Source organism: Ruminococcus flavefaciens (assembly GCF_900143025.1).
Taxonomy (GTDB): Bacteria; Bacillota; Clostridia; order Oscillospirales; family Ruminococcaceae; genus Ruminococcus; species Ruminococcus flavefaciens_I.
Genome location: NZ_FRCT01000001.1, coordinates 1 through 230686 on the forward strand (window position 1 = coordinate 1; position 230686 = coordinate 230686).

Sequence of the window (230686 nt, forward strand, 5' to 3'; positions counted from 1 at the left end):
GGGTGTGCCCTATCTGAGAAAAAATAAAACTGAAAGTTTTAGGGAGAGAGTTTGAGAGAAGCCCCTTTTTCAAAAGGGGTTCTCTCAATAATTAGTGTAAAATTTCTATATGGGTATCGAGGTTAAGTATACCAGCATTTTTATTGTTACTCTGATTTTTCAATAAGAGCTTTTCTCATAAGGATAAGGTCAAAGACATCGAAGCTTTCATCGTCATTGAAGTCACCGACCTCCCAGTTTCCGAGAAGGACATCAACACTATTTATCATCCACTTCTGTGCGGTCAGAAGATCAGCAATATCAAAATCTCCGTCGTTATTGACATCGCCCCTGACATACTTTTCATTAGGCAGATTATACAGCAAATTTATATTCCCCTGGCTGACAGGTAATCCATCTAAAAAGTCTACACTCATATCCTCTTCGCAGAAGCGATCAAAATCAGGGCTTTGCTGCATATAATTGAGCACAGCGGCAACTCTGTCGGTATATTTATTGTAACACCTTGAAATAGGCGTTATTATACATTCATAATACCTCTCATATATGCCGTCGTTACTTTCAAGAGTCTTTCCTTTTACAGTGAAAAGGGTCTCAGGTACACCGTAATATCCTGATATTTTTCCAAGATCAGCCTCATATACAGTAAACTGACCGTCATCATTAAACACATCATAGGAGGAAAAGATATTATCAGGCTTTAATATCAACACCGGGAAACGCCCTTTCTCCAATGAATCCGCAACGCTTTCCGAAGTCCATATTTTTGAAGCTTCTATTTTCTTCTCCTTGAATACGTCTGAGATATTCCCCTCTTTTGTCATTTTGAAGATATCATTGTAGGAAAATTCTGCTTTCCATTTTTCTGTTACCTCTTCCGGAATATCCATAGGTTCAGCAGGAACAGCCGCATTTACTGTTGATGCTGCCATAGACGCAAAAATAAATGATGACATCATCATTGACATTATCTTCTTTTTCATGGCAATCTATCCCTTTCAAAAAATAATATAGCATTTTATGCTATTGACTATATTATACAATAGTTATCAGTGATTGTCAATAAAAAGATATACATTTTATACTAACATTATTCAATTGTCAGCATAACAGGACAGTGATCGCTTCCCATTATATCCGTAAGTATCTCGGAATTTTTCACGCGCTCCATAAATCTGTCCGATACAACGAAATAGTCTATACGCCAGCCTGCGTTCTTTTCACGAGCCTTGAAGCGGTACGACCACCACGAATAAGTAACAGTATCAGGATATAGCTTTCTGAATGTATCCGTAAAGCCTGCACTGAGAAGCTCCGTGAACTTGCCGCGCTCCTCGTCGGAGAAGCCTGCATTTCCGCGGTTTGTCTTAGGATTTTTCAGGTCTATCTCCTCATGTGCAACATTCAGGTCGCCGCAGTACACTACAGGCTTTTTCTTGTCAAGTTCTGAGAGATAAGCCCTCATATCGTCCTCAAACTCCATACGGTAGTCTATGCGCTTCAGCCCGTCCTGAGCGTTTGGAACATAGCAGCATACGAAGTAAAAGTCCTCATACTCGCAGGTGATTACACGACCCTCGTCCATATGAGTGCCGTTTATGCCGTATGTAACGGATAAAGGCTCGGTCTTGCTGAATACAGCCGTACCCGAATAGCCTTTCTTTACTGCGCTGTGAAAATATATATGATAGCCCTCGGGCTTAAAGTCTGCCTGATCGGGCTGCATTTTTGTTTCCTGCAAGCAGAAAATATCAGCGTCCGCAGCCTTGAAGAAGTCCTCAAATCCCTTTTGCAGACAAGCACGAAAGCCGTTGACGTTCCATGATATGAGCTTCATTGTAATACCTCCTAAAAAACATCTCCGCAGCCATACCGACTGCGGAGACTTTCTTTTATTATAGCATATAAGTTAAGCAAAAGCAAGAGACGCGGATTTAAAAGGGTGCAGCGTCACGCTGCTTATATCATGTTATTACGGATAAATCAACGTTTAATATCCGTTTATTATAATTTGTCTGAGAGTGTTAAGATCGCTATCCGAGAAATCTCTGTAATAACTGTCATGGCTCTCGTTCTCTGTACCGTAATGCTTTTCGATGAGTACCGAATTATCACCCCACTCAGGTTTGTTTTTGCTTTCATCATCGGGAACATATATCACGAATTCATATTTTTCTGTTTCAATTATGATAGTGCAGTATCCATTCATATGTCTGTCGCCATGCTTTGAACCTGACTTGAATTCGCTTCCGTGCAACAGCCAAAAATCCTCATCGCCGCCATCTTTATCAAGCCCCTTGAACAATTCAAGTATATTATATCCATGCAAATTTTTCGTATAGTTATCTCTAATTACCTGTATATCCATATCGCTGGTTATACTGCCGATAAGCTCGGGATACAGGCTGTTTTCGGGGAGCTGATAATCTCTTTTGTTATCCTCATAGTTTATCTCTTCAAATATCTTAGAAATATCGACCATTTCAAAGCTATCGGAATTGAATACATAATTTTCAAGTCTGAATGAGTAGCCATTACTTTCACTTGAAATCAGCTGACCGCCCTCTGTAAGCACGATAGTCTTATTTATCTCATCGTAACCCTCACCTTGTCTGCCTGAAATATTATATTCTGTTTTTCCTCCGCCAATATCTCTTGACTCGATATTATATTCAGGATCTCCTGCCCATACAGGCCCAAGCATCTGTTCAATGCCCTTGCTTGCATAAACATAATGTGCAGGAGAACGAGGTATCATAGGAGATGTTATGCAGTAAACATATGAACGATAAACCTCACCTGTAGCCTTGTCGATGACTCTGTATGCGGAATGGTCCTCGCCGTTCATTATTGTTTCAATAGTTACTTCTTTGCCGTCAAAAGTTCCTTCGCCATTCATATACATCTTATGGTTTTTAGCATCATAATAAAGATGTCCTCTCAATGAACAGTCGCCTGAGCGTCCGTCATTGCCGTCACAAACAAAATCAGCTTCAAGATTATCGTAGTTATCTATGCCCATACGGAGCTTTTCAGCAAGCTGTGAACCCTCGGTCATAGTAATGTATTTATCTACTATAGGACGTATTTTATCTTTATCTCTTTCGTTCTTTAATTTATAACACCGTAATTTACTATCGTAACCTGTATTTTCGCATAAGTATCCGTTTTCTGATATAGAATAGCTGCTTGCTAAATCCCAGATCTGACATACGGTTGTATAATCAAGATTATCTGTATCTATATAGACATTATTTTCAGCTTCCGTCCTTAAACAGGTCACCCATTCAAACGAAGCCAATTCATTTATAAAGCTCTCAGGCTCGTTTACATTGTAGTAACGATAGATAGTACCGTAATACTGTCCGCCCTGAGGGATACCCTTTGTACCGTCCCATGTAGTTGCCTTAGGCTCATCTATGACAGGCTTTAATACCTCTCTGATCTCTTCACTTGTTGCATCTCGTGATTCTGCATCATATCCGAGTACAGACTTTACCGCATCTACAAGTTTTTCTTTTTCAATTTCATTTTTTAGCTTGTAACAGCCATATGGATCAGGGTCGTCTTCTACTGCCATAAGATATCCCCATTCTGAAACTCTGATACCCTTATCACCTATATCGTAACAGTTATTATATTCAAATTCACTTTCTTTTATCTTTACCCATTCAAATTGCATCAAAGAATTTGTAAGAGCTTCTTTATCTGTTATGGAATATTCACTTACCTCTGATTCGTTGTATCCTAACCACGGATAAGCGATCACACTGTTATCGCTGTTTTCAAGATGCCTGCTAACAAAGCTAAGTATCTCATCTCCTGAAGTCTTGCACATAGCTTCTACAGTTTCACTGTCAACATCTCTGAGCATCTTGTCAAACAGCTTTTCAAATACGTCCTTGCCGTAATAATAGCACTCTTTATTCTGAGCAGAATATACTCCATTTCCGTTTTCGTCTGTTTCCTGCCAGAAGCCGTATCCGTTCTCACGCAGAGAAAAATCATAATGCTTTTCGCTCTTGCTGTCACTGAATGAAAAGCGTACACTCCTGAAAGCATTCGGACAATCATCGACTTTTTTTACTCCCTCGATACCGTCTAAGAAATCAAACAGTCTATAGTTGCTTGATTCTTTTACAAGGACATTAGCTCCTGCCGAATAATTCCAAACATATTCGTCCATATCGAATATATCTTTATTTGCCTTTACCTTCTCATAAATAGATTCACTTTCATTTTCTTCGTTTACAACGGGCTTATCATTCTTCATCTTATTGAAATAATAAGCACCGCCGCCAACAGCTCCGCCCACAAGCACAAAAGCTGCTGCAATAGCTGCAAATCTGCCCCAGTTACGCTGAGGAGCAACATCTGTTCCGCTAACGCTGTCCGCATATTCTGTTTCTGTTATCATTACAGGTTCAGAGCTGAGTTTTTCCTGCATACGCTTGCGGAAATCATCGCTGCACTTTATCTTTTTAAGAAGGTCATCGTATTCATTAGGTCTCATAAACATAACCCTCCTTTTCAAGTTCTGTTTTAAGCTTCTTTCTTCCGCGCTGTAAAAGTGAGCTTACCGTGTTTTCATTTTTCCCTATGACAGAAGCTATCTCCCTGATATTATACTCCTCAAAATAATACAGGTATATCACGGTAGCATATTTCTCGGGAAGCTTTTCTATCTTATCTCTTATCTCGTTATCTCTCTCCGTAAATTCACAGCTGAGAGTATTTTCGAGAGTTTCGTCAAGAGGAGAATTTTTAGTTATACGTGAGCTCTTCTTGTAATTTTTACAGCGGTTTATGGCTGACCTTAAAAGCCATGCCTTCATGTGTTCTTCATTTTCAAAATTCTGTGGTTTTGCATGAAGCGTCAGAAAAACTTCCTGTGTTATGTCCTCTGCTTCATGGTAGCTTCCAATAATAGCGAATGCCATTCTCAGAACGGTATCGCCGTATTTATTGAACGCATACAACGCTGAATTATCATTCATAGAACTTCCTCCTTTCTATCAGAAGCGTCGCTTCATAGATATATACAATCCTGAAAATATTTTCCGTGCAATATCCGAAAAAAATTTTGAAAACACATAAACAGCAAAGCTCACTGAGAAAAGTCAGTGAGCCTTATCTGATATATAAGCTTTTGAATTATCAATGGTTTCCCGTTGAAAAAAGCTGTTTTTTCCCTTTATGGGAGATGCATAAAACAGACTCCAAGAAGGTATAACAGCATGGGCGGATATGATGATCCGCCCGCATTATACAATAATTATCAGAGCTCCAGCATTGCCAGGATTTCTTCCTTAGGCTGAAGTCCTACAGATGTCTTTACCAGCTTGCCGTCCTTTACTACTGCAAGCATAGGTATGCTCTCTACTCTGAAAGCTGATGCAAGCTCGGGCTGCTCGTCAACATTGACTTTACCCACTTTTACCTTGTCCTTGTACTCGTCAGCTAACTGCTCGATTATCGGACTAAGTGCCATGCAGGGTCCGCACCACATTGCCCAGAAATCGAGAAGAACAGGAGTTTCTGTGTGCTGAAGCACTTCTCTCTGAAAATTTTCCTTTGTGATCTTTACCTCGTACATATTTTACCTCCTAAAACAGTATTAATCCTCCAATGACTTATAATAGAGCATACAATGACAGAAGCCCTCAAAATTCGGGTCTGCTATCTGGTCGCGGAACTCCTTGCACATACACTTGTTTTCGGGAGTTTTTGCCAGTCGGCAAGGACAATAGCCGTCCTTCATTTTAAGTCCCTCTTTAATTCTGTCAACAACTTCTTTGTCGGGATTGAGTGTTACTTTCATATTCAGTCCCTCCTCTTTTTTTTATTTCATAAGCTCCTCTGCAAGAGCATCTATCTGCTCGATATTTGCAGCCTTTACAGCTGACTTGATAGATACTGTAGTATCTGTCCATGTGATGTTCTTTGACTTCTCAAACATAGCCTTTACAGTCTTAGCAGCAAGAGGAGCCCAGCTTCCGTTTTCAATGATACCGATAGTACGGTTCTGATAATTTCTCTCAGTAAGGTCGAGAATAAAGTGCTTCATAAACGGGAAGATATCAGCATTATAGGTAGTTGTTGCGATAACGAGCTTTCCGTAGCGGAATGCGTCCTCAACAGACTCAGCCATATCCTCTCTTGCGAGGTCAGCTATAGCGACCTTCGGGCAGCCCTTTGCTTCAAGCTTTTCCTTGAGAAGCTCAGCAGCCTTCTTTGTATTGCCGTAAACAGAAGTATAAGCAATGAATACGCCCTCAGACTCCACACCATAGCTTGACCATGTGTTGTAAAGTCCAAGATAGTAGCCGAGGTTCTCCTTGAGTACAGGTCCGTGAAGCGGGCATATTGTCTGTATATCAAGTGCAGCTGCCTTTTTAAGTACGCCCTGTACCTGCATACCGTACTTGCCTACGATACCGAAGTAATAACGGCGAGCCTCACAAGCCCAGTCCTCCTCAACATCAAGTGCGCCGAATTTACCGAAAGCGTCAGCAGAGAAAAGAACCTTGTCTGTGCTGTCGTATGTGAACATTACCTCAGGCCAGTGTACCATAGGAGCAAATACGAATGAAAGCTCATGCTTGCCGAGAGAAAGCTTCTCACCTTCCTTGACTTCGAGCTTGTTTGCAATTGCAAGTCCCTCGAAGAAATTATCAATCATGCCGAAGGTCTTGGCATTTCCAACGATAACAGCATCAGGATACTTTTCAATAAAGCTCTTGATGTTTGCTGAGTGATCGGGCTCCATATGCTGAACTATAAGATAATCGGGAGTGCGGTCACCAAGTACCTCAGCGATATTGCCGAGCCACTGCTCTGTGAAATTGCCGTCAACTGTATCGAATACAGCTGTTTTATCATCAACTATTATATATGAATTATAAGCCATTCCGTTAGGAACGTCATACTGTCCCTCAAAGAGGTCGATATCGTGGTCGTTTACACCGATATAGTAAATGTCATTGGTTATTTTATTCATTGGAAATTACCTCTTTTCAATTATTTACGGATATTCCGTATTACTTATTAAGTATAACATAAATATGCATTAATGAAAAGTGGCATTTGCAACAAATTTAAAGTTTTTTCTTTTATTATGCCGCATTATGTTGTAAAAATTCATGTACAGAAATGATTATAAATGATTATTCTGCGCATAATAATATCAGAACGATATTCAAGCAAAGGAGCAATTTCATGTTAAACTTTCTATTCGGCAGTATGTGTGGCGGAGTGTTGGGCGTTATAACAATGTGTCTCTGTACAGCGGCAAAGTGGGGCGACGAGCATATAGACAGCCGTTAGCCATTTGCCCTTAGCCTGTAGGAAATGATACCTGCATCGCCCCGTGTTATTTCATTATATTTAACGTTACGCACCTACTACGACTTTGATTATTGTTATGTAAAATACGGGACGTCGAGGACGCCGTCCCCTACACATTGGTTCATGTTACAATAAACATATTGCCGTAAGCGATATGCGAGTTACATTTTTTATCAGAGTGAACGAGTCTACAAGTTACAACGTGGAAGGGTGCAGCGTAACGATGCAAAAAGGGCGGCAAACGCCGCCCTTCTACTTTCTATTTTATACTCACTTCTTCTCAGGAACCTTGATGATATCCTTTCTCATGTAAGGCTGGAGTGCCTTTGGAATACGGATAGAACCGTCTTCGTTAAGGTTGTTCTCAAGGAATGCGATAAGCATTCTAGGAGGAGCAACAACTGTATTATTAAGTGTATGTGCGAAATACTTGCTTCCATCAGCAGCCTTGACTCTGATGCCGAGACGTCTTGCCTGTGCATCGCCAAGATTAGAACAGCTTCCTACCTCGAAGTACTTCTTCTGACGAGGTGACCATGCTTCAACGTCAATAGATTTAACTTTAAGATCTGCAAGGTCGCCTGAGCAACATTCAAGTGTACGTACAGGGATATCGAGTGTGCGGAAGAATTCAACTGTATAGCTGTAGAGCTTGTGGAACCAGTCCATAGACTCCTCAGGCTTACATACAACGACCATTTCCTGCTTCTCAAACTGGTGGATACGGTAAACACCGCGCTCCTCGATACCGTGAGCACCTACCTCCTTACGGAAGCATGGTGAATAGCTTGTGAGAGTCTTTGGAAGCTCTTCCTCGGGAACGATAGTATCAATAAACTTACCTATCATAGAGTGCTCGGAAGTACCGATAAGGTAAAGATCCTCGCCTTCTATCTTATACATCATGCCTTCCATTTCTGCAAAGCTCATAACGCCTGTAACAACGTTGCTTCTTATCATAAATGGAGGAATGTAATATGTGAAGCCCTTGTCTATCATAAAGTCTCTTGCATAAGAGAGTATGCAGCTCTGGAGCTGTGCGATATCGCCGCAAAGGTAGTAGAAACCGTTACCGCTTGTCTTACGTGCGCTGTCTATGTCGATACCGTTTACCTTTTCCATAATATCTACATGGTAAGGCACTTCAAATGCAGGAACAGCAGGCTCGCCAAATCTCTCGACCTCAACATTCTCTGTATCGTCCTTGCCTATCGGTACTGACTCGTCGATAATATTAGGGATAACCAGCATTATCTCGCGAATATCAGCTTCAAGCTTAACCTCCAGCTGCTCCTTTTCTTCGAGCTCCTTACCGAGAGCAGAAACCTCAGCCTTTACCTTTTCAGCCTCGTCCTTCTGACCGTTCTTCATAAGTCCGCCGATCTCTTTGCTCTTTACGTTTCTTGTGTTTCTGAGGTTATCGCAGGCGAGCTTAGTCTCTCTGTACTGCTTGTCAAGTTCAATTACCTTGTCAACGAGTTCAAGCTTGTCGTCCTGAAACTTCTTCTTGATGTTTTCCTTTACAAGCTCAGGATTTGTTCTGATAAGTTTAATATCTATCATATTTATTCTTCTCCTTAGTCCTCTTTGGCAAGCTTTTCAGCTAATGCCGCAAGGTCATTTTTGTCGTAAAATTCAAGTATAAGAGCACCCTTGTTCTTGCCGTAATCTACCTTGACCTTTCTGCCAAGACGCTCTTTAAGGGAAAGCTCCATTTCGACAAAGTAATTGTCGATCTTTTTATTTGATCTCTCATTTGAGATATCTTCGTTATGCTCTGCGGACTTCTGTGCAGCCTTTTCCACCTGTCTTACCGTGAGACCTCCGTCAGCAGCTCTGAGAGCTGTTGCAATAAGCATTTCTTCATCTTCAAAGCCTAATAGTGCCCTTGCGTGACCTGCTGATATCTCGCCGTTTTCAAGCATTTTCAGCACTCTTTCGGGAAGCGCAAGTATTCTCACAGCATTAGCAACTGCGGAACGTGACCTGCCCACCATTTTAGCAACCTTTTCCTGTGTCATGCCGAACTTTTCTATAAGCTCGTTATAGCCGGCGGCTTCTTCAACAGGATTAAGGTTCTCACGCTGAAGATTTTCGATAATAGCTATCTGCATGGTCTCAAGGTCGGAAAGCTCCTTGATATTTACAGGTACTTCATCTAGACCTGCCATTCTTGCCGCACGCCATCTTCTTTCACCTGCAACTATCTGATAGCCGCCAGTGCTTATGGGGCGGACGAGAATAGGCTGTAACATTCCGTGCTCACGGATAGAGTCTGCAAGAGCGGTTATTGCCTCATCGCTGAACGCCTTTCTGGGCTGATCGCGGTTCGGCTCTATTTCAGAGATACGGAGAGTCTTTTTGACCTGTATATCATTGGTGTTATCAATGAAAAGTGCATCAAGTCCTCCACCTGCACCTAAACCACCTTTTGCCATAGTTCAAACCTTATTCGTCAAGACGAACTTTTTCCTTTCTTATGTTTTTTGAAAGAGAAGATCTTTTTCTTTTTCGGCAGTTCCAGAGGTTCACCGAGAAGCTCATGGCAAACAAGCTCATAGGCTTCTGCACCCTTTGAAGTCTTATCATAGTACATAACAGGCTTTCCGTGGCTGGGAGCTTCTGAAATGCGGACATTTCTCGGCACCTTTGTCTTGAACACCTTATCAGGGAAGTACTTCTCGACTTCCGTTACAACATCATTGGCTACATTAAGTCTGCCGTCAAACATCGTAAATAAGATGCCCTCTATTTCCAGCGCAGGATTATAATTATTTTTAACTATTTTTATAGTATTTACCAGCTGTGATAAACCTTCAAGAGCGTAAAACTCTGCAAGCATAGGGACAATAATACTGTCGCAGGCAACGATACCGTTTATAGTTATCGTACCGAGTGCAGGAGGACAATCTATAAAAATGTAGTCATATTCGTCTTTACAGGTGAGTATCTGCATTTTGAGTCTGTTGACTCTGTTCTCATATTCTGCAAGCTCAATTTCACAGCCTGCAAGAGCTTCTGTAGCAGGTACAATAGATACATTTTCAAACTCAGTAGCAATTACAGCTTCCTGAATACGTGTCTTACCCGTTATAACATCATAGGTTGAAGAACTTACAGACTTTTTCTTTATGCCAAAGCCTGTAGTTGTATTACCCTGTGGATCAGAGTCGATACATAGTATCTTAAAACCGCGTGAACCGAGATATGCTGCGATATTTATAACAGTTGTAGACTTTCCAACGCCGCCCTTCTGATTGGCAACAGCTATGATCTTGCCCATATTATCTTCCTTTCAAGTTTACTTCTATTATTATATCACTTTTTAACTTCAATGTAAATATGAAACATTAATTTTTTTCAAAAATTGTTTCACATGAAACAATTTCAGCATATTTGACATATAAATGTTTCACGTGAAACAATAAAAAACACATGAAACAATGTAAAAATGTTTCATGTGAAACAAAATATCATATTTTCTTCTGAATTGGAATTCTAACACGATATTCAATATAATCTTCATTCTGTATTTTACGCGAGTCAGCAGATATTCCAGCTGCCTGCATAGTTTCGACTGCCTTATTTATGGTGTTAACAAACATCTTCACATTCTGAAAAACAACCGATCTTTTCTTATAGCTCACCTTATTTCTTTGACTGCCGATAAATTCATCAATCAAGTGCTCAGAACGTTCAACATTCAGGTTATTTTTTATGATCTTTTCAAGTATAAAAATCCTGTCATCAGGGCTGCCAAGTCTGAGCAGGGAACGGGCATGACGTTCGGTAAGTCCGTAATGGATTATCAGTTCACGCTCCTTTTCGGTAAGTCTTAGCAAGCGGAGTTTATTTGCAATTGTACTCTGAGCTCGTCCAAGCTTAGCAGCGGCGTCCTCCTGAGTCATTCCGTAATGAGTGATAAGCTTCTCAATTGCAGCAGCCTCCTCAAAAAAAGATAGATCCTGACGCTGGATATTCTCAACAAGAGCAAGCACTGCCGAATGTCTGTCACTTACCTCGTGAACAATGCATGGTACAGCTTCAAAGCCGCACATTTTTGCCGCTCTGAGACGGCGTTCACCTGCAATAAGCTCATATCTTCCATCTTTCTTTCTCACAGAAAGAGGCTGTAATATTCCATTCTGAGCAATAGACTCCGCAAGAGCCGTAATATCCTCGTTAAAATCTGTACGGGGCTGGTAGGGGTTAGGGATAATATCGCTGATATTTATCTCAACCACCTTATTTATAAGCTTTTCCTTAGTAAAATTCAAAAAACCTGCCATAAAAATACCTCCTTTGGTGATAAAACAATTTTAGCACTATCGGGAAATATTTACCATACAAAAAAACCGCCGTTTTTCAAACAAACAGCGGTTTATATGACAAAATAATTGCTTTTTAAAGACTTTTTTTCTTGAGCTGACTGCTATTTCGCGGATATTTTGGCGGAGTTTGCGATATTTTCTTAACTACGACTATTCTGCGGCTTTCATCAAAAAGGTCATAATCAATGGTATTCTCAAATACACCGCCAAGAACCTCAACTGCATTCTTACCCAGTGATATATTCTCACTTGGTCCCTTCATGGCAATAAAACTGCCGCCGACCTTAACAAAGGGGATACAAAGCTCACTTAAAAGCGACATATTTGCAACCGCTCTTGCACATGAAAAATCAAACTTTTCTCTGTACTCAGGCATTTTTGAAACATTTTCAGCTCTTTCGTGTATGAACTCCGCATCGATTTCGAGCTTATCACAAAGCTGTTTAAGAAAATCAATTCTTTTATTAAGGCTGTCAAGAAGGGTAAGTTTAATATCAGATCTGAATATTTTCAGAGGAACTGAAGGAAAGCCCGCACCTGTACCAACATCAATCAAGGTGGAATTTTCAGGGATATCTACATATTTTGAAAGCAGTACTGAGTCAATAAAGTGTTTGCGAAGTACCTCATGGGGCTCAGTTATAGCTGTCAGATTAACATTCTCATTATATTTTACGAGAAAATCAGCATAAATAGCAAGCTTACGGTATAAATTCTCAGTCAGTTCGACACCAAAAGCAGAAAATTCAGAGCAACATAGTTCAAAATCAGGAAGCATATCATTCTCCCTTCTCATGCATGAGCCATACGGCAAGCATAGAAATATCCGCAGGAGAAACTCCCGAAATACGAGATGCCTGACCGACTGACAGAGGCTTTATTTTGTTCAATTTCTCAATTGCTTCAAGTCTGAGACCGTAAATCTGGCTATAATCCAGATCTTTTGGAAGTTTTTTTGACTCCATTTTACGCATCTGTTCGATCTGAACAAGCTGCTTTTGAATATAGCCTTCGTACTTTATCTGGAGCTCCACCTGCTCACAAACCTCCCAGGGAAGTTGTGGACGATCATCATCAATGAAAGCAAGATCGTTATAACTGATCTGCGGACGGCGAATAAGATCAGCCATCTTACAGCCTGTAGTCATTGGCGAAGTGCCTTTTTCTTCAAGAAAACTATTAAGTTCATCGGAAGGGGATACATTAAGCTTTGAAACTCTTTCTATCTCCTCAGCTGTCAGACGCTCTTTCTCGAGCAATTTTTCGTATCTTTCAAGTGAAATAAGACCGATTTTATGCCCAATCGGCGTCAATCTCTGATCGGCGTTGTCCTGACGAAGAATAAGTCGGTACTCACTTCGTGAAGTCATCATTCTGTAAGGATCGGAACAACCCTTTGTAACAAGGTCATCGACCAAAGTACCGATGTATGAGCTTGCTCGGTCAAGTATCATAGGCTCTTTACCCTTGATTTTCAGAGCTGCATTGATTCCAGCAACAAGTCCTTGTGCGCCTGCCTCCTCATAGCCGGAACTGCCGTTAAACTGTCCTGCGCCATAAAGTCCCTCAATGTTCTTGAATTCGAGGGTAGGGAGGAGCTGATTCGGATTACAACAGTCATATTCTATCGCGTAAGCCGGTCTCATTATCTCAACGTCTTCAAGTCCGTCTATTGTTCTTAGAAATGCAAGCTGTACGTCCTCCGGCAGCGATGATGACATTCCCTGTAAATAGTACTCATCTGTTGTAAGTCCCATGGGCTCTACAAAAAGCTGATGTCTTGGTTTATCAGAAAATCTCACAATCTTGTCCTCGATTGACGGACAGTATCTTGGTCCTACACCTTCTATTCTACCCGAGTATAATGGTGATCTGTCAAGGTTTGCGAGTATAACTTCATGCGTTTTACTGTTGGTATATGTAACATAACAGCTCACTTTGTTTTCAAGATGCTCTGTATCAGTTTCAAATGAAAACGGCACTATATTTTCGTCGCCGTCCTGTCTTTCCATTATATCAAAATTAATACTTCTCTTGTTCACACGACATGGAGTACCCGTCTTAAATCTGCGAAGCTCAACTCCGTTTTCAATAAGACTTTTCGATAAAAATTTACTTGGAAGTGCAGCATCAGGACCGCTTTCATATGAAACTTCACCGATGTGAATTTTACCTTTAAGATATGTACCTGTAGCAATTACGACTGCTTTAACTTTATATTCAGCACCGAGTGAAGTTTTTACACCTGTGATTTTTCCATCCTCAACAACGATCTCAGAAATTTCAGCCTGCTTAACATAAAGATTTTTTGTTTTTTCGCATACATTTTTCATGTACTCATGGTACTTGACACGGTCCTCCTGAGCTCTCAAACTATGAACAGCAGGACCTTTTCCTCGGTTAAGCATACGGCTCTGGATAAAGCATTTATCGGCAGCTTTGCCCATTTCTCCGCCTAAAGCGTCTATTTCACGTACAAGATGGCCCTTTGCAGTTCCTCCTATTGACGGATTGCAAGGCATATTAGCAATCTGATCCAACGATATTGTAAACATAACTGTCTTGCAGCCAAGTCTTGCAGAAGCGAGTGCAGCCTCAACACCTGCATGACCTGCACCAACAATGGCAACATCAAATTCGCCCATTTCGTAATTCAAAAATACCCCTCCTTCATTGTTTCACATGAAACATTATTTTCCAACACAGAAGCGAGAGAACACTTCGTCAACAACTGTGTCCGTAACTTTTTCACCTGTAAGCTGTAACAGCGACTGTTCAGCCTCATCTATTAGAATATTAACAGCGTCCAGCATTTCACCGATTTCAAGTGATGAAATGGCACTTTCAATACTTTCAAGTGCCTTGTCGATACAATATTTCTGACGCTCATTTGCTACTGTTGCCGTATCAAAATCAGCTTCATTAAGCTTAAAAATCTCCTCAATATGCTTGTGAAGCTCCTCAACTCCCGTGTTTTCTTTAGCCGAAATATATACAATATGTTTAATCTGCTGTTCCAGCAGGGCAGTATCAAGGAGTTGTTCCACATCACTTTTATTAATTACAGCAACTGTTTTATCTTTATTAATTTTATTAATTAAATATAAATCGTCCGCCGTGAGAGGACAACTTCCGTCAAAAACAGCAATTATCAATTCCGATAATGCGATCATTTTTTCAGCCATATCCACACCGATACCCTCAATGATATCGTCTGTTTCATGGATACCGGCTGTATCGGAAAGCCTTAGAGTGATATCGCCGATGCGAACGGACTCCTCAATAATATCACGAGTCGTACCTGCAATTTCAGTAACAATACTTCTCTCGCAGCCGCTAAGGCAGTTAAAAAGAGTAGACTTGCCAACGTTTGGTCTGCCGATGATAGCAGTTGAAACACCCTCCCTGAGGATACGGCCGCTGTCGTAATTCTGTACCAGAGACCTGAGGTCATCGCGCACCTGCGTAAGCTCCTCTGTAAGAGTCTCAGGCCGTACCTCCGGGATATCTTCCTCGGGATAATCAGCCCAGGCAGCAAGGTCTCCGAGAATTTTCATAAGCTTTTTCGAGCACTTCTCAGCCTTTTTAAAAGCCGCACCTTCACGGAGGTTTTCTGCCATTTTAAGTTCGCGTTCACCCTTTGCGGAAATAATATCCATAACTGCTTCAGCCTGTGTCAGGTCAAGCTTTCCGTTGAGGTAAGCCCTCTTTGTGAATTCTCCTGCCTCTGCGTTTTCAGCACCGTTTCCGAGAGCTGCACGAAGCACCTTTCTTGTTACGTAGAGACCTCCGTGGCATGAAAGCTCCACAACGTCCTCACCAGTATAGCTGTGAGGAGCACGGAACACTGTCAGGATACAGTCATCAAGTCTTTCACCGCCGTCGTGAGCGATACCGTATACACAGGTATAGCCTGCCATATCAGATACCTTTTTATCGCCGTAAGGGGAGAATATCCTTTCCGCAACGCCTATAGCATCGTCACCCGAGATACGTATGACGGAAATTCCGCCTATAGCATTCGGAGTTGAAATAGCTGCTATGGTCGACATTTTATCACTCCTAAAAAAACAACGGCATTAAGCCGTTGTTTCAGATATTTTAATCAAAGCTCTATCTTACCGTAAAGACCGCCCTGGATCTCGTCCTCAGGCTTTGGTCTCTTGTAGTCCTTCTCAAAGCTTGTTGAGAGGTCAACGCTTCTGCGCTCCATGCTAACCTCTCTGTCGCGGTTTCTTCTCTCTCCGCCGCGTCTGTTGTCATTTCTTCTGCCGCCGTCGCGTCTGTTGTTATCGCGTCTGCCGCCGCCTCTTCTTGGGTTGTTTGAAGAAATGATTATCTTTCTGTAAGGCTCTTCACCGACTGAACGTGATGAAACGCCTTCTATATTTGATATAGCTGAGTGGATAACTCTTCTCTCGTAAGGATTCATTGGCTCGAGAGGCTGTGAACGACCTGTTCTGAGAACAGACTTTGCAACCTTTGCAGCCAGCTGCTCAAGAGTTTCCTTTCTCTTGCTTCTGTAGCCGAGACAGTCAATAGTGATTCTGTAGTAATCCTTGTCGCCCTTGTTAGCGATGATAGAGCAAAGGTACTGGATAGCGTCGAGAGTCTCGCCGCGTCTGCCGATGATAGTACCGTTGTTGCTGCTCTCGATATTGAGTACAGCACCTGTTTCGTTCTGATAAATCTTATATTCAGCCTCGATATCCATAGCGCGTAAAATGCTTGTGATATAATCTCTTGCAAGCTTTACCTTTGGATTAACAAGAGCCTCGTCCTCAATAAGAGTGAAGTTATCAAGTGAATAAGCTTCCTCTGATTCTTCGGGGATATTTTCCTCAGCTGCAGCAGCCTTTGGCTCTTCAGCCTTAACAGCAGTTGTTTCTGTAGTAACAACAGGCTTTTCAGCAGCAGTCTTTACAACAGGCTCTTCCTTTGGTGCAGGAGCAGTTGTAACAGGAGCCTTTGGAGCTTCAACAGGAGCAGCAGCCTTAGGAGCTGCGGACTGTGATGCATTTTCTATAACAGTAGCCTTTACCTTAGCTTCTTTTGAACCGAGTCCGAAAAGCCCCTTCTTACCTTCGTCGATGATCTCAAACTTGATCTCACTGATCCTTTTTCCGAATTTCTTTGCTGCGAGTTCCTTTGCCTCGTCAACAGATCTTGCTGTGAATATTTCAGTCATACATTACCTCCCTGAGGAAATCAATCCTCATCATCGTTATCGTCATAAGAATCACCGTACTTTTCAGCCATACGTCTTCTTGCTTCCTTGAGCTTGTCTCTGTTCTGCTTATTCTGCTCTGAACGTGAAACGCCGTTAGCCTTGCCTGATGAAGAACCGCCGTTGTTCTGCTGTTCAAGGGCAGCCTGCTGTTCCATCATCTTCTGCATGAAGGTTTTCTTATTCGGATGTTTTTCTGCGTAAATTCGTGCTTTTTCCTTTTCTTGCTCATTTATTACCTTAATGCGCTCGGGAGTAAAGTAGCAGTTAAGTGCAAAGGTTATAATGAATGAGAAGATAGATGACCATATCCAGTAGAAGCCGACACCTGCAGGGACCTGAAATGCGAACCAGATAGAAAGGATAGGGAAAAAGTAAGTCATGAATGTAAGACAGCCGCCTCCCGGCTGTGAAGCAGGATTTACCTTTTTCTGATGCATCTGGCTGTAAACAGATACGAGAAGCTGTGAAAGACCTGCAAGGAAAGGTATAGCACAGAGTACGATAGCCTCCTTAGTCCAGCTTTCAGGGTGAAGTGTAGGTGTTCTTCCAAGGTTTGCGCCAAAGATAGTGAACTGATCGGTAAATTCAGTAACTTTAGAAAGGAACTTTTCAGGGAGAGAGGAATACTTATCAGCATTGTCTCTCAAATGCTCCATAGTTATAAGCTCACATCTGAGGTTGCTCTTATCAGCACCTGCGATACCGCAAGCCTGATTGATAACGTTCTTGGATATATCAAGGATATGGGTTATAGGCTTATAAATAACGTCGATAACGCCAAAGAGAAGGAACATCTGTATAAACATAGGCAGACATGAACCCATAGGGTTTACGCCCTCCTGCTGATACAGCTTCTGCTGTTCTTCCTGAAGTCTCTGCGGGTTATTGGCGAAGCTTTTCTTCAGCTTTTCCAGCTTCGGATTGAGAAGCTGCATTCTTGCCGAGCTCTTCTGTGTCTTGTAATTGACAGGGAAGAGCAGTATCTTTGTGATTACCGTAAACAGAATAATAGCTACGGCATAATTATTGCATAACGAGTAAATAAGTCTCATCAGATAGCCGAAAGGCACACCGATAATATCATAAAGTGCGTTCAATATTCATCCCTCTTAAATCGTTTTGTTATCATCTTCACTGTAATCGGGATCAACATAATCGTATTTCCTGACCCTGAAGGTGAATTTTTCGGGAACATAGTCTATGCCGCCCATTGACCATGGGTTGCAGCGGAGTATCCTCCACACGGCAAGAGCTGAGCCCCTTATTGCGCCGAAACGCTCAACTGCTTTCAAGGCGTAAGTGCTGCAGGTAGGGTAATACTTGCATTTAGGGGGAAAAAGCGGGGATATAAATTTCCTGTAGAACTTTATAAGACCCAGAACCAGATATTTCATACACGCTTATTCTTGTTATCGAAGCTCCTGAACATCTTCTTAATGTCATTTACTCCGTACTTGTCCATATAGCCGCAGTATTCCTGTGATTTTATGCCGCATATAGCAGCTCTTGCAACTATGACGATATCCATGCCTACAGGCAGCTCTACCTCAGCATTGCGGTAGGCAAGACGGATAAGTCTTTTTGCTCTGTTTCGGCAGACAGCATTGCCGACCTTTTTACCCGCTGTTATGCCGAGGCGGTTAAAAGGCCTGCCATTTGGTCTGACATAGATGACCGAATATTTTGAAGCGGCGTACCTGCCCTTCTTATACAGGGCGAGGAAGTCCTTGTTATCGTTCAGTATTTCCGTATAAAGCATAATTGCACCTTGCACATAGCCGTCCTAACAAAAAAGACCACAAAATAAAGATTTTGTGGTCAGCCTCGTCAGTGAGTTAATCTTGCTCTGCCCTTAGATCTTCTACGAGCTAAAACCTTTCTGCCGTTCTTAGTAGACATTCTCTTCATGAAGCCATGCTCCTTCTTTCTGTGGAGCTTCTTAGGCTGATATGTTCTCTTCATATTCAGTGTCCTCCTCTCTTCCGATTGTAAACAAGAGCCGAAAAACAGCTCTGGATAACATTATTTTAGGGCGCAGGGACACTTTCCCCTGCATTACACTAAATCATTATATATTAAAAAGCTCTTTATGTCAAGCAAATCATGAAATTTTTTTATACGCATCTGCATTTTCTGTTTTTTTAACAATATATCTTAAACGAAAAGCCTTGAAATTTCAATACTTTGTCCAATTTCACAGCTAAAGAGGATACAAGGCAGAATATGTTGAAACTTTTGAAAATAATAGGTAAAAAACTTATTCACTCACCTGTTTCAACATTTTCACACTCGAAAAACAGAGTTTTTCCATGTTTTTTTGTGTTGATTTGAAGGCATTTCAACACAGTTTTCAACAATATGTCAATTTGTGTGTGGAAAGATGAGTCATTTTCTAATTGTTTAACATGAATTTTACTTGCATTTCAACATTGTTTATGGTATAATGGTCTTATATATTAATATAGGAGAGTATCGATTTTTTTCTCCCAATCAAACTTACATATATTCGGAGGTTTTTATGAATTCATTTGACGAGGTTTTTGAGAAAGTAAAGAGCTACTGCCTTGAAAACGGAAAAATACCTGATATCGGTATGAAAACTTGGATAGATCCGCTTGTTCCTTTAAAGCTTGAGGGAACTGACGCTATTTTCAGTGTGCAGACAGACTTCCAGAAGAATATTGTAATGCAGACATACGTAACTGTTCTGAAGGAAGCTTTCCTCAACGTTGTAGGCCTTGATGTCAACATCGTTATCAATGTTGAATCCGAAGAACCCGAAACAATAAAGGTGCCTACAGACGCAGAGCTTGAGCAGAAGCACGCAGAGCTTGAACAGTCATACAAATTTGCAAACTATGACTATACCTTTGATACATTCATCGAGGGCCGTTCAAATGAATTTGCACTTGCCTGCAGTAAATCCGTAGCCAAAAACTGCGGCTCAAAGGCTGTTCCCGATTATAATCCGCTGTTTATCTACGGTCCTTCGGGAATGGGCAAGACTCACCTTATCACAGCTATCGCCAACGAGGTAAGAAAAAATCACCCCGACTTCAATATCGTTTACGTTACAAGCGAGACCTTCGGAAGCGACCTTGTAAACGCACTCAACAAGAGCTCTATATCCGATTTCCACGATAAATACAGAAATGCGGATATACTCCTCATCGATGATATCCAGTTTTTCTCGGGAAGAGAGCGTATGCAGGAAGAGTTCTTCCACACCTTCTATAAGCTTCACCAGGAAGGTAAACAGATCGTTATCACATCTGATAAGCCGCCTAAGGAGCTCCTCACTCTTGAAGAGCGTCTGCGCACACGTTTCGAGGGCGGTCTTATCGCTGATATCTCAGCTCCTGACTATGAGACAAGACTTGCCATCATCAACAGAAAATCCGAGCTTTTAGAGCTCAAAATGCCAAGCGAGGTAGCTGAATTCATGGCAAACCGCCTGAAATCAAATATCCGTCAGCTCGAAGGCGCAGTTGTACGCCTTAAAGCTCTCAACCACTTCGCAGGCAGCCCTATAACAATTTCTATGGCTCAGAGCGTTATCCGCGATGTGCTCACAGATGAACAGCCTATACCGATAACTGTTGAAAAGATCATCTCAGAGGTATCCACAGTATACGGCGTATCTCCCGATGATCTCCGTTCAAGCAAGCGTTCCGCACAGATATCAACAGCACGTAAGGTAGCTATATATGTTGTCCGCGAGATCACACAGATGCCTCTCGCATCTATCGGTACAGAATTCGGCGGAAGAGACCATTCTACTATAGTTTACTCTGTTACAAGCGTTACAGAATCTATGGAAAAAGACTCTAATCTCAAGAACCTTGTAAACGATATCATCAAAAATATCAAGGACAAGAGCAAGGTCTGATAAACATAAAGTGAACGTTTAAAGTGTTGAATAAAGTTTATTCCACATAGTTTTCAACACTGTGTTAAAAACTATGCTCAAAACTTTTTGATATAATTTTTCCCGACACAAAAATGTATTTCATGCATTTCATATCTTACCTGTCGGATATCATTTCAACACAGGAAACATTCAACACTTAACACCAATGTGAAATTCTCTTACAAAAAATCTTACTAATTTCTTCTTTCCACGTTTTTCTCAACTTTTTTTCCAATTCAACTCCACAATATTCGACTGATTTAACACAGAAAAAACCTCTCCGAAAAGTTTTCCTCAATTTCAAGAATTTCACAACACACGTGTGTGGACGAGCTATGCGGCTTATATCTTTAAAAAATGCCGTTTCCAACTTTTCCACCGACACAATAACAACAACAATAATATTATTCTTATCTTAGCTTATCTTATCCTTCGGCTAAGAATTTTCACGGAGGAAAAATCACAATGAAGTTCATTTGCAATAAAACAGAAATAAGTGAGGCTATCAGTAACGTTTCAAGAGCAGTCTCACAGAAATCCACTATTCCCGCACTTGAAGGAATAAAAGTAAGATTATCGGCAGGAAGCGTTGAGCTTACTGCCTATAATCTTGAAATGGGTATACGCACTTCTATCAATGCAGATACCGAAGGAGAAGGCGAGTTTGTAGTAAGTGCAAGACTTTTCAGCGAATTCACAAGACGTATGTCAGGTGACGAGATAAAATTCGATATTGACGAGAATCTTGTTATAACTATTTCATGCAGCGCTACAGAGTGCAGCTTCTCTGCAATGTCTGCAAATGAATACCCCGAACTCCCTAAGGTAGACTCTGCAAGAAGCTTTTCTGTAAAGCAGAGCGTACTCAAATCAATGATAAATATGACAAGCTATGCTGCTTCACTCAACGAAAGCAAGCCAGTTCTTACAGGTGAGCTCTTCGATATCGAGGAGGGCAGCTTCAATATGGTAGCTATAGACGGTTTCCGTCTTGCCATAAGAAACGAGCTTACCGATTGCAGCGAGAAATATCATTTCGTTGTACCGAAAAAAGCTCTTATGGAGGTCTCAACACTTATCAGGGACGACGACGACGAGAAAATGTGTACTATCTGTACCAATGATCGCCATATCATCTTTGAGATCGGAAATGTATTCGTAATATCACGACTTCTTGAAGGAGTTTTCCATAACTATAAGCTCAGCATACCAAGCGGCTGCAAGACAGAAGTCATCATCAACAAGAGAGACTTCACTACCTGCCTTGAAAGATGTGCTCTCCTTATCGACGACAAGAACAAGTCACCTATACGCTGTGAAGTAGCAAACGGCGTGATAAAGGTAAGCTGCAAGACAGGCATAGGTAAGATAAATGATGCTATATCTGCCGATATTTCGGGCGAGGCCGTTACTATTGGCTTCAATAACAAGCTTATACTCGAAGCTCTGAAGGCAGCTGAAGGCGATAAGGTACGTCTTCGTTTCAACGGCGCAATGAAGGTAATAGAGATACTTCCCCTTGAAGGCGAAAGCTTCATATTCCTCATAATGCCGATACAGCTCAAGGGCTGATAAACGGAGCTAAAGCCGAAAAGTCGTATTATCCGCAGCCTTTACGGAAAGATGATAAAGATGTTAAAAAGACTTTTTTCACTTATAGCAGTTCTGTTCTGCTTGTTCATGCTACCATTTCACACCTTTGATACAAAGATGATGACCACTCACGCTGATTTCGGAGACTATGGTCTCGACAGTGACAGCGGAGGCGGTGGACATGGCAGCTACCACAGCTACGATGACAGCGGAAGCAGCGACTCCTCAGGAGGAGTTACACTTACCAAAAAAGAAACTGCTGTTATGTTTTCTGTAGTTGCTGTTGCTTCTGTATTGGTGATAATACTGCTGAGATATCTCAGTAAACGAAGCAGTAAGAAGATAGATCAGTACTATGAAGAGCATAAAAATGACAAGAGTTTGATGTATGACGTAAGTGACGAATGTATGAAGCTAAGGCAGCAGATAGACGAGGAAAGGTTCTGTGAGTATATCAGGGAGCTCTTCATAAAGCTTCAAAAAGCATGGGAGGAACAGGATCTGAGATTTGTCCGCGATACCATGACAGATGAGCTTTATGACCGTAATGATAAGCTGCTTCAAGTAAGATATATCAATTCCGACCGAACAAATAAGATCGAAGTGCTCAGCATTGATAATATTGAGATAATGACTATTCGCAATAACGGCGGCGGATATGCTATGGAAGCTAAATTTATTGCAGTAATGAAGGACTATGTTTTTGATAATAAAACAAAGGAAGTAGTAAGAGGCTCGGAATTCAGCAAAAGAAGAGAGTATAAATGGCTGCTTGTATGCGATGAAATGAGCCCTTATCCCGAAAAATGGAAGCTTTCACAGATAAGCTGCTGATATTTTCCCTTGAGAGGTGATATAAATGCCTGAAAACAGAATAAAAATAACTACCGAGTTCATAAAACTGGACGCACTTCTGAAATTTGCTTCAATGGTCGGTTCGGGCGGAGAAGCAAAGCAGCTCATACAGGACGGAGAAGTCCTTGTTAACGGTGAAGTATGCACTATGCGCGGCAAAAAGATACGTCCGGGCGATAAGGTGGAGCTTGACGGTCAAGAGGTAATCGTAGAGTGATAGTCACATATGCTGACATCGACGGTTTCAAAAATCTGAAGGGTATATCCTTTGCGCCTGATCCGAAATATAATATCATAGTCGGACCAAATGCGCAGGGAAAGACCAATCTTCTTGAAGCAATGTGGATACTTTCGGGCTGCAAGAGCTTCCGGGGCTCAAAGGAAAAGGACTATATATGTCTCGGCGGCGACCGTATGCAGTCGAAAATAAAGATACTTGACAGTGTACGCGAGCAGAAAATATCCTTTGAAATGACCAGAAGCACTGCAAATCCCAAGAATATCACCCTTAACGGCGTAAAACAGAAGGGTACGCGAGCACTTTTCGATGCTTTCAAGTGTATCGCTTTCATTCCCGATGATACTGAGATAGTAAAGGGTTCACCTGAGAAAAGGCGTAATTTCGTGGATATGGCAGCTTCGCAGCTCAATCCCGTTTTTGTAATGCATATAAACAAGAACAACGCTATTATGAACCAGAGAAATGCCCTTCTGAAAGGCATAATGCAGGGAAATACCGACCGCAGTATCCTCGAGATATGGGACAGACAGGCTTCACGAGAGGGAGCAGTCATATCCTATATGCGAAGCGAGTATATAAAAAAATTCAATGAGATATGCGGCAGACTTTACCGTACTATTTCGGGCGGTTCTGAGGAACTGGAACTTGAATACAAGTCAAATGTTTTCAGACCCGAGGACTTTGAAAAGCCCTGCGGTGATGAGGCATATGAGCAGTATTACAGAAAGCTTGCCGAAACAGCAGATTACGATATCAGAACGGGCAGCACCCATGCAGGTGTGAACCGTGATGAGATAATAATAAAAATAAACGGTGTGAGTGCGAAGGATTACGGCTCACAGGGACAGATAAAGAGTGCGGCTCTTGTTATGAAGCTTGCACAGGCAGAGATATTCATGCAGAAGTCAAAGGACGCACCTGTAATATTCCTTGATGATGTTATGGGCGAGCTTGACGAAAGCCGTCAGAGGTTCGTATTTGAGATAATAAAGGATATGCAGGTATTCATAACAACTCCGAATGAAAGTGCGCTTCTTCCCGAAATAAAGGGAAAGGTCCTGCATATAAGCGGCGGCAGCATAGCGGAGGAGGAAGAAAATGTATCTTCACATAGGGAATAGCTATTCTGTAGACGTAAGGGATATAGTGGGAGTTTTCGACATTGAGAATACAACTGTTGAAAAGTGTACCAAGAAGCTTCTTGAAAGAGCCGAAAAGGAAAAGCACTGTATCTACACCACCTATGAAATGCCGAAAAGCTTTATCGTTACTGTGAAAAACGGCAAGGAAAAGGTCTATATTTCACAGCTCTCCGCAGCGACTCTGCGAAAACGCCTCAAAGAGGGCGGAGGGTTTTGAAATGGAAAAACATGACCGCAGGCTGAATAGATTGCAGAATTACGATTATTCGCAGAATGGTCTGTATTTCATTACAATTTGTACCAAAGACAGAATACCATATTTATCGGAGATTTATGATGTAGGGAACGCCGCGCTCGGCGTACAAAAATCATCGGAACTCATGAGTGTAGGGGACGGCGTCCTCGACGTCCCGTATGTAAAATTAACAGAATATGGTAAAATTTTGAATGACCAGATAATCGAAATGAATTCGATTTATAAAAAATCGCAGATAATAAAATATGTTATTATGCCTGATCATTTACACATGATAATATATTTATTCGATGATGATAATGTTTTGGGTGGGACGTCGAGGACGCCGTCCCCTACAAATGCGGTTATTCCGTCAATTATATCAACGTTGAAGAGATTTGTTAATAAAAAAATAGGTCTCAATATATGGCAGCGTTCATTCCACGACCACATAATTCGCAATGAAAAGGAATTCCTTGAAATTTGCGATTACATTGACAATAATCCCATAAATTGGGTAAATGACATATACAACCAAAATTATTGGAGGTAAATCATGAGTCAGCAGAACAACAACTACGATGAAAACGACATACAAGTCCTTGAAGGACTTGAAGCGGTCCGCAAAAGACCCGGTATGTACATCGGCTCGACAGGTCCCGGGGGACTCCATCACCTCGTTTACGAGATAGTGGACAACTCTATCGACGAAGCTCTGGCAGGCTACTGTACAGAGATAACTGTTGAGATACTTGAAGGAGATATTATCCGCGTTTCCGATAACGGACGTGGTATACCTGTAGGTATCCACCCGAAGGAAGGCATCTCCGCAGCAACCGTTGTTTATACCATACTCCACGCAGGCGGTAAGTTCGGCGGCGGCGGATATAAGGTATCAGGCGGTCTCCACGGTGTCGGAGCTTCTGTAGTTAACGCTCTTTCCGAATGGCTGGAGCTTACCGTAAAGGACGGCGAGCACGTATACTTCCAGCGTTTTGAGCGCGGTCACTATGACGAACAGCTGAAAATCATCGGAGATACCACAGAAACAGGTACCAGCGTAATGTTCAAGGCTGATGACCAGATATTCGAGACTACTGTTTACAGCTATGAGATACTCCTCAGAAGACTTCGTGAACAGGCTTTCCTCAACGCAGGCATAAAGATAATATTCTCGGATAAGCGCGACAAGGATAATATTATCGGTGAAACTCTCCACTATGAGGGCGGTATCCGTCAGTTCGTGGAGCATATCCACAAGACCCGCGAGCTTGAAGCTATCAGCGGTGATGTTATATATATTTCAGGTACTCAGGGCGACTCTTTTGCCGAGATAGCTCTCCAGTACAACGACAGCTACAATGAAGTAATACTTTCATTTGCTAACAATATCCACACCAAGGACGGCGGTTCTCACGAAACAGGCTTCAAGAACGCCCTTACCAAGGTAATAAACGATTACGGAATGAAAATGGGCAAGATAAAGGATCCCAAGGACAAGCTGAAGGGCGAGGATGTCCGTGAGGGTCTTACAGCCATTATCTCCGTAAAGCTTACAGAATGTGAGTTCGAGGGACAGACAAAGGGTCGTCTCGGAAATCCCGAGGTACGCCCCTTCATCGAGAAAATGGTACAGGAAAAGCTTATGAATTTCCTGGAGGAAAATCCCGAGACCGCAAACCTTATCTTTGAAAAGAGCTTATCCGCACTTAAAGCCCGTGAGGCTGCAAAGCGAGCAAGAGAAGCAGAGCGTAAGAAGAACGCCTTCGGCAACGCTTCCATGCCCGAAAAGCTTGCAGACTGCTCTGAGCGTGACGCAAGATACACCGAAATATACATCGTCGAGGGAGATTCTGCGGGCGGTTCTGCAAAGCAGGGACGTGACAGACGCTTCCAGGCTATCCTTGCACTCTGGGGCAAGATGCTCAACGTTGAAAAGGCACGTATCGACAAGATATACGGCAACGACAAGCTTGAGCCTGTAGTTACCGCACTTGGTACAGGTATAGGTGAGGATTTCGATATAGAAAAGCTCCGTTACGGCAAAGTCATCATCATGGCTGATGCCGATGTTGACGGTATGCATATCAGAACTCTCCTGCTCACCTTCTTCTTCCGTTACATGAGACCTCTCATCACCAACGGAAATGTTTATATAGCTCAGCCTCCGCTTTTCAGAGTTGAGCGCAAGAAAAAGGTATACTACGCATTCTCCGACGAGGAGCGCGACAAATATATCGCAGAGCTTTCCGAGGAAGGAAAGTACAAGGACGTTGAAGTTCAGCGTTACAAAGGTCTTGGTGAGATGGATCCCGAGCAGCTCTGGGAGACCACTATGGATCCCGAGCACCGTACTATCGTAAGGATAGGCATGGAGGACGCTTTGAAGGCTGACGAGACATTCAGCATACTCATGGGCGACAAGGTAGAGCCGCGCCGCCTGTTTATCGAGAAAAACGCTAAATTCGCACAGGATCTTGATATATGATCGGAGCATCTATGGAAAAAAATTACAAACTCGAAAAGGAATTCAAGCTTCCTGCGGACACCTTCCGCGAGGCATACAGAGAATTTCAGAAAAAGTTCGTATACCCGAAAAGCAGGGTATATATGATAATTTTTGCAGCATTGGCTGTTGGAATACTCATATTCGGCATAATCAACATGAGCGATGCCCCGAAGAAACAGAAGTACATCACATATATTGCTTTTATCATGGCAGCAGCCTTTGCTTTCAGAGAGTGGTATACTCCGGAAAAGATGCGCCGAAATCTTACAGACTCGGTGAGATCGCTGGGCGAGCCTGTATATAAAATAGGCGTAGGTGACAAATATGTAGATATATCTACAGTTTCCGAGGATCTCAGCAATGTTCCCGAGGAAGAAAGAGAAACTGCACAGAATGAAGACCCTCTCCCCGAAAAGACAAGACTGAAAGTCGATGAAGGCTTTCAGCTCATGGAATATGACAAATTTTTCCTGATGCTTGCAGGAAAGGAGTCATTCTACATACTTCCGAAGGACGGCTTTTCCGAGTCCGAGCTTGAAATAGTCAGAGGGACTGTAAAGTAATTTTATTCAGGAATATAATTGCAGCATCAGCCTGCCGTATCTACATAGAAAAAATACATAATATCTCGACTGGAGGTAAAAAATTTTGCTATATCAGGACAATTCAAAGGTAATAAATACCGAGATAGTTGACGAAATGGAAAATTCCATGCTCAATTATGCCATGTCGGTAATTGTTTCCAGAGCACTTCCCGATGTAAGAGACGGTCTGAAGCCCGTACACAGAAGAATACTGTATACGCTCCATGAAAACGGACTTACTCCCGAGAAGCCATACCGTAAGTGTGCCGATACAGTCGGTGCGGTTCTGGGACGTTATCATCCACACGGCGATGCATCGGTATATGACGCACTTGTAAGACTTGCGCAGGATTTCTCTATGCGCTATCCCCTTGTTGACGGTCACGGAAACTTCGGTTCCATCGACGGCGACGGCCCTGCGGCTTACCGTTATACCGAGGCTAAAATGGCAAGGCTCACACTTGATATGCTCACGGATATCAACAAGGAGACCGTTGACTTTACATCGAACTACGACGACCGTCTGAAAGAGCCTGTGGTACTTCCTTCCCGTTTCCCTAACCTTCTGGTAAACGGCTCTGTAGGTATCGCAGTAGGTATGGCTACAAATATACCTCCCCACAATCTCGGAGAGGTAATTGACGCATTACAGCTCCTTATAGACGACCCCGACTGCACCCTTGAACAGCTCATGGAGCACATTCAGGGACCTGATTTCCCAACAGGCGGTATAATCATGGGCAGAGCAGGCATACGTGCTGCTTATGCTACAGGAAAGGGCAAGATAACTCTGCGCAGCCGTACTCACTTCGAGGAGATAAAGGGCAGAAACTGCATCATAATCGACGAGATACCTTATATGCTCCGTAAGGAGAGACTTCTCAAGAGCATCAATCAGCTTGCAAGAGACAAGCGTATCGAGGGACTTTACGACCTCCGCGACGAGTCCGACAAGGACGGTATGAGAGTAGTTATCGAGCTGAAAAAGGACGCTATACCTAATATCGTTCTCAACAAGCTCTTTGCGCTCACACAGCTTCAGGACACAGTCGGCATAATCATGCTGGCTCTCGTAAACAACGAGCCTAAGATACTAACACTGAAGCAGATGCTCCAGCACTACCTTGATTTCCAGGTAGACGTAATACAGAGAAGAACCCGCTTCGACCTGAGAAAGGCTCTCGAAAGAGCTCATATTTTACAGGGCTTCGTGCTTGCTGCTGATTATATCGACGAGGTTATCGCAATAATCCGTTCAAGTGCAACTGTACAGGACGCAAAGACACGTATGATGGAGCGTTTCAGCGATGTTGATATGTCTGCACTTCTTGACCGTGCTCAGTACGATCTTACAGGACTTCACATCGAAGCTCAGACAGGTCTTTCCGAGGAACAGGCTGAGGCTATCGTACAGATGCGTTTAGGACAGCTCACAGGTCTCGAAAGACAGAAGATAACCGATGAACTTTACGGACTTCTCACAAAGATATCCGATTATGAGGATATCCTTGCAGATGTGAACCGTGTTTACGGCATAATCCTTGATGACCTCAATACTATCCGCAAAAAGTTCAGCGACAAGCGCCGTACAGACATCGAAAATGTCAGCGGTGAGGTGGATATCGAGGACCTTATCCCCGAGGAGGACTGCGTTGTAACTCTTACAAACAACGGCTATATCAAGCGTATGCCGCTTACAGAGTACAAGACACAGCACCGCGGCGGACGCGGAATAACAGGTATGAAGCAGCGTGATGAGGACTTCGTTGAGGAAATGTTCATCTGCGGCTCACATGACAATATCCTGTTCATATCCAACAAGGGTATCATGTACAAGCTGAAATGCTATGAGATACCTGACGGTTCAAAGGCATCAAGAGGATTTAACCTCATAAATCTGCTTCCTCTCACAGAAAATGAGAAGATAGCTGCAATGATAAAGACCACTGACTTCGGTGACGACAAGTTCATCACTATGGTCACAAAGAACGGCAAGATAAAGAGGACTAACCTTTCACTTTACAAGAATGTCCGCAAGAACGGTCTTATCGCTATAGGACTTGACGAGGGCGACGAGATAGAGGGAGTCCGCATGACAGACGGCAACGCTCAGCTCTTTGTTGCAACTCATAACGGTATGGTTATCCGTCTTGAAGAGAGCAAGATGAGAGCACTTTCACGTTCGGCTCACGGCGTAAGAGCTATAAAGCTCCGCGACGGCGACTATGTTGTAAGCATGGCAAGAGTACGTGAGGGAGCAACTCTCCTGACAGTTACCGAAAACGGCTACGGAAAGCGTACAGAGCTTGAAAGCTACCGTATACAGAACCGCGGCGGCTACGGACTTACAAACTACAAGGTCGATGATATACGCGGACACGTCTGCGGCATCAAGATAGTTGACGAGGAGGACGATATAATCCTCGTATCAAGCGACGGCATCATTATCAGAATACTTGCAAGCGATATCCGTGTAATGGGACGTATCGCAAAGGGCGTTCGCGTAATGAGAGTCAGCGAGGGTGCAAATGTAGTTGCATTCACCCGTGCAGAGCATGACGATAATGCCGAGACCGAAAAAGTGGAGCAGCTCACAGAAGAGCAGGCAAAGGCTGCGGAAGCTGAGGCTGCACTTGAAGAGCAGAACGAGGTAATAATCGAAGCAGACTCTGAGGACGAGGAGAATGAGGAATAAGACTGAAAGGAGCTTTCTTAAATTCAGGGAAAGTCCCTTTACAGCACTTGTAATAACGGTGCTGAGCCTTTTCTGTCAGTTTCTGAACTGGTTTGCATACGAAAAAATAGGTTACGTATGGGGCATCACATTAGTGACGCCCCTCGTAATATGTGCAATGTATCATGCCGTACAGCTTGACGGCGGATGCGAGGGCAGTTTTTCGCGGCGGTTCTTTTTTTTATTTTCGGTGGTGATACCGCTTCTTACGGGGATACTGCTGACAGTGATAATGCTGCTTTCAGCACCTGAGATAAGCGTATTTTCGCCAGAAGCCGAGTACAAAGGAACGGTCCGCGAGGCAATAGCCACCTATGCCGGCAGATTTATTTTTACATCGCTGTATCTGCTGATATTTGCGGTAATAGATCATTTTATACTGAAAAGACTTGATGAAAAAAGGAAAACACAGTGAAATACATTATATTTATCGTTATTATACTGTTTGTGGCATATGCTGTTTTTGAAAATTTCTGTATTCTCACAATAAGGCGTGAAAAACTCGGAAAAGGCGTAAAAATAGTACACCTTTCCGATCTGCACAGAAGGCGTTTCGGGGTAAATAATATAAGGCTCTGCGAAAAGGTAAAGGAGCAGTTTCCCGACATTATAATACTCAGCGGCGACCTTATAACCAGATATGAACAGGATCTTTCCTGTGCTGAGGCTACTCTGAAGGCACTTTGCAGAATAGCTCCCGTATTTATGATATATGGCAATCACGAGCAGAGCATTTCCGAGGCAATGCGTCCCGAATTTGAAGCTATGCTGGAAAGAAGTCACGTTATACTGCTGAAAAACGACTGCTCCGAGATAAATGTCAACGGCAGACACCTGAAAATATACGGACTCCTTGAGGATTACGGAGTATACAAGAAAAACGGCGGCTACAGGGAGCTTGACACAATAAAGACTGCCGACCTTGAAAGGCTTTTGGGAAAGTGTCCCGAGGGCGAGGTGCTGCTCATGGCGCATAATCCTTTTTTCGGGGAAGCATATGCGGAATGGGGAGCAAAGTACACCTTCAGCGGTCATGTTCACGGCGGTGCAGTGCGTATTTTCGGTATTGCAATGCTTTCTCCCGAGAGAAAATTCTTTCCTAAATATGCAAAAGGAGTCTATAACATCGGCGGTATGAAGCTGCTTGTGTCGGCTGGTCTGGGAAAGCTGAGACTTTTTGATCCGCCTGAGATAGTAGTCTATGAGATATGAATTTACGCCGAAAATACGGCAAATATAATTAGAAGCAATCCTCCTGCCCATGAGAGATCATGGCGCAGAGAGGATATTTTTCTGCCCGTAAAAGAGCCGAGTGAAAGTGCGGCAGCTCCGCAGACAAAGGCTGCTGAAAATGCTGTAAACGGCGATATATCGCCGTAACCGCAGCTTATTCCCGTTGCGGCGGAGTCAAGTGAGCTTGCAAGTGCAAGGGCGGCAGCTTCACCTGCGGATATGAGCTTTGAGTGGTCGGCATCTGCGGCAGTATCATCGAGGTAAAGCTTTAATATAAGGGGACTGCCGCCCATTTTTACCGAAAGCTCACCTCTGTCGGAGATACGTCGGATAAGGCTTCTCACGAGGCTTTTTGCGATAGTAAGAGCTCCAAGAGTTATGAGTACGGCAGCTCCGCATAATCTGAATATACCGAGAGGAACAATACTGCACAGGAGCTGTGAAAAGGCTATGGATATACCGAGTACGGCAGCGCATATAAAGTCTATGACAGCAGCCGACAGTATCGGTATTTTTATGCCGCTGTTGCAGCAGGCTGCGGCGGCAAGGAATGTATCAATACTTACAATGAATGCGAGGAATATTTCTTTCAGCAAAGCATTACACCTCCGCATTATCATATGCGGTGAGTAAGATTTTAGTGAGTAGTAGGACTGGCGTCCACGACAGCCCACCTATTCCGAAATAACCATATGTAGGGGCTGATGCCCACATCAGCCCCTACGACTTACTGGCGGACTGCCAAAGGCAGCCCCTACATTTTGATACATCTGCGCAAGCAGACACATTAACTCTCAACTAATAAAACGTGTTCTGTTATGTAATAATAAATTTGATATGCAAAATTATTATTTTTTATTGACTTTCCGAGGAAATACGGGTATAATTAAAATATATTAAATTTTTGCAGGGAGGGGTTGAATTGATAGCAGGTGTTTCTACAGCTTGCCTGTATCCGAAACCCCTTGAGGAAGCACTTTACGACCTTGCGTTAAACGGTGTTTCCTGTGTGGAGATATTTATAAATACTCATTCTGAGCTTAAAAAGGGCTATGCTCACGGAATGGCAAATCTGCTGAAAAGATTTGATGTAAGGTGTCCTTCTGTACACCCTTTTACCTGTGAGATAGAACCTCTTATGTTCTTTTCGGAATATGAGCGCAGAATGAATGATATACTTGAATATTACAAGCTGTACTTCCGTTTTATGAACATCGTGGGAGCAAATGTTTTCGTATTTCACGGCGGAAAGCCGTCATCTGTGTGTACTCCCGAGCTTTACTGTGAAAGGTATTCAAGGCTTTATCGTCTTGGCAGGGAGTTTGGTGTTACGGTAGCTGTGGAAAATGTATCACGGTGCAAGAGCGGTTCGTCAGCGTTTGTAAAAGAAATAAAGAATATGCTGGGCAATGAGTTTGCCTTTGTGCTTGATACAAAGCAGGCGATACGTTCAAACGAAAATCCTATGAAATTTCTCGATATAGTCGGCGATAAGATAGCTCATGTACACATAAGCGACTCGGGAGAAATGGGAGACTGTCTGCTCATAGGCAGAGGCAGGTTTAATTTCAAACAGTTTTTTGAAAAGCTGAATGGATATAATCCCGATTGCAGTGTAGTCCTTGAGCTTTACAGAAGCGGTTTTTCAGGCATAAGCGATCTTATTTCCAGCTACAACATACTCACGAAAATGACCGAGCCTTACGGCGGGGAGCAGAAAATATGAAATGTCCTTACTGTGGATTTGAAGACCTTAAAGTTATAGACTCACGTCCTGCAGAAGACAAAACAAGGCGCAGGCGTGAATGTACAAGATGCGGAGAAAGATTTACTACCTATGAAGCAGTAGAGGTACCGCTTTTAATGGTGGAAAAACGCGACGGAAGCGTACAGCTTTTCGATAAGACAAAGCTTATAAACGGCATAGTTTCCGCAATAAAAAAGAGACCTGTCTCTGCGGAAAAGGTTACTGAGATAGCTAACTATGTTGAGAATTATTACGCAAATGCATTGAGAACAGTTGCAAAATCCTCGGAAATAGGCGAGCTGGTCCTTGAAAGACTCAGGGATATAGACCCTATCTCCTACATAAGATTTGCATCTGTATATAAGGATTTCACTGATATCGACAGCTTTGTAGCCGCTATCAGCGAATTTAACGAAAAGTGTGAAAGATCGGAGAAAGGCTCCGATCAGTAAATAATGGAGGTATATTTGTATGGATAATCTTGAAAACATTCTCGAACAGTTCAATGACCTGGACACTGAAAGGACATTTAACGACTATGATTCGAACAAAAGCGGCGTTTTCGCTATTTTTGCGTATCTGCTGCCTATTCTTTTCTTCCTGCCCTATGTAAGTGACAATAATTCCGCATACTGTAAATTTCACTCAAATCAGAGCTTTATATGGCTGCTTACTGTCATAGTTGTGGGAATACTTTGCTCCATTTTAGGACTGGTCCCTATAATAGGCTTCATCGCAAAAAGAATATTCTTTCCTTTGTTCGTGCTTGCTGTTGACCTTGCATTCGTTGTTGGCAGCTTAAAGGGCAAGGCATACAGACTCCCCTTCGTAGGAAGTCTTATAAACATATTCTGATTCAGCTCACAGGCATTCTGATGCTGCCGCCGTCCTCGCTGTAGACCATTGAGGCGACAGCTTTATCATCGCATACCAGTAATTCTGCAAGCATTTTCATGTTCTCGGGACTGTAATTCTTTACCTCATAGGTATAAAGTCTTGCACTTCTTCCCGAGTATTCACGCAGAGGCAGACCCTGTCTGTCCTGCATTTCGGCATATTCCTCATAGATATCCGAAAACTCATGGGGTATTATTATATCCCTTTCGGATATTTCTTCCACCTCCCAGCCGTGAGAAGCAAAATAGCCTATGCGCTGAGAAGCATCAGCGGCTTGTGGAAGCTGTGGTGGGATAGCTTCATTTTTTCCGCAGGAAGCAAGAGCAAATGCGGCTGCGGCAAATACCATAAAAGTGAATTTTTTCATGTGAGACAACTCCGTTTCCGATATGACGTATACAGGGCATATCAATACATCTTATTCGCAGAGGGCGGAATATATTCCGAAGGGAGAAGCAATGGCACAGATAAGGCTTGACAAGTTCATTTCCGAAAGGACAGAATATACAAGAAGTCAGATAAAGGAGCTTGCGGCAAAGGGCATGATACGCCTTGATGGTGCTGTTGTGAAAAAGTCGGATACAAAGATAGACTCCGAGTCGTCGGAGGTGGAGGTATGCGGACAGAAAATAGGTACATCACGGTATAAGTATATACTCCTTAACAAGCCGCAGGGCTATGTATGCTCTACCGACGAAAAGGACGGAGAAACGGTATTGAAGCTGATACCACCTGAAATTCGCACAAAGGGAATGTTCCCCGCAGGAAGGCTCGACAAGGATTCAATAGGTGCGCTGCTCATAACAGATGACGGCGAACTGGCGCATAAAATGTTATCTCCGAAACACCATATACCCAAAATTTATATTGTGAAACTTGCCAGACCATTTGAGAATAATTATATTAACAAATTTGAGAAAGGCATAGTTTTAGCAGACGGTGAGGCTTGTCTGCCTGCTCGTTTGCAAAAAGCTAAAAATAGCGATAGACTGGCGTTTGTTGAATTGTATGAGGGAAAATATCATCAGGTCAAAAGAATGTTTGCCGCTGTTGGTAACCATGTAGAACTGCTTATGAGAGTTTCTCTCGGATCACTGGTTCTGCCCGAAAAACTGGCAATCGGAGAGTGTATGGAATTATTGCACAAAGATGTTGAAAACTTGTTCAAAGGGCAGGATTTTGAAGTATTTTGCAGCCGATATTCGGCTGTTTTTTCGGCAAATCTAATAAACAACCATTTATAAGTTTGGCGATTTAGCAACTTGAAATGTTATGAAAAATGTGCTATTATATTATCATAGCTGATAATGGAATAAAATAATCGGCATTATATTTTGAACTGGAGGACTGGATTAAATGGCAGGCTTAACACTTAAAGGCATTTATAAGAAATATCCGGGCGGCGTAGTTGCTGTTTCAGATGTTAATTTAGAGATAAGAGATAAGGAGTTTATCGTTCTTGTTGGACCGTCTGGCTGCGGTAAATCAACAACACTTCGTATGATCGCCGGACTCGAGGAGATCTCAGAGGGCGAACTTTACATCGGCGACCGTCTCGTAAACGATATTGCTCCTAAGGACAGAGATATTGCGATGGTTTTCCAGAACTACGCTCTTTATCCTCATATGACAGTATTTGATAACATGGCATTCGGACTTAAGCTCCGTAAGGTTCCAAGACCTGAGATCGAGAGAAAGGTTAACGAAGCTGCTAAGATACTTGACCTTACACACCTTCTTGACAGAAAGCCAAAGGCTATGTCAGGTGGTCAGAGACAGAGAGTTGCTCTCGGTCGTGCTATCGTTCGTTCACCTAAGGTATTCCTTCTCGACGAGCCTCTTTCAAACCTCGATGCTAAGCTCCGTGCTCAGATGAGAACCGAGATCGCTAAGATCCACAAGAAGCTCGGTACTACATTTATTTACGTAACTCATGACCAGACAGAGGCTATGACAATGGGTGACAGAATCGTTTGTATGAAGGACGGTTTCGTTCAGCAGATCGATACACCTCAGAACCTCTATGAGAACCCTGTAAACAAGTTCGTTGCAGGCTTCCTCGGCTCACCTCAGATGAACTTCATCGACGCAGAGCTCAAGGAAGAGTATGGTCAGTATATAGTTGAATTCGGTGCTTCAAACGGCAGAGGAAACAGATACCAGATCATCGTTCCTGAGTCAAAGGTAAACGAAGAGCTCAACAACTATGTTGGCAAGGAGATCGTTCTCGGTGTTCGTCCTGAGTCTATCCACGATGAAGAGATGTATCTCTCAAATGCTTCAACAGGTGTTATTGATGCTAACGTTGAAATCACAGAAATGATGGGTGCTGAGACATACCTCTATCTCCTTTGTGAGGGTATTCCGCTTACAGCACGAGTAAGCCCAAGATCAACAGCAAGACCTGGTGATGATATCAAGGTTGCTATTGATCCTAACAGAATCCACATCTTTGATAAGGAAACTGAAAAGGCTATTGTAAACTGATTAATTCTTTTCATATTTATCCTTTCTTTCTTGGTACACAACGTCGGGAGATGTTGTGTACACGCAAACTACCGCAGTATTTTTACTGCGGTTTTTTGTTGTAATAAAAATAAATCGGAGGCAAAAATGACTGAAATAAGGAAATATCTTGAAGAACACAAACAGGAAATGATCGACCTGCTTGCAGAGCTCGTTGCAATTCCCAGTATACAGGGAAAAGCCGAGGAGGGAGCACCCTTCGGCAAAGAGCCTGCAAGAGCACTTGAGGTAATGCTGAAAAAGTGCGAGGAGGCAGGTTTTAAAGTTGATAATGTTGAAAACTATGCAGGCTCGGCAGACATAAACGATGCTCCTGCACAGCTTGCGGTGCTTACGCATCTTGACGTAGTCCCCGTAGGTACGGGCTGGACTACCGATCCGTTCGTACTTCGCTATGAAGCCGATACTGATAAGCTGGTAGGACGCGGAGCTATTGACGATAAAGGACCTGCCGTAGCTGCATTTTTTGCTGCAAGAGCACTTAAAGATCTCAGTATACCGCTGAAAAAGGGAGTACGTCTTATTTTTGGAACTAACGAGGAGAACGGCTCGGCAGATCTTGCATATTACCGTAAAAAGCGCGAATTACCGCCAATGGTGTTTACTCCTGACGGCGAGTACCCTGTTATAAATGCGGAAAAGGGTATGCTTAGGGTGTATTTTTCATCTGATTTTGATGACGATGAGATACTTGAAGTACAGGCAGGAACTGTCATAAACGCTGTTCCTCAGTTCTGCACGGTAACAATGGAAAATGACGAAGGAGAGCCTGTTGAGGCTGTTTATGAGGGTGCTTCTGCTCACGCTTCAACTCCCGAAAAGGGCGAAAACGCAATAACCCAGTTCCTTGAAAGCTACTGTGGAGAAAATATGTTGATAACCTCTCTTGCCCAGCTTTTCCCACATGGTGAAACAAACGGCAAGAGCTGCGGACTCGGCTTCCGTGACGATTTATCGGGAGATATGACCTGTGTACTGTCCATGCTGAATACAGATATGGGCAGGATAAGCGGCGGAATTGATATTCGCTTCCCACTTGACCGTAAAAAGGCGGAGATAAGCGAAATTATCTGCGGCGCACTTGAAAATGCAGGCTTTACCGTTGACTCCTGCGAGGGAGTTGAGCCTCACTGCACCGACGAAAACAGCGAATTCGTTAAGGGACTTCTCCGTGTCTATGAGCGTGTAACAGGCGACAAAGGGCGCTGTATAGCCATTGGCGGCGGAACCTATGTCCACGAGATAGAGGGTGGAGTTGCCTTTGGTGCGGAATTCCCCAACGAGGACGGTCGTATGCACTCGCCCGATGAGTTCATAACATCGGCAAATCTGCTGAGAAATGCGGAGATAATGGCTGAGGCTATGGCAGAGCTGTGCTGTTGAGTTTTCAACAAATAAGCGTGAAACGTTGAAAAATAAAACAGATAATAACTTGGGTTGTACTATGTAGGGAACGCCGTCATCGGCGTTCCTTTTGCTTATCTGTCTTTCTTGTGAGTTGTTGTGGACTTTTCGTCATGTTCCTTGTCGCCGTCAAGACCGTCGATAACGTCATCAGCGGCGTTCTGAGCACCGTCTATCAGTTCCTTGCCTGCATCTCCTGCGCCGTCAACGATGTCCTTGCCTGCGTCACCGATACCGTCTGCGGCATCGTCAACGCGGTCACGAATACGGTCGTCACCTTTTCTGTCAGTGGTGGTTTCATAAGTTTTATCGGTTGTGTTTTCACTTATTACAGAGCCGTTTCCGTCGTCTGTATAATGGCCGTCGTTATTATCTCCGCAGCCTGTAAGAGTTGCACAAACCGTAAAAAATATGGAGCATATTGCTAAAAGCTTTTTCATACAAATCATATCCTTTACAGAGTATTGTTGTGGAGTCGTTTTCCACAACTTATTTTTATTGTTTACTCATTTTCCCTGATTATCCACATGGTTTTCAACTTTTCCGCCCTTCCAGAAAGTGTATTTTACGTTGTTTTCCACTATTTCAACAGAGTTATCAACAATCGAACATATGACTCCACAACCAATTCAACACCATGTTGAAAACTTTTCCACCCGTTTGTGAAATATAATTAGGACTATATTGCTGTAAATTTTTGGTTAAAAGTTGTTTCTGCTTGAATAATGTCGCAGGCTGTGTTATAATAAATCGTAATTCATATCAGGTATGGGCGTGTTTCGTGCGCCTGTTTATTGATGTTTCCAAAAAGTAAGGAGTAGAAATGTTTGAAGGATTTTCGCAGGAGGCACTGGAGTTCCTCCTTGGCATAAGGCATAATAACAATAAAGACTGGTTCGAGCCGCGTAAAAAGGTATACACAGAGAAGATATTCGAGCCCATGAAGGCATTGGGAGAGGAGCTTTTTTCGCCTTTTTCCGATATAGACGGCATGATGTACAAAGTGGGCAGGATATACCGCGATGAGAATTTCGCGCCCTATCTGCATTACCGCGATACTATGTGGATATATGTCCGCTATGATGCGTGGTACTGGAACAAGACTCCCACCCTGTATTTTGAGCTTTCTCCCGAGGGAGCGGAGTTCGGCTTCCGTATCTCGAAGCCTGAAGCTGCTGTTATGGAGCGTTTCCGCAGTCAGCTCAGTGAGGATGCAGCACCGTTTCTCAACATTATCTCAGAACTTGTTGAAAACTATGGACTTACAGTAGGCGGTGACGAATATAAGCGCAAAAAGCCCTGTCCCACACCTGAACTGGAAAAGTATTTCATCAAAAAGGGACTCAGCGTGTACACTAAGGTCAGTGATCCTGCGGAGCTTTTCAGCCGAAAAATAGCCGAGCATACAGCCGAGGTGTTCAAGGCTGTCCAGCCTTTGAACGATTATTTCCACGAAATTGTTGAAATCGAGGAGCTTGCAAAGGCACTTCTAAAAGAGAAAAAGGAGCAGCAGCTCTTAGAGCCCGAGCCCGAGATAAACATGGTAAAAGCACCCGATGTTGAATTCATGTGGTAGGCAGCGTGACGCTGCAACCTTGCCCCGTTGCCGCTCATAAACTCGCTCACTTTTTCCAAAACCGTTACCCGTACATCGCTTACGGCACATTGTATATTATATGCGGAACGAATCAAATCTGTATGGGCGGATATTATCCGCCCATACAATAATTCCTAATTCCGCATTCCGAATTTAAAAAAGCCCTCTTACGTCCTCAAAGGTGAGAGTCGGCTGTAATGCGAGGTTTATACCGAATGCAAGGAGCTGTGAAGCGCGTTCGGTCAGGCGGTCGATATCACGGGGAGTTACCATTATATTTGGCAATTCTCTGCTTATCTCCTGACCTGTGAGACTTCTCACTATTGTGTGCATATCCACGACTGTAGGGATTCCCACGGCGATAACCGGTATACCGCAGAGCTTCTCGGAAAGCTCCATGCGACGGTTTGAAACGCCGCTCCCCGGGGATATGCCCGTGTCCGTTATCTGTATAGTTGTACCGAGTCGGCTTATATCGCTGCAAGCGAGAGCATCAACGGCAATGATAGCTTCCGGCTTTATTTCGGCTGATACAGCACGTATAAGCTCCGCGGACTCAATTCCTGTCTGTCCCATTACTCCCCCCGAAAAGGTGCTGACACTTCTGAGGGAGGTCAGGAACTTCTCATCGTCATTTTCAAGCTCATCGCTGAGATGCCGTGTAGCAAGTACCCTTGAAGCTGTCTGCGGACCTATGGCGTCTGGCGTAATATCGTTATTTCCGAGACCTGCAACAAGTACAGCTCCCTCGGGGATAAGCCGCGAAAGCTCGTTGGCAAGCTCCTGTGCCATGAGCTTATAATCGTCGGAAAAACGGCTTAAACTGCCGCCCTCAAGGGTGATGTAGCGTCCCCTGCCTTTGCCTATGGTGGAAAGGCAGCTGTCATCGTCAATGATTATCTCTGTAATGCTGAAAGAACTGCCCCTTGTTGAGATATGAACGCTTTCGGGCAGGTGGTCATAAGAGAGGCTTTCGAGAGCAAGATCGGTGCGAATATTCATATATTCCTCCATATTGTGCATTTTGCTTTAATTGTGGAAAAAATTTATCACTATTATTTCACTTTTAGATATTGAAAACAATGTGGAAAAATGTTATAATTATATTTGTCTCAGTATGGCAGCTGTGCGTTGCAGCTGTCGGGAGTGAACGAACCCGTGTTTGCTCCTATTATCTGTAAAATGCGGACGATTATTCCGCCTGCATAATTCAAGGAGGTGTAACAAAATGCCAAACATTAAGTCTGCTAAGAAGAGAGTAAAGGTTAACGCAACAAAGGCTGCTGCTAACAAGGCAAGAAAGTCAAATCTCAAGACTGTTCTCAAGAAGGCTGATGCAGCTGTAGCAACAGGTGCTGCTGATAAGGCAGAGGCAATCAAGGTTGCTATCAAGAGAGTTGATCAGGCTTGCGCAAAGGGTCTTATGCACAAGAATAAGGCTGCAAGAAAGAAGTCTCAGCTCGCTAAGAAGCTCAATGCTGCTGAATAATAGGTCTTTTTTGATCATATAAGAATTAACCCCTTGCGGACAACTCACGGTCTGCAAGGGGGTTTTGTTTTTTTCAGTGATTGGTGTAGGGGCGGCGGAACGCCGCTTAAAAGTTGAGAGTAAGGTGTCTGCTTACGCAGACGGATCAAAATGTAGGGGCTGCCTTTGGCAGCCCGTGAATTAAACAATGTTGATATCCGTTTTGCGGCGATATCATTTTCTTTTGGTCGGTATTTTATGTTTAATCTGATCGAGAAGTATGATTATCTCTCCCATACCATATACCACGAGTCCCGAGGTAAAGGCTGTGAATATACCTATTATCATTGTTGCAAGCGAGAAATCTTTTTTCATTGCATTGAAAGCAACTACTGACAAAAAACCTAATACCCATAATATGATACCGACTACTTGAAGAGCATTGCCCGTACTGTTTTTCTTGTCTTCGGAATAATCGTCAGCAGGGGTTTTTAGCTCCAGTTTTGCGGTTAGAAAAGCACATTCAGGACAGATAGCGTCCTCTTCATTTATCCATTTAGCATTTTCTTCACTTATTTCCTTTGCACATAAGAGACATTTCATATTTAAAGCTCCTTTTTATCATTTGATTAGGACTATATGTCCTAATATTATTATACTTGTTTTGTATGTATTTGTCAATACTTTCCACGAATATTACAACTAAATATGCAAATTACAAATTTGTAAAGATTTACAATTTTTTGATTAGGACTATCTGTCCTATATTCTCTTAAAAAAACGCTCCTGTTTTATAATAATACATAGAATTGTTGTAATATTACAACTACAGGAGGGAAAGTATGTTCGTCAGGATAAGAAATCTTCGTGAAGATAACGACAAGACACAGCGAGAAGTATCCGATTATCTTTTCTGCGACCAGTCTCTCTACTCAAAGTATGAACGTGGACTCCGCGATGTACCCGTGGATATCATCATCAAGCTTGCGGAGCTATACGACACCAGCACGGATTATATACTTGGTCTGACCGATGAAAAGGCGAAATATCCCACAAAAAAGTGAACCCCTTACTTTGACAGTAAGGGGATTTTTCAGCTAAAATTAGATTTTGCAATTTCACGGAGAACGTGTTCCATTACCTCTTCAGGAGTAGGAACTTTTCCGTTGCCGATCTTATTGATAGGTGCATTCGGATCCTTGCAGGCTTCGGCAATAGTTTTTTCCATTTCACGTTTCACTTCATCTTCACTTATGCCATTTTTTAATGCAACGCTTTTAAAAATATCATCAGTCATTGCAAATCCCCCTTTTCGTTATTATAATAATAGATTGCTTACCGATAAAAAGCAATAGCTAATCGTTAAAAAGTGTATTTCTTTCTTATAATTTGTTAAGATTATATAAGAAAGGAACGATTTTAATGTCAAGGTCAATGAAAATATCCAAAGAAAACGAATTCAAGTACATTCAGCTTGGTTTGAATATAGCCTATTACAGAAAGCTTCAGGGACTTACACAGGAAGAGCTTGCGGAAATATCGGGAATAAGCCGCTCGCACATAAGTGCGATATAAGCTCCGAACATTATTCAGAACGTATCGCTTGAAGTAATATTTGATCTTGCCCGTGCGCTGAAGATCGAGCCGTATAAGCTTCTTGAATTCAGAGAATGAATCCTCCTGCGAAATCAGCAGGGGGATTTTTTTATTCCTTTACATATACTCCCACGATCTCGGAAATATATGCACGGTGATAAGCGTCGCCGTTAAAGAATTTCTCGGGAATACCGTCATCTGTGAGAAAACCGCTTTCCTGAAGGTCGTAGCTGTAGAGCTTACGGCAAACGAGGACGAGCTCTGCTTCTTCAAATGTCATACAGCCGTCTATCTCAGCGGGAGTCAGACCTGTTTCCTTTGCCTTGTCAAAGTCTCTGCCTGAATGAGAGCCGCAGAAGGAAAGAGCTTTTCTGAATTCCTCACCGAAGAAAGATGCTGTGTAGCATTCGTTTTTCTCAACGAAGCCATAGGTGTAGCGCGTAGGTCTGATGTAGCAGGTGAGGACATTTTTGTTCCAAAGAACTCCGAGCTGTCCCCACGATGCCGTCATCGTGTTGTAGCTTTCTTTGTTTCCGCCTGTCAGCAGCAGCCATTGCTTGCCGATCTTTTCAAACGGATTAAAGGAAAGCTCACTGATGTCAATTTGTTTGAAAGCCATGGTGATTCTCCTTTTCTATGATTTATATTTTATTCAGAATTACCGCGGCTTATGATACGTCAGTAAGTCTTTAGCGCACTTTTATAGCGCAGGCGGAGCTTATCGGTGATAAGCGCAATAAATTCTGAATTTGTAGGTTTTCCCTTGCCTGTATCCACGGTATAGCCGAAGAAGGCATTAAGTGTATCAACATTTCCTCTGTCCCATGCTATTTCTATAGCGTGGCGGATAGCGCGTTCTACGCGTGAAGAGGTGGTATCGTAAATACCTGCCACAGTTGGATACAGGAGCTTTGTTACGCTGTCAAGGAGAGTTTTGTCCTTGATAGAATAGAGTATAGCTGTTCTCAGGTAGTGATAGCCTTTTATATGTGCAGGAACGCCCAGCTGATGGATCATATCCGTAACAACTACTTCCATGTCATCGCTGAAGCTGTTGACTCTGTCTCCGAGAGCGGAGTTTATAGCACTGCAAAGGTCATCGGCACTGCACGGACGGAGCAGAAATTTAGAAGCACCGTTTTCCGTTACCTGTCTTTCGATGAATTCGTTGTCGTAAGCAGACGTTATGATAAATACGGGAGTTTTTATACCCAGCTCCTTGACGTTTCTCATAACGGATATAACGTCGCCGTTCTGTGAGGCTATATCCATTACCGCAACATCGGGCGGATCTTTTTTGATAGACTCAAATATTATACCACAGTCATTGCGTCTTGTATACGCATACATTCCCTTTTCGCGGAGCTTGTTTGCTATGCTCACGCCTGTCTCGGCAGAATCATCTCCGATAAGTACTTTTACCTTGTTATTCATGATTTATACCTCCTTTTGTACAGCGGTTTTCGACCGCTTAATAATGATATCACATCACAAAAGGAGCTGCAACGTTTTATTTTAAGGAATAAAGCAGTAATTGTTCGGAAAATGTATTACAAGAGAGGCGGTGAAAAAAGCCGTCGGAAAAGGTTGTCGCAAAAGACGGAAAATGTGCGGAAATGCATATTACTTCCGTTTTTTTCTGTGCAGGATAGCCTCAGACATTTCTCTTACGTTTGTTCCCTCGGGGAAAAGCTTGTCGGCAAGTTTCTGAAGAGCGTTTTTCCTGACCTTTTCTGTATGAACAGGGGCGAGCTTTGGCTCACTTGCGGCTTTACCCCATTTTTTCTTCTCTTTATCCGTAAGATGCGGGAAAATAATATCTCTGTCGCCGATATAGCTGTGTTTTTCGAGAAATTCCAGCGGCAGCCGACAGCCTTCGCTGCCGTATTTCCCGATGAAATCCCCGAAATGAAAGTCCAGCATATCTCTGAAATCATCTCTGCCCTCTATTATCTTAGGATTTTTCTCCATTGCGTTTATGAGAGTCCTCTGCATTTCGGTCTCAGGTTCAAAGTCACTGATAAATGAAAGCGGACCAAGTACCATAAAGCCTATCATATGTTCATCGAGACAGAAATCGCTGTGGGCTTTTTTATTCTGCGGCACATCGAAGCCGTAAGCCGCATAAAGTGCAAAGGCTGTTCTGATAGCCATGCATTTTTCGCTGTCTATCTCATACAGGAGCTTATCCTCGATATAGCCGCGAAGCCTTCCCGATTTTACCATGAGCGGCTGTGCAGACTGAAGCAGTATAGCCTTTAGACCTCTTACGATAGCGGCTTCGACATCGTGTGAAAAGTCGCCGCCTATATGGAGGATATTATCTGCATTAACGCCCGATTTCTTGATAACGGCATCGAGATAAGCGGTTTCTGCGGAATCGGGGATATTCTGTTCTGCGGGGATTATCACGGAATCATATTCGCCGTAGCCGCAGTCGCAGAGTATCTTGACCACCACATCGCGGGGATAATAGGACGCAGAGGTAATGATTATCCTGTTTTTGCAGTCCTTAGCCTTATCAAAGAGGAGCTTTCCTATTTTTCGCGGAAAAGCGAAATGCTGTATCAGGTCACATTCCCTTGTCATGAGCCTTTCTCTGCCCGTAGGAGTGATGCCGCTCATTTTAGCGAGTATATTATAAATCTTTTCAAGGGTAACATTGCCCTTAGGACCGTACTTTTTTTCAGCTGCCTTCTGAGCCTCTATGCGCAGCGCTGTGAAGGTCTTGTTTGAGGTATTGAGCAGCGAGAAGTCCTCTTCCATAAAGAGAAACATATCCTCAGGCTTGGAAAATGGCGTGAGAACGAGAGTATCCCACAGCTTGAAGCTAATGGCTTTGTGGTCGTTTCTCTCCACCTCATGGAGCATTTTTACGAGTATTTCGTCCTGTGCCGCAGACAGCGGTCTTTTGGGGTGAAATTCTCCGTCCATTGAAAAACCTCCTTTTTAGTCGGTCGTTTTTGTTTCTTTCTCAGAAGCTTCTTCTGTACTTTTTTCAGCTTCAGGCGGCTCAATGCCCCTGAGCTTGCGGTATTCATCGAGGGTCATGGCACCGTCGGAGTTATATGCTCTTACAAGAGCGTCCTTGCTGGTGAATTCCTCGTTGTATTCGCCTTTTTCATTCTGTATGTACTTTCCGTACCATACGCCGAAGAACGACCATACAGCGTTATCGCGGAAAGCAGCGTCCATATCGGGAACGCTTCCGCACTCGCTTATAGCGATGAGCTTGTCACTGCCCACGAATTTCTGAACAGCTGCAAATTCCTCATAAAATTTGTTTCCGTAGTCCTTTTCGTTCTTGAAGTAAAGGTCAACGGCAGCGATATCGAAGGTACGTCTGTCAACGAGAGTCGTGTCGCTCTGACCGTTCCATACCCATATGAGGTTGTCCAGCTCGAAATACTTGGTGAAGCGGTCGTAAATAAGGTTCCACAGCCATTTATAGGCATCTGCCCCCTTTGCGCCCCACCAGTACCAGTTGCCGTAGCCCTCGGGGAGAGGTCTCCAGAGTACAGGTACTCCCCTGTTTTTCAGGGAGGTGAGCTGACCTGCCATATTATCTATATCCAGTATGAGACCGTAACATTCCTTGGAAATATTTCCCTTGCTGTAAAGCTCGCGGATCTCCTCCTCGTTGAGTTCGGCTATTTTTTCCTCAGTAACGGCTTTTGAAAGGTCAAAATCCGTATCATCGGCGTGTATCGCGCTTTTCTTGTCGGAAGGCGAAGCCCAGTACCAGCTTACGCATGAGATACCGCCGTCCAGATACCACTGAGCAGCAGCGTCCACTTCCTTGAAGCCCTCATCGAAGCTGTTTCGTGATACCTCAAGGTTTGAGAAGCGTATAACGGGGTATTTGCCTGTAGTACGGTAGATAAGGTCAAGCTCGGTATTTTCTCCGCCGTAAGCGTACTGACCTGTTATCATGTATTTTCCGTAGTTTTCGGATAGGAAGCTCATAAGCTCCTTAGCAGATTTTCCTGCATTTTTGTTTACCAGCTCGCCCTTTGCGTCATAGCTTATGTCGCTGAGGGAGGTATTGTTCTCGATTTTGAGATAATCGAGGCACATATCGCCGTTTTCGGGAGTAATTTCAAGCTTCTGCTTGCCCTTTGTAAGGAAAACGCCGTATACAGTGATATATGTGAACTGATTGTTGTCTGTAGTCTTGAATACGGTAAGCTGTTCGTCGCCGAGCTTTAAGCGGCAGTTTACAGCCTTATCCGATAATATATTGAAAGAAAGGTCATAGTGCTGATTGCTGGGGACATCTATCTCAAAAACAACAGAAGCCTTGCCCTCGTTTCCAAATTTGGTAACATAGCCGTCACCGCTGAATTCGGGCTTGTTTGTATCAACAGCAGCACCGCCCTTTAACTCGGCTTTTTCGGCTTCGTAGAGGTTGCCCGACTGTTTCTTCTCTATTTCTGGGAAGGTAACGGGATAGTCGGGGAAGGTCTCAACAGGCTCTGTGGTAGCAGGTTCTGTAGTCTTTTTGGCAGTAGTTTCCTCTATGATAGGCACAGAGGAAGTAATAGGTTTTTTGCTGTTGCTGCAAGCCGCAAAAACAGAAGCTCCCGCTCCTATTGCCACAGCTACAGCAGCTATCTTGCGAATATCCATTTATTCCTCCTATGGATCTTTAGGATTTGACAGTATAAGTCTTGCCCTTTTCCGTATTGAAGATGATAACACCGTCCTCAATACGTGAATTTACGGATATACCGTCACAGGTAATGCTTGCAACGCAGTTTGCGCGGAGGTGCATCTCTCCGTCAGCTTCTGAATATATCTCAGCTGTAGTAAGCTTGCTCTCTACCCAATAGATATCGAATGTATATCCACCCTTTGCTTTAAGACCCTTTACATGGCCTGTTTTCCACTCGTCAGGGAGTGCAGGTAGCAGGTCTATCTCGCCGCCGCAGCTCTGTAAAAGAGCCTCTGCGATAGCGGCAGTGCCGCCGAAATTAGCGTCTAACTGGAAGGAATGTTCGGAATTGGTCATATTCGGATTTGTAGAATGTGAGAGCAGGCGTTTGAGGTTTTCGTATACCATGCGGCTGTCGTAGAGTCTTGCCCACATATTGGTTATCCATGCGCAGCTCCAGCCCTTTTTGCCGCCGCCGTTGATAAGTCTGCGGACAAGGGTAGCTCTTGCAGCGTCCGCAAGCTTAGGAGTTCTGTACGGATTTATAAGGTCAGCAGGGTGCAGTGCGAAGAGCTGAGAGATATGCTTGTGACCTATGTCAGACTCATCATAATCCTTTGACCATTCCATTATCTGTCCGTACTTGCCTACCTGTGGCAGTGGGAGTTTCTGCATCATAGTTCTCAGCTTATCTGCAAATGCGTTGTCTCTGCCGAGAATATGTGCAGCATTGATGACATCGGCAAAAAGGACGGTGATTATCTGCATATCAATTGCAGGACCCATGCAAAGGCTTGCCTTTACGCCGTTTTCGTCGATATACTCGTTTTCGGGAGAAACCGACGGACCTGTAACAAGTCTGCCGCTGCCGTCATCTGTGAGGTATTCGGTGTAGAATTCGGCAGCCTCCTTTAAAATATGGTATTTATCCTCAAGGAATTCCTTATCGAGGGTGTATTCATAGTGTTCGTAGATATGCAGGGCAAGCCATGCACCGCCCATAGGCCATATGCTTGAAGTCCTGCACTCGTCCTGAGGCACGGTATCGCCCCAGATATCGGTAGTATTATGGCATACGAAGCCCTTGTGTATGCCGTACATTTCCTTTGCTGTGACTCTTCCGTTGCCGCAGATGCGCTCCATAAGGTCAAAGAGAGGCAGGTGGCACTCGGAAAGGTTGCAGCTTTCTGCTATCCAGTAGCTCATTTCGGTGTTGATATTGAGCTCATAGCGGCTGCCCGAGGGCGATGACATCTGGTCATTCCACAAGCCCTGTATATTAGCAGGCTGAGTACCGGGACGGCTGCATGATATCATAAGGTATCTTCCGAAATTGAAGTAGAGCTCTATGAGCTTATTGTCGTGGATAAGTCTTTCACACTCGGTATTGTCAAGCTCATCACCTTTGAGGCGGTCGATACGCTCGTCAGTATTCATCAGAGCAAGATCCTCTTCCTCGCTGTTATCGTTGAGAGAGAGCTCAACGCGGTCGAAAAGCTCCCTGTAGTCGTTTACGTGGCGGTAGTAAAGCTCCTCGAAATCGCACTGGAGAGCCATTTCAGTATCCACCTGAGCTGACTCCTCGTACATTTCACTGTAAAAGCTTGTTCTGACCGAGAGGACTATCATTACCTCATCGGCATTTTTTACGCATATCCTGCTGCCGACTGTACTGAGCTCGCCGCCCTTTGAGGAAGCGCCGAGACAGGCTGCGAAGAATATGCCGTTTTTGCTGCCGCTGCCGCCGTTGAAGAGTATCATGTTCTTACCGCAGGGGCGGTTGTCGTCATAATAGTCATCTCTGCCGCCTATGCAGCAGGAAAGAGATACAGAAGCAGGCTCTGATGCAGATATGCGCATGACCATGACTTCGTCGGGAGCGGATACAAAGTATTCTTTTGTATATGTTACGCCGTTCACGGTAAAGGAAGCATCAGCAACAGCGCTTCCGATATCGAGACTGCGGGAATATTCACGGGCTTTTCCGTTTAGCTGGAGCTCAAGCTCCAGTTCTCCGAGGGGCATATAGCGGCGCATATTGGGAGTAACTCCCTGCATTTTGCTGAAGGCTGTGTCCTCAGCTTCAGCCACCTTTCCTTCTGCAAGGAGCCTTCTTACTTCTGCGAAGCCCTCCTTTGCGTCAGGGTTTATTCTGTGACGCAGACCACCGGACCAGACAGAATCCTCGTTTATTACGATATTCTCGTTGTCAGGTGTTCCGTATATCATTGCGCCGATACGTCCGTTTCCGATAGGGAGAGCCTCTGAGAAGCTCTCAGCAGGTGAATTGTATTTCATTAAAGTTTCAGTACTCATTATTAAGATCTCCTATAGGATTATGAATCGTTGCAGACAATGCCTATATCAGGATTTAGGCAGAGACATGAATATCTTGAAGCCTTCCTCAGAGGGCGTAAAAGTTATTCTGCCTTTGAGTGCGGCAGCTCGGTCGGACATATTTTTCAGACCTATGCCGCTTTCTTTTATTTCAGAGCAGCAGCCGTTGTCCTCCAGCATTAGCTGATAGAATCCCGGGTGCTCGCGGATAATGATGTTTATTTTATTGCCGTTTGAATGTTTTACGGCGTTTGAAAGTCCTTCCTTTACCACACCGATAATGCAGAGCTTTATATTGCCTGCGATATTATCGCTTACATCGCAGTCCAGCTTAACGCTGAAACGGCTGTCAACTGTGCTTATGCTGTCCTCTATGACCTTTTTCAGGTCTATGGAATCGTCGTGAAGGTCGTGGACGCTTTCGCGTATGCTTGTCATAGCGCTGTCAAGAGTAGATTTAAGGCTTTCCAGCGGTTCTTTCAGCTGTTCGTCCTTATTTATGACTATGAGGGCACCTGACTGCAAAAGCGAGCGAGTGAGCATATGTCCCACATTGTCGTGTATCTCGCGGGCGATGCGGTTTCTTTCCTTCATTGTAGCAAGGTGTATCTCGTTATCCTGAGCAGCAGCAAGACGCAGGTTCTGTTCAGCAAGCTGTCTGTTCTTGCCTGCAACCTCGTCACGGAGAGAGGTGAGGACAGAAACAGTTTCTTCAAGGTTAGAAACTCTCTTGTATATTATGATCGTTACTGCAAATGCGGCACCTGTGAGTATGAGCTGTTCTGCCCTGAGCTGATCCAGCTTTAGCATTACAGTCACCGCAGGCAGTATGAGCCACCATTTCTTCTCCCACAGAGCGTCGTAGAGCAGCAGGGGGAGTGAACACAGCATAAGCGGAAAAACTCCGCATGATACCGAGCATAGAGCTATCAGGACAGAAGCAAATACAGTGCCCGTAAGCAGCTGTGCCGAGGCTGAAACAGTCAGTGTTATCAGTGTTATGATAACGGGAGCTGTAAAGCTTTCTGACATAACGATGCTCATAAGGCATATAAGGACTATTGCAAGCTTGTCAATAAGTCGGTTCAAGCGTTCACCGCCCTTCGGGAAAGTGGTAAAAGGTGATTATTTTATATTCCAGATATTCTCGGCATAATCGGCAATAGTTCTATCAGAGCTGAATTTGCCTGCATTGCACATATTTAGCCACTGTTTTCTTGCGAAAGCAAGGCGGTCTGAACTGTAGTCGCTTATGCAGCGGAGCTTTGTCTCAACGTAGCTCCTGATATCGCCGAGAAGGTAATAATGGTCGGGAGCGTGCCAGCTTGCGCCGTCAAGGAGAGCAGTGTAAAGCTCGCGGAAATCGCCGCTGCCGCCGTCGGAAACGCTGCCGTCGATAAGTGAGGATACTACCTTTCTTATCATCGGGTCATCGGCGAATATCTTTCTGCTGTCGTATTCGGGAACTATCCTTTCAAGGTCCTCGACTCTTGCACCGAAGATATAGTTGTTATCCTCGCCTGCCTCCTGTACTATCTCGATGTTTGCACCGTCGTAAGTACCGAGAGTTACCGCACCGTTGAGCATGAGCTTCATATTACCCGTGCCGCTTGCCTCTGTACCTGCTGTGGATATCTGCTCGGAGATATCAGCAGCCGCAACAAGCTTTTCGGCGTAGGAAACGTTGTAATTCTGAACGAATATTACCTTTATAAGGTCGCGCGTATCGGGGTCTGAGGAAACTATCCTGCCCACCTCGTTGATGAACTTGATTATAGCCTTTGCGCGGCGATATCCGGGAGCAGATTTAGCTCCGAAGATAAATGCAGTAGGAGTGAAATTCTTGATACTTCCGTCCTTTATGCCGTAGTATATCCAGAGAATGGAGAAGGCATTGAGGAGCTGACGCTTATACTCGTGCAGACGCTTTATCTGAATGTCAAAAACGAAATTCGGGTCTGTGTCGATATCGTCGTGAGCCTTGATGAAGTCGGCAAGCTGTGCTTTCTTGCCCTGCTTTATGTCTATGAAGCGGCGGAGCACATTCTCGTCATCAGCGTACTTAGCAAGCTCCTTGAGCTTGTCAAGGTCGTTTATCCAGCTGTTATCGCCGATAAGCTCGGTAATGAGCGCGGAGAGCTCCTTATTGCAGAGAGCTATCCAGCGGCGCTGAGTTATGCCGTTTGTCTCGTTGCGGAAACGCTCGGGATAAAGGCTGAACCAATCCGCAAGGACAGAGTCCTTCAGTATCTGAGTGTGTATCTCAGCAACTCCGTTTATATGGCTCGAAGCATAGCAAGCCATGTCAGCCATGTGGATAAGGCTGCCCTTTATTATCTTTATGCGGTCAATTTTGTCCTTAGCCACATTTGCAGCGTACATATCCGCAATGAGAGCCTCGTTTATCTGAATGATTATAGCGTAGATACGGGGCAGAAGCTCCTCAACAAGGTCAGTGCGCCATTTTTCAAGAGCCTCCTGCATTACCGTATGGTTGGTATAGTTGAATATCCTCTTAGCCATATCAAGGGCAGCTTCAAAGCTGTAGCCCTCATTGTCCACCAGCTGGCGGATAAGCTCGGGGATAGAGATAACAGGGTGAGTGTCGTTGAGCTGAACTGAAATATAGTCAGCCAAATTGTCGAGAGTGCCGAAGCGTGCCTTGTGCTTCTTGATTATATCGGTAAGGGAAGCACAGCTGAAGAAATACTGCTGTTTAAGGCGGAGCTTCTTGCCCTCGTCTGTATCATCGTTAGGATAGAGCACACGGGAGATATCCTCGGCGTATATCTTTTCCTTTGATGCTTCAAGATAGTCCTGCTTGTTGAATATATCGAAATCGAACTCCTTGACAGGCTCAGCCTGCCATAGTCTGAGAGTCCCCACGTTCTCAGTACCGAAGCCGAAAACAGGCATATCATAAGGCACAGCCTTTACGGTCTGACCGTTGTATTCGATAAGGACAGTGTCCTCGTCGCAGCGAACAGACCACGGGTCGCCGTATTTTGTCCAGTCGTCGATGTCCTCTTTCTGATAGCCGTCAACGATAGACTGCTTGAAAAGACCGTATTTATAGCGGATACCGTATCCGTCAAGCGGAAGAGCGAGTGTTGCGGCACTGTCGAGGAAGCAGGCAGCAAGTCTGCCGAGACCGCCGTTTCCGAGAGCAGCGTCTTCGATATCTTCAAGTGAAGAAAGGTCGAGCCCAAGCTCTGCGAAAGCCTTTTCCACATCTTCGTAAATGCCGAGCACAAGAAGATTGTTATATACAGCGCGTCCTACGAGAAATTCCATGGAGAGATACGCAGCGCGTCTTTTTGAGAGATGCTGCTGACGGCTGTTGTTCCAGCGCTCCGAGAACATTTCCATAACTGTACTGCCTAAAGCGTCATGGAGCTGCTGCGGAGAAGCAGACTTTATATCTTTTGGCAGTCTGCTGCTGAACTTTTCAATAAACACATTTCGATCCATTTTTTAAAACCCCTTTCAAAATGCAAAATTATATTATCCGTTTTATTATAACACAAATAACGAGACTTTGCAAATTTCTGAGAAATTAATGGTAAAATTTCAGATAAATCATAAATAAATCGGCAATAAATGGCGGCATTTTAGGACAATTGATGAAGTTGCCACAAAATTCGACAATTTTAATCTGACATTGGCTCTTAACTTTTAGCCGTAAGGGGAATGTGTTAATGATGTTTTGCAGATCGTTATGCTTAAAAATCAACATTCTGTTGAATACAACGTTAAAAATACCAAATTGACGGGTTGAAATAATGCGAAAAATGTGATATAATATTATAAATACACTGATGAGAGGATTATTATGGACAATAAATTTGACCTTCAGGCTTACCTGACTAAGGGTGTGGAGCATATAGTTTCCGACTCTCTTCGTGCAGTGCTGAAGGATCCGAGGGAAACTGCTTTTATGCTGAAATTCGCAGCTGCAAGCAGTAAGGCTTCAAAAAAGCGTGCCAAAAGTGCCGAAAAAGGCGAGCACATACCGCCTTTTTTGATTGCAAGCATCACATCGAGCTGCAATCTTCACTGTGCAGGCTGTTATTCAAGGTGCAGCAGCGCCACTACGGACGCGCCGCCCGATGACCAGCTTACTGCGGAGGAATGGCTGAGGATATTCAACGAAGCCGAAGAACTTGGCATAAGTTACATACTGCTTGCAGGCGGTGAACCTCTTATGCGCCGTGATGTTATAAGCTCGGCTGCTTCTGTGAGGAACATCATTTTTCCGATATTTACCAACGGAACATTCATAAACGAACAATACTTCGATATATTTGATAAAAACCGCAACCTCATACCCGTTCTGAGTATAGAGGGCGGACGGGAAGCTACAGATTCAAGGCGCGGAAAGGGCGTATACGACCTGCTTTGCGTAAATATGGAAAAATTCTGCAAAAAAAGCCTGATTTTCGGTGCTTCCGTAACTGTTACCACCGAAAACATAAATGAGATAAGCTCAGAGGAGTTCATAGGCAGTCTTGCGGAAAAGGGCTGCAAGCTGGTGATATTCGTGGAATATGTCCCTATGAGCGAGGACAGCGAAAGACTTGCTCCCACCGACAAGGAGAGACAGCTTTTAAACGACAGGATAGCTGCTCTCAGGAGCAGATATACAGATGTGGTGTTTCTTTCCTTCCCGGGGGACGAAAAGGGTTCGGGCGGCTGTATAGCCGCAGGCAGGGGCTTTTTCCATATCAACTCCCACGGAGGTGCAGAGCCCTGTCCGTTTTCGCCTTATTCCGACATCAATGTACGTGATACATCGCTGAGAGAGGCTATAGACTCTCGGCTTTTCAGTGCGCTCCGCAGCGGAGATATCCTTGCGGACGACCATGCAGGGGGCTGTGTGCTGTACGAAAAACGCGCACAGGTAGAAGCTCTGCTCAATAAAAATGAATAAAGGAGACCCCTAATGAATATTGAAATAGCAAGAATAAATCAGGGAATAGAAAAAGACCCGAAGGAATTTGTCAGGGCAGTAAATGAGGATTACCTCTACAAATTAAAGAAGATAGCTGACGATATCGCTGAGAATTACAACGAAAAGCCTGTAATACTCCTGTCAGGACCCTCAGGCTCCGGCAAGACCACTACAGCTATGATGATAGAGAAGATTCTTGATGATATGGGACATGAGACCCATACCCTTTCTATGGATAACTGGTTCTGTCCGCTTACCGAGGCTGAAAAGGCACTTGCAGCAGAGGGAAAAATGGACCTTGAGTCTCCCCTGCGCGTAGACAGTCAGCTCCTCAACCAGCAGATAGAGGCAATAAGCGCCTGTAAGGAAATAGAGCTTCCAAAGTACAATTTCAAGACCTCTACACGTTCGGGTTCGGGAAAGATGTTCAAGCGAAACAAGGGCGAGATCGTTATTTTTGAGGGAATACACGCCCTTAATCCGTCCGTAATAACAGTTCCCGACAGCATGATAAGCAAGATATACGTCAGCGTCCGCACACGTATCTCGGGCGAGGGCATACTCCTTCACCCGTCAAGAGTACGTCTTATGCGCCGCATGATACGCGACAGGAATTTCCGCAAGCGCTCTCTCCGTGAAACAATGAATATGTTCCACAACGTTGAGGCAGGCGAGAACAAGTACATAATGCCGTATAAATACCGCTCCGACTATGATGTGGATACCTTCATGGCTTATGAGCTTTCGGCTTACCGCAACGACCTTCTCGACCAGTTGGAGGAGCTTATGGACGTTCCCGAGGTAAGCGAGTCAGTAAAGGTCCTTGAAGCTCTTATGCCTATAGACAAAAAGGATATAACCCCCGATTCGCTCATCTGCGAATTCATAGGCAACGGACAGTTTAAATACTAATTCAGAATTAGGAATTAGGAATTGATGTGTCGGCTTACGCCGATGTATCTAAATTTTTTAAATCAATCCACTTGAAGGCGGACACCTATAATTCCGAATTCCTAATTAAAATAAGGAGACACATATGGATTATCTTGAAAACAGAGAGCTTTCATGGCTCAAATTCAATAAAAGAGTCCTTGAAGAAGCTGTCGATCCTGACACGCCTCTGCTTGAAAGGATTTCTTTCTCGGCTATATATCAGAGCAATCTTGATGAATTCTTCATGGTAAGGGTTGGCTCTCTGACAGAAAAAGCAAAGGATAAAAATGCTAAGCCCGATAAATTTTCGGGAATGACGCCATCTCAGCAGCTTGATGCTGTATTCACAGCTGTCCGCAGATTACAGCCCTCGGTAGAGGGTGCGCTGCTCACTACCATGAGCGAGCTTGCCGAGTACGGCTATGAGCACGTTTCCTTTGACAAGATAACAAAGGAAGAAATGTCCTTTCTTGAGCTTTACTTCAAGCGTGAGCTGAAACCCTTCATATCGGGCATAGTCATAAATGATGCCCTTCCTTTCCCCTTTCTTCAGAATAAGGAGATATACGCGGTAGTGCAGCTTGGCTCGAAAAAGGGCATATCAATAGGTCTGATACCTGCCACTATAAACCGCTCGGAGCGAATAATCAGCCTCGGACGCGACGGCAAGCGTTTTATACTCGCTGAGGAAGTGATACTCAAATTTGCTCACCTCATGTTCAAGAATTACAAGGTCATTGACCGCGCACTCATAAGAGTTACCAGAAGTGCGGCTATAATCGCCAGCGGAAGAGGTCCCGAATTCCGCAGACGCATGGAGGAGCTTGTTGACAAGCGCAAAAAACTTGCTCCTGTACGTCTTGAATTATCGGGAGTTTTCAGCCGTGATGCCCTTGATTATCTCTGCAAGAAGCTGAAGCTGAAAAACGCCCGTGTTTTCACGTCGCGCATACCTCTTGACCTTTCATATCTTTTCACATTGCAGGAATACGACAGCGATCCGAGACTGCACTATACAGTCCGTACTCCACGCAAGCCTGCCGCTGTTTCCGATACACGCCCTGTATTTTCACAGGTAAAGTCAAAGGATATACTTCTCAGCTTCCCTTACGAGTCGATGAACCTTTCTTTCATAAGGCTTTTGCAGGAAAGCGCAAACGACCCGAAGGTAACTTCCATAAAGATAACCCTGTACCGCCTTGCACGTAGCAGCAAGGTCATAGATGCACTGTGTACAGCTGCGGAAAACGGCAAGGAAGTTCTTGTAATGATAGAGCTCCGCGCCCGTTTTGACGAGGAAAACAACATCGAATGGTCAAAGCAGCTGCAAGAGGCAGGAGTAAACGTAATATACGGTCCAAAGGAGTACAAGGCACATTCAAAGCTGCTGCTCATTACGAGAAAGGCTCAGGGCGGCAATTTCGACTATGTAACGCAGATAGGTACAGGCAATTACAACGAAAAAACTGCCGCACTGTATACCGACCTCATGCTGCTCACTGCTGACAGGGATATTGCCGCAGACGCAGAGGCTGTATTTGCAGGACTTGTAAACGGTACATTCGTGGAAAATACAAACAAGCTCCTTGTATCTCCGCTTGCCCTCAGACCGCAGGTGCTTGCAATGATGGACGAGCAGATAGAAATTGCTAAAAACGGCGGAAAAGGCTATATTGCAGCAAAGGTGAACTCTCTCAACGACTCTGTCATAATCAATAAGCTCATCGAGGCTTCTCAGGCAGGTGTAAAGATAGAGCTCGTCGTCCGCGGACTCTGCTGCCTTATCGCAGGTGTACAGGGCTATACCGAGAATATCACAGTCCGCAGCATAGTGGGAAGATTTCTCGAACACAGCCGTATATTCATATTCGGCGCTGACTCTCCTCAGCAGAAAATATATATCGGTTCTGCCGACTATATGAGCAGGAACACAGTTCGCCGCGTTGAGGTGGCTGCACCTATCGAAGATGAACGCCTCAGAAGGCGTATCCGCGAGATGTTCCGCATATTTATGAAGGATAATGCAAAGGCTCGTATAATGCTCAGTGACGGAAGCTATATCCACGAGCGCAGAAATCCCGATACAACTTTCAATTCTCAGGAATACTTCTATGAAGAAGCCTATAAGCGTCTCGAGGACAGGTCTGCCCGTCAGGAGCAGATGAAGATAAACCGCGAAAAGGGCGCGAAAAAGAAGCCTGCACCGCGTAAAACAGCCTCAAAGAAACAGACAGAAAAGAAGGCTGAAACAAAAGCTCCTGCTAAAAGAGGCAGAAAGAAAAGCACTCCATAAACTTCCTGTATAAAAAAATACGAAAATATACTTGAAACTTTTTGATTTTTATGTTATAATGTATGGTACACTTATATAGTTGTGCTTTTTAAAGGTAATTTTCATTTCTGAGGTTTGGATAATGATTGGATATTATAACTATACGGTTATTCTTACATATATGAGTCTTATCTCGTCTGTTATAGGTATGTTCTTTGCAGCAGGCTACAGCGGCATGAGACCACACCCCGAATATGCCATTATATGTCTTATGGTGTCGGGACTCTGTGATATGTTTGACGGTAAGGTCGCCCGTACAAAAAAGGACCGTACCGAAAGTGAGAAAAAATTCGGCATACAGATAGATTCGCTCTGTGACGCTATCTGCTTCGGAGTTCTTCCCGCAGTTATCGGCTATTCCATAGGCATGAGAGACTGGTGCGACCTGCCCATTCTCGTGATGTTCCCGCTTTGCGCAGTCATCAGACTTGCTTATTTCAACGTTGCCGAGGAGGAAAGGCAGAAAAAAACTACCGAAAACCGCAAGGTATACGAGGGACTGCCTGTTACCAGCGTTGCGCTTATACTGCCGCTGCTCTACAGCTTCCATAAGGATATCGGCAGGGATTGGTTCCCCGAGGTATACGGCGGTGCGCTCTTTGTTATAGCTATTGCCTTTATTACCAGATTTAAGGTAAAGAAGCCAAGCATGAAAACAATGTTGTGCTTTATAGGCGTGGGTGTAGCGGAGCTTATCTGGATGCTTTACAAGACAAAAACAAGATGACAAAATAAGGGCTGCTGCGTATCGTGGCAGCCTTTTTTGCAAAAAGACTTTACATTTTCGATTTTGTGCGGTATAATACCATTATACCGAAGGGAGAAATAATATGAAAAGAATTTTCTGCGGTATCTCTGCCGCAGCCCTTATGCTGTGCTGCTTTGCTTCCTGCGGAAGCCATGCAGTCTCCAACGACGGAGTAGCGGTCTCCGCTGTCTCTGTAAACAACAGGTCTGCTGTTGATATCGCAAAAGAAATAACGGGAAGGTGGGAGACTACCTTGGAGTTCCTTGATGATGAGGAAGTAAAGCCCGTTTATAAGCGCTATGAATTCATTGAGGACGGCAGCGGTTACTATTACGATAAAAACGGAGAGTCCCAGCAGGTAAGCTGGTCGGTGACTCCCGAGGGCGAAATGAAGCTCGTATACGGCGATAACGAGGAAAATGCTGAGATATACGACTTTATAGGCTGTGATATGGTAACGACTGTAAATTCTGCCGAGGGCAAGCGTGAGCTGCATATCGCAAAAGTCCCTGTATTCACAGAAGATGTAAACAAATAAGGAGGATCAGATATGAATAAGATCATGACCTTTATCCTGTCAGCTGTAATGCTGCTCTTATTCTTAGCAGGCTGCGGAGAAAAGTACGATCCGAAATACATAGGCAAGTGGGAAGCCGACTATATGTACATGGACGGCGAGAAAACCACGGATATGCTGGGTATGCCGCTTTCGGCACTTTTCAGGTATGAGATAAAGGACGGCGGAAAAGCCAACTGGGTATCGGCTGTTGACAGCAATGTGATACAGTACGGAAAGAATACCGAAATAACATGGAAGGAAACAGACCCCGACTACATACAGCTTACAGTTACAGATCTTGACGGAAAAGAAAAACCTCAGACAATGAAGCTGCATTACCGCGAAGGTATGCTGACTATCGAAGAGGACAGCACCGCGATTTACCTCAAAAAAGTAGACGATTTCACACCTATCGACAAAGATGCATTAAACGCCGCCGCAGGAGTTATACAGAACTTCGGCGTCAATCAGTAACAAGGAGCAGATATGAAAAAAATAATTTGTTTTTGTCTCGCAGCCGCTATGTTTTCAGGCTGTATTATCGGCTGCAGCAGTAAAAAGAAGAAAAACGATCCGAATAACGGAACTACAGAAAGCAGCACTTCGCCCGAAACTACTACAATTACAGATAATTCGGGAAAGCCGTTCCTCGGTAAATGGGAGTCGTATAAGGCTACCGTATTAGGTGAGACCTACGAGACCACTTATGCAGGATTTCCGCTTAGTGCTGTTGCACAGCTTGAAGTATCTGAAGATGGAACAGCAGTTGTTGATATATCGCTGAATCCCCGCGGAAAGGCAAGATCATATAATTATTCCTGGGAAGTTACCGAGGACGACGAGCTCTGGCTGAAAAGTCCAGATGACGGCTATTTCTGCCGCATGGAGCAGGGGCAGATGATAATGCGATATGCCGATGATGACGGCACGGAAATATTCCTCATGCCTGTAAGCGAATTTACAAATAATGAAACTCCTACAGAAGCAGGTCTCGATAATGACGATTATAAGGACTTCATGGGTAAATGGGAGTCGTTTGAGGTAAGGTCGGACGGCGTGACCTACACCGATAAGCTGGGTGAATATCCTGTAGATGTTGCTTTCCGTCTTGAGCTTTTCGATGACAATACCTCCACTATGGCGGTAATAGGCGATCCTATGTCCTATGAATGGGCTCCCGAGAAAAAGGGACAGATGTATATGTGGGGCGATTTTGAGGGCTTCAGCGTAAAGCTCGAAAACGGTATACTTACCGTTGATGATGAGGCAAACCTCAGAGTTAAATTCAAAAAGGTAGATAAATTCAGAGATTTTGATTTCTCCTCAGTGGCAGATCAGATGCCCGAAGAGAATATCATACTCGATCCCGAAGATGAAGAAGTAACCACAACCGAATAACATTACAGGCGATGCTTTTTATCAGAGCATCGTCTTTTTTTATCTGAAAAAATAGTAATTCAACACAATATTTCAACATATGTTTAATCTAAGTAGTGACATTTGTCACTCGTCAAATGACAAATGGCATCTTTTCAAGCTCCTGCGAACGTGATATAATCACATCATACCACACAGGAAAACACAGTTCAGCGCGCAGAACTCGGGGTGTGACATCGTATTTATCATATTATTTTTTGTGTTTATTAAGGAGGAATATATTATGCCAAACTATAAGACCAGAGAGAACTACGGTTTGATAATTGCTACAGGAAGTTCAGAAAAAGACTCAGAAAAGAAAGTATTTACAAAAGATATAAACAATATATCCAAATTTCTTCAGAATAATAAAATCAGTCCTATATTAGTAGTCAATCCGTCCTTAAACAATTTCAAAACCTTTATAAATGTTATAAAATGTCATGCTACTGATGACCACGTAACATACTTTTATTTTAGCTGCCACGGATATGAATACGGGTTGAAGATGTTATCGGAAAACGGTGAACTCAAAAGTATGTCATACAGAGAATTAAAAGGATATCTTGATACTATTAAAGGAAAAAAGGTATTGATTATAGACAGTTGTCATTCAGGAGCCTGTATTACGGACATAGAAGATACAACTATCGTCAATTCTCAATTTTTCAATACATCAACAAATGTGGGATATGCTTATAATATTCCAAATGCATTCAGAGATAAGGATTATTTTGTCATTGCAGCTTGCGCTGCAAATCAATTAACAAAGTTTAACTCTGACGGAAGTCATTTTACAAATAAAATGTGTAAATCTGTAGATGGTTGTTCAACCAAGCCTTATGCAACATTAAAGGAAATTTTTGAATACGTAAGAAATAATGGTATAAATGCCGTTTGTTATCCCGAGGAGTCTGATTATCCTATATTCGGTGATTCTATTATTCATGCCAACAGCACATATTACTTGGTGGAAGCAAAAGTAGCAAATGTCAACGGTGCAGGAACAGATGCAAATATATATATCCGCTTTATCGGAGATAAGGGCAGTTCGGGCAAATATTTACTTGATCACAAGAACATAGATGATTTTGAAAGAAACAGAGTATATAAATATATAGTTCAGTGCAATGCTGATGTCGGCAATCTGAAAAAGATCGAAATATCAAGTGATAATACAGAAAAGGAACCCGATCTGCTTTTACAGTACGTAAAGGTCACAGATACAGGAAAAGAATTATTCTATAAAACAGGCAGCCTGTCCTCTTACTGGATAACTAAACAACATCCTTCACGTATTTTCAGCTTGTCAAGGATAAATTATCATACTTATGATGTAACTATTACTATTGGCAAAGAAGACGGTGCAGGAACAGATGCAGGTGTCCGTATCCAGTTCTATGGCACAAACGGCATAAGCGGATATTATTTGCTTGATTCTCCTATTGATGACTTTGAAAGAGCATCTTTCAATACATACAGAGTAAAAATAGATACTAATATAGGCACATTGCAGTATATTAAAATTGACAGCGATGGAAAAGGAAAGAGTCCTGATTTTCATATCACCAATGTCGTAATAAAGGATACTGCGACCCAAAGATGCTATTCATCATCAAAGTCTGCATATTTCAATTCAAAATGCCGCAATCATACATTTATTTTACAGCCAGATTCCTGCACAGAGTATTTTGTAGATATACAGGTTGCAGACGAAAAAGATGCAGGAACAAATGCTAATATTTACATAAAACTTGAAGGTACAAATAACAAATCTGATTACATATTACTCGATACTCCGGAAAAAGATGATTTTGAGCGAAATACATATAATCTGTTCAGAATATATGGTATTAATTTAGGTACACTGAAAAAAGTATACATAAAAAATGGTAATGAAGGAAAAGGTCCGGGAATGAAAGTACAATATATAGATGTAACAGACAAAAGCATAAATAAAAAGTATCGTGCAAAATGCGACTATTGGATCGAAAAAGCCACTGTTTTAGAAAAGTCATTTGATTTAGTTGCTCAGTAATTCTGCAATTCAATATATTTTCATACAGGCAGGTACAAAAATTGTAGCTGCCTGTTTTATTATTTTAGTACATTCGGAGTTTTTCACCGTATAAGCGCATTTTCTTCATGTCTGACATTTGACAATGTATTTACGTAATGATATAATAACATTATGTGTGGTTTTATAGGGTATTGTGTTCCCTGCTATACATAAATTTATTATGGGCAGCTTGCCCGTATCAGAGATGAGAGATAAGATCAATGAAATACCGATTTTTTGCAGCTTTTACGGGCGCACTCCTGACAGTGTCAGCTCTTTCAGCCTGTTCAAACAATAATACCTCGGATTACGAGGAAAACACTCCTGCTGTTTCCGAAGATTTGACCTCGGAAATGACCGAAACCGACGCGGAAGAAGCTACAGTTCCCGTAAGAGAGGCTGATACAAAGGCTCTTTCCGAGAAAAGTGCCGCAAATCGTCCGCAGTTGGTTTTTGCAATGGACAACGGCGACTATGTATATTCCGCCTATAAAAATGATTCGGACACCCCTGTTGAGGTGTATGTCCGCAACGACCATAAAGGTAAGACCGAGGAGCTGGATATTCCCGAGGGAAGCGAGTTATTGTACTCTGACGGTGAAAAACTGTATTATTATTCAGCCGATGATGGGCTATGCGAGTATGACAATAAGAGATCAACTCCGCTGAATAAGGAAACAAAGTCCGAAAATACGGTTAAGAGAGATAATTTCTTCTTTGCTGATGACTGCATATATTTCGCAGTTTCAGATGATAAGGGTACTGAGATAAGATCAATGGACTATTCTGGAAAGCTCTCTGACAAGGTCTATTCCACAGAGCGCAGAAACGCCCGTATAGTCGGATTTTACGACGGTAAGCCCGTATGCTCATATGATGTGGGAACATACGGCTATATCTGCATATTCGACAGCGAAAAGAGCTCCACAGAGCTGAAAACAGGCAATAAGCCTTATATTGTCGGTGATAAGGTCTATTTCATCGACTTGAACAGCCTTTGCTGTATGCCTGTTGCAGGCGGTGAAGAGGAAAAGCTTTCCGATGAAAGATGTACGGATTTCTGTTTCTATGGGGACAAGCTCATATTTACGGACGGTACTTCCGTATTCTCAGTTGAAAACGGCAGAACAACCACTATATTTGATACAGAAAAGCTCAACAACTGCGATTATATCTCGGGCTTGGGCATTACCGATGATAAGCTCTTTGTATGCGGCAGTTCCGGTTCATTCTGGAAAAGCATTGCCGAAATAGATGACAGCGGCAAGGTCGCAGAAGAGATAATTGCAGGCATTGACAGATAAGCCCTTCTATATATAGTCCGAAAAAGCCATTTTTTCAATGGAAAACCATTGATTATCAGATATATTTTTTTATTTTAATCAATAATGAAAACAGATGAACTTCTCGCGTTACTGTTCTTAGTGCTTATTATTGCCGCGGCAATATGGCTTTACAGGAAGCTCCACAAGCCCGATCTCACTAAGCTTTACAACGCAAAGACCATTCTCACTGACAGAGAATACGAGTTTTACAAGCGCCTGAAGCCCCTTGCCGATGAATACGGTCTCAGTATCTACAGCAAGGTAAGGCTCGCAGACCTTATCGAACCCAAACCAAAAGCCGAAAATCCATACTGGATGGAGTGCTTCAATAAAATAAAGGCTAAACATATCGACTTCGCACTTGCGGACGAGGATACGGCTATCGTGGCTCTTATCGAGCTCGATGATACCTCTCATGCCCGTCCCGACCGTGTGGAGCGTGATGACTTTGTAAACGCTGTTCTCGAAAATACAGGCTATACCCTGCTACGTACATATGGGGAGCTTGATGTTATCGAGGAATACCTCAGTATGTAAGCCGTTAGCCATTAGCGAAAAAAGGACTGCAATTGCAGTCCTTTTTTATTTTTGTATTTGTTTTCTAAGTTACGGGACGCCGTCTCCTAAAGGCTAACGGCTATTTAACAGTTACGGTATAGACCTTATTTACCTTATTTGATGAGAGTACTATGCCGCCTTTTCCTGATCGCGGCTGAATACTTGTATTATATTCCTCATAGGCATTAAAAGTCACCTTGTCGCCTATGGTCTTTAGTCCGATATAGTTATCGTTTTCGGTTATCGGATATGTTATGCCCAGCTCGGGTATCATGCAGTATACACGCGATCCGACACCGGTACTTTTACAGCCGATAAACAGGAAGCCGTTGCAGTATGCTGTTGCATTGCCAAGCTCTGTTGCGTTGATAAGGTAGTGCTCCATTTTTTCAAGGTCATACATATGTAAATATACATTGTTGTTTATAATGAATTTGTTTTCATCGGCATAGATGATAGCTCCGCTTGTAAACGAAGTCGATACGCGGTAATACTCACTTACCATATCAAGCTTGCGCTTGCCTTCGGGCTTTACAAGGAAATAGTTCACTCCGTTGAAGGTATTGTTTGAAATGCTTTTCTCGCCGATGTCCTTTAATTCGCTGCCGATAAAGCTGTCGGAGGCGGAGTCATAGTACATGACATCAGTTACTTCGCCGCCCTTGTTCATAAGTTGAATGGCAGGAAAGCACCTGTCGTCCTGATAAAACCATACTGACTTGTCAAAGTCGCTTTCCTCGAATATAGTCCTTGTATCGCCTGTGATCATATCATAGGCGTATATTTTTGTAGTGCTTTCACTGGCGTTTTCTATACCATAAAACATCTCATTTTCTATTAAAATAGGGGTATTGCAGTAATGCTCGTTTATATCCTTCGATGACCAGCTGAATATCTCCTCGTTTGTGCCGCTTTTTTCGTCATAGTGGTAAAGTGAGAAATCGTATCTTCCGTATATAAAGTTTGGGTATTCGACGACAATATAGCATTTTCCCTCATACATAGAACAGCTTTGTGCAATTCCGTTAACTGCCATATTTGAGATATCTGACCAGTCGTATTCCATATTTTCATTATTCAGATTCATATCTAAGAAATAATTCCCGATATACTCCTCGGTATTGCATATTGGGATCCTGCTGCCGAAAGTGAGCTCGCTTATGTCGATACAGCTTACCTCAACATGAGGCTCTTTATCGGGATATGAAAGATTTATCTCAACTGTCCTGAATTCGTCATCGGTGTACTCGCGGTATTCTCTTACATTGCCGCTGTCTACGGGAGTATCGCCTGTATCCTCGTTTACCGTTGTATCAGTGAGTTTGGGTTCGGGCTTTTTCTTGTCCTCGCAGGCTGTCAGCACGGACGAAAGTACTAAAACTGCCCCGATACAGCAGGTTATCCGTTTATTCATCACCTTCCTCCTTTGTGAACCACATTCTTATATTATCGTAATCGTAATATGTACCTATTACGTTGCCGTCAGAGTGGGTTACTTCATGCTCACCCTTTCTCTTGCTTATGGTAAAGCATACGCTGTTGTCATAAAGGTCGGAAATCGACATCATATCGCTAAGCCGTGAGTCAAATTCGTCTGACTCGAATTCAGCAAGTGGGAAAGTAAGTCCCAGCTCGGGCATGATATAATACATACAGCCGCCTGTACCTGTTGAGTATGTGATAAGTCCGTCATATGCGTATTTGCAGTTATTTGCCCCGATGCCGCCGAAGTCTATGATATAGTGCATTGACTTTTCAAGGTCGAATACGTGGACAATGGCTTTCAATGAGTTCATTTCACTGCTTCCGAGTCTTACTACAAGCCTCTTTTTGTCGGCATGGAGTATATCACAGCCTGTCAGACCTGTAGATACTCTGTAATAGTCGGTGCAAACGTCGTATTTGCGTGTACCCTCGGGCTTTTCCTTCCATGCGAAAAGCTCTCCGTATATAGCAGGGCACTTCTCTGTGCCCGAACGTGATTCATCAGTGCTCTCATATACGGAATAAAGCTCCTTCCATGTCTTGCTGTCAAAGTCGAATTCCTTCATTGTGGTAGTTTGTCCCAAAATCAAATAATTCTTTCCGTCGTTGTATGTAGATATGTATTCGCCTGATTTTGGCTCGTAATCATCAGGGACTTCCTTTTTGTCCGAGATAACATCACTTACTATGAGTCTGTCTGCGGAATTGCTGACAATATATCCATATGAATTTATATCATTGTTTGGTTCAAGTATGGTCACAAGCTCACTTTTTTCCTCATCAAGCCAGCAGAGCCCTTTTTCCTCGGTATAGACGTAAAGAACACTGTTTATCGCGTAAAGCTGCCTGATACGAAGACTGTTTTCAGGGTCGGAATAGTGAAATAGCTCCTCTTTTTCCTTTGTGAGACCGTTTACGCGGAATATGGACTCTTCATGCTGTCCGTAACACCAGGTATCATAATTTATGCATAAATAAAAGTTGTTCCCGTAAAGGCAGGTCTCATATATCTGTCCCTTTGTTGGCTCTGTGCAGGTGCTTTTCCATTTTTCCTCTATCTGCCTTCGGTAATCCTCATCTGTTTCCGCACTTAGGTCGGGCTTGTATTTATCGCGGTAGTCCTCGGTCTTGCAGACGGGGATACATTCTCCGAAATCAAGCTCTGACATATTCAGCATATAAGAGGTTATCGGCGGCTTTCTGTCGGTTATATTAAGATTTACCTCAACGGTCTTGAAACTGTCCTCGGTAAATTCCATGTAGTCCTGCTTTACAGGCTCGTCAAGTGCAGGCTCACTGCCGCCGTCCTCAACGGTAACAGGCTGTTTTTCAGGCTTTTCTTTTTTCTTTTCACTGCATGAAAAAGCACTTGCGGTCAGTGCTAAGGCTGCTATTATACTGATTATTTTTTTCATACGGATCCCCCCCTTGAGTGGTTTATATATATAAGTGATCTCAGAAGGTCAAAAAGACGATAAGTTGATATATTTTTTTGTTTTAACAATGGAGCTATCAACGTTTTTATAGAAATAATATATTAAAGCAGCTGTTAAGCCTATTTTACAGGATAGAGCATAAATTGTCAATAAGCAGGAGCTTGACAGGATAGGACATTGTTGTTTTATTATCAGCTGCTTTGTGCAGGCAGCTTTTTCAAACTTTCCTCTTGACAAATGGTAAGATATGTGCTAATATAAGTTTACAATAGTCCGTAAAACGTAGATGAGGAAGGCTTTTCCCGACAGCAACGTTCACAGAGAGCTGCCATTTCGGTGCGAGGCAGCAGCGTTCAGGGTAATAGCACACCGCCTCTGAGTACGCCCAATAAGCGTCGGGAGCTCCCGTTACAGAGCACTTGAGATATGGAGAAAGCTCCATGTGAATCAGGGTGGAACCACGGTAATTATCGTCCCTTATGCCTAATTATAGGCGTAAGGGGCTTTTTTGTTCTAAGGAGGTAAATCATGGCTTATAATCTGCATATTTTTAGAGGAACAGACTGGACAGACGGTGCTGATGAACCAATCACAGCAGATGAGCTTCTCAGCATTGACGGCGTTGAGAAATTCAGCCAGCCGCCCATAACAAATCCAAGAACAGGTCTTTCAATGAGTATGGGAATGGATAATATGTATTCATATGGTAAAGCTGTATTCATGCTTGAAGACGGTATGATAACCGTTGCCTGCCGAAACGAAGATGTTCCTGATGTCATGCGTCCTTTAGCAGAAGCTCTCGGAGCTGTTATTCAGGGAGACGAGGAAGAATTCTATTGATAAAATAGTAATGCCGCTGTAAAGAAGGTGAGAAAGTGAGCAATATCAAGTACAACGAGCACGAGGAAGCATACGAGCTGCCGTATAAGATATGGGGCGAGATGATGACTGTACGCTTTTATACCGAAAGCGAGGAGACTATAATCAGCAGCCTCAAGGATATCGCAAAAAAGCTGGCTCAGCTCGACAGCGGAAAGAGTACCATAGCAGGTATGCTTATCGACGAAGGCTACTATGAGGGCAGCGCGGCTGACTCTCTCGCAAAGATACTGAAAATGGAGAACGTTTACGTTGATATCGACGACGATGATATAGTTGTCTGTTTTGACACCGGAACAGACGATGGCTTTATGAAGAATTTCGCCCATGTGGAGCTTTTCGGCGAGTTGTTTGAAATAACAGGCTGGGTCACATGAAATGGACAGACCTCAGCGGAAGGATATACGCCTCGATAATTACGATTATTCCCGCAGCGGCGCGTATTTCGTGACGATATGCACCAGAAATAAAATGTGCATTTTCTGGGATAACAACGATAAATACCGCCCGATTTTGTCAAATATTGAGGCAACGGAAAAACAAAATGTAGGGGCGCACAGTGTGCGCCCGCAAATTAAAAATCACGATAAAAAGATACATTTGTCTGATATTGGAAAAACTGTAAAAGAAGGATTGAAAAATATTAATCACTATTATCCAATGGTAATGGTTGATAAATATGTGATAATGCCTAATCATATCCATGTAATTATTCGTATTGAAGCGGATAATGTGGGAATTGAAACAGGCGGGCGCACACTGTGCGCCCCTACATTATCGCTTATCATCAAAAATTTCAAAGAATTTGTTACAAAACAAATTGGTTTTTCCGTATGGCAAAGGTCGTTTTACGACCGTGTATTGCGGAATGAATGGGAATACCGCAATGCGTGGCAATACATCGAAAATAATCCCGAAAATTGGGAAAACGATGAATTATTCAGTAAAGAATAAAATTATTATATAAGGAGAGATCGACATGATCAAATTAACATTACCTGACGGCAGCGCACGCGAGATCGAAGCTGCACAGTCAGCCGCAGAAATCATCAAGGGCATAGGTATGGGACTTTACAAGGCTGCTTGCTGTGTAAAGATAAACGGTGAGGTCAAGGATCTCCGTACAGTTATCGACAGCGACTGCCAGTTCGAGGTATGCACCTTTGACTCGTTTGACGGTAAGAAGACTTTCTGGCACACAGCTTCACATATCCTTGCACAGGCTGTAAAGAGACTTTATCCTGCTGCTAAGCTTGCTATCGGTCCTGCTATCGACAACGGCTTCTACTACGACTTTGACCTCGAAAAGCCTTTCACTCCAGAGGAGCTTGAAAAGATCGAGGCTGAAATGAAGAAAATAGTCAAGGAAGGCATAGAGCTTGAAAAGTTCGAGCTTTCTCCTGCTGACGCTATCGCTAAGCTCAAAGAAATGGACGAGCCTTACAAGGTAGAGCTCTGCGAAGAACACGTTGACAAGGGCGAGCCTATTTCGTTCTACAAGCAGGGCGAATTCATCGACCTCTGCGCAGGTCCTCACCTTATGGATACAGCTCCTGTAAAGGCTTTCAAGCTCCTTTCATGCACAGGTGCTTACTGGAGAGGCAACGAGAAAAACAAGATGCTCAGCCGTGTATACGCTATCGCATTCCCTAAGGCTTCTCAGCTCGATGAATACGTAAAAATGATCGAGGAAGCTAAACTCCGCGACCATAAGAAGCTCGGCAAGGAGCAGGCACTCTTCATGTTCGATCACACAGCTCCCGGTATGCCTTACTGGCTCCCAAGAGGCTGGAAGCTCTTCAATGCACTTCTTGAATACTGGAGAGGCGTTCACGAGGATCACGGTTATACTGAAATTTCAGGTCCTGTTCTTTCCAAGAAGGAGCTCTGGGTAACATCAGGTCACTGGGATCATTATCAGGACGGTATGTTCGTTATCCCTTCCGAGGAAGATACAGAGGTTTACTGTGCTAAACCTATGAACTGCCCTAACGCTATCAAGGTATACATGAACAAGCAGCGTTCATACAAGGAGCTCCCCCTTAAATTCAATCAGGTCGACGTTATCCACCGTAAGGAGAAGTCAGGTGAGCTCAACGGTCTCTTCCGCGTTCAGCAGTTCAGACAGGACGATGCTCATATCCTCGTAACTGAGGAGCAGATCGCTTCCGAAATAAACGATATCATGGATATCGCTACAGAGATATACAAGACATTCGGTCTTGAATACAAGGCTGAGCTTTCAACTCGTCCTGACGACTACATGGGCGATATAAACGTATGGAATAAGGCTGAGGCTGACCTCAAGGCTATCCTCGAAGAAAAGTACGGCCCCGACGGATACGAGCTCAACGAGGGCGACGGCGCATTCTACGGTCCTAAGATCGACCTGAAGATGAAGGACGCTATCGGACGTGAGTGGCAGATGGGTACTATCCAGCTTGACTTCCAGCTTCCGCTGAACTTCAAGATGAAGTACATCGCTTCTGACGGTTCAGAAAAGCAGCCTGTTATGATCCACCGCGCTATATTCGGTTCATTCGAGAGATTCATCGGTATCATCACCGAGAACTTCGCAGGTGCATTCCCGTTCTGGCTCTCACCTATGCAGGTAGGTATCGTTCCTATCAGAACAGACCACAACGAGTATGCTAAGAAGGTTGCTGACCTCCTTAAGAAGAACCGCATCAGAGTTGAGGTGGACTATACTGACGACAATATGAAGAACAAGATCAGAAAGTTCAAGGACTACAAGGATCCGTATGTTGTTATCATCGGTGACAGCGAAGCTGAAAACGAGCAGGTATCTATCAATATCCGCGGCAACAAGCAGCTCAAAAATGTTCCGCTTGATAAGTTCATCGAAATGTGTACAACTATGAACGAGGAGCACTCTCTCGATATAATAGACACTCTTTGATAAGCAATCAGGGGGCTGCCGTTGGCAGCCCTTGCTTTATAAAGAATTATCATGTACAGGGCGGATTTTTTCCGCCTGTAAATAAAAATAAACGGAGGGATATTTATGAACGAGCTTTGCATGATAATCAAAGATATGGTAATACCCAACTTTATGAACATAAGGACATCACTGCGAACCTATGACCGTGACGCGCTCTGCTGCGGAGCTCCCTGCTGGCGCTGGGCTTATCACGCTATCCATTCGGCGGATAAGTGGTTCATTAACCCTTTTGTTTACGACGAGCCGCCTTTCCACGAGGAAGGTATGGACAATCCCGATAATCCCACATCGGTAGTTCTTTCCGATGAGCAGCTTCTGGACTATCTGGACGCTGTTGAGAAGAAAACTCTTGACTATCTTGACACACTCACAGACGATATGCTCTATGAGAAGCCCGAGAAGTCACGATATACTCGCATGGAGCTGGTGCTGAGACAATTCAGGCATATCTCCTTCCACACGGGTATGCTCAACGGTCAGACTGCTCTTGCAAAGGGAAAGTTCCCTATGTGGGTGTCGGAAAAGGAAAAATACGTTGATGACGGCGTGTTTTTCGGAAGATACCGTGCAGGAACTATAAAGCTTTAATTCTGGATTTTATTGACTGTATAACAAATATCATCGTTTTCCCGCCTTATGGCGGGAAAAACTTTAAAAACTCTATAAATCATCATAACTCTTGACTTTTTTTCGCGTTTGAGTTACAATAGAATGTGACTATTAATAAATAAAAGCGAGGTTGCTTATTATGCTTAAAAACAATGAAAAAGTAATGGATAAAATCGTTGACCTTTGTAAGTCAAAGGGCTTTGTATACCCGGGCTCTGAGATCTACGGCGGTCTTGCAAATACATGGGACTACGGTCCGCTGGGCGTTGAGCTTAAAAACAATATCAAGAAGGCTTGGCTCAAAAAATTCGTTCAGGAGAACAAGTACAATGTAGGTCTTGACTCCGCTATCCTTATGAATCCACAGACATGGGTGGCTTCAGGTCATATCGGCGGCTTCTCAGACCCTCTCATGGACTGTAAGGAGTGTAAGACACGTCACCGTGCTGACAACCTTATCGAGGACTTTGACGGCACTAACGTTGCAGGCTGGTCAAACGAGCAGATGATGGACTACATCAAGGAAAAAGGCATTACCTGCCCTAACTGCGGCAAGCAGAACTTCACTGATATCCGTCAGTTCAACCTTATGTTCAAGACCTTCCAGGGCGTAACCGAGGACAGCAAGTCCGAGCTTTATCTCCGTCCCGAGACTGCACAGGGTATCTTCGTAAACTTCGCTAATATACAGAGAACTACACGTAAAAAGGTTCCTTTCGGTGTTGCACAGGTAGGTAAATCCTTCCGTAACGAGATAACACCCGGTAACTTCATTTTCCGTGTACGTGAGTTCGAGCAGATGGAGCTTGAGTTCTTCTGCAAGCCCGGTACTGACCTTGAGTGGTTTGATTATTGGAGAAGCTACTGCAAGAACTTCCTTCTCTCACTTGGTCTCAAGGAGGAGAATATCCGTCTTCGTGACCACGATAAGGAGGAGCTCTGCTTCTATTCAAAGGCTACTACAGACTTCGAGTACCTCTTCCCATTCGGCTGGGGCGAGCTCTGGGGCGTTGCTGACAGAACAGACTACGACCTCACACAGCACATCAACACCAGCGGCAAGTCACTTGAATACTTTGACCCTGAGTCAAACGAGAAGTATATACCATACGTTATCGAGCCTTCTCTCGGCGTAGAGAGACTTTTCCTCTCAGTAGTAACTGAGGCTTACGATGAGGAGGAGCTTGTTTCAACTGACAAGGACGGCAAGGAGAAGAAGGAAACAAGAACAGTTATGCACTTCCACCCTGCACTTGCTCCTTTCAAGGCTGCTGTACTTCCGCTTGTTAAGAAGCTCACACCAAAGGCTGAGGAAGTATACGATATGCTTTCAAAGAAGTTCATGGTAGACTTCGACGAGGCTGGTACTATCGGTAAGAGATACCGTCGTCAGGACGAGATAGGTACTCCATTCTGCATCACATACGACTTTGATACACTTGAAAAGGACAACTGTGTAACAGTTCGTGACCGTGATACAATGCAGCAGGAGAGAGTTGCTATCGACGACCTCGTTGCATACCTCGAAGCTAAAATGGTATTCTAAAATGTTAGGGCGGATAATATCCGCCCTTTTTAATGCATATACATAAAATTAAGGACTGCATCAGCAGTCCTTTTTTAGTTTATTTAATTGGTATTTTATTTATCATTTCGTCCGTATTGTCACTAAATACAAAGACATAATCGCCGCAAGTATCAAAAAAATAACTTCCGTCTTTTTTTATTTCATCAGCTTTTTGAGACTCTACCTCTTTCCAGTTATCTGTCGAATAAGTTATATAATTTCCGCGATAATATGTTATCGCTTTTTTAGTATCAGCATAGATGATCCTTTCGTACTTGCGTGTTTTATGCTGATTTATGATCTTTCCGCTTTTCATGTCTGTTAATGCATAGATATCGTATTTATGCAGTTCAAGAGAAGAAATATCCAATTCATTACTATGTCCGCCTCCAAAAGATATTTTTTCTGAAGTATCAGTCATGACAACACATAAGGAATCATCTTCAATATCAGCATATACATAATATGCTTTAAACATTTTGTCAAGATCAATCTGCACTGTATCATTTGAATCGAGATCGATTATCGTTAATTCAGGTGCATAATATTTATCAATGTATGCAGCATAGTTTTTACTTCTTCCAATATAATTTGAAGAAGTGTAATAGGTATTTTCCTCATCACCCGAAAACATGAATTTGATATCGGAGTATTCATATTCAGGCAGGTCATTATTTATCATTTTGCCGTTCATATCAAATACAGCGATGTTTACGTCATTTTCGTCGTCATATCTGCCATAAACACAATTATTGTCTATTGCAAGCACATTTACATCAGGCTTCTCCAAAACAAAGGGCTTACCCGTTAAATTTCCCTCAGGATCATATTTTGTGATTGTGGTCAACTTGTTAATGTTTACAGCAGTATATATACAGTCATTATCCCTTGTAAAAAAAGCCTTTGTATTCAGATTATCAAATGGTATCAGACATTCATATTTCTGATTTTCGGCGGCTTTATACACACCGTCATTTTTTATACAGTATATCTCACCGTTTATTTCAGCTTTTGACTCCCAAAAACGACTATTGCCAACATAAATACTTTTTTGGGGAGCAAAACAACGTGATAAGATAAATATTGCAGAGATAACTGCTATGGCTGCAAGAAATAATAACAGGATTTTTTTCATAATATAGTTCCTTTTTCAAAAAGGACGCCCATTAGGCGTCCTTAAACGGGCGGATAATATCCGCCCCTACTATTCACTAATAACTGAGCTTACTGCTTCTCTGAATTGATGAACATATCGTATATTCTGCGGATAGCCTCGGGGAGGTCGTTTTCGCTTACGCCGATGATAACGTTGAGCTCGCTTGAACCCTGATCTATCATCTTAACGTTGATACGTGCATGAGCCATAGAAGCGAAGATACGTGCAACAGTACCTCTTGTATTCTTCATGCGGCGACCAACTACAGCAAGGAGTGCAATGCCGTCCTCGATCTCGAGGTGATCGGGATCAACTGCCTTGCGAAGCTCTGCAAGCACCTTATCGCGTACAGGATCGAGCTTTTCTGTGCTTACTGTAATGCTCATGGTGTCGATACCTGAAGGCATATGCTCAAATGAAAGACCGTTGTTATAGAGTACAGAAAGTACCTTCATACCGAAGCCTGTTTCGTTGTTCATCATGGCTTTTTCGATATTGATAGTGCTGAAGCCCTTCTTGCCTGCGATACCTGTGATAGTATGGCTGAGACTTTCCTTGCTGAAATCGTAATCATTGCCAACTATCATAGTACCTGCGTCCTGAGGAGCATTTGTATTTCTGATATTTATTGGTATACCTGCCGAGCGTACAGGGAAGATAGCGTCCTCATGGAGAACAGATGCACCCATGTATGCAAGCTCACGAAGCTCGCGGTAAGTAATTACCTCGATAACATCGGGGTTATCAACTATTCTTGGGTCAGCTACGAGGAAACCCGAAACGTCTGTCCAGTTCTCGTAGATATCAGCCTTTACGGCATTTGCGATGATAGAGCCTGTAACATCAGAGCCGCCGCGTGAGAAAGTCTTGATATAGCCCTCTGTAGTTCTTCCGTAGAAGCCGGGGATAACAGCGTTGTCAAGACCGCTGAGCTTTTCGCGTACAGCCTTTACTGTTTCATCGAGGAGAAGTACTCCGTTTGTATCAAATACGATAACATCAGCAGCGTCAACGAAGTTGAAGCCGAGGTAGTTTGCAAGCACCTTGCCGTTGAGGTACTCTCCGCGGCTTGCTGCGAAATCCTTTGCAGGACGAGCCTTGAGCTCGTTTACGATAGCGTCAAAATCTGCATCGAGGGACATATTTATTCCAAGCTCTGAGATGATGCCGTTGTAGCGGTCTTTGATTATCTGGAAATCCTTTGAGAAGTCCATACCGCTGCCTGCAAGCTCACAGCACTTGTAAAGCATATCTGTTATCTTTATATCATCGGAAAATCTTTTTCCGGGAGCTGACGGCACAACGTATCTGCGCTTGTCATCGCTCTTGATTATAGCAGCTACCTTTTTGAACTGGTTTGCGTCAGCAAGGGAGCTTCCACCGAATTTAACGACCTTATTACTCATATATATCATTCCTTTATTACATTGATAATTTTGTAGCAATACTTATTATATGCTATTTTGCGTATGAAATCAATTGACAGAAAGCCAAAATTAGGCACAATAAAAGTTGTGTTTTTGGTGAATACGCTTGTACGCCACTGACGGACACCTCGGGTTAGTCGTTAGCCTTTAGCCATTAGGGGGCGATTGTGCGCCCGCCAGTTATAAAACGACTATAAATGACCGACTGTAGGGGCTGCCTTTGGCAGTCCGCAAGCGAAAATTTTGCTTCAAATGACCGTAAATCCATTGTAGGGGCGGCGTTCCGCCGCCCGCCTAAACGCTGTAACACGAATTAATTGACATATGGGCAGCAAAAGAGTATAATCATATTTAATAAGCTGTAATTATGTATTAAGAGGTGGATATATGCACAGAGTTTTTGGAACTAAAGAAAATGCTGAATATTATGACAGGGAGGGCGTGTATCTTATCCCCATTTGCGGTGATAAAGTAGGTGTAGTACGAACTTCGAGAGGGTATTTCCTTGTAGGCGGAGGAATAGAAAGCGGCGAGTCGCATACAGAGTGTATCGAAAGGGAATGTGCGGAGGAAACAGGCTATAAAGCTTATGTAAAGGGCAGGCTGTGTTCTGCTGAGACATATTGCCTTCACGATACAATAGGCTATTTTCACCCGATACAGACCTATTATGTGGGCGAACTGCTCTCAAAGGTGTCCGAATCTGCTGAAAAAGACCATGAATTCTTATGGGTCACATATGATGAGATAAAGGGTAAAATGTATTTTGAAATGCAGGACTGGGCATTGGAGCTGGTTTTTGAGAAAATATGCACTAAATGATAAAAAGCCCCCCGAGAGCGAAAATGCTTTCGAGGGGATATTTTTATACCTTTTCCTTGCGCAGAAGCAGGCTGAATACCGTACAAACCGCAACTCCCGCAAAGCCAAGAACTGCAAAGAGCAATGCTGCTCCCGAGCCCTTTCCGCTTCCGAAGAGAGCTACCAGCGTACTTCCTTCGGCTCTTCCCGACATAAAAGGCTCAAACACCTTGTCGATGAGTATGCCTCCCGACAGATAGCCCACGGGTATAGTGAAGAATTGCAGGGTATTTCGGCATGAATAAACTCTCCCCTGCATATCGGCAGGGATAGTGCTTCTGAGTATAACGTCCAGATTTGCGCCCATATAGGGTATGAAAAGCCAGCCGCAGACAGCTCCGATGCACCATATTACAGGTGAATTGCTGAATGAAAGCATGAAATTTTCCGTACTCATTGAGAAAAACAGCGCGAGACATATAGCTCTTACACGATTTTTCGGAGCAGGCGACAGTGAAGCTATAAGGCTTCCTGCCAGTGCAGCCGCACCTGCGAAGAAATTGACCGTACCCAGCGTTTTTTCGCCGCTTGCAGCCTTTGACAGCACCATTGCAGGCAGTGCCGCATTGTAAGCCGAGGCTATAAGATTTATCCCTGAAAGGAAGAATATGAGCTTCAGCACCACGGGACAGCCCTTCAGCCATTTGAGCCCAGCCTTTGCCGATGCAAGCAGTGGTTCTTTCTTTTTGTCCGAGCCTTCGGGCTCGGGTATAGGTATGAACAGCAGAAGTACCAGAAATGCTGCTGCAAATGTAATTAGGTCTGTGACCATAACTGCCGATACACCGCCGAATGTAAACAGTACTGTTGCAAGTACAGGTGTCAGCAGAGAATTCAGCGACTGTGAAAACGACCGCAGTCCGCTGGTTTTTTGATAATATTCCTTTGGTATGAGCTGTGTGGAAGCTACCTCGCTTGCAGGCTGCTGTACAGTGTTCATAAGTCCGTTGAGGGCGTTTATCACGTACAGATGCCACGGTAAAAGCGCATCGGCTTTTATAAGTATGAACGCCGCAACGGTTGTCATTGCCGCGAACAGGTCGCACAAGAGCATAGTGCGTTTTTTGTTCCATTTATCGCTGAGTGCTCCTGCGAATATGCTCATTATGACATAGGGCGCATATGAGCATACGGTAAGAAGCGCGGTTTTCAGCGCAGAACCGCTGTATTCGTACAGCCACAGCACCAGCGCATAGCTTGTCATGCCGCTTCCGAGAGCGGATAATGACTGAGTGCTCCACAGTAAGAGATAGCTTCTGAGTTTTTTTATTTGATCTTTCATTTGACTTTGCTCCTTTAGATAGTATTTTATCGTCAGAAATGCAAAGTCCGAGGGTAGTATAGCCGTTAGCCCTTAGCCTTTTGCCGTTAGGCGTCGGCTTTTATCTCCATGCAGTTCCCTCAAACCTTGCATGGAGCATTTACAACGCATCTTCTCATAGTTTTCTCCTTAGTTATTAGTTAGTAGAATTGTAGGGGCTGATGTTCACATCAGCCCGATTGCAATGGTTACTTGTAATATGGGCGCACACTGTGCGCCCTGTATATTGTTCCGTAAGCGATGTACAAGTATGGATCTTGATAAGAGTGAGCGAGCTTGCTTTTTATCAGTAGGGGCGGATAGTATCCGCCCGTTTTTAGCTGCTTATTTTACAAATTTAGCCTTGATTATAGTATAGCCGTAAGGCTTTACGGTTATGGTATCGTTCATAAATCCGCCGTAGAATGGCTGGAAGTCCTCGAAACGCGAGAGTATCTGGCTCATATTGCCAAGCTCAACGGTATCGCTGCTTCTGTTGACGAAAAAGATGTAATCCATTTTCTGTCCCTGACGGGTAAAGCCGATAAGACGGCTGTCGTGAGTTTCCTTCTCGTTGATGACAAAGTATATACGTCCGTCCTTCATATTCGGAATGGACTTTCTTACTCGTCCAAGCTCCGCAACATAGTTGATAAGCTCCTTGTCCTCGTGTCCCCACGGATAGCAGCGGCGGTTGAATGGGTCCTTATAGCCCTGAAGTCCTGCTTCGTCGCCGTAATATATGCTTGGTACGCCCGGGAGGAAGAATTGCAGAGCCATTGCAGCCTTGAGCATTTCCTTGCCGTGAGCGTACTGGCTTTCGGAGAGATAGTGTTCAGCCATCCAGTCCTTGCTCTTGTCGTCGCAGTTATCGCCGCCGAGACGGTTTATAGCACGCTCGATATCGTGAGTTGAAACGAAGTTCATAAGTACATCAATAGTTGGCTTGGGGTAGTTTTCAACAATTGACATAACAGCGTTGATAAAGTCGATAGGCTTGCCGCCCTTGAGGAATGAGATTATAGCCTCGCGGAATGGGTAATTCATTACCGAGTCAAGCTGATCGCCCAGGAGATAGCGGCGTTTTATGCCGTAGCTTTCCTTGTTTGTAGCGTCCTCCCATACCTCGCCGATGATTATTTTTTCCTTATCGTAGCCCTTAACGCATTTTCTCAGGTTTGTAAGGAACTGCTCGGGAAGCTCGTCTGCAACGTCAAGACGGAAGCCGGCAGCACCTCTGTCCAGCCAGTAGCGAAGAACGCCTTCCTCGCCGCAGATGAACTCGGTATAGTCCTCGTTGTTTTCCCATACGTTGGGGAGAGTATCTATGCCCCACCATGCTTCGTATACATTTGGATAGTCGATGAAGGAGTACCAGTCGTAGTATTTGCTCTTCTTTGACTGAAAAGCACCCAGCTCGGGATAGCGTCCGTACTTGTTGAAGTAAACGCTGTCTGCGCCCGTATGTGAGAATACACCGTCGAGAATTATGGATATATCGTACTTTTCAGCCTCTTTGCAAAGCTCCTCGAACTCCTCGTTAGTACCGAGGAGAGGGTCAGCCTTCATGTAGTCGGCAGTATTATAGCGGTGATTTTCGTGCGACTCGAATATAGGATTGAGGTATATACAGGTAACTCCTAAGTTATGGAGATACGGGAGCTTTGACTGTATACCTGCGAAATCTCCGCCGAAATAGTCGTTGTTCCATACGTGTCCGTGCTCATCGGGCTTGTAGTATGGAGTGCCGTCCCAGTCATCGCGGAGTATACGTCCCTCGGGGATATTCTCCTTTGGCTTGCCGCTCTTGCAGAAGCGGTCGGGGAATATCTGGTACATTATGCCGCCCTTTAGGAATTCGGGAGTCTCATAGCGGCTATTGTATACTGTGAGCTGGAACATATCGCCGTGGTCGAGACCGCCCTCGTGGAGGTTTATCCTCTTGATGTAGTGGCGTATTCCGCCCTCTGTATATGAGAAGTAGTAGTAATGCACATCGGTATATCTTGCATTGTATTCAGCAGTATATGCAAAGCAGTCCTCTTCCTCGGTGACTTCGTTCATGCTGATAAAACGCTCTTTGAAGCCTGTTCTGAAAAGCACGAGAACAGGTGAAAAATCAGGATTTATGTCCTTGGGCAGACGTATAGTGAAGCGGCAGGTCTCAAACTGTCTTACAGCTCCGAAAATAGATTTGTAGCCCAGATTCCATGTATCATAGAAAGGTCTCATATAGAAAAACACTCCGTCTTCTTATTCTTTATACTATGTAACGTTATATAGCCGAAAAGGGGACGAAGAAAGCAACGTCCCCTTCTTGACATCAGTATATTACCTTAAATGCCAGATGTTGTCTGCATATTCTGTAACAGCGCGGTCTGCCGAGAATATGCCTGCGCCTGCAATATTATTGAGAGACATCTTAGCCCATTTGAGCTTATCCTCATAGCACTCAGTGATGTACTGCTGTGCCTTGCGGTAGCTGTCGAAGTCGGCAAGTACCATTATAAGGGTCTCTCTCCTTGAGAGAATTAGCAACGTCATTGAAGGTGCAGCCGTTTATACCGCGGTACATACGGTCGATAGCCTCGTGTATGCGGTTGTCGCTGTTGTAGTATTCGCATGGATTATAGCCTCTTGCGCGGAGCTCGTTGACCTGTGGTGTGGTCATACCGAATATAACGATATTGTCGTCGCCGCAGGCTTCCTTTATCTCGATGTTAGCACCGTCAAGAGTACCGAGAGTGATAGCACCGTTGAGCATGAGCTTCATGTTGCCTGTACCCGAAGCCTCTGTACCTGCGAGAGATATCTGCTCTGATACGTCGGAGGCAGGCATAAGGTGCTCGGAAAGGGTTACGCAGTAGTTTTCAAGGAATACTACCGAGAGCTTCTGGCTTATCTTCGGGTTCTTTCTTATTTCTTCGGATATAGCCCATATCATCTTGATTATCTGTTTAGCCAGATAGTATCCTGGAGCAGCCTTTGCAGCAAAGATATATGTCTTTGGAGTGAAAGGAGCATCTGGGTCATTGAGGAGATATGCGTAATCCGTAAGGATATTCATTACATTGAGGTGCTGTCTCTTGTATTCGTGGAGACGCTTTACCTGTACGTCGAAGATACTGTCGGTATTGAGTATGATTCCCGACTGATTCTTGACATATTTTGCGAAGGCTTCCTTGTTTTCCTTCTTAACGTCCATGAGCTTTGTGAGAACTTCCTTATCGTCCTGATACTCTCTGAAGTTTTCGAGCTCTGCGCCGTCCTTTATGAACTTCTTGCCGATAGTCTCGCTGAGAAGATTTGTAAGTCCGGGATTTGACTGGAGAAGCCATCTTCTGTATGCGATACCGTTGGTAACGTTCTTGAACTTTTCAGGCGTATTCTCGTATTCGTCGTGGAATACAGACTGCTTGATTATCTCCGAATGGAGCTTTGATACACCGTTTACGCTGTGTGAAGCAGCAACGCAGAGAGTAGCCATGTGTATCTGATTGTCCTTGATGATGGACATACGTGTAGTCTTTGCGCTGTCGCCGCCGTTTCTCTCCATGAGAGACTGGCAGTAGCGGTTGTTTATCTCAACAATGATAGAGAATATTCTCGGTATAACGGTCTTTACAAGGTTTACGTCCCACTTTTCGAGAGCCTCTGCCATAACGGTGTGGTTTGTGTAAGCAAAAGTTCTTGTAACGATGTCCCATGCCTTATCCCAGCCGTATCCGCAGTCATCGAGAAGTATTCTCATAAGCTCGGGGATAGCGAGAGTCGGGTGAGTATCGTTTATGTGGATAGCTACCTTGTCTGCAAGGTTTTCGAGAGTACCGTAAACGTTCATATGAGTATTTACGATATCGCCCACTGACGCTGCGCAGAGGAAGTACTGCTGACGCAGACGGAGGCTCTTGCCCTCGTGGTGGTTATCGTTAGGATAAAGCACCTTTGAGATAGCGTTTGCGATAGAGTTCTGAGCCAGAGCTCTGTCGTAATTACCCTTGTTGAACATCTCCATATCAAAGCTCGGAGCCTTTGCTGTCCAGAGACGGAGCACGGAAACGCCGTCAGAGCCGTAGCCTGATACGTACATATCGTAAGGAGTAGCAACAACGGTATTGTAGTTTACGTGAGATATATAGTGATAGCGGTCGTCCCAGTATTCCTGGAGGTCGCCTTCAAAGTGGATATCTATTGAAAGTTCGGGCTTAGGTACGAGCCATACCGAACCGCCCGGGAGCCAGTTGTCGGGGAGCTCTGTCTGCCAGCCGTCCTCCAGCTTCTGCTGGAAAATGCCGTATTCATAGCATATTGAATAGCCCATAGCAGGGAAACCTGTGGTAGCAAGACCGTCCAGATAACAGGCAGCAAGTCTGCCGAGACCGCCGTTGCCGAGACCTGCATCAGGCTCGTGTTCGTATATTTTTTCAAGGTTGATGTCGTAAGGCTTGAGCATTTCCTTTATGCCGTCAGCCAGTTCGAGATTATAGATGCTTGTTTTGAGGGAGCGTCCCATGAGGAACTCCATTGAAAGATAGTAGATCTGCTTACCGCCCACCGAGTGGGTATGATTAATGAAGCTCTGCCTCTTTGAGCCAAGTATTTCCACGATTATAGCGGAAAGCACATGGTAGACCTGCTTGTCTGATGCTTCTTCGGGAGAAACGCTGTACAGAAGCTGAAGTTTTTTTGGAAATTCTTCCTTGATCCTGTCCATAAGAGGGTTTGCCTTTTTTGTAGCCATATCTGATCTCCAATCTGCCGCATAAGCGACTTTATTACCTTTTGTATAATCTCCCCTGTGTTTTACCACCTGCTTTCGCCGATGCGGAGAAATCACTTTACAAGCGGTATATACTTCAATTATACTATTATTTATCTTATTTTTCAAGTGATTATTTCAACAAATATTTGTCAACTAAATATACGTATTACGGAAATTCGCCAAAAACGCAGGTGAAACAGCCGCGAAACGCCGTTTTGCGATTGTGCATAACGACCGAAAGATATAAAAAATGTTTTCATATTTGTGCATAAAAACGAAAAAATTTGACTCTGTAAAAATTTCTATATTTTTAAAAGATAAAACTTAGAAAATGTTTGAAATTTGTATTATTATGTGTTATAATAATAAAGCGGTTTGCGAAAAACAGCCCCGCATGAAATGAAAGTGTAGATTAAAAGACAACAAAAGAAAATGAAAAGGTGATGTTTATGGAAACTAAAAAACGTTTTTCAATACTTAAATGTGTAATTATAGTTTTATGTCTTATCCTGATCGTTGTTTCGATCATTGTCAATATCATGTTCTCGGGCGGAAAAACACCTAAGATATTCGGAAACTACATCTACGTGGTAAAAGCTTCTGATAATATGGGCAATAACGTAACAGAGGGCGCAGCTCTTATTGCTCCCGATGCAAAGGATCTTTCCATAGCAAAGGGCGATATCGTGCTTGCATATCCTGCTGCCGAGCCCGAAAAGCTCCATGTTCTCAGTATATACGATGTTGTTACTGCCGAGGACGGTACAGAAAAGTACACAACAGCCGATGCTTCAAATGTAGGAAGCTCCGAGTCTATCTCAAAGGATAGTATTGCCGCTCTTTGTACAGGTCATACAGAAAGCAAGGAGCTTGGCTGGTTCATAAGATTTGCTTCAAGCATCAAGGGCATACTCCTGCTGCTTGTTCTCCCATGCGTACTTCTTGTTGTAATGCTCATCATCAAGATAGCTTCGGGCAAGGGCGATGAGGACGATGATTTCGGCTTCTACGAGTATGACGAGATGGAAAAGCAGAGAGACCTTTCCGAGACAAGAAGAAATTCTCACGACAAGGCAGGAAATCCTCTCTTCGAGCCTTCACAGGAGATACAGCCAAGCAGCGAGCTTGAGCGCAAGAAGATGTCTATTGCCGAGAATTTCAGCCAGAAGAAGGTAAATCCCGATTCACCTTATCAGAAGGAAAAAGAGCGCACAATGCAGTTCAAGACACAGCGCAGTGCAGAGAGCACATTTGCTGCAAGAAATGTGGGCGGTTCTTCTTCAACAGCTCCTACAGCAGATGCACTCAGAGAAGAAATGCTCCGCAAGACTGCTGAGGCTGAGCGTACAGGCACATTCAACATCAAGACTACAAGCACACCGCAGCAGCCTGCTGCTCCTGCTGAGCCTATCACAGATAATACAGGTATCCTTTCAAAGAGCCAGCTTGCCGAGATGTCAAGAAATGACGTTCCGAAGACAACTCCTCTGAGAAGCCAGTCTGCTCCTTCAACAGCAGCTCCAAAGCCTGTAAAGAAGAGCAGTACACCTGATATCTCAGATATAATCAGCAAGACCGACCACAACGAGCGCAAGAAGAAGGCTGCGGATATGTCCGTTGACGACCTTCTCAAGCTCATCGAGGAAGAAAAGAAAAAGCTCTGATAAAGCATCAAAGGCAGACCCGAAAAGGTCTGCCTTTTTATTATTGTATGTTTTACGGGATTATATTCCTGCTGCCTTAAAAGCAAAAATAAAGATAGCACAGATCAAGACAGGTATGCCCACAAAAAGAATAAATGTAAGGATAACGCTGAACAAGCCTTTCTTTTCAGCCTCGGGGTCATAGAAAACATTGGGATTTTCGGGATCAACGAATATCTCATATTGCATACCCTTATCGCGTTCGGAGGTGGTAGTTCCCGAAGTGACCTTGTATTCTTTATCCTCAAAGGTGAATTTGTAGGTCGGGCGGAAGGTAACTTTTGTGATGGTACCTCCTTTTTTGACTGTGCCACCTGAGGTATAGGTGACTATTGCGCGATCTACACATTCCGCCATTACAGATTGTGTGCAGTTATCCTTTGAGCGGAGCACGTATTTAGCGTTTCTGATGCTGTGTATCAAGCCAAGTGCGGCAAGAATGCCTGTTATTGATACAAAAAACAGCTTCAGCATCGTCATTCTTGTGTTATAGCTGCCTTGCTGTACTAACGCTGTACCTGCGATACCGAGAATTCCTATTCCAAGCGCGATATATATTCCAACCTGAGGTGACCTTTCTTCAATGATGACATCTGATAATAAAGCGATTATGCCTATTCCGAGAAATATGCCGAAAAATGAATACATAGCGGCATATCCGTTACCTGCGTTGCCAAAAAAGAACAAGCAGCCTATTCCCGCAATAAAGATCAGTATTACCAGAGTCGATAATATCTTTGAAGCCACCGGGTGTGTTTCGGATATGGGCTTTTCGTCGGGATAAAGACCGTTTTCGTCGTAATTCATTTTGTCGTCGTAGTTTTTCATGTAAGAACCCCCCTTTTCGCTGATTATACCATATATTTTGCGAAAAATCAAGACTCAGCCTTATAATTAGAGATAAAAAGGGGCGCACAGTGTGCGCCCGCAATTTTCGATTTTAAGTGTATACAGCTTACTCCTTGGTGAATTTAGACTCTATAACGCTTACTACAGGGCAAAGAACGCCTGCGATGACCCATGTTATCCATGTTATGCCCCAGTCGTTGGTGATAAAGCTCCAGCCGAGGTATATAGCGGTAACTATGCACCAGTACACTGTCATTGCCGTTGAGTTGCGTCTTGCTTTTTTCTTTCTTGTGAAATCTTCCTCTTCAAGGAGTTTTCTGTAGCCGTCCATTTTTATAGAGGTATGTATTATCAGATAAAGACCTACAGCTATGGATATAAACATTATAGCCAATGAAAATGCTTCTGCAACGTTGTTATCGGCGCAGAGTGCTCCGAAGAGAATAAGTGGTATAAAGGAAACGATAAAGAGTACGACGCCTGTTATCACAGAGAAATTATGTGCAGCCTCGTGCTTTGCCTTTTTCTCATTTACCATGCCAGATACGCCGTATTCCGTGTCGATGCCCTCTTTTTCGAGGTATTTGTAGGGCTTGTGCTTGTTTCCCGATATTATGAACAATGCAACTGCAATGGCTATGAGTATAAGCATAACAGGTATACCTATAATAGAAGCAGCCTCAGGGAAGGGTTCAAAGATATCAAGGATAATTATAGGCAGGAATGAGCAGGTACAGAGAGCAACACCCAGCGGAATGAGCTTTGAACGCTTTTCGTTGGCTTCAAGGAATTTATTTGCCTCCTCCATTGAAACTCTGCGGAGAGGGGGCTCAGTGTCTGTTTTTTCCTGTACGGGAGAAGTATTGGGCACAAGCTCCTCAGAGTCCTTTAATAATGTATCTGTAGTGACTCCGAATATCTCCGAGAGCTGTAATATACGATTAAGGTCGGGAGTGGACTGTGCGCCCTCCCATTTTGAAATGGACTGTCTGCTCACACCTAATTTTTCAGCAAGCTCCTCCTGAGACATTCCTGCTTTTTTTCTGAGTTCGATTATCTTGTCTGCAAGTATCATATATGTTCCTCCAATCATTTTTTTCGGAGCAAATCTCCTTTGGTCTATGGTCTAATTTTATCATTTCAGGCAGTTACATACAAGCAACCCTGCTTTACAATTTGTCAATTGACGGTTGCAAACGGCGATATTTCGCGCACTTTTCAAAAAATCGGCATTATGATACCTCCGCGGCAGTAACTCACTGTCCTCGGGCGGATATTATCCGCCCCTACACCCCATTAATATAAAAAGTCGCCTCAAAGTATTGCATTTATGAAAAAAGTGTGCTACAATAAAAATATAAATTTTATACGAAAGAAGGTATCCCCCTATGGAGATAAAAAAAGCAGTAGAAGCAGTTGAGAAAAAAACAGGTATCGACCTCCCCGATGAAAAGATCGAGAAGCTTGCTACAAAGGAAAATATTGACAAGGCTAAAGAGATGATCAGCAAGGTGGCTACCAAGGAGAACATCGCCAAGGTAAAGGACAAGGTCGGCGATATCGTGGACAAGATCAAGAAGTAATGTACAGCGGGGCATTTTCAGAGAGAAAGTGCCCTGTTTTTATTCAGAGCGGTTTTCTCTCAAACATAAGCACGGGATAACCCTCATAATATGGCTTCACTATCTCGGGGTGCTGGTCTGCATAGGCGAAAATCTTATCCGCAAGACCTTCTTTCAGGAAGCCTACAAGCTGTGACAGCGGTCTGTGGTAAAGTTCGTCGCATATAGAAGCGAAGGTTATGGCGCGTCTGCCGCCTACCTCCATAATGCGATAAGGCCATATACGGCAGTCGAAGGGCTTTTCGTCGCCCAGCATACAGCCGTTTTCGGTGAGGGCAGGGCATGAGAAAAGCTCGTCGCCGCGGAGCTCTCCTACCTTGAATATATAGCCGCCGTCTTTGGTAACGAACTGAGTTTCTGGACGGGCGGCTTTTATTTTTTCGCATAGCTCTGCGGTAAAAACGGGAGTCTCCCATACATCGTATCGGTCGAAAATGCAGCAGAGCCGACATTTTGCGCAGGCTTCGCCGCTGAGAATTTTTTTCAGCATAAGCAAGCTCCTTTCACGGCATATTGCTTTAATTATACTCAATATACGACCTTTTGTCAAATTCAGTTCTTAGCCTTTAGCGGCGGTGTGCCGAAAGAGAATAATGATTAGTACTTAGTAGAGGCGCACAGTGTGCGCCCGTCGGTTCTGCAAAATTACGCGGGGCGATGCAGGCATCGCCCCCTACATTCAAATCCGTCCGCGTAAGCGGACACAATAACTCTCAACTTCTGCCAAAAGGCTTATGCATAAAAAAACGGGCATAAAGCCCGTTTTTACATATCATTTCTATTTTCGAGTGCCTTGAAAAGAGTTACCTCGTCAGCGTATTCAAGTATACCGCCCACAGGCAGACCAAAGGCAAGCCTTGTGACCTTTATTCCCATAGGTTTGAGGAGCCCTGCGATATACATAGCAGTAGCATCGCCCTCAACGGTAGGGTTCGTCGCCATAATGACCTCATTAACTCCCCCTTGGGCAATTCTCGCAAGAAGCTCCTTAACGCGGAGCTTATCGGGAGTTATACCGTCCATAGGTGAAAGGAGTCCGTGAAGCACATGGTAAACGCCGCCGTACTCTCTTGTGCGCTCGAAGGCTGTAACGTCCTTTGGAGTCTCGACAACGCATATAATGCTTTTGTCGCGCTGGGGATCGTCACAAATAGGGCATATCTCCCTTTCTGTAAGGTTCTGGCAGCACTTGCAGCAATGAACGTTTTTCTTTGCGTCAATGAGTGCCTTTGCGAAATCCTCAACAGCCCCTTCGTCCATTGACATAACATGGTAAGCCAGACGCTGGGCGGACTTCATGCCTATACCCGGGAGAGATGCGAATTTTTCCGCCAGTATCACCAGCGGGAGCGCATTATGGTCAGCCATTATTTATCAGAAAAGACCCGGGAGTGAAACGCCGCCTGTGATCTTGCTCATTTCAGTTTCTGTTGTAGCCTCAACGTTGTTGATAGCCTCGTTTACAGCGCTGATGATGAGATCCTGGAGCATATCTATATCCTCTGGGTCAACTACCTCAGGCTTGAGAGTGAGAGACTTGATAGTCTTCTTACCTGTGATAGTTACTTCAACAGCACCGCCGCCGGCAGTTGCAGAGAACTCTCTTGCTTCGATATCTTCCTGAAGCTCAGTGATCTGATCCTGCATCTTCTGAGCCTGCTTTATCATCTGGTTCATATTCTGAGCACCGCCGCCGTTTACGTTCTTTGGTATTCTTGCTTTCATTTTTAAATTCTCCTTTGAAAATAAAGTTTCTTAGTTTTATATCAAGCAAAATTGTCTTTGCTTTTAAAGCTTTACTGGTTTTCTACAGCCGTTTCTATCTTGTTCTCCATAGCCTTTTTGATAAGCTGTTCCGCAAGGTTTTTCTGCTCAGTAACTGTAGTTGCGCATCTTGCTTTGATTATGAAACGCATACCGAGTACATTTGAGATAGCCGTACCCAGTGCGGCAGCATTTTCCTTGACTTTGAAAAGCTCCATGAAGAAGCGGTTCTGCGCGGTTATGAAAATATAATTTCCTGCCGTACCTGCCACTGAGCCGTCAAGGCTTCCTGCAACGGCAGGATTGATTTTCTTGAATTCGTCAAGGACCTCGTTCCAGCGTTCACAGGGGATAATATCCTCAGGCTTTAGCTTTTTGATATCTATGGTAGGAACTATCTTCTCGTCCGCAGGAGCAGCACTTGCTTCAAGCACTTCTGGCTGTTCGGTCATCTGCTGACCGTTTGCAGGGACAGCTCTCGGGACAGAGTTGATTTTATTCTCCAACTGTTTTATTTTATCATATATTTCAGAATTGTCAATACTTTCAGGTGTATTCTTTACATTTCCGCAAAGTTTTATGAGGGACATCTCGAATTCAACGCGCTTGTTCATAGCTCTCTGCATATGCTCGCGGCACTCCTGCAAGGCGGAAAGCCTGTCCATAACAGCAGAAAGGTCGGACTTTTCTGCAATAGCTCTGAGTCTTTCCAGCTCGTCAGGCATACATACTATGAGCTTGTCCGCAGTTTCGGGAGAAGCCTTTATTAACATCACGTTGCGGAGCTGAGTTATAAGCTCCTCACAAAGCCTTGTAAGGTCCTTTGACATATCGTAAAGGGAGGCTGTGAGCGAAAGAGCCTTTGGGGTATCGGCATCGGAAATGGCATCGAGGATATCGTAGAGATAGTCTCTGCCTGCGATACCTGCTGCATTTGATACAGCCTCTGCGTTTATGACCTCGGCGCATACCGAGCACTGGTCAAGGAGAGATACAGCGTCACGCATACCGCCGTCTGCAAGCTTTGCTATCATAGCCGCACCGTCATCGGTGAGCTGCAAGTCCTCCTGCTGAGCGATATAGCTTATGCGCTTTGCGATATCTTCTGCCTTTATCCTGCGGAAATCGTAACGCTGACAGCGTGAAACTATAGTTGCGGGGACTTTGTGTATCTCGGTGGTAGCGAGAATGAATTTAACATACGGGGGAGGTTCTTCCATAATTTTCAGCAGAGCGTTGAAAGCACCTGCGGAAAGCATATGTACCTCGTCGATGATGTAAATTTTGTAAGCTCCGCGCTCGGGAGTATATACTGCGGCATCGCGGAGGTCGCGGATATTGTCAACGCCGTTGTTGGAAGCAGCGTCTATTTCGACTATATCGGTAAGTGCGCCGCTGTCCGCATCGCGGCAGATGTCACATTCAAGGCAGGGATTGCCGTTTTTCATATTTCGGCAGTTTACAGCTTTTGCGAGGATACGGGCGCAGGTAGTCTTACCTGTACCGCGTGAGCCTGTGAAAAGATATGCGTGGGCGGTCTTACCGCTGATTATCTGATTTTTCAGAGCCTCTGTGGTATATTCCTGAGAGATAACGTCGTCAAAGGTCATTGGACGCCATTTGCGGTAAAGAGCCTTATACACAGTCTTTCCTCCCTTCGTCAGTCGCTGTTGTGTTCAAGCAGTACAGCCGCCTGCACTTCTTTATAGTAACGTGTAAATCCGATAGAATCTTCGATATGATTGAGGAGAGCCTGTCTGTACAGAGCCTCGCCCTCTTTGATATTATGGAGCATGGTCTGGGCTATTGCAGCACCGCCGAGTGCATTTGCGTAGCTTTCGCGGCGTTCTATAGCTTCCTCGAACCATTTCAGAGCCGTTTTGCCCTCGTTGAGTTTAAGGTACATATCCCCTATTTCGCAGCGTATCCTGTTGCTGTACTGGTAATCCTTGCGGATAAGGAGGTCCTCATAGAGCTTCATTGCCTTTTCGGTATAGCCGTTCTGAGCATGGCAGCGGGCGATAAAGATCGGCAGCTCGGGGATATAGAAGCCGTTTGCAAGGGCATTTTCGTAGCATATCACCGCATTCGGACAGGCTTCGAGGATATGATAGCAGCGTCCGCGGTAAAACTCGTTTACGCCCTTTTCTTCGACGGTCATATTTTTTTCTTCGTTGCCGAGGTCGGTAAAGACCTCAAGTGCATTTCTGAAATCTCCGTTGTGGAACAGTTCGAGCCCCTTTTCAAATACCGAAGATTTGTGGTTTATACCTGTAAAGGCGTTGCCGATAAGCTCATCGTCGTATTTGTGGAAAAGGCTGGTCTTGTATTTCAGCATTTCGTCTGCCATAAAAGCTATGAGAGGCAGCACAAAGCACACACTCATATACATTAATATATCCGAAACAGGTTCTGTGCTTTCGGGGGCGGAGATCATTTTGTATGTGCAGAAGGCAGCAGTAAACAGTGCCGAAGCAGCCAGAGCCTTCGGTACAGAACGTATGATAAAAGTCATTACGCGCCGTGTGCGTCTTGCAAGTAACTGAAGAAACATACATATCACCTTATTAAAGAAAAATTCCGGAACATAGATGTGCAGGCTTGCTGCGGCACACAACACGCACCGCTTAATGCTGCTCGGTCTCCCGCCTGACATGGTTCACGGGGTCTTGTTGCACAGGGCCCACACATCTATATTTCGGAATTTCAATCACGGATAATATGAGCAGACATTGCTCTTTTACTATGATACCACAAAACGGGCAGTTTGTCAAGAATTTTTTTCTTGCGGAACAAACGGGGTGTATATCGTTGTTCTGGCAGCACAATAATAAAGAGGGCATACCTTGCGGCATACCCTCACATAGCTTTTGCGTATTATCAGTCGATAGCAGAGAAGTACTGCTCGTAGTCTGTGATATCCTTGTCAGTAGAATATGAAGTAATGGAAAGTGAGTTGATAAAGTCGCCTATACGTCTTGCATAGAATGCCTGCTGATAGGTCATATTTAAGTATTCTATGGTATAAACGGCTCTTACATAATCCTGACCTGCAACCTTTACAGTTTCCGGACCTGATTCAATTGTATACTTCATAGTAGGAACTGCTGCAAACTGTCTGTTTGCTATTTCAAAGTAATCCTCAGCAGTAATATCTTTATCGAGCAAAGGATTCTTGTTGATATTCTCATATGTTATGATGATGTTCTCGTTTGTTTTAGGGTTCATGCAGAATACATCGTTGACAGTGGTCATATTGACGAGGTCTGTAACTGCATCGGAATTGCTGCTGTATGTAACGGAAGCTCCTACGTTCATTACCTTGTTTATCATCTCATCATCAAGGTATTTCCAGTCATCGGGAACAGAAAGCTTGATGCCTGCATACTCGTTTGTGTATACATTGCCGTCTACAACGCCTCTTTTGAAATCTGTACCTTCAGCGGCGGAAGATGAACTGCTGTCATTATCCTTGACAGTTGTCTTTTCTTCTTCGTCGGTTTTTGCTTCTGTTTTATCTTCTTCCGCAGTAGTCTTTTCCTCTGCAACAGTAGTAGTCTCGGTTTTGCTCTTCTTATCTGACTTATTGTCAGAACCTGAATTTCCGCAGCCTGCTAATGTGCAAACTGAAAGCAGGAAAGCGAGAGTGAGCTTTAAGGTAGTTTTTTTCATTTTTGATCCTCCGTATAATCACATTGCTGCAATATAGACAGCGAAAATATTATAGCACGTAATTATTAACAAATCAACCCTTTTCTTGCTATTTTTTTATCTGCTGCTTTCGGCAACGCAGATAAGCTGAAAAGTGAAATGATATATACTAACTGCAAATTAATTTACATATTGACAATATTAGACAATGTATGTATAATAAAAGTAGTATGCAAAGGAAAGGATATTTACATGATAAAAAAGAACCATGTTGTCAGACTCGTGCTGATATTTACACTTATAATGGGTGTTTCATCGCTTGTTATAATGCTGAGCAATACTCTTGCGGCACGACAGACTGCTTATATAACCGTTGACCCGAACACCATAAAGCTGATACAGCTTGACGGTCCTAAGGAGGGCGATCCTATCGCCATAGTGGATACAACTATAGGCGAATACAGGTTTGTGCTCTATCCGCAGCAGTCTCCGAAGGCTGTTGAGAATTTCACGAGCCTTGCAAATGAGGGCTACTATAACGGTACCTACGTCTTTCATTCCGAGGACGGCGTGTATTCAGCTGCAGGCGCTCCAAATAAGGACGGCTCTGCAAAGGATAATTCCCACGAGCTTGTAAAAAGAGAGCTTCATCAGGATCTATGGCCGTTCAAGGGCGCTGTGCTTGCTATGAATACTACCATAGACAAGTCCTTCAAGGAAAAGCTGCTGGGCGGCGGTACTTATTATAACGGAAGCCGTTTTATGGTGCTGAATACAGTTGAATTCAATGACGACTTCAAGAAAGAGCTGAAGGATGTATCCGAAAGCCAGAAGCTTGCTGACGCTTTTATCGAAAAGGGCGGCGTTCCGAATTTCTCACAGCAGATGACAGTTATCGGTCAGACCTACAGCGGTCTTGACGTTGTTGAAAAGCTTGCAAGCCTTCAGACCGAGAACAAGGGCGGCTATAAATTCCCTGTTGAGGACGTTATGATAAATTCTGTCACAATAAGTACCTATTCAAATGACGAAAACAAGGCAGAAAAAGTCGAAACCACAACGAAATAAATGGTTTGACAAGTCGTTATTTTTTAGATAAATCTGAACTGTTAAACTTAATGCTTTGTCCGAAAACACCAAAAAATTGCGGAAACTATTTACAAATCGGATTTTATGATGTATAATATATAAGTTGAAGTATAATTACTAATAATAAAAACATGATCTCATATAACTGAGGAGTGGAATTTTATGTTAAAAAAGGTTCTGGCAGGTATTATGTGTATGCTTATGGCTGCGGGCACACTTGCTTCATGCGGCAATAAGGGTACAGAAACATCTGGAACTTCATCAAGCGATACAACTCAGGGCGATACAACAAATGCTGCGGAGGTTGAAAATGTTGATATCGCAAACTTTACACCACCCGAAAAGGGCGATACGATAATAGTAATGAAGATCAAGGACTACGGCACCGTAAAGTTCAGGCTCTTCCCCGAATATGCGGACAAGGGCGTTGAGAACTTCGTAGAGCTTGCTAAAAAGGGCTACTATGACGGGCTGAAGTTCCACAGAGTCATCAAGGACTTTATGATACAGGGCGGTGACCCGCTGGGAACAGGCACAGGCGGCGAGTCCATCTGGGGCGAAAAGTTCGACGGCGGTACCGATCCGCATCTTATCCATGTTGCAGGTGCTCTTGCTTATGCAAACAGCGGCGGCACGGATACAAACGGAAGCCAGTTCTACGTGGTTACGGGAACTGTTCCGACAGACGACGATTTCGAGTATTACAGCCAGAAGGGACTGGAATTCTCTGAAAACGCCAAAGAGCAGTACAAGAAGGTCGGCGGCGCACCGTGGCTTGACGGCGGTTATACCGTGTTCGGACAGGTCATCGACGGTCTTGATGTGATATTCAAGATACAGAACGTGTCCGTAGATCAGAATTCTTCAATGCCGTTCAAGGACGTTGTAATGGAATCCGTTACCGTAGGCGAATACAACGGCGAGGATATACATTGGTATATCAGTGATTACGAAGAATTTGACGCAGATGAGATAAAAAATTCAACAGGTATGGAAAATGTAACCATATCAAACTTTACCGCTCCAAAGGAGGGCGAAACTATCGTCAGCATGAAGCTCAAGGGCTATGACGGAGAGGTAAAGATCAAGCTCTTCCCCGAATATGCGGACAAGGGCGTTGAGAATTTCATAGAGCTTTGCAAAAGAGGCTATTACAATGGTCTCACCTTCCACAGGATCATGAAGGACTTCATGATACAGGGCGGTGACCCTAACGGCGACGGTACAGGCGGCGATTCCATATTTGAAAAGGGATATGAGGGCGGTACCGATCCGCACCTTATCCATGCAGCAGGAGCAGTTGCTTATGCAAACAGCGGCTCTACTAATACAAACGGCAGTCAGTTCTATATCGTGACAGGTGAAGTTTACGGTAAAGACAAAATTGACGAGCTTAAATCCTTTGGATATTCATTTACAGAAAATCAGGAAGAGGTATATTCCACATACGGCGGAGCACCGTGGCTTGACGGAGATTATACAGTATTCGGTCAGGTATTTGACGGTCTTGATATAGTTTTTGATGTCCAGAACGTAGAGGTCGATGAAAATAATAACAAGCCTAAAAAGGACGTTGTTATCGAGTCGATGACGGTATCGGAATATAACGGCGAAGAAGTGCGCTGGAGTATTTCCGATTATAAATGATCTCTTTAAGCCACGGGCTTATTGAATAATTTTCGGCTGAATGCCGACGAACAAAAGAAAGAAATTCGGGAGCAGAAAAAAATACCCCGAAAAACTAAGGAGAGAAAATATTTGGATAAGTTTGTTGTAAAGGGCGGAAGACGCCTTCATGGCGAAGTAACTATCAGCGGAGCTAAAAATGCAGCTGTAGCGATCCTTCCTGCTGTAATTCTTTCAGATGAGCCATGCGTTATAGAAAATGTTCCTTATATCAGCGATGTAAGGATATGTATCCGTATTCTTGAGGAAATGGGCGCAGAAGTGACCAATATCGCAAAGGATACCTACAGGATAGATCCTACGACTATCAGCAAATTCTGTGTTCCTTATGAGTATGCAAGAAAAATGCGTGCTTCCTATTACTTCCTCGGTGCTCTTCTGGGCAAATTCAATAAAGCAAGAGTTTCCATGCCGGGCGGATGTCCTCTCGGAGACCGTCCGATAGATCAGCACTTAAAGGCTTTCACAGCCCTCGGTGCAAAGCATACCCTCAGTCAGGGCATGATAGATCTTACTGCTGACAAGCTCAGCGGCAATCAGATCTTCTTTGACGTTGTTACAGTAGGAGCTACAATGAATGCAATGCTGGCTGCTGTAAAGGCTGAGGGACTTACAATAATCGAAAATGCGGCAAAGGAGCCTCATATCGTTGATCTTGCGAACTTCCTCAACTCCATGGGCGCAAATATCATGGGTGCAGGTACTGACGTTATCAAGATCAGAGGCGTTGAGCATCTTCACGGCACTACTTATGCAGTTATACCCGATCAGATAGAAGCAGGTACATTTATGGTGGCAGTTGCCGCAACAAAGGGCGATGTTCTTATCAAGAACGTTATCCCGAAGCATCTTGAATCCATTACCAAAAAGCTTGAAAAGATCGGTGTCAATATCGAACAGTTCGATGACAGTATAAGAGTCTGGGTAGACGGACCGCTGGTAAAGACAAATGTCAAGACAGCTCCTCACCCGGGATTCCCAACTGATATGCAGTCTCAGATAGCTACACTTCTGTGTCTTGCAGAGGGTACAAGTATTATTACCGAGAATATCTGGGAGCAGCGTTTCCGCTATGTGGACGAGCTCAGAAGAATGGGCGCGGATATCACTGTAAACGGCAAGGTAGCTCTTATAGAGGGCACAGGCAAGCTTATGGGAGCTCCCGTAAAGGCTTGTGACCTGAGAGCAGGCGCAGCACTTATCATTGCAGGACTTGCTGCAAGCGGCGTTACCGAGATCGAGGATATCTACCATATCGAAAGAGGTTATGACTGCATGGAGGGCAAGCTTCGTGCTCTTGGTGCGGACATCGAAAAGGTAAGCGTTCCCGATAAGGCTGAGGGAACAAAGACCGACGGCGCAAAGGCTGCGGTTTAATAAGACATAATGGCTGCTGCACATATGTGCGGCAGCTTTTTCATCTATAGCCCTTAGCTATTAGCCGTTAGGCTTGTTATGGCTGCATTTGCAGCCAATTTCTAAAGGCTAAGGGCTAACGGCTTCAAAAAGGAGATTTATGCAGGAAAATAAAAGTATATATAAAAAATTATTAACCATCGTAGCTCCTATAGCCGTCCAGTATTTTATGTATTCACTGGTTTCGGCGAGCGATGCTTTTATGCTGGGCTTTCTCGATCAGGATTCACTTTCTGCTTCGTCACTTGCAGGGCAGGTCTGGTTCGTATCCAATCTTTTCAATATGGCTTTTGTATCGGGACTTACCGTGCTTGCGGCTCAGTACTGGGGAAAAGGGGACAAGCGCACCACAGAGGAAGTTCTTGCGATAACTATGAGGTATTCTCTGTTGGTGGGGCTTCTTTTTACATTAGCGGCTTTGTTTATCCCCCGTCAGCTAATGATGATATTTACCTCTGATAAAGTTCTTATAGCTGAGGGAGCAAAATATCTAAGGGTAGTCTCTCCGTCATATCTGATGCTGGGATTTTCGCAGGTCTATTTCAGTATGATGAAGGTCTGTGACCGCGCAAAGCTTAGCTCGGTAGTGTGCTCGGTCTCGGTAGTTCTCAACATAATAATGAACGGACTTTTTATCTTTGGTGTTGGATTCTTCCCCAAAATGGGCATAATCGGAGCAGCTCTCGCAACGGTTCTTTCGAGAGTTTTTGAAGTGGTCATGGTCGTGATAGCGGTTTTCAAGGGTAAATGTCTGCCTTTAAGTGTTAAGCTTATGCTGAAAAACGGCAGCAAGGAGCTTCACAGGGATTACTGGAGATATACCGTACCGCTTCTGCTGAATCAGCTTGGCTGGGGCGGCGGAGTCACCATGTACTCGGTGATTATGGGCAGACTGGGAAGCGACGCTGTTGCGGCAAATGCCATTGCAAGCATTGTCAGGAGCATGATAGCAAGTCTCTGCTGGGGCATAGCCGCAGGTGTAGGCATAATAATCGGTGGTATGCTGGGCAGGAACGAGACGCAGGAAGCCAAAAAAGCAGGCGGAAAATTCGTGCGGCTCTCCATATGGATAGGCGTTGTTTCCGGACTTGTAATACTTGCGGTCACTCCGCTGTTGATGAGCTTTATTACCCTTAACGAAAAAGCCAACTATTATATGAAGTTTATGATGTTCATGGCGGCGTATTACATAATAGGAAATTCGCTGAATTCCACTATCATAGGCGGTATTTTCCCCGCAGGAGGCGATACGCGCTTCGGTATGATATGCGATATAGTTACTTTGTGGTGCGTGGTAGTGCCAATGGGAGCAATAGCTGCCTTTGTGCTGAAGCTCCCCGTGCTTGCGGTAGCTTTTATACTGACGCTGGACGAATTCGTGAAAATACCTGCGGTATATAAGCATTACGTGAAGTATAAGTGGGTAAAGAACATCACCCGATGAATTTCCAGACGGTATTTATTAAAAAACATAATATCATTCCTGCGGCAGTTGGCAGCAGGAAGCTGAGGGCAGTCCATTTAAGGCTGCCCGTTTCTTTTTTTATGGTCATGCAGGTAGTTGCGCAGGGAAAGTGGAAAAGCGTGAACACTACCATACAGACCGCAGTTTTTAGTGTCCAGCCGTGGGAGATAAGGAGCTGGCGGAGCTGTTCGGTGCTGCCTGCTTCTATGAGAGTACCCTGTGAAAGATATGCCATAAGAATTATGGGGATCACTATTTCGTTTGCAGGAAATCCCAGTATAAAGGCAAGAAGTATGACTCCGTCAAGTCCAATGTGTGAACCTGTCGGTGCAAGAAGATTTGCGGCGTGGGCAAGGAGAGTTCCGCTGCCGATGTGTATATTTGCCATGAGCCATATTATAAGTCCGCAGGGAGCGGCAGCTGTGCAGGCTCGTGCAAGGACGAAAACAGTCCTGTCGAGGACTGAGCGGACAAGGACTTTTTTCACCTGTGGTATGCGATAAGGTGGGAGCTCAAGCGTGAATGACGAGGGAGCTCCGCGGAGAATGGTCACGGAAAGGAGCTTTGATACTCCGAGAGTGGCTAATACTCCGAGTAGAATTAATACAAGAAGTATAATTGCAGAGAGTATAGACGAAGCAGCTCCGCCTGCTGTTATGAAGAACATGGTGATAATTGCTATGATAGTGGGGAAACGTCCGTTGCAGGGGACGAAATTGTTTGTCAGTATGGCTATGAGCCGTTCTCTCGGCGAGTCTATTATCCTGCAACCTGTAACTCCGCAGGCATTGCAGCCGAAGCCCATTGCCATAGTTATAGCCTGTTTGCCGCAGGCTCCCGAGCAGCGGAAACAGTGGTCGAGATTGAAGGCTATGCGCGGCAGATAGCCGAAGTCCTCAAGAAGTGTGAACAGAGGGAAAAATATTGCCATTGGCGGCAGCATTACCGAAACCACCCATGAAAGTACGCGGTATATCCCCTGTATGAGTATCCCCTCCAGCCATGAGGGAGCTGAGACAGCGTTGAGTCCCTGTGTCAGCTTTGCGCCCAGTGCGGAAAATCCGCGGCTGAGAAGCTCCGACGGGTAGTTTGCACCGATAATGGTTATCCACAGGATAAGTCCCAGAAGAAGCAGCATAACAGGTGTTCCGAAGCGGCGGCTCAGGAATATCCTGTCGAGTCGGCGATCGCGGCTGTACTGCCTGATCTCGTCGGTATGTACTGCTTTTTGGGCGATTTTTTCTGCTTCTGACAATATTGCCGAGGCTGCGCTGTCTGCTGCTGCCTCGGGACTCAGTCCGTCGGCGCGGAGCTGTTCCAGAAAGGCGGTGATATCATCGTATTCGGCGAAGCGTATATTCTCATGCTCCTCTATTTTTTGCAGGACAGCTTCGTCGTTTTCCAGCAGGCGAAGTGCCGCGTAACGCTGCGGCACAGATGTTATTCTGTTTCCGAGTAGGGTTTCAAGTTGTGCCGCAGCTGTGTTCAGCGGCTCGGCAAAGTCGGTGCGCAGGAGAGCCGCTGGCTCTCTGCGGACAAGTCCGCACAGCTCCGCTGTCAGCGCACCGATGCCCTCTCCGCTTCTTGCGGAGATACCGATAACGGGTACACCGAGGAGCTGCGAAAGCATCGGTATATCCACGGAGATGCCCTTGCTGTGAGCCTCGTCCATAAGGTTTACGCACACTATGACTCGCTTTGATATTTCCATGACCTGTAGCACAAGGCAGAGATTGCGCTGTAAGCAGGTGGCATCGCATACGACCATGACCGCATCGGCTCCGCCAAAGCAAATGATATCACGGGCGCTGACTTCTTCGGCAGAGCCGCCCCTGAGGGAATAAGTCCCGGGGGTATCTATGAGCAAAAAGTCGGTATCACCGCAGGAAAAACTGCCTTCCGCACCTTCAACGGTCTTGCCTGCCCAGTTCCCCGTGTGCTGTTTCATGCCTGTCAGAGCGTTGAAAACCGTAGATTTGCCAACGTTTGGATTGCCTGCAAGGGCAATTGTGAAGTGTTCGGACATAAAAAGCCCCCTTTCCGGAAATTATATGCGAAAAAGGGGGCGTATTATAACTTATTTTTTGTGCTGAGAGATTATAAGCTTTATGGCATTGTAGAGATAAGGCTTTAATTCGGCTATTGTACATGGATCCTTGTAGAGTATCGTCGAATAGCAGGTCGAGCTTACAAGCTCGATTATCATAAAGAGCATTATCTCGGGGTCACGGAACTCATAGGGGGCTTCATTCAGCATATTATAATATACCGTTGAGAAGTCAACATCTTTATCTGAAGCGGGAGAGGTTATGGCGTTTTTGAATATGCCCCAGCTAAGATTTTTGGATATGAATGTCAGGAGAGACTGGTCGTTGTTGAGCTGATTTATGATATTGTTGATTATTTTTATGAACTTGTCCTCAAAGGAAAGACCGCGCAGGTCGTCGCCGAGCTCGTTTATAGCAGTCAGGAACAGCTGGCTTGACTTGTGGGATACAAGCTTGTTCCTTATATCATACTTGTCCTTGAAATACAGGTAGAATGTACCCTTTGCCACACCTGCCTTGCTTACGATATCGGTGATAGAGGTCTTGCTGAAGCCCTTTGTTGTAAAAAACTCAAAAGCGGTTTTTAGCAGAGAGTTTTCCTTCATTTTTTTATTTGCATCTATCTTGCCCATTAGAACGCCCCTCTCTCTTATTTAGCCGTCAGGCTTTTTGCAGGGAATACCGAGAGCGACATTCCCTGCTGTCATATTTATTATATCTCTTTAGATTTTTTCTGTCAAGTACATGAAATTGACCAATGGTCAGGCTTAATAAATGGCTGTTTTGTGCAGGTCTACAAAAATATGACCGAAAGTCATTTTTATTGCCAAATGGAGTTGACTAACGGTCATTTTTGTAATATACTATAAAATAACAAAAAGTAACAGGCGCAGGCTGAATGTCCGTGAGATAAGTTCAGCTTTTACAATTTCCCATATAAAGCGGTTTCTCCTAAGGGTATAGGCTCGCGGACGTTCAATATGCGCCTGTAATATAACAGAAAGGATATGATAAGATGCTAAAACTCGGTGAATGGATAGCAAAGCACAGAGTACTTATACTGGTATTCGCTGTGGTAATGCTTATCCCTTCGGCAATAGGATATGTAAAAACAAAGGTAAACTATGATATACTTTCCTATCTGCCAAAGAATATCAATACAATGGTCGGACAGGATATCCTGAAGGAGCAATTCGGACAAGGAGGCTTTTCACTTGTAATGGTGGAGGGCATGAGCGACAAGGACGTCGCGGCGACTGCCGACAAGATAGCGGCTGTTGACCATGTTTCAAACGTCGTATGCTATCAGTCGCTTACAGACTGCAATATACCAAAGGAGATACTTCCCTCTAATATTTCCGAGTTCTTCAACAAAGGCGACACAAATCTCATGGCGGTATTCTTTGATGATACCACTTCAGGCGAGGGAACGCTGAAGGCTGTTGAGACTATGAGGAAAATAACATCAAAACAGTGCTTTATCAGCGGTATGTCGGCTATCACTCTTGATATGAAAAATATTACGGAGAGCGAGATGCTGATATATGCAGCTATCGCAGCTATCCTTACGAGCATCGTACTTATGGTGACTATGGATTCGTTCCTTATTCCCCTGTTCTTCATGCTGAGCATAGGCTTTGCAGTTGCCTGGAACTTAGGCTCGAATATCTTCCTCGGCGAGATATCCTTCATAACACAGGCACTTGCAATGGTATTACAGCTTGGCGTTACTATGGACTACTCCATATTCCTCTGGCACAGCTACAAGGAGCAGCAGAAGTACTATCCTGACAGCAGGCAGGACGCAATGGCACACGCTATCGCAGCTACCATAACATCTGTAGTGGGAAGCTCCTTCACAACGGTTGCAGGCTTCCTTGCAATGTGCTTTATGACATTCACACTTGGTCTTGATCTGGGTATCGTAATGGCAAAGGGCGTTGTATGCGGCGTTATTTCCTGCGTAACAGTTCTCCCTTCGATGATACTCATGTTCGACAAGGCAATATCTAAGACCTCACACAAGGACTTCCTGCCTTCGTTCAAGCGTACATCTGCTTTTATCGTGAAACATTCATGGGTATTCCTCACAGGAGCTATAGTGCTCCTCATACCTGCGGTTTTCGGCAACAGCAACTACGGAGTATACTATAAGATAGACAGCACCTTCCCGAAAGACCTCGACAGCGTTATCGCAAACACCAAGCTTGCCGAGGAGTATAACATGAACAGTACACATATCCTCATGGTTAGTTCGGATATGAGTGCCAAGGACGCAAACAAGATGATGAACAAGATAAAGAGCGTTGACGGCGTTGAGTTCACATTTGGATTCAATTCGCTTGTAGGCTCGGCTATCCCCGAGGAAGCGGTTCCCGAGGAGATAAGAAGCGTACTCAAGAGCGATGAATGGCAGCTCATGTTAATAGGCTCTGAATACGAAGTAGCCTCCGATGATGTAAACGAGCAGATAGGCACTATAAACAAGATAGTAAAGAAATACGACCCAAATGGAATGCTGATAGGTGAAGCTCCCGCAACAAAGGACCTTATCACTATAACCGACAGAGACTTCAAGATAGTAAATATTCTTTCAATAGCTGCTATCTTCCTTATAATCGCATTCACTTTCCGTTCGGTAACACTTCCTGTGATACTTGTAGCTGTGATAGAGCTTGCAATAATGATAAACCTCGGTTTAGCCTACTATATGGGTTCAACGCTCTCGTTCATAGCTCCTATCGTAATAGGTACTATACAGCTGGGCGCAACAGTTGACTATGCGATACTTATGACAACAAGATACCGCACAGAGCGCAGCAGCGGCAAGAACAAAAAGGAGTCTGTCGGCATTGCGCTTGCAACTTCAATAATGTCCGTAATAACATCGGCTCTCGGATTTTTCGCAGCAACAGTAGGTGTTGCGCTTTATTCCAATATCGGACTTATCTCAGAGCTGTGTATGCTTCTTGCAAGAGGCGCACTTATCTCAATGGTGATAGTAATTTGTGTGCTTCCGTCAATGTTCATGGTATTTGACAAGCTGATATGCAAGACAAGTGCAGGATTTATTCCAAAGGAAAAGAAGTTTGAATACAGATACAAAAACGCGTAAACCTTATGTAAAGGAGAGATAGATATGAAAAAGGCAAGTAAGATCATGGCAGCCCTGATTGCAACAGCAGTTTCCGCAGGTGCAACAGGTTCTATAGCATACGCAAACAGCGGAGAAGAAACACAGAAGACTGCCGAAAAGGCAAAGGATACAGATATATCAGAAGCAGCCGCATCAAGAAAAGACAACGGCGAAAACGCATACAAGGACGAGACAGTATACGTCCTCTGCAACAGCGATTCAAGCATAAAGAACGTAGTAGTGAGCGACTGGCTGAAAAATGCTCCCGCACTCAGTAATATCTCCGATATCTCCGACCTTAGCGATATCGTCAATGTCAAGGGCGATGAGGAGTTCACAGTAAACGGCGAGAGCATAAGCTGGCAGGCTGACGGCAGTGATATCTACTACAAGGGCGATACTAATAAGGACCTTCCCGTTGATGTTGATATGGAGTATATCCTTGACGGCAAGGCAGTAACTCCCGAAAGCATCAAGGGTAAGAGCGGACACCTTGTTATCCGCTGGACTTACAAGAACAATCAGAAGGTCACAAAGAACGTAAACGGCAAAAATAAGGAGATGTATGTGCCGTTCTTAGCTGCAAGTGCGGCAGTACTCAGCACAGACAATTATGTGAATGTTGAGGTAAAAAACGGCAAGGTCATTTCGGACGGTGAAAGACTCATCGTTGTTGGCATGGCATTCCCGGGACTTGGCGAAAGCCTTGACCTTAACAAGATAGAGGGCATGAATATCGAACTCCCCGAAAGCTTCGAGGTATCCGCAGATGTTACCAACTTCGAGATGAATACATCTGTGACTGTAGTATCCAACGAGATATTCTCACAGCTTGATATAGACAATGCCGCTGATTTCGGCGACTTAAAGGAAAAGCTGAAGGAACTCAGCGACGGCGCAGAAAAGCTCACAAACGGTACAGCTGCCCTTTATGACGGCATAAAGAAGCTCTCAGGCGGCTCTGGAGAGCTTACAAGTGGCATAGATAAACTCCTCAATGGCTCGCTGGAGCTGAAAAACGGTGCTGCGGAGCTTGACAGCGGTGCTAAGAAATTAGCAGACGGCGCAAAGACGCTTTCAGACTCTACAGGCACTTTCGAGAGCGGTCTCGGCAGTGCAAAGGACGGCTCTGCAAAGCTTATCGCAGGTATAGACCAGCTCAGCGGCGGCGCAGCACAGCTCAGCGATGGCATGAACAGCGCAAAGAACGGTTCTGCTGCACTTGTTGACGGTTTCGGCAAGGTAAGCGCAGGCGCAGACGCTCTCAGCAGCGGCTTGAAGGACGCAAAGGACGGTTCCGATGCTCTTACCGCAGGCTTTACAAAGGTAAACGAGGGTGCAGCAGCTCTTAAAAACGGCGCAGGCACACTTACAAGCGGCGTAGGCGAGCTTAAAGACGGCAGCGCACAGGTGAAGGACGGTTCTGCAAAGCTTGCAGCAGGCGCATCTGCCCTTAATGACGGAGCAGAAAAGCTCAGTGAGTCCGCAGGACAGCTTTCAGGGGGTATAACAAGTGCAAAAACAGGCGCAGATGCTCTTGCAGAGGGCATAGCAAGCGCAAAAACAGGCGCAGACCAGCTTTCTGGCGGCGCATCAGCTCTCAGCGAGGGTGCAGCAAAGCTCAGCGACGGCATCGCAGCAGCAGGTACTTCCCTTGATACGACTATAGCCGCAAACGAGCAGGCTCTCACGGCTTTACAGGCATTATATCAGCAGTCTCCTTCACAGGAGCTTGCTGTAGCAATAGGAACACTTCAGCAGACTATTGACGGACAGAAGCAGATATCAGCATCTATGGCTGCTGACGGAGCTCTCGGAGCAGGCGCAGCTTCACTGAAAACAGGCGCAGCACAGCTCAATGGCGGTATTGGTCAGCTCAGTACGGGTCTTGATACTGCAAAGAGCGGCTCTGAGGCATTACAGGGCGGACTTGCAAAGCTTGACGACGGCGGCAAGGCTCTTGCAGCAGGAGCTTCTACCCTCTCAGGCTCTACAGCACAGCTCTCAAAGGGCGCAGCAGACCTGAGCAAGGGTGCGGCAGCTCTTGACGGCGGCATCGGTACTCTTGCAGGGGGCAGCAGTCAGCTTATCGGCGGACTTGACTCACTTCTGAACGGAATAGACCAGCTCAGCACAGGCAATGCTTCACTCAATGCAGGACTTGGAAAGCTCAGCACAGGCGCAATAGACTTAAATGGCGGTATCGGTCAGCTCTATGACGGTGCATCGGCACTTGACAGCGGTCTTGCACAGCTTTCACAGGGTACGCTCACACTTAACGGCGGTTTCGGACAGCTTAGTACAGGTGCTGTAACGCTCGATGACGGACTCGGAAAGCTTTTCGACGGCAGCAAGCAGTTAAGCGGCGGCGCAAAGACTCTGTACGACTCCATAAAGCTTCTCAGCAACGGAGCAACAAAGCTCAGCGGCGGTACCAATGAGCTTTATGCAGGCGTATATAAGCTTAAAACAGGCAGCAAGACTCTCGTTGACGGTGTAGGCAAGCTTGAAAGCGGAGCAAAGGAGCTCAACGACGGCATGATAAAGTTCAATAACGAGGGAATATCGGTGCTTACAGGAGCTGTCAATGAAAATCTCCCTGAGATAATCGACAACTTCAAGGCACTGAGAGAAGCATCAAGAGAGTATAACAGTTTCTCGGGCATCTCCGATAAAATGGACGGCAGCGTAAAATTCATATATCTTGTTGACGGCACGAAATGAGCCGTTAGCCATGCAGGGGCGGATATTATCCGCCCTTATTTTTTAGCCCGTAGGGGCGGCGTTACTGTAATGCGTAATTAAATGTGCTGTAAGCGAAGTAAAATTAACGTTTTTGTAAAAAGTGAGCGAGTTTACAAGCGACAACGTGGACGGGTGCAGCGTCACGCTGCTGTAGGGACGACCATTGTTCGTGCGACATATCATAGTTGCCAAGCGGACGCGCAATGCGCGTCTCTACAGGCTAAGGGCGGACACCATAACTCTCAATTCTCAACTCTAAACTAAAAAAACATAGATTTGATTTATCCGAAGCAATATGATATAATTATATGGAAAAATTTTTTTGAAAAAAGTGAAACCTTTTCTGCATAAGGTGTGTATTATGAGTGTAAAGGTCCTGAAAGACCGAAAGAAACGTTTCAAAAGGAAGAAAAAGCTATGACTGACGAACTGTTCCTACAGGCGTATGATACGTACAAAAACACGGTATATGCCGTTATATTCAATTATCTGCGCAGTGCGGAGGACGCATCGGAGCTTTCGCAGGATACCTTTATAAAATTATACACATACGACGGCGAATTCGACTCTGATGAGCATATGAAGGCATGGCTCATAAGAGTCGCTATAAACGGCAGCAAGAATCATTTGCGCAGCAGAAAGCATATCTCATCATCTCCTATACCTGAGGATATGTCCTCAGATGACAGGTACGAAACTGACGAGATAATCGCAGAGGTAATGAAGCTTCCTGAAAAATACAGAGTTCCTATCCACCTTTTCTACTATGAGGAATACGGTATCTCCCAGATTGCAGAGATACTCTGACTTCCCGAGGCAACAGTCAAAACAAGGCTGAACCGCGGAAGAGAAAAACTCAGAAAGAAGTTAAGAAAGGAAGATTGGCTGTGAGTGAGAATAAATACAGAAAGGCTATGGACGGCGTATGTGATAAGCAATTCAGACTGACAGGGGAAGAAATGCTCGAAAAAGCAAAGGCTTCTTCAGTGGAAAGGAATATCACTATGAACGCTACAAAGAAAAGGAATATAATAGGCAAATTCATCGGAACAGCTGCTGCCTGCGTTATCATTTCGGGTACAGTTGCTTCAGCTATGGGCTACGGACCTCTTGGCGACCGCTTCAGAAAGTTCTTCGGCAAGGACGAGATCACAGCAGAGATAATAGATGAGGGACATTTTTGCGAGATAGGTCAGGAGCAGTCGGACGAAATGTTCACAGTAGTGCTTGCTTCTGTAACAGGAGACCTGTCATCGCCAAAAATGTTATTTGATATTACCGTAAAGGACGAACAGCTTGCCGCTGAAAATGAAAGATTACAGATATATGCCTATACTCTCAGTGAGGAAAAATACCTGAATGAGCTTGACAATTATGCTATGTGGGACGCTTACGGCGAAAAAGATCCTGATGTGAACAATCTGTATCATGTATGCATGAACGGCGCATCTTCCTTTATGATAAATGAGGAGGAAGTCATTGCAGCAGTAAAGCAGATAAGCTTTGAAAATGACAGCGTGAACAATAAATTTGATTATGATGTAAATATGGAATATCGCTTTACAGTGCCGAAACAGGCTCTTAAAGAGACAGTACGCGAGTATTATGATGATATACCTATGAACAGCGGAAACATTGATTACAGGCTGTTCTTCTGCGAATTTGGAGCTTATGACTCGCTGTTCAAGTTCAAATACGATTTCCTCGGCACAGAGCTTGCAGGCGGCGAGACAGATTACGATAATTTATACGCAAAATTTGACAAGGACTGGCACAGATTTTCAGATACATTCATACTCAGCGTTGACGGCACAGAATATGAGCCGAAGGAGCTTGGTTACGGCTACTGCGATGAAGAGGGCGAGGCTTTTGACGCAGGTACTTGCTGTACATGGATGACATTCCCGAGCGTTGATTATGCAAATGCTGTGAACGTGACCCTTTTCGCAGACGGCGAAGCATATGTGCTTAAAGGAAATGCTTTGGAACTGAAAAATGAGCCTGTAAATCCAAGACCTGACAGTGAAAAGTACAAGGAAAGCGACGGATCATCGCTTTATGAATACGATAATGGTGAAGCAGATCTGTTTTATGATGATATCGTTCTGAGCAGCGGAAATGTTGATTACAGGTTATTCCATTGCAGATTTGGCAAGGAGGATACTTCCTTGTCTGTAAAGTTCGATTTTCTCGGCACAGAACTTGCGCACGGCGAGACAGATTACAATAATGTTATAGATGCTTTTGATGATGACTGGCACGCTTTTGCAGGAAGCTTTGTACTTAACGTTGACGGCACAGACTACGAGCCGAAGGAGCTCGGATACAGCTACTGCGATACAGAGGGAGAGTCTTTTGACGCAGGTACTTGCTGTACATGGCTGTCATTCCCTGGCATAAACTACAAAGAAGCTGAAAGCGTTATCCTTATAGCAAACGACAAGACCATTACACTCAAGTAATGATATAAAAACCATGATATAGTTAAAAAGCGGCACAGTTTAAACTGTGCCGCTTATATTTTTGCATATAGGTGAATGGTGATTACGTACAAATTATGGTGCTGCCTTTTGTATAAAAGGGAGAATGTAAGAAAAATTTTTCTGATAATCAACGGTTTTCCATTGAATTTCAGTGTTTTTCAGCCCTATAGTGAAAGGACTTTTATGCACCGTAAAACAGCTTATGGTTTTAAAACCATATTACATCTGCCCCAAAGCTCATCACCGAAGGGGAAAGCATCGGGAGTTATGCGCCTTTCCTTGAAGCCTGCGCTCTCGTAGCACTTCCGCGCTCTTTCGTTTACGGTAAACACATTGAGCTGAACTGCGTCTGCTTTCAGTATCTCAAAGCAGTATTTCGAGGCAAGCTGTATCATTTCCTTTCCATAGCCATTACCGCGCTGTGCAGGGTCAATAATAACGAATGCCAGAAGTGCTTCATTGCTTTCGTAGTTTACAGAGCAGCATATAAATCCGACTATCGTTCCGTCGTCTGTAGTTGCAACGAAAGGACAATCGCCGTGTTTTATGTACATATCCGCAAGAAACTGCTCAAAAGCTTTCTTTTCAAGTGGATAGGGAGAGTGTTTTGCACTCCACATGGCGTTAGTGCGTTCATCTGTTACCCAGTCCTTTATAGCGTCAAAATCGTTGCTTGGTACATATGGTCTTAGTCTCATAGTAACACCTCTTTTTTTTATTCGGAATTAGGAATTCGGAATGCGGAATTATTCTGTCCGCGATGCGGACAAATAAAAAATGTAGGGGACGGCGTCCTCGACGTCCCACAAGAAGGGCTGTCGGGGACGCCAGCCCCTACAAAATGATTATTTAAATTGAAATGAACGGGCGGCGAAACGCCGCCCCTATTATCTTAGTTCTTCGCTATTAGCTCTTCTTTGCGTCTGCCTGTCTCTGGAAGTACTTTACTGCTTCAACGATAGGTAAGATAAATGCACCGCAGATGAATGCGCAGAGGTAATTTTCAGCAATAAGCTCTGAAAGTGAGAACATCTCTCTCAGTGAAGGTATAAAGAGTATCGGTATTGTGAGAACAGCTGAAAGTGCGATAGCACCAATGAGCACTATGTTGTGCTTCTTCATTGAGAAGATAGAGTCTTTAAGGCTTCTCATGTTCCATGCGTGGAGCATTTCGCATACGCAGAGGGTAATGAATGCCATTGTCATGCCTGACTCATGTCCCTCGGTCTGGAAACCGATAACATAGGAGATAAGTGTGAGCAATGCGATGACAGCACCCTGCCACAGCAGATTTATGCCCAGACCGTCAGAGAAGATGTGTGAATTACTGCTTCTTGGCTTACGTGACATGATACCGTTTTCGGCAGGCTCCATGCCCAGTGCAATAGCGGGGAAGCAGTCGGATATAAGGTTTATCCATAAGAGGTGAACAGGATTGAAAAGTACGAATGAGCCGTCTGTAAGGCTTCCGAGACCTATTGTAGCGATAAGTATGCAAAGCACCTCGCTGAGGTTGCTTGAAAGCAGGAACTGTATAGCCTTGCGGATATTGTCGTAGATACGTCTTCCCTCTTCAACAGCGCCTACGATAGTAGCGAAGTTATCGTCTGTAAGCACCATATCGGCAACGTTCTTTGTAACATCGGTACCTGTGATACCCATACCAACACCGATATCGGCACTCTTGATAGAAGGTGCGTCGTTTACGCCGTCACCTGTCATAGCAGTTGTCATGCCCTTCTTACGCCATGCATTTACGATACGGACCTTGTGCTCAGGCTGTACACGGGCATAAACGCTGTAGTCGCCAACGTGCTCGTTGAATTCATCATCGGGTATCTTTGAGAGCTCTGCACCTGTGAGAGCCTGCTGACCATTTTCGAGGATACCAAGCTCCTTAGCGATAGCAACAGCAGTATCTCTGTGGTCACCTGTAATCATAACAGGGCGTATGCCTGCTGTGCGGCAGAGACCGATAGCGTCCTTAACTTCGGGACGAACAGGGTCTATCATACCTGTCATGCCTATGTATATAAGGTCGTGTTCAAGAGCCTCAGGAGAAGTATCTGTAGGAAGCTCGTCATATTCGCGGTAAGCTGCAAGCAGGACTCTGAGAGCCTGGTCAGCCATTTCCTTATTGCGGCGGAGTATTTCGAGTCTGTCGGACTCTGTCATTATGCGGACGCCGCCTTCTTTGTACATATGTGTACAGTTTTTCAGCACCTCATCGGGAGCGCCCTTTGTGTACTGGATATAGCCCTTGTCAGTCTTGTGGACTGTGGACATCATCTTTCTCAGTGAATCGAAAGGAGCTTCAGCAACTCTTGGAGTTGCAGCTTCAAGCTCATACTTTTTAAGTCCGCACTTGTGTGCATAAGCAACGAGAGCAGCTTCTGTAGGCTCACCTGCAACGGTGTCGTCGGAGTTGAGCTGTGCATCACAGCAAAGAGCCATAGCTCTTGCAAGGAGCTCCTTATCGTCTGTATTCTCGTGAACGACAGTCATCTTGTTCTGTGTAAGAGTACCTGTCTTGTCAGAGCAGATTACCTGTGCGCAGCCGAGAGCCTCAACAGCAGTAAGTCTGCGTATGATAGCTCCGCGCTTTGACATATTGGTAACGCCGATAGAAAGAACAACAGTAACAACTGCTGCAAGACCCTCAGGGATAGCTGCAACAGCAAGGCTGACTGCTATCATAAAGGATTCAAGGAACTTAGGAAGTGTGATAGCGCCGTCTGCAGCGAGCATACGTACTATGTTAAGTCCGAGGATAATAACGCAGATAACAAGAACTGCGATAGAAAGTATCTTGCTGAGCTGGTCAAGGCTCTTCTGAAGAGGAGTCTCATCGTCGTCAGCGTTAGCGATAGCACCTGCTATCTTACCCATTTCGGTCTGCATACCTGTAGCAACTACAACAGCCTCTGCACGACCGTAGGCGATGCTGCTGCCCATGTAGAGCATATTCTTTCTGTCGCCGAGAGGTACTTCCTCGCCTGAGAGGACTGCACTGTCCTTTTCGCATGGTACGCTCTCACCTGTCAGAGCTGATTCTTCGGCTTTAAGTGCAGCTGCTTCAAGAATACGGCAGTCGGCAGGTACGTTGTCACCTGCTTCAAGAGCTATTACATCACCCGGTACAAGCTCTGAGCTTGGTATGACTACAAGCTCGCCGGAGCGGAATACCTTGCTCTGTGCGGCACTCATAGCCTGTAATGCTTCAATGGCAGATTCTGCTTTATTTTCCTGATATACGCCGAGAACCGCATTTGCGATAACAACGAACAGGATTATGAAAACGTCCGCATCAAGCTTACCCTCGGATATAATGCCTGTTATCGCAGATATAACAGCGGCTGCGATAAGTACAAGTATCATCGGGTTTTTGAACTGTTCGATGAAACGAGCCATAAGAGTTGGCTTAGGAGGCTCATCGAGCTTGTTCTGACCTACGGTCTCAAGTCTTTTCTTGGCTTCTTCAGCAGTAAGACCTGATGCCGAGCTGTCAACCTCCTTGAGTACGGAGTCGGTGGATTCGAGATAATGTTTCATTTTTTCCTCCCCTAAAATATCATTGTAATAAAATAAAAACTGCGGTCAAGGGCAAGTCATATACTGTTTTAGGAACAACAGCTGACTTACAGCCTAAACTACAGTACTAAACAGATAAAATTTTATCATTTACAGATTAAATTGTCAAGAGATAAAGGTGTATACTTGGTGAAAGTATGGTGATAAAAGTGTGAAACTGCGCAAATGCGTTTATATAGCAAAAGAGCCCGTTCCTCAGAGCAGAAACAGACTCTTTTGTTCGGAAGCTGAAGCGGAGCTTCCTGTATGAAAAATCACTGTATGATTTACTTCGAAACAAGCAAATGAATGGAAATTCTGATTTGCTATTGTACTTTCAACGGTTTTTTATTTATAGAGATGGTTTTTTAGAGAGATCTGAAAGCGTAATGGGGGGTTCACTGTTTGTTCCGAGTGAGATGACATACGAATGATCATCAACCTTAGCTTAGGCGGAAGAGCGTATCTGCCGATTGCTCGGCAGACCTCTATTCCGTTAGGGGATATGATGTATTATAAAAGCTGTTGGCGTGATTAATAGTGCAGGCATCATTTAAGATGCAGTCACGAAAAGTGATATGACTTAATGCCCTTTTAGGTTCGCCTCCCGAAGAGTGACTGCACGATCATTTGACCCTGTCGATTGTCGTGTGCTATGATCGTTATTGAGTTGATGCTAAAACCTTTGTTGGGACATTCTTTGATAATTACTATTATTTATTTGTGATTCGTTTCGTAGTGCTCGGCGCATCAGATAATGAAAAATACGCTTCAAATGGTGTAATAATTATATATAGATATTGCAGTGAATAATGTAATAGAGAATCGATTAGCTGTTATGTGTTTATTATCGGTTAGAATCTTCTGAACTTTTTGAGATCTTTTGGGGGAGTAGGCTGGTTTGTTAACCATAAGCAAGCTGAATTTGCATTCTGCTCTGCTGCCTTTACAGATTTTGTAACGATAGTTTTCATTATTTTTGCTTTGACAGAGTCACAAGAAAACTTCATTGTATGAATTACCTCCTGATAAAATGATTGTGTAGGCACCTTCGGGGTGACGCCTTAGTTATTATTATATTTAGAAACGCAAAAAAGTCAAGGCTTTTGCACTAAACGCCCGCTATTTGCATTTTTAGTATGAAATTATTGGAAATTTATATAGTTTATGTATTAATGTGCTTTTTAAACAACATATCATCGTTTGCCAGATTATCGGGGATTGGGATAAGGATTTCGGTTATAAACATATCATTTTCTGTATGTGCATTGAAGTTTCCGCTATACTTTTTGCAGGCGTTTCTGATATTTGACATACCGATACCCTGATGCCCCTTTTTAGTGCTTCTGAATTGTTTCTTTACGTCCTGATTTACCTCGGCAAAGGTATTTTCGACGTATATGAAAACGAAATAGTTTCGCCTTGTAATTGAGAGTGATACATGACGTTTTTCTTCGGGAAGCTCTGCACAGGCTTCAAAAGCGTTGTCCAGCAGATTTGAGAAGATAGCCGTTATATCAAGGTTTGAGATGAAGTCCATCTGTGTGAATTCGGCATTGACCTTGAAATCAACCTTCATGTTGTCTGCGGCTTCTATCTTGTTGTTTATAACAACGGTAAGGATAGAATTGTCACATTCAAAGCGAGGCATGAGCTTGTTGAGCTCAGAGTTGAGCATATCTCTGTATTTTCCTGCCTCGTCAGCCTTATTTGCTGTTATGAGGCCTTCAAGAGAGGCAATATGTTTTCTTACATCGTGAATAACTCTTCTTGAAGCAATGTATTTTTCATTTAGCTTATTATATGCATTGAGCTGTAAAGTTGACTGCTGTGTTACAAGTTCAAGTTCTTTTTCCGTCTTGTATGCCTTTGAGATACGATTGATAAGATATGTAAGGTAAAGATCTAAAAGCAGGAAAATAAGAAGTATGAGAACTATTTCATATCTTGACTCAGATTCGGAAATAATGTCAATAAGGAATGTGAAAAGTAATATTTCACCGATAATAAGACCAAAGAACATTATTACCTCTTGTGTACGTATATTGTTTATGCCCTTTTCAGAGTTTATAGATACGAAGCATTTTGCAAGAGCAAGCATGATTATCCAGTCCATGAGAGCAGTTGCCGCATAAGAATATGGCTTTTCGGTTATTTTTTCTACAGGTACGTCAATTATAAATGCTATCATAAATGTTGTTATCATTTCAACTATCAGCATTATGACATAAATTATAGCATCATATATGAGAAAGCTTTTGCTTGAAGGCTTGAAGAATATTATGTTGAAAATTATAAGTGACAAGAATGAGAACGAGAAATTTAATATGGCTATTTCAAGGGTTTTGATGTATGTCATTATCAACGCGGCTAACAATATATATATTATACGGAAAGAAACATGATACTTTTTAGAAGGGTATATCTTTTCATAAAGAACGTTGGAGTACGTATAAAAGGCGATAAGAGTCGCCAATTGGATAAAGAATATCATAATTATATCAACCTTGCCTTATATAGTTTTTTATGAAACGGCTGAATTCGTTGTGGAAGTCCTTCAGCTTCTTCTGTGCCACAGGTACTTCAATGCCGTTAGTGGTATACAGTGTGAAGTTATTGAGCTTATCGATGTGTTCCATATTTACTATAAAGCTTTTATGCGGTGATACAAAGCTTTCCGAGTTGATAAGGCTGAAAATGTCAGAAAGGCTTCCTTTTATCTGATATTGCTCAGACTTTGTATATACGGTTATCCTGCGGTTGCCCGTATACTCGAAAACATAGATGTTCCTGAGGCTGAGCAGGAGAGGTCCGTCCTCGCCTTTGAGCTGTATAACGGTATCCTTTTCCGCATTTTCGGACAGATACCTTGTAAGATCGTCGAGAACTTTGGAGATACGCACCTCCTCAAAGGGTTTGACAACAAAATCAAACGGGTGTACAGCATAGCTTTGCAGAGCAAATTCCGAGTGATTTGTCACATAGACTATCCTTGCGCGTCGGTCGATCTGTCTGAACAGCTGAGCTGTTTTTAGACCGTCCATGCCGCCCATTTCGATATCGAGAAATACAAGATCGAAATTGAGCTTGCTTTCAAGCAGCTTTTCGCCGCATTTGAAGCTGTGTACCTCAAATTCAATGGCGTGAGAGGTGCTGTAGTGTGAAATAGCTGTCTTAATAGCCTGGATCATGTCATTGTCATCGTCACAGATTGCAATATTGATCATTTTTTCACTCCTTTTCTGTTGCTTATACGTCCTGCAATCAGCAGCACTGCTGTGATAAATACTGATAATGATACCGATAGCATGGGGGTGTACAGTCTGAATAATGCCAGTATTACAGCTATAGCTGTTTCCGCTGATGTTATTATCAGTGAACGTCTGCGGAATACCCTGCGTTCGATATCATCAAAGGGCTTTGTCGGAGCCTCGGTGGGAGCTATGAAAATAATTATCATTGCGCCCAGAAACAAAAGAGCTGCCGAAACATAAAGCCTTGCAGGACCTTGTAAGAGCTTTGATGCTGCGATAACTGCGGCAAGTATTATTACAGAGACAAGAAAGCAGCCCTTTCTTGAGCTTGAATGATAGCCTCCGCAGCAGCTTCGCATAGGTGTGTACAACACCAGAAATATTATCACGGCAATAAAACTTTTCAGTATCAGTGCCGTTATAAGCATAAATGCAGATGTTATAGTTTTCATTATGGTAAGCTCTAAACCATAACGAACTATTTCCGCATCTTCCTCCTTAGCGTATCCATTGCTCAGGAGTGTTTTCATTATCGCATCGAGAATTTTATTCATCATTAATATCCCTATGTTCCTTTTTTATAGTACCTACATATCTTGTTGCGATAAAATTACTAAATTATGTTCTTTCTGTTATCAGATTAATTATATATCAAAATATAATAAAAAGTCAAGTCGTCTGCGGCTGAAAATTGTTGACATATGGGAAATCTGCTGATATAATATAGTATATATATCTTATATATATTAGTGATGAATTTGATATAGGAGGTAAAAAACTATGAAAATCAAGGGGTTTATTTCAATTCTTGCCGCACTTGCAGTAATAACAGGTTCAGGGGCAAATCTACCTGTTGCTGTGGCTGCGGAGGTCGTTTCCGAGGCAGAAAGCACTGCGGAATATGATCTTGATGCCGTTTCAAAAAACGTTGAAAAGGACGGTGTATTATACGCACTCTATAACGGATATGCGGCTGTAGAGCTTGTTAACGACAATACTATCGAGGAATTCACAGTTCCCGAGACTATCAATAACGTTCCTGTTGTTGGTATAAAATGGGGGGCATTCAGGAACTGCTCAAAGATAAAGAAGCTTACTCTTACAAAGAACGTAAGCGTTATGGAATGGAGCGATGTTGCCGAGCAGACTATGGAGGAGATAGCTGTAACTGAGGATAACGAGGCATTTACAGTTGAAGACGGCATACTTTACAGCAAGGATATGAAAACTGTAGTCGCTTTTCCGCCTTCAAACAGTGCAGCAGAGATCAAGATAGCGGATAAGGCAGAAAAGATAGCTCCGTATGCTTTTATAGCTTGCCACAACCTTACTAAGATAGAGGTAAGCAATAACGTTAGAGAAATAGGCGCGGGTGCTTTTGCAGGCTGTATCAATCTGACCTCTGTAAATATCCCCGACGGCGTACAAAAGATAGAACAGGGTACATTTATTGGTACAAAGGCTCTGAAAGACCTCAAGATACCCGGCTCTGTTGAGAATATTTATTTTGAAGCCTTCAGGGATACAGGTGCTGTCGTTGTTGAGGACGGCATACATTACGTTGACAAATGGGCTGTAGGTGCAGATGATGATATAGACCGCGCTGATATCCGCATGGGTACAGTTGGTACTATAGAAGGACTTTTCAGCGGAAAAAACAAGCTTAAAGTAATAACTGTTCCTGCATCGGTTAGCCATGTGGGCAGATATCTTGCTTTTGGTATTTATATGCCTCTGGAGCTGGTCGTATTTAACTGTCCTGTTATCCCTGCTGGCTGTATAGGCTGCCCAACTGTAAAGGAAGTATGGATAAATGACCCTGACTGTAAGATAGAGGATCATGAAAAATCTATCCCTGCATACTGGAGAGAGCCTAAGGAAGATCCCGATAGCAAGACCGACATAGATGAAGAAAACGATTATACCGTAAAGCACACTCGCGTTGCTTCTGCAAATGTTGCGGCAAACTCTATTCAGAAGGCTATAAATACTTCACTGGTAGAGCTTGATGAGGATATTGACCAATCAAGTACGACAATAACAAAGATAGAACATTACATGGAGAAAGCCAAAAAAATAAACCAGAATACAGAGGATACTTCTGCAAGTGTAGAAGCTCAGCCTGTAGAAAAGGTATATTCCGCACCTATAAAGATAGGCAATCCTGCAAAGTATGACACTATTATCCGAGGACACAAAGGCTCTACAGCAGAGGAATACGCTCTTAAATACAAGAGGGTATTTGATCCCTTTGTACCTGCGGTTGCTGTTGTTGGACCTGATATCGTAGAGGATATGGATAACGGCGTTGATTACTGGATATATGGTGAAAACTTTGCAACTGCTCAGATAAGCTCGGGCAGAGTTACATATGGCAAAGAGGTGCCAAAGGAGATTACTATACCCGAAACTGTTAAGGGTGCTACTGTTAAAACAGTTAAAGTATTCCAGGGCAAATCGGATATAGTTCATATCCCTGCAACTGTGGAAAACTATGTCTGCCTCGTGGACGCAGCTGAGGACGGTATCGCTTATTACGATGTAGCTGAGGATAATCCGTATCTTACATCTGTTGACGGTATCATCTACAGCAAGGACATGACAAAGCTTATAAAAGTTCCGTCAAGATATGCTGGCAAGAAGATAGTTGTTCCCGATACTGTCAAGTCAATAGAGAATTTTGCTTTCTTCAGTCTTGATAATGTTGAGAGCATCGAGCTTCCGAATGATATCGAAGTAATAAGCAGATGTGCATTCAGCGGCTGTGATAAGCTCGTATCGGTAAATATGCCCGAAAAGCTCGGTATCATAAGCGATAATGCGTTCAATGGCTGTACTGCCCTTAAAAATGTTACTATTCCCGACAGTGTATATTATGTGGGCTATAATGCGTTCCATGATACTTCTCTCGTTGAATTTGAGAAGGGTCTCGGATATAAGGACGGCTGGCTTGTTGAGGTCGAGCACGGAAATGGCAAGTCCGAAGCATTAGTGAATATAAAGGAAGGCACTACAGGTGTTGCTGCAATTTATGCAAATACTGATATCACGCTCCCCAAGACTGTTACAAAGATGAGCTGGGGAATGATAGAGGGCAGCGACAGAGGTCTCAGGAGAGCCGATGTTTACTCTCATGTACTTGATTACGATGCTTTCGTCAACGCTTGGTTCTTAAAGGATATATATATCTACGACCCTGAATGTGAGATATGCGCAGGTGATCAGACCATGCGTGCAAAGCACTATGAATATGCCGATGAGCTGGTAGAATATCGTGAAGGTGGATATCATGAGCAGTATACAGATGCAAGAACACTTGCAAATGAGCTCAATGAGATAGAAAACAGCAGAGTATTGGAAGATACTGTTATCCACGGCTATGAGGGCTCTACAGCAGAGGCTTATGCTAAGATGTACGGTCTGAAGTTTGAGGCTATGGACGATACCAATGCGTATAAGAACGGCGACCTCAACGGTGACGGACAGTTCAACGTGGGCGACCTTGTTCTTATGAACAGATATATCCACGGTACTTATACATTCAACGAAAAGCAGTTCAAGTCCGCTGACCTTAACGGCGACGGAAATGCTGATGTCTTTGATGTGATAGAGTTCCGCAAGAGAATACTTGCAGACTGATATGATATTACAAAGCCACTTCCGATAGCGATGTCAGAAGTGGCTTTTTCCCGAAAATACGGCATTGCAACGTTGCTTAACGCAATTGTTAACGCCTGTTGACAGATTGTTAAGACTGATTGGTGGACTATTTCGGACGAAAATGCTAAACTGTATTCATCAGGAAAACCAAGGAGGCAGATCTTATGAACAGTATCGCATTGAGTCCGTTTGAAAACTATAACGAAAAGGAAGGAGAGATGATAATGGGATTTAACAATAAGCTGTATGAGCTTCGTAAGCAGAAGGGCTTCTCACAGGAGGAGCTTGCAAATCGTCTGAATGTTTCAAGACAGACCGTTTCAAAATGGGAATTGGGAGACTCCACTCCGGATATGGAAAAACTTATAGCCATCAGTGAACTTTTCGGCATCTCTATGGACGAGCTTGTGCTGGATAAAGCTCCCGAAAAAAATGAGGATAATAATTCCAAATCTGATATAGTAGGCGAGCTAAAGGAAAAGCTCCTTACCGACGGAAATAAGAAAAAAGCCAAAAAGGGAATGAAGATAGCGGCAATAGTATTCGGAGCTTTTCTGCTGGTGGATATTATCTCAATGATAATCTATTTCTGTGTGTACGGTATCCCGAAATAAGCAAACAGGGGGGCACATAACCGAGGTATCTATATAGCAGTTTTGTACCTTGTATTGAGGGAAACCCTTTTGAAAAAGGGTTCCTCTGACAGAGGCGGTCCCCTCTGTCACTGCGTGACATCTCCCCACACTGTGGGGAGTCACCCTCAAACTCCCTTTCTAAAACTTCTGGTTTTATTTTTTCTCAGATAGGGCTCGCTCTGTAAAATTACAGGGCTTTTTTATTTTCGGCGAGCCCTATCTGAGAAAAAATCAGCTAAAAAAGTCTTTGGAAAGGGGCTCGGGGAAGAACCTTTCCTCAGAAAGGTTTTCCCCGATAAAAAGTATAAATTACTATATTGGTATCGCGCTATGTGCGCCCCCTGAGTGTATTTCAGCCCTTTCCCAGCATGAATTTTTGGAGCAGGAGCAGGTCTGAGACTGTGGTTTCGCTGTCGGAGTTCAGATCCGAATTTGACAGACCAAGTCCGCTGAGCTCTGCCTGCTGTATAAGTGCCTTTCGTAAACGGAGGATATCGAATATATCCACTTCCCTATCGCCGTTTATATCCCCTGAAAGACCGTAAAAACTAAAGTTGTTCACGTTGAAAAGATAGCCGTCTCCGCCGCGGAATACGAGGTAAACGTCCTGTTCACCCGTACACTGTGAGGTGTCGCATTTAAGGTCAACATATTCGTCCCAGCCGTCAGTGGTCGGAACATCGCATTTTCCGATGATATCACCGTCAGCCGAGCCTACGTGTATCTCGATAGTGCCGCCCTCGGTAGCACTTGCTGCCCTTACCTTGAAGCCCTCTGCTCCGCTTTCAAAATCAAGCTTTCTGAAAACTATGTAAGAGCCGTCGGTAATATATCCGATAGCGGTATTGCCGCTGTCGTCCTTGCGTATCTCGCCGCGCATGAAGTTATAACTGCTACAGCCGTAGTTTTTGTAGGCTGTCTTCGGAGCAGGCGGCTTGCCGTTATTGCCCCATATCTCAAGCTCGTACATCCTTGCACCGCCGCTGGTGTCCTGAGTTGAGGTGCGCATTTCCAGACGCACGTATCTTGCGGATACACCTTTGGTATTTCTGCCGCAGGAGCTCTTGGTATTGCCGAATATCTCGGTTATATCTGTCCAGCTATCGCCGTCTGTGCTTGCTTTCAGTACGAAATCCCGTGGGTCGAAGGTGTTTTTCTCGCTGAGACCTGCGAATTTCGCGCTCCAGCGCTGTATATTGCACTCCTCCTCAAGGTCTACCTGTATCCATTCGCCGCCGATGCCGTCGTTGTGATACCACTTTGTGGAAGCATCGCCGTCTACAGCCATTTCGGGAGTTTCGCCGTTGTCGCTGCCCGAAGCAGTTACCTTTTTGCCGAGAGCGAGGTTTTGCAGTTCTTCGCCGTCAAACTGCAATTCGCCGTTGAGGCTGTACTCCTTGCCTGCCTCTGTTTCAAAGCTTACCATTGCGCCGCTGTATCTTACGGTACATACGCCGCCTGATTTCGAGAGTATAGTTGCGTTTTCAAGCTTGCCGTTCTTCCAGTTCATTGCGGTAACTTCAAAGTTTCCGCGAGCGCAGAGTCCGTTTGCGTGACCTGTTGACCACTGCTTCGGAAGTGCAGGAAGAAGGGTTATAACGTCGTTGTGGCTTTGCAGGAGCATTTCAGCAACGCCCGATGTAAAGCCGAAATTGCCGTCTATCTGGAATGGCGGATGTGCGTCCCAGAGGTTATCGTAGAGTCTGCCATAGTTGTTTACGGGGGTAACGAGGAGCTTTATAAGATTGTAAGCGTGTGCGCCGTCCTCAAGTCTTGCCCAGCAGTTGAGTTTCCATGCCTCAGACCAGCCTGTACCGTCATCGCCTCTTGCGTTGAGGGACGCTGCTGCGCCCTTTGCGGTAGTTGGATTGTCCTCGGGAGTTATCTCAAATCCGGGGTAAAGTGCGTACATATGAGAGATATGACGGTGCTTTTCGTTCTTGTTGTCCCAGTCCTGCGCCCATTCCTGTATCTGTCCCCATTTGCCTATAGTTTCGGGGCGGATAAGTGTGAGCTTGGAGTTGAGCTGTTCCCTTAATTCGGAGTCGCAGCCCAGTATCTCTGAGGCTTCCGAAACGTCCTTGAAAAGCTCGCGGGCGATGCCGTTGTCCATAGTTACGCTGTGGTCAACGCTTGCGTTGGGGTAAGCAGGGAGATTTATCTCTGGAGATGTGCTCGGGCTTATGACCATATATTCCTGACCGTTTATTTTGGCAGGTATCATGAGCTTGTTGAGGAACTGAGCACTGCCCTTGATAACGGGGTAGATGTCGCTGAGATAGTCCTTGTCCTGAGTGAAGCGGTAAGCGTCGTAGAGCATATTTGATACCCATGCGCCGCCTGTCGGCCACTGTCCCCATGCACCGTCGATAGGACCTGTTCTGTTCCAGAGGTCGGTGTTATGGTGGAGCACCCAGCCCTCTGTTATGCCGTAATTCACCTTTGCGGTCTCGTTTCCTGCTTCGGCAAGTCCCTTGGCTTTTTCTGCGAAGGGGACGAAACATTCCGCAAGATTAGTGGTGAATGCAGGCCAGTAATTCATTTCGTAATTTATATTTGTCGTATATTTGCAGCCCCATGCGGGAGCTGAGTATTTATTCCATATGCCCTGTAAATTCATAGGCTGAGCGTCACGGGAGGCACTTATCATCATGTACCTTCCGTACTGGAAGAGGGTCTCAACCATTTTCGGGTCGTCTGAGCGTCCGAACTGCGCTACACGCTGAGGTGTAGTCATTTGCTTTACTGCATCGGTATCGCCGCCGAGCTCGATGTCAACGCGCTTGAAAAGCTCCTGATAGTCCTGTACGTGGTTCTGATAGAGGGTATCATAGGACTTTGACTCTGCATTTGCTATGTCGGCTTTTGCGTTGCCCTTTTCATCGCCGTTGCAGGTCTTGAAGTCCACATAGTTTGTACGTACAGAGGTTATGATGATCGCGGAGTCTGCGCCCGAAACAGACACCTTTCCGTTGCCTGCGCTCATGCTTCCGCCGTCGGGTATCACCTTGCTGCGCGTGGAGAAGTATACAGCGCCTCTTGTCCAGAGGTCATCGTCGCCGTGACCGTTGGCAACGATGGTGTCATTGCCCTCGGTAACGCCCTTGCCGTTGAGCACGCCGTCATAGCCTGCCGAGAAGGATACAGAGCCCTTGCTGTCGCAGGTTATGCGTGTTACCATTACCTGATCGGGGTAGCTTACGAAGGTCTCGCGGGTGTATTTCTTGCCGTTGAAGGTGTATGAGCACCTTGCAACAGCGTCGTTCATATCAAGCTCGCGTGAATAGTCCGACACCTTATCGTGTCCGAAATTCAGCTTCAGTTCGCCTACCTTCTGGTATTTAGCCTCGCCTCCGCCTATCATCTGGCGGGCTACTATTGAGTTTGCATCATTGTATTTTCCGCTTTTGATAAGGTTCTGGACCTCGGAAAGATGCGATGCTGCGCCCTCCTTGTTGTTGCTTCCCGGACCTGCGCTCCAGACCGTACATTCATTCAGGTCGAATATCTCATCGGGATAATTGCCGTAAGCCATTGCTCCGATGCGTCCGTTTCCGAGAGGGAGAGCCTTGTAGAATGACTCGTCGTTGTTGAATGCGTTGTCGGTGCTCACATATCCTGCCATACTGTCATAGCGAAGCACAAGGTCATCATCGTGACCGTTGGCGGCTTCTGCCGTGAGAGGCGGGCTTTTCAGCGATTGTATGGGCAGACTGTCGGCGAGGATCGGCAGAGCCATACAGGCTGAAACCAGGACGGATATGATCTTCTTGTTTTTCTTGGATTTCATACGATCCCAACTCCTTTATTAAATTTTTAATAATTCCTTCTATATTTTGCACAGTTATAAAGCTGCGCTATATCTATTTTTATTAAATTTTATCACGCGGCGCTTGCGGTGTCAATGAGAAACGCTGAAATTCTACGTAATATCCACAATTATAGTGCTTATTTTGCGAAAAGTAAATAAAAAACGTCATTAAATTATCTGTATAAATCAAACAAAAGAAAAGTATAAGTGTTGGCTCAAAATGTAAAATATATGAAGAAAAGCTCCCTTGCATTGCAAGAGAGCTTTTGGGTGTTGTGTATTATTTTTTGAGGTACTTATGATAATAGCGTCTGCCTGTGTAGTATATGAGCTGTACGAAGTCCTTGCCGAAGAAAATGAAAAAATTCACCAGCGAAAGGATTATGAACATACGTATGTAATAGCCGCCGTTGATGTATTTGTATACCAGTACCGCCGCATCTATGACACCTATCCACTTGGCTTTTATGGGAAGCACGAAGAATGCGAACAGATCCTCATCAGGGAAGAGCACAGCAAATGCAAGGAATACGCCAAGATTAAGGAACTGATTGGTGGAATAGCCTGTTATTAAGCCTGCTATTATACAGCTTATCACTCCTGTGAAGTAATAGACGTTGAATTTGAAGCTTCCCCATTTTTCTTCAAGCCTTACACCCATATACCAGTAGAAAAACAGCATGAGCAGTAAAAGCAGTATTCTGTTATCGGGGGGCATGAAAAGGAATGTTATGACTCGCCATACCTGTCCTGCAAATATCTTTGCGCGGTCAAAATATATCATATCGTACAGGAATATTTTGTTGTCGGGATTGGTGGTCAGCACCATGTTGGCTATGAAAAATACACCCATACCCGTTACGATATAAAGCATAAGGTTTTGTATGGCAAATTTTCCGCATTTCCGTTCAAGCTTAGTTAGAAGCTGATTGAGCATTGACATTCCTCATTTCTTAGTAAGATGCAGTATTAGTATATCACGCCCATAGGTTCTCTGTCAAGCTGAAAACTGTCATTTATCCCCACCTGCATTGAGGAGATGCGAGCGAAGCTGACAGAGGTCGAATACATCTACAACGCCGTCGCTGTTTTCGTCAGCGTTTTCAAGATATACTGTCCTGCCGCTTCCCATGAGCCATTTCTGTAGGGCAAGCAGGTCGGATACGTTTATTTCTCCGTCGTAATTGATATCGCCGAGGCTTGAACGGTCGTTCTTCCATAGTGAGCTTAGCCAGTTTGTCCGCTTTTCTATGAATTGGCGGACTATATCTACCGATTCAAGGTAGGTAGCACCGCTTGACGAACCGAATACACAGTATTTAGCGCCGCCGTAGGTGTGCCAGAGCATATTGTTCATTTCCGCAGACGCGCTTAGCTCCTTGCCCATTTCCGTAAGGTAGGGCGAGTCGCCGCCTGTAAGCTTTTTAAGGAATGGCTCGAAGTCCTTGAAGTAGATATCGGCTGTTCTGCAATGGAAGTCCTTGCATTTGTACAGCTGTCCCAGCCAGCTTATGCCTGCCGCAGGTCTGCCGCTTTCGGGGATAGTCAGCTTAGAGCCGTGTATAGGGAAGTATGCGGCAAAAAGATTGTTGTAGAGCGATGACCAGCCTGTATTGCCGTCGGAATTTGTCCTTGAAGTGATGAAATTGTTATAGCTAAGGTCGAAATCCCACATAGGCGAGAAATGGAGCTTGCCGTCGCCTTTCAGGTCGGAGTCCTTCCAGAAATAGAAGCTGTTGTAGGTAGCGTCTATATTCATGGATATTTCCTGCACAAGATAGGCTCTTGCAACGGAATCAAGGTCGATATATTCGGTGTAGTGTTTGCCCTTGCTGTTATAGCCTGTATCGGAGTATATCGCGTCCTCCATGTCCTGAACAAAGCCGCGGATATATTCTGCCTGTGCTTTTGAAGCGTATTCTGGACCCTCAATGGATACGCACTGTCCTCTTGAGGTAGTAAAGCCGCTGGTAGCCTTCAAGCCGTATCTGTTCCACTGTACAAGCTGGAGCAGATAGCCGCCTGTGATATCCTCGGGATCGTTTGGAATATCAAAGTATTTATAGCTGTTTTCCATGTATTCATCAGCTTTTTCTGCGCCGACTATCCTGCGTTCATAGGAACTAAGCTCCTGTTCGTTGACCTTTTCGGTCTCTTCTTCAAGATCGGTGATATTTACGCGGTTTTTCTGCACCTGTACCTTCTCGCAGAGCTGGTAGGTACCGCTGTATTCGCCGTCGGTGTAAAGGTCTGCGAATACTGTATCCATTGTACATTCCATGCCTGCGGCTTTGCACATTTCCTCTGTGAGCTTGTTGCGGAGCATGGAGTGGTCAAGGTAATTGGAAAGTAACACCCATTTCTTAGCCTTTCCCATGCCGAACAGGTCGGCTTTCTTCGGGAGCTTTATATTGTAGGGCTTTTTCTTGCTGTAATCCCATGAGGAATTGCCGTGAGATGATACCTTTTTTATCTCTCCTTCGTATACGATGTTTCCCTCTGCGTCAAGCATCAGGGAATATGCCGGAAAATCAATGAACCTGTTGGCAAACAGCTTTGAAAATCCGCAGAAGCCGTTTGTGTCTATGTAGATGCTTCCGCGGTCGGACTGCATTATTTTTAGTTTTCCGCAGTCTGTGCCCTTTGCTGTTTTTATCTGAAATTCGTCCTTTCTGGAAAGAATATCCGTATACTCTCCCGATACGAGCTCTTCATCGTCAAGATATATCGTGCCTTCATCGCTGTTGTAGTCTATGATGAGCTTTGTCCTGTCGGCAGTTGCAGGCAGGAAGATATAGTGGCAGTCCTCCCATTTGCTGTATGACCAGTTTGTGCGGTCAAACAATGAGTCGGTCTGTGGAGAAAGGTCTGATACTATAAATGAGGATATGGGCAGTTCCTTGTATATGAGGTTCTCCTCTTCCTCAGCCTCTGCTGTTATGTTGATTTGAGTGTCTATTATGTCGATATCACGCGAAAAAGACAGGTCGCCTGCGGCGAATGCCTGCGAAATGCTTGTACTAAGGCAGACTCCTGCAATGAGAGACGAAATTGCCGAGCTTAAAACAGTTTTTATATTCATTATAAACGCCCCCCTGAAAGTATTCTCTATATATTAGTCGTTTAAAAAGCCGAAAAATCTCACCCTTTTTGAAACTTTTTTTAGTACATGGAATGATTTCAGACCATTTCTCCTTTTTCTATTCGCTCTGCAAGGTCGTTAAGGTATACCCAGCGATCCATTTTTTCGGAAAGCTCGGCTTCGAGCCTGTCCTTTTCGTCGGAAAGCTCCTGCAATTTTACGTAATCTGAGGTATTCTTCGCAATTTCTTTTTCTGTGTCTGCGATAGCCTGTTCAAGCTTTGCGATATCGTCGTCGATAGTCTCGTATTCGCGCTGTTCCTTGAATGAGAAGCGGAGCTTCGTCTTACCTGTGAAGGTACGCTCCTTTTTCTCGCCCTTTTTCTTCGGCTTTGAGTCTGAGACGGTATCGCTTTGCAGTGCCTTTTCTGCGTAGTCGCTGTAATTTCCGTTATATCTTGTACACTGACCGTCCTTGAATTCCAGTATCTCGGTCGCCATTTTGTCGAGGAAGTATCTGTCGTGAGAAACTGCGATAACTGCACCGCTGAAGCTTTCGAGGTAGTCCTCGAGTATGGTTAGGGTTGTTATGTCAAGGTCGTTGGTGGGCTCGTCAAGGAGCAGTATATTGGGCGCGGTCATAAGTATTTTCAGCAGATACAGCCTTTTTCTCTCGCCGCCCGAAAGCTTTTCTATCCTGTTCCATTGAAGCTCGGGGGTGAACAGGAAGCGTTCAAGCATCTGTGCTGCTGTGACCGTGCCATCGGGAGTCTGTACTCTGTCGGCTGTTTCACGTATGTATTCGATAACGCGCAGCGACTCGTCCATAGACTCACATTCCTGTGAGAAATAGCCGATATTTACGGTATCTCCCAGAACTATGCTTCCGCTGTCGGGAGCTGTCTCGCCCATTATCATTTTCAGGAAGGTGCTCTTTCCTGCACCGTTATGTCCTACGATGCCTATTCGCGCATCGCGGGAGATGATATATGAAAAATCCGTTATAAGCGGCTTGCCGTCTATGGATTTGCTGATATTTTCTATTTCTATAGTCTTTTTGCCAAGTCGTGAGGATACGGACTGGAGCTTCAGTTTTTCGGCTTCAACGGGTATTTCCCTGTTTTTCAGCGCTTCAAAGCGTTCTATCCTGTCCTTGGACTTTGTGCCTCTTGCTCTTGCACCGCGGCTTATCCATTCAAGCTCCCGTCTGTACAGGGATTTGTTCTTGCGCTCGGCAGCTTCTGCGTCGGCTTCGCGCTGAGCCTTTACAAGGAGATATTCACTGTAGTTGCCGTTGCAGGTGTAGAGCTTTCCTTTGTCTATTTCGGCTATGCTGCGGCATATCTTATTGAGAAAGTATCGGTCATGGGTGACCATCACTATAGCTCCGCGGTATTTCAGAAGCAGGTCTTCAAGCATCTGTGCGGTCTCGTTGTCTATGTGGTTTGTAGGCTCGTCAAGGAGCAGTACGTCGCTTGGCTGTATAAGGGCTGCGGCAATGCCTGCACGGCGTTTTTCGCCGCCTGAGAGCGTGCTTATGTCCCTTTCACAGTCGGAAAGTCCAAGCTTGTCCAGTATGGATTTTGCCTCGTATTCCTTTGAGGAGCGCAGGTCATCGGGAAGATGTGAGAGCACCTGCTGCAATATGCTCCCGTGGGCGTCAAACTGCGGTATCTGCGGCAGATAGGAAAGACGTATGCCGTTTGTCCTGATGACTTCGCCGCTGTCAGATTCCTCTGCACCTGCAAGTATCCTCAGCATAGTGGACTTGCCTGTACCGTTTATGCCGATAATGCCTACCTTGTCGCCTTCGTTCAGAAAGAAAGATATGTCATCGAGCACCTTTCTCTCCATGTAGGTCTTTGATATATTCTGAGCTGTTAAAAGTATCACTGGCTTTGCTCCTTAGCTTTTTAAATGTTGATATAATTATAACATAACAAAAAGTCGAAATCAATAACATTGCATTTATACAAAATGTCATAAAGTTGTTGTTGTTTAAAATGGGGGTGAAATTGGTATAAGAATTTACCATATTTTGCAAATTTATCTTATACATTCCGCCAAATAATCTGCAAACATATTGACATTGGTGGACATTGTGAGTACAATAAAAATACAAGGATATGATCGGCTTCTTTTATACAGAAGCTAAAAAAGGATATTAAAATTTAAAATACCAAGGGGGTAATATTATGAAAAAAACAATGGCGGCTATCCTCTCTGCTGCAATGTTGGGTTCTCTTGTTTCCTGCGGAAATACAAAAGGAGGAGAAAAGGAGTCAGAGAAAAATTCAAAAAATACTGCCAAGACCATAGGTATTGCCATGCCTGCACAGGAGCTTGAACGCTGGAACAGCGACGGCGAATTCCTTAAAGAACAGTTTGAGTCGGCAGGTTATAAGGTAGAACTTAAATTTTCTAACAATGATGCAACAAAGCAGAATAACGACATCATCGGTATGATAGATGACGGCGTTGACCTCCTTCTTATTGCGGCTGTTGACGGCAGCAGACTTTCAAAGACCCTTGATGCGGCTAAGGATAAAAATATTCCTGTTATTGCTTATGACCGTCTTATTATGGATACGAATTCCATTACGTATTATATCTCGTTCGATAATAAAGGCGTAGGAGAGATGCAGGGCGAGTATGTAAAGAATGCACTTAATCTCTCTTCTTCATCATCAGGACCTTATAATATCGAATTCATCGGAGGCGATTCGGCTGATAATAATGCGGAACTATTCTTTAAGGGTGCATATGAAGTGCTTGAAGAATATATCGAAAGCGGCAAACTGAATGTTCTTTCAGGTAAGAAGACGTTTGAAATGGTCGCAACTCCAAGCTGGTCTACCGAAAATGCCGAGAAGAATATGAAAAAAGTTCTCGATATGCAGTATTCAAGCGGCAATCAGCTCGATGCGGTCGTATGCGCTAACGATTCAACAGCTCTCGGCGTAGTTCAGGCTATTGATTCCAACTATAAAGGTACTAATGTTCCTATTGTAACAGGTCAGGACGGTGATATTGCCAACCTTCAGAAGATCGTTGACGGTTCACAGGCAATGACTGTTTATAAAAACGTTAAAGATGAGGCAAACGTTGCATTTCAGGTCTGCAAAACTCTCCTTGACGGCGGAATCCCTGCCGCAGATTTCGTAAAGAGCCTGCCTGTTGAGGTCAGATACGATTCTGAGGCTTATAATAACCGCGTTAAGTATGTACAGTCGTACCTGCTTGCTCCGCAGCTGATTGATAAGGATAATCTCCAGCTTCTGGTAAATGCGGGACTTTATAAGTGGGACAGCAATAATAAGTACCTTGAAAACGCAAAATGATCACAGTATAAAAATTATATCAGGCATCTTCGCATATCTTTGCGGAAATGCCTGATTTTTATGCGAGAAATCGATCCCGACGGGTCAACGGCATTACTTTTTTACTTTTCTTAATGTTGCTCTTGACTTTTTTATGCTGATATTATATAATTATATTGTTGCGATAATTATTTGAGGCCGCAGCATGGTTGGTAGTGCAGTTCATTCATAGTGAGCAGGTCTCCTTCTAAAATTTAATAGTTGCTTGTGTAGCACAGTTGGTAGTGCAGCTCATTCGTAATGAGCAGGTCGCAGGTTCGAGTCCCGTCACAAGCTCCAATAAAACATCGAAAAATAGACGATTCCTCATATGAGGAATCGTCTGTTTTTTTAACTGAATAACGAGGTGTCATAAAACTGTCATAGGTCAAGAAAATACAAATCATTATGTATACTAAAATGAAACGTAACCGTCAACCATTTCCAGCCCTGTCCAAAAGAGATAAAACGAGGTATAATCTTAATGATAGTCAAATATAACAAATTGATTTTCAAGGTGGAGACTACATATAATGATCTAAAAATTATAATAGCTGATCTGTATCGGATATTTCACAGCAAATCTTTCTACATATCATTTTTTGTATGCATACTCATTGTATTGGTAACAGATATTATTGGATTTGAATTTATAATATTCAGCAGAGCGGAATATCCTCCTGTTCTGAATATTGATGGCGGTGCTTACAGAGTATATTTTTTCCTTTCAACAGCCATTAATTATCTCTTTTTATTGATACCTTTCTATATTATTCTGTACTGCAAAGATTTTTCAAACAAAATAATATACAATCATATTTCTAACGGAATAAAAAAGACAGATTATTACATCAGTAATAAAAAACTCCGAAGTAGTATCTCTTATATTATACACTACTTTGGAGTTTTACACAAATTTTAGGATAGACTCAAGAACTTATTGATTTTACTATTTATGATTCCAGAATTGTATATTTTTCAGCCCTCAGAGATTTCTCCGAGGGCATTTTCTGAATTATTAAAACCCGTTATGCTTGGAATAACCGTCGTTTTCGATTTCTCTGATTATATCTGCGGCTGTTCTGAACTCTTCAGCTTCATCATCAAACTTGTAGTTTGTCAATTCGTATGAATAAGTTTTATTTCCGTCGTTGTCGTATAAATTATAGGAAAGTGTCATACCTGTTTCAGCGTCAACTTTCATGGTATAAGGAAGCTCACGATAAACTCCCTCATAATTGTTAGCGCCTTTCTGTAAACCGCTTATTGATAATATCTTCCTGCCGTTTTCTGTTATTTCGCCTGTTATGTCCCAATTTTCGGGAGCATAAACGTCTATATTATTACTTCTGCCCCAAGGTAAGACCATTACCTTATCTGTATTTTCATCTTTTACATAATAATATTTGTCCGGAGTTTCAAGGAATTTATATCCACCGTTTGAAAAATCTGTTTCTGCCAATAATTCTTCAGCATTATAGTACCAATTGTCCATTATTGCTATGAGAGACCTACCGATCAACTTTTCATTTTCATATCGCTCAACTGTTGCTGAAGCTGTCAGATTTATCTCGTCAAGATAAACTTTTCCGATACAAGTTTCAGGCTCTGAATGGAATTCACGGCGATCGTTTATGAGGACAGTATAATCTGCAGAGAACTTATCAAAATAATTCGCGAAGCTATTATTAACCTTAACCTTTTCAATAAGTTCTTCCTTAGTTATGCTGAATTTATTCTCAGGCTGATTTTCACCATTTGATGCTGTGCCAGCTCCTATAACAGTTGTTGATGTGTTTGTAATACCTGTGGTAACCTCATTCAATACAGGCTCAGGGATATTTGTTTTTCCGTTCTTTTGGAACAGATATGCTCCTCCACCGATTGAACCTACTAATAATACTGCTGCTGCAGCTATGCTTGCTATTTTTGTCATAATAATTCTCCTCTCATACTTTTCAACGCCGCTTACACTGTCGGCATATTCGGTTTGCTCGATATTTGCTCTGCGCTGTGCCTTGGCAAATATCGCTTTCTTCTTAGCTTCCTCCGCTATAAGCTTTTCAACGGATGCCCTATTTGCACGCTGTAATTTTTAGATCAGATCTGTTCTTCACCTATAGTAACGCATTGCGTTTACCATGTGTAACAAATTTTTGAAAATTTTTCAATAAATTTTTTTCTGCACCGGTATTTTGTATTTATTTCTGTAGTAATCGAATAACAAAGGGAAAAGTGTTTGACAGTAGTATGTATTTCGTTATTACAGAAACAGGGACATTGGTATTTGATCCCCATACAATTTCTGACGATAAAGACGCAACTGATACCGAAAAAGAGAAATATAACAACTGCCCGGATTTTAATCAAGTTTGGGCAGCCTTTTTTATATTCGGCATTTTTACTTTATTATGACCGCTGATAATAGCAATTGTGTTAGAATATACAAACTTTATAATTCCCATTGATACTGCTGTTTGTGAATGATATAATATTATAGTTAGTTTGCTCTAACTGAATAAATCATTATAGCAGGCTCCTTTCAGGGTTTTAAATGATAAGGTGCGAATATCCCGTATATAAAAGCCTGCGTCGTCAATAATGTGTTTATCACATTAAATATATCAAGACAGGAGAACACTATGGGCTATTTAGAAATCGAAAAAGTCGTTGGACGCGAAATACTTGACTCCCGTGGAAATCCTACTGTCGAAGCTGAGATAACTCTCGCTGACGGCACAGTTGCAAGAGGAACTGCTCCCAGCGGTGCTTCAACAGGCGAATTTGAAGCTCTTGAACTTCGTGACGGCGGTAATCGTTATCTTGGAAAAGGCGTAACAAAAGCAGTCACAAATATCAACACTGTTATCGCTGAAACTATTACGGGCATGGACGCTTCTGACATTTACGCTATTGATGCAGCTATGATAAAGGTTGACGGTACAAAGGATAAGTCAAAGCTTGGCGCAAACGCAATCCTTGCTGTTTCGATTGCTTGTGCGAGAGCAGCAGCTACTTCCCTTGACATTCCGCTTTATCGTTTTCTCGGCGGCATTCACGGAACAAAGCTCCCTGTGCCGATGATGAATATTCTCAACGGAGGAGCACATGCTGACAGCGCTGTTGATACTCAGGAATTCATGATAATGCCTGTTGGTGCTCCTTCATTCAAGGATGCACTCCGCTGGTGTGCTGAGGTATTCCATACACTGAAAAAGCTCATCAAGGATATGGGCGACGTTACAGCAGTCGGCGACGAAGGCGGTTTTGCTCCAAATAAGCTCACATCTGATGAAGAAGCTATCGAGAAGATTCTCGAAGCTATAAAGGCAGCAGGTTTTGAGCCCGGCAAGGACTTTATGATAGCTATGGACGCTGCTTCATCTGAATGGAAGAGCGAAAAGGGCAAGGGCTTCTACAAGCAGCCAAAGAGCGGCAAGGAATTCACTTCCGACGAGCTTATCGCTCACTGGGAGGCTCTTGTTGACAAGTACCCAATAATCTCTATCGAGGACGGTCTCGACGAGGAGGACTGGGAAGGCTGGCAGAAGATGACTGCTAAGATCGGTCACAAGGTACAGCTCGTCGGCGACGACCTTTTCGTTACAAATACTGAGCGTCTTGCAAAGGGCATCTCACTGGGCGCAGGCAACTCTATACTCATCAAGCTCAATCAGATAGGCTCTGTCTCCGAGACTCTCGAAGCAATAAAAATGGCTCACAAGGCAGGATACACAGCTATTTCCTCACACCGCTCGGGTGAGACTGCGGACACTACCATAGCTGATCTTGCAGTTGCACTTAACACCTGCCAGATTAAGACAGGTGCCCCCTCACGTTCAGAGCGTGTGGCTAATGTACGAACATTTTCTTCACTTCTCTTTCCTTTAGCTTGACTTTAGTATACCACAGGATTTGGAAATAATCATATAAAAAAGTATGCGCACACTCGTTTGTTACTTGAAAAGGACATATTTTTCTGATAATATATAAATAAAGAAAGGAGTGTGTATCAAATGGCTGGATTTTCGGAGCTTATAAAGAATTTCGATAAAACAAGAGAATATGTTCGGGATTTCTTCGTTTACGGCTGCAAGGTCAGAAGTGATTTTGACAAAAAGAGTGTCCGTACCTATGATGACGAGAAGCGTCGTGTTGAAAGCTGGATGCAGGACTATATGCGCTATGACGATTCTGTCAAAGGTCGTCATGTTTCTATTTCTGTTGACAGCGGACATATTTCCGAAAATCCGCTGTATAACGCATATTGCTCCAAAAGCTTTACCGATAACGATATAAAGCTGCATTTCTTTCTTATAGATATATTGCAGGATGGGAAAAGCCGTACCCTCAGAGAGCTGACCGATACTCTTAATAACGAATACGAGCAGCTGTTTGATGATCAGACAGTCCGTAACAAGCTAAAGGAATATACCGATGAGGGTATAGTTATAGCTGAAAAGCAGGGCAAGACCATGTATTATTCATTTACTGAGTCCCGAGCAGATGAATATATAAAAAGGTACAAGGGACTTGATGATGCTTTGAAGTTCTTTTCGGAAGCTCCTGATTTCGGAGTTATTGGCAACAGTATAATGAAAGCAGTCGGTATCAGGAATGACCTGTTCCATATAAAGCATAATTATTTGATACACTCTCTTGAGGACATACTCATACCCGATATACTTGTGGCTATTGACGATGAACATATTCAGTGAGATATATGGTACATATTTCCGTATAGCTGCGAGGCTTCTTGAAAATGAGGTCACTGACGAAAAGACTGTCCACGAGACCGTACTGCGTGAGGGCTTCCGTGATTCTGTGCTGTTCATGCCGCAGAAGCTCATACCCAGCGGAGAGGACTGGGGACTTTTTAGGTGGGGCAACAATAATATGCTCAGGCGAATAACAAAAAAAGTACCTGTAAAGGTGCTGACAAAGTTGCAAAAAATGTGGCTGAAAGCAAAACTCTCCGACCCGAGGATAAGGCTTTTTCTTGAGGACGATGTTATAGAGAACTTAAAGGAGGAGCTTGCCGATGTAAAGCCGCTGTACCGCCATGAGCATTTCAGGCTCACGGACAGACATGCAGACCACGACGACTATTCCGACGAGAAATATATTGCTAATTTCCGTGCGGCTCTTGACGCTGTAAAGAAGCGCAAGATAGTTGATATATCTTTCATGTCGGGACACGGAAAGCGTGTGAGCGGCAGATTCGTTCTTCTGAAAATAGAGTTTTCGCCCAAGAACGGAAAGTTCCGTGCTTACTGCTACAGGCTCAGTAATGATAAGATAAAGAACAGCGGCCTTATAAATATCGGAAGGATAGATACGATAACCGATACGGAGCGTATATTCCGTACTCCTGTATCTATGGACGATTATTTCAGCAGCCGCAAGTGCAGTGCTCCTGCGGTCATAAGAGTGACTAACGAAAGGAACGGCGTTGAGCGCTTTATGTTGGAATTTGCTCCTTAGAAAAGCAATAAATGATTTGACATTTGTCATAATATGGTTTAAAATAAAAATATAGCTAAAAAGCTATAATTTTTTAGTAAAGGAAGTAAAACAAATGAAAAACACAATCAAAAAAATCACAGCAATCGCAATGGCATTTACTCTGCTTGGAACTGGTACAGCTATTTCAAAGTCAGTAAACCCACAGTCATCAAGCACACTTGTTGCAAATGCTGCTGATTATTGCCCGTCACATAATGGTACATATACGTACGATAGCTATGATTACGTCGGTATAGTGGAGCGAAATGGAAAGCATTATATTGAATATAATAGGTTTAAAGCTACAAAGTGCGCGGTATGTGGCAAATTACTCAAAAGGGTATATGTTGGCAAAGCGTATTCACAAGAGTTAGTTAGATGGTAATGAAAAAAAGCTCTCCTGTTGGAGAGCTTTTAATTTTGCTATGAAAACTATCGGCTTAGTCTTAATGACATTAGCCGCACGGTGACCCTTTATGATTGATCAGCTATTACCTGTACTTCAGTTCAGGGTGTTTAGCGTAGTATTCGTTTTTGTCAATATACATCTGTTCATCAGCCGATCTCATTGCCATATGAGAAGCATACTGTGCGAGATCTTGAAACTGGACAGTATACCGTTGAGCTCTGGTACGATGAACAGGATGAAACAGAGTTGCTTATAATGCTGCTAAGCTTCGGACCTGTTATAGAGATACTCGGTCCTGACAATCTGCGCTCACAGGCTAAGGAACGTCTTGAAAAGCAGTATAGGCTTCTTTATGAATAATCCCCGAGCCGAAGCTCGGGGATCTTTCATTTAGGGGGGGGAGTCGGTTACGTTTATAATATGATTAGTCGTTTGTCATGATAGAAGTATCATTCAGGTAACGGAAACAAGATTGATTTTGATATCTGAGAAGGTAAAGTATGATACTTGGGGACACCAATGGTTAATGTGACTTGTTATAGGACCAAAATCATCACCTTCAAGTTTATTGATGCATAAATTGTTAATGATTATTTTATCATTGTCCCATACAGTAATATATTCTTTATTCGATTTATCAATTCGTATAGTAAAGTTATGTTCATCCAAAACATCACCAATATTATAATTCGTTTGGCCTAACTTTGTATATTGAGGATTGAAATTATTTCTGTTGTGTTCTTCCATATTACTAATATAAGTTGAATCCAATCCAATCACATTTTTATAATTACCATCACTCATTTTAGAAATATCAACATTATTAAGGAAACACAGCTTTAATCCTTCTTTTGTGACCAACAGACAATGTGCCGTGATTTTACCTGTCTTTGAGCCTATCTTTTTTCCATTTTCATCTATTACATCTTCATTTGAAAGGCTTACATCGAACAGGAAACCGCCGCCTTCCATGGTATGCCAGTCAGCTTTGTCTCTTTTCAAAGAAAATGATATATTCTTTTGTTTGGAATGAATAATTGAGCTTTCATTTTCGTTCTCATTTGTTACTAAAAAGTCTTTAATCGGATCTTCTGTATAACCAATCATTTTTATTTCCGAATCAGAAATATTAATGTGTTTTGCCAATGTTGCTCCTATTTTTTGATCATAATTATAATGATCATAATGTACCCAATCGAAATTTGTCGATCCTGTTCCAAAATATATCGTTTTGTAAGTGGTTTTATATGAAATTATAGTTACTTTCGTATATATAACCTGACCATCGGGAGATTTCACTCTTACATCGTAAGTTCCGGCATCTAAATCGTCAAATAAGGCAATTCCAGCTTCATTGGTATTTAACTGTTTTATAATATTATCACTTTTTACAATACTTACAAGGCCGTTTTTCAGTGGCTGATTATGGTCGAGAACCTGTATCTGTACTGAGCCTTTCTGTTCTATAATATTTACTTCATCAAAAGCATGACCAATATTGTTTATTATGGTTTCAGAATATTTAAGGTTTCTAGCTGTTTGAATAATTATTCCTCTGATGCCTTTAAAATCTGTATGATCCTTTATTTTACCTAACGAATAATAAAACAGTTTCCATACAGTTTCCATATCAATTCCATATTTAGTATTCATCAAATATGCTGCATGAGATATAACAGTTGAGTTTTTATGTTCTTCAGAAAAACTTGGATCAAAATAGCTGTCATTCATAGCACATGGATTACCTGTTTTATTTGGTTCTGCGATATTCCTGTTAGGCCTTCTCCTTTCAATCCATTTGCCCTCTACGCATGAGCCAAAGATGTCGGCATATGCTTCATTAATAGTTTTGTTTATATTTGATGTCGTAGCATAATTAAAATCTTTGATTCCACATTTATGTTTGAATACTGCATGACCAAATTCATGACCTACCAAAGCTAAACTATAACCTGCAGTTTTCTTGTCATCATATCCATTAGCTCGTATGGTAAATGTAATATATTCATAACAATATTCTTCATCGAAACTTGCAAAATAATCATTATAGGTGAATGTACCGTTTGCAACGATATCATCTATTTCACTGGCAGATAAAGTTGATAATTCGCTAGTATCTACTTGATTGCGCGTATCCTTATCATTTATAAAAACAGGAACTGGTTTTCCACATCCATCTATTCCTGAATAATAGTGACTATTATACCACTCATATGCTGAAACTGCATTTTCGTATGTTGCCTTTGCATCTGCGTATGTTAACTTTGCATCAGGATCATTAGGATTAACAGGATCAGGAGTACTGTCAGAAAAATAAGAATATGAATCAAAGCCTGTTTCTTTAATAATATCAGGAATATCGGTTCCTTTAACTTCTGAATCGTTCCAATCATATAAGGCGACTTTATCATGGTAATTCATATAATGCATACCATTTTCTTTATTATATTCCACATCAGCACCATATGAAGCAGAGGCGCGATTGTTCATTTTTATTCGACTTATAATTTCTCCTGAATGTGCATTGATCCAGATTGCTTCATTATCACTGGTTATCACATTATAGGCAAGAACAGTATCAGTATCAGGTTTAATGTACAAATTACATGACGTTATTTCTGCCTTGGATTCAGAGTCCTTATTTATTATATTTGAGATATCTTTTTCAGAAATAGTAGGGACAGTATTGATTTTATCGAGTATTTCGTTACTTATATAATATGATGTTATTGAAGATACCTTTCCTTCTAAATCACAAGTTACTGTTATATCTCTTCCGTATACTTCAATTCCTTTATATTCTATATCGAATGAATACGAACTGAAATATTTATTGGTATCTAATTTTGAAAACTTTAATTCATTTTGGGGATCCTTAATACCAAGAAGCGATCTTACATTGCATATGGCACGGAAGGCATCCTGAGCGCATTTGATCTGTCTGTCAGTAAATACACCGTTTATGGTTTCAACATTGTCATCTTCATTATAGAAAATATCCAGTGGCTGCTCTTCAGTAAGGTTTAATATCTCAAGATCATATTCTCTGTTATCGTCTAATTCAGAAACGTTTATAGTCTCTAATGATAAGTTGTCAAGCTTTAAGGGATCCATGCCGTTTAAGACTTCATATCCGTCAGGAAAGCCATCCTCATCGGTATCTCCAACAAATGGATTGGTAGAATAATTGTATTCATTGGCGTTTGTAAGTCCGTCTCCATCAATATCGTCTTCGCCATCTGAAATACCGCTTTCTCTGGAAGCTACAGTCAGAGGATCGGTTTTGACAGTCAAAACTTCATATCCGTCAATAAGTCCGTCCTTATCTGTATCTTGATCAAGTCGGTTTGTATTAAGTCTTATTTCTTTCAGATCAGTTATTCCATCATTATCACTGTCAATATCTTCAAATGAAAGCATTCCGCTTTTTTCGCGCTTAACAATTACATCATTTGAAAGTGATTGATCTTTTGTATTGATTGCTTTTATATAAAATATATATTCGTCTTTAATATCTGATGTGTTTATGTTATATACATATTCCGTTTTATCAGATACTTCTGCAATCGCCTTTTTAGAAGCATTCTTTTCATATACTTTATAGCTTATGGCATTTTCCTGCTTCAGCCATTGTAAGGTTATTGTATTATCTTTTTGGCTGTAATCTGCCCATGCGTATAATTGATTTGAAACGCTTACTTCATATGCATCAGGGTCAAAGTCAACAGAAAACTCTATTTTATAGTCTGAATTACCTATTTTTAAGGTTTTATCAACATTTGCTTTAACGCGGTCATATTCGGCTGCCAGTGTGTTAGTAGGAATAAAAGCCGAAATACACGTTGCACATGTCAAAAAGCAGAAAAACATTAATGTTTTTTTACCTTTTTTACGTGTAATAAATGCTATTGCAGATGCTATTAAGATTATAGACGTGGGAATAGCGATATTGACATAATCGCCTGTTTTGGCACTGTCAGTCTTTTGAACAGTAGTTGTTGTAGTGGTTGCAGCATTTGAAGTTGTGGTAGAATTTGCTGTGTTATTCATCATAATAATAGCTGATCCATCAATTGTTTCTCCAGCGTTGACCGTGATTTCTTTTCCTGATAAATCGCCGCTTGTGAGAGAAAGTTTTTCCGGGAGTGTAAGCTTCCAATTCAATGAATTCAAATTGGTTTCGCTATTGTTTTTGATTGAATAATTGATAGTTGCTTTTTCATTTGAATTGTATTCGTCCTTATCGGATGAAATCATTATTTCGATTCCTGAAACCTCATTTGTTTCTGCTGCTCTAACGTTTAATGTTGCAGAGTTGCTTGTTACGAAAAAGCACATGATCGTTAAAAATAAAATACGTATTAGTTTTTTCATACATTTCTCCTTTTTCATATGATTTAGTTTTTAGAGCTTTGCTGATTTCCACCATGGATTGAATTCGATTTGTTTATCATATCATCTCCCTTTGTAAAATATTAGAAGAAAGCAAACTATAATCAACAAATTGATCAATGTCTGCTCAAATACTTTATTCTTCTAAGGATTTCATTCCCCTAACTAAATTCGGGGGAAAGATCGTCTGACGTTGGTTATTGAGAACACATTAATTATAACCTAAAGAGTACAATAATACAAGTCAAAAGCAAAGTAATTCGTTTCTAATCAATAAGATAGCAAAAAATGAACAATTCGCAAATAATGTTGGTGAGAGATTATAAAATATATGGTAAACTCTGATCAGATGATATGATCAGAATTTTATACTTCATTTTATCAATCACAAGGAATATTCATTCTCCGATGAAAGACAGACCGTTTTGAATGGATTAATACAGCATAGGATACGCAAATTGCTCGATTTATATAATGAATAACGTAAAATCGGGGACAAGCCCCGATTTGCTTTTATACTTGCATTTTTAGTGTATTTATGATATACTTTAACTAGATTTCACCATAGATGCAAGAGGGACAAGTATTACAAAAGCACAAGCAGATATTATTATTGAAAGGGCACTTGGAGTTTATAAAGGACAATTACCAGGTAATGTTGAAATATGGACTCAAGGTGGAGTATATATGTGGTAAAATGGCAAAAATAATATGTAAATGCGGATTTCTTTTGAGCAATAGTGAAGCTCCAAACGATATACAATTACGGGTATATACTGACAAGGAATGGGATGATATCATTAATTACGAAGAAATCAATCCTTGGATGATTCCGTTACCAAAATATGATGTTTGGCGTTGCCCAAAGTGTAAAAGAATTTTTGTATTCGAAGACAACAATGATGTTCCAATTATGATTTATAATCTGGATAAAAACAATACTTGAGTTCATTTCTATTCATATTCTGTTATGCTGTTAAGCCAATATAGTACAAATAATAAGCCTCCGTTTGATATAATCCCCATAGAGTAGACACACGAAAAAACAAAAAGTGAGAAAACTCTAAGGGGGTTATTTTATGTTCAAAGAGAAATTAACAGATGAAGAACGTATTGCAGCTGTACAGGATGTTCTAAATGGAAATGGAGGCTGTAAGCAAATTGCTCCAAAATATGGAATAAATCATGAAACTTTAAGATCATATGTAAGGCTTGCACAAACTGAAGGAATAGATGCGGTTAAGGTTCAAAAATCAAAAAGAAGATATTCAGTTGAAACTAAACTTAAAGCCGTGAATGACTATCTTTCACTGAAATCAAGTCAAAGTGAAATATGTGCTAAATACAAAATTAGATCAAGGAGCCTTTTACAACGATGGATTTCATGCTATAATACTGATATATATTTATTATTAAGAGTTTGTAACAGTTAGACTATTTATATTGAACACATAATAACAGTCAAACATTTCTGTGAATTTCCATGCCTATTTGGTTCAGTTATAGTTCAGGAGTGAAAAAAACAGCCTCCCGAAGGAAGCTGTTTGTTATAATTAAACATTCAAAATGATCAATGGAGCGTCCGTCCTTATATATCAGCCATAAATTTCAACTGTATAAATGATATAAAAGAGATATGGAATAATCCCAAAAAGTATCTGTTTGAGTACTTTGAATGTCTTTGGTATTAAACATAAGGTGATAATAGTATAAAATGTGAAAATAAAGAAAGCAGGTGAATTATGTTTGGTGCGTTTTATGGTGATGTTATTGGCTCGGAATACGAAAATGCCTGCACGAAGGATTACGACTTTCCTTTTATACGTGAAAGCCATTTTACTGACGACAGCGTTATGACTTCAGCTGTGTGCAGGGCTATACTCAATAACGGTGAAAATATCGGCAAGTTCGGGATACGTAAAAGAGCTTTTGAGTATGCGGTTCAGTACAAGCAGTATTATTCCCGTTATCCCCACGCCGGCTATGGGAGCATGTTTGTACGTTGGGCAAAGGAGAAAAGCCTTAGAAGGCAGTACAGCTATGCTAACGGAGGTGCGATGAGAGCAGTTCCTATTGGTTACGCTTATGATGATATAGAACAGGTCATGTTGCAAGCTAAAGCAAGCTGCTATTATACTCATGCTCACCGCGAGGGTATCAGAGGCGCTCAGGCTGTTGCATGTACCGTATTTCTTGCCCGTCACGGCGAATCCAAGGAACTTATCCGTAAGTTCATCGCTGAAAAATTTCGCTATGATCTTAATTATACTGTTGAGCAGATACGTCCTGAGTATAGCTTTGACAGCAGCTGCGAATACTCAGTTCCGCCATCAATTATTTGTTTTCTCGATTCTACAGACTACGAAAGCGCCGTAAGAAATGCCGTATCCCTCGGAGGCGACGCTGATACTATGGCTTGTATCGCAGGAGGTATCGCTGAGGCTTACTATAAGAATATTCCCGAAGAAATAAGACGTTTCTGCGACAGTCGTATCGACATTTCTCTCAAGGAAACTGCACGTGAATTCAATCTCAAATATAAAAATACCTGATATTATATTTAGCTTCTAAGTAGAAAGGAAGAACCATGTTTTTAAAATTTCAGTCGCAGGAAGAAAGAATACAATATGGCGGTTCATGTTTTTTTGAGTTGCAGTTATGTAAATCATCTCAAGATCAATCATTAGAGAATATCCTGAAACAGAGCAGCAACTGGGAAGATGATTCGCTTTATGTACATGGAGATAAACCTTTGTATTCAGTATATGGTCCGATATTTGGTAATGGTTTTCATCCCAACATGACAGAAGGATACCTTGATCCTTGGGGCATCACATATTATAAACAGGACATGATCGATGAAATCATAGAACGTGCACTGCAATCTAAGCCGGAAGGATATGAAGTGCTTATTACCTGGCTCAATGAAGCAAAGGGATATAATGGCTTTTATATTTTAGGTGTATGAAAATATATCTGATAAAAGAATTAGTTTATAGGAGGAATACAAAAATGATAAAAATGACATCTGCACAAGCTGCAAAAGAACTGAAAAGACTTAATGAATTACATAGCGCTCTGCTTGATAAAGAGCAGAAGTCCGCTGTGTTCACAGCTGCTATTCAGGAAGATATCGAAATGGCACGCCCGGAATACTCATATAGTGAAATGCAGGCAGAGCTTCAGAATATTGAGAACAAGATAATCAGCCTGAAGCACAGTATCAACCAATTCAATCTGTCATATGTAATCCCGGGATTTGATATGACTATTGATCAGATGCTTGTATATATACCTCAGCTGACAGCAAGGAAAAAGAAACTTGAAAGAATGGCAGCTCGTCTGCCAAAAGAGAGAGTAAACAACAGTTTTTCTCATTCTTCAAACTTTATCGAATATATCCACAGCAACTATGATGTCACTGCTGCGAAAAATGATCTTGCTGAGACCTCTGCAGTGCTTGCAGAAGTGCAAATGGCTCTTGATCTGGCAAATACAACAGTGGAATTTGAAGTAGAGATATAAATGTTTTCCGAGGTCAGGCAGTTTTCGGATAACAGCGGAGTGAGGTTTATTGTAAAACACTCTATTATCTTAGGTTATTATCAAATGTTATCTGTTATATGTCAATGTTCAATTTCGACTGTTGAAAGACACAGCCGGAAAATGCAAATTAGTCCTGCCTGATCTGAAAACCTTGTGTTCGGAGCGGTCAGCCGTTTCGTGCACTGAGCAGAGGAGGTTCGGTTTCAGTCTGCTTATATATAAAGCCTGATAAAACAGATAACCGCTGCCATATCAATTATGACAGCGGTCAAAATAATAATACAATATATGAGGTTAAAATGAAAAATAGTCTTAGAAATGACCTTGAATATGTCGAAGTAAACGGACATAAACTTCACATATTCAGATGCGGAGATATAAGCAAGCCGAAGCTTGTGTTTATGTCGGGATCAGGTACAATTGCACCTATGTATGATTTTAAGGTGCTGTATGAAAAACTGCTCAGCGACTTCAGAATAATAGTAATTGAAAAATTTGGTTATGGTTATTCAGAACTGTATGAAAGTTCCTGTGAAATCGATACTATTGTAAATTATCAAAAGCAGGCGTTGGAGTCAATGGGTGAGAAAACTCCTTATATCCTTCTTCCACATTCTATGAGCGGTATAGAAGCTATCAGATGGAAACAGCTCTATCCTAATGATATAAAGGCAATAATCGGCCTTGATATGGCGACGCCTATCACATATAGTGAATGGGGCGAAGATGAGATCAATAAACGCGTTGATCTCATGCTAAAACTTAAAAGGCTCAAAGAAATGGGATTATTGTTCTGGTATCCTATAAATAAGCGTGGATTGAGTAAGGATGAAATAAAGCAGCATCAGCTACTGAAAAAAAGAAATTTGATGAACAAATGCTATATAAATGAAGCAAAGGCAGTCATGAATAACGCCAAAATCGTAGCTGATTCCGGAAAAGCAGAATGTCCGACTTTACTATTTGTATCTAACGGGAAACAGACATCACCGAACTGGATCGCGAATGAACAGAAATATGCTGAATCAGTAGGTGCAGAAACTGTTCTTTTGAACTGTGGACACTATATTCATTATTACGAAAGTGATAAAATAAGCTCAAAGATCAAAGAGTTTATTAAAGAGATAGATTAATATGGCTCGTTTAGCCTGTATAATAGGGAATAGGTGAAAAAATGGTATATATAACATGAGAAATTCATGGTTCGCCTGAACCTATATTTGACTTGTTCACACGACATAACGGAGAATTATATTGTGAAAAAATATGGTATAAAAATAAAGAAAATGGTATGATAACATATGGAAAACACCGCACATAATAAAGCTTATTTTCATCTTCCGGGGCTGTTTGAGTTCTATGACCTGTACAGTGTGTTTCTGCCGCTGTACCGTGAGCAACGGGAATTTTTCTACGACTGGTGCGAAATAGCATCTGTCTATGGTGCTCCTGCCGATTGTATCTGGGGCGGTGGACGTGCCGGATTCGGCGAATGTGAAGCTGAAGATGTACTCGCACTTATGAATGAATATGGTATTTCTTCAAGGCTCACTTTCAGCAATTCGCTTTTAAGACATGAACATCTCACCGACAGGAAATGCAATGCCCTGTGTGAGCTTTTCAACGGAAGCAAAGGTGTACAGAACGGTGTGATAATCCACTCGGATCTTCTGCTTGAACATATTAAGAATAATTATCCTGGTCTTTATTTCGTTTCCTCGACTACAAAGGTTCAGACTGATTTTGATCAGTTTTTAAAGGAAACAGACCGGAGTGATTTTAAATATGTTGTTCCTGATTTCAGGCTGAATAAGCTGTACGATAAACTTAATACACTCTCACAGGTCCAGAAAGATAAAGTCGAATTTCTGTGCAATGAATGCTGCTCGTTTTACTGTAAAGACAGAAAAGCATGCTACGAAAATGTTAGTCGGAAAAATCTCGGAGAAAACTGTCCCGAGCACATCTGTACCGCACCTGATGCCGAGGACGGATACCGTTTTTCAAAGGCAATGAATAATCCAGCATTTATCAGCATTGATGACATCATCAACACTTATCTGCCCCTCGGTTTTTCTAATTTCAAAATAGAAGGCAGGGGACTCGGAAGTGCTGTCAATCTTGAATTCCTGCTTTATTATCTCACAAAGCCGGAATACCAGCTTACTGTTCGTGAAGAGATATATCTCGACAGTATGCTGGATCTGTTCTAAATATCTTACCGTAACGACGATTACACATAACATATGGCGCTGATTTGTACATATTACAGCATATCCGTATATTGACATATCGGCGGAGGCACTGTATAATCATAGTAATGGAAATCGTAATATTTATAGGAGTTAATACTATGCTTTACTACATTGGTTTTCATATTCCGAGATGTGCTGATTGTGATGATATCTTGATTTATTAATACTTTACACGAATACAGGTGCAAGTCACCTGTATTCGTTATTATGGATACGATAAAGTCCCAGATACCGGTAAATATGCCTATAACGCCTTTTCATCTGTCTTGACTGCATTTGACCAGTCGACTCTAATTTTATGTAAAATATTCGCAAGAAAAGCTTTGAATTATGATGAAGTAAATGATAATATTAATAAAGGATATGTAATATCCGCTTTTTTGATGTTATGTTTTATTTGCGGCAGTGATGCTGCCGACATGAGGTTTCAGTGAGGAGGAAACATTATGCCAAAGTTGTTCACAAAAACAGTATCAGCTCTAACAGCAGGAATTTGTATGTTCAGTGCCGTTAGCCTGCCGTCCGTAATCCCGTCAGCCCAGGTATATGCGGCTGATTTTATGAAGAATGATACTGTAGACGGTTATTACTACGAATTATGGAATCAGAACTGCGCAGGAGATTTTGAGTACGAAAACACCGAAAACAATGGCTTTACTCTTAGCTGGAGCGGTATTGAGAACGCCTTTGCGCTCAAAGGTGAAAAATTTGAAAGAAAAAATGTATATGCTTCTCAGATAAAAGAATATACCGTTACATATGACGAAGATGTTGACTATATGGACGGTAACGGCTTTTCAGGCGTTTATGGCTGGATGGAGGATAACAATGCCTATTATGAGTTTTACATAGTGGACAGCTGGGGCAGCTGGCGCCCTGTCATGGGAAACGCTCTCGGTTCATTTGAATCCAACGGTATAACTTATGATATCTACAATGGCAGGTTATCTTCGATGACGGACTATTGGGGAGGGAATATACCTCCCACTACATATATCTATTACAGTGTGGCACGTGATAATCTTGCTGAAAAGACAGATGGTGTCTGCAATATAAAGAATACTATCAATGTCGCGGATCACTTCAAGAAATGGCAGAATTCAGGCCTTGATCTGGGATTTGTTTACGATGTAGGCTTCAGCGTTCAGGCATACAGAAGTGCTGGCAGTGCCAGAATAAACTCTATTGAAATAACCAAGGAGATAACAGATGACAACAACTACGGACCGGAGTTTACATACAAAAGTCATGAGCCTATGCCCACAGATGAGGAAGGCAGGAAAGAATTCATAGACTTTGAGACCGAGAATGATGATGAGAAATTCGGAGCGGCTTTTACAGGAACCAAGGCTTCGTATGATACGGAAAGTTACTTCAGCGGTGAGCGTTCTATGTTGATATCCGGAAAGGATAAAGAAAGTCGTGGCTTTGAGTACAAGATCGATCCCTATGATTTCAGCAGCAAGGATCTACTTGCAGGTTTGAAGATATGTCAGAACAGCGGCAGGAACATCAAGTTCATATTTCAGGTGGCAGATCTTAACTCCAAAACCGGCTATTGCAGAGACTTGTATTTAAGAACTATCCCCTCTGGGATATGGACGGATATGGAAGACTTGCATATTTCACTGCTCAACGATTTATTCGCAGATGAGGTAATACGAATAATCCCTTCAGAGGACGTTGACTTCTGGATCGACGATTTTTACTTAGGCGATGCTTGCGATATCGAGGATAAGCATACAAAAAAGAGTCGTTCTGTCCTCGGTGATGTGAACAGAGATAGTGCAGTTGATATATACGATGTTTTGACTCTAAGAAGATTGCTTATTAGTACTGAGGATTACAATGTAAACTTCTATCAGGACGTAAACGGCGACTGTAAGCTGAATATGAGCGACCTTGTAGCACTTACCAGGTTTGTCCTTGGCAAAACAAAGCAGATACCTGAGCCCGAGAAAGAGTTAATGTATTTTGCAGATGATTTTTGTGAAACCATAGGCAATGCAGAATTCGATGCGTTCAGCAGAAGCGAAACAGCAGGAGAGATAAAGTCGGCTGTTTGCAGTGATGGCACATTTAGTACTCAGTGGAGCGGAAAAAGTTATTATGAGCTGTCAAGCTCACAGATACTGGAAAATTTTGATGAACTCAGCTTGAAGTATTCCGGAACTGTAAAGACAAAATCATGTGCTACGTTTGGAAATGAAAGCAGCGTAAAAATTAACATTTCGGCGGTGTTCAAAAGTGACAGCGACACGGTGAACTTCTTAATTGAGGACGGAGCCAGCAAAAAAGAAAGATTAAGGTGGCTCTCAGATCCTGATGATATGAAGCTGGTAGAGATAGGCGGTCATGAGTATTACATCGATAAAAACGATGAGCTACCCGATGAGATAGACCCGGACAAGTATATATGGCTTTATCCTAAGGAGAACATCATTAAAACCGATGAGGTCTGCAGCTTTGACGAAGAGATAGATTTCTCTGAGATACTGAAATACTTCAGTAAGGAGGAGTTCAAGCCATATTCAGTACAATGTTCGCTTACAACCTATGATACAGAGGGATTTGCTGAAATAAATGAATTATCCTGTATCGATAATAGCAAGGCAGAATAAAAACCACTTCTGAAGTTTTATGTTATAAAAGCTATATCGTCGTTTAATAGTCAAAACCATCCGTTTAACGATAATGTCATTAAGCTAAGGAAAAGCAAAATAGTCACAGGAAATGATATAATCCCCATAGAGTAGACACACTAAATAAACAAAAGTGTGAAAACTCTAAGGGGGTTATTTTATGTCACGAAGAAAATTGACAGATGAAGAATGTATAGCTGTTGTGCGGGAGTATCTATCAAAAAAGTACAATGCTATTTGTAAACCAATAGTATCATAACTATGTCAATAGCCCATGGTCTATTGACATACACAAAATCCGTTTCACAGAAATGCTTTTTGTGCTTTTGCAATATTGCAAAAATATACGACACCTTATTGAAAGATTGGAGCCGGTCGAGCCGGCTCCTACTTATTTAAGTATACCTTTCTTCATACTCCCTAAGCCGACGATAGAAAGTATTGGTCCGCAGACCCATTTCTTTCTGAAACCATACCGCCGTAATAGTTCCGGACTTCCACTGCTCATACAGCTGTCCGAACTTTTCCCAGTCGATACGGATAGGCTGCCGACCTTTATACTTTCCCTGCGACTTCGCAATAGCAATACCTTCACGCTGACGCTGTAACGTCTGTTCACGTTCAAGCTCGGAGAGTGCTGCAAATATAGACAGTACGAATCGCCCTTGCGGCGTATTGGTGTCTATGTTTTCTTTACTGCTCACAAGAGTAACATTTTTGCGCTGAAGCACGTCTATAATGTTGAGCAGATCTCGCGTTGAACGACCAAGTCTGCTGATGCTCTCAATGTACAGGGTATCACCTTCACGAACATATTCAAGCATAGCTTTAAGCTCGGGACGGTTAGCGTTCTTACCTGACATTTTCTCAGCGAATACACGCTCAACCTTATATTGTTCCATTATGGCTTCCTGCCTGGCTGTTTCCTGATGTTCGGTCGATACGCGGATATACCCAATCTTGCCCATCAGAAGGCACCCCCGTAGCAGTTCTCATAGATATCCTCACCGTATATATATTTCACATCACGTAGCGCTTCACGGAGCAGGCTTTGATCAGCAAGCATATCCTCCACCTCATCACAGGTGTAGCCGTACTCCAGCAAGAGTTCTACATCCGAGCTATTCACCCCGCAGCATCCGCAGTATGCCAGCAGTATCTCTTCGTGCATACTATAATAAGAAGAGAGGTCGTCATCATACCAGCTCATGTACTTGGAGCGATACAACTTAGGCTCAAACTGAGAACGTGTGATTTTACCGTTCCTGTCAATGCGGAGAATATCTCCCTCTGCTGTATCGATCTGCTTATTCTCGAACTTGTGTAAGCCCAGTTGTTTCAGTGCCTTCTTCATGATCGTCTCTGTACTGGCATATATGTAAAGGCCGATTGTCTCAAAGTGGAGCAGGTACATTGGGTTACTTCCCTTTATAATGTATAAGCTGTTGGTCTGATCCAGTACTGTGAAGGTGAAGTTGCCCTCAACAGTCTCAGCCATGTACTGAAGACTGTCAAAATCCAGCTTCCCTTGCTTTTCGATAAGCTGTACGCCGATGTAGCTGTCGGTGTCAATGTATGTTTTTGGTATGGTGCCATCCTTGCGCAGATCCTTATCATTCCATAGGACTCCGTTATGGGCGAAAGCAAACTCTTTGTCAGCATGACCAGCAAAAGGATGATTGTTGTAATTCTGCTTTCTATCGCCTTGGGTAGCCAGACGGGTATGCCCCATGACGGCTTTTGTGCCGTCTGGAGCATTGAAGTGTATCTTATGAGCAGGCTTTGCCCGTTTGAAGATAGTGATTTTTCCGTCATGAACATAGGAGATACCTGCGGCATCCGTTCCTCTTTCTTCTGCCGCATTAGCCAGTGCCTGGGTTAGCTTTTTTAGCACCCTGTAAGGCACTATTCCTTTATAATCAAGCCATCCGAACAATGCACACATTTTTCTTTCCTCCTTCTTATTTAAGCAGATCAATAAAATCGTATGGGTGTTCCATTTTTTCAATTCGCTTTATCACCCGATTTACCTTTCCTACCAAATGTGTTGCAGCCAGAATCGTTACAAGCCGCAACACAACCTGCGCATCCGAACGTCTGAATTCCGTAATCGGAAACTGTGGTATTTTCTTAATGATCTCAATCTTTTTCATTTTATAATTCCTCCTGTATTTCGATTTCTTCGTTTATGTATAATTTGCGTTCCTTTAGGTACTGTACCAGCTTAGGTTCAGTTATCGTATCGACGAACTCAGACCATGACATATTTGCTATACCATCATCTGTCAGATTGACAGCAAGGTCACAGATTGCATCAACAAGCTCAAGTGCTGCGATGAAGGTGTTATACTTGAGCGTACCTCTGAACAGTCGGAACTCGATAGTTGAATAATTCATGAGGTTAACTGCTGCATATCTACCAAGATTACCTTTCTTAGCTTTATCAAGTATCTCACGTCCTGTTTTCTCAAAGCCATATCTGGCGGCCCAACGGTTCATACTGTACTCGGTACGACGGCTGAACTTAAGCAGTTCATTCCAGTGATGCTCAACGAAATACAGGATACGGCTGATTACTTCTTCCTGTGTATCTCTGTCTTCTCCTAAGCAGTTTCTGTTTACATGGATATGCAAACCACATGTCGAAGTCTGATGGCTTCTATATCCAAGATATATTGCCTTTTTCATAATATCTTCCCACTGGAATTGCTTGTGATAGTCCAGACTCATGGGATGGGTTACGATCTCCATGCCGTCATCAAGAGAACCGTCGCCTTTGATGTAAATGTGTTCCTCGTCCTTATTTGCAACGGCAAGTATCTCGTCGGCATTTTCACTGTCTTTACCTGCTCCGTCTATCTCCAGTTCTACGCCGAAGTAGCGCTGGCTGTCACCGTAAAATATGGGTTCAGGCTTATAGCCGTAGTCATGAATACTACGGCATTTATCAACTTCATCGTGATAGCATTCCGAGCAGTAATCGTAACCGTCAAGATGATAAGCATCGTCTTCGTGTAATAGCGCATCACAGCAGCTGCAGCGTGTGTAGTGGTTGTGATAGCAGTGACTACATAGTGTGGTATAATCATCACCATAGCTTTCACTGGTCCATATGATAGCTCCACAACGATCACAAGTGGTTGTATGATTTTCAATACAGTCTGTACATATTACCTCACCGTCGATTGTTTCGTAATCTTCATTTTCGCTTATGATTGCTCCACAGTGAGAGCAATACATGACATTTCCGTTCTTTTCTTCCATTATAAAAACCTCCGTAAAATAGAAGAACCAGCCCCCGAAGGGGCTGGCTTTAATTTTAATATTCATCTGCTAAAAGCATAGTGCTGTGATCGCCGTCATCGATGATGTATAGTTTACTCATTATAGGTGCATCTGATGGTATAAGATATTTCATGCTGTATTCAGGCTCTTCTGAGCTGTGATTAATGCTCTGCATTGGACCTTCTGCACTCAGTTCAAACACCTGTAGATAGTCCTTCGGAACAGGCATTTTCTCAACACATTCCCACAGAAACAGCTGTAATTCCACCGGAATTGTATTATCAACGCCGCAGGTCAGATATCTGTTGTTATCAAACATTTAATGGTACTCCTTTCGTAAAATTTGATTACCACGAACATGGTATCAGTATAAAAATATATATCTGTAAATTACGAAAAATAGGAAAAGATTTATGGTATCACATTTGTCGTTTTTGCGGAATCTGCTAAGAATAATGAATTGTTGAAAGTTATTGTATTTGGAATTTAAAGAATTTTTTCTATATGAGTTAAATATGAATTATTTTTCAGGAAACTTGACTTTTTTATAGATATATGGTAAAATAAAGATACCATAAAATGAAAGGAGTGGCTGTTTGAGTTTGAATGAATATTAGTACGTTTTTTAGGGGCGTACTATGTCCATTCGACTCAAGCAGCCACTTTTTGTTATATCCGTATGTTTTCTACATAGATTTACGGATTGCATAAAGGCGTTGCTTCTCATAAGCATCAGAAACAAGGAATATCATTCCGCGTGGCATAGACCTCATGGTTCTGAGGTGGATAGGAGAAGTTGTATGGAAAATAAGGAAATCACAAGCAGAAACAATAAAAACAGAGAATTCGAAGAGGATAAAAAGCCTAAAAATAAAAAACTTCCTGAGTATAATAAACCTGAATCTTTTGAATTATGTACTTCGAATACGGATTCAAATGAAAAGGATATTAAAGATATTCAGGAATACTGTGATATGATTACAAATATTAATAGCGAAAGGTGTAATACATTTGCTAATACACTTGTATATCATATGAGAAGAATGGAAATCAGTATAGAAGAACTCTCAGAGATAACAGGCCTTTCCCGTACTATTATCAGTGATTATTGTAAGGGGAAGAAAAAGCCTGAAGATGCCAGAAATGTTATGACACTTGGTATAGGTTTAGAATTAGATATCGAATCTTTTTATGATTTATTTAAAAAATTCAATTATGATATTTACAATAATACAAAACAAAATATAGCTTATAGATATATTATTAATAGCTTGATATTAAGCTTAGATGAATGTAATAGAATTTTGCCTATTTTCGGAGAAGATAAGCTGCCATATAAGCGAAAAAAATGACACTTTAAGTTTATGACTATGCTTAATATAATTGCAAAAAACCGTTGAGCTTGATGATCGGCTCAACGGTTTTTTGCGTATTGACGGCTTTTATTTATAAACTTAAGGTTGCAAGGCGCTCTTGACGAATAATATTTTATCCTTATAATAATAATTAAGAGGTGTTAGTTTCAGAACTAAGCTGCTTCTTAAATAATGCGATAATGCAGATCGAGGTGAGAATTAATGAATAAGTATGAATGCTTAGGCGACATGTGGAAAGAGACCATTGAAGAACGTGATAATGATGTCATAGATAAGATGCTTGATTTTCATTTTGATCATGTTCTTGATCCTGAGCGAAATGAGCTTTGGATCAAAAAGGACGATGAGGGAAATATCTCATACCTTATCAAAGATGGTAATAATGCAGCCGAGAGATTTAACGAGCATGAATGCTTGATTTACGCTTGTGGCGGCGACAATACTACTGTATGGGATCTACTTCCGCCTGTTTTATGTATGGTTGACAAAGAATATCTTAATGATTTTATTAGTGATGATAGCGATGATAGCTTTACAGATATAATACCTGACGTACAAGAATATGTTGAAAGAGAAGCCCCAAACTTGATAGAAGAGGCTCTTGAAGTATATAAGTCAGACGAACACGGTCATATACGTGAGTATATCGAAGACATATATTATAAGCTTCTGGATGATATTGACGGATTAGCAAGTTAAAATCAAATCTTTGTTCTTGTGCGTGCAAATGCACTCCTTAAGAAAAAGCGATATCCCCGAGTTACTTCGGGGATATTGCTTTTTCTATAGCATAGTATGTATAATCAGGGTAAATTTCCCTCAAATCAAACTTGCCTTTATATCTTATGTCTTGTTTTGCTGTATTTATAAAAATATGGTATTATTGTATAAAAGGAAGATAATCGGAATTCACTCTTGACTTTGCTTTCCAGTTATTATTATAATATAAGAAAGACTAAAAGAAACTCATCGTATCTGCTTATACCGCCCGTTGATACGGGCGGCTCAGCAGTATATATAAATATCAGCAGTGATATCAAAACACCAATGCTGATAGGGAAAAGGAAGAAAAATGATAATTAACACAGGTATGCGGACGGATATATCCGCGTTTTACTCTGAATGGTTCATGAACAGAATACGTGAAGGCTACGTTCTTGTGCGTAACCCATACCGTCAGGACTGGATAACCAGATATGAGCTTGATCCTGAGGTTGTGGACTGTATAGCGTTCTGTACCAAGAATCCTGCTCCGATGCTTAAACACATCGACGAGCTCAAACGCTTTCATCAGTACTGGTTCGTGACGATAACTCCATACGGAAATGATGTTGAACCGAACGTTCCACCTAAAGAACAGGTCATGCAGGACTTCATAACATTGTTTCAAGCAGCAGGTATCAACTGCATTGGCTGGAGGTATGATCCGATATTAATTGATAGTACCTATACTCTCGAACGTCACATATCTGACTTTGATACGATGTGTAAAACTCTTTCAGGTTATACAGAAGTATGCGTTATCAGCTTTATTGATCTGTATGAAAAGGTAAAATGGAACTTTCCGCAGGCAAGAACGGTTACGCCTAAGGAACGCATCGCTTTCGGAAAGGCTTTTGCTGAGATAGGAAAGCGTTATGGTATAACAATAAAAGCCTGCGCTGAGGGAAATGATCTTGCTCCATATGGTGTGGACTGCAACGGCTGTATGACTCAGGAAACCTTTGAGACAGCTATAGGTTGTTCTCTTGATATACCTAAAAAGAAATCCCAGCGTGCGGAATGCAGCTGCGTACTTGGAACGGATATCGGCGCTTACGATACCTGCGGTCATCTCTGTAAGTATTGTTATGCAAATTATAACAGAGAGAACGTAAGAAGAAATATCCGACAACATGATCCTAAGTCACCGTTCCTTGTTGGTACGCTCTGCGAAGGCGAAGTAATCCATAAGGCGGAGCAGGTTAGTTGGCTCAATAATCAACTATCATTTTTCTGAATAGTTTTTATCCTCTCTTTATGAGAGGATTTTTTGTACCTCTTGCAATTGCCGATAATATTATTTTTTTGAAAATGAGTACTATGAATTAAAAAATGTAATACATTTGCCCATGTTAACCTGTATTATTTATTTATATAATAATAAATAATTATTATATATTAAATAATATAATAATATATTATACACGTGTGCGCGTATATTCAATGTATGCATTTTTTAATAAACAGTAAAGGAGAATTCATTATGTGTAAGATTAAAACTATTTTAACACACGTAAGAATACCGGAAGATATCATCGATGATATTAAGAGAGAAGCTGAGAAAAAGGGTACAGACATCTCCAAGGAAGTTGTTTATATGCTTAGACACTATAAACACCCATTGACACCTTTTGTAGTGATCAAGATACAGAACATTGTTAATCGTGCGTGTACGATTGCGATGAGATATGCACCTGACATAGTCAGAGAATTACAGAGGGACATGAATGAGTTATGGAAATACTTAAAGTAATTCATCATACACAGGGAGGAGAAAAATACAGATATACCGCCCCTAGATATGCACTGGACGAAAGAAAAGTTATGTGGCAATGCTTTGGAGTTCAATTATTTGATCCTATAGCTATCTACCAGCAGATGAGAATTGTTTCAGACTTTTGGGGCAATACTGGAAAGAATACGATATTTCATTTTGTTATATCATTTTCAAAGGAAAAAGTTAAAGATGCATTTACTGCTATGAGGTTCACAAAGGAGATCTTTGACTACTTGTTGCGTTATCATCAGATAGTTATTTCAATACATAAGGAAGATCAAGGCGGTTCGTTGTATCATGCTCATGTGATAATGTCCACCACCAACTATCTTGACGGAGATCTATTTGAAGACAAGGACGAAAACTTTTTTATCATTGCTCAGAGAATTGCAAATGCTACACGCAGTAGCTGTTTATTGGAGATTCTCTATTCTGTAGGAAAAACAATGCAGGATACAGATAAAAACCAAGATGAAAACATGAACAAAAAGGAAGGGTTCAAGAGGATATTCTCTCCTCAGTGGGAATAAATAAATACTGATATTGTGATCTGAATAGTTATTTTCTAACAGGACAGCTTGCTATATATGCTTTACTTCCGGCCTTTGTGCCGGAAGAGCTGTTCTGTATATTGATATCAATGGGTACTGTGTTTGTGTGAAAACAATAGTGATGCTGCAACTTACCCCATTAAAATTACAACTTACCATTGGATAATTACAGCTTACCGAAATACTGTTGATTTGCAGTGACGTGTCCTTTATAATATTCATATGATACCAAAAGGCAAAAATACATTTGCAGTTATCGTATCAATTCCATTATAATTTTAAGAGAGGAAGTATTATGAATAACAAGATCAAACACAGCATTGCAGGCATATGTGCAGCAGCAGTTATCTGTAATCCTATCGCATCATCATCTGTAATATCTGGTGTCAAACAAGATACTTTAGTCGCATCAGCAGCTGAAAGCGGAACTGTTCAAAAATCGGGAACATGGTCGGGATACGACTTGATATATAACGATGAGGCAGCAGGTTGCAGACTTTGCTATACTATCAATAACGATCACGTGATCATCACAGGCTGCGAAACAAGCAAAGCTAATACTCGAATAAGGATACCTAAGCAGATAAAGGACAAAGATGTTACAGGGATTGCTGATAATGCATTTAAAGATCAGACTAATATCATAGAGGTGCATTTCTATGGCAAAAATGAAATATACTTAAAATGCAGTCCATATGGCTATGTAGAGTATAGAGTGCTCGGTTATCAAGGCGGCAGTTCAATCTCGTATATAGGGGAAAGTGCATTTGAGGGCTGTACTAACCTATCTCTTGTAAGAGTTGGTGATAAAGAGCTTTCCGTAGGTAAATCTGCATTCAGCGGCTGTAATAATCTTACAAGTATAAGCTTCTATAATTCTTCAAACCGTACAATTTCTCCTGTATACGGTGATATCGGTTCACGTGCTTTTGAAAATACAGGATTTACGACTTTTACCCCTTCAAAATGCAATTCTATCGGCAGCAGATGTTTTCAGAAATGCGGAGCTCTGACTAATGTAAAGATCAAAGCGGAATCTATCGGCGAATACTGCTTCAGCAGAGCATATGAAGTTAAAAATGCTGAACTCGATGTAAAGAAGATAGGTGCATATGCATTTTCGGGCTGTTCAAAACTGGAAAATCTTAAACTCACAAATACAGTAACTATCAGTAAGCACGCCTTTGAGAATTGTACTGAACTGAAAGTAATGGATCTGCCGAAAACCTTAACTACTGTCGGTGAGTTTGCATTTTATAAGACTCCCAATCTGCGCACGCCTGTACTTTTCCTGAGAGAAAACGGTGAAAGCCTTTACATAGGCAGGGCAGCATTCAACACCTCTGGAGTAGAATATGTTGTACTGAGCGGAAATATAAAAGTTGATGACTATGCTTTCTTCCAGTGCAGTTTAAAAGGTGCAGTAGTTGAAGGCAATGTTGAACTGAATCAATACGCTATCGGATTTATTGACAGAGAAAACGTAGCACCGGGATTTGCTATTTACGGCGATACTGATACAAACAAGTATGCCGAAGAATGCGGTGTTCCTTATATAAAGGCTGACAAGAGCCAGTCCTATAATAAGATCATCAATGAGAACAAAGCAAATTATAATGGTGCCCGTAAATTTCATAACGAAAACGGAAGTTGCGCAGCTATTGTAATAACACAGATGATGTATCTTACAAATAAGATCGACATTTATGATTATATCCCGAGAGAATACAAGGGAAAAACTGTGAGAGGTCTTATTGATGTACCTGCATTTGCAGGAATAGACGAATACAGAGATAAATACCCTGAATTCAGCGAATTAACGGAAAGAATAAATGAGATGCAAGCAGACAGGAACTACACTAATTATGTGAACTCCGCTTATCAGCTGCCTCTTACTACTGAGAATCTTGAAGGATACGCAAAACTGACTGAATACGGTCTTTCTTTCCCCGGTTACCTCAGGATCAGCACTCACAGACACGCAGTTGCTTGCTTCGGAATAGAAAAACTGGCTAAGCCAAGAACATTTGAAAATGCATACAAAGATCCGAGTATAGAGTATGATTACAGAATAATAACCTGTGATAATGGCTATATGTTCAAATATGACCAGAATGAAAATCTTATCGCCTGTGGATACGACAAAAATACAAGCGGAGATACCTGGATAAAAGCTGAAGATACATTTATCTACATACGCTCAAGTGACGGAAAATGCTATGAGCAGAGATATGATGATGCGGTCAACGTTGATACTTCCGAAAAAGTTCAGAAGTACAATAAAGAACAGATAACACTTGGCTCTCTCGAGTTATTACCCGCTTCAACCATTGAAAAGTACAAATAATACTTACATTTCTGAAAAGTGATATAGACTGCGCCGCTTAATGCGGCGTGTTCTATTATTTGCACTTTATAAATATATTTTATTATTTCGATAAGAAAAAACTGATATCAAGCCTGTGTATGGTGTGCAAAGTCTTTACTTTCATTAGAGCCTGTGATATAATTTAAGCAGGAAATACGTTTAAGCTCTCTGGGGAGAAGGAGAGGGCTCGGTTTAAGAAAAATTAAGTTTTTGATGTCGATTACGAATTCTGAAAAAAATACATTTCAAAAGGGCGTAAAAAGTGGCACTTTTTGAGCATTTTGGGAAAAGAATTTTTTGAAAATTCGTAATCGCTTCGGAAAAATGATGATTATTGAAATGATATACAGTGTATCAAGTTAGGGGGATCGGTGTATGGCATGCTATCAGAACTTAAAAGATTACCTTCAACACGAACAAATTAAGCTCATTGAAGGAGCAATTACGAAGCATCAAAAAAATGATGTGGACATAAATGGAAATACTCATATTGAGTCTCTTTACTGCACAGATGACGAGCGCAGTAATCAGAAAATGGAGCTCGTGGTTTCAGTTGCCTGCAATGATACTGCTTCTGAAAAGCAGTATTACAGAGTCATTCTTTTCGGAAGTCTTGACTTGAAGCTTAAGGATATTCGGGTTATAGAAGTAGGCGAGTGTGATAAGAGTGATATTCGTGATGATGAATTGCTAAACCATTTCATTCTTCCTGACGTAAGGGCAGAAGACTTAGAACGCATAGGCAATGAACTCTTTTCTTATTATAGTATGTTTGCTGGCATGAACGGGTACGGACTGTCATTAGGTAAGATTATCAGCAATATGAATGCTCCGATTTTCTTTGCCGACCTTTCTGATGACTGCCTCGGAAGAATCAACCTTGTTGAGGCTGACATCAAAACTTATCATTATAATATAGAAACTCAGCAGCTTCAAGAGGTCAGTGGACACGCTAAGCCTGGGGTTATCCTTTTAAACAAGAAAAAATACTATGACGATCAGGACGGTGAGCTTCTAATAACTGTAGCTCATGAGTTAGTACATTGGCAGTTCCATCAGAAGTTTTTTTAGCTCCTGGTATTGTTAGGCACAGACTCTGATACTATGAACTGTAAAGCGAAGCCTGTGATAATCTCTGACAGTATGACTGATATTGAGAAAGCCCTGCGTATTGCGGAGTGGCAGGCGAATTCCCTTGCAATGAGGCTTGCTATCCCTTCAAGCACTGTTGATGCCGTTAACAATGAGATTGCCAATGATCCGTCTACATACTACGAAAATTCTGGAGATAGAATGCAGGCTTGTGTAATAAAGTTTGCAAAAATCTACGGTGTATCCTGCTTTGTGGCAAAGGCGCGTATGCGGCAGTTGGGATATGACTTTGTTGACGGTACTATTCTGGAACATGAAGAAAACGGAAAGAAGATTCAGCATGCCCCGTTCTATTTTCAGCCTGGGACTCTTAAAGATAACGAGACATATGTGATATACCCTAAAGACTATAAGAAGCTGGTGCAAGAGAATAAAGATTTCGCTGCGCTTATAAGCTCAGGAAACTACATTTACCTCGGGTATGTTGTATGCAGGCTCAATGAAAAATATATCGATGTTGTCTTTGATACTGATAGCGTTGAATTTGTTCTCTCTGACTTTGCCCGTAATCATGCTGATGAGTGCTGCATAAAGTTTTGTTTAAAAGATAAAAATGCTGAAAACTATTATTCGCAATATCTTCATAGAGAATACTTGTGCAAGGAAGAGTTCTCAGAAACAAGTGAGTATTATTATAATAAGAAAACAAACGGACTTTCATCTCTTATAGAACATATGATAGAAGATGAAATTGAAAAAGAAGACAAAAAGGGCGTTGAGCTTATCCATAAAATGGAGGCAAAAGGAATTAAAGAGTTCCCTGAAATATTTACATATATTATGGATAAAGCCTCAAAGCCTCGCTTAACAAAGGCTGAAGTAGCTGAGGTCTTGGGCTGTAGTGACAAAACTATTCAGAATTATCGAAACGGTCAACAAGTGCCGGATAATATTGATACAGTTATGCTTATATGTTTAGCGTGTAAAACGAGTCCTAAAGTAAGCACATTACTTATAGAAAAAACAGTTGGTGGTATACCTGATATAGGCTTGCAAAAGACAGCGTATAAGTTTTTGCTCAAGTATACAGATACTTCTCTCAAATATTGGAATATGATACTTGGTAAATTTAAATTGCCGCGCATTAAGCGTCTTGGCGAAAAAACATAAAAATAAGGTTATTTTGTTTATAAAGATTGTAGGTATGACAAGGAAATGAGATTTCCTCTTTTGTAACAGAATACAGCCATAAAATCCTCATGTATATTTAATACATGAGGATTTTTGTTTATATTACGGGGTTTATGGGAGGAATTACCGATTCCTTTTAAAAGACATTAATATCTGATATAATTTCCATAGTAGGAAGTAATTTCTAAATATTATTACAACAGGAGGTTTTTACAAATGTATGAGACATTTGAAGAGGTTGCAATGGGCATTTCACGTGACGATCTCGATTACAGCCGATTAATCGGAAAACATAAAGAAGAGCTTGCTTCAAAAGTAGAAGAGCTATCAGAAGTTAAAGCTGCTGAAAAAAGCGCTGCAAAAATTGAAGTGCTTCGTTCCGAGATTACAAAAAAGGTGCGCTCAGAATTTACTCTTGAAGAAGGAACAAGACTTTTCCATTCGTCACCGTTTATCAGCGAAACAGTTGAAATTAATGGCGTTGTATTTACCGGAGCTAGTTTTATCGCCCATAAGGCGAAGAAGGATCCAGCTTACGATGAAAAGCATCTGGATCTGAATCCCTATAATGAGCATTGGCAACTGGAATACAAGACACGGGGACCTAAGTTTATCTCATCGGTAAAAATCACAGGTTGCCTTATTGTTGCGGCTTCAGGACCGGGAATTTGCTACGCATATTTGATTATGATAAAAGGACGAGCGAGCCCATTGATCTTCTTTAACGGGGATCTGAGTGACAACAGAATAATCTCAGAATTACAGCTTGAGGATACGTCTCTTGCACCTAAATATGTTGCTGAGGCGTTTCGTCGATCACTTCTCTTGTGTTCTGCGGTATACTTTTATTCACCTCCTATGCATGATGGCTGGTGTTTGCCCCCGAGAGGAGATCGTATATTCTGTTCATCGGAATACGACAACCTTCTCTTCAAACGTCTGTATAAAGAAAAGGGAATGCGTAACGTTTATAACGATATTATTCTCTATAAATCAAATCGTACATTCAACGAAGTTGCAGCCGACTATAACAGACTGCTTTCGGATACTCTTCCCGTAAAGGTCTGTACAGTGATCTCAGCTATGAGTCGTTTGTTGCCACAATTTCAGGAAGAGGGGCTTGTTCAAGACAGGCTTTGGGTTGTTGAGACTTCTGACGATGCAACTGCAAAAGATATGACAGCTGGACTACAGAACAGAAATCATCGTTCTATTGAAGTATTGTTTTCCTCAAAAAGAATTCTTTATATCGAGGAACAAATCAAGAGGTATGTTGATTGTGTAATGATCATTCGGCATTCTTCTGCAATAGGCTCGAAATACAAATTAGAGAACATACAAGAGTTGTTATCTGAGTTTTTTGCAAACTCTTATGTTGATGATTCGGTTAACCGTATGGTGCCGGTACTGATTATCGATAACGCTGGTGTTTTGTCTGAAGAATTGTCTATACATCAGCTATCACTAACCGAGCGTGTTCAAATTGAAAATCTTGAACAGGTTCAGAAGTTGTTGGGAGAACTCGACTATCATATCGTGAAAAATGCTGAGAAAAATCCTGGTGCGGTTAAGCAGCGCATAAAAGCGGTGATAACTGCAGCAAAGAAAATGGCAGCGACGCTTCCGAGAAGAAGTCAGAGTAACTCGGCAGTAATGTTTCTTTCTACAGCTATTCTGCTGAAGGAAGGCGGCATTCTGACTGAGGCTGATATACAAGCTATGCTTCAATGGCTTTGCAATGAGGTCAAGGAAAGAACGTCTTTGTGCCGCTATAATGCCCAAAAAATGGGTGATGTAGCGAGCAAGGCAGTAATCACTGGCAGAATAGATATAGGTATAGAGGTCGGACCGCCTTTCTGGACTCCTGATAAGGCTATGATTTCAAGTGATGGTTCATTCTGTTTAACGGAGGATCTTTTCAGTGATGAAATTTACTCTAATTCAGATGTTCCAGTAGGTATAAATAAGGCAAAGGAGGATTTAAAATCCACTGGTGACTTATTGACGTATTCAAACCCTAAGGGGAAACAGAAAATCTGGAAGGTTCAAACTGAGGACGGTAGCAAGAAACCAAGGCCTTTTTTAACGTTCTCAAGAGATTGGCTTTCTCAGGAAGCAAATCTCGTCATTGATGAGAAAGTTGCATCGGATAAATTCCACAAGCTTGATGAGCATATTGATAATTTCTTCCGATTTGTTAAGCACGAGCGGTTAGATATGTATGCTGGTCAGGTGATAACGGATTACAAACACGGTACTCCGTTCATCGCTGTGACTGGTGCTCCTGGTTCAGGCAAGACAGACTGGATGATGCAGCAGGTCGTTCAGAGGGTAAAGACTGATGATGGTGTCATTGTTCTTGATCCGACGAATGCTTTCCTGAAGGAAGAACTGCTTGCACATAATATTCCGGAAGAAATAATCGCTAAACATTTCGAATTCTGGGATTTATCGACGCAAGGCTGGCCTGTAAATATTATGGACTTTGATGACTGCAAAAATACAGCTCAGCGTGTGCAAAAACTGTCGAGCCTTCTGATATCAGGATTGCATCTGACAGGAGCAAACCAGAAATTTATTCTTGTTGATAAATTGGCTGAATTGCTTGAAAAAAATCATCTGAGCACAATTTCTGAACTTGCCGTATTACCGGCTGCATTCGACAAGAACGACGATGAAAAGAAGCTGGCTATAAAGCTGAGGGCACTTTTCAGTATGGTCAATATGCATCAAGATACAGTATTGAGTTGGGGCGACCGTCTCTCTGCTAAGGGAAAAGTCCTGGTCATTTCAAGCGGAAACGCTGTTGCTAATCCACTGGTGAATTCCTTTGACATACTTCTCGACACGTTGTATGCATTTAAAGATAAGAACAGGGACGGCAAGATGACGGTGATACTTGACGAGGTTCAGACTTTTAACCATGGTAAAAAAAGTACTCTTGTCAGCATACTCAGCAGAGTAAGAAAGCTCGATATATCCGTTATTCTCGCATCGCAGGACTATCTGAATGCAAGTCTTTCAGAGGTTTATAAATATTGCGGCACGCATATTTTGTTCAGACCGTTAGGAGAAGAGTGCATAAAGGCAGTAGCCAAGTTCACCAAGCTTGATGAAGATGTCATCAGGACACTTCCTGACTTTCACTGTGCTGTCATGGGGGATGTTTATAGTACGTATTATGGAACGAATGTTAAACTTGAAACAGCTATTTTAGGTATTACATATCGTCCTTCGTATGATATAGGCAGCTCTACTGATGAAAAAGTGGTAAATGATCATGCTGTAAACTATAAAGTTTACGTTGATGTCAAGGCAGTACGAGCTGCAACACCTGCGACAAACGATCTGAAAAAATCCTGTTTTGAGAAAATTTAAGTGGGAAAGGTGACAATGCTATTTTAAATGAGCTGCACATATCTGCTTCTTGCGGACATGTGCAGTAAAAATGATAATCATGTTATCCCCTTACGGGGATAACGAATAATAAATAATTAATAAGGAGAAGATCAATATGAATGAAAATGTTAAATCAATCGAAAATATTCCCGTAATGCTGGGAATCAAGGAGACTGCTAAGAACTTCGGCATTGCCGAGCACCATGCACGTCAGCTTGCACTGCAGGGACTTGTGAAGGCAACTCGTGCAGGCAAGAAGATACTTATAAACCAGCAAAGCGTGGCTGACTATTTCAACAGCTGTACTTTAAGCACAACTGATGTTGCTATTGTCAAGCCTATTCCGTTCATGATCAGATGATAAACAACTGATATCGAGGCGAGAACAATGGCTAACGTTAAGGCAAATAAGAACAAGGACGGTACTATCATATCGTACCGTATAAGAGTATCTGACGGCTGCAGCGTTGACGGAAGGCAGCGTTTCCAGACTATGACATGGAAGGTACCGCGCGGCATGACTGAAAAGCAGGCAGCAAAGGAAGCGGAGAGGGTAGCTTTACAGTTTGAGGACGAGGTCAAGAATGGCCTTGCAGGTTCTCAGCGTTCGCTAAAGCTGGTAGAATTCGTACCGATATACCTCGATATCAAGAGGGATATCCTTTCTCCGCGAACCTTTGAGTATTACGCTTCCATCATTGAGAAAGTAATAATCCCGTTGCTGGGGCATATGAAGATTTCTGAAATCAGAAGTGCGCATATTCAACAGTTCGTGCGCTATCTTCAAAGGGAGAACCCGGGTACATCGCCTGCGACTATAAAGAAGAAGCTTGCTATTCTGCAATCCATGCTTACTCAGGCGGTAAAGCTCGATATAATCCCTATGAATCCTGCTGACGCGAAAAGGCTTACTCTTCCGAAAATGGTAACTCCAAAGGTGGAGATATTTTCGAAGCAGGAGGCTGCTGAAATGCTTGAGTGTTTGGAGCAGGAAGAATTACAGTATCAATGTCTTGTGCTGCTCGCCATTATGACGGGCTGCCGTCTCGGTGAACTGATAGCACTGAAATTCAGTGACATCGACTACAATACGAACAAGGTCACTATCGAAAGAAGTGCGTATAAGTGCAAGGGGAAGCCTATAGCATTAAAACCCCCGAAAGATTACGAAGTGCGCACTATAACGATCACCGATGACTGCATTGAGCTTATAAAGCTTCTGAAGGCTGAGAAAGAACGCGAACGCATGAGACTTGGTACTGCATGGATAGGTGATGAATGGCTGTTTACACAGTGGAACGGCAAGATTATGAACCCTCAGACTCCGACAAAATGGTTTGGCAAATTCCTGGAAAAGAACGGGCTTAAACACCGTAAATTCCACTCTCTGAGACATACGTCGGCGACGCTGCTGCTGTATGGCGGAGTAAATTTACAGCAGGTTAGGACCCGTTTGGGACACGCTGATATCAGCACAACAAACAAATATCTTCACTGTCTTGCCGAAGCTGATACAGAAGCTGCAAGCGTACTTGGCAGTATGCTAATAAGCAGGCATAAACATAGTGAGGAGCAGGCGAATAACAATACGCAGAAGACAGGATAACAGAGCAGGGACTTCCCATTCGGAAAGTCCCTGTTCTTTTCTTTTTCGGAGTTTTTTCTGTAACTGCTCAATGGGGCGTATAAAAGCAGATAATAAAAAACAGCAATTACTTTACTAATTTAACTACATTAACAGATGGGGAGTAAAATCGTAATTATATTTGTTTGGTATTACCACTGGAGAAACAATATAATTTACAAAATATGTAATCTGTTAACATATACGAGATAAATATATCTGATAAGCTGATATACTGATTGTAATACAAAATAGTGAATATACAAAAAATTAAATTGGTGTGCGAAAAAGATATAGCAAATGTGCATAATTAGCGCGAAACAAAAAAATAATTGTTGATGATTGACAAAAAACGTCGATAGTTCTTGTAAAACTGGTAAAAATGTGGTATCATTAATTATATCGCATCATATGAAAAATTTATAAATATTCTAGAAAATCTACAAAATGTATAATATTTTGCACTATTTACTAACGATATAATTCCCTGGGATTTGAATAAATGAAATAAAAAATAATTCTGAGATGGAAAGAATATTAAAAAAGGATAATAGCTACTTGATCAAGGTCATAATTTCACTACTTTTAAGCAAATTGTGGCTGTTCATTATTGTAACGATAATCGGTGGCGCAGAGACTTTTTGTTACTCGAAATTTGCGATGCCGCTGAAGTATTCTTCTCATATTCCGATGTATGTTCAAAGTATCATTGTCGTATACTTCCTATGATTGACGATGGAGCTAAAGATGTAGAAACATCACTTGCGATGATAGAGATGATGAAGGAACAAGGGGGAGAGCGAATTGTTGCAACTTAACATTTCTACGTACATCAAGAAAAATCAGTGCCTGAGTTCCTTAAAAAGGCAGGCTGACTTTGAAAAGATAAAGGACAAGGCTGTTATAAATGACATTATTCTTGGTTTTGTAAATATGATGGTCGTATGTATTAAAATTGGCGGGTTGATATAAATCGCTATATTTATGGCGGTTGATATGAGTTTGTTAATTTCCACACGGGCGATCTAAGGGGAACATGACCGCAATGACCATGGTCTATGATTATTTCCAGAACCATGGTCTCTCATTTTTACATATACATATAAGATTTTGTTACATATTTACTTTGTTTTAAATGATCACTCTTTTCGAAGAATGATCATCATAATAAATTTTCACTCATTTCTTAATAAGGGAGGTATATGTATGCAAAACTTGCTTATTTTAGGCGCTGGACAGTACGGAATGGTGGCTAAGGAAATTGCCGAGTCAATGAGGAAATATGATCATATTGATTTCCTCGATGATAACAATCCGATTGCAGTAGGTAAGTTGGGGGACTTTGAAAATCTAAGCAATGTTTACGATTCTGCGGTTGTAGCTATAGGCAATTCGGATTTCCGATTAAAGCTCATCGAAGAACTTCGTAACAAGGGGTACAATATACCATGTCTGATTCACGAACGTGCATATGTTTCACCGTCTGCTAAGATAGGTATAGGTTCATTTATCGAGCCTATGGCTGTTGTGCATACGGAAGTAGTAGTTGAGACAGGATGCATTATTTCCGCAGGTGTTATTATAAATCATAATAGCACTATCCATAAGGGCTGCCATATCAACTGCGGCTGTGTTGTAAAGGCAAGAGCAGAGATTGATGAAAAAACACGAACAGGGTATAACGAGATATGTGATACCCCCGTCAAGCATGAGATTCGTGTTGCTGTGTGATTAAAATTGGGTGGTTAAGTATTCTGACAGATTGTCAGGTTAGTGAGGAATGATAAAATGAAAGAGCAGACTAAAAAGAATTTGAAAACTGCGGCAAAAGCCACAGGAATAGTTCTTGGGGCTACATACTTGGTTATGCGTCGAATAGCAAAGAAACAGTATCCAGCTTCGGTTTATGCTAATAAGCCTGAGGAACAGAATCCTGTTGAGGGAAGAAAGGTCGTTTTTGTCGAGAATAAGAATGATCCAGTGAATGCAGACGGTAAATGCGGACATCTTGAAGTTGTTGAGAATAGTACTCATTTTCCTACGTTTTATGAGAAGTATGTTAAGCGTGGATTTGATGTTGTTCTCTCGTTTGGAGGGTTAGTAGTTCTCTCACCGATTTATGCTATAACAGCAATAGCTATAAAGAAGGATGACCCGGGACCGGTTTTCTTTAAGCAGAAGCGAGTTGCACAGAACAAAGGTTATTTTGAATTATTGAAATTCCGGTCTATGTCTGTGAACACGCCAAGTGATGTGCCGACGCATATGCTTCAAGGTGGTGGCATCACTAAGGTAGGAGCATTCATTCGTAGAACAAGTATCGATGAGCTTCCTCAGCTTTGGAATATCTTCAGAGGTAATATGAGCGTAATAGGACCTCGTCCTGCTCTTTGGAATCAGGACTATCTTACTGCTGAAAGAGACAGGTATGGTGCAAATGATGTGAAACCAGGACTTACTGGTTTGGCTCAGATCAGCGGAAGAGATGAACTTGAGCTTGAGAAAAAAGCTAAATTGGACGGTGTTTATGCACAGGCTCTTAAATCAAGTAGTTTGAGTGGCTTCCTTATGGATATGAAAATGTTCTTTGGATCAATAACATCTGTATTAAAAAGTAAGGGTGTTGTTGAAGGGGGTACAGGAGCTATTGCAAAGGAAATAGAAAAAGCTAAGGAAATAGAAAGTAAAGATAAAGCTATATGAAAAAGATATTAATTACAGGTGCCGGTAGTTATATCGGCACCTCATTTGAGGCATATATGAAGAAATGGCCTGACAAGTATCAAGTAGAAACGCTGGATATGATTGGCGATGACTGGATGAAGTATGACTTCTCTGGCTATGATTGTGTTTATCATGTTGCAGGTATTGCTCATTCTGATAATGGAAAAATCAGCAAAGAGAAGGCAAAGCTTTACTATGAGGTCAACACAAAGCTGACAATTAGAACTGCTATGAAGGCAAAGAAAGCCGGTGTGAAGCAGTTTATCTTTATGTCTTCTGCAATTGTTTATGGTGATAGCGCACCGATTGGTAAAAAGAAAATAATCACGAAGGACACACCTGTTAGTCCGGCAAACTGTTATGGTGACAGCAAGGTTAAGGCCGAGAAAGGCTTGAAGAAGCTTGAAGATGAAAGCTTCAAGGTAGTTATTCTCCGACCTCCTATGATCTATGGAAAAGGCAGCAAGGGCAACTATCCGCTGATGTCTAAGCTTGCTCAGAAGATGCCTATATTTCCATATGTTGATAACTGTCGTTCTATGCTCTATATTGAGAATCTTATGGAATTCGTGAGATTGATGATTGAGAATGAAGAACGCGGAACATTCTGGCCACAGAATGCAGAATATAGTAATACTAGTGAGCTTGTAAAGATGATTGCTGCAGAGCATTGTAAGAGAATAATTCTTGTGAAAGGTGCAACAGTACCGCTTAAGATGGCTGGTTTAGCCACCGGACTTGTTGACAAGGCTTTCGGTAATTTGGCTTATGATAAAAAAATGAGCAAGTACAAGGAAGAATATAGGAAATATAGCTTGAGAGAAAGCATAAGAAAAACGGAGGAATAGATGTGAATATATGCATTGTTAATTGCTTTGATACATATGAGCATCGTGTTGATCTCCTCCGGGATGCCTTTACATCGCAAGGACATAAAGCTATCGTTCTTGCATCGGATTATAAGCATATCGATAAGAAAAGAAGAACGGAAAAGAAAAACGGATACATATTCTTCCACGTAGAAGCGTATAACAAAAACTTATCTGTTCAAAGAATGAAATCTCATAGTCACTTTTCTCGTGATGTCACTAATTATATAGAAAGAAATATTGAAAAAATAGATTTGATATGGGCGTTGATACCACCAAATTCACTGGTTAGGGATTTATCAAGAATTAAGCGCAATAATCCTAAAGTTAAACTGATTTTTGATTTGATTGATCTTTGGCCTGAAACAATGCCAATAGGAAAGGCTAAAAGCTTTTTCCCGTTTACTTATTGGCGTGATCTTAGAAACAAATATTTAAAGGTAGCTGATTATATTGTTACAGAGTGCAACTTGTACCGAAAGAAACTGAAAAGCTTTCTTAATGGAATGAAAGTCGAAACGCTATATCTTGCTCGCCCTTATATTGAATATGTTCCCAACCTACATATGCCAGATGATAAAATATCTTTATGTTATCTTGGTTCTATAAACAATATTATTGATATAGATACCATAGTTGATATAGTTGAACAATGTCAGAAAAATAAGCCTGTAGAATTACACATTATTGGAGATGGAGAAAACAGAGATAGTTTAATCACTAAGGTAAAAGCTACAGGAGCAGAAGTTATCTATCACGGTAAGATATATAGTCGTGAAGAAAAACAGTATATACTTGATGGTTGCCATTATGGTCTTAATATAATGAAAGATTCTGTATGTGTAGGACTTACAATGAAAAGCATGGATTATTTTGAATTTGGGCTTCCGATAATCAATAATATTCATGGGGATACTTGGGATATAATCAAAAGGAATAAATGCGGTATTAACTATGATAATCATTTCTTTTTGGAAGAATTATCAGCTTATAATGGGGAGCGCCGCAATAATGCCAGAAAGTTTTTTAAGATTCTACTGACTACGGATGCTTTTAATAGGAAACTTTTTAAGATTATTAAAATAGTAAATATATAAGATAGAGGTGATAAAACTTGATCGATGTTTTATTGGCAACATATAATGGTGAAAGATATATAGAAGAGCAAATAGAATCCATTCTTGCTCAGACATATCAGGATTTTAGGATACTTATTAGAGATGATGGTTCAACCGATGGTACAGTTCCGATAATTGAGAGATATGCGACGAAATATCCTGAAAAGATTGTTATTATAAAAGATGGAAAAAAAGGTGGGAGTGCTGCCAAGAATTTCTTTCATCTTATCGGTGCTGCTGAATCAGATTATGTTATGTTCAGTGATCAAGATGATTACTGGCTTCCAGATAAAATTGCTGTAACCTATAGAATAATGCAAAAAATCGAACAAAAAAAAGGAAAGAATACTCCCATATTGGCATTTGCAACATATAAAGCCGTTGATGGTGAATTAAAAGATACTGGATTTAATGAAAAGAATAATCAAATCAGTGCATTTAAACTGGATTTCAATCATCTTCTCGTTCAAAACTATGTAACAGGGTGCTTGACGATGGTAAACAAAGCATTGTACACTAAATGCGGGGATTTTGATGACAGAATTCTTATGCATGACTGGTGGATGGCACTTTTAGCTAGTAGTTGCGGAGTAATATACCACATTCCAGATGTTGTAATGCTTTATAGGCAGCATGGCGATAACGAAGTCGGTGCCGTAGACGTAAAAAGTTTACGTTATAGAATTGATAAATTTCTGGATAAAAAGACATCATCAATGCAGTATTTGTATTTGGATCAAGCAAAGTTGTTTATGAAAAGATATGGTAGAATTATGCCTGTTGAAGAATACAATTCGTTAAAAACTTTTATTTCGATATATAGTTATAAATTTAAGATTAAGAGAATGCATGTATTACTAAAAGGAAAATATTTAAAGGGGGATATAGTGAGGGCAATTGGACAATTGTGGTATATATAATCTGGTTTTCCGTGAGGTGAAATAATGATATTTACGAAGAAAAATGCCACAATAAATTTGTTAGTAATATTTCTGGTGGTATGCGTTTTTTTTCCGGGTGATCCTTTTCATATTAAATTGATTTCTTTTTTCCTAATACTGGCATTAAACATTAGTATAGTATTGAAAGAATTAAAAAAGAATGATTATTTGATGTTCTTTGGTGTGCTTTTTCCGATTATTTTAATATTTCAGACCTTTTTTGTGTCACACAATTTAGGTTCGGCAATCTCAGGAGCTTATCCTGCAACACTAATTTTAATTCTTCCTGTTGTTAGACACTATGACATAAAATATGACAAATATTTGCTAAGAATTGTTGGAGGTTCTGTATTATTAATTGTCCTCATTGTGCTTATTGATTTTATTGGCGTTGTTGATATTAATTCACCATGGTTTATGCGAAATGCGTTTTATGATTATGGAATGGGAATAATGGGAAAGTCTCCAATGTATTCGTTCTATTACAAGGTCTTCCTAAAAAGTTCTCCATTAATAGTTTTGTTGATAAATGATTCACTCAAGAAGAAAAAAATAATAATTACTGCTTTATCAATACTCGCTATGCTGTTTACAGGAACTAGAGCTAATGTTCTGCTTTGTGTTATATTTGTGCTGTATGTTTTGGCTTTTAATTATGAAAAAAAAGGCAAAGAAAAAGTGATAGTAACATTTTTAGTCGTTAGTATTCTTATGTTTTGTTTCCCGTTAATATATGAATACATAAATGAGATAATGTCTTCAAAAGGTGCGATTGCATCTGATGAAATAAGAGATGGACAAATGAGAAGCTTTATTGAGATTTTTTCTGATCCGTTTAATTTAATCTTTGGAATGGGATTAGGATCACCTTTTTTTAATTATGGTAGAAATGCATATACAACAACAGCTGAGTTTTCATATCTTGAACTGATGAGACAAATAGGAGTTCCGTTATTTGTAGTGTTTATGTATTTCGTTTTGAAACCTTTAACATCTAGTATAAGCAAGCAAGATAAGATGACTTATATTTGTTATTTAATTATTGCATTTACAAATCCCCTTTTGTTTTCTTCAACTGCTTATTTATTGTATATTTTTGTATATAACAATACAATTGAGTTAAAACAATGAGCATAGTTTGATGTTGGTAAGGCGTTACTTAGTATAAATAGTACGCCTTTAAATGCAGGTGAAATAATTAAGAAGAGATTAACATTATGAAGGCGTTGAGATGAAATGAAGATTTTATATGTAAGCCACGAAAAAAGACTGAATGGAGCAAGTAAATCGTTACTCAATATCATTGATAAAATGAAAGAAAATGGACATATGATTTATGTTTTAACTCCATATCGAGATGGTGCTTTTTATAATGAGCTATTACATAGATCATATGTAAATGTAATTATAAAACCATATTTTTTTTGGTGCCAAGCTAAAACAAAAATTGGGTGGATAAAAAACAAAATAATGTGGCCAATTTTTAGAAGTCAAGTTAATAGAATATCGGCAATGATTGTTTCAAATTATATTAAAAAAGAAAAGATTGACATTATTCATACTAATACTAGTGTTATAAATATAGGTGCGCTAATTAGTCATTATAGTAGAATTCCACACATTTGGCATATAAGAGAATTTGGAGATTTGGATTTTGATATGCATTATTATGAACCAGTAAAAAAAGTTTATTCTTTTATGAATAAAAATACAGACAGGTTTATATGTATATCCAATGCCATAGCAAATCATTATTCTCTTTTAGATAAAAACAAAATAAGAATAGTATATAATGGCATAGAAGAATCTAGCATTATTAATATAAATAAAAAAAATGATTCGGAAAAGATCCGGATATTAATTGCCGGAGCTATTTACATCGGAAAGGGCCAACATGAAGCAGTTGAAGCATGCGAGATTTTATTAGATAGAGGAATCGACAATTTTGAATTGTTGATTGCTGGCGAAGGTGAAGTGTATTTTAATATAAGTAAAAAAGTTGAGAATAACATAAAATTTCTTGGCCATGTAAACAAAATGCGGGAATTACGTAAAAATATTGATATCGAATTGGTTTGCTCAAGGTGTGAGGCTTTTGGACGCGTTACAGCTGAAGCAATGTTAGCTGGTATTCCAGTTATAGGAAGTAATACTGGCGGTACACCAGAGTTAATAGAAAATGGAACCGATGGCTTCTTGTACGATAAAGGAAATGCAGTAGCACTTGCCGACAAAATTGAGTTTTTAATTAATAATCCTAGTATTCGTAAAGAGATGGGTGGAAAAGCACAAAATAAAGCAATTCAACATTTCCTTATTTCAACGTGTGTGAAGGAAATCGAAAAGGTGTATTATGAGGTTTCAACTGAAAATGAATATGAGTAAAGGAGGAAGCACATAAATAGTGCGAAGATAAACGACATGAAAGGAATTATTTTAGCCGGTGGTTCCGGCACTAGACTGTATCCATTAACGATGGTAACAAGCAAACAACTATTACCTGTATATGATAAACCGATGGTTTATTATCCACTTTCAACATTGATGCTTGCTGGAATAAAGGATATATTAATTATCTCTACACCGACAGATCTTCCTAATTTTGAAAGACTTTTAGGCGATGGTTCTCAGTATGGCATCAACCTCAGCTATAAGGTACAGCCAAGTCCCGACGGACTTGCACAAGCATTTATACTCGGTGAAGAGTTCATAGGCGATGATGCCTGTGCTATGGTGCTTGGAGATAATATATTCTATGGAAACGGTTTCGGAACAATTCTTCGTACTGCAAAGAAGAATGCAGAGGAGAATAACAGAGCAACAGTATTCGGTTACTATGTTCCCGATCCCGAGCGTTTTGGCGTTGTTGACTTTGACAAGGACGGTCATGCCCTTTCTATTGAGGAAAAGCCTGCTGTTCCAAAGAGCAATTACGCTGTTACAGGACTTTATTTCTATCCCGCAGGTGTAAGTGCAAGAGCAAATCAGGTAAAGCCTTCTGCCCGCGGAGAGCTTGAGATAACAACACTCAACGAGATGTATCTCCATGATAACCTCCTTGATGTTCAGCTTCTCGGACGTGGTTTTGCATGGCTCGACACTGGAACAATGGACAGTCTTGTTGAGGCTACAAACTTCGTTCAGATGGTACAGAATCGTCAGGGTATCCAGATCTCAGCACCAGAGGAGATAGCTTTCATCAACGGCTGGATAGATAAGGACGGACTGATGAAGTCTGCTGAGAAATATGGAAAGTCACCATATGGTCAGCATCTGAAAAAAGTTGCAGAAGGTAAGATCAAGTATTAAGGAAGTGTCACTGATGGGAAATTTTATTTTTAATGATACCAAAATTAAAGACGTTTACATAATTGATGTTAAGACTTATGGCGATAATCGCGGCTATTTCATGGAAACATATAAAGAGTCCGATTTTAATGAAGCAGGTCTTGATTATAATTTCGTTCAGGACAACCAGTCAAGCTCGCGCAAAGGTGTTCTCAGAGGTTTACATTTCCAGAAAACTCATCCACAGGCAAAACTTGTTCGTGTCCTTAAAGGAGAGGTTTTTGATGTTGCCGTAGATCTTCGCAAAGGCAGTCTTACATACGGTCAGTGGGTAGGCGTTGTTCTTTCGGAAGAGAATAAGCGTCAATTCATGATACCTCGCGGATTTGCTCACGGCTTTGTTGTAATGAGTGATTATGCAGAGTTTGCTTATAAGTGTGATGAGCTTTATCACCCTGAGGACGAGGGCGGTATCATGTGGAACGATCCTGCAATTGGCATTGACTGGCCTGATGTAGGTAAGATAATTCTTAGTGAAAAAGATAAGGGTCATCCGGCATTGGCAGAATCTAAAATAGAGTTTTAATAGGAGGTAATACCCATGAATATTTTTGTAACTGGCGGTGCTGGTTTCATCGGCTCAAATTTCGTATTCCATATGCTCGATACATATCCTGATTACAGGATAGTATGTCTGGATAAGCTCACATATGCTGGAAATCTTTCAACACTTGAGCCTGTTATGAAGAACCCTAACTTCCGTTTCGTGAAGATAGATATATGCGACAGAGAAGCAATATACAAGCTTTTCGAGGAAGAGAAGCCTGATATCGTAGTTAACTTCGCAGCGGAGTCACACGTTGACCGTTCTATCGAGAACCCTGAGATATTCCTTCAGACCAATATCCTCGGCACACAGGTGCTTATGGACGCTTGCCGCAAGTACGGCATACAACGTTATCATCAGGTATCCACTGATGAAGTATACGGCGACCTTCCACTCGACAGACCTGACCTTTTCTTCACAGAGACAACACCTATCCACACAAGCAGCCCATATTCAAGTTCAAAGGCTGGTGCTGACTTACTCGTTATGGCATACAACCGTACATACGGACTTCCAGTGACAATAAGCCGCTGTTCCAACAACTACGGTCCTTACCATTTCCCCGAGAAGCTCATTCCGCTTATGATAGCAAATGCACTCGCAGACAAGCCTCTTCCTGTTTACGGTGAGGGTCTTAACGTGCGTGACTGGCTCTATGTTGAGGATCACTGCCGTGCGATCGACCTTATAATTCACAAGGGCAAGGTAGGCGAAGTGTACAACGTAGGCGGTCACAATGAGATGAAAAACATCGACATCGTTAAGCTCATCTGTAAGGAATTGGGCAAGCCTGAGAGCCTTATCACACACGTTGAGGACAGAAAGGGACACGATATGCGATATGCGATTGACCCGACTAAAATTCACAATGAGCTTGGCTGGCTGCCTGAGACAAAGTTCGAGGACGGCATCAAAAAGACGATCAAGTGGTATCTTGAGAACCGTGAGTGGTGGGAGACTATCATCAGTGGTGAGTACCAGAACTACTATGAGAAGATGTACGGAAACCGTGCAGAGGTGTAATATATGAAAGCATTCGTAACAGGTGTGGGCGGACAGCTCGGACACGATGTGATGAATGAGCTTGCAAAGCGTGGATATGAAGGTATCGGCAGCGATATTTTGCCGACAATTGATACAAAATATCCCTATGTACAGCTTGATATAACCGATGCGGCAGCAGTTGAAAAGGCAATATCAGAGGTAAAGCCTGATGTTGTGGTACACTGTGCAGCATGGACAGCAGTAGACGCTGCCGAAGATGAAGAAAATAAGCCGAAGGTCAAGGCTATAAATGTTGACGGTACACAGAATATCGCCAATGTATGCAAAAAGCTTGATTGCAAGATGATATACATTTCAACTGACTACGTATTCAACGGACAGGGAACAGAACCGTGGCAGCCTGACTGCAAGGACTATGCTCCGCAGAATGTATACGGACAGTCAAAGCTCGACGGTGAGCTTGCTGTGGCAAATACTCTCGACAAGTACTTCATCGTTCGTATCGCATGGGTATTCGGTGTGAACGGCAAGAATTTCATCAAGACTATGATAAACGTCGGCAAGACTCATGATGAAGTGAGAGTTGTATCCGACCAGATAGGTACACCGACATATACACTTGATCTTTCAAGACTTCTTGTTGATATGGCAGAAACTGATAAATACGGTTACTACCATGCAACAAATGAAGGCGGATATATCTCATGGTACGATTTCACAGTTGAGATATATAGGCAGGCTGGAATGTCCACAAAGGTAACACCTGTAACTACAGCAGAATACGGACTTTCCAAGGCTGCAAGGCCTTTCAACAGCAGACTTGACAAGTCAAAGCTGGTTGAAAACGGTTTTAAGCCGCTTCCTACTTGGCAGGATGCACTTCGTAGGTATCTAAGCAGTTTGGACATATTAATACAAAGTGGTGGATGAATGATATGATGAATATTATTATTCCTCTTTTAGCAATTGTAGTGTTAACTGGCGCAAAGAAAAATATAGATATAAATACAAGTCTTGATAAAAAGCAAACTGCATCAATCAATGGTTTTTTTGTAATAATGGTTTTTATTCGCCATTTTTATCAATACATTTCAAAAAGCAAGTTTGACGTTTTGTCAATAATAGATTTGGCTACAGGTCAACTTATCGTTGTTTCTTTTATGTTCTTTTCAGGATATGCGCTTGTTAAACAATGGCAAAAAAACAAAAGATACATTGATAAAATCCCTCAAAAAATAATATCACTTTATCTAATCTTTGGCATTACAGTAGTATTGTTTCTAACGATTGGAATAATATCAGGAAATAAGTACGACATAACAACAGTGGCATTATCTTTTATAGGTATGAGATCTGTCGGAAACTCAACATGGTATATTGTCGCAATACTTTTTATGTGGCTTTTCTCTTATATCGCATTTAAACAAAATGTAATGCATCCAATTTACTTGTTATCCATTTTTATAATCTCATACATTATTCTTATGTCGCAAATAAAGGAAGCGACTTTTTACAATACAGTTATTGCATATTTATTTGGAATACTTGTTGCATTTTATGAAAAAATGATTATTTCTGTACTTAATAAAAAATATTGGCTTTGTTTATTATTGGATATATTATTAATTGGGGTATGTTTTTATCTTCAGCGTTACTTTGTCGTTTATGAGATAATGGTCTTATTGTTTTGTACTTTTTTACTCTTATTCAGTTTAAAAGTAAGGCTGTATAACAATGTTCTAAGTTGGCTAAGTAGATACACCTTAGAAATATATTTGATTCAAAGAATTCCTATGATGATTGTACAAGGGAAGATTAAATACAGCATTGTTTATTTTGTGATATGCGTATTGCTAACTCTTGGCTTAGCATTGTTATGGAAAAAACTCTATACCTGTATAAGTAGTACGGTATCGAATATTATAAAACATAGAGGTGGAATATCAAGTAATGAAAGCAATAGTTAAAAACATTGTAAAAAAAACGATTGGAATGTTGTTATCGGTAAAATATAATTTATCAATCAAGTTTAATTCACCAATTAAAGGGCAATATGGTTCTTTAAGGTTTATATCTGATTATTCATTAAAGCAGTTTAAAAAAATAAAAAAATATAACGATGAAAAAAACGTTTCTGTAAATAAAATGAAAGAAAAGATTAAATTTGGCTTTGTAGTATATACAAGTTCAATGTGGAATGTAGATGAATTATATCATTTACTAAACGATAATGAACGATTTGATGTGGATATAATAGTTGTTCATATTGATGTCGAGAACAAGGAATCAGTTAATAAAGAATATACTAAGACGATTCAATATTTCAGAAATCTCAAATACAATGTTATTGAAGCAAGGAATATTGATAATATCAATGAATATGATGCATTATTTTATCTAACCCCTTCGCCTTTAAATGAACAAATAATTAATTTGATTAATCTGCCTATGTCGATTATTGTTCTTCATACATCATATAGTTACATGTTAGCTGGAAATATGCTTAAACTTGATGTTGGTATGTATCACTGGTCTTTAAGATTCTATACTGATTCGGATTATTATAATGGTCTTATTAGGCAAAATGAGAAATATACAGGAAATGCTAGGTATTTAGGATTCCCAAAAATGGATCAGTATTATGTTTCAGAAAAACGCCAATTAAGCGCAAAGAAAGTAATAATATATGCTCCCCATCATTCTGTAAATTATAAAAACTTTAAGTCGGCAACATTTGAAGAAAACTATCAAGCCATTTTGAAAATTGCAAAAAAGTATTCGAAAAATACTTATTGGATATATAAACCGCACCCACTTTTAAGGGGAAATAGCGTTCTAGCAGGGCTGTTTAAAACAGTTGAAGACTATGATGCGTATGAAAATGAATGGCAATGCTTAGATAATGCTGAAGTTGTTAATGAAGGCGATTACTTTTCAATTTTCAAGGGATCTGATGCAATGATTACTGATAGCGTTTCCTTTCTAGCTGAGTATCAATTCACGCATAAGCCTTTACTCTTGTTGGAGAGCGGTAAGGAAAAATACAATGAATTTGGAGAACAAATTTTAAGTATTCTATATAGATGCCCTGGCGAAGATATAGATACTATTGATGCATTTGTTAATGATACTATTTGTGAAAAGGATGAAATGTATTCTATTAGAAAAGATTTTTTTGATAAAAATCTATCTTATATGAAAGATGGAGTAACCGCAAATAGAAAGATTTATGATGATATAAAACAGTTATTAACAAGCGAGGCGGCTGTTTGATTAATGAAAAAAATAATTGAGAAATATAAAAGTATGCCTATACAATTAAGAGCATCGATTTGGTTTTTAATGTGCTCTTTTTTGCAGAAGGGAATTTCAACAATTACCACACCGATTTTTACGCGAATCCTGTCGCCAGATGAATATGGCTCATTTGGAACATTTAATTCGTGGTATAGCATTATTTATATTATAGTATCTATGAACTTGGCTAGCGGTGTCTACACCACGGCAATGGTTAAGTTCAGCGATGATAGGAATATTTTAGCCTCGTCATATCAAGGTCTAACACTATTTTTATGTTCTGCTTGGACAATTATTTATTTAATAGCAATAGATTTTTGGAATAATCTTTTCTCATTAACAACCGTTCAAATGCTATCACTTCTTTTGATGGTTTGGACTTCTTCGGCATTTTCGTTGTGGTGCGTTGAACAACGTGTTAGTTATAGTTATAAGAAATTGGTTCTTGTAACTGTTATTGTATCGTTTGCAAAACCAATTCTAGGCATTATACTTGTTTGTAATTCTGACGATAAGGTTACAGCGAGAATAATTGGCTTGGCAATAGTGGAACTATTTGGTTATTCAGTTTTGTCTATATATCAAATGGCTAGAGGTAAGAAGCTGATTTCAAAAAAGTATTGGGCCTATGCTTTCAAGTTTAATCTTCCGTTGATACCTCATGCTCTATCGCAAACTGTATTAAGTAGTGCTGATAGAATAATGATAAAAAATATGGTGGGTGAACGGCAAGCAGGTTTTTATAATCTTGCGTATAGCATTTCCTTAATAATGATCATATTTAATACCGCTTTGTCTCAGACGCTAGCTCCATGGACATATCAGAAATTGAAATCAAATAAAGCTGAAGATATCAATGGAATTGCGGTTTTTTCTATGGGAATGATTGCTTTATTGAATCTATTGCTGATTTCTTTTGCACCAGAAGTAATTAGGATTTTTGCGCCAAGTGAATATGCTGAAGCAGTTTACGCAATCCCACCAGTAGCAATGTCTGTTTTCTTTATGTATTTGTATGATTGGTTTGCTCGCTTTGAATACTTTTATGAGAAAACATACTATTTATTAATCGCAAGTATTTTGGGTGCTGCTCTAAATCTATTGTTGAATTATTTGCTTATTCCAATTTGTGGCTATATAGCTGCCGGATATACTACTTTGATTTGTTACATGGTGTATAGTTTTATGCATTTCTATTTTATGCGAAGAATTAGCCAAGAACAATTACCTGGGCGAAAAATCTATAATATAAAGCATATATTATTGATTACAAGCATATTTATGCTTTCAAGTTTTGGCTTGTTGTTGACTTACAAACATATGATAGTAAGGTATTGCTGCTTAGTTTTTATACTTGCGGAGGTTTTCATTAATAGAAAGATAATAATAACTAAGTCAAAAGAGCTGGTTAATATACGAAACAAGAAATAACGAATAAATTGGAGGGTTTAATGTCTGATTATATATTCCTTTTTGATATGGACTCAACTATAACACGTAAAGAAGTTCTTCCTGAAATATCTCGAAGAATTAATAAACTTCCTGAGATGCGAGCTTTAACAGAAGCAACAATGAGAGGTGAGATACCATTTAAGACGAGTTTTTTAAATAGAGTCAAGATTTTAAGCGATATCTCTGTTAAGGAAGTAAATAAGATTGTTGCTGAAGTTCCATTAAACCCAATGATAGCAGATTTTATTAAACAGAATAATGAAAGATGCTACGTTGTAACTGGTAATCTTGATGTATGGATTAGTGGATTGATGCGAAAGCTTAATATGGAGAATCATACATACAGTTCAAAAGCTGATGTAGTTGATGATAGAATCTCAAAAGTAGTTAGTGTCATTGATAAAGAGTTGATGGTTAGGCAGTTCGTTCAGCCTATCGTATCAATTGGCGATGGAGATAATGATTCTGGAATGGCAAGGAGAGCTGATATTGCTTTAGGATTTGGCGGTGTTCGTAATATCGCTCCCTCTCTTCTTAGAAACATCGATTATGCTTTCTATCAAGATGACAAATGCGCTGAGTTCTTATGGAAACTTCTATAGGAGGAGTAGTATTATGAGTAATGTCAATATAGCGACGCCAAAGAATACTACGGTTGTTATATGTTGTGCTGGAATGGGTACCAGATTGGGAATAGGAACAACTAAAGCATTGGTAGATATCTGCGGTGTTCCACTGATTATTCGTCAGCTGCAACTTTTACAGGATTTCGATGATATTAGAATTGTCGTCGGATATCAGGCAGAGAAGCTAATAAATGTGGTAAATGAATTTAGAAAAGATATTGTTTTTGCTTTCAATTATCAATATGAAACCACAGGTGTTGCTGATAGTTTAAGAAAAGGCCTTCTTGGAGCAAGAGAATATACAATTATCTTGGATGGCGATACGTTAGAGAACCCTAGCGATTTTCAATTATTTCTGAAAACAGAGAGTGAATGTGTTGTATTATCTGAATTATCTTCTGCTGAACCTGTTAAGGCTGAGATTTCAGATGAAAAGGTCCAGAGATTGTCAAAAACAGAAGGATCAAAACAATGGCCAGGCATGGCAAAGGTTATGACTGAGAAACTAAAGAGCGATTCTTCACATGTATACGGAGTGTTGAATGAAATCATGCCTTTTAAGTCAATTTTTGTTAGAACACGAGAAATTGACACACCAGAAGATTATGAACAGGCTATTGAATGGTTTGAGAATGGCTGTATGTAGTTTGAGAATGGGAGGAATAATGTAATGAGTGATAATTTAGTTATAGGTGTATTAGGAGGAATGGGGACTTATGCAACAATTCATTTATTTGAACAGTACGCAGAAGTTTTTAAAGCCGAAAAGGAATGGGAGCGTCCTCGCATTGTTATAGATAATAGGTGTACTATGCCTAGCAGAGTGAGGGCGTTTTTATATAAAGAAAACGTAGATCAATTAGTTTGTGAAATGGCCGAGTCTTTGAACAGTTTAAAAGACACAGGGTGTAACAGAATTATTCTTGCTTGCAACACTTCACATTTGTTCTTGCCTTTGATATATCAGAAATATCCAGATATTCAAAGTAGTATAGTTCATATAATTGAAACTTGTGTGAACCGTATTAAATCTGATGGGCTAGAAAAAGTTTTTCTTCTTGGTTCTGAAGGAACTATAGAGTCTCATATCTATCAAGACGCTCTTGAAAAAGTAGGAATAACATGTGTTGTTCCTGAACAAAGTGAATATGCTATGTTGCGCGATTGTATAGAGGCTGTTAAGCAAAACAAATCTTTTGATGTTGTAAGAGATACATTTTTAGAGCTAGTTAATAGGTATGACAGCTGCATTTTAGGATGTACTGAGTTGCCTATTTTATATGATGCATTTATTAATGATGTAAGTTGCAAGAACATTTATGACCCGTTGATGTTAGCTATTCAAAAACTACATGAGGAGTATGAAAATGAGTAAGATTTTAACTTTTGGTGTTTATGATTATCTGCATTTAGGACATCTTCGCCTTTTTAAGCAATGTAAACAGCATGCTGATTACCTTATTGTAGCGGTTCAAAATGGAGATTATATTAAAAAGTTCAAGCCTGACGCTGAGGTATTATACTCAACTGATGAACGTGTTGAAATGCTTGAAGCGTTAAGGATCGTTGATAAAGTTGTGGTATATGATACAGTTGGAGTTAATGCACTTGAAAAAATTGATTTTGACATACTTGCTTTAGGTGAGGATCATATAGGTGCTAGGTTTGATGAGATGACTGATTGGTGTAATATACATGGAAAACAGGTTGTAAGGCTTAAGCGCACACCGGGGGTTTGTTCTTCTGATATTAAAAAGAAATTCAGATAAATGATTGAGCATTTTAAATATACTTGCGTATACAAAATGAAAAAATCCTCCAATCTAATATGTGATAATACATAATATAGGAGACAACAATATGAAAAAAATCTTAGTAATCCTAGCAGCAGGCATAGGATCACGATACGGAGGCGGAATAAAACAATTAGAGGCTGTAGATGATCAGGGGCATCTTATTATTGATTATTCGATTCATGATGCCATAGCTGCTGGTTTCAATAAAATAGTGTTTATTATCAGACATGATATTGAAGAAGATTTCCGTGAAAGAATTGGAAAGAGAATTAAAAATATAGCTGCACCATTAGGCGTTGAACTTGAATACGCTTTCCAGGAAGTATCTTATTTACCACAAATGTCGAATGAAGATATGGTGAGGTTATCATCTCGAACTAAGCCTTGGGGAACAGGACATGCTGTTTTGTGTGCTGCCGATTTTATAGACGCACCATTTGCAGTAATCAATGCGGATGATTATTATGGACAGGAAGGATTCAAAAAAGCTGCTGAATTCCTTGATAATAATGATTATGCATTAGTAGGCTATGTTTTAAAGAATACCCTTTCCGAAAACGGAGGTGTAACAAGAGGTATCTGCACTGTGGATGATGACAAACTTGTTTCTATATCTGAAACGAAGAATATTGTAAAAAACAAAGATTCCGCAGAAGCTGATGGAAAGAAATTAAACTCAGATAGTCTGGTATCAATGAATTTCTGGTGTTATCCTCAGATGTTTTTGGATGTACTCAAAGAGAGCTTTCCTCGTTTTCTTTCTGAGTTAAACGATCCTATGAAGGACGAATATCTTTTGCCGGTTATAGCAGATCAGATGCTGAAAACCGGTGTGAAATACAGCGTTCTTCCGACAACCGCTCAATGGTTTGGAGTTACATATAAGGAAGACAAGCCAATTGTGGTAGAAAATATACATCAGTTGCATAGCTCCGGAGTATATAAAGAAGACTTGTATTCTGATTTGATGTAATAAAAATAGTGGTAATAAAGGCGGTGCTGCAGGGAGTTCTAAGAGAAATAACTTAGGATTCTCTGCAAATAGACTTAGAAATAATTCATTTTGATCCGGGTGCTGATGTGGCAATTATACACTTAGCATCTGAATGAGAGTGAAACTTTAATACATTCAAACACACATTCAATTCATACTGCCCATATTTTAAGGAGGCAAAAATAATGAGAACAAAATCACATGATCCATCGACAGTAAAATCAACAGTAATACGCCTCCGGGTAACGCAGGCAGAAGCAGAGCTGTTTAAGACAAAGGCAAAGGAAGCAGGATGTAAATCAATCAGCGAGTACATCAGAGTAAGATGTCTTAATGAAACTGTTGTAGGCAATGACGCTGCTAGACAGGAATAAAAAAATCCTCGGAGAGAAATGAAAGAAATCACAACACTTCGAGGATTGTTTGTATAGCTGTGCTTTAGCGATTAAAACCGTAACGGTTTAAGGTGTAAATGTAATGCAGTGCCTACATAAAATCTTATTCTGTTACTATTAGCAGTGTGATAAAGCCATTATAGCTTCCTCAACTGAATTTATCAACATCGGTCTTCTCAGTTCACAAACCATAATATTAAATGGATCTCCGGTCTCCTCACCATGCATTAAGCAGTCTGGCTCTGCGGTTTTGAGTCAGGTTAGAGCTTGATTCAGACCTGAAAGAGTATTCGTTGAAATTGTCAAGAAAAGTGCAGTCATAAAATACCCAAAATCTTGGATAGGCCGGAGTCAGGCAGCGTGATGAGTAAGCTGCTTTGAAGTTCTTAATGCCACAGGTGGGAGGCCGCCTTCATTGAAGCTGTTGATCCTTTGTGTGTTGTAGTAGGTGAAGATGTATCTGAAGATGACAGTTTTGACCTCTTCACGTTTCATTCTGTAGATCGGGATCTGATACAGTTTTTCTTTTTTCAGCGTGGCAAAGAAGCTCTCCATACGGGCGTTGTCATAGCAATGAGCAGTGCCGCTGAGGCTTTGAATGAGCCCATTAGTTACAAGCTCCCTGCGGAAGGCGTAGCTTGTGTACTGGCAGCCACGGTCACTGTGGAGAACACTTCCTTCCAGTCTACCGTACTTCTCACGCAGCTGTTTTACGGTGTCTATGCAAAGTTCCTTCTTCATGTTATCACGCATTTCAAGAGCTACTTCATAGTCGTTTTCCCTTTCCGGTTTTGTTACTTATATTCTACCAGATTTTTGGGCGTTTGTCGACTGCTCTTTCAGTATAACACTTCACTTTCTGAAAAAACAGGTATTAGCCGTACAATGTTTACCAGACTGGAACAGGAGAATTTCAGTCCATCAGTTGATCAGCTGCTGTGTCTTTCAGAGGTACTTGATTTCGATTACAGAGACCTCTTCGAGGATGACACTGTTGAGGTAAAGCCTGTGGAGCGTAAGAAAATCGCTGTAGCAGGAACTGGCTATGTTGGACTTTCCCTCGCAGTTCTGCTTTCACAGCATAATGATGTTACTGCAGTTGACATAGTTCCTGAAAAGGTCGAAAAGCTGAATAATTGGATATCTCCTATACAGGATGACTTCATTGAGTAATATCTTGCTGAACATGAGGAGAGAAAGCTTTCTCTCAAAGCTACTACAGACGGCGAGTCTGCATACAAGGACGCAGACTTCATCATTGTTGCAGCTCCTACAAACTACGACCCTAAGACAAACTATTTTGATTGTTCTGCTGTTGAGGCGGTTCTGGAACTTATCAAAAAGGTTACTGGCAAAAAGAAGAAAAAGCCGACTATCGTTATCAAGTCAACAATTCCTGTAGGCTATACAGTTCAGGTTCGTGAGAAGGTTGGCATGGATAATATCATTTTCAGCCCCGAGTTTCTGAGGGAATCAAAGGCTCTCTACGATAATCTCTATCCTTCACGTATCATAGTAGGATCAGATGATAAGAACATGGCAGAAGCAGAAGTGTTCGCAAATCTTCTCGTGCAGGGGGCTATCAAGACAAATATTCCTGTTCTCTTTATGGCAACAACTGAAGCTGAAGCAGTAAAGCTCTTTGCTAATACATATCTCGCATTACGTGTAAGCTACTTCAATGAGCTTGATACATATGCAGAAGTTAAGGGACTTAAGACTCAAAATATCATCAAGGGTATCTGTCTGGATCCTCGTGTGGGTGATTACTATAACAATCCGTCATTCGGTTACGGCGGATACTGTCTACCAAAGGATACAAAGCAGCTTCTTGCAAACTATCAGAATGTACCGCAGAATATGATGTCAGCTATAGTTGAGTCCAACAGAACCAGAAAGGACTTCATTGCTGATCGTGTTCTTGAAATGGCTGAGTATTACAGCTATGATAGTAATAATGAATTTGACAGCAGTAAAGAGAAAAATGTTACTGTTGGCGTATATCGTCTGACAATGAAATCAAACTCAGACAACTTCCGACAGAGTTCTATTCAGGGCGTTATGAAGCGTATCAAGGCTAAGGGTGCAAATGTTATCATCTATGAGCCTATACTTGAAAACGGCAGTACATTCTTCGGTTCAACAGTAGTTAATGATTTGAAGAAATTCAAGAAGAAATGTGGCTGCATCATTGCTAACAGATATGACAGTATTCTCGATGATGTAGAGGAAAAGGTTTATACAAGAGATCTGTTCAGAAGAGATTAATATTAGTTCAGAAATGCCCTGATACCAATCAAAAAAGCTGTCTGTTGGCAATAAAAAAGTGTCATACTTGTGTCAGGACAACTACGAAGGAAGGCAGTGGATCAAAAGTAGACAAAAAAGAAGACTCCTCGGAATTGCCTATATACGGTTAAAAATCAGAGAATGCATGAAATTGTTAAATAAATTTTCAACCATTCGTAATGAGCAGGTCGCAGGTTCGAGTCCCGTCACAAGCTCCAGACAAAGAATTGCCTGAATAACGGATTTATACCGATATTCAGGCGATTTTTTATATTCTGAGTACAGCCATGATTCTAAATTTGCACTTAAAAAATGAAGAAAAATTACACGATTTTCTATAGAAATCACACGGGCTGTCACACGAAAATCAAGTTTGTAAAGAGTGACGAAGGTGCTATCAAACCAAAATTAATAAGTCTGTAACAAGGTATGTGTTACGGTGGTCATCTGTCATTGTTATTAAATAAAGAACGAATTATAGTATATTATTTATCAAGTAACCAATTTATTATACCTTGTTCGCTTAGAAAAGTCGAAAGTTGGAAATACAGTTCCAACTTTATCCGAAAACGCATAGAGTTGGAATTCTGTTTTACATTAATAAGATATAAAGTTTTTCAGAATAGAATGAAAATGCTTATTTTTTTATGGCGGTCGCACTGAGACTCGAACTCAGACATCGAAATACTCCGATTACTCACAGTTTAGCAAACTGCTGCCTTACCAGTTAGGCTTATGCGACCATTGGTGACGGATGTGGGGGGTGAACCCGACATTTAGAAGTTGAGAGCCTCTTGTCCTGACCGATTAGACGAATCCACCGTATGTCTCCGCTCAGAAAAAAACGGAGATTTGTATTGGTGGGCAAGGTATGAGTCGAACCTACGGTGTATCAAAGTCACGGATTTACAGTCCGCTGCAATCGCCACTATGTATACTTGCCCATGTGGGGTAATCGAAGAGAATCGAACTCTCATTTTCAGAGCCACAATCTGACGTCCTTCCATTAGACGACGACTACCTGGTGACGGATAGGGGGATCGAACCCACTATTTAGAGATTGAAAGCCTCTTGTCCTGATCTGTTAGACGAATCCGCCATAAGGAATCGTGAAACTGCACCGGACTTGTTTCTGAAATTGCTGCGCCCTGCACAAGAATAATTACAATTCTTCCAATTTGCTGGACTCTGAAATCATCATAGACTATAATATAGCTACTATGAAATTGGAGGTGCTTCAAATGTTAGCAATACCCGAATTGGCTATGCCGAGAACACGAAAGGTCACTACCGTATGTAACGGCAGGCGTGAGGTCTGGACGGACTACGAAGAAGCAAAGGCATATTTCCTTGAAATGATGATGACCGCCGAGGGCGAGGAACGTGACCGTGCAGAGTGCGTTTACATTCAGCTCATACATGGACTTGATGAGTGTTCGGACGAGGACAATTAACAGAAATGGCTCAGAGCATTTTTCGGCTCTGAGCCATTGTCATATCTGTGAAGTCACAGTTTCATTTATTTCTCCTATCTTAGCGGAACGAGAGGGAGTTCAATAGGTTCATTGCTGCTATTGGAGTGAGTATTGCTCGTTGTGATAACGTCCTCGGTATCAAACTCCACGATTTCTATTCTTGGCGTAGTATATTCTTCTTTCATTCGGGATTCTCCTTATGTCACTATCTCAGGGGTACTAACGGCAGCTCTATTGGTTTATCGCTGTCGGTTGTATCGGACGGCGTATCCTGCACCGCCTGTGTGGTTGCTTGCTGAACAGGCTTTGTCGTAGCTGCCGCAGGCTTTGAGCCGTCCTGCCGTGCCTTTGTTGTTACAGGCTCGGCAGAGCTGTTTGCTTTGGTTGTGACAGTATCATTGCCTTGCTTGTTCACAGATTTTGTGGTGGCTTTTTCTGCTTTGGCAGATAAATCCGCCGTTGTTTCGGTGGTTTTCGCAGTTGTAGTAGTCTGTGCCGTAGGGGATTCGTTATTTTCTGTATTCTTTTCAGTCTGCTCTGAGGAGGAATCACTTATCGACGCAGTCGTTGTTGTACTCTCCGCAGAAGTATCCTCCGCTGATGAACTGCTTTCGTTGTGGCAGCCTGTCAGCAGAAGCGCCGACAAAAGAAGAATGGGTAATAGTCTTTTCATAAATGCTCCTTGTATAGCAACAGGCAGTCGCATGGACTGCCTGCTGTGTTTCGATTACTGCTGTTCAAGTTCATTGCTTGTGGTAATTACGTCCTCGTTATCGAACTCCACGATCTCCATTTCGGGAGCGATGTACTTTTCCTTGTTCATTTATAACACCTCCTGTTTTAGGGTATATCCTTTCAATTCAGAAAGAACAGGATTTGTAGATTTAAAATTCAAGATTTAAAGCGGGACGGACAACATTCTCATAATCTACATAGTTACCACCCGTCTCGACGCCGCCGTCCTCATAGACGAACGCCGCAAATTCAGAATCGCAGCCGGGCGACCGCAGCCACCACCAAGAGTCGTTGGTTCTTATACTGCTGTTAATGTCGTCAAGGGCATTTGCTTCGTAAATACTGAGCAGGTAGATGTAATCATCGGTTTCATTTCCGCCGCTTGTGTTAAAGTCAGGATTGTTAGGATTGCTGTTATGCGTTGATACGATCTTTGCCTTATCCTCATCACTAAAGCTGTTGTAGAAATCACCGTTCAGATATGTTCGCAGTGAGCAGGTTTCCCATGTTACGTCTGTATCGCTATCGTTGTACTTTCTGATTTCAAGGTTGTCTTTCATCAGAAGTGTGACACCATTATCGCTCTTGCCGATGATATACCAGTTATAGTTGCCGAATGTTACTACATCACCTAAGCTTTTATCTGCATAGGGGTTGGCGGGTGCAGTATAGTTCTTCGCCGCCTCATAATACGCCATGATTGCCTTCGCCATGTTGACATTCTTCTGGCTTGCACTGCCGTTAGTCAGTACTCGGTTGCACCATGAGAGTGCGGAGAACTTGTAATCTGTTTCGCCGACCGTGATCGTCTGCTCGTCAGCAAGGTTCTGGGGGAGCAGTCCTGTAACCTCATGATAGGACGGATAATCCGCCTTTGTAGCGTTTATCGTGCTTTCTGTGCCTGATTCATCTCCCTTGACATACAGACGAGCCGCCGTCTTTGAATCAAGCACAAGGGAGAGCTTGGCAGCATCGCTGTCAAATGTTGCTGCATAGGCAGAAGTGTCGGGATCATAGCTTTCAAATCCGTCTGAATAGCCTGAACCTGTGCCATAGAAATACTCGGAAGACGCATTGCCGAAGTCTTTTGTTGCAGTGATGAGGGCAGATGTTTTTTCATCTGCTCCGCTGAATGCAGGTGACGACAGATACTGTGTAATAGAATAATCCTCAATGGTATCGACTGTATCGCTGCCCTTGCAAAGTGTCGCAGTAATATCCTTGTCGATGTCCTTTGCGTAAACGTGCGTTGTCGCATAGTATTTGCCCTCAGTTGCGTTGTACGCAAGTGCCGAGGATTCATCTACGCAAGCACCTGTGAAGTTCACCGTGTATTCAGCCGCAGCCGTATCATCTGCGATACCGTCAACGTAGAAATTCAGTGCGAGGTCATCACCGAGAGTAACGCTTGCATTGGAGAATGCAATAGCTTCAAACACTGCATTTACAGTTACAGCGTTGTCAGGCATGTTAAACGAATAAGTACCGTCCAGATTATCTGTAACATCAACATTACCGTCATTTACATTTATGCTTTTGAAATTGTATCCAACAGCAGATGAGGGTGTCAGCGTAACATTCGCTCCTGCAACCATTTTATTAGGCAGTTTTCCGCTGTATATCTCCGAACCGCCACGGCTGGCAGTTGCAGAAACAGTACCGCCGTTTGTCGGCGTGATATTGGTGCTGATGTCATATCTTTGCTCTAAGATATATGGATCGTCTTCAGTTCCAGAACCACCCACTATCATACTTCTCATGGTTGTTTCGTCAAGATAGAACATAGGTCTGATGTAGCGTCCGCCGTATGTTGCGCCGCTGTAGCCTGCGGAAACAGTATTCATACTTGAACGTACAACTCTTGCACTGCCAGAGTCTCTCATAGTTCTTAGCCAATAAATACTTGCTATCGAGCTGGGATTACTGATAACACCAGCTTTTGTGTAATATAAACTTCTTAATCCGTCAAGTCCGTCTAAAGTCGGGATAGTAAATTGATCTGTTCCGTCACCGTATGTAGATGAGCTGTCGATTGTTTTAACAAGAGCTAATTCACTTGCTGTCAGACCTAGATCAGTAGCAAAAGTACCACCCGAATCAATATCAAGCCAACTATGAATATCGCTTGTGCTATATGTTCCATTAGCTCCGAATCTTGAAGCTTTAAGAACATACTTGCTCATCATCATTGAGCCATTGGTGTTGGTTTTTACGCAAAACCAGTCAACATCATATCCGTTGTATGAACCCATACGGACATAGAAAGTCCATTTTGCATAATAGGTCTTATCGCCTGTATCCTCTGCGGATATTTCGGTTACGGGCAAGCCGGTGAAATTGGCATTCGTAAACCAACCCTCGAACGCATAACCTTCCTTTGTTACATCAGTCGGAAGAATTGCGCCTGTACCCTCTGAATAACTTGTTATGTTACCGCTATTGATTGTTCCGCCATTGGTATTGAGCGTAACTGTGCTGCTTGCAGCGTGTGCGACAATACCTGTTTGTCCGAAAAATTCTCCTGTCCCAACGTTCGCAGGCGCAATGCCCACTACAAGAACTGTGGCAAGCACGAATGCCGCCGCTTTCTTCCATGTGTGTTTCATTTACTCATTCCTCCTTAATGAAAAGTGTGGTGATAACACAAAAAGCGCACCCCACAGGAAACACTTATCCCATGTGATACGCTTGTATTACCATATTAATTTGTAAAAGGGCATAGTTAGCCGTTGATGTGCTGTGCTGTCGCATTGTAACACGGTATGGCATAACTGTCAACCCTTCCCCCTAAAATTCACAGAAAGTTTACATATCGTAATAAACCATCTGTGTATATTATTATTATATCACATCATATAAAAAATGCAAGTGCTTGCTCAAAATTTTTGACCTAATATTGCAAATTGGTGAATATATTGCTGATTATACGAATCGTAAATGCCAAATATAGAAAAGGAGCTGTTCGACTTATCGGGAACAGCTCTGGCTATTACAGCAAATTATTGATATATTGCATTTATCATCGAATTTGGTTCGGCTTGTCATTTTGGGGTTGCTTTGTGGTTATTTGACATTACATAAATAAGCACTGCCCCAATGCGGGGCAGTGGCTGTCATAACTATATCATTTTATTCTGTCTATCAGCTTTTCAATTTCCTTTACGAATTCTTCCGGTTTCTGGTCGGATATGTCATGACCTGCGGGGATATTCACTTCTTCGCAGTTGCCGAGGCTCTTACAGTATTCACTTATTTTTTTTCTGTGTTCTTTATTCTCTTCACTTTGGCTTTCTTCAAAAAGCTCCTGCGCAAGTTCTTCATCGACCTCGCCGTAGAGGAACATCAGGTATTCTCTTGCATCTTCAAGCGTTTCATAATCGTTTGTTATGTACACCTTAGGAATGTCGTTTGCCTGTATGGAATCCCACGCTGTTCTCATATTGACATTGTAGTTCCTTACTTCTCCGTAATTGGGGACAGATGCCTTCTCGAATGCCAGAGCGTCTTTTGAGTATTCGCCGTACTCGTCATATTCTTCTGCAAATAAAGCATTCTTCACTGTCGTCCATCCTGTCTTGTTGGCGAAAGTGCCGAATGCGACTAGAACGTTTCGCATTAATTTCGGAAAGCCTTCTTCGGGCATTTCTTCATTAGCTGTGCTGATGCTGTTACGGAATATAACTCCCGAAACTTCTTCGGGATATTTGTTCTCCCAGTATGTCACATATGGGCCGCTCATGGAATGAGCCATAAGTATGTACGGTGCTTCGACACCTGCGTTTTTCAATGCGGTACGTGTGCTTTCAACTATATACTCTGTTGTGACATCTTTTTTTGTCTCGCCCGATACGCCGTAGCCCGGACGGGTCACAGCAACAATAGATATATCATCATCGAGATACCCGGATAGTTTCTTCATTTCAATAGGTAAGGTGGCATCCCAGCTTCCAGGCATTGAAATGATCTTATACTTCCCGTCACCGAAGATATTTACGTTCATGTCGAAGTCGCCTGCGGAAACAAGATTAACGAAGCCGTCCGCTTTAAGAATATCCATATTCTTTTGACGCAATGACTTTTTCATGAAGGCGAAGATGATCGTTAAAATAACAAAGAGAGTCAGCAGAACAAGGAACATCCGGCCGATCACCTTAAAGACCTTTTTTATTACTTTTTTCATAATAATCTCCTTTTATGAATTATCAAATGATTTCTGAGCCAATGACTCTGTGAAACTAAGAATTATCTGGAATAAACGGAATCAAAGTCTTCGCCTTTGTTCAGTTTATCGAGTAATTCCAGCAAGCCTTTCTGCTGATGCGTATCCATCCAAACGCTTACCTCATGTTTCGCATTCAGATAACGGAAACGCCTGTCCTCTAAAGGATCTGCATAAAATTCAGAACCTGTATCCATATCTTCAAGGGGAACCGTGTTTTTTCCGTTATCAGTCTGTTCAATCCACGCCTTCAGCCCATATTGCTCACGATAATCATTTTGCGTGGCAAGTCCCTCATCAAACCATGTGGGAATACTTTTCAGTGCTTTCACATTAAGACGAGTGCGCAGCTCTGCATGAGTGAGTTCATGTGCTATTATGTCGATATTAAGGTATTCATCTGAAACAGAAATGTAGTTTTTCTTCGTATATGAGGTTTTCGTATCATGATCTCCGTCAAGCTTTGAAAGCAGCTTATCATCATCGCAGAAAATTATGATCGTTGTATCGGTACATTGTAATTCTCCGAAAAATGCTCTGTCCCGTTCCAATGCTTCTTCCGTGAGCTGAATAGCTTCTTTGATATTACCGGAATAGTTTTTGTTGACATAAATATTATCTGCTACTTTTTCAAAGGAACTGCGGTACGGAACTGACATTCGATATCCTAACCCCGTAAATTGAAAAATATAGACAGCCGCCAATAACAACAGCAGTATCAAAGAAATGCAACAGCATAATATGATTTTCTTTTTCTTTGATTTTATTTTCATATTTATTTCGTCTCCTTTTGTTTACAGTATCGTCCGTGAGTTTTGCAGACTCCGTTTATGTTTTTCAGTTCTGCTACATTCATCAGAACATATCCAGCAGAAAATCCCATATCATGTGCAGAGCCACGGGAATGAGAATATTTCTGCTTTTCAAAAAAGTTATACTGAATATGATACTCAGAATGATGATATAAACAAAACCGAAGTGAAGAAAAGCATCTCCCAGTATGCCTTGCATGGTCCATGTCGGGATATGTATTGCCACGAACATCAGTGAATTCAGCAGTATCGCCTTCCACTGATTCTTTTTGTTCTTGCCGACCATAGCATTTAGCAGCCAGCCGCGGAAGACCATTTCTTCTGTGATGCCGACAAATGAAAAATCTATGACCTGTTCTGCACCAAAATCGCTGCTTAGAGATAATGAACCTTTCATATGATACGCACTGACAAGAGGATAGAGCACAAAGAGCAAGAATACGGGCAGATAATGCAGCCATTTCACCTTTGTCGTAAACATCTCTTTGAGCCCGATATAGACATCGTCTTTGTAATGATGTACAAGAAGTGCTGCCGGAAGTATCCATACAAGATTTTTGATAACAACCTCTTTTACGATCTCTGAACTGACTATTCCAGGAATAAGGTCATTTATGACAGGTTTTCCGAAAAATTCATATAGTGCCCATATTGTGTAAAAAGCAATGATATAAATGATGAGTGCTTTGTTTTTTGATATATTTTTTTCAGTAGTTCCCATATTGATTTCTTATCCTTCTGGTTTATGCAACTATTATATCACTTGACATAACGTCAATGTCAAGCATGTATTTTTAAAATATAATATTTGGGCTATTTATACAGATGTACTCATGAGGGTTTGTCAAAAATGCTGTATGACGTTACATTGATTGACATTCACGGTATTTCTGTTTCAATTATACAGCAAAAGATATTAAGAAGTACTTAAGAGATATGAGGACTGCTCAAAGACCATGTTTGTTAGTGCTTTCTCAACTATAGTACTGGGATCTCTATTAGGGCGTATCCATTCCTTTAAGTCCTTCTTATCCAGTATAAGCGGCATACGATCATGGATATCTTTTACAGTGCCTGTTGCTTCTCGCGTCAGTATTGAGAATATAGGTATCTGCATACCTCCATATTCCTCATATCGGTATACACAAACAAATAGCTTAACCACGCGGTTTATGGACTGCGTGGTTAAAATTTTATATGCCGTTTTTCTCTAAAAATGTCATTTTGGTTCTTACGTAAGAACCAAAAATATGAGTATTTTCTTCCAGTACACTATTTGTCCAAATAGGCGTTTGGTTCTTTTTGGTTCTTACGCAATATAAACCACAATAAAAAAGGCAGCAGCCAGAGATAATACTTCTCCGGCTGCTGCCAATTTGTTATGCGGATTTACCTTCTTTTTTCTTTTAGAACAATGACAGATCCATCGATTCCGTTGACATCTCGTTTGCTCTCTGAATAACATTGGTATAAATATCATTCGTTAAAAACCGATCATAATAAGGGGCAAGTTCTTTCAGAAATATTGGGAGAAGCTGCACCTTTTTCTTATTATTAAATCCACTATTTTTTAATATGCAATTACAATCATATCTTTTTAACTTTTTATGATATATAATGATATTGTTGAAAGGGAAAGCGGCATGAATAAAGATAATACAATGTCAGTATTATTCATTCTAATTTTTATCGGCAAAGGAGGGTGGTATAACGGTCTGCGGCTATTAATTGCGCTTAACAGGGACGGAAATAATCTGGGGCCTTGTTGCATAAAGAGTTCATATGCAAAACAACAGGATCAGAAAGGGAAAGTGATCAATATGTCAGATTCGTATAATACAAACAATATGCTTCCTAAGAATGTAATGATCGAGGACTGCAAAGGAAACAGAGACACAGAAATTATTACCCACCAATTCAAAAATGGAAGGCTGTTTCTGGTGGGAACAATAGACCAGAGAATGGCTGTGGATTTCATATCGGCAATGCTCGTGCTCGCAGAAGAGCAGAAAGATGTTGAGATCATCATTGACAGCCCCGGCGGAGAGGTTTCTGCGGGACTTATGATATACGATATCCTGAAATCTTATAAGTATAAGATAACGATGTACTGTACCGGGTTTGCGGCAAGTATGGCGGCGCTAATCCTTGCAGGAGGACAAAAAGGCAGACGCTTTATTCTTCCGCATTCACAGGTAATGATACATGAACCGCTTATAAGCAGCGGTTTCGGCGGTTCAGCTACATCTATTGAGAAAACAGCACAAAGTATTCTTGAAACAAAGGCTGTGCTCAATAAGATACTGGCTGAGCATACAGGCAGAAGCGTTAACGAGATAAACAAGGCAACTAAGGACGACAATTTCATGACATCGGAAGAAGCTGTACAATTCGGGATCTGCGACGAAATAAGAAGCATATTCTGAGAAAGGCGGACGATGTGATGAACAATTCAAATAAAAATAAGCTTTTCACCGCGCATTGCGATAAATACGGCATTCTGCCAAACGGTGAACTGTTTGATCTGAACAGTATCAAGACCAGACGTAACAACAATATATCCATATTCGGAGCTTCGGGTGCAGGCAAGACCCGAAGTTTCGTTATCCCGAATATCCTGTCTGCCGTAAACAGCTATATAGTATCCGATCCAAAGGGTAATCTGTATGCCCAATATGCAGATCTAATGAGAAAAAACGGATATAAGGTAATACATATAGATCTTATACATCCCGAAAGCTCGGACAAATATAATCCGCTGTGCTATGTGCATGATTCGGACGACGCCTGCAAACTGGCAACCCAGATAGTTAATCTCGGATACGGCGGTGCTAAGGGTACAACGGATCCGTTCTGGGACAGAGCAGCAGAACTGCTGCTGAAATCTCTCATAGGGCTTGTAATGGAAGATTGCCTTGAGGTCGAACACTCCATTAACAGCATTTCAGAACTGCTTACAAAAATCGAATTTGAAGACGATGAAGAGTTCTCGCTTAACAATTCGGAACTCAACCGGATATTCGAGCGTCACGCATCGAGGTACCGAAAGCCGTTCGAGAACAGCTGGGCGTATGACCAGTATCTCAAATTCAAGGCAACACCTCCGCGTACTCTGGCTTGTATAATTATCACTATACAGGCAATGCTCGGCCCTTTTTCTTCAAAGGGACTCAATAAAATGACTTCAGGTTTGGAAACCATTGATCTCAAAGCTATTGGAAGGGAAAAAACCATCGTCTTTCTTGGCATCAGCGATACCGATCGTTCAAAGGATCTTCTTGCAAATATTTTCTACAGTCAGGCAATGAACGAGCTTTGCAATTATGCGGATTATAAGTGCAAAGACAGCCGCCTGCCTGTACCCGTAAGGTTTATACTGGACGATTTCGGAACCAACTGCCGTATTTATGGTTTCGAGAACATGATATCAAATATCCGTTCAAGAGATATATCGGCAGCGCTTATATTACAGTCCGAAGCTCAGCTGAAACATGGCTACGGTGAAAGTTCGCATACTATTATTGACAATTGCGATACCATAATATATATGGGCGGAAATGACGTTCAAACAGCCAAAATGATTTCTGAAAGGTGCAATCAGCCGCTGCAAAAGATTCTGAATATGCCTATTGGTACTAACTGGACGTTCAGACGCGGCGAACAGCCGAAGTATTCGGAAACAGTCGATCTCTCCGAGTATCGTATCGTAGAAAAAGGCTACAGGCAAAAGACAGGTTAATATGCATTGTGTGCTCAACAGCTGCCGCAAGACAGTTGTTGGGCACATTTTATTATAGCTTAAAAAGTGCGTCCTGTATAAACACATAATTGCGTAGATGTATAGCATAATGCGATTTTTCGACTGAGCCGACTATATAAAACGTCAATATGATATGTATTTGCATATTAAATGTCTGTTCATGGGTAATAATCACCAAACCGCGATTTATAGGGGTTTTTTTGAAAAATGTATTGAATTTTTCCTGTTCGTATGATATAATATATTCAGTTAGTTACATGGACCGTTTGAGAATATATCGTACAGTATTGATATGTGCTCTAATATGAAAATGTGTTCTTTCTCAATAATCAAATGAAAGGGAAGAATCACTTATGAAACTAGCTACAACTCCGTATCAGCTAACAATGTTCATAATGATCGAGCAAACCAAAATTGCGATCATTAACAGCAACTTAGTTGATCTGCAAAACACCCCAAACCTTACTGCAAGGTTGAATCAACTCCTCTTTGGAGCTTATAAGGCATTAGAACCTGAAGGAGAACTGTTCTTTGACTATGGCGACAAAGAGATCTACTCAATTACCAGAATAGCTAACGGCAAGCAAAATGTAGGTTACGCATTAAGGGAATTGATCGAATACGGTAAATACAATTTCGATGGTCACTGGAGATTGTATGAACCTATATCAGAAGAAGGTTTCCAGTATATGCTTGACAACTACATGGAGCCCACAGAGGCCGGCAAAATGATCAGCTATATAAAGGATGTGATCTACAATGACGAGTTGATAAGTAATGAAGACAAGGACGCTTATAAGAAGCTGCTTGAAGAGAAGAAAAGGGCAGAATTCTTGTACAAGGCTTTGATCGAGATAGCTTTAAGAGCAAATATCAAGACTTCTGAGCCAAGCTGTGCGATCCTTGAAGCACGTAATAATCTGTCAGCAATGTCTGCAATTCAGTGCAGGGCATTGGATTACGAGATGGAAGCAGAGAGGGATAAGTCCAGAAAGAAAGGCAAAAATCAGAAAAAATCAGATAAATATTCTGATAAGTCCTGAGATGAGCCTTCATATAAAGGCTCCGCTGCTGCAAAGAAAAGAGTAAAAAACTCATAATGAACAGAACACGCTTTCAAAAAACGGTCGGCCGAATATGAGGCTGTTTTACTGTTGTATGGCAGCCTCATGAAAGGTTTAAACGCTGCCGTTTTGTATGAAAGAAACGATATATTGGAAAAGTATTAAGGAAAGGCTGGAAAATAAAATGATATAAGTCGATAGTATTCATAGTAAAAATTGAAAATGAAAAATTTTTATTGTTAATTGTATGGCCGTCAGTATCTGCAAGAAATTTTCGATATTAAGGCCGAAAATGGAGATTATGTTATTAATATTTTAGAATCATACGTATCCGCCTGTTATTATTAAAGAAAGTCAGAGGTTTAAAATGTGATTGATCAGATAAAAAATAAATCGAAAATACCCTTCGATAATTATGATAGGAAATATGAGGCAAAAAATATAATTGATAATATGATTGATGAAAAGCATTTTGCTGATACTCTTACTCTGAAGGAAAAAAATGAATATTTAAAGTGTTTTTACAAGAAACTTTCTTACAGTGTAAAAGCTAATCTGCGTAGAGAATATTATGATCGTATAATTTCTGGATTTGATGCAGATGAAAAGCTGAGTACTGAGCAGATGCAGGATATTAATAACCGGCAAAAATATTCTTTTATAGAAAAAGAAGCGATTAATGAGTCAAAAAGGATTTTACACGAATTCAATTTATTATTCAATAAAGGATCAAGCGTTACTGACTATGAAAATGCTTTATTTGATCTGGCTTTTATAATAGAAAAACGAAATCAGCATATTGATAAGTTCAAAAAAATCGTTCAGGAATATAAAAGCATAAGTATCGAAAAATATAAAAGCGGCTTGACAATATTGAAAAAGCTTAATGAAGAATACAATGTCAAAATAAAAGAAGCAATAAATAATGTTTATTTCAAATGAGATCGTGTGTAAAAGCCCTGATGAACGGTTATATTCTTTTTAGTGTGATTATATAATAGTCTGAGTTTATGTTTTAATAATGGTGCTTTAGATAAATCAGCCTGCATTTGCAGGCTGATTTTTTCTCAGATAGGGCACACCGAAAATAAAAAAGCCCCGCAAGTAATGCAGGGTGCGCCCTATCTGAGAAAAAATAAAACTGAAAGTTTTCGGGAGAGAGTTTGAGAGAACCCCTTTTTCAAAAGGGGTTCTCTCAATAATTAGTGTAAAATTTCTATATGGGTATCGAGGTTACAGCAGACGGTGTTTTTTCATGCCCGCATGATGAAATTTTGGCATACATCCCTGCCTAAGAAGCAGATTTTTGCGAGTTCGAATCTCGCTGCGGGTACCAGATGCTCTCGTAGTCCAACGGCAGAGGACTTAAAATCCGTATAGTATGAGTTCAAATCTCAGTGCGGCCGCCATAAAACTTGAATTTAACACCCCATCCCCCCCGAAGCGATCTGCAATTCGTTTCGGGGGTAATCATTTATGCGGTTATCCGTTCACAAATTGACCTTGAAAAACTGCATTTTTTCAGTTATAATAATTGAAAAGAGAGATTTTGGAGTTGAGCAACATAGTAATTCTTGTTGGCATTGTGAAAAAACGGCAAAAGGTGAGAAAATGATAATGGAGCATAAAGACTTAAAAAAGTGTATGAACTCGGAATTTACATAGTTACGTAACAGACTTTTATAACTGATGAACAATTTGCAGAACTGAAACTTAATCATTTTGATTGCAGAGTAAGTGATATTGCCAATGAAATTAACAGAGTAATTGAACCGAATGGTTCAAAAAAATTACAGGCAGCATGGATAAATGACTGGCTTGAAAGCATTGGTTTGATATGCAAAAATGCAGATGGCTGCCGTGTTGCAACAACAGCAGGCGGTGATATAGGTATTACATCACATATGAAAACAAGAGCTAACGGCGAGGAATACTATCTTAACCTGTATTCGCCCCAAGTACAGTCATTTATTTTTGACAATCTGAAAGCAATAATAGCATTTCATTATGAGGACAAACAATGAAAACAGAGACCATCGGTGGCAGAACCTGCCATATTATGAAAAACGGCACTGACCTGCCTACGATATACTGGGGCGAGATGAAAAACAGCTCCGAGACTATTGAAAAAGTCCTTGCGCTGTGCGAGGACATAAAGTGCAACTATATCATTTACGAGGTCGAGGACTGGAACGCCGATTTCTCGCCGTGGGAGTTCACGCTCAACAGGAAAATGTCTTTTTCGGGCGGCGGAAGCTCAACGCTGGACTGGCTTGTGAACGAATGCGTTCCATACTGCGAAAAGGAGCACGGTCTCACGGGAAAGCGTGTACTCTGCGGATACTCCCTCGCAGGTCTATTCAGCCTGTGGGCGTTCTATGAAAGTCAGGCGTTTGGAGGAGTTATCAGTTGTTCGGGCTCGCTGTGGTTCGGGGACTGGATAGGCTACGCCGAGAGTCATACCGCACCGCAGAACAGCTCCGTTTATCTCAGCCTCGGCGACCGCGAGGAAAAGGCTCGGGACCGCATTATGGCGACTGTCGGGGACTGCACTCGCAGACAGTATGAGCTTGTGTGCGGCGATAAAAACGTGTCCCGTCATATTCTTGAATGGAACGACGGCGGACATTTCAATGAGCCTGAGAAGCGTATCGCAAAGGGTATACAATGGATAGAAAGAGAGGTATGATATGGAATTTGAATACTACAACCCAAGTGATGATAAAAGAAGCTGTGTCGTGCGGACTCTGACAAAGCTAACGGGTAAGGAGTACAGTACCGTCAAAACAGAGCTTACGGTATTAGCTCGGGAAATTGGCTGCGTATCGTATAACGATGAAAAAGTTTTCGGTAAATACTTGGAAAATCACAGCATTTACAAGTGGAAATGCTATAATGATACGAAAGTATGCCAACTCGAATTGAACTGTGGTACATACTGCGTTTATTGTACAAACAGGGACAATTTCTATCATCTTCTGCCTGTTGTGGACAACGTGATATACGATCGCAGAGATAACAGCCGCGAACTATATGTTATTGCTGTTTATAAAAAGGAGACCATATGATATCCGGATTAAAAAACAAAGTAGCCGTAGTAACAGGCGGTGCAAACGGGATAGGCAAGTGCATAGCCGAGGAGTTCCGCAAAAACGGAGCGGCGGTGTGCGTTATCGACAAAGCCGAGGGAGACCACTTCGTCGGCGACATTTCAGACAAGTCCGTGCTTGAAAAATTCGCACAGCAGGTAATAGCTCAGCACGGACACATCGACTTCCTCGTGAACAACGCTCTGCCGCTGATGAAAGGCATTGATGAGTGCAGCTATGAGGAGTTCCAGTATGCACTGTCAGTGGGCGTGACTGCGCCGTTTTATCTGTCGAAGCTGTTCGCTCCGTACTTTAACAAGGGCGGCAGTATCATCAATATTTCGTCCTCACGCGACCGCATGAGTCAGCCTCAGACCGAGAGCTACACGGCAGCGAAAGGCGGAATAGCAGCCCTCACTCACGCTCTTGCGGTAAGCCTTGCAGGAAAGGTTCGAGTGAATTCTATCTCCCCGGGTTGGATCGATACGTCCTACAAAGTCTATGACGGTCCCGATGCATATCAGCAGCCCTGCGGACGTGTGGGAAATCCAATGGATATCGCCAATATGGTGATGTTCCTCTGCTCCGACAAGGCAGGCTTCATCACAGGCGAGAATATCTGCATCGACGGTGGTATGACCAAACTGATGATATATCACGGCGATAACGGATGGGAGCTGAAATGATCATATAAATATCAGACAACATGCTTTGAGCTGCCTCTTGAAGCATTTTATTTATAACAAAGAAACACAGGTGATAAAAATGTCAGAAGTAAAAGAATATAAATGTCCGTCCTGCGGAGCTCCGATGTATTATGACATCAAACAGAAAACATTGTCATGCAGATTTTGTCAGAATACATACGATCAGGAGTACATTATCTCCCACCTCGATGAAGAAACTAACGGAAAGCTTCCTGATTTTGACTGGGTAAAAAGGTCAAAAGCAGTATGGGAGCCCTATGTAAGTGATAAGATCGAAGAATTTAAATGTCCGTCGTGCGGCGGAAAGATAATAACTCAATCTTCGACTGCAACGGCAAAATGTCCGTTTTGCACCCATGATCTGATAATCTCTTCTGACCTGCAGGGAGACATCAGACCTGACAAGGTTATTCCGTTCAGGATAACTAAAAAGGAATTTGCGGATAAATACACACACTATATTTCAGGGGTAAAAAATGTTCCCAGGGTATTCAAGGATAAGGCTGCACTGGATAATATAACAGGCTGCTATATACCTGTCTGGGGATACAGCTGTACCTGCGAATCGACTATTAATTCGGATTTCTGTTCGTCTATAACTGTAAAGGATTATCCGATACTTGCAAACGACAAAAACATGGGCTGGCAAGTTTTTTATTCCATGTGGCCATTCAATTTCAGTGAAGCAGATGATTTTAACGAGTCATACCTTACGGGCTTTTATGCAAGCAGATATACTATCGGAGCTGAAAACGCAATGAGAACTGCTGACTACTACATAAAAGAAGAGTGCCCTGGAAGCAGACAATATGAAGCTAAATACAAAAAAGAGTTTGAATCAGATAAAATACCATCAGAATCTCAGGGAGAAGGAATAAAAAAGATCATACACAACAGGGAGCTAACGTATTATCTTGTGCCTGTATGGCTTCTGAATATAAAATACGTTAACAGGACCTATACCATTGCCATGAATGGTCAGACAGGAAAAATGTGTGCCGATGATCTTGCTGATAACCCATTGTATTATACCTGGTTTAAAAGAATATACCTTATCGTTCAACTGATAGACTTTATTTTGGGATTTTTAGTATTAAAACGGATCGACAGAGAGGTCGGTTTTGAGACATTTGATTTTATTGTAATATTAATAGGAATGAGCGTGTTTTCTACGTTTTTGTTTAATTTAATAATAACTTCGATAATATGCAGGCTCATATTCCGCAGAACCAGAAAGAAACTAAAACCGATCGAAAAGAATCGCTTGTTTTATGTACGGGATTTTCTTGAGTAAAAAGCGCCTATGTGACAAAGAGGTCAGGTTTGAATTTTTGAGTCAATACATCAGTTACGGACAGTAACGGCAGAGTCGGCAGGTAATGTACTGACTGCACAGGATCGTTTCAAGGCTTATCTCGATTATTTTCAGATAAAGCATTAAAATGAATATACACAAATAAAAATTCCTCTCATCGTGAGGACTTTTATTTACTTTATATAAAATCAACTCTATATTGCAGAAACGCAATCACAAGCATTATCACATTTACTCCCCATTTTTATGATTCATGTTGACAATACAATTGGTTAGTGGTATAATCTTAATATGACGTTATTATATACTAACTAATTGTATTGAATTAAAGAAGATGTTTTAGTGCTCGGTAAAAAAACGGAGAATTATCTTGGAACTATACTCAAAATTCAGGAATCGTGCGGCAGTGCCGGAGGTATTGATATAGTCGGAGAACTTGGCGTTTCAAAACCAACGGTCAGTATAGCTGTTCGTGAATCTGAGAAAGAAGGATACATTGAAGGTATAAACGGTTCTCATATAGTTTTTTCTTTCAGAAACATCCTGAGATCATATCACAAGAGAATAACAGTTTTAGGAGCTGTTTTTTTGACATAATGTTTGTTATAGCTAACTTAATGGAGGAATATATGAAAACAGTTGAATTCGAGAATGTAGTAAAAATTTATGGTAAAGGTGAGGGAAAGCAGGTAGCAGTAGACCATGTGAGCTTTACCATAGAAAAAGGAGAATTTGTAGTCATACTCGGACAGTCGGGCGCAGGAAAGTCCACTGTGCTGAATATGCTGGGAGGTATGGACGTACCGACTGAGGGCAAGGTGATCGTTGACGGAAAGGATATATCTTCCTATAGCGATAAACAGCTTTCGGAATACCGTGCTGATACTATCGGATTTATTTTTCAGTTCTATAATCTTCTTCCCGGACTTACCGCTTACGAAAATGTAGCACTTGTCAAGGACATAAAGAGATCTGCGCTCAGTGCAGATGAAATGCTTGAGCGCGTGGGACTTGCCGACCAGAAGAATAAGTTCCCGACACAGATGTCAGGCGGTCAGCAGCAAAGAGTATCTATTGCAAGAGCTCTTGCCAAAGATCCTAAGATAATCCTCGGCGATGAGCCTACGGGCGCACTTGATTCGGAAACGGGAAAGCTGGTCATAGATCTGCTGCAAAAGCTTTCTACCGAGCATGGAAATACGGTGATACTTGTTACTCATAATGCAGATATCGCAAAGTGTGCAAATCGTATAATCCATATGAGGAACGGTAAGATAAAGTCTATTAAGACCAATGAAAATCCGCTGTCCGTAAACGATATCGACTGGTGAGGTGACAGCAATGCTCAGAAGAAAAATGCTTCGTGACATCAGGGCGAACCTTGCACAGTTCTTTTCAATAATGCTGCTGTCACTGATAGCTATGTGGTGCTATACGGGATTTCAGGCAAATGTCATCGGCGGCAAAAAAGCAAGAAACGATTTTGAAAACAGTTCAAACTTTGCTGACGGCTGGATATATGGTGCGGATTTCAATGAGGAACAGGCAAAGAAAATTGCAGCTATCAGCGGCATCAAAGATGTACAGCGACGAACCGAGGTGCTCGGAAAAGCTGATGAAAAATACAATACTGCGGAAATGTACTGCTATTTTCAGAACAGTGCTGATGTTACGATACCTCGCACGACAGAAGGAGCTGACTTCAATGCAGATGATGAAGAAGGCTTGTGGCTGTTCAGCAGATTTGCCGAGGCATGGGGAATAAAGGTCGGTGATAAATTCACGGTTCATGTTATGGGACTTGACATCGAAAAAGAAGTCAAGGGATTTATTGTCACTCCCGAATATGGATACGCCTGCGCCTCGACTGATACTGATACGGACTTTCATAACATAGGATTTGCCTATTTGTCGCAGAAAGTCCTGCCGGAGGATATGCGTATCAGCAACGAACTGATATTTACTTGTAATGGCAAGGCACTCGGCTACGAAAAGGATATCGCAAATGCTCTTGGCGATAATTACGCATATTTTGCCGACAGAAACAGTATTCGCGGCTGGTATCAGCTTTCGGACGAGCTTGCTCAGCACGACAGCTTTTCGTACATATTCTCTTTTGTATTCGTAGCTATTGCACTGCTCGTTATTATCACCACTATGAAACGTATGATAGCACAGCAGAGAACGCAGATAGGCACACTTAACGCTCTCGGCATGAAAAAGCGAAAGATACTTGCTCACTATCTCAGCTACAGCTTTGTACTGTCGACGATCGGCTGTGTACTTGGTATTATTCTCGGTATACTGACATTCGGCAGACTTATGGTGAATATGTTCAGTAAGTTCTATACGCTCCCGGACTGGCAGCCGGGATTCAGCTATAAGAGTATCATAGTTGCGGCGGTTCTTGTGTTTATATGTACGGGAACGTCTTATCTTAGCTGTAAGCAGATACTGAAGATACACCCGTCGGAGGCTCTCAGACCTGCGGCTGCCAAAACTACAAAACCCTGCATTTTTGAGAAATTGCCGTTCTGGAAGAAGCTCAGTTTCAATGTAAGGTATAATCTCCGCGATATATCACGCTCTAAAATGAGAGCGTTTATGGGAGTTTTCGGCACCTGTATGGGCATGATGATAATGGAACTGGGTATCGGTGCCTATGATACAGTAGATTATGTCCGCGACTGGTATTTCCATGATATCCAGAATTATGAGTATCAGGTTCTGCTCAATGACAACTGCACTCCCGAACAGGCTGAAGAGTTAAAAATCGATACAGGCGGTGAGCTTATAGCTATGGAATCAATATCCATAGCAGCAAAGGAACACCCGACTTCCGACGGTATCATAAGCTGTAAACTGGCAGTTACCGAGGGTGAGCAGCTCTACTGCGTATCGGATACAGAGCTCAGAACAACTCCCATAAGGAAAGGCACTGTTGCTCTGACTATGAAACAAGCAAAAAAGCTTGGACTTTCAGAGGGAGACAAGGTTTACTGGAAAACAGCGACAGGTTCTGAATGGAACGAGAGTAAAATTGGACTTATATCACGCCACCCGAATATTACGGGAATCACCATGCTGCGTGAGGATTATGAAGCCGCAGGAATGAAGTTCCGTCCTGTAATGCTGGTATCGAAGAACAACTGTGAAAAAACTGCCGATAACGACTGTGTTTCTGCTGTTCATAGCATGAAAGACCTTATTGCTGCGTTTGACAAGATGATGGAGATAATGAATCTGCTGGTATATTTCATGGTGGTATTCTCAATTCTGCTGATAGTTATAGTTCTCTATAATTCGGGTAATCTTTCATTCAATGAGCGCGAAAAGGAATTTGCGACTCTTAAAGTCCTTGGCTTTAAGAGCAACGCAGTCCGCAGACTGCTGTCCACACAGAACCTGTGGCTGTCCATTATCGGCTGCATATTCGGACTGCCCCTCGGACGTGTACCGTTACAGGCAATGATGGACTCCAACGGCGACGCAGTTGACTGGCCGTGCTATATTGCGCCCACAACGTATATAATCGCGGCAATATTTGTAATGACCGTATCCGTACTTGTCAGCTTTATGTTCTCGCGCAGAATAAAGAAAATAGACATGGTCGAAGTGCTGAAAGGCATGGAATAAAAACGCAGAAAGGGTATTTATGAAAAAAGTACGCTCATTATCAAAAGAGAAAATAGATGAAATATCCGCACTTATCGGTGCGTCGTTCTGGGATTTTCCCTATGAACCCAATGAAGGCGGACTGAAACCGTTCTTTCCGTCAAAAGCGGCTATGACGGAATATATGAAGTCATTTGTTATTGCAGGCATCGAAAGCGGAACGTTTTACTGCACCGATCACGGCGAGGGCTATATCCTCATCACCGATACAAAGGGAAATCATCCGAATTTCCGAAGCATTGTCAAAATGGCACGGCGAATGAAAAATGCGCTTGGCGGCTGGGGCAAACTGTTTTCATTTCTGAAACAGGCAAACAGCGGCTGTGACATCAAGCCCCTTGAGATACAGATGAAAAGGCAGAAGAAGCCCTATGTCAAGGTTGAAATGCTGATCGTGACAGAGAAGTATCAGGGACAAGGATATATGCGAAAACTTATGGAGTTTGCCTATAAAATGGCAGACAAAAACGGCTGTCCCTGCATACTTGATACAGACGCAAAGGGCAAATGCGACAGATATGTGCATCTGGGCATGAAGCTCGTTCAGACGCGAACGGCGGCAGGCTGTAAGATATATGACCTTATGTACAGCGGCTGGTAGATGCTGGTTACAGGTATCAGCCTGATGTGGCACAATATCTTTCTGATTTCCGTGATCGTCGTCAATAGGGGAATTATGACCGTTGTACTGAAAGCAACAGAGGGGAAATGAAAGTGAAAAGGAGTTTAATATGTATTTGGTTTTTTCGATATTAGGTCTTATTGGCGGTCTGCTTTGCTGTGTGGGAGATATTCTCTTTGATTTGAAAGGTAAAGGAAATGAAAAACTTGGAACTTCAAAGAATATTGACAGCAACTGGCTCAAAATGGCTGACCGTAGATTCGGTTTGTCTATCGCTCTTGCTATGATAGGCGATGCGCTGGTAGGACTCGGATTATATTCTATCGGTATGCAGATTGCTGAAACACATTCGCTGCTCGGTTATATGACGATAGGTTTCGGATATTTCGGTGCAATGGCAGGCATTTTTATTCATGCTTTTCTCTGTATTCAGGCACTGATTTACAAAGGTGCGATGATACACGGAAATTTACAGATCGCTGACGATATACTCGAAAAAATATACAAGCAGATCATGCCGACATTTCTTTTAGGTTATGCAACACTTTTAGTACCGACAGTTCTTGTCATAATCGCTATTCTGAACGGCGCACTTGATGTACCAAAGATATGTGTACTTCTGAATCCGATCGTATTCCTGATAATTGGAACGACCTGCCGAAAAATTGATCCGGTAAAATTTCAGGATCTCCCCGGAATCATCATGCCGAGCTTCGGACTTTCCATGTTCGGACTAATCGGCATTCTGAACCTGATATAGAAGGGGGGCATAGGTGAATGTTATGACCGATCATAAAAAGATCGCTATTCTATATGCACTGGCGGCAGCGGTGTTCTATGCACTGAATGTTCCTTGTTCCAAGCTGCTGCTTTCATACATTGCACCAACAGTTATGGCGGCATTCCTTTATTTCGGTGCAGGCTTCGGTGTTGGTATCATGTATCTTTTCCATTGTAAAAAGGAAGCGCCCTGCGAACGCCTTGCAAAAAAAGATTTGCCTTATACGATTGGAATGATACTGCTTGATATCATAGCACCGATCCTTCTGATGATCGGCGTAAAATACGGTACAGCGTCAAGTGCTTCTTTACTTGGAAATTTTGAGATCGTCGCAACAACAATGATCGCTTTTATTCTTTTCAGAGAGAAAATCAGTAAAAAACTGTGGGCGGCTGTCGGACTCATCACATTGGCAAGTCTGATTCTGTCGTTTGGAGATATCAGCAGTCTGCATTTTTCTATCGGTTCACTTTTTGTTCTCGGTGCGACTGTATGCTGGGGAATGGAAAACAACTGCACAAAGAGTATCTCTGAAAAAAGCACCTATCAGATAGTGACGATAAAAGGCATCGGTTCGGGAACAGGTTCGCTGATTATGGCGGCAGCACTCGGTGAGCACATTCCGCCTGCAAAATATCTTCTGCCTGCATTCGTGCTTGGATTTGTTGCATACGGGCTTAGTATCTTTACCTATATCCGTGCTCAGAAAGAACTCGGCGCTGCGAAAACCAGTGCGTATTACGCAGTTGCTCCTTTTATCGCCGCATTTCTTTCCTTTGTATTTCTGCATGAAAAGCTGACAGTGGTTTATCTGGCGGCTTTCATTGTGATGTTTTTCGGAACAGCACTTGTAACTGCTGATACGCTTGCGCGTTATCATTCTCATCAACATCAGCATACTTTTACACATACCCACGACGTAATCAAACATACACATACGGTCACGCACTATCACAGCCATTCACATTACGTCAGCGATGCCGTACACGGTCATAGACATAGTCGGCATGAATTGGAAAAACTTGTATCTGAGCTTCATGTAAAGGAGCACCTGCTATGAGATTGATGCAACTGTCATGACAAGCTGATAAAACTGTCACGTTAGGAGGATTGTCATATGAAATTTGATAAACAGGATAAGGTCGTAAAAGCTCCCGACGCTTTGAATAATCCGCTGTATAAGCTGACAAAAGCAGTGGTGAAGGCAGCAAAGCTCAGGGAAAGTCTTATCGGTACAAAAGAGGAAGTCCTTGCGAAAGCGGCAAAAATGAATGCAAAAAGCCGACATTTCATCATGCCCGATGACAGCAAGGCACATTACACCGATCATCTGATACAGGAGAAGTATCACTGCCTTGAAATTGATATTGAAAAGAAACGGCGTAAGAAAGCGGTGCTGTTTGTATTCGGAGGAGGAATGATACTTGGTTCGGATAAGGGAGATGTGGGAATTTCGAGAAAGATTGCAGAAACTACAAATGCCGATGTGTGGTTTCCCTATTATCCCATCTGCCATGAACATGATATGCTTGAAAATGTGAAGATGATATATGAGTGCTATGCGAAAATGCTGACATTTTATAAGGCTGAAAACATTGTATTTCTCGGCTTTTCATCGGGCGGAGCTCTGATACTTGATCTTATCACATACATCAATGAACTGAATGACAGCGGCAGTCATATCCCTATGCCGGGAATGTTGATACCTGTTTCATCGGGCAGCGTTCCCGTTACAGAAACGGAGAAAGCAGCAATAAATCGACTTGATAAAAGGGATATCATGATACCTGCCGAGTATATGTATATTGCCCATGATATAATGTGTCACGGCAGAGATATTCCTGAAATATACCTTGCAACTGCACACGGAGATTTCCGCAATGCTCCCATGACGCATTTTTATTACGGCAGTGCCGAAACGCTGTATGCCTTTGCGCCGAGCTATGCGGAGAGCTACCGAAAGCGTATGAACTCGGAGCTTCATTAGAATAACATCACGAAAATGAGGACATTATGGTAACAAAACAGCAATTTGAAAACGCCCTGACAGAATTAGGGGTAAAAAAGGGCATGACCTTAGAGGTACACAGTTCGCTGAGCAGTTTCGGTGAACTTGAAGGCGGAGCAATAACTGTAATTGATACACTTAAAAAGCTTGTTACAGAAGAAGGCAGTATTTTTATGCCTGCTCTGAGACTCAGCAGAGAACTTGAAATAACAGAAAATGATAAAAAATTGGGAATGACTGTAAAGATCAGGATACTTGATCCCGATACAGAACATACTGCAATGGGTATCGTTGCTGACACTTTCAGAATGATGCCTGATACATATACAGGACGTGAAACTATAAGTACGTCAGGCTGGGGCAAACACGGCAGAGAAGCATTGAACGGCGGACTTGATTATGCTATTCACAATGGAGGAAAAGCTCTTATGCTCGGAGTTGATATTTACAAGCTTACAGCAATGCACTATGTAGAAGGAATAACTCCAGAGGATATCAATAAACAGTTTGCTCCGACAGAAGAGATAAATCGCATTTATCACCCTGATAAATGGTTTATCGAAGCAGGTCATCCACCTGTAAAAGCATGGTATAAAATACAGGCAATGGCATACGAAAAAGGGCTCATAAAAGAAGCGTACATTGGCAGTTGTAAAGCTATGTTTTTCGATATATTGCCGGTGATCTCGCTGTATGAAAACGAATTGAAAAATGATCCTTACGGCTTATGGGGAATGAAGAAATAATGAGCATTAGCGGAAGAAACTGCCTGCGATATACCGGTGAGATAAAAACAGGAACACAGTTTATTGACGGGAAATATAATTTGAAGATAGAATTTATAAATTGTAGAATTTTAGAGGTCGATTGCATATAATTTTTATATATTAAATGCAGACGAAAGTGTTCAAGCAATTGAAATTTGTATAATAACCGCTTTTTTTATGCCATTGAATTATATATCAGGGCATACAGGGATAGATCACAAACTATTGACATTAATTGTGACTCTTGATATAATTAATTTAAACTCACACTACTTAAACGTTACATTTACACATCTATTATTATACTCAGCACTTTTTAATTAATAATTTTTCTAAATATTCTACTAAACTTTTTAATATGCTTTTTAATAAATTACTATATTTTTATTTTAATTCTATCTTTAGCTTTTTTTGATGTTGATTGTGAGTTTACAAAGTATAAGGATTATTATTGTGTCTAAAAATAAAGGAATAAAAAGTGTATTTCGTTCAAAAAATGAAGTACACTTTTTATTTTTTTCTAAAAAACAGGAGGTAATACATGGAAAACAAGCTGTTAAGTATCGTATTGCAAAATTATCACAGAATAGAGAACCTGAAGTATGTTCTTAAAAGCTTATCAGAACTTGATTTTAATAATGATGATGTTGAAATAATCGTTTGTTCCTATGAATATTCTGATGAACTATATAATAAAATTCAGGAATATAGTTCGGATATCAGTATTTCAGTGTTTTTCTCGAATTCTTCCTGGAATATAAGTAAAGCAAGAAATAATTGTATATCACTTGCAAGAGGAAAATATATAGTATTCATAGATGCGGATATTCTGTGTCCTGTTGATACTCTGAATAAAATAATGGATTTTTATAACAATGTAAACAGCGAATGTATGCAGATCGGTTTTTTGTATGGATATGATGAACGTACTTCTGTAGAATACTATGAGAATAAGGATTATTCATTTTATCAGAATTATCTTCAGAACGATAAACGTCCTGAAATGAATATAGATTATCGTTTTGAAAATGATACATCAGTTCTCCCGTGGGCTTTTTGCTGGACTGCTTTTGTTGTTGTTCCGCGTGAAAAACTTATAAAAAACAATTTATTCTTTGATGAAGGATTTACAGGTTGGGGCGCAGAAGATATCGAATGGGCTTATCGTATTTATAAGTCCGGCATAGATATAGAATTCAACAGGGATATCTGGGCTATTCATTTGCCGCATAAACGGGACAGCAGAAAGAATTTCGAGCAAAATCAGAATAATTATTATCTGTTTCTGAAAAAAACCAATGAACTTGAAGTTGAAATGGTAGGTGGATTGGGAGATATTCGAGCTAACAGACTGTATTATGATATGAAAAATTACTTTTCCGAATTAGAGGAAGAAAATGGTGGTAGAATATCGGTTGCAGAATGTCTTGAAGGGGATAAAAGAGTTTTGTATGTAGGGGTGATCGTAAATACTGACAATGAAATAAATGATATATCTTTTTCCGGAAATGATATCGTTAATGTGTATAATCTGATCGGGTTTTATCTTCCGTATACTGATAATTATTTCGATGTAATATATACGATGCCATTATTTGATAAATATCCTGAGGAATATAAAAAATACATTTTCAGAGAGTTGAATAGACTGTCAGGCAGGATAATACCTGCATTATCCAAAATGAAAGATAGTGAATGAGTTGAGATGAAAGATATTATTGCTGTAACAAATTTGAAAAAAACGTATAAAGTATTACAACGGCGCGACGGATTAATAGGTACGTTTAAGGATTTGATTTCGAGAAATTATAATAGTGTTGATGTTGTAGATAATATTAATTTTAATGTTAAACGAGGTGAAATAGTAGGGTTTCTTGGTCCGAACGGTGCAGGTAAATCAACGACTATAAAAATGCTTACGGGTGTTTTAAAGCCAACTGATGGAATATGCCGTGTAAATGACTTTGATCCGTTTAAAGATAGAAAAAAGTATGTTAAAGAGATCGGTGTCGTAATGGGACAGCGCACTCAATTATGGTGGGATCTTCCGGTTATAGAGTCTTATAAGCTCCTTAAAGTAATATATGATATATCTGATGAAGTCTATCATGGCAACCTTAAAATATTTGAGGAGTTGTTAGGACTTAAAGAGCTTTACTACAAACCTGTAAGAAACCTTTCACTTGGACAGAGAATGTTATGCGATATAGCTGCGAGTCTGCTTCATGATCCTAAGATAATTTTTTTAGATGAGCCTACAATAGGTCTTGATGTATCTATAAAATACAGGATACGCGAACTTATAAAGAAAATGAATCAGGTGAGAAACACTACGATCATTCTGACAAGTCATGATATTGGCGACATTGAGAGCCTTGCCGAAAGAATAGTTCTTATAAATAAAGGTAAACTTTTTTTTGATGGTAAAAGTGATGAATTCTGCAAAACTTTCTCTAATACGAAGAATATAGAATTCAGCATCGGTGATACAGATGACAGTACAGAAAAGGAACTTAACGAAATTCTGATAAGACTGAACAGAAAAAACGGTAAAATTCCCAAGCTTGCAACCGATAATGGTCAGGATTACACTTGTGCGGTCAATACTGAGGAATATGAAATATCTGAACTTGTGGAAGCGCTGATAAAACGATTTACAATAAGAGATATAAATATTGGTGCCGTAAGTTTGGAAGTGATCCTTAAACAGGTATATGAAAGGGAAAGCTTGTGAGGAAGTATTTATATTACATAAAGAACAGTATGCTTATAGGCCTGTCTTACAGAGTCTACTTTTTTGTTTCGATATTAACTAATATAATAAGCATAGTTTTATATTATTATATGTGGCTTGCTGTTTATGATTTTGATAAAAAAAAGGTCATAAACGGAAGCACGTTTTCAGAGACATTTTCTTATGTGGTAATTGCAATGGGAATATACAGCTTTTTGCAGGTCTGGCTTGAATGGAGGATACAGCCTGATGTGATAAGCGGAAATATTTCTGTAAAACTGATTAAGCCGATAGATTATCAATTCTCATTACTTTCTGAAGCTCTTGGAGCTTCGATCAATAATTTTATAGCAATTACTATACCAACATTAGTACTTGTGCTTATTATATCACCGTCAGGAATAGTGTTAGGCAGAAACATTTTTTTCTTTGTTATATCAATGATATTCTCGTATTTTCTGAATTTTTGTATTGATTTTATTATTGGATTAACAGCTTTCTATACAGAATCAATATGGGGTATTTCGACAACAAAAGAAGCTATTGTATTATTTTTGTCTGGAGCAGTTATTCCGTTGTATTTCTTTCCTGAAAAGATAAGAACGGTCATTGAAATGCTGCCGTTCAGGTATATTTATAATGTTCCGATACAAATGCTTCAGAACAGTTATGGCAGTACATCGCAAATGTTTACAGCTGTTTTTATGCAGCTGTTTTGGACGATAGTTTTAATATGCATAAGTAGAATTATGTATTTATGTATAGTAAAAAAACTTATGGTGAATGGAGGTTGAGACAGTACTTTAATTTTTAATCGGTCAAATCTACTAAATACTAAACAGAGAGGAAAAATTAGCAATGAACTATGTAAACAACGTAACAAGTGAAACAAATGAATATTGTTATGATATGGCAGCTCAATTGAATATGCTGTCTATCGACGATATGGAGAGGGCGTATGATGTTATTTTAAATGCGTTAAAAAATGGAAACAGGCTGTTTGTAGCAGGAAATGGTGGAAGTGCTGCAAATGCAAATCATTTTGCGTGTGATATAAATAACGAAATGAGATGCAAAAACTTTAATAAAGAAGCAAAAGTGATTTCTTTATGCGAATCTATTCCGAGGATAACGGCGCTTGCAAATGACTATGGATATGAATATGTTTTCTCTATGCAGATGGCAGATATGTGTTCTGATGATGTTCTTGTTTTGCTGAGTGTGAGCGGCGAGTCACATAATCTTGTTAATGCGCTTACAGCAGCCAAGCAGGAGGGCGTAACAGTTATTTCGGTAGTAGCCAGAGAGTCTACATTATCCGAAATGTCAGATCACAGTATTATTTTCGGCAATGGTGATTATGGAATATCTGAAGATTTTCAATCTGTGTTTTTCCATATTTTAAAAAGAAAAATAAATGAGGGCGCAGCTCATTTATATAAATGATGGAGGCATAAAATGTGCGGAATTGTAGGAGCTTTTGATAGCAAAAAAGAAATTGGCATACCTTTTATAAAAGATATGCTTGATAAAATAAAGTTCAGAGGAAATGAAGAAACGCTGTTTGAAATGGATTGCGTTGAAGATGCAGGTGTATTTCTTGGAACTAACAGACTGCCGATAACCAAGCCAATGAATAATAAACAGCCTGTTGTTTCGGAGAACAATGAGATCATGCTGGTAATGAATGCCGAAATATTCAACTATAGAAAGCTTTCTGCGGATTACGGACTCAATAATATTATTGAGTCCGACTCCGGAGACACTATATTTCTTGCAGAGTTTATAAGTAATTATGGGATCAAGAAAACTCTCAGTGAAATAAATTTTGAGGGAGCTTTTATATACTTTGATAAAAAAAGCAAACAGATCGTGTTTGCAAGAGATCATCTTGGCATAAAGCCTTTATATTACATATCCGAAAACGGAAAGCTGTTGATATCGAGCGAAATAAAAGGACTTGTGGATTATAAATGCAGCAGGATCAATGTTGTTGAGCCAGGTCATGTATATTTTTATGATCTTGAAAGCCAAAAACTCGAGTCGGAAAAGTGGTTTACCGTTGAAAAAGGACTGGAAAAAGAAAGCCTTTCGGAAATATTCAAAAGTGCTGTTGAAGAAAGGATACCTGATGAAAAGTACGCAATACTTTTATCGGGCGGACTTGACAGTTCACTTGTCATGGCAGCAGCTTTAAGGAAAAATCGCAATTTTGTTGCATATACTCTTTGCACTTGTGACTCTCCGGATCTTTTGTTTGCAAGAAATCTTTGCAAGAAGCATGACATAGAGCTTATTGAAGTCAAGGCTGAAAGCAGTGAGCAATTAAAGGAGAAGATACCCAAGATAGTCGGCATAGTGGAAAGCTGGCAGTGGCAGGTAATAAACCATTCTGCTCCAATGGATGTATTATTCAAAAAGATACATGATGATGGAATAAAGGTGGTTCTGACAGGCGAAGGCGCAGATGAATTGTTTTTTGGCTATGATAATTACGGCTGCGAAAAAGAAGGGAAGAATGAAGAAAGGATCAGAAGGATACAGGATCTTCATAAAACCAATTGCCGCAGACTTGATCGTATGGCAATGGCATATAGTATTGAATGCCGTGTACCTTTTCTTGATAAAAGAATGGTGCAGCACGCATTGAATTATTCATTTGATGAGTGCGTAACAGCAGATAATAATAAGATGCCTCTTAGAAAAATGGCTGAGGAATACCTTGATATCGACTATTGTCAGAGAAAGAAACTCTCTCTGGCAAAGGGAGCAGGATACAAATATGGCAGCGGCTATGAGGAAAAGAATGTTTTTGGAATAAATAATGATTTCTCTTATGATATGTCTGAAAATAAGTATATGCAGTACGCTATATATCCTATCGAAAGATATTTGATAGATATTGCATATAAACTTGGATATTTGAAGGCAGAATATCTTCTTACGGCAGGTATATAAAATGTGGATACGTGCGTATAAAGGTAATATTTCGGTTAATGAAGCCAGAGTTCCGGGAGGCAAACATTCGTTTGCACATTCTATAGCGGTCGGTGCGCTTGCAGATGAGGTGTTTTTTACCAATGTTCCTGTAATTCGTGATTCGATAGTAATGATCGAATTACTGAAGGAAATATTCGGACAAGTTATATTTGATCGTGAAAGGCATACGCTTTTTCTTGCAGAAAAAAAGACACCTTCTGAAATAGTGATAACAGAAAAGATGCTGAAGCAGTCAAGAAATATTTTTTGTATTATGCCTGCATTGCTTTCAAGAGCGGAAAAGCTGGTCATTAAAGGTGAACCCAAAGGCTGCAATATAGGTGAACGTCCGACTGATTGGTATTATGATATAATGAAGCGTTTTGGAGCGTCTTATATTTATAGCGATGATGCAATAGAGATAACATGGCGCGAAAAGAAGTGTGCGGATATAAGTTTTGAATATCCCACTATGACGGGTACAGTCATAGCATATGCCTGTGCCTGTGCTTCAACAGGAACAAGTATCATAAGGAACTGCTCTGAGGAACAGTCGTGCGATGATGAGATCGATTGTATCAGGGAATGTGGTATAAAGGTCGAAGGCGATCATTCTGCATTTACTATAATAAATAACGGTATGAACGAAAAAGTCACTTTCAAATGCAGATGCGACAGAATTTATGCAGCAACTTTATTAAGTGCGGCTATACTTGCGGGAAGGTCTTTTTCAGTGTATTCAGATGATGTCATACGTATTCCAAGATATATTGAATTTGCGAAAAATATAGGCTTGGAAGTTATAGATGAAGGCAGCAGGATAACTGTAAAGAATAACGACAAACTCGGACCTGCTATTATAAATGCCGGTTCTGAGCCCAAATACAGTAGTGACTGGGTACCGTTTGCTATGTTGATACTTGCGGTAAAGGTTAAAGGGGTCAGTGTTATAACTGATGATGTTTTCATAAAAAGAGGACAGTTTATCAATTGTTATCATAATAAGAATAATTTTGCCAATATTGAGATATCAGAAACCATAATAAACGGCCGCAAAGCAATGAAAGCGACTATTAACGGGAATGGCAGTAAAAGAATAGATGGCGGAGGCACTGATTTGTGCGAGGATATTCGCGGTACAGCAGGCATAGTGCTGTCTGCAATAGTTTCTGAAAACAATGTTGAGGTTTCGGGGGATTTTCAACTTTCAAGAGGGTATGAAGATCTGATTGGTGATCTGAAAAAGTATGAATTTATTGAAGAGGTGAAAGCTATATGAAGGTTATAGTAACAGGAGGAGCAGGTTTTATAGGCAGTCATGTGGTGGGTGAATTGCTTGAAAAGAAACATGAGGTTTATGTGATAGATGATTTTTCTTCAGGTAAGCTTGAAAACATTTCTGAATATTTACCTTTTATTAATGTTATCTGTTGTGATATAACAAGCTGTGAATACAGAAAAATAGCAAAGCGGATTTGTCCTGATTATGTTATACATTTGGCAGCGCAGGCAAGCGTGGCGGTATCGCAGAAGGATCCGTTTCTTGACGTTAAGACCAATTTATTGGGATTAGTAAATATTCTTGAAAGCTGCAGGGAATTATCCTGTAAAAAAATAGTGTTTGCAGCGAGCGGAGGAACGATATACGGAGATGTTCCGGAGGATAATTTGCCGATCACAGAAGATCTTCCGCTAAAGGCTTGTTCTTTTTATGGACTTACAAAGATGACATCAGTACATTATCTTGAATTGTATAAAAAACACTTCGGTCTGGATTACTGTGCGCTTGCTCTGGGAAATGTATACGGTCCAAAGCAGGATCCTTATGGTGAGTCTGGCGTAGTAGCCATATTTACAAATAAATTTATAAATAATGAGGAATGCAGGATCAATGGAGACGGAAGCGTTACAAGAGATTATGTTTATTGTAAGGATATAGCGAGAGCTTTTGTTATGGCGCTTGAAAAAGGACATGGCATAATAAACCTGGGAACAGGTGTTGAGACCTCTGTTACGCAAGTATATGAAATGATAAAAATTGCAAGCGGCAGGACTGCGCCGTTAAGACACGTTGCGCCGCTTCCGGGAGAGGTAAAGCGTGTGGCACTGTCAAATTCAAAAGCTAAGCTTGAGCTTGGCTGGGAACCGCAGTTTGATTTTAATAATGGCATAAAGCTTACATATGAAGCAGAAGAAAAGAGAGGTATATAATATGTTGGATAATATAGATGCAGTATTTCTTGATGCGGGCGGAGTATTGTTAAGACCTGATGTTTTTCGTATAAAGGCGCTTTTTCCCGAGCTTGAATTAGATGAGGAGATGATAGACAGGGCGTTGTATCCTTCCGAAAGTCATGCAGGAGCAGGATTGGCTCCGGGAGATGATGATAATCAGTTCGTACATGAATTTGCGATCGCCTGCGGTATTCCTGAGACAGCTCTTGATGAAGAAAGAGAAAAAGAAATGCAGAACATAATGCTTTTTAGTCCGTGGATAGCAAGAAAAATCACAGAGACCAAAAGGTTTATTGAATACATAAAATCGACAGGCAGAAAAATAGTTATTGTTACAAATACTGAGAACGGACTTGCAAAAAATGTTCTCAGAGGCGCATATGTATGCACGGAAGGTGAAAATGATTGCGGAATATCAACGGTGGACAAGATCGTTGATACATGGCTGGTAGGTATTCACAAACCTGATCCTGCAATATATACATATACTGCTGATCTTATAAATGTAGATATAAAAAGATGTTTACATATCGGCGATTCGTTTCGTAATGATTATGAAGCGGGTATGAAAGCAGGTGCAAAGGTATTGCTGTTCAGACCTTATGAAAAAAGAAGTGAAACGACGATATGTTCACTTCTTGACGTTTTGCCTGATGAAGCAGTTTCTTGATAAAAGGAGGAAGAAACGTGTTTGATACTATACTTGTTGTAGGTTATGGAAGAATTGCAGAGGTATTATACCTGCCATATCTTCTCTCGCTTGACTGTAAGATCATTGTTTGTGAAGTAAATGATGACAGGCGTGAAGCTCTTTTATCACTCGGCTCACAGGTGAAGGTCGTTTCGGAGATCCCATTTGCTGAAGAAGGGAAAAAATGTGCTGCACTTAATTTATCACCTGTTTGCTTTCACGCGAAAATAAACAAAGAGCTTCTCGAAAAGAAATGGAATGTTTTTTCGGAAAAAACGCCTGCTGATTCAGAGGACGAGTGGGAAGAACTTGTTGAGTGTGCTTTAAAAAATAAGTGCATAATTTCTTCGGCTCCGGTATCTGCGAATATTGCAGAAGAAGAAAAGATCGAAAAAGATATCAGGAGCGGATTATTTGGTGATATAGCCGAGATACACTGTGAGTTTATTGGCGGCGGACCTGCAAGGCGTGGTTTTATATCAAATCAGAGGAAATGGATGCTTGCAGAAAAAGATGCCGTAAGAGTTGATCTTGCGCCGTATCTTATTATGCCTGTTATAAGCAGGATAGGCAGCATAAGCAATATGCAGTGGTTTTCAAATGATATACACCCTATGGTGGATATTCAGGATTCTGATGAAAAAATAAAGAGCATATGCGGAACTTCCGAAATCGGAATAGGCAAGATAAATGATTCGCTTTTGACTGTTTTGGTATCATACCGCACATATGTAAAAGATGTTGTGACAACTGTTGAGATAGTAGGCACCAAAGAAAAGAAAAAGTATTTCCTCAATGAGATCGTTGAAGAAGGAAAGCATAGCTATGACCGAGTTGAACAAGCATTATCACTTGTTGACAGGTGTATTTCTGATAGTGAATATATGTTACATCACAGTAAAATGATCAAAAATATGTTATATTGTTTGCAGAAGGGAGAAAACAAGTGAAGGCGGTTATCCCTGCTTCGGGTGATGGGACAAGAATGGCTGCTTTATTAAAAGAAAAGCCAAAGGAATTAGCAGAAATAAATGGACGGCCTCTTATACAATATGCAATAGATGAATGTTTAAGAAGCGGGATCAAAGAGATAATCGTTATTGTATCTGTAAAGAAAACAGAGCTTATCCGGTATCTTGAGGAAATAACTTCGGATTATGAAGATAAGAATGTTTTTATAGATATTGTATATCAAAACGAAAAAAACGGTTCGGGCGGGGCTATAATAGCGGCACGAAAGAACATTGACAAAGATGATTTCTGCGTCTTATTTCCTGATGTCTTTCTTCACGAGAATGAGTCGAATCTTGAGCGAATGATAAAGGTGTTCGATAAATGTAATGCACCTGTTATTCTTGTTGATGAAATAAGAGAAGATGAACTTGATCGTTACGGGATAACTGTGGCTGAAAAAATGACAGACGGATATTATGATATCGAATATATGCTTGAAAAGCCGCTGAAAGCACCTAAAGCACGTTTGTATCACGGTATTATAGGAAGATATGTTTTGCCAAATTCGTTTATCGACAAGCTTGGAGATTTAAAAATGAACAGTAAAAATGAGATCGATTTGTCAGAAGCTCTTATAGAAAGCGGGAAAAAGACAGCAGTTCTTATGAATGGTAAACATTATGAGTGCGGGTCTGTAAGCTCTTATACCGAATCTGTTGAGTGTCTGCGAAAAGTTGAAGCATTATGAAAACAGTTCTCGTACTTGCTCCGAATGTTAAGCCGTATCCCGGAGGAGCTGAAATATATATTTCAAATCTTATTGAGCATCTTCCGGCTGAAGAATGGCGGGTAATATGTGTTACAGAAAATGTTCCTGAAATAAAGAGAAAAAATATATCCTATATACCTTTGATCGCAGATATTGAGCGGATAAGATCAAATAAAACTGTGACATGGCGTGAAATGTATTTTTCACTGTTCGATCAGTTGGTGGAATTGGAAAATGAAAAAATAGATATAATACACGCTAACAGCATGGAGGCGTGTATTATAGGGAAGATACTTTCAATTCAGATGAAAGCGCCTCTTGTAGCAACTATTCACGAGCATATGCCGGAATTAAAGAGCTTTGGCAGAGGACGTGTCGGTTTGATATTTGACAACTTAGCTCCTGATGCGATCATAGCACCAAGTTCATATTATTTCAATAGGACAGCAGCATATGGCTATGATGAATCACGTATATACAAAGTTATGCATGGCATAGATGCAGAAGAATTCACTGGTTTCAGAAGCAAGATCGATCTGCGGAAAAAGGATGCTTTGAATATTCTGTTCGTCGGACGTGTATATGAAACAAAAGGATTGTATTATCTTGTTAAAGCTCTTGTAAACTGCGATATTCCCGTGAATTATCATCTTAATGTTGTCGGTCCGATAACAGATGCAAGCTATAAGGAAAAGATAGATGATCTTGTTTGCGAATATGGTATTTCTGATAAAATTAGTTTTACAGGAGCTGTATCACCTGATATGGTCAAAGAATATATGAGTGCATCTGATTTGATGATCGCGCCGAGTCTTGATGAAGGTTTCGGACTTGCAATTGTCGAAGCAATATTTATGCATATTCCTGTTATAGCTGCGAAGGTCGGCGGAATCGTTGATATTATTACGGATCGGAAAGAAGGACTTTTATTTGAACCGAAAGATGTATCAGGACTCATAAAATGCATACAGACTTTTATTTCTGATCCTGCAATGATAAAAAAATATGAAAAAAATGCTTTTATAAAAGCGTCGGCTTTGTTTAGGATAGAACGTATGGCGAAGGAAACAGCCGGTGTGTATCGAAAGGTAATTAAAAAATGGGAAAATTAAGAGAAAACATTATTGAGAAAGCACTTGTGTGTGCGGTGACTTATTATGATGAAAAAAGTAAGATCAGTCCTTCACTTTCAGCCAGAGTTCATGAGGTTTTCAAGAGGATAACTGAGTTGCTGATAAAGGAATGCAGACTTACTGAAAGCGATTTTCTTCGTATTCTTGACGATCATAAAGATATTGATTTTTATAATGCTGTACTCCGCGTAATCCGGGATTCGATCACTGAAAAAGGAATAGAGCTTTTGAATAACGAATTGATGTTTCTTGCTGAATTCGGACGTATACTTCCTTATCGGGGAAGGTATTATCATACACTTCCGAGTAAAAATGATAAAAAATACGAAATAGAATTCCTTTTAAAAAGCAATGATGATCTTGAGCCAAAGAAGTGTTCTAAACATAAGATCGCTGTAATATTGAGTTTCAGAATTGATTGCGATGAGCGCCTTAGAAATCTTGTCGCTTCACTGTATTCGATAAGAACACAGGAAATAGGCAGAGAAAATATATATATCGTTGCGGTAAATCAGGATAATGAAGACAAATATCGTGAAAAGCTTGAGAAATATGTAGACGAATACGTCTTTGTTCACAATTCCGGTACATATAACTATGCATGGGGAAGAAATGTCGGCGCAAACAGGATAAAAGATGCAGATATCTATGTATTCTGGGATATAGATATCATAGCAGAAAAGAATATGTTGAGCGAGATATATAAGGCGTTTGAAGATGGAAAAATCCAGAGTGCAGTTCCGTATTGCAGTGCATATAATCTTGATGATATTTCAACATCTTCAGCTATAATTTCTATGACTAACGGCAAGATATCTGAAATAGCGGAAAACTCATATTCTCAGGTAATGCATGAAGTTTATGGTATGCTTATTTCGACAAAGCCTGAAATGTTTTATAAGATCGGCGGACAAGATGAACGTTATGAGGGCTGGGGAGATGAAGACAATGATTTCTATCAGAGGCTTTATCTTAATGGCGAAGTAAGAAGGCTTGAACTTGATATTTTTCATCTGGATCATCCGCGTCCTGTTATGAGGGTAAATGGTGAAAAGATAAATAAAAAGTATATCGGCGATTTAAAAACGAGCGGAGTTGATATAGGAAATATTGATAAGTATTCTGATAACTGAAAGAGGAAAAAGATCATGGAAACAGGAGAAATGCTCCATAAAATAGATGATAAAGTCTGGTTCAGCTGTGCTGTTATGATACTTGAAAAAACAGACGAGTATATAGCGTTCAGGATATGTCGTGATACTCCTACTATGCGGGCAGCGGACAAAGAAGGAAAAGTTTTGCGTCTTGGCTGTGATGAATGGACTTTGAAGGAACAGCTGTGGCGCGACAATGACCTTACGTACATTTTTCCATATGAAGACTACATCGGTTATGGGATACTGACAAACAAGGAAAAAGGTTTTATAAGTTATTATCTTAATTTTCAGGACAAGGTTAAAATTGAAGGGAATAAAATAATTACTCTTGATTTTGAGCTTGATTTTGTAGTTACTGATTTTGATAAAAGAATATTTGCGTGGAAAGACGTAGAAGAATTTGAAAAGCTTAGGAAAGAAAAATTTTTTAAAACAGATCATTTTGATGACTTTGAATATGATGAAGAGGAAATGTTTTTTAAGCTTGAAAAATATAAAAGACATCTTGATCGTCTTTCTGCAATAAATACTGAAAAAGGAGGCCTGTGATAAAGCTTTATCGCAAATTATAAAATGGGAAAAACAATAGTTTCAAAGTCGCCTTTCAGGATATCTTTGGGAGGCGGAGGTTCTGATATTATTTCATACAGCAGCAAATACGGAGGAAAAGTGATAGGCTTTTCTATAGACAGTTACGTTACAAGTATGATATCGGCTCAGAACGAATTTCAGAAAAGAAATGTTATTAAATATTATGATGTTGAAGAATACGAAAATTCTTCTGAAATAACCAATCCTTTCCTCAGAGCTGCCATGGAGATCTCAGATGTAACAAGCAGGTACAGCATGAGTATTTTATCAGATACTCCGCCGGGTTCAGGACTTGGTGGTTCGGCTGCATTTCTCAACTCTGTTATCAGTGCAGCATATTCTCTTGAGCATGATAGCCTGAAAAAAGAAGAGCTTGCAGAAATAAGCAGCAGTATAGAGATCGAAAAACTCAAACTTCCCGTAGGCAAGCAGGATCATTATTTATCTGCTCTTGGAGGAATGAATATGATAACTTTTAATAAGGACGGTACAGTCGAGATCGAACCGATCAGGGTAAGAGAAAACTGTGCAGGATATTTAAAGAATAGGCTGTTACTTTTTCATACCAATATCTGTCGAAAAGCGGGAGAACAGCTTGAGTTTCAGAGTAAGAAAATCGTTGAGAATAATGAAAAAACGATATGTTTGGTAGATTATATGAAAGAATTGGTCGGAGATGTATATAATGCTTTTTCAAGTGATTCGCCCGATGAAATAGGACCAATTATACAAAAGCATTGGAAATACAAGTATTCGCTCAATAATAATAAGGTAAATTCGGATATGAATGATCTTTTTGAGCTTTGCTATAAGAACGGTGCAGACGGATGTAAAATACTTGGTGCCGGCGGCGGAGGATTCATATTGATAAGCACCAAAGAAGGCGCCCAGCAGGAGATACGACGTATCCTTACGGAAAAGAATATGCGTGAACTAAAGTTTGATATCGACTATGGCGGAACTCAGATCTATGAATTAGGAGGAAAACAATGAGTAGAAAAATTTATTTTACAAGACATGGCGAAACGGAAGATAATGTTATCTCAAAACTTTCAACTTTACCGCCCGGACCATCGCTCACTCAGCGCGGCAGAGATCAGGCAGAAGAACTCAAAAAGAATCTTGCAGATCTGAAAATAAGCAAAATATATTCAAGCCCCTTGATACGCGCAGTCGAAACTTCAGAAATAATCAATCAGAAATATAATGTTGAGATAGTACGTGACAAGCGTCTTTCCGAACTTCTTGTCGGCGACAAGGAAGGACGAAATGATGATAAAGTTTTTGAGGAATTAGATGTTGTGTGGAAAGAATGGTCTCTTAACAATAATCTTTCTGTGGAAGCAGGCCGTAATGGTGAGACTGCGCAGCAGGTTCTTGAAAGAGGCGGAGAATTCCTTGATGAACTCATAAAATCAGATGAAGATGATGTTCTTATCGTTGCCCACAGTGGTATACTTGAACTTCTTCTCGGACATAAATGCTGTAATCTTGAACCTATTTTCTGCTATGAGAACTGGTTCAGAAATTGCCAGATAGTTGAAACGGAAGTGCGTGGAGATAGTATATTCTGTACCAAATGGGGCGATATGGAAATACCGGAAGCAAAATGATATTTATACAGCATATTTTAGATCCAACTGCTTACAAAAAAATAATCTTTATGGATCGTGATGGAGTAATAAACGAGGATTCTCCTGATTATGTAAGATCAAAGTCACAGGTGAGAATAAAGGAGTCTGCTGAAAAAGCATTGAAATTACTCCATAGTAATAAAATTGGTATCATAATCGTTACCAATCAGAAAATGATCGGTAAAGGACTTGTAACGGTCGGAGAAGCAATAGATATTCATATGGATATCCTGAAAAAATTGAATTATGAAAAGTATTCGATCATAGCATCATGTATATGTCCGCATCTTGATTCGGATAACTGCAATTGCAGAAAGCCCGCTTGCGGAATGGCTGATCTTGCAGAAAAGATTTATGGAATAGATGCAAGTAAAACATATATGATAGGTGATAGGATGACAGATGTGGGATTTGCGTCCAATAAAGGCATGGAATGTCTGTTCCTCGGGGATCAGGAGACGGAATATCAAAAATGTCATATGTTTGAAGATGTTTATGAAGCTGCATCATGGATTATTGGTAAAGAAAAAGGATAATACGGATACTTTTGATATTTGATCATTTCAAAAAAGGAGGTCATTATTATGGAAAATTATGAAACTCTCGATGGCGGCAGAGAAGGAAAAATCAAAAAAGACGGTGATAGAGTTATCCGTCCTGCTAATGAGTGGTCCTCAGATGTACATAAGTTTCTTGAATTTCTAATAAGTAAAGGATTTGAGCTTGTACCGAAGCCCTATGGTTTTACAGAGAATAATGAAGAGATTTTGTCATATGTTCCCGGAACCGCTTATAATTATCCGCTTCCGGATATGTATTTGAAAGACGAAATGATAATGAATTCAGCAAAGCTTCTGAGAAAATACCATGATATAGGCAGAGAGTATATGGACAGGCTACGGGGTGATGAGAAATGGATGCTTCCCGAAGTTCTTCCTTTGGAAGTAATGTGCCACGGAGATTATGCACCATATAATGTTACGCTTATCGACGATAAACCAATGGGTATTATTGATTTTGATACCTTGCATCCCGGACCGGTACTCTGGGATTTAGCATATGCGGTTTATCGCTGGGTACCATTTACAAGTCATGAAAACCCTGATCATTACGACGATATTGATGAACAGATACGTAAAGTAAAAGTATTTATGGATTCATACGGGGCAACCGCTCAGCAGCGGGAGGAACTGCCTGAAATGATGGTAAAAAGGCTTACTGCCCTTGTAAATTACATGACGGCTCAAGCTGATGACGGAAACGAAGATTTTGCAAAGAATCTTGAAGATGGTCATGTTATTATTTATAAAAATGATATAAATTATATTATTAAGAATGAAAGGAATATTATCAATGGAATCAAAGAAGTTTAATTTTGTAAATTGGCCTATTTATGGTGATGAGGAGATCAATTCTCTCAAAGAGGTGCTTGAATCCGGTTTCTGGGCAGGAAGCCGCGCAAAATACATCAAGGAGGTAAGGAAAAATTTCCTTGATATGCAGCATGGCGAATATGGATTTGCAGTTGCAAACGGAACAGTTTCTATTGAATCTGCACTTAAAGCTTTGGATATCAGTTTTGGTGATGAAGTTATCGTTCCTGCTCTTACTTTTTATTCAACTGTATCTGCTGTAATAAGAATGAATGCTGATCCTGTGATAATTGATGTTGACAAAGATGATTTTTGTATGGATCTTGATGAGCTTGAAAAAGCGATAACTCCTAAAACCAAGGCTGTTATTGTAGTTCATCTTGCAGGAGCGATGTGTGACATGGATAGATTGATGAGCATTGCCTCAAAGCATGGCATTGCCGTTATAGAAGACTGTGCTCATGCACACGGCAGTGAGTGGAAAGGAAAGGGAGCAGGTACTTTCGGTGAGTTTGGAAGCTTCTCTTTCCAGCATTCAAAGCTTATAAGCAGCGGCGAAGGAGGATTTGTTATTGCAAAGACTCAGGAATTAGAGGATAAAGCATGGAACTATGTCAATTGCGGTCGTGAATCAAGAACATCTGTATATGGTCATTCTACCGTTGGAACAAATAATAGAATGTCTGATTTTCAGGCAGCTGTTCTTAATGCTCAGATATTAAGGTATAAAAATCATCAGCAGGAGATACGTGAGAATAATTATAAATATCTTACTGAAGAACTTAGTGCTATAAAAGGTATAAAGGTTCAGAAATACAATGAAAACATGACAAAAAAGGCGTTCTATAATTATGTTATTATGATCGATCCCGAAGTTTATGGCAGCGAGAAATGCGCATATATATTTAATAAGTTCCATGAAGATGATGTGCCTACAGGACTTCCGTATCCTCCGCTTACAGATCTGAAGATTTTTGACGATTATAAGAACAAGAATGAAATACCTTACCTTAATGTTACATTGAATGATACACCGAATGCAAGATATATTTCTGAAAACAGCATATGGCTGCATCATCGAGTTCTTTTGTCAGACAGATCAGAAGTTGAAAAGTTTGTTGTATATTTCAAAGAGCTGTTAAATGAATAAAAGACGAGTATTATTATCACCTCATTTTGATGATGCGGTTTTGTCTGCATGGTCAAAAATCTCTTTTGGCACTATTATTGTTACGGTATGCGGCGGTATACCTGATCAGCTGACGACGGTGTCGTCAGCTGATAAAAAGTGTGGATTCGATTCGGCAGCT

At 41.6% G+C, this 230686-nt stretch carries 208 protein-coding genes, 7 tRNA genes, 1 other RNA gene and 2 pseudogenes (1 of these 218 cut by a window edge); 138 read left to right on the forward strand and 80 right to left on the reverse strand.

The window, feature by feature from the left end:
* Window positions 1–146: 146 nt before the first annotated feature.
* The 7 genes from BUB28_RS00005 to BUB28_RS00035 all read right to left on the reverse strand — a co-directional run bounded on the left by BUB28_RS00005 (window position 147) and on the right by BUB28_RS00035 (window position 7000).
* Window positions 147–983 carry a dockerin type I repeat-containing protein gene (locus tag BUB28_RS00005; RefSeq protein ID WP_072947564.1) on the reverse strand — a complete coding sequence of 279 codons (837 nt, stop codon included), beginning with the start codon at window positions 981–983 and terminating at the stop codon, window positions 147–149.
* 107 nt (window positions 984–1090) lie between these two features.
* A complete protein-coding gene (locus tag BUB28_RS00010) occupies window positions 1091–1837 on the reverse strand; it encodes an exodeoxyribonuclease III (RefSeq protein WP_072947566.1) in 747 nt (248 codons plus the stop codon).
* A 153-nt stretch (window positions 1838–1990) separates the two neighbouring features.
* Complete coding sequence (locus tag BUB28_RS00015) at window positions 1991–4513, reverse strand: hypothetical protein (RefSeq protein WP_072947568.1); 2523 nt, start codon at window positions 4511–4513, stop codon at window positions 1991–1993.
* On the reverse strand, window positions 4503–4997 hold the full coding sequence (locus tag BUB28_RS00020) for an RNA polymerase sigma factor (RefSeq protein WP_072947569.1): 495 nt from the start codon (window positions 4995–4997) through the stop codon (window positions 4503–4505). The genes BUB28_RS00015 and BUB28_RS00020 overlap by 11 nt, the downstream gene beginning before the upstream one ends.
* A 281-nt stretch (window positions 4998–5278) precedes the next feature.
* The gene (trxA, locus tag BUB28_RS00025) at window positions 5279–5596 is read right to left on the reverse strand and encodes a thioredoxin (RefSeq protein ID WP_072947571.1); all 318 of its coding nucleotides are present in this window, start codon (window positions 5594–5596) and stop codon (window positions 5279–5281) included.
* A gap of 21 nt (window positions 5597–5617) precedes the next feature.
* A complete protein-coding gene (locus BUB28_RS00030) occupies window positions 5618–5821 on the reverse strand; it encodes a ferredoxin-thioredoxin reductase catalytic domain-containing protein (protein ID WP_072947572.1) in 204 nt (67 codons plus the stop codon).
* Window positions 5822–5842: 21 nt separating this feature from the next.
* The gene (locus BUB28_RS00035; RefSeq protein ID WP_072947574.1) at window positions 5843–7000 is read right to left on the reverse strand and encodes an FprA family A-type flavoprotein; all 1158 of its coding nucleotides are present in this window, start codon (window positions 6998–7000) and stop codon (window positions 5843–5845) included.
* A 218-nt stretch (window positions 7001–7218) separates the two neighbouring features.
* Here BUB28_RS00035 and BUB28_RS00040 point away from each other — a divergent pair, with 218 nt between their 5' ends.
* Complete coding sequence (locus BUB28_RS00040; RefSeq protein ID WP_072947576.1) at window positions 7219–7326, forward strand: DUF3789 domain-containing protein; 108 nt, start codon at window positions 7219–7221, stop codon at window positions 7324–7326.
* 291 nt (window positions 7327–7617) lie between these two features.
* On the opposite strand, the gene serS is transcribed toward BUB28_RS00040, so the two are convergent.
* From serS to rpmH, 12 genes are all read right to left on the reverse strand, one after another.
* Window positions 7618–8910, reverse strand: a complete 1293-nt coding sequence (gene serS / locus BUB28_RS00045) for a serine--tRNA ligase (protein WP_072947577.1) — start codon at window positions 8908–8910, stop codon at window positions 7618–7620.
* Between the two features lie 14 nt (window positions 8911–8924).
* On the reverse strand, window positions 8925–9785 hold the full coding sequence (locus BUB28_RS00050; protein WP_072947579.1) for a ParB/RepB/Spo0J family partition protein: 861 nt from the start codon (window positions 9783–9785) through the stop codon (window positions 8925–8927).
* Between the two features lie 17 nt (window positions 9786–9802).
* Window positions 9803–10630 (reverse strand): ParA family protein, encoded by an 828-nt coding sequence (locus BUB28_RS00055; protein ID WP_072947581.1) that lies wholly within the window; start codon window positions 10628–10630, stop codon window positions 9803–9805.
* Between the two features lie 190 nt (window positions 10631–10820).
* Window positions 10821–11636, reverse strand: coding sequence for a ParB/RepB/Spo0J family partition protein (locus BUB28_RS00060; protein ID WP_072947583.1), 816 nt, complete (start codon window positions 11634–11636; stop codon window positions 10821–10823).
* 115 nt (window positions 11637–11751) lie between these two features.
* The gene (gene rsmG / locus BUB28_RS00065) at window positions 11752–12456 is read right to left on the reverse strand and encodes a 16S rRNA (guanine(527)-N(7))-methyltransferase RsmG (RefSeq protein ID WP_072947584.1); all 705 of its coding nucleotides are present in this window, start codon (window positions 12454–12456) and stop codon (window positions 11752–11754) included.
* A gap of 1 nt (window position 12457) precedes the next feature.
* A complete protein-coding gene (mnmG, locus tag BUB28_RS00070; protein ID WP_175547776.1) occupies window positions 12458–14335 on the reverse strand; it encodes a tRNA uridine-5-carboxymethylaminomethyl(34) synthesis enzyme MnmG in 1878 nt (625 codons plus the stop codon).
* A gap of 33 nt (window positions 14336–14368) precedes the next feature.
* On the reverse strand, window positions 14369–15730 hold the full coding sequence (gene mnmE / locus BUB28_RS00075; RefSeq protein ID WP_072947586.1) for a tRNA uridine-5-carboxymethylaminomethyl(34) synthesis GTPase MnmE: 1362 nt from the start codon (window positions 15728–15730) through the stop codon (window positions 14369–14371).
* Window positions 15731–15783: 53 nt separating this feature from the next.
* Entirely contained in the window at window positions 15784–16866 is a 1083-nt protein-coding gene (jag, locus tag BUB28_RS00080; protein ID WP_072947588.1) for an RNA-binding cell elongation regulator Jag/EloR, read from the reverse strand.
* A 20-nt stretch (window positions 16867–16886) separates the two neighbouring features.
* Entirely contained in the window at window positions 16887–18005 is a 1119-nt protein-coding gene (locus BUB28_RS00085; protein ID WP_072947589.1) for a YidC/Oxa1 family membrane protein insertase, read from the reverse strand.
* 12 nt (window positions 18006–18017) lie between these two features.
* On the reverse strand, window positions 18018–18302 hold the full coding sequence (gene yidD, locus BUB28_RS00090; RefSeq protein ID WP_072947591.1) for a membrane protein insertion efficiency factor YidD: 285 nt from the start codon (window positions 18300–18302) through the stop codon (window positions 18018–18020).
* Window positions 18299–18667 carry a ribonuclease P protein component gene (gene rnpA / locus BUB28_RS00095; RefSeq protein ID WP_072947592.1) on the reverse strand — a complete coding sequence of 123 codons (369 nt, stop codon included), beginning with the start codon at window positions 18665–18667 and terminating at the stop codon, window positions 18299–18301. The genes yidD and rnpA overlap by 4 nt, the downstream gene beginning before the upstream one ends.
* Before the next feature lie 68 nt (window positions 18668–18735).
* Window positions 18736–18870, reverse strand: a complete 135-nt coding sequence (gene rpmH, locus BUB28_RS00100; protein ID WP_028517572.1) for a 50S ribosomal protein L34 — start codon at window positions 18868–18870, stop codon at window positions 18736–18738.
* 556 nt (window positions 18871–19426) lie between these two features.
* On the opposite strand from rpmH, the gene dnaA reads away from it, so the two are divergent.
* The 12 genes from dnaA to BUB28_RS00160 all read left to right on the forward strand — a co-directional run bounded on the left by dnaA (window position 19427) and on the right by BUB28_RS00160 (window position 31923).
* Window positions 19427–20797 (forward strand): chromosomal replication initiator protein DnaA, encoded by a 1371-nt coding sequence (dnaA, locus tag BUB28_RS00105; RefSeq protein WP_072947594.1) that lies wholly within the window; start codon window positions 19427–19429, stop codon window positions 20795–20797.
* 486 nt (window positions 20798–21283) lie between these two features.
* Window positions 21284–22390, forward strand: coding sequence for a DNA polymerase III subunit beta (gene dnaN / locus BUB28_RS00110; RefSeq protein WP_072947596.1), 1107 nt, complete (start codon window positions 21284–21286; stop codon window positions 22388–22390).
* 51 nt (window positions 22391–22441) lie between these two features.
* Entirely contained in the window at window positions 22442–23245 is an 804-nt protein-coding gene (locus BUB28_RS00115; RefSeq protein WP_081373316.1) for a Tim44 domain-containing protein, read from the forward strand.
* A 25-nt stretch (window positions 23246–23270) separates the two neighbouring features.
* The gene (gene yaaA / locus BUB28_RS00120) at window positions 23271–23483 is read left to right on the forward strand and encodes a S4 domain-containing protein YaaA (RefSeq protein ID WP_072947599.1); all 213 of its coding nucleotides are present in this window, start codon (window positions 23271–23273) and stop codon (window positions 23481–23483) included.
* Window positions 23480–24628: a DNA replication/repair protein RecF gene (gene recF, locus BUB28_RS00125; RefSeq protein WP_072947601.1), complete on the forward strand. Its 1149-nt coding sequence runs from the start codon at window positions 23480–23482 to the stop codon at window positions 24626–24628. Before yaaA ends, recF begins: the two co-directional genes overlap by 4 nt.
* The gene (gene remB / locus BUB28_RS00130; RefSeq protein WP_072947602.1) at window positions 24606–24866 is read left to right on the forward strand and encodes an extracellular matrix regulator RemB; all 261 of its coding nucleotides are present in this window, start codon (window positions 24606–24608) and stop codon (window positions 24864–24866) included. The genes recF and remB overlap by 23 nt, the downstream gene beginning before the upstream one ends.
* 1 nt (window position 24867) lies before the next feature.
* Window positions 24868–25437, forward strand: a complete 570-nt coding sequence (locus BUB28_RS00135) for a transposase (protein ID WP_072947604.1) — start codon at window positions 24868–24870, stop codon at window positions 25435–25437.
* 3 nt (window positions 25438–25440) lie between these two features.
* The gene (gyrB, locus tag BUB28_RS00140) at window positions 25441–27372 is read left to right on the forward strand and encodes a DNA topoisomerase (ATP-hydrolyzing) subunit B (RefSeq protein WP_072947605.1); all 1932 of its coding nucleotides are present in this window, start codon (window positions 25441–25443) and stop codon (window positions 27370–27372) included.
* A gap of 11 nt (window positions 27373–27383) precedes the next feature.
* Window positions 27384–27956: a YcxB family protein gene (locus tag BUB28_RS00145; RefSeq protein ID WP_242939892.1), complete on the forward strand. Its 573-nt coding sequence runs from the start codon at window positions 27384–27386 to the stop codon at window positions 27954–27956.
* An 85-nt stretch (window positions 27957–28041) separates the two neighbouring features.
* Window positions 28042–30672 carry a DNA gyrase subunit A gene (gene gyrA, locus BUB28_RS00150; RefSeq protein WP_072947609.1) on the forward strand — a complete coding sequence of 877 codons (2631 nt, stop codon included), beginning with the start codon at window positions 28042–28044 and terminating at the stop codon, window positions 30670–30672.
* Complete coding sequence (locus tag BUB28_RS00155) at window positions 30662–31126, forward strand: hypothetical protein (RefSeq protein WP_072947611.1); 465 nt, start codon at window positions 30662–30664, stop codon at window positions 31124–31126. Before gyrA ends, BUB28_RS00155 begins: the two co-directional genes overlap by 11 nt.
* Window positions 31123–31923, forward strand: coding sequence for a metallophosphoesterase (locus BUB28_RS00160; protein ID WP_072947613.1), 801 nt, complete (start codon window positions 31123–31125; stop codon window positions 31921–31923). The genes BUB28_RS00155 and BUB28_RS00160 overlap by 4 nt, the downstream gene beginning before the upstream one ends.
* Window positions 31924–31925: 2 nt before the next feature.
* Here the strand turns inward: BUB28_RS00160 and BUB28_RS00165 are convergent, their stop codons facing one another.
* Window positions 31926–32540: a manganese efflux pump gene (locus tag BUB28_RS00165; RefSeq protein WP_072947614.1), complete on the reverse strand. Its 615-nt coding sequence runs from the start codon at window positions 32538–32540 to the stop codon at window positions 31926–31928.
* Window positions 32541–32866: 326 nt separating this feature from the next.
* Here BUB28_RS00165 and BUB28_RS00170 point away from each other — a divergent pair, with 326 nt between their 5' ends.
* Genes BUB28_RS00170 through BUB28_RS00180 form a run of 3 tightly spaced genes read left to right on the forward strand, consistent with a single transcriptional unit; the run spans window position 32867 to window position 34546 of the window.
* Complete coding sequence (locus tag BUB28_RS00170; RefSeq protein WP_072947616.1) at window positions 32867–33670, forward strand: sugar phosphate isomerase/epimerase family protein; 804 nt, start codon at window positions 32867–32869, stop codon at window positions 33668–33670.
* Window positions 33667–34143, forward strand: a complete 477-nt coding sequence (nrdR, locus tag BUB28_RS00175; RefSeq protein WP_072947618.1) for a transcriptional regulator NrdR — start codon at window positions 33667–33669, stop codon at window positions 34141–34143. The genes BUB28_RS00170 and nrdR overlap by 4 nt, the downstream gene beginning before the upstream one ends.
* Window positions 34144–34162: 19 nt before the next feature.
* Window positions 34163–34546 carry a magnetosome magnetite crystal formation protein family gene (locus BUB28_RS00180; protein WP_072947620.1) on the forward strand — a complete coding sequence of 128 codons (384 nt, stop codon included), beginning with the start codon at window positions 34163–34165 and terminating at the stop codon, window positions 34544–34546.
* 1 nt (window position 34547) lies between these two features.
* Here the strand turns inward: BUB28_RS00180 and BUB28_RS00185 are convergent, their stop codons facing one another.
* The gene (locus BUB28_RS00185) at window positions 34548–34955 is read right to left on the reverse strand and encodes a DUF4830 domain-containing protein (RefSeq protein WP_072947621.1); all 408 of its coding nucleotides are present in this window, start codon (window positions 34953–34955) and stop codon (window positions 34548–34550) included.
* 91 nt (window positions 34956–35046) lie between these two features.
* On the opposite strand from BUB28_RS00185, the gene BUB28_RS00190 reads away from it, so the two are divergent.
* The 3 genes from BUB28_RS00190 (at window position 35047) to BUB28_RS00200 (ending at window position 38497) form a co-directional block, all read left to right on the forward strand.
* The gene (locus BUB28_RS00190; RefSeq protein ID WP_072947623.1) at window positions 35047–35832 is read left to right on the forward strand and encodes a pseudouridine synthase; all 786 of its coding nucleotides are present in this window, start codon (window positions 35047–35049) and stop codon (window positions 35830–35832) included.
* Between the two features lie 112 nt (window positions 35833–35944).
* Window positions 35945–37075 carry an ABC transporter ATP-binding protein gene (locus BUB28_RS00195; RefSeq protein WP_072947624.1) on the forward strand — a complete coding sequence of 377 codons (1131 nt, stop codon included), beginning with the start codon at window positions 35945–35947 and terminating at the stop codon, window positions 37073–37075.
* Between the two features lie 126 nt (window positions 37076–37201).
* Entirely contained in the window at window positions 37202–38497 is a 1296-nt protein-coding gene (locus tag BUB28_RS00200; RefSeq protein WP_072947626.1) for a Sapep family Mn(2+)-dependent dipeptidase, read from the forward strand.
* A 95-nt stretch (window positions 38498–38592) separates the two neighbouring features.
* On the opposite strand, the gene BUB28_RS00205 is transcribed toward BUB28_RS00200, so the two are convergent.
* Window positions 38593–38958, reverse strand: a complete 366-nt coding sequence (locus tag BUB28_RS00205) for a hypothetical protein (protein ID WP_072947627.1) — start codon at window positions 38956–38958, stop codon at window positions 38593–38595.
* A 383-nt stretch (window positions 38959–39341) separates the two neighbouring features.
* On the opposite strand from BUB28_RS00205, the gene BUB28_RS00210 reads away from it, so the two are divergent.
* Complete coding sequence (locus BUB28_RS00210) at window positions 39342–40094, forward strand: DUF2461 family protein (RefSeq protein WP_072947629.1); 753 nt, start codon at window positions 39342–39344, stop codon at window positions 40092–40094.
* A 174-nt stretch (window positions 40095–40268) separates the two neighbouring features.
* Here BUB28_RS00210 and gpr read toward each other — a convergent pair whose 3' ends face one another.
* A complete protein-coding gene (gene gpr, locus BUB28_RS00215) occupies window positions 40269–41117 on the reverse strand; it encodes a GPR endopeptidase (RefSeq protein WP_072947630.1) in 849 nt (282 codons plus the stop codon).
* A 226-nt stretch (window positions 41118–41343) separates the two neighbouring features.
* Between gpr and rpsT the strand changes: the two genes are divergently transcribed.
* Window positions 41344–41604: a 30S ribosomal protein S20 gene (gene rpsT / locus BUB28_RS00220; RefSeq protein ID WP_072947633.1), complete on the forward strand. Its 261-nt coding sequence runs from the start codon at window positions 41344–41346 to the stop codon at window positions 41602–41604.
* 213 nt (window positions 41605–41817) lie between these two features.
* On the opposite strand, the gene BUB28_RS00225 is transcribed toward rpsT, so the two are convergent.
* On the reverse strand, window positions 41818–42186 hold the full coding sequence (locus BUB28_RS00225) for a hypothetical protein (protein ID WP_072947634.1): 369 nt from the start codon (window positions 42184–42186) through the stop codon (window positions 41818–41820).
* A 239-nt stretch (window positions 42187–42425) separates the two neighbouring features.
* Between BUB28_RS00225 and BUB28_RS00230 the strand changes: the two genes are divergently transcribed.
* The gene (locus BUB28_RS00230; protein ID WP_072947636.1) at window positions 42426–42647 is read left to right on the forward strand and encodes a helix-turn-helix domain-containing protein; all 222 of its coding nucleotides are present in this window, start codon (window positions 42426–42428) and stop codon (window positions 42645–42647) included.
* Between the two features lie 29 nt (window positions 42648–42676).
* On the opposite strand, the gene BUB28_RS00235 is transcribed toward BUB28_RS00230, so the two are convergent.
* Window positions 42677–42880, reverse strand: a complete 204-nt coding sequence (locus BUB28_RS00235) for a hypothetical protein (protein WP_072947637.1) — start codon at window positions 42878–42880, stop codon at window positions 42677–42679.
* A 125-nt stretch (window positions 42881–43005) separates the two neighbouring features.
* Here BUB28_RS00235 and BUB28_RS17555 point away from each other — a divergent pair, with 125 nt between their 5' ends.
* Window positions 43006–43158 carry a helix-turn-helix domain-containing protein gene (locus tag BUB28_RS17555; RefSeq protein ID WP_347497168.1) on the forward strand — a complete coding sequence of 51 codons (153 nt, stop codon included), beginning with the start codon at window positions 43006–43008 and terminating at the stop codon, window positions 43156–43158.
* A 130-nt stretch (window positions 43159–43288) separates the two neighbouring features.
* On the opposite strand, the gene BUB28_RS00245 is transcribed toward BUB28_RS17555, so the two are convergent.
* The 7 genes from BUB28_RS00245 to BUB28_RS00275 form a co-directional block, all read right to left on the reverse strand.
* Window positions 43289–43798: a flavin reductase gene (locus BUB28_RS00245; protein WP_072947639.1), complete on the reverse strand. Its 510-nt coding sequence runs from the start codon at window positions 43796–43798 to the stop codon at window positions 43289–43291.
* A gap of 59 nt (window positions 43799–43857) precedes the next feature.
* Entirely contained in the window at window positions 43858–44613 is a 756-nt protein-coding gene (spo0A, locus tag BUB28_RS00250) for a sporulation transcription factor Spo0A (protein ID WP_072947640.1), read from the reverse strand.
* 189 nt (window positions 44614–44802) lie between these two features.
* Window positions 44803–46113 carry a hypothetical protein gene (locus BUB28_RS00255; protein WP_072947642.1) on the reverse strand — a complete coding sequence of 437 codons (1311 nt, stop codon included), beginning with the start codon at window positions 46111–46113 and terminating at the stop codon, window positions 44803–44805.
* Between the two features lie 15 nt (window positions 46114–46128).
* A complete protein-coding gene (locus tag BUB28_RS00260) occupies window positions 46129–47808 on the reverse strand; it encodes a glycosyl hydrolase (protein ID WP_072947643.1) in 1680 nt (559 codons plus the stop codon).
* A gap of 19 nt (window positions 47809–47827) precedes the next feature.
* Entirely contained in the window at window positions 47828–50149 is a 2322-nt protein-coding gene (locus BUB28_RS00265; RefSeq protein WP_072947645.1) for a glycoside hydrolase family 95 protein, read from the reverse strand.
* A 48-nt stretch (window positions 50150–50197) separates the two neighbouring features.
* On the reverse strand, window positions 50198–51259 hold the full coding sequence (locus BUB28_RS00270) for a sensor histidine kinase (RefSeq protein WP_072947646.1): 1062 nt from the start codon (window positions 51257–51259) through the stop codon (window positions 50198–50200).
* A 36-nt stretch (window positions 51260–51295) separates the two neighbouring features.
* On the reverse strand, window positions 51296–53641 hold the full coding sequence (locus BUB28_RS00275; protein ID WP_072947648.1) for a glycogen/starch/alpha-glucan phosphorylase: 2346 nt from the start codon (window positions 53639–53641) through the stop codon (window positions 51296–51298).
* A 361-nt stretch (window positions 53642–54002) separates the two neighbouring features.
* Here BUB28_RS00275 and BUB28_RS00280 point away from each other — a divergent pair, with 361 nt between their 5' ends.
* The 10 genes from BUB28_RS00280 to BUB28_RS00325 all read left to right on the forward strand — a co-directional run bounded on the left by BUB28_RS00280 (window position 54003) and on the right by BUB28_RS00325 (window position 65030).
* Window positions 54003–55100: a radical SAM/SPASM domain-containing protein gene (locus BUB28_RS00280; RefSeq protein WP_072947650.1), complete on the forward strand. Its 1098-nt coding sequence runs from the start codon at window positions 54003–54005 to the stop codon at window positions 55098–55100.
* Between the two features lie 12 nt (window positions 55101–55112).
* Window positions 55113–56033: a uridine kinase family protein gene (locus BUB28_RS00285; protein WP_072947651.1), complete on the forward strand. Its 921-nt coding sequence runs from the start codon at window positions 55113–55115 to the stop codon at window positions 56031–56033.
* Window positions 56034–56157: 124 nt separating this feature from the next.
* The gene (gene ppk1 / locus BUB28_RS00290) at window positions 56158–58347 is read left to right on the forward strand and encodes a polyphosphate kinase 1 (RefSeq protein ID WP_072947653.1); all 2190 of its coding nucleotides are present in this window, start codon (window positions 56158–56160) and stop codon (window positions 58345–58347) included.
* Window positions 58348–58468: 121 nt separating this feature from the next.
* Window positions 58469–59113, forward strand: coding sequence for a CDP-alcohol phosphatidyltransferase family protein (locus BUB28_RS00295; protein ID WP_072947655.1), 645 nt, complete (start codon window positions 58469–58471; stop codon window positions 59111–59113).
* Between the two features lie 103 nt (window positions 59114–59216).
* Entirely contained in the window at window positions 59217–59672 is a 456-nt protein-coding gene (locus BUB28_RS00300; RefSeq protein WP_072947657.1) for a hypothetical protein, read from the forward strand.
* A 12-nt stretch (window positions 59673–59684) separates the two neighbouring features.
* Window positions 59685–60167, forward strand: coding sequence for a hypothetical protein (locus BUB28_RS00305; protein WP_072947658.1), 483 nt, complete (start codon window positions 59685–59687; stop codon window positions 60165–60167).
* 12 nt (window positions 60168–60179) lie between these two features.
* On the forward strand, window positions 60180–61091 hold the full coding sequence (locus BUB28_RS00310) for a hypothetical protein (RefSeq protein ID WP_072947660.1): 912 nt from the start codon (window positions 60180–60182) through the stop codon (window positions 61089–61091).
* 262 nt (window positions 61092–61353) lie between these two features.
* On the forward strand, window positions 61354–63147 hold the full coding sequence (locus BUB28_RS00315; RefSeq protein WP_072947661.1) for a PLAT/LH2 domain-containing protein: 1794 nt from the start codon (window positions 61354–61356) through the stop codon (window positions 63145–63147).
* A 242-nt stretch (window positions 63148–63389) separates the two neighbouring features.
* The gene (locus BUB28_RS00320) at window positions 63390–64472 is read left to right on the forward strand and encodes a hypothetical protein (RefSeq protein WP_072947663.1); all 1083 of its coding nucleotides are present in this window, start codon (window positions 63390–63392) and stop codon (window positions 64470–64472) included.
* Between the two features lie 84 nt (window positions 64473–64556).
* Window positions 64557–65030, forward strand: coding sequence for a DUF2726 domain-containing protein (locus tag BUB28_RS00325; RefSeq protein WP_081373317.1), 474 nt, complete (start codon window positions 64557–64559; stop codon window positions 65028–65030).
* A gap of 100 nt (window positions 65031–65130) precedes the next feature.
* Here BUB28_RS00325 and BUB28_RS00330 read toward each other — a convergent pair whose 3' ends face one another.
* Window positions 65131–66465: a hypothetical protein gene (locus BUB28_RS00330; RefSeq protein ID WP_072947667.1), complete on the reverse strand. Its 1335-nt coding sequence runs from the start codon at window positions 66463–66465 to the stop codon at window positions 65131–65133.
* Complete coding sequence (locus tag BUB28_RS00335) at window positions 66458–67951, reverse strand: hypothetical protein (protein WP_072947668.1); 1494 nt, start codon at window positions 67949–67951, stop codon at window positions 66458–66460. The genes BUB28_RS00330 and BUB28_RS00335 overlap by 8 nt, the downstream gene beginning before the upstream one ends.
* 549 nt (window positions 67952–68500) lie before the next feature.
* On the opposite strand from BUB28_RS00335, the gene BUB28_RS00340 reads away from it, so the two are divergent.
* The 6 genes from BUB28_RS00340 (at window position 68501) to BUB28_RS00365 (ending at window position 73968) form a co-directional block, all read left to right on the forward strand.
* Window positions 68501–68812 (forward strand): hypothetical protein, encoded by a 312-nt coding sequence (locus BUB28_RS00340; RefSeq protein ID WP_072947670.1) that lies wholly within the window; start codon window positions 68501–68503, stop codon window positions 68810–68812.
* Between the two features lie 35 nt (window positions 68813–68847).
* Window positions 68848–69228 (forward strand): hypothetical protein, encoded by a 381-nt coding sequence (locus BUB28_RS00345; RefSeq protein ID WP_072947672.1) that lies wholly within the window; start codon window positions 68848–68850, stop codon window positions 69226–69228.
* A 1-nt stretch (window position 69229) separates the two neighbouring features.
* Complete coding sequence (locus BUB28_RS00350; RefSeq protein WP_072947674.1) at window positions 69230–69805, forward strand: transposase; 576 nt, start codon at window positions 69230–69232, stop codon at window positions 69803–69805.
* Window positions 69806–69830: 25 nt separating this feature from the next.
* Entirely contained in the window at window positions 69831–71771 is a 1941-nt protein-coding gene (gene thrS, locus BUB28_RS00355; protein ID WP_072947676.1) for a threonine--tRNA ligase, read from the forward strand.
* Window positions 71772–71876: 105 nt separating this feature from the next.
* Entirely contained in the window at window positions 71877–72401 is a 525-nt protein-coding gene (locus BUB28_RS00360; RefSeq protein WP_072947677.1) for a hypothetical protein, read from the forward strand.
* A 160-nt stretch (window positions 72402–72561) separates the two neighbouring features.
* Window positions 72562–73968 carry a glycine--tRNA ligase gene (locus BUB28_RS00365; RefSeq protein WP_072947679.1) on the forward strand — a complete coding sequence of 469 codons (1407 nt, stop codon included), beginning with the start codon at window positions 72562–72564 and terminating at the stop codon, window positions 73966–73968.
* A 79-nt stretch (window positions 73969–74047) separates the two neighbouring features.
* Here BUB28_RS00365 and BUB28_RS00370 read toward each other — a convergent pair whose 3' ends face one another.
* Both BUB28_RS00370 and BUB28_RS00375 read right to left on the reverse strand, forming a co-directional pair.
* The gene (locus tag BUB28_RS00370; RefSeq protein ID WP_072947681.1) at window positions 74048–75124 is read right to left on the reverse strand and encodes a hypothetical protein; all 1077 of its coding nucleotides are present in this window, start codon (window positions 75122–75124) and stop codon (window positions 74048–74050) included.
* A gap of 89 nt (window positions 75125–75213) precedes the next feature.
* The gene (locus BUB28_RS00375) at window positions 75214–76551 is read right to left on the reverse strand and encodes an aspartate kinase (protein ID WP_072947682.1); all 1338 of its coding nucleotides are present in this window, start codon (window positions 76549–76551) and stop codon (window positions 75214–75216) included.
* 408 nt (window positions 76552–76959) lie between these two features.
* Between BUB28_RS00375 and BUB28_RS00380 the strand changes: the two genes are divergently transcribed.
* Window positions 76960–77394 carry an NUDIX domain-containing protein gene (locus BUB28_RS00380; protein ID WP_072947684.1) on the forward strand — a complete coding sequence of 145 codons (435 nt, stop codon included), beginning with the start codon at window positions 76960–76962 and terminating at the stop codon, window positions 77392–77394.
* A 43-nt stretch (window positions 77395–77437) separates the two neighbouring features.
* On the opposite strand, the gene BUB28_RS00385 is transcribed toward BUB28_RS00380, so the two are convergent.
* From BUB28_RS00385 to BUB28_RS00395, 3 genes and pseudogenes are all read right to left on the reverse strand, one after another.
* On the reverse strand, window positions 77438–78715 hold the full coding sequence (locus BUB28_RS00385; RefSeq protein ID WP_072947685.1) for an MFS transporter: 1278 nt from the start codon (window positions 78713–78715) through the stop codon (window positions 77438–77440).
* Between the two features lie 363 nt (window positions 78716–79078).
* Window positions 79079–80965 (reverse strand): glycoside hydrolase family 13 protein, encoded by a 1887-nt coding sequence (locus BUB28_RS00390; protein WP_072947687.1) that lies wholly within the window; start codon window positions 80963–80965, stop codon window positions 79079–79081.
* A 99-nt stretch (window positions 80966–81064) separates the two neighbouring features.
* Window positions 81065–83447, reverse strand: a pseudogene (locus tag BUB28_RS00395) (glycogen/starch/alpha-glucan phosphorylase).
* Between the two features lie 497 nt (window positions 83448–83944).
* Between BUB28_RS00395 and BUB28_RS00400 the strand changes: the two are divergent.
* A complete protein-coding gene (locus tag BUB28_RS00400) occupies window positions 83945–85159 on the forward strand; it encodes a hypothetical protein (protein WP_072947688.1) in 1215 nt (404 codons plus the stop codon).
* A gap of 60 nt (window positions 85160–85219) precedes the next feature.
* Here the strand turns inward: BUB28_RS00400 and BUB28_RS00405 are convergent, their stop codons facing one another.
* Window positions 85220–86026: a DUF3592 domain-containing protein gene (locus BUB28_RS00405; protein ID WP_072947690.1), complete on the reverse strand. Its 807-nt coding sequence runs from the start codon at window positions 86024–86026 to the stop codon at window positions 85220–85222.
* A 127-nt stretch (window positions 86027–86153) separates the two neighbouring features.
* On the reverse strand, window positions 86154–87122 hold the full coding sequence (locus tag BUB28_RS00410; RefSeq protein ID WP_072947691.1) for a helix-turn-helix domain-containing protein: 969 nt from the start codon (window positions 87120–87122) through the stop codon (window positions 86154–86156).
* A gap of 313 nt (window positions 87123–87435) precedes the next feature.
* Here BUB28_RS00410 and BUB28_RS00415 point away from each other — a divergent pair, with 313 nt between their 5' ends.
* Window positions 87436–87630, forward strand: a complete 195-nt coding sequence (locus tag BUB28_RS00415) for a hypothetical protein (protein ID WP_072947693.1) — start codon at window positions 87436–87438, stop codon at window positions 87628–87630.
* Window positions 87631–87673: 43 nt separating this feature from the next.
* Here BUB28_RS00415 and BUB28_RS00420 read toward each other — a convergent pair whose 3' ends face one another.
* From BUB28_RS00420 to BUB28_RS00445, 7 genes are all read right to left on the reverse strand, one after another.
* Window positions 87674–88159, reverse strand: a complete 486-nt coding sequence (locus BUB28_RS00420; protein WP_072947694.1) for a hypothetical protein — start codon at window positions 88157–88159, stop codon at window positions 87674–87676.
* 275 nt (window positions 88160–88434) lie between these two features.
* On the reverse strand, window positions 88435–89037 hold the full coding sequence (gene recR / locus BUB28_RS00425) for a recombination mediator RecR (RefSeq protein WP_072947696.1): 603 nt from the start codon (window positions 89035–89037) through the stop codon (window positions 88435–88437).
* A 6-nt stretch (window positions 89038–89043) separates the two neighbouring features.
* Window positions 89044–89394 carry a YbaB/EbfC family nucleoid-associated protein gene (locus BUB28_RS00430; protein ID WP_072947697.1) on the reverse strand — a complete coding sequence of 117 codons (351 nt, stop codon included), beginning with the start codon at window positions 89392–89394 and terminating at the stop codon, window positions 89044–89046.
* Between the two features lie 71 nt (window positions 89395–89465).
* Window positions 89466–91076 (reverse strand): DNA polymerase III subunit gamma/tau, encoded by a 1611-nt coding sequence (gene dnaX, locus BUB28_RS00435; protein WP_072947699.1) that lies wholly within the window; start codon window positions 91074–91076, stop codon window positions 89466–89468.
* Window positions 91077–91093: 17 nt separating this feature from the next.
* Window positions 91094–91987 (reverse strand): tetratricopeptide repeat protein, encoded by an 894-nt coding sequence (locus BUB28_RS16630; protein WP_139277482.1) that lies wholly within the window; start codon window positions 91985–91987, stop codon window positions 91094–91096.
* A gap of 36 nt (window positions 91988–92023) precedes the next feature.
* Window positions 92024–92122, reverse strand: an RNA gene (gene ffs / locus BUB28_RS00440) — signal recognition particle sRNA small type.
* Window positions 92123–92313: 191 nt separating this feature from the next.
* The gene (locus BUB28_RS00445; protein ID WP_072947701.1) at window positions 92314–93105 is read right to left on the reverse strand and encodes a hypothetical protein; all 792 of its coding nucleotides are present in this window, start codon (window positions 93103–93105) and stop codon (window positions 92314–92316) included.
* A gap of 231 nt (window positions 93106–93336) precedes the next feature.
* Between BUB28_RS00445 and BUB28_RS00450 the strand changes: the two genes are divergently transcribed.
* From BUB28_RS00450 to BUB28_RS00470, 4 genes are all read left to right on the forward strand, one after another.
* A complete protein-coding gene (locus tag BUB28_RS00450; protein ID WP_072947702.1) occupies window positions 93337–94152 on the forward strand; it encodes a peptidylprolyl isomerase in 816 nt (271 codons plus the stop codon).
* A gap of 183 nt (window positions 94153–94335) precedes the next feature.
* Window positions 94336–95820 (forward strand): peptidylprolyl isomerase, encoded by a 1485-nt coding sequence (locus BUB28_RS17205; RefSeq protein ID WP_207647066.1) that lies wholly within the window; start codon window positions 94336–94338, stop codon window positions 95818–95820.
* A gap of 111 nt (window positions 95821–95931) precedes the next feature.
* The gene (locus BUB28_RS00465) at window positions 95932–97236 is read left to right on the forward strand and encodes a UDP-N-acetylglucosamine 1-carboxyvinyltransferase (protein WP_072947704.1); all 1305 of its coding nucleotides are present in this window, start codon (window positions 95932–95934) and stop codon (window positions 97234–97236) included.
* Between the two features lie 139 nt (window positions 97237–97375).
* On the forward strand, window positions 97376–98719 hold the full coding sequence (locus tag BUB28_RS00470; protein WP_072947706.1) for an MATE family efflux transporter: 1344 nt from the start codon (window positions 97376–97378) through the stop codon (window positions 98717–98719).
* Here the strand turns inward: BUB28_RS00470 and feoB are convergent.
* Both feoB and BUB28_RS00480 read right to left on the reverse strand, forming a co-directional pair.
* Complete coding sequence (feoB, locus tag BUB28_RS00475) at window positions 98709–100766, reverse strand: ferrous iron transport protein B (protein ID WP_072947708.1); 2058 nt, start codon at window positions 100764–100766, stop codon at window positions 98709–98711. The two genes, BUB28_RS00470 and feoB, sit on opposite strands and share 11 nt — an antisense overlap.
* 51 nt (window positions 100767–100817) lie before the next feature.
* Window positions 100818–101420: a TetR/AcrR family transcriptional regulator gene (locus tag BUB28_RS00480; protein ID WP_072947709.1), complete on the reverse strand. Its 603-nt coding sequence runs from the start codon at window positions 101418–101420 to the stop codon at window positions 100818–100820.
* Between the two features lie 383 nt (window positions 101421–101803).
* On the opposite strand from BUB28_RS00480, the gene BUB28_RS00485 reads away from it, so the two are divergent.
* From BUB28_RS00485 to BUB28_RS00500, 4 genes are all read left to right on the forward strand, one after another.
* Window positions 101804–103903, forward strand: coding sequence for an efflux RND transporter permease subunit (locus BUB28_RS00485; RefSeq protein WP_072947711.1), 2100 nt, complete (start codon window positions 101804–101806; stop codon window positions 103901–103903).
* A gap of 24 nt (window positions 103904–103927) precedes the next feature.
* Window positions 103928–106648: an autotransporter outer membrane beta-barrel domain-containing protein gene (locus tag BUB28_RS00490; RefSeq protein WP_072947713.1), complete on the forward strand. Its 2721-nt coding sequence runs from the start codon at window positions 103928–103930 to the stop codon at window positions 106646–106648.
* Between the two features lie 438 nt (window positions 106649–107086).
* Complete coding sequence (locus BUB28_RS00495) at window positions 107087–107476, forward strand: RNA polymerase sigma factor (protein WP_242939893.1); 390 nt, start codon at window positions 107087–107089, stop codon at window positions 107474–107476.
* Window positions 107477–107556: 80 nt separating this feature from the next.
* Window positions 107557–109131 (forward strand): hypothetical protein, encoded by a 1575-nt coding sequence (locus tag BUB28_RS00500; RefSeq protein WP_072947714.1) that lies wholly within the window; start codon window positions 107557–107559, stop codon window positions 109129–109131.
* Between the two features lie 221 nt (window positions 109132–109352).
* Here the strand turns inward: BUB28_RS00500 and BUB28_RS00505 are convergent, their stop codons facing one another.
* The 6 genes from BUB28_RS00505 to BUB28_RS00530 all read right to left on the reverse strand — a co-directional run bounded on the left by BUB28_RS00505 (window position 109353) and on the right by BUB28_RS00530 (window position 116533).
* The gene (locus BUB28_RS00505) at window positions 109353–109850 is read right to left on the reverse strand and encodes a GNAT family N-acetyltransferase (RefSeq protein ID WP_072947716.1); all 498 of its coding nucleotides are present in this window, start codon (window positions 109848–109850) and stop codon (window positions 109353–109355) included.
* A 208-nt stretch (window positions 109851–110058) separates the two neighbouring features.
* Window positions 110059–112704: a cation-translocating P-type ATPase gene (locus BUB28_RS00510; protein ID WP_072947718.1), complete on the reverse strand. Its 2646-nt coding sequence runs from the start codon at window positions 112702–112704 to the stop codon at window positions 110059–110061.
* A gap of 872 nt (window positions 112705–113576) precedes the next feature.
* Window positions 113577–113732, reverse strand: coding sequence for a cyclic lactone autoinducer peptide (locus tag BUB28_RS00515; RefSeq protein ID WP_081373318.1), 156 nt, complete (start codon window positions 113730–113732; stop codon window positions 113577–113579).
* A 155-nt stretch (window positions 113733–113887) separates the two neighbouring features.
* On the reverse strand, window positions 113888–114943 hold the full coding sequence (locus BUB28_RS00520) for a sensor histidine kinase (protein ID WP_207647067.1): 1056 nt from the start codon (window positions 114941–114943) through the stop codon (window positions 113888–113890).
* A gap of 280 nt (window positions 114944–115223) precedes the next feature.
* The gene (locus BUB28_RS00525; protein ID WP_072947721.1) at window positions 115224–115949 is read right to left on the reverse strand and encodes a LytR/AlgR family response regulator transcription factor; all 726 of its coding nucleotides are present in this window, start codon (window positions 115947–115949) and stop codon (window positions 115224–115226) included.
* Window positions 115946–116533: an accessory gene regulator B family protein gene (locus tag BUB28_RS00530; protein WP_081373319.1), complete on the reverse strand. Its 588-nt coding sequence runs from the start codon at window positions 116531–116533 to the stop codon at window positions 115946–115948. The genes BUB28_RS00525 and BUB28_RS00530 overlap by 4 nt, the downstream gene beginning before the upstream one ends.
* A gap of 223 nt (window positions 116534–116756) precedes the next feature.
* Between BUB28_RS00530 and BUB28_RS00535 the strand changes: the two genes are divergently transcribed.
* Complete coding sequence (locus tag BUB28_RS00535) at window positions 116757–119615, forward strand: leucine-rich repeat protein (RefSeq protein ID WP_072947724.1); 2859 nt, start codon at window positions 116757–116759, stop codon at window positions 119613–119615.
* A gap of 185 nt (window positions 119616–119800) precedes the next feature.
* Window positions 119801–120250, forward strand: a complete 450-nt coding sequence (locus BUB28_RS00540; RefSeq protein ID WP_081373320.1) for a helix-turn-helix domain-containing protein — start codon at window positions 119801–119803, stop codon at window positions 120248–120250.
* A gap of 373 nt (window positions 120251–120623) precedes the next feature.
* Here BUB28_RS00540 and BUB28_RS00545 read toward each other — a convergent pair whose 3' ends face one another.
* The 4 genes from BUB28_RS00545 to BUB28_RS00560 all read right to left on the reverse strand — a co-directional run bounded on the left by BUB28_RS00545 (window position 120624) and on the right by BUB28_RS00560 (window position 129056).
* Window positions 120624–124061 carry a glycosyl hydrolase family 95 catalytic domain-containing protein gene (locus tag BUB28_RS00545; RefSeq protein WP_072947726.1) on the reverse strand — a complete coding sequence of 1146 codons (3438 nt, stop codon included), beginning with the start codon at window positions 124059–124061 and terminating at the stop codon, window positions 120624–120626.
* A gap of 301 nt (window positions 124062–124362) precedes the next feature.
* Window positions 124363–125019, reverse strand: a complete 657-nt coding sequence (locus BUB28_RS00550) for a hypothetical protein (protein WP_072947727.1) — start codon at window positions 125017–125019, stop codon at window positions 124363–124365.
* A 75-nt stretch (window positions 125020–125094) separates the two neighbouring features.
* On the reverse strand, window positions 125095–127164 hold the full coding sequence (locus BUB28_RS00555; protein WP_072947729.1) for a CotH kinase family protein: 2070 nt from the start codon (window positions 127162–127164) through the stop codon (window positions 125095–125097).
* A gap of 98 nt (window positions 127165–127262) precedes the next feature.
* Window positions 127263–129056 (reverse strand): ABC-F family ATP-binding cassette domain-containing protein, encoded by a 1794-nt coding sequence (locus BUB28_RS00560; RefSeq protein WP_072947730.1) that lies wholly within the window; start codon window positions 129054–129056, stop codon window positions 127263–127265.
* 302 nt (window positions 129057–129358) lie between these two features.
* On the opposite strand from BUB28_RS00560, the gene BUB28_RS00565 reads away from it, so the two are divergent.
* Window positions 129359–130504: a substrate-binding domain-containing protein gene (locus BUB28_RS00565; RefSeq protein WP_072947732.1), complete on the forward strand. Its 1146-nt coding sequence runs from the start codon at window positions 129359–129361 to the stop codon at window positions 130502–130504.
* Between the two features lie 242 nt (window positions 130505–130746).
* Window positions 130747–130822 (forward strand) — tRNA-Thr (locus tag BUB28_RS00570).
* 718 nt (window positions 130823–131540) lie between these two features.
* On the opposite strand, the gene BUB28_RS00580 is transcribed toward BUB28_RS00570, so the two are convergent.
* Complete coding sequence (locus BUB28_RS00580; RefSeq protein ID WP_072947735.1) at window positions 131541–132458, reverse strand: hypothetical protein; 918 nt, start codon at window positions 132456–132458, stop codon at window positions 131541–131543.
* Window positions 132459–133164: 706 nt separating this feature from the next.
* Here BUB28_RS00580 and eno point away from each other — a divergent pair.
* The 5 genes from eno to BUB28_RS00605 all read left to right on the forward strand — a co-directional run bounded on the left by eno (window position 133165) and on the right by BUB28_RS00605 (window position 136796).
* Window positions 133165–134418 carry a phosphopyruvate hydratase gene (gene eno / locus BUB28_RS00585; RefSeq protein ID WP_072947737.1) on the forward strand — a complete coding sequence of 418 codons (1254 nt, stop codon included), beginning with the start codon at window positions 133165–133167 and terminating at the stop codon, window positions 134416–134418.
* Between the two features lie 120 nt (window positions 134419–134538).
* Entirely contained in the window at window positions 134539–135240 is a 702-nt protein-coding gene (locus BUB28_RS00590; RefSeq protein ID WP_242939894.1) for an ArsR/SmtB family transcription factor, read from the forward strand.
* Window positions 135224–136006 (forward strand): WYL domain-containing protein, encoded by a 783-nt coding sequence (locus BUB28_RS00595; protein ID WP_242939895.1) that lies wholly within the window; start codon window positions 135224–135226, stop codon window positions 136004–136006. Before BUB28_RS00590 ends, BUB28_RS00595 begins: the two co-directional genes overlap by 17 nt.
* A 94-nt stretch (window positions 136007–136100) precedes the next feature.
* On the forward strand, window positions 136101–136412 hold the full coding sequence (locus BUB28_RS00600; protein ID WP_072947738.1) for a hypothetical protein: 312 nt from the start codon (window positions 136101–136103) through the stop codon (window positions 136410–136412).
* A gap of 204 nt (window positions 136413–136616) precedes the next feature.
* Entirely contained in the window at window positions 136617–136796 is a 180-nt protein-coding gene (locus BUB28_RS00605; protein WP_072947740.1) for a WCX domain-containing protein, read from the forward strand.
* 93 nt (window positions 136797–136889) lie between these two features.
* Here the strand turns inward: BUB28_RS00605 and BUB28_RS00610 are convergent, their stop codons facing one another.
* The gene (locus BUB28_RS00610) at window positions 136890–140810 is read right to left on the reverse strand and encodes a M4 family metallopeptidase (RefSeq protein ID WP_072947741.1); all 3921 of its coding nucleotides are present in this window, start codon (window positions 140808–140810) and stop codon (window positions 136890–136892) included.
* 643 nt (window positions 140811–141453) lie between these two features.
* Between BUB28_RS00610 and BUB28_RS00615 the strand changes: the two genes are divergently transcribed.
* The 8 genes from BUB28_RS00615 to BUB28_RS00650 all read left to right on the forward strand — a co-directional run bounded on the left by BUB28_RS00615 (window position 141454) and on the right by BUB28_RS00650 (window position 149250).
* Complete coding sequence (locus BUB28_RS00615; RefSeq protein ID WP_242939896.1) at window positions 141454–141774, forward strand: hypothetical protein; 321 nt, start codon at window positions 141454–141456, stop codon at window positions 141772–141774.
* Between the two features lie 133 nt (window positions 141775–141907).
* Window positions 141908–142261: a helix-turn-helix domain-containing protein gene (locus BUB28_RS00620; RefSeq protein WP_072947743.1), complete on the forward strand. Its 354-nt coding sequence runs from the start codon at window positions 141908–141910 to the stop codon at window positions 142259–142261.
* 309 nt (window positions 142262–142570) lie between these two features.
* Window positions 142571–143380, forward strand: a complete 810-nt coding sequence (locus BUB28_RS00625; protein ID WP_072947745.1) for an ADP-ribosylglycohydrolase family protein — start codon at window positions 142571–142573, stop codon at window positions 143378–143380.
* A 35-nt stretch (window positions 143381–143415) separates the two neighbouring features.
* Entirely contained in the window at window positions 143416–143796 is a 381-nt protein-coding gene (locus BUB28_RS00630; protein WP_072947747.1) for a hypothetical protein, read from the forward strand.
* Between the two features lie 44 nt (window positions 143797–143840).
* Window positions 143841–144353: a hypothetical protein gene (locus tag BUB28_RS00635; RefSeq protein WP_242939897.1), complete on the forward strand. Its 513-nt coding sequence runs from the start codon at window positions 143841–143843 to the stop codon at window positions 144351–144353.
* Window positions 144354–144673: 320 nt separating this feature from the next.
* The gene (locus tag BUB28_RS00640) at window positions 144674–145507 is read left to right on the forward strand and encodes an alpha/beta fold hydrolase (protein ID WP_072947748.1); all 834 of its coding nucleotides are present in this window, start codon (window positions 144674–144676) and stop codon (window positions 145505–145507) included.
* A gap of 168 nt (window positions 145508–145675) precedes the next feature.
* The gene (locus BUB28_RS00645) at window positions 145676–146587 is read left to right on the forward strand and encodes a hypothetical protein (RefSeq protein WP_072947750.1); all 912 of its coding nucleotides are present in this window, start codon (window positions 145676–145678) and stop codon (window positions 146585–146587) included.
* Window positions 146588–147075: 488 nt separating this feature from the next.
* On the forward strand, window positions 147076–149250 hold the full coding sequence (locus tag BUB28_RS00650; RefSeq protein ID WP_072947751.1) for a glycoside hydrolase family 11 protein: 2175 nt from the start codon (window positions 147076–147078) through the stop codon (window positions 149248–149250).
* Window positions 149251–149666: 416 nt separating this feature from the next.
* Here the strand turns inward: BUB28_RS00650 and BUB28_RS00655 are convergent, their stop codons facing one another.
* The 5 genes from BUB28_RS00655 to BUB28_RS00675 are packed head-to-tail and all read right to left on the reverse strand — an operon-like array spanning window position 149667 to window position 152875.
* Complete coding sequence (locus BUB28_RS00655) at window positions 149667–150239, reverse strand: recombinase family protein (RefSeq protein WP_072947753.1); 573 nt, start codon at window positions 150237–150239, stop codon at window positions 149667–149669.
* Window positions 150239–151216, reverse strand: a complete 978-nt coding sequence (locus BUB28_RS00660) for a class II glutamine amidotransferase (RefSeq protein ID WP_072947754.1) — start codon at window positions 151214–151216, stop codon at window positions 150239–150241. Before BUB28_RS00660 ends, BUB28_RS00655 begins: the two co-directional genes overlap by 1 nt.
* Before the next feature lie 16 nt (window positions 151217–151232).
* Complete coding sequence (locus tag BUB28_RS00665; RefSeq protein WP_072947756.1) at window positions 151233–151424, reverse strand: hypothetical protein; 192 nt, start codon at window positions 151422–151424, stop codon at window positions 151233–151235.
* Between the two features lies 1 nt (window position 151425).
* Window positions 151426–152535: an amidoligase family protein gene (locus BUB28_RS00670; RefSeq protein ID WP_072947757.1), complete on the reverse strand. Its 1110-nt coding sequence runs from the start codon at window positions 152533–152535 to the stop codon at window positions 151426–151428.
* 55 nt (window positions 152536–152590) lie between these two features.
* Complete coding sequence (locus tag BUB28_RS00675; RefSeq protein WP_072947759.1) at window positions 152591–152875, reverse strand: DUF960 domain-containing protein; 285 nt, start codon at window positions 152873–152875, stop codon at window positions 152591–152593.
* Between the two features lie 481 nt (window positions 152876–153356).
* On the opposite strand from BUB28_RS00675, the gene BUB28_RS00680 reads away from it, so the two are divergent.
* The 32 genes from BUB28_RS00680 to BUB28_RS00830 all read left to right on the forward strand — a co-directional run bounded on the left by BUB28_RS00680 (window position 153357) and on the right by BUB28_RS00830 (window position 185787).
* Window positions 153357–153908: a helix-turn-helix domain-containing protein gene (locus BUB28_RS00680; protein WP_072947761.1), complete on the forward strand. Its 552-nt coding sequence runs from the start codon at window positions 153357–153359 to the stop codon at window positions 153906–153908.
* 225 nt (window positions 153909–154133) lie between these two features.
* The gene (locus BUB28_RS00685; RefSeq protein ID WP_072947762.1) at window positions 154134–154631 is read left to right on the forward strand and encodes a hypothetical protein; all 498 of its coding nucleotides are present in this window, start codon (window positions 154134–154136) and stop codon (window positions 154629–154631) included.
* 373 nt (window positions 154632–155004) lie between these two features.
* On the forward strand, window positions 155005–155931 hold the full coding sequence (locus tag BUB28_RS00690) for a DUF1848 domain-containing protein (protein WP_072947764.1): 927 nt from the start codon (window positions 155005–155007) through the stop codon (window positions 155929–155931).
* A 246-nt stretch (window positions 155932–156177) separates the two neighbouring features.
* On the forward strand, window positions 156178–156447 hold the full coding sequence (locus BUB28_RS00695) for a hypothetical protein (RefSeq protein ID WP_072947766.1): 270 nt from the start codon (window positions 156178–156180) through the stop codon (window positions 156445–156447).
* Window positions 156429–157001: a relaxase/mobilization nuclease domain-containing protein gene (locus tag BUB28_RS00700; protein WP_072947767.1), complete on the forward strand. Its 573-nt coding sequence runs from the start codon at window positions 156429–156431 to the stop codon at window positions 156999–157001. The genes BUB28_RS00695 and BUB28_RS00700 overlap by 19 nt, the downstream gene beginning before the upstream one ends.
* A 316-nt stretch (window positions 157002–157317) precedes the next feature.
* Window positions 157318–159369 (forward strand): leucine-rich repeat domain-containing protein, encoded by a 2052-nt coding sequence (locus BUB28_RS00705; RefSeq protein WP_072947769.1) that lies wholly within the window; start codon window positions 157318–157320, stop codon window positions 159367–159369.
* A 396-nt stretch (window positions 159370–159765) separates the two neighbouring features.
* A complete protein-coding gene (locus tag BUB28_RS00710) occupies window positions 159766–160461 on the forward strand; it encodes a hypothetical protein (RefSeq protein ID WP_072947770.1) in 696 nt (231 codons plus the stop codon).
* 72 nt (window positions 160462–160533) lie between these two features.
* The gene (locus BUB28_RS00715) at window positions 160534–161652 is read left to right on the forward strand and encodes a helix-turn-helix domain-containing protein (protein ID WP_139277483.1); all 1119 of its coding nucleotides are present in this window, start codon (window positions 160534–160536) and stop codon (window positions 161650–161652) included.
* A 237-nt stretch (window positions 161653–161889) separates the two neighbouring features.
* Window positions 161890–165051, forward strand: coding sequence for an ATP-binding protein (locus BUB28_RS00720; RefSeq protein WP_072947773.1), 3162 nt, complete (start codon window positions 161890–161892; stop codon window positions 165049–165051).
* 136 nt (window positions 165052–165187) lie between these two features.
* The gene (locus BUB28_RS00725) at window positions 165188–165433 is read left to right on the forward strand and encodes a helix-turn-helix domain-containing protein (RefSeq protein WP_072947775.1); all 246 of its coding nucleotides are present in this window, start codon (window positions 165188–165190) and stop codon (window positions 165431–165433) included.
* Between the two features lie 27 nt (window positions 165434–165460).
* On the forward strand, window positions 165461–166678 hold the full coding sequence (locus BUB28_RS00730; RefSeq protein ID WP_072947776.1) for a tyrosine-type recombinase/integrase: 1218 nt from the start codon (window positions 165461–165463) through the stop codon (window positions 166676–166678).
* Window positions 166679–167337: 659 nt separating this feature from the next.
* Window positions 167338–167514 carry a CpsB/CapC family capsule biosynthesis tyrosine phosphatase gene (locus BUB28_RS16885; RefSeq protein WP_175547778.1) on the forward strand — a complete coding sequence of 59 codons (177 nt, stop codon included), beginning with the start codon at window positions 167338–167340 and terminating at the stop codon, window positions 167512–167514.
* Between the two features lie 388 nt (window positions 167515–167902).
* Window positions 167903–168427 (forward strand): PglD-related sugar-binding protein, encoded by a 525-nt coding sequence (locus tag BUB28_RS00735; RefSeq protein WP_072947778.1) that lies wholly within the window; start codon window positions 167903–167905, stop codon window positions 168425–168427.
* Between the two features lie 57 nt (window positions 168428–168484).
* Complete coding sequence (locus BUB28_RS00740; RefSeq protein WP_072947779.1) at window positions 168485–169399, forward strand: sugar transferase; 915 nt, start codon at window positions 168485–168487, stop codon at window positions 169397–169399.
* The gene (locus BUB28_RS00745) at window positions 169396–170268 is read left to right on the forward strand and encodes an NAD-dependent epimerase/dehydratase family protein (RefSeq protein ID WP_072947781.1); all 873 of its coding nucleotides are present in this window, start codon (window positions 169396–169398) and stop codon (window positions 170266–170268) included. Before BUB28_RS00740 ends, BUB28_RS00745 begins: the two co-directional genes overlap by 4 nt.
* 2 nt (window positions 170269–170270) lie before the next feature.
* Window positions 170271–171386, forward strand: coding sequence for a glycosyltransferase (locus BUB28_RS00750; protein ID WP_072947782.1), 1116 nt, complete (start codon window positions 170271–170273; stop codon window positions 171384–171386).
* Window positions 171387–171403: 17 nt separating this feature from the next.
* A complete protein-coding gene (locus BUB28_RS00755) occupies window positions 171404–172327 on the forward strand; it encodes a glycosyltransferase family 2 protein (protein WP_072947784.1) in 924 nt (307 codons plus the stop codon).
* A gap of 24 nt (window positions 172328–172351) precedes the next feature.
* A complete protein-coding gene (locus tag BUB28_RS00760) occupies window positions 172352–173479 on the forward strand; it encodes an O-antigen ligase family protein (protein WP_072947785.1) in 1128 nt (375 codons plus the stop codon).
* 105 nt (window positions 173480–173584) lie between these two features.
* Window positions 173585–174733 (forward strand): glycosyltransferase family 4 protein, encoded by a 1149-nt coding sequence (locus BUB28_RS00765; protein WP_072947787.1) that lies wholly within the window; start codon window positions 173585–173587, stop codon window positions 174731–174733.
* Between the two features lie 36 nt (window positions 174734–174769).
* Complete coding sequence (rfbA, locus tag BUB28_RS00770) at window positions 174770–175657, forward strand: glucose-1-phosphate thymidylyltransferase RfbA (RefSeq protein ID WP_072947788.1); 888 nt, start codon at window positions 174770–174772, stop codon at window positions 175655–175657.
* Window positions 175658–175670: 13 nt separating this feature from the next.
* Complete coding sequence (rfbC, locus tag BUB28_RS00775; RefSeq protein WP_072947790.1) at window positions 175671–176222, forward strand: dTDP-4-dehydrorhamnose 3,5-epimerase; 552 nt, start codon at window positions 175671–175673, stop codon at window positions 176220–176222.
* A gap of 15 nt (window positions 176223–176237) precedes the next feature.
* A complete protein-coding gene (gene rfbB, locus BUB28_RS00780) occupies window positions 176238–177266 on the forward strand; it encodes a dTDP-glucose 4,6-dehydratase (RefSeq protein WP_072947792.1) in 1029 nt (342 codons plus the stop codon).
* A 3-nt stretch (window positions 177267–177269) separates the two neighbouring features.
* Complete coding sequence (gene rfbD, locus BUB28_RS00785; protein WP_072947794.1) at window positions 177270–178178, forward strand: dTDP-4-dehydrorhamnose reductase; 909 nt, start codon at window positions 177270–177272, stop codon at window positions 178176–178178.
* A gap of 5 nt (window positions 178179–178183) precedes the next feature.
* A complete protein-coding gene (locus BUB28_RS00790) occupies window positions 178184–179215 on the forward strand; it encodes an acyltransferase family protein (protein ID WP_072947796.1) in 1032 nt (343 codons plus the stop codon).
* On the forward strand, window positions 179199–180521 hold the full coding sequence (locus BUB28_RS00795; RefSeq protein WP_072947797.1) for a CDP-glycerol glycerophosphotransferase family protein: 1323 nt from the start codon (window positions 179199–179201) through the stop codon (window positions 180519–180521). Before BUB28_RS00790 ends, BUB28_RS00795 begins: the two co-directional genes overlap by 17 nt.
* A 3-nt stretch (window positions 180522–180524) precedes the next feature.
* On the forward strand, window positions 180525–181976 hold the full coding sequence (locus BUB28_RS00800; protein ID WP_072947799.1) for a lipopolysaccharide biosynthesis protein: 1452 nt from the start codon (window positions 180525–180527) through the stop codon (window positions 181974–181976).
* Between the two features lie 20 nt (window positions 181977–181996).
* Window positions 181997–182599, forward strand: coding sequence for an HAD-IB family phosphatase (locus tag BUB28_RS00805; protein WP_072947800.1), 603 nt, complete (start codon window positions 181997–181999; stop codon window positions 182597–182599).
* A 13-nt stretch (window positions 182600–182612) separates the two neighbouring features.
* The gene (locus BUB28_RS00810; protein ID WP_072947802.1) at window positions 182613–183269 is read left to right on the forward strand and encodes an NTP transferase domain-containing protein; all 657 of its coding nucleotides are present in this window, start codon (window positions 182613–182615) and stop codon (window positions 183267–183269) included.
* Between the two features lie 24 nt (window positions 183270–183293).
* Window positions 183294–183998, forward strand: a complete 705-nt coding sequence (locus tag BUB28_RS00815; protein ID WP_072947803.1) for an aspartate/glutamate racemase family protein — start codon at window positions 183294–183296, stop codon at window positions 183996–183998.
* Entirely contained in the window at window positions 183991–184392 is a 402-nt protein-coding gene (locus BUB28_RS00820) for an FAD synthase family protein (RefSeq protein ID WP_072947805.1), read from the forward strand. Before BUB28_RS00815 ends, BUB28_RS00820 begins: the two co-directional genes overlap by 8 nt.
* 91 nt (window positions 184393–184483) lie before the next feature.
* The gene (locus BUB28_RS00825) at window positions 184484–185392 is read left to right on the forward strand and encodes a sugar phosphate nucleotidyltransferase (protein ID WP_072947807.1); all 909 of its coding nucleotides are present in this window, start codon (window positions 184484–184486) and stop codon (window positions 185390–185392) included.
* Between the two features lie 206 nt (window positions 185393–185598).
* Entirely contained in the window at window positions 185599–185787 is a 189-nt protein-coding gene (locus BUB28_RS00830) for a plasmid mobilization protein (protein ID WP_072947809.1), read from the forward strand.
* Between the two features lie 372 nt (window positions 185788–186159).
* Here the strand turns inward: BUB28_RS00830 and BUB28_RS00840 are convergent, their stop codons facing one another.
* On the reverse strand, window positions 186160–186549 hold the full coding sequence (locus BUB28_RS00840; RefSeq protein WP_207647068.1) for an IS3 family transposase: 390 nt from the start codon (window positions 186547–186549) through the stop codon (window positions 186160–186162).
* Between the two features lie 144 nt (window positions 186550–186693).
* Between BUB28_RS00840 and BUB28_RS00845 the strand changes: the two are divergent.
* Window positions 186694–188076, forward strand: a pseudogene (locus BUB28_RS00845) (nucleotide sugar dehydrogenase).
* Window positions 188077–188745: 669 nt separating this feature from the next.
* Here the strand turns inward: BUB28_RS00845 and BUB28_RS00850 are convergent.
* From BUB28_RS00850 to BUB28_RS00870, 5 genes are all read right to left on the reverse strand, one after another.
* Window positions 188746–188840 (reverse strand) — tRNA-Ser (locus BUB28_RS00850).
* 2 nt (window positions 188841–188842) lie between these two features.
* Window positions 188843–188919: transfer RNA gene (locus BUB28_RS00855), tRNA-Glu, on the reverse strand.
* Between the two features lie 36 nt (window positions 188920–188955).
* A tRNA-Tyr gene (locus BUB28_RS00860) sits at window positions 188956–189041 on the reverse strand.
* A 3-nt stretch (window positions 189042–189044) separates the two neighbouring features.
* Window positions 189045–189118 (reverse strand) — tRNA-His (locus tag BUB28_RS00865).
* A gap of 1 nt (window position 189119) precedes the next feature.
* Window positions 189120–189196: transfer RNA gene (locus BUB28_RS00870), tRNA-Glu, on the reverse strand.
* Window positions 189197–189338: 142 nt separating this feature from the next.
* On the opposite strand from BUB28_RS00870, the gene BUB28_RS00875 reads away from it, so the two are divergent.
* Window positions 189339–189551 (forward strand): hypothetical protein, encoded by a 213-nt coding sequence (locus tag BUB28_RS00875; RefSeq protein WP_072947812.1) that lies wholly within the window; start codon window positions 189339–189341, stop codon window positions 189549–189551.
* A gap of 74 nt (window positions 189552–189625) precedes the next feature.
* Here BUB28_RS00875 and BUB28_RS17480 read toward each other — a convergent pair whose 3' ends face one another.
* The 7 genes from BUB28_RS17480 to BUB28_RS00905 form a co-directional block, all read right to left on the reverse strand.
* On the reverse strand, window positions 189626–189757 hold the full coding sequence (locus tag BUB28_RS17480) for a hypothetical protein (protein ID WP_278290176.1): 132 nt from the start codon (window positions 189755–189757) through the stop codon (window positions 189626–189628).
* A gap of 20 nt (window positions 189758–189777) precedes the next feature.
* The gene (locus BUB28_RS00880) at window positions 189778–190245 is read right to left on the reverse strand and encodes a hypothetical protein (protein ID WP_139277484.1); all 468 of its coding nucleotides are present in this window, start codon (window positions 190243–190245) and stop codon (window positions 189778–189780) included.
* A gap of 211 nt (window positions 190246–190456) precedes the next feature.
* Entirely contained in the window at window positions 190457–192913 is a 2457-nt protein-coding gene (locus tag BUB28_RS00885; RefSeq protein ID WP_072947816.1) for a DUF6273 domain-containing protein, read from the reverse strand.
* Between the two features lie 518 nt (window positions 192914–193431).
* Complete coding sequence (locus tag BUB28_RS00890) at window positions 193432–194487, reverse strand: alpha/beta fold hydrolase (protein ID WP_072947818.1); 1056 nt, start codon at window positions 194485–194487, stop codon at window positions 193432–193434.
* 62 nt (window positions 194488–194549) lie between these two features.
* Entirely contained in the window at window positions 194550–195185 is a 636-nt protein-coding gene (locus BUB28_RS00895) for a gluzincin family metallopeptidase (protein ID WP_081373341.1), read from the reverse strand.
* Between the two features lie 196 nt (window positions 195186–195381).
* Complete coding sequence (locus tag BUB28_RS00900) at window positions 195382–196059, reverse strand: CPBP family intramembrane glutamic endopeptidase (RefSeq protein ID WP_072947820.1); 678 nt, start codon at window positions 196057–196059, stop codon at window positions 195382–195384.
* Window positions 196060–196254: 195 nt separating this feature from the next.
* On the reverse strand, window positions 196255–196503 hold the full coding sequence (locus BUB28_RS00905) for an SOS response-associated peptidase family protein (protein ID WP_347497184.1): 249 nt from the start codon (window positions 196501–196503) through the stop codon (window positions 196255–196257).
* Between the two features lie 655 nt (window positions 196504–197158).
* On the opposite strand from BUB28_RS00905, the gene BUB28_RS00910 reads away from it, so the two are divergent.
* The 37 genes from BUB28_RS00910 to BUB28_RS01095 all read left to right on the forward strand — a co-directional run.
* Entirely contained in the window at window positions 197159–197764 is a 606-nt protein-coding gene (locus BUB28_RS00910) for a ClpP family protease (protein WP_072947824.1), read from the forward strand.
* 17 nt (window positions 197765–197781) lie between these two features.
* On the forward strand, window positions 197782–199077 hold the full coding sequence (locus BUB28_RS00915; protein WP_072947825.1) for a VirD4-like conjugal transfer protein, CD1115 family: 1296 nt from the start codon (window positions 197782–197784) through the stop codon (window positions 199075–199077).
* Window positions 199078–199451: 374 nt separating this feature from the next.
* The gene (locus BUB28_RS00920) at window positions 199452–200141 is read left to right on the forward strand and encodes a hypothetical protein (protein ID WP_072947827.1); all 690 of its coding nucleotides are present in this window, start codon (window positions 199452–199454) and stop codon (window positions 200139–200141) included.
* A 390-nt stretch (window positions 200142–200531) separates the two neighbouring features.
* Window positions 200532–201104: a hypothetical protein gene (locus BUB28_RS00925; protein WP_072947829.1), complete on the forward strand. Its 573-nt coding sequence runs from the start codon at window positions 200532–200534 to the stop codon at window positions 201102–201104.
* Window positions 201105–201419: 315 nt separating this feature from the next.
* Window positions 201420–201498: transfer RNA gene (locus BUB28_RS00930), tRNA-Leu, on the forward strand.
* A gap of 496 nt (window positions 201499–201994) precedes the next feature.
* Window positions 201995–202186, forward strand: coding sequence for a hypothetical protein (locus BUB28_RS00940; protein WP_072947832.1), 192 nt, complete (start codon window positions 201995–201997; stop codon window positions 202184–202186).
* Window positions 202183–202851 (forward strand): alpha/beta hydrolase, encoded by a 669-nt coding sequence (locus tag BUB28_RS00945; RefSeq protein WP_072947833.1) that lies wholly within the window; start codon window positions 202183–202185, stop codon window positions 202849–202851. Before BUB28_RS00940 ends, BUB28_RS00945 begins: the two co-directional genes overlap by 4 nt.
* Window position 202852: 1 nt before the next feature.
* Complete coding sequence (locus BUB28_RS00950; RefSeq protein ID WP_072947835.1) at window positions 202853–203230, forward strand: hypothetical protein; 378 nt, start codon at window positions 202853–202855, stop codon at window positions 203228–203230.
* Entirely contained in the window at window positions 203227–203937 is a 711-nt protein-coding gene (locus BUB28_RS00955) for an SDR family oxidoreductase (RefSeq protein ID WP_072947836.1), read from the forward strand. The genes BUB28_RS00950 and BUB28_RS00955 overlap by 4 nt, the downstream gene beginning before the upstream one ends.
* A 79-nt stretch (window positions 203938–204016) precedes the next feature.
* Window positions 204017–205252, forward strand: a complete 1236-nt coding sequence (locus BUB28_RS00960) for a TFIIB-type zinc ribbon-containing protein (protein ID WP_072947838.1) — start codon at window positions 204017–204019, stop codon at window positions 205250–205252.
* A gap of 363 nt (window positions 205253–205615) precedes the next feature.
* Window positions 205616–205870: a helix-turn-helix domain-containing protein gene (locus tag BUB28_RS00965; protein ID WP_072947840.1), complete on the forward strand. Its 255-nt coding sequence runs from the start codon at window positions 205616–205618 to the stop codon at window positions 205868–205870.
* 32 nt (window positions 205871–205902) lie between these two features.
* A complete protein-coding gene (locus tag BUB28_RS00970; protein WP_072948226.1) occupies window positions 205903–206604 on the forward strand; it encodes an ABC transporter ATP-binding protein in 702 nt (233 codons plus the stop codon).
* Between the two features lie 10 nt (window positions 206605–206614).
* The gene (locus tag BUB28_RS00975) at window positions 206615–208909 is read left to right on the forward strand and encodes an ABC transporter permease (protein WP_072947841.1); all 2295 of its coding nucleotides are present in this window, start codon (window positions 206615–206617) and stop codon (window positions 208907–208909) included.
* A 19-nt stretch (window positions 208910–208928) separates the two neighbouring features.
* A complete protein-coding gene (locus tag BUB28_RS00980; protein ID WP_072947843.1) occupies window positions 208929–209549 on the forward strand; it encodes a GNAT family N-acetyltransferase in 621 nt (206 codons plus the stop codon).
* Window positions 209550–209679: 130 nt separating this feature from the next.
* Complete coding sequence (locus tag BUB28_RS00985) at window positions 209680–210330, forward strand: DUF6796 family protein (protein ID WP_072947845.1); 651 nt, start codon at window positions 209680–209682, stop codon at window positions 210328–210330.
* A gap of 22 nt (window positions 210331–210352) precedes the next feature.
* A complete protein-coding gene (locus BUB28_RS00990; RefSeq protein ID WP_072948228.1) occupies window positions 210353–211411 on the forward strand; it encodes a DMT family transporter in 1059 nt (352 codons plus the stop codon).
* A 57-nt stretch (window positions 211412–211468) separates the two neighbouring features.
* A complete protein-coding gene (locus tag BUB28_RS00995; protein ID WP_081373328.1) occupies window positions 211469–212338 on the forward strand; it encodes an alpha/beta hydrolase fold domain-containing protein in 870 nt (289 codons plus the stop codon).
* Window positions 212339–212364: 26 nt separating this feature from the next.
* A complete protein-coding gene (locus BUB28_RS01000; protein WP_072947846.1) occupies window positions 212365–213105 on the forward strand; it encodes an AAC(3) family N-acetyltransferase in 741 nt (246 codons plus the stop codon).
* A 562-nt stretch (window positions 213106–213667) separates the two neighbouring features.
* Window positions 213668–214825 carry a glycosyltransferase family 2 protein gene (locus BUB28_RS01005; protein WP_072947848.1) on the forward strand — a complete coding sequence of 386 codons (1158 nt, stop codon included), beginning with the start codon at window positions 213668–213670 and terminating at the stop codon, window positions 214823–214825.
* Between the two features lie 6 nt (window positions 214826–214831).
* Window positions 214832–215860, forward strand: a complete 1029-nt coding sequence (locus BUB28_RS01010) for an ABC transporter ATP-binding protein (RefSeq protein WP_072947850.1) — start codon at window positions 214832–214834, stop codon at window positions 215858–215860.
* A 29-nt stretch (window positions 215861–215889) separates the two neighbouring features.
* Window positions 215890–216654: an ABC transporter permease gene (locus BUB28_RS01015; RefSeq protein ID WP_072947851.1), complete on the forward strand. Its 765-nt coding sequence runs from the start codon at window positions 215890–215892 to the stop codon at window positions 216652–216654.
* A gap of 64 nt (window positions 216655–216718) precedes the next feature.
* Complete coding sequence (locus BUB28_RS01020) at window positions 216719–217306, forward strand: SIS domain-containing protein (protein WP_072947853.1); 588 nt, start codon at window positions 216719–216721, stop codon at window positions 217304–217306.
* Between the two features lie 12 nt (window positions 217307–217318).
* Complete coding sequence (locus BUB28_RS01025; RefSeq protein ID WP_072947855.1) at window positions 217319–218818, forward strand: asparagine synthetase B family protein; 1500 nt, start codon at window positions 217319–217321, stop codon at window positions 218816–218818.
* Window position 218819: 1 nt separating this feature from the next.
* Window positions 218820–220118 carry a hypothetical protein gene (locus BUB28_RS01030; protein WP_072947857.1) on the forward strand — a complete coding sequence of 433 codons (1299 nt, stop codon included), beginning with the start codon at window positions 218820–218822 and terminating at the stop codon, window positions 220116–220118.
* Entirely contained in the window at window positions 220115–221050 is a 936-nt protein-coding gene (locus BUB28_RS01035) for an NAD-dependent epimerase/dehydratase family protein (RefSeq protein ID WP_072947858.1), read from the forward strand. Before BUB28_RS01030 ends, BUB28_RS01035 begins: the two co-directional genes overlap by 4 nt.
* On the forward strand, window positions 221022–221744 hold the full coding sequence (locus BUB28_RS01040; RefSeq protein WP_081373329.1) for an HAD family hydrolase: 723 nt from the start codon (window positions 221022–221024) through the stop codon (window positions 221742–221744). The genes BUB28_RS01035 and BUB28_RS01040 overlap by 29 nt, the downstream gene beginning before the upstream one ends.
* 17 nt (window positions 221745–221761) lie before the next feature.
* Window positions 221762–222715: a Gfo/Idh/MocA family oxidoreductase gene (locus tag BUB28_RS01045; protein WP_072947862.1), complete on the forward strand. Its 954-nt coding sequence runs from the start codon at window positions 221762–221764 to the stop codon at window positions 222713–222715.
* The gene (locus tag BUB28_RS01050) at window positions 222712–223467 is read left to right on the forward strand and encodes a sugar phosphate nucleotidyltransferase (protein WP_072947863.1); all 756 of its coding nucleotides are present in this window, start codon (window positions 222712–222714) and stop codon (window positions 223465–223467) included. Before BUB28_RS01045 ends, BUB28_RS01050 begins: the two co-directional genes overlap by 4 nt.
* Window positions 223464–224600: a glycosyltransferase family 4 protein gene (locus BUB28_RS01055; RefSeq protein ID WP_072947865.1), complete on the forward strand. Its 1137-nt coding sequence runs from the start codon at window positions 223464–223466 to the stop codon at window positions 224598–224600. The genes BUB28_RS01050 and BUB28_RS01055 overlap by 4 nt, the downstream gene beginning before the upstream one ends.
* Window positions 224588–225754 (forward strand): glycosyltransferase family 2 protein, encoded by a 1167-nt coding sequence (locus BUB28_RS01060; protein ID WP_072947867.1) that lies wholly within the window; start codon window positions 224588–224590, stop codon window positions 225752–225754. The genes BUB28_RS01055 and BUB28_RS01060 overlap by 13 nt, the downstream gene beginning before the upstream one ends.
* 15 nt (window positions 225755–225769) lie before the next feature.
* Window positions 225770–226327: a DUF402 domain-containing protein gene (locus BUB28_RS01065; protein ID WP_072947868.1), complete on the forward strand. Its 558-nt coding sequence runs from the start codon at window positions 225770–225772 to the stop codon at window positions 226325–226327.
* Window positions 226328–226351: 24 nt separating this feature from the next.
* The gene (locus BUB28_RS01070; protein ID WP_072947870.1) at window positions 226352–227362 is read left to right on the forward strand and encodes a GHMP family kinase ATP-binding protein; all 1011 of its coding nucleotides are present in this window, start codon (window positions 226352–226354) and stop codon (window positions 227360–227362) included.
* Window positions 227359–227982 carry a histidine phosphatase family protein gene (locus tag BUB28_RS01075; RefSeq protein ID WP_072947872.1) on the forward strand — a complete coding sequence of 208 codons (624 nt, stop codon included), beginning with the start codon at window positions 227359–227361 and terminating at the stop codon, window positions 227980–227982. Before BUB28_RS01070 ends, BUB28_RS01075 begins: the two co-directional genes overlap by 4 nt.
* 50 nt (window positions 227983–228032) lie before the next feature.
* A complete protein-coding gene (locus BUB28_RS01080; protein ID WP_207647069.1) occupies window positions 228033–228539 on the forward strand; it encodes an HAD-IIIA family hydrolase in 507 nt (168 codons plus the stop codon).
* A 48-nt stretch (window positions 228540–228587) separates the two neighbouring features.
* Window positions 228588–229376: a phosphotransferase enzyme family protein gene (locus BUB28_RS01085; RefSeq protein WP_072947875.1), complete on the forward strand. Its 789-nt coding sequence runs from the start codon at window positions 228588–228590 to the stop codon at window positions 229374–229376.
* Entirely contained in the window at window positions 229357–230526 is a 1170-nt protein-coding gene (locus tag BUB28_RS01090; protein ID WP_072947877.1) for a DegT/DnrJ/EryC1/StrS family aminotransferase, read from the forward strand. The genes BUB28_RS01085 and BUB28_RS01090 overlap by 20 nt, the downstream gene beginning before the upstream one ends.
* Window positions 230519–230686 carry the beginning of a PIG-L deacetylase family protein gene (locus tag BUB28_RS01095; RefSeq protein ID WP_072947878.1) on the forward strand. Its footprint extends 513 nt past the window's final position, so the window shows 168 of its 681 coding nt (coding positions 1–168); its start codon is at window positions 230519–230521; its stop codon lies beyond the right edge, outside the window. Before BUB28_RS01090 ends, BUB28_RS01095 begins: the two co-directional genes overlap by 8 nt.

What these genes read in the sequence shown, in the direction of transcription:
- BUB28_RS00330 (WP_072947667.1), bottom strand. Translation starts at nt 66,465, where the DNA reads ATGAATAAACGGATAACCTGCTGTATCGGGGCAGTTTTAGTACTTTCG.
- BUB28_RS00975 (WP_072947841.1), top strand. Translation starts at nt 206,615, where the DNA reads ATGCTCAGAAGAAAAATGCTTCGTGACATCAGGGCGAACCTTGCACAG.
- BUB28_RS00680 (WP_072947761.1), top strand. Translation starts at nt 153,357, where the DNA reads ATGGAAAATAAGGAAATCACAAGCAGAAACAATAAAAACAGAGAATTC.
- rfbB (WP_072947792.1), top strand. Translation starts at nt 176,238, where the DNA reads ATGAATATTTTTGTAACTGGCGGTGCTGGTTTCATCGGCTCAAATTTC.
- BUB28_RS17205 (WP_207647066.1), top strand. Translation starts at nt 94,336, where the DNA reads ATGTTAAAAAAGGTTCTGGCAGGTATTATGTGTATGCTTATGGCTGCG.
- BUB28_RS00535 (WP_072947724.1), top strand. Translation starts at nt 116,757, where the DNA reads ATGAAAATCAAGGGGTTTATTTCAATTCTTGCCGCACTTGCAGTAATA.
- BUB28_RS00190 (WP_072947623.1), top strand. Translation starts at nt 35,047, where the DNA reads ATGGCACAGATAAGGCTTGACAAGTTCATTTCCGAAAGGACAGAATAT.
- BUB28_RS00210 (WP_072947629.1), top strand. Translation starts at nt 39,342, where the DNA reads ATGTTTGAAGGATTTTCGCAGGAGGCACTGGAGTTCCTCCTTGGCATA.
- BUB28_RS00180 (WP_072947620.1), top strand. Translation starts at nt 34,163, where the DNA reads ATGGATAATCTTGAAAACATTCTCGAACAGTTCAATGACCTGGACACT.
- BUB28_RS00385 (WP_072947685.1), bottom strand. Translation starts at nt 78,715, where the DNA reads ATGAAAGATCAAATAAAAAAACTCAGAAGCTATCTCTTACTGTGGAGC.
- BUB28_RS00050 (WP_072947579.1), bottom strand. Translation starts at nt 9,785, where the DNA reads ATGGCAAAAGGTGGTTTAGGTGCAGGTGGAGGACTTGATGCACTTTTC.
- BUB28_RS00225 (WP_072947634.1), bottom strand. Translation starts at nt 42,186, where the DNA reads ATGAAATGTCTCTTATGTGCAAAGGAAATAAGTGAAGAAAATGCTAAA.
- gyrB (WP_072947605.1), top strand. Translation starts at nt 25,441, where the DNA reads ATGAGTCAGCAGAACAACAACTACGATGAAAACGACATACAAGTCCTT.
- BUB28_RS01015 (WP_072947851.1), top strand. Translation starts at nt 215,890, where the DNA reads ATGCTTATAGGCCTGTCTTACAGAGTCTACTTTTTTGTTTCGATATTA.
- BUB28_RS01010 (WP_072947850.1), top strand. Translation starts at nt 214,832, where the DNA reads ATGAAAGATATTATTGCTGTAACAAATTTGAAAAAAACGTATAAAGTA.
- rpmH (WP_028517572.1), bottom strand. Translation starts at nt 18,870, where the DNA reads ATGAAGAGAACATATCAGCCTAAGAAGCTCCACAGAAAGAAGGAGCAT.
- BUB28_RS01030 (WP_072947857.1), top strand. Translation starts at nt 218,820, where the DNA reads ATGTGGATACGTGCGTATAAAGGTAATATTTCGGTTAATGAAGCCAGA.
- BUB28_RS00275 (WP_072947648.1), bottom strand. Translation starts at nt 53,641, where the DNA reads ATGGATCGAAATGTGTTTATTGAAAAGTTCAGCAGCAGACTGCCAAAA.
- BUB28_RS00550 (WP_072947727.1), bottom strand. Translation starts at nt 125,019, where the DNA reads ATGCTCAATCAGCTTCTAACTAAGCTTGAACGGAAATGCGGAAAATTT.
- BUB28_RS00470 (WP_072947706.1), top strand. Translation starts at nt 97,376, where the DNA reads ATGCAGGAAAATAAAAGTATATATAAAAAATTATTAACCATCGTAGCT.
- BUB28_RS00325 (WP_081373317.1), top strand. Translation starts at nt 64,557, where the DNA reads ATGAAAACAGATGAACTTCTCGCGTTACTGTTCTTAGTGCTTATTATT.
- BUB28_RS00595 (WP_242939895.1), top strand. Translation starts at nt 135,224, where the DNA reads ATGAACATATTCAGTGAGATATATGGTACATATTTCCGTATAGCTGCG.
- BUB28_RS01065 (WP_072947868.1), top strand. Translation starts at nt 225,770, where the DNA reads ATGGAAACAGGAGAAATGCTCCATAAAATAGATGATAAAGTCTGGTTC.
- BUB28_RS00640 (WP_072947748.1), top strand. Translation starts at nt 144,674, where the DNA reads ATGAAAAATAGTCTTAGAAATGACCTTGAATATGTCGAAGTAAACGGA.
- BUB28_RS00060 (WP_072947583.1), bottom strand. Translation starts at nt 11,636, where the DNA reads ATGGCAGGTTTTTTGAATTTTACTAAGGAAAAGCTTATAAATAAGGTG.
- BUB28_RS00515 (WP_081373318.1), bottom strand. Translation starts at nt 113,732, where the DNA reads ATGAAGTTTTCTTGTGACTCTGTCAAAGCAAAAATAATGAAAACTATC.
- BUB28_RS00895 (WP_081373341.1), bottom strand. Translation starts at nt 195,185, where the DNA reads ATGTCAGTTCCGTACCGCAGTTCCTTTGAAAAAGTAGCAGATAATATT.
- BUB28_RS00375 (WP_072947682.1), bottom strand. Translation starts at nt 76,551, where the DNA reads ATGAGTAATAAGGTCGTTAAATTCGGTGGAAGCTCCCTTGCTGACGCA.
- BUB28_RS00675 (WP_072947759.1), bottom strand. Translation starts at nt 152,875, where the DNA reads ATGTTTGATAACAACAGATATCTGACCTGCGGCGTTGATAATACAATT.
- BUB28_RS00445 (WP_072947701.1), bottom strand. Translation starts at nt 93,105, where the DNA reads ATGAAAAAAACTACCTTAAAGCTCACTCTCGCTTTCCTGCTTTCAGTT.
- BUB28_RS00040 (WP_072947576.1), top strand. Translation starts at nt 7,219, where the DNA reads ATGTTAAACTTTCTATTCGGCAGTATGTGTGGCGGAGTGTTGGGCGTT.
- mnmE (WP_072947586.1), bottom strand. Translation starts at nt 15,730, where the DNA reads ATGTCGACCATAGCAGCTATTTCAACTCCGAATGCTATAGGCGGAATT.
- BUB28_RS00600 (WP_072947738.1), top strand. Translation starts at nt 136,101, where the DNA reads ATGAAAAACACAATCAAAAAAATCACAGCAATCGCAATGGCATTTACT.
- BUB28_RS00360 (WP_072947677.1), top strand. Translation starts at nt 71,877, where the DNA reads ATGAACGAGCTTTGCATGATAATCAAAGATATGGTAATACCCAACTTT.
- BUB28_RS00695 (WP_072947766.1), top strand. Translation starts at nt 156,178, where the DNA reads ATGTGTAAGATTAAAACTATTTTAACACACGTAAGAATACCGGAAGAT.
- rpsT (WP_072947633.1), top strand. Translation starts at nt 41,344, where the DNA reads ATGCCAAACATTAAGTCTGCTAAGAAGAGAGTAAAGGTTAACGCAACA.
- BUB28_RS01085 (WP_072947875.1), top strand. Translation starts at nt 228,588, where the DNA reads ATGGAAAATTATGAAACTCTCGATGGCGGCAGAGAAGGAAAAATCAAA.
- BUB28_RS00920 (WP_072947827.1), top strand. Translation starts at nt 199,452, where the DNA reads ATGAAACTAGCTACAACTCCGTATCAGCTAACAATGTTCATAATGATC.
- BUB28_RS00335 (WP_072947668.1), bottom strand. Translation starts at nt 67,951, where the DNA reads ATGAAAAAAATAATCAGTATAATAGCAGCCTTAGCACTGACCGCAAGT.
- BUB28_RS00960 (WP_072947838.1), top strand. Translation starts at nt 204,017, where the DNA reads ATGTCAGAAGTAAAAGAATATAAATGTCCGTCCTGCGGAGCTCCGATG.
- BUB28_RS00430 (WP_072947697.1), bottom strand. Translation starts at nt 89,394, where the DNA reads ATGAAAGCAAGAATACCAAAGAACGTAAACGGCGGCGGTGCTCAGAAT.
- BUB28_RS00590 (WP_242939894.1), top strand. Translation starts at nt 134,539, where the DNA reads ATGGCTGGATTTTCGGAGCTTATAAAGAATTTCGATAAAACAAGAGAA.
- BUB28_RS00700 (WP_072947767.1), top strand. Translation starts at nt 156,429, where the DNA reads ATGGAAATACTTAAAGTAATTCATCATACACAGGGAGGAGAAAAATAC.
- BUB28_RS00495 (WP_242939893.1), top strand. Translation starts at nt 107,087, where the DNA reads ATGACTGACGAACTGTTCCTACAGGCGTATGATACGTACAAAAACACG.
- BUB28_RS17555 (WP_347497168.1), top strand. Translation starts at nt 43,006, where the DNA reads ATGTCAAGGTCAATGAAAATATCCAAAGAAAACGAATTCAAGTACATT.
- BUB28_RS00580 (WP_072947735.1), bottom strand. Translation starts at nt 132,458, where the DNA reads ATGACAAAAATAGCAAGCATAGCTGCAGCAGCAGTATTATTAGTAGGT.
- BUB28_RS16630 (WP_139277482.1), bottom strand. Translation starts at nt 91,987, where the DNA reads ATGTTTCTTCAGTTACTTGCAAGACGCACACGGCGCGTAATGACTTTT.
- BUB28_RS00810 (WP_072947802.1), top strand. Translation starts at nt 182,613, where the DNA reads ATGAGTAATGTCAATATAGCGACGCCAAAGAATACTACGGTTGTTATA.
- spo0A (WP_072947640.1), bottom strand. Translation starts at nt 44,613, where the DNA reads ATGAATAACAAGGTAAAAGTACTTATCGGAGATGATTCTGCCGAGACA.
- BUB28_RS00720 (WP_072947773.1), top strand. Translation starts at nt 161,890, where the DNA reads ATGTATGAGACATTTGAAGAGGTTGCAATGGGCATTTCACGTGACGAT.
- BUB28_RS00740 (WP_072947779.1), top strand. Translation starts at nt 168,485, where the DNA reads ATGAAAGAGCAGACTAAAAAGAATTTGAAAACTGCGGCAAAAGCCACA.
- BUB28_RS01000 (WP_072947846.1), top strand. Translation starts at nt 212,365, where the DNA reads ATGGTAACAAAACAGCAATTTGAAAACGCCCTGACAGAATTAGGGGTA.
- BUB28_RS00670 (WP_072947757.1), bottom strand. Translation starts at nt 152,535, where the DNA reads ATGGAAGAAAAGAACGGAAATGTCATGTATTGCTCTCACTGTGGAGCA.
- BUB28_RS00015 (WP_072947568.1), bottom strand. Translation starts at nt 4,513, where the DNA reads ATGAGACCTAATGAATACGATGACCTTCTTAAAAAGATAAAGTGCAGC.
- BUB28_RS00530 (WP_081373319.1), bottom strand. Translation starts at nt 116,533, where the DNA reads ATGATGAATAAAATTCTCGATGCGATAATGAAAACACTCCTGAGCAAT.
- BUB28_RS00790 (WP_072947796.1), top strand. Translation starts at nt 178,184, where the DNA reads ATGATGAATATTATTATTCCTCTTTTAGCAATTGTAGTGTTAACTGGC.
- BUB28_RS00840 (WP_207647068.1), bottom strand. Translation starts at nt 186,549, where the DNA reads ATGAAGAAGGAACTTTGCATAGACACCGTAAAACAGCTGCGTGAGAAG.
- BUB28_RS00990 (WP_072948228.1), top strand. Translation starts at nt 210,353, where the DNA reads ATGACCGATCATAAAAAGATCGCTATTCTATATGCACTGGCGGCAGCG.
- BUB28_RS00910 (WP_072947824.1), top strand. Translation starts at nt 197,159, where the DNA reads ATGTCAGATTCGTATAATACAAACAATATGCTTCCTAAGAATGTAATG.
- feoB (WP_072947708.1), bottom strand. Translation starts at nt 100,766, where the DNA reads ATGTCCGAACACTTCACAATTGCCCTTGCAGGCAATCCAAACGTTGGC.
- BUB28_RS00230 (WP_072947636.1), top strand. Translation starts at nt 42,426, where the DNA reads ATGTTCGTCAGGATAAGAAATCTTCGTGAAGATAACGACAAGACACAG.
- BUB28_RS00900 (WP_072947820.1), bottom strand. Translation starts at nt 196,059, where the DNA reads ATGGGAACTACTGAAAAAAATATATCAAAAAACAAAGCACTCATCATT.
- BUB28_RS00745 (WP_072947781.1), top strand. Translation starts at nt 169,396, where the DNA reads ATGAAAAAGATATTAATTACAGGTGCCGGTAGTTATATCGGCACCTCA.
- BUB28_RS00055 (WP_072947581.1), bottom strand. Translation starts at nt 10,630, where the DNA reads ATGGGCAAGATCATAGCTGTTGCCAATCAGAAGGGCGGCGTTGGAAAG.
- BUB28_RS00300 (WP_072947657.1), top strand. Translation starts at nt 59,217, where the DNA reads ATGAAAAGAATTTTCTGCGGTATCTCTGCCGCAGCCCTTATGCTGTGC.
- BUB28_RS00805 (WP_072947800.1), top strand. Translation starts at nt 181,997, where the DNA reads ATGTCTGATTATATATTCCTTTTTGATATGGACTCAACTATAACACGT.
- BUB28_RS01075 (WP_072947872.1), top strand. Translation starts at nt 227,359, where the DNA reads ATGAGTAGAAAAATTTATTTTACAAGACATGGCGAAACGGAAGATAAT.
- BUB28_RS17480 (WP_278290176.1), bottom strand. Translation starts at nt 189,757, where the DNA reads ATGAAAGAAGAATATACTACGCCAAGAATAGAAATCGTGGAGTTTGAT.
- BUB28_RS00255 (WP_072947642.1), bottom strand. Translation starts at nt 46,113, where the DNA reads ATGGACGGAGAATTTCACCCCAAAAGACCGCTGTCTGCGGCACAGGAC.
- BUB28_RS00505 (WP_072947716.1), bottom strand. Translation starts at nt 109,850, where the DNA reads ATGAGACTAAGACCATATGTACCAAGCAACGATTTTGACGCTATAAAG.
- BUB28_RS01005 (WP_072947848.1), top strand. Translation starts at nt 213,668, where the DNA reads ATGGAAAACAAGCTGTTAAGTATCGTATTGCAAAATTATCACAGAATA.
- BUB28_RS00415 (WP_072947693.1), top strand. Translation starts at nt 87,436, where the DNA reads ATGGAGATAAAAAAAGCAGTAGAAGCAGTTGAGAAAAAAACAGGTATC.
- BUB28_RS00820 (WP_072947805.1), top strand. Translation starts at nt 183,991, where the DNA reads ATGAGTAAGATTTTAACTTTTGGTGTTTATGATTATCTGCATTTAGGA.
- BUB28_RS00540 (WP_081373320.1), top strand. Translation starts at nt 119,801, where the DNA reads ATGAACAGTATCGCATTGAGTCCGTTTGAAAACTATAACGAAAAGGAA.
- BUB28_RS01070 (WP_072947870.1), top strand. Translation starts at nt 226,352, where the DNA reads ATGGGAAAAACAATAGTTTCAAAGTCGCCTTTCAGGATATCTTTGGGA.
- BUB28_RS00115 (WP_081373316.1), top strand. Translation starts at nt 22,442, where the DNA reads ATGATAAAGATGTTAAAAAGACTTTTTTCACTTATAGCAGTTCTGTTC.
- BUB28_RS00235 (WP_072947637.1), bottom strand. Translation starts at nt 42,880, where the DNA reads ATGACTGATGATATTTTTAAAAGCGTTGCATTAAAAAATGGCATAAGT.
- BUB28_RS01040 (WP_081373329.1), top strand. Translation starts at nt 221,022, where the DNA reads ATGAAGCAGAAGAAAAGAGAGGTATATAATATGTTGGATAATATAGAT.
- BUB28_RS00690 (WP_072947764.1), top strand. Translation starts at nt 155,005, where the DNA reads ATGATAATTAACACAGGTATGCGGACGGATATATCCGCGTTTTACTCT.
- BUB28_RS00875 (WP_072947812.1), top strand. Translation starts at nt 189,339, where the DNA reads ATGTTAGCAATACCCGAATTGGCTATGCCGAGAACACGAAAGGTCACT.
- BUB28_RS00245 (WP_072947639.1), bottom strand. Translation starts at nt 43,798, where the DNA reads ATGGCTTTCAAACAAATTGACATCAGTGAGCTTTCCTTTAATCCGTTT.
- BUB28_RS00705 (WP_072947769.1), top strand. Translation starts at nt 157,318, where the DNA reads ATGAATAACAAGATCAAACACAGCATTGCAGGCATATGTGCAGCAGCA.
- BUB28_RS00650 (WP_072947751.1), top strand. Translation starts at nt 147,076, where the DNA reads ATGCCAAAGTTGTTCACAAAAACAGTATCAGCTCTAACAGCAGGAATT.
- BUB28_RS00480 (WP_072947709.1), bottom strand. Translation starts at nt 101,420, where the DNA reads ATGGGCAAGATAGATGCAAATAAAAAAATGAAGGAAAACTCTCTGCTA.
- BUB28_RS00285 (WP_072947651.1), top strand. Translation starts at nt 55,113, where the DNA reads ATGAATATTGAAATAGCAAGAATAAATCAGGGAATAGAAAAAGACCCG.
- BUB28_RS01080 (WP_207647069.1), top strand. Translation starts at nt 228,033, where the DNA reads ATGGATCGTGATGGAGTAATAAACGAGGATTCTCCTGATTATGTAAGA.
- BUB28_RS00565 (WP_072947732.1), top strand. Translation starts at nt 129,359, where the DNA reads ATGAAAAAAACAATGGCGGCTATCCTCTCTGCTGCAATGTTGGGTTCT.
- thrS (WP_072947676.1), top strand. Translation starts at nt 69,831, where the DNA reads ATGATCAAATTAACATTACCTGACGGCAGCGCACGCGAGATCGAAGCT.
- BUB28_RS00405 (WP_072947690.1), bottom strand. Translation starts at nt 86,026, where the DNA reads ATGAAAAACTACGACGACAAAATGAATTACGACGAAAACGGTCTTTAT.
- BUB28_RS00185 (WP_072947621.1), bottom strand. Translation starts at nt 34,955, where the DNA reads ATGAAAAAATTCACTTTTATGGTATTTGCCGCAGCCGCATTTGCTCTT.
- rfbA (WP_072947788.1), top strand. Translation starts at nt 174,770, where the DNA reads ATGAAAGGAATTATTTTAGCCGGTGGTTCCGGCACTAGACTGTATCCA.
- BUB28_RS00295 (WP_072947655.1), top strand. Translation starts at nt 58,469, where the DNA reads ATGATTGGATATTATAACTATACGGTTATTCTTACATATATGAGTCTT.
- serS (WP_072947577.1), bottom strand. Translation starts at nt 8,910, where the DNA reads ATGATAGATATTAAACTTATCAGAACAAATCCTGAGCTTGTAAAGGAA.
- nrdR (WP_072947618.1), top strand. Translation starts at nt 33,667, where the DNA reads ATGAAATGTCCTTACTGTGGATTTGAAGACCTTAAAGTTATAGACTCA.
- BUB28_RS00800 (WP_072947799.1), top strand. Translation starts at nt 180,525, where the DNA reads ATGAAAAAAATAATTGAGAAATATAAAAGTATGCCTATACAATTAAGA.
- BUB28_RS00660 (WP_072947754.1), bottom strand. Translation starts at nt 151,216, where the DNA reads ATGTGTGCATTGTTCGGATGGCTTGATTATAAAGGAATAGTGCCTTAC.
- BUB28_RS00730 (WP_072947776.1), top strand. Translation starts at nt 165,461, where the DNA reads ATGGCTAACGTTAAGGCAAATAAGAACAAGGACGGTACTATCATATCG.
- BUB28_RS00520 (WP_207647067.1), bottom strand. Translation starts at nt 114,943, where the DNA reads ATGCTGATAGTTGAAATGATAACAACATTTATGATAGCATTTATAATT.
- jag (WP_072947588.1), bottom strand. Translation starts at nt 16,866, where the DNA reads ATGACTGAAATATTCACAGCAAGATCTGTTGACGAGGCAAAGGAACTC.
- BUB28_RS00490 (WP_072947713.1), top strand. Translation starts at nt 103,928, where the DNA reads ATGAAAAAGGCAAGTAAGATCATGGCAGCCCTGATTGCAACAGCAGTT.
- BUB28_RS00885 (WP_072947816.1), bottom strand. Translation starts at nt 192,913, where the DNA reads ATGAAACACACATGGAAGAAAGCGGCGGCATTCGTGCTTGCCACAGTT.
- BUB28_RS00320 (WP_072947663.1), top strand. Translation starts at nt 63,390, where the DNA reads ATGAAATACCGATTTTTTGCAGCTTTTACGGGCGCACTCCTGACAGTG.
- BUB28_RS00265 (WP_072947645.1), bottom strand. Translation starts at nt 50,149, where the DNA reads ATGAGTACTGAAACTTTAATGAAATACAATTCACCTGCTGAGAGCTTC.
- BUB28_RS01035 (WP_072947858.1), top strand. Translation starts at nt 220,115, where the DNA reads ATGAAGGTTATAGTAACAGGAGGAGCAGGTTTTATAGGCAGTCATGTG.
- BUB28_RS00645 (WP_072947750.1), top strand. Translation starts at nt 145,676, where the DNA reads ATGGAAAACACCGCACATAATAAAGCTTATTTTCATCTTCCGGGGCTG.
- BUB28_RS00420 (WP_072947694.1), bottom strand. Translation starts at nt 88,159, where the DNA reads ATGCTGAAAAAAATTCTCAGCGGCGAAGCCTGCGCAAAATGTCGGCTC.
- yidD (WP_072947591.1), bottom strand. Translation starts at nt 18,302, where the DNA reads ATGAAATATCTGGTTCTGGGTCTTATAAAGTTCTACAGGAAATTTATA.
- BUB28_RS00945 (WP_072947833.1), top strand. Translation starts at nt 202,183, where the DNA reads ATGAAAACAGAGACCATCGGTGGCAGAACCTGCCATATTATGAAAAAC.
- rfbD (WP_072947794.1), top strand. Translation starts at nt 177,270, where the DNA reads ATGAAAGCATTCGTAACAGGTGTGGGCGGACAGCTCGGACACGATGTG.
- trxA (WP_072947571.1), bottom strand. Translation starts at nt 5,596, where the DNA reads ATGTACGAGGTAAAGATCACAAAGGAAAATTTTCAGAGAGAAGTGCTT.
- BUB28_RS00485 (WP_072947711.1), top strand. Translation starts at nt 101,804, where the DNA reads ATGCTAAAACTCGGTGAATGGATAGCAAAGCACAGAGTACTTATACTG.
- BUB28_RS00555 (WP_072947729.1), bottom strand. Translation starts at nt 127,164, where the DNA reads ATGAATATAAAAACTGTTTTAAGCTCGGCAATTTCGTCTCTCATTGCA.
- BUB28_RS00830 (WP_072947809.1), top strand. Translation starts at nt 185,599, where the DNA reads ATGAGAACAAAATCACATGATCCATCGACAGTAAAATCAACAGTAATA.
- BUB28_RS00890 (WP_072947818.1), bottom strand. Translation starts at nt 194,487, where the DNA reads ATGAAAAAAGTAATAAAAAAGGTCTTTAAGGTGATCGGCCGGATGTTC.
- BUB28_RS00915 (WP_072947825.1), top strand. Translation starts at nt 197,782, where the DNA reads ATGAACAATTCAAATAAAAATAAGCTTTTCACCGCGCATTGCGATAAA.
- BUB28_RS00685 (WP_072947762.1), top strand. Translation starts at nt 154,134, where the DNA reads ATGAATAAGTATGAATGCTTAGGCGACATGTGGAAAGAGACCATTGAA.
- BUB28_RS01055 (WP_072947865.1), top strand. Translation starts at nt 223,464, where the DNA reads ATGAAAACAGTTCTCGTACTTGCTCCGAATGTTAAGCCGTATCCCGGA.
- BUB28_RS00205 (WP_072947627.1), bottom strand. Translation starts at nt 38,958, where the DNA reads ATGAAAAAGCTTTTAGCAATATGCTCCATATTTTTTACGGTTTGTGCA.
- BUB28_RS00260 (WP_072947643.1), bottom strand. Translation starts at nt 47,808, where the DNA reads ATGGATATTCGCAAGATAGCTGCTGTAGCTGTGGCAATAGGAGCGGGA.
- BUB28_RS00665 (WP_072947756.1), bottom strand. Translation starts at nt 151,424, where the DNA reads ATGAAAAAGATTGAGATCATTAAGAAAATACCACAGTTTCCGATTACG.
- BUB28_RS00545 (WP_072947726.1), bottom strand. Translation starts at nt 124,061, where the DNA reads ATGAAATCCAAGAAAAACAAGAAGATCATATCCGTCCTGGTTTCAGCC.
- BUB28_RS00315 (WP_072947661.1), top strand. Translation starts at nt 61,354, where the DNA reads ATGCCAAACTATAAGACCAGAGAGAACTACGGTTTGATAATTGCTACA.
- BUB28_RS00995 (WP_081373328.1), top strand. Translation starts at nt 211,469, where the DNA reads ATGAAATTTGATAAACAGGATAAGGTCGTAAAAGCTCCCGACGCTTTG.
- BUB28_RS00815 (WP_072947803.1), top strand. Translation starts at nt 183,294, where the DNA reads ATGAGTGATAATTTAGTTATAGGTGTATTAGGAGGAATGGGGACTTAT.
- BUB28_RS00795 (WP_072947797.1), top strand. Translation starts at nt 179,199, where the DNA reads ATGAAAGCAATAGTTAAAAACATTGTAAAAAAAACGATTGGAATGTTG.
- BUB28_RS00005 (WP_072947564.1), bottom strand. Translation starts at nt 983, where the DNA reads ATGAAAAAGAAGATAATGTCAATGATGATGTCATCATTTATTTTTGCG.
- BUB28_RS00365 (WP_072947679.1), top strand. Translation starts at nt 72,562, where the DNA reads ATGCTTAAAAACAATGAAAAAGTAATGGATAAAATCGTTGACCTTTGT.
- BUB28_RS00725 (WP_072947775.1), top strand. Translation starts at nt 165,188, where the DNA reads ATGAATGAAAATGTTAAATCAATCGAAAATATTCCCGTAATGCTGGGA.
- ppk1 (WP_072947653.1), top strand. Translation starts at nt 56,158, where the DNA reads ATGGATTATCTTGAAAACAGAGAGCTTTCATGGCTCAAATTCAATAAA.
- BUB28_RS00035 (WP_072947574.1), bottom strand. Translation starts at nt 7,000, where the DNA reads ATGAATAAAATAACCAATGACATTTACTATATCGGTGTAAACGACCAC.
- BUB28_RS00155 (WP_072947611.1), top strand. Translation starts at nt 30,662, where the DNA reads ATGAGGAATAAGACTGAAAGGAGCTTTCTTAAATTCAGGGAAAGTCCC.
- BUB28_RS00980 (WP_072947843.1), top strand. Translation starts at nt 208,929, where the DNA reads ATGAAAAAAGTACGCTCATTATCAAAAGAGAAAATAGATGAAATATCC.
- eno (WP_072947737.1), top strand. Translation starts at nt 133,165, where the DNA reads ATGGGCTATTTAGAAATCGAAAAAGTCGTTGGACGCGAAATACTTGAC.
- BUB28_RS00880 (WP_139277484.1), bottom strand. Translation starts at nt 190,245, where the DNA reads ATGAAAAGACTATTACCCATTCTTCTTTTGTCGGCGCTTCTGCTGACA.
- BUB28_RS00280 (WP_072947650.1), top strand. Translation starts at nt 54,003, where the DNA reads ATGGACAATAAATTTGACCTTCAGGCTTACCTGACTAAGGGTGTGGAG.
- BUB28_RS00350 (WP_072947674.1), top strand. Translation starts at nt 69,230, where the DNA reads ATGGACAGACCTCAGCGGAAGGATATACGCCTCGATAATTACGATTAT.
- BUB28_RS00340 (WP_072947670.1), top strand. Translation starts at nt 68,501, where the DNA reads ATGGCTTATAATCTGCATATTTTTAGAGGAACAGACTGGACAGACGGT.
- BUB28_RS00625 (WP_072947745.1), top strand. Translation starts at nt 142,571, where the DNA reads ATGTTTGGTGCGTTTTATGGTGATGTTATTGGCTCGGAATACGAAAAT.
- BUB28_RS00370 (WP_072947681.1), bottom strand. Translation starts at nt 75,124, where the DNA reads ATGAAAAAAATCCTGTTATTATTTCTTGCAGCCATAGCAGTTATCTCT.
- BUB28_RS01025 (WP_072947855.1), top strand. Translation starts at nt 217,319, where the DNA reads ATGTGCGGAATTGTAGGAGCTTTTGATAGCAAAAAAGAAATTGGCATA.
- BUB28_RS00145 (WP_242939892.1), top strand. Translation starts at nt 27,384, where the DNA reads ATGGAAAAAAATTACAAACTCGAAAAGGAATTCAAGCTTCCTGCGGAC.
- BUB28_RS00400 (WP_072947688.1), top strand. Translation starts at nt 83,945, where the DNA reads ATGGAAACTAAAAAACGTTTTTCAATACTTAAATGTGTAATTATAGTT.
- BUB28_RS00525 (WP_072947721.1), bottom strand. Translation starts at nt 115,949, where the DNA reads ATGATCAATATTGCAATCTGTGACGATGACAATGACATGATCCAGGCT.
- rfbC (WP_072947790.1), top strand. Translation starts at nt 175,671, where the DNA reads ATGGGAAATTTTATTTTTAATGATACCAAAATTAAAGACGTTTACATA.
- BUB28_RS00450 (WP_072947702.1), top strand. Translation starts at nt 93,337, where the DNA reads ATGATAAAAAAGAACCATGTTGTCAGACTCGTGCTGATATTTACACTT.
- BUB28_RS00195 (WP_072947624.1), top strand. Translation starts at nt 35,945, where the DNA reads ATGGCAGGCTTAACACTTAAAGGCATTTATAAGAAATATCCGGGCGGC.
- rnpA (WP_072947592.1), bottom strand. Translation starts at nt 18,667, where the DNA reads ATGCTTTATACGGAAATACTGAACGATAACAAGGACTTCCTCGCCCTG.
- BUB28_RS00760 (WP_072947785.1), top strand. Translation starts at nt 172,352, where the DNA reads ATGATATTTACGAAGAAAAATGCCACAATAAATTTGTTAGTAATATTT.
- BUB28_RS00655 (WP_072947753.1), bottom strand. Translation starts at nt 150,239, where the DNA reads ATGGGCAAGATTGGGTATATCCGCGTATCGACCGAACATCAGGAAACA.
- BUB28_RS00390 (WP_072947687.1), bottom strand. Translation starts at nt 80,965, where the DNA reads ATGAGACCTTTCTATGATACATGGAATCTGGGCTACAAATCTATTTTC.
- BUB28_RS00955 (WP_072947836.1), top strand. Translation starts at nt 203,227, where the DNA reads ATGATATCCGGATTAAAAAACAAAGTAGCCGTAGTAACAGGCGGTGCA.
- BUB28_RS00610 (WP_072947741.1), bottom strand. Translation starts at nt 140,810, where the DNA reads ATGAAAAAACTAATACGTATTTTATTTTTAACGATCATGTGCTTTTTC.
- BUB28_RS01060 (WP_072947867.1), top strand. Translation starts at nt 224,588, where the DNA reads ATGGGAAAATTAAGAGAAAACATTATTGAGAAAGCACTTGTGTGTGCG.
- BUB28_RS01090 (WP_072947877.1), top strand. Translation starts at nt 229,357, where the DNA reads ATGGAATCAAAGAAGTTTAATTTTGTAAATTGGCCTATTTATGGTGAT.
- BUB28_RS00825 (WP_072947807.1), top strand. Translation starts at nt 184,484, where the DNA reads ATGAAAAAAATCTTAGTAATCCTAGCAGCAGGCATAGGATCACGATAC.
- recR (WP_072947696.1), bottom strand. Translation starts at nt 89,037, where the DNA reads ATGGCTGACCATAATGCGCTCCCGCTGGTGATACTGGCGGAAAAATTC.
- BUB28_RS00305 (WP_072947658.1), top strand. Translation starts at nt 59,685, where the DNA reads ATGAATAAGATCATGACCTTTATCCTGTCAGCTGTAATGCTGCTCTTA.
- dnaN (WP_072947596.1), top strand. Translation starts at nt 21,284, where the DNA reads ATGAAGTTCATTTGCAATAAAACAGAAATAAGTGAGGCTATCAGTAAC.
- BUB28_RS00710 (WP_072947770.1), top strand. Translation starts at nt 159,766, where the DNA reads ATGGCATGCTATCAGAACTTAAAAGATTACCTTCAACACGAACAAATT.
- BUB28_RS00985 (WP_072947845.1), top strand. Translation starts at nt 209,680, where the DNA reads ATGTATTTGGTTTTTTCGATATTAGGTCTTATTGGCGGTCTGCTTTGC.
- BUB28_RS00735 (WP_072947778.1), top strand. Translation starts at nt 167,903, where the DNA reads ATGCAAAACTTGCTTATTTTAGGCGCTGGACAGTACGGAATGGTGGCT.
- gpr (WP_072947630.1), bottom strand. Translation starts at nt 41,117, where the DNA reads ATGAATATTCGCACCGATCTTGCTCTCGAAAGCCTCTCTTATGACCAC.
- BUB28_RS01020 (WP_072947853.1), top strand. Translation starts at nt 216,719, where the DNA reads ATGAACTATGTAAACAACGTAACAAGTGAAACAAATGAATATTGTTAT.
- BUB28_RS00310 (WP_072947660.1), top strand. Translation starts at nt 60,180, where the DNA reads ATGAAAAAAATAATTTGTTTTTGTCTCGCAGCCGCTATGTTTTCAGGC.
- BUB28_RS00765 (WP_072947787.1), top strand. Translation starts at nt 173,585, where the DNA reads ATGAAGATTTTATATGTAAGCCACGAAAAAAGACTGAATGGAGCAAGT.
- BUB28_RS00380 (WP_072947684.1), top strand. Translation starts at nt 76,960, where the DNA reads ATGCACAGAGTTTTTGGAACTAAAGAAAATGCTGAATATTATGACAGG.
- BUB28_RS00020 (WP_072947569.1), bottom strand. Translation starts at nt 4,997, where the DNA reads ATGAATGATAATTCAGCGTTGTATGCGTTCAATAAATACGGCGATACC.
- BUB28_RS00010 (WP_072947566.1), bottom strand. Translation starts at nt 1,837, where the DNA reads ATGAAGCTCATATCATGGAACGTCAACGGCTTTCGTGCTTGTCTGCAA.
- BUB28_RS00510 (WP_072947718.1), bottom strand. Translation starts at nt 112,704, where the DNA reads ATGAAACATTATCTCGAATCCACCGACTCCGTACTCAAGGAGGTTGAC.
- BUB28_RS00135 (WP_072947604.1), top strand. Translation starts at nt 24,868, where the DNA reads ATGGAAAAACATGACCGCAGGCTGAATAGATTGCAGAATTACGATTAT.
- BUB28_RS00410 (WP_072947691.1), bottom strand. Translation starts at nt 87,122, where the DNA reads ATGATACTTGCAGACAAGATAATCGAACTCAGAAAAAAAGCAGGAATG.
- remB (WP_072947602.1), top strand. Translation starts at nt 24,606, where the DNA reads ATGTATCTTCACATAGGGAATAGCTATTCTGTAGACGTAAGGGATATA.
- BUB28_RS00635 (WP_242939897.1), top strand. Translation starts at nt 143,841, where the DNA reads ATGATAAAAATGACATCTGCACAAGCTGCAAAAGAACTGAAAAGACTT.
- BUB28_RS00030 (WP_072947572.1), bottom strand. Translation starts at nt 5,821, where the DNA reads ATGAAAGTAACACTCAATCCCGACAAAGAAGTTGTTGACAGAATTAAA.
- yaaA (WP_072947599.1), top strand. Translation starts at nt 23,271, where the DNA reads ATGCCTGAAAACAGAATAAAAATAACTACCGAGTTCATAAAACTGGAC.
- BUB28_RS00970 (WP_072948226.1), top strand. Translation starts at nt 205,903, where the DNA reads ATGAAAACAGTTGAATTCGAGAATGTAGTAAAAATTTATGGTAAAGGT.
- BUB28_RS00620 (WP_072947743.1), top strand. Translation starts at nt 141,908, where the DNA reads ATGTTCAAAGAGAAATTAACAGATGAAGAACGTATTGCAGCTGTACAG.
- dnaA (WP_072947594.1), top strand. Translation starts at nt 19,427, where the DNA reads ATGAATTCATTTGACGAGGTTTTTGAGAAAGTAAAGAGCTACTGCCTT.
- BUB28_RS00715 (WP_139277483.1), top strand. Translation starts at nt 160,534, where the DNA reads ATGACTGATATTGAGAAAGCCCTGCGTATTGCGGAGTGGCAGGCGAAT.
- rsmG (WP_072947584.1), bottom strand. Translation starts at nt 12,456, where the DNA reads ATGCTTCCTGATTTTGAACTATGTTGCTCTGAATTTTCTGCTTTTGGT.
- BUB28_RS00950 (WP_072947835.1), top strand. Translation starts at nt 202,853, where the DNA reads ATGGAATTTGAATACTACAACCCAAGTGATGATAAAAGAAGCTGTGTC.
- BUB28_RS00200 (WP_072947626.1), top strand. Translation starts at nt 37,202, where the DNA reads ATGACTGAAATAAGGAAATATCTTGAAGAACACAAACAGGAAATGATC.
- BUB28_RS00630 (WP_072947747.1), top strand. Translation starts at nt 143,416, where the DNA reads ATGTTTTTAAAATTTCAGTCGCAGGAAGAAAGAATACAATATGGCGGT.